Annotated in this window: 220 protein-coding genes, 12 pseudogenes, 2 riboswitches and 4 other annotated features (2 of these 238 running past the window's edge); of the genes and pseudogenes, 56 read left to right on the top strand and 176 right to left on the bottom strand. The window is 34.8% G+C overall.

All coding sequences use genetic code 11. The annotated features are described in order from the left end of the window. From AC0IXC_RS02595 to AC0IXC_RS02560, 8 genes are all read right to left on the bottom strand, one after another. Positions 1-370: the beginning of a GNAT family N-acetyltransferase gene (locus tag AC0IXC_RS02595; RefSeq protein WP_193653287.1), read on the bottom strand. The gene continues 794 nt to the left of window position 1, outside the view; only the first 370 of its 1,164 coding nucleotides appear in the window; the start codon lies at positions 368-370; the stop codon falls past the left edge of the window. Between the two features lie 288 nt (positions 371-658). Then, positions 659-1,165: a SpoIIAA family protein gene (locus AC0IXC_RS02590; RefSeq protein WP_002142244.1), complete on the bottom strand. Its 507-nt coding sequence runs from the start codon at positions 1,163-1,165 to the stop codon at positions 659-661. Between the two features lie 17 nt (positions 1,166-1,182). Beyond that, positions 1,183-2,472 carry a 3-phosphoshikimate 1-carboxyvinyltransferase gene (aroA, locus tag AC0IXC_RS02585; protein WP_044438257.1) on the bottom strand — a complete coding sequence of 430 codons (1,290 nt, stop codon included), beginning with the start codon at positions 2,470-2,472 and terminating at the stop codon, positions 1,183-1,185. A gap of 16 nt (positions 2,473-2,488) precedes the next feature. After that, positions 2,489-3,589, bottom strand: coding sequence for a prephenate dehydrogenase (gene tyrA, locus AC0IXC_RS02580; protein ID WP_033716373.1), 1,101 nt, complete (start codon positions 3,587-3,589; stop codon positions 2,489-2,491). Then, complete coding sequence (hisC, locus tag AC0IXC_RS02575) at positions 3,582-4,682, bottom strand: histidinol-phosphate transaminase (RefSeq protein ID WP_002142248.1); 1,101 nt, start codon at positions 4,680-4,682, stop codon at positions 3,582-3,584. The genes tyrA and hisC overlap by 8 nt, the downstream gene beginning before the upstream one ends. Before the next feature lie 18 nt (positions 4,683-4,700). Further along, positions 4,701-5,873 (bottom strand): chorismate synthase, encoded by a 1,173-nt coding sequence (aroC, locus tag AC0IXC_RS02570; RefSeq protein WP_002013434.1) that lies wholly within the window; start codon positions 5,871-5,873, stop codon positions 4,701-4,703. Positions 5,874-5,926: 53 nt separating this feature from the next. Beyond that, positions 5,927-6,146, bottom strand: a binding site (T-box leader). A gap of 9 nt (positions 6,147-6,155) precedes the next feature. Next, the gene (locus AC0IXC_RS02565; RefSeq protein ID WP_002013433.1) at positions 6,156-7,232 is read right to left on the bottom strand and encodes a bifunctional 3-deoxy-7-phosphoheptulonate synthase/chorismate mutase; all 1,077 of its coding nucleotides are present in this window, start codon (positions 7,230-7,232) and stop codon (positions 6,156-6,158) included. Between the two features lie 194 nt (positions 7,233-7,426). Then, positions 7,427-7,663, bottom strand: a binding site (T-box leader). Positions 7,664-7,717: 54 nt separating this feature from the next. After that, positions 7,718-7,954 (bottom strand) — a binding site (T-box leader). Positions 7,955-8,062: 108 nt separating this feature from the next. Next, a complete protein-coding gene (locus tag AC0IXC_RS02560) occupies positions 8,063-11,575 on the bottom strand; it encodes a DUF4020 domain-containing protein (protein WP_340775521.1) in 3,513 nt (1,170 codons plus the stop codon). Positions 11,576-11,725: 150 nt separating this feature from the next. Between AC0IXC_RS02560 and AC0IXC_RS02555 the strand changes: the two genes are divergently transcribed. Further along, positions 11,726-12,163, top strand: coding sequence for a YndM family protein (locus AC0IXC_RS02555; protein WP_002032800.1), 438 nt, complete (start codon positions 11,726-11,728; stop codon positions 12,161-12,163). A gap of 205 nt (positions 12,164-12,368) precedes the next feature. Here the strand turns inward: AC0IXC_RS02555 and AC0IXC_RS02550 are convergent, their stop codons facing one another. Then, the gene (locus tag AC0IXC_RS02550) at positions 12,369-12,893 is read right to left on the bottom strand and encodes a cysteine hydrolase family protein (RefSeq protein WP_215589798.1); all 525 of its coding nucleotides are present in this window, start codon (positions 12,891-12,893) and stop codon (positions 12,369-12,371) included. Between the two features lie 42 nt (positions 12,894-12,935). Further along, entirely contained in the window at positions 12,936-13,475 is a 540-nt protein-coding gene (locus AC0IXC_RS02545; RefSeq protein ID WP_215589799.1) for a GNAT family N-acetyltransferase, read from the bottom strand. A 220-nt stretch (positions 13,476-13,695) separates the two neighbouring features. On the opposite strand from AC0IXC_RS02545, the gene AC0IXC_RS02540 reads away from it, so the two are divergent. Next, positions 13,696-14,199 (top strand): kinase, encoded by a 504-nt coding sequence (locus AC0IXC_RS02540; RefSeq protein WP_256485610.1) that lies wholly within the window; start codon positions 13,696-13,698, stop codon positions 14,197-14,199. A 29-nt stretch (positions 14,200-14,228) separates the two neighbouring features. On the opposite strand, the gene AC0IXC_RS02535 is transcribed toward AC0IXC_RS02540, so the two are convergent. The 3 genes from AC0IXC_RS02535 to AC0IXC_RS02525 all read right to left on the bottom strand — a co-directional run bounded on the left by AC0IXC_RS02535 (position 14,229) and on the right by AC0IXC_RS02525 (position 17,305). After that, positions 14,229-14,903, bottom strand: a complete 675-nt coding sequence (locus tag AC0IXC_RS02535; RefSeq protein WP_471652547.1) for a hypothetical protein — start codon at positions 14,901-14,903, stop codon at positions 14,229-14,231. A 503-nt stretch (positions 14,904-15,406) separates the two neighbouring features. Beyond that, entirely contained in the window at positions 15,407-16,597 is a 1,191-nt protein-coding gene (locus tag AC0IXC_RS02530) for an SH3 domain-containing protein (RefSeq protein WP_471652546.1), read from the bottom strand. Between the two features lie 216 nt (positions 16,598-16,813). Continuing rightward, the gene (locus AC0IXC_RS02525; RefSeq protein WP_137077490.1) at positions 16,814-17,305 is read right to left on the bottom strand and encodes a nitroreductase; all 492 of its coding nucleotides are present in this window, start codon (positions 17,303-17,305) and stop codon (positions 16,814-16,816) included. A 260-nt stretch (positions 17,306-17,565) separates the two neighbouring features. Between AC0IXC_RS02525 and AC0IXC_RS02520 the strand changes: the two genes are divergently transcribed. Continuing rightward, positions 17,566-17,946: a VOC family protein gene (locus tag AC0IXC_RS02520; RefSeq protein ID WP_033709223.1), complete on the top strand. Its 381-nt coding sequence runs from the start codon at positions 17,566-17,568 to the stop codon at positions 17,944-17,946. 52 nt (positions 17,947-17,998) lie between these two features. Next, the gene (locus AC0IXC_RS02515) at positions 17,999-18,484 is read left to right on the top strand and encodes a GNAT family N-acetyltransferase (protein ID WP_098635669.1); all 486 of its coding nucleotides are present in this window, start codon (positions 17,999-18,001) and stop codon (positions 18,482-18,484) included. A 99-nt stretch (positions 18,485-18,583) separates the two neighbouring features. Here the strand turns inward: AC0IXC_RS02515 and AC0IXC_RS02510 are convergent, their stop codons facing one another. The 6 genes from AC0IXC_RS02510 to AC0IXC_RS02485 form a co-directional block, all read right to left on the bottom strand. Further along, entirely contained in the window at positions 18,584-19,129 is a 546-nt protein-coding gene (locus tag AC0IXC_RS02510; protein ID WP_341085732.1) for an NADPH-dependent FMN reductase, read from the bottom strand. 555 nt (positions 19,130-19,684) lie between these two features. Beyond that, a complete protein-coding gene (locus AC0IXC_RS02505; RefSeq protein ID WP_471652545.1) occupies positions 19,685-21,121 on the bottom strand; it encodes a GntP family permease in 1,437 nt (478 codons plus the stop codon). 111 nt (positions 21,122-21,232) lie between these two features. Beyond that, a complete protein-coding gene (locus AC0IXC_RS02500; protein ID WP_002032823.1) occupies positions 21,233-22,024 on the bottom strand; it encodes an enoyl-CoA hydratase in 792 nt (263 codons plus the stop codon). A gap of 65 nt (positions 22,025-22,089) precedes the next feature. After that, complete coding sequence (locus tag AC0IXC_RS02495) at positions 22,090-23,694, bottom strand: ATP-dependent acyl-CoA ligase (RefSeq protein ID WP_341085727.1); 1,605 nt, start codon at positions 23,692-23,694, stop codon at positions 22,090-22,092. A 256-nt stretch (positions 23,695-23,950) separates the two neighbouring features. Continuing rightward, the gene (locus AC0IXC_RS02490; protein WP_471652544.1) at positions 23,951-25,690 is read right to left on the bottom strand and encodes a sigma 54-interacting transcriptional regulator; all 1,740 of its coding nucleotides are present in this window, start codon (positions 25,688-25,690) and stop codon (positions 23,951-23,953) included. A 364-nt stretch (positions 25,691-26,054) separates the two neighbouring features. After that, positions 26,055-27,101 carry a DUF2332 domain-containing protein gene (locus tag AC0IXC_RS02485; protein WP_341085723.1) on the bottom strand — a complete coding sequence of 349 codons (1,047 nt, stop codon included), beginning with the start codon at positions 27,099-27,101 and terminating at the stop codon, positions 26,055-26,057. A 420-nt stretch (positions 27,102-27,521) separates the two neighbouring features. On the opposite strand from AC0IXC_RS02485, the gene AC0IXC_RS02480 reads away from it, so the two are divergent. Next, complete coding sequence (locus tag AC0IXC_RS02480) at positions 27,522-29,024, top strand: malate:quinone oxidoreductase (RefSeq protein ID WP_088035417.1); 1,503 nt, start codon at positions 27,522-27,524, stop codon at positions 29,022-29,024. 63 nt (positions 29,025-29,087) lie between these two features. On the opposite strand, the pseudogene AC0IXC_RS02475 reads toward AC0IXC_RS02480, so the two are convergent. After that, a pseudogene (locus tag AC0IXC_RS02475) lies at positions 29,088-29,615 on the bottom strand (substrate-binding domain-containing protein); the annotation flags it as partial. Positions 29,616-29,705: 90 nt separating this feature from the next. Here AC0IXC_RS02475 and AC0IXC_RS02470 point away from each other — a divergent pair. The 5 genes from AC0IXC_RS02470 (at position 29,706) to AC0IXC_RS02450 (ending at position 34,204) form a co-directional block, all read left to right on the top strand. Next, positions 29,706-30,638 carry a sugar-binding transcriptional regulator gene (locus AC0IXC_RS02470; protein WP_215588276.1) on the top strand — a complete coding sequence of 311 codons (933 nt, stop codon included), beginning with the start codon at positions 29,706-29,708 and terminating at the stop codon, positions 30,636-30,638. Beyond that, entirely contained in the window at positions 30,638-32,200 is a 1,563-nt protein-coding gene (gene lsrK, locus AC0IXC_RS02465) for an autoinducer-2 kinase (protein WP_471652543.1), read from the top strand. The genes AC0IXC_RS02470 and lsrK overlap by 1 nt, the downstream gene beginning before the upstream one ends. Positions 32,201-32,376: 176 nt before the next feature. Continuing rightward, complete coding sequence (locus AC0IXC_RS02460) at positions 32,377-32,739, top strand: cupin domain-containing protein (protein ID WP_471652542.1); 363 nt, start codon at positions 32,377-32,379, stop codon at positions 32,737-32,739. 6 nt (positions 32,740-32,745) lie between these two features. Further along, positions 32,746-33,528, top strand: coding sequence for a 3-hydroxy-5-phosphonooxypentane-2,4-dione thiolase (lsrF, locus tag AC0IXC_RS02455; protein WP_002084866.1), 783 nt, complete (start codon positions 32,746-32,748; stop codon positions 33,526-33,528). A gap of 73 nt (positions 33,529-33,601) precedes the next feature. Further along, a complete protein-coding gene (locus tag AC0IXC_RS02450; RefSeq protein ID WP_471652541.1) occupies positions 33,602-34,204 on the top strand; it encodes a hypothetical protein in 603 nt (200 codons plus the stop codon). A gap of 138 nt (positions 34,205-34,342) precedes the next feature. On the opposite strand, the gene AC0IXC_RS02445 is transcribed toward AC0IXC_RS02450, so the two are convergent. The 5 genes from AC0IXC_RS02445 to AC0IXC_RS02425 form a co-directional block, all read right to left on the bottom strand. Then, positions 34,343-34,762: a VOC family protein gene (locus tag AC0IXC_RS02445; RefSeq protein WP_044438236.1), complete on the bottom strand. Its 420-nt coding sequence runs from the start codon at positions 34,760-34,762 to the stop codon at positions 34,343-34,345. A 217-nt stretch (positions 34,763-34,979) separates the two neighbouring features. After that, positions 34,980-35,402, bottom strand: a complete 423-nt coding sequence (locus AC0IXC_RS02440; RefSeq protein ID WP_002084855.1) for a VOC family protein — start codon at positions 35,400-35,402, stop codon at positions 34,980-34,982. Positions 35,403-35,586: 184 nt separating this feature from the next. Next, positions 35,587-35,913, bottom strand: coding sequence for a heme-degrading monooxygenase HmoA (gene hmoA / locus AC0IXC_RS02435; protein WP_000469495.1), 327 nt, complete (start codon positions 35,911-35,913; stop codon positions 35,587-35,589). Positions 35,914-36,010: 97 nt separating this feature from the next. Next, a complete protein-coding gene (locus AC0IXC_RS02430; protein WP_471652540.1) occupies positions 36,011-37,225 on the bottom strand; it encodes an MFS transporter in 1,215 nt (404 codons plus the stop codon). A gap of 57 nt (positions 37,226-37,282) precedes the next feature. Next, on the bottom strand, positions 37,283-38,326 hold the full coding sequence (locus AC0IXC_RS02425) for an ArsR/SmtB family transcription factor (RefSeq protein WP_471652539.1): 1,044 nt from the start codon (positions 38,324-38,326) through the stop codon (positions 37,283-37,285). Positions 38,327-38,677: 351 nt separating this feature from the next. On the opposite strand from AC0IXC_RS02425, the gene AC0IXC_RS02420 reads away from it, so the two are divergent. After that, positions 38,678-39,169: a DinB family protein gene (locus tag AC0IXC_RS02420; RefSeq protein WP_341085710.1), complete on the top strand. Its 492-nt coding sequence runs from the start codon at positions 38,678-38,680 to the stop codon at positions 39,167-39,169. A 236-nt stretch (positions 39,170-39,405) separates the two neighbouring features. Here the strand turns inward: AC0IXC_RS02420 and AC0IXC_RS02415 are convergent, their stop codons facing one another. Continuing rightward, the gene (locus AC0IXC_RS02415; RefSeq protein WP_471652538.1) at positions 39,406-41,694 is read right to left on the bottom strand and encodes a glycoside hydrolase family 3 C-terminal domain-containing protein; all 2,289 of its coding nucleotides are present in this window, start codon (positions 41,692-41,694) and stop codon (positions 39,406-39,408) included. Between the two features lie 136 nt (positions 41,695-41,830). Here AC0IXC_RS02415 and AC0IXC_RS02410 point away from each other — a divergent pair, with 136 nt between their 5' ends. Continuing rightward, entirely contained in the window at positions 41,831-43,066 is a 1,236-nt protein-coding gene (locus tag AC0IXC_RS02410; RefSeq protein ID WP_471652537.1) for a helix-turn-helix domain-containing protein, read from the top strand. Between the two features lie 246 nt (positions 43,067-43,312). Further along, positions 43,313-44,506 carry a NupC/NupG family nucleoside CNT transporter gene (locus tag AC0IXC_RS02405; protein ID WP_002084844.1) on the top strand — a complete coding sequence of 398 codons (1,194 nt, stop codon included), beginning with the start codon at positions 43,313-43,315 and terminating at the stop codon, positions 44,504-44,506. Positions 44,507-44,583: 77 nt separating this feature from the next. On the opposite strand, the gene AC0IXC_RS02400 is transcribed toward AC0IXC_RS02405, so the two are convergent. Then, the gene (locus AC0IXC_RS02400; protein WP_088039635.1) at positions 44,584-45,831 is read right to left on the bottom strand and encodes a glutamate-5-semialdehyde dehydrogenase; all 1,248 of its coding nucleotides are present in this window, start codon (positions 45,829-45,831) and stop codon (positions 44,584-44,586) included. An 82-nt stretch (positions 45,832-45,913) separates the two neighbouring features. After that, positions 45,914-47,017, bottom strand: a complete 1,104-nt coding sequence (gene proB / locus AC0IXC_RS02395; RefSeq protein ID WP_471652536.1) for a glutamate 5-kinase — start codon at positions 47,015-47,017, stop codon at positions 45,914-45,916. A gap of 145 nt (positions 47,018-47,162) precedes the next feature. Further along, positions 47,163-47,373: a binding site (T-box leader), on the bottom strand. 381 nt (positions 47,374-47,754) lie between these two features. On the opposite strand from proB, the gene proC reads away from it, so the two are divergent. Continuing rightward, positions 47,755-48,573, top strand: coding sequence for a pyrroline-5-carboxylate reductase (gene proC, locus AC0IXC_RS02390; RefSeq protein ID WP_113769242.1), 819 nt, complete (start codon positions 47,755-47,757; stop codon positions 48,571-48,573). Between the two features lie 470 nt (positions 48,574-49,043). On the opposite strand, the gene desA is transcribed toward proC, so the two are convergent. After that, on the bottom strand, positions 49,044-50,075 hold the full coding sequence (gene desA / locus AC0IXC_RS02385; RefSeq protein WP_061675371.1) for a Delta(5) desaturase DesA: 1,032 nt from the start codon (positions 50,073-50,075) through the stop codon (positions 49,044-49,046). A 618-nt stretch (positions 50,076-50,693) separates the two neighbouring features. On the opposite strand from desA, the gene AC0IXC_RS02380 reads away from it, so the two are divergent. From AC0IXC_RS02380 to AC0IXC_RS02370, 3 genes are all read left to right on the top strand, one after another. Then, positions 50,694-51,284, top strand: coding sequence for a hypothetical protein (locus AC0IXC_RS02380; protein ID WP_016101156.1), 591 nt, complete (start codon positions 50,694-50,696; stop codon positions 51,282-51,284). Between the two features lie 764 nt (positions 51,285-52,048). Next, complete coding sequence (locus AC0IXC_RS02375) at positions 52,049-52,531, top strand: DUF2975 domain-containing protein (protein ID WP_002032872.1); 483 nt, start codon at positions 52,049-52,051, stop codon at positions 52,529-52,531. A gap of 10 nt (positions 52,532-52,541) precedes the next feature. Beyond that, positions 52,542-52,757, top strand: a complete 216-nt coding sequence (locus AC0IXC_RS02370) for a helix-turn-helix domain-containing protein (RefSeq protein ID WP_000974615.1) — start codon at positions 52,542-52,544, stop codon at positions 52,755-52,757. Positions 52,758-52,799: 42 nt separating this feature from the next. Here the strand turns inward: AC0IXC_RS02370 and AC0IXC_RS02365 are convergent, their stop codons facing one another. From AC0IXC_RS02365 to AC0IXC_RS02315, 11 genes and pseudogenes are all read right to left on the bottom strand, one after another. Further along, positions 52,800-53,111, bottom strand: a complete 312-nt coding sequence (locus AC0IXC_RS02365; protein ID WP_326997257.1) for a hypothetical protein — start codon at positions 53,109-53,111, stop codon at positions 52,800-52,802. A 112-nt stretch (positions 53,112-53,223) separates the two neighbouring features. Beyond that, a pseudogene (locus AC0IXC_RS02360) lies at positions 53,224-53,379 on the bottom strand (DUF3887 domain-containing protein); the annotation flags it as partial. A gap of 198 nt (positions 53,380-53,577) precedes the next feature. Beyond that, entirely contained in the window at positions 53,578-54,162 is a 585-nt protein-coding gene (locus AC0IXC_RS02355) for an SMI1/KNR4 family protein (RefSeq protein WP_016101155.1), read from the bottom strand. Positions 54,163-54,366: 204 nt separating this feature from the next. Then, entirely contained in the window at positions 54,367-54,561 is a 195-nt protein-coding gene (locus tag AC0IXC_RS02350; RefSeq protein WP_471652535.1) for a hypothetical protein, read from the bottom strand. A 22-nt stretch (positions 54,562-54,583) separates the two neighbouring features. Beyond that, positions 54,584-55,027, bottom strand: a complete 444-nt coding sequence (locus AC0IXC_RS02345; RefSeq protein WP_002032882.1) for a hypothetical protein — start codon at positions 55,025-55,027, stop codon at positions 54,584-54,586. Between the two features lie 23 nt (positions 55,028-55,050). After that, positions 55,051-55,413 carry a hypothetical protein gene (locus tag AC0IXC_RS02340; RefSeq protein ID WP_471652534.1) on the bottom strand — a complete coding sequence of 121 codons (363 nt, stop codon included), beginning with the start codon at positions 55,411-55,413 and terminating at the stop codon, positions 55,051-55,053. Between the two features lie 42 nt (positions 55,414-55,455). Beyond that, positions 55,456-55,725, bottom strand: a complete 270-nt coding sequence (locus AC0IXC_RS02335; RefSeq protein WP_002032885.1) for a hypothetical protein — start codon at positions 55,723-55,725, stop codon at positions 55,456-55,458. A gap of 340 nt (positions 55,726-56,065) precedes the next feature. After that, positions 56,066-56,167 (bottom strand): annotated as a pseudogene (locus AC0IXC_RS02330) (DUF3887 domain-containing protein); the annotation flags it as partial. Continuing rightward, positions 56,157-56,741: a kinase gene (locus AC0IXC_RS02325; RefSeq protein WP_471652533.1), complete on the bottom strand. Its 585-nt coding sequence runs from the start codon at positions 56,739-56,741 to the stop codon at positions 56,157-56,159. The pseudogene AC0IXC_RS02330 and the gene AC0IXC_RS02325, both read right to left, overlap by 11 nt. Further along, on the bottom strand, positions 56,741-57,283 hold the full coding sequence (locus tag AC0IXC_RS02320) for a GNAT family N-acetyltransferase (RefSeq protein ID WP_002032891.1): 543 nt from the start codon (positions 57,281-57,283) through the stop codon (positions 56,741-56,743). The genes AC0IXC_RS02325 and AC0IXC_RS02320 overlap by 1 nt, the downstream gene beginning before the upstream one ends. A gap of 15 nt (positions 57,284-57,298) precedes the next feature. Further along, entirely contained in the window at positions 57,299-57,682 is a 384-nt protein-coding gene (locus tag AC0IXC_RS02315; RefSeq protein ID WP_471652532.1) for a VOC family protein, read from the bottom strand. 282 nt (positions 57,683-57,964) lie between these two features. Between AC0IXC_RS02315 and AC0IXC_RS02310 the strand changes: the two genes are divergently transcribed. Continuing rightward, positions 57,965-58,213, top strand: coding sequence for a hypothetical protein (locus AC0IXC_RS02310; protein WP_000433610.1), 249 nt, complete (start codon positions 57,965-57,967; stop codon positions 58,211-58,213). A 144-nt stretch (positions 58,214-58,357) separates the two neighbouring features. Beyond that, positions 58,358-58,597 (top strand): annotated as a pseudogene (locus tag AC0IXC_RS02305) (hypothetical protein). A 117-nt stretch (positions 58,598-58,714) separates the two neighbouring features. Here the strand turns inward: AC0IXC_RS02305 and AC0IXC_RS02300 are convergent. Then, entirely contained in the window at positions 58,715-59,251 is a 537-nt protein-coding gene (locus AC0IXC_RS02300) for a DUF2812 domain-containing protein (RefSeq protein ID WP_002137004.1), read from the bottom strand. A gap of 7 nt (positions 59,252-59,258) precedes the next feature. After that, positions 59,259-59,576, bottom strand: a complete 318-nt coding sequence (locus tag AC0IXC_RS02295; RefSeq protein ID WP_001013435.1) for a PadR family transcriptional regulator — start codon at positions 59,574-59,576, stop codon at positions 59,259-59,261. A gap of 204 nt (positions 59,577-59,780) precedes the next feature. On the opposite strand from AC0IXC_RS02295, the gene AC0IXC_RS02290 reads away from it, so the two are divergent. The 3 genes from AC0IXC_RS02290 to AC0IXC_RS02280 are packed head-to-tail and all read left to right on the top strand — an operon-like array spanning position 59,781 to position 62,954. Further along, positions 59,781-60,710: an AAA family ATPase gene (locus tag AC0IXC_RS02290; RefSeq protein ID WP_061674891.1), complete on the top strand. Its 930-nt coding sequence runs from the start codon at positions 59,781-59,783 to the stop codon at positions 60,708-60,710. Next, positions 60,707-61,870: a DUF58 domain-containing protein gene (locus AC0IXC_RS02285; RefSeq protein ID WP_215589817.1), complete on the top strand. Its 1,164-nt coding sequence runs from the start codon at positions 60,707-60,709 to the stop codon at positions 61,868-61,870. Before AC0IXC_RS02290 ends, AC0IXC_RS02285 begins: the two co-directional genes overlap by 4 nt. Next, positions 61,845-62,954: a DUF4018 domain-containing protein gene (locus AC0IXC_RS02280; RefSeq protein WP_063218325.1), complete on the top strand. Its 1,110-nt coding sequence runs from the start codon at positions 61,845-61,847 to the stop codon at positions 62,952-62,954. The genes AC0IXC_RS02285 and AC0IXC_RS02280 overlap by 26 nt, the downstream gene beginning before the upstream one ends. Before the next feature lie 68 nt (positions 62,955-63,022). On the opposite strand, the gene AC0IXC_RS02275 is transcribed toward AC0IXC_RS02280, so the two are convergent. After that, on the bottom strand, positions 63,023-64,474 hold the full coding sequence (locus AC0IXC_RS02275) for an MFS transporter (protein WP_012261183.1): 1,452 nt from the start codon (positions 64,472-64,474) through the stop codon (positions 63,023-63,025). A gap of 303 nt (positions 64,475-64,777) precedes the next feature. Continuing rightward, entirely contained in the window at positions 64,778-65,995 is a 1,218-nt protein-coding gene (locus AC0IXC_RS02270) for an aspartate aminotransferase family protein (RefSeq protein WP_471652531.1), read from the bottom strand. A gap of 271 nt (positions 65,996-66,266) precedes the next feature. Here AC0IXC_RS02270 and AC0IXC_RS02265 point away from each other — a divergent pair, with 271 nt between their 5' ends. Then, a complete protein-coding gene (locus AC0IXC_RS02265) occupies positions 66,267-67,646 on the top strand; it encodes a catalase (protein ID WP_471652530.1) in 1,380 nt (459 codons plus the stop codon). Positions 67,647-67,771: 125 nt separating this feature from the next. Here AC0IXC_RS02265 and AC0IXC_RS02260 read toward each other — a convergent pair whose 3' ends face one another. From AC0IXC_RS02260 to AC0IXC_RS02230, 7 genes are all read right to left on the bottom strand, one after another. Then, positions 67,772-68,293, bottom strand: a complete 522-nt coding sequence (locus AC0IXC_RS02260; protein ID WP_002165535.1) for a hypothetical protein — start codon at positions 68,291-68,293, stop codon at positions 67,772-67,774. A gap of 117 nt (positions 68,294-68,410) precedes the next feature. Beyond that, complete coding sequence (locus AC0IXC_RS02255) at positions 68,411-70,153, bottom strand: adenine deaminase C-terminal domain-containing protein (protein ID WP_215589821.1); 1,743 nt, start codon at positions 70,151-70,153, stop codon at positions 68,411-68,413. Positions 70,154-70,515: 362 nt separating this feature from the next. Then, positions 70,516-71,682: a serine hydrolase domain-containing protein gene (locus AC0IXC_RS02250; RefSeq protein WP_471652529.1), complete on the bottom strand. Its 1,167-nt coding sequence runs from the start codon at positions 71,680-71,682 to the stop codon at positions 70,516-70,518. A 424-nt stretch (positions 71,683-72,106) separates the two neighbouring features. After that, a complete protein-coding gene (locus tag AC0IXC_RS02245) occupies positions 72,107-72,613 on the bottom strand; it encodes a DUF3902 family protein (protein WP_471652528.1) in 507 nt (168 codons plus the stop codon). A 305-nt stretch (positions 72,614-72,918) separates the two neighbouring features. Further along, positions 72,919-73,212, bottom strand: a complete 294-nt coding sequence (locus AC0IXC_RS02240) for a putative quinol monooxygenase (RefSeq protein WP_000583822.1) — start codon at positions 73,210-73,212, stop codon at positions 72,919-72,921. A gap of 46 nt (positions 73,213-73,258) precedes the next feature. Then, entirely contained in the window at positions 73,259-73,897 is a 639-nt protein-coding gene (locus AC0IXC_RS02235) for a nitroreductase family protein (RefSeq protein ID WP_088292137.1), read from the bottom strand. A gap of 18 nt (positions 73,898-73,915) precedes the next feature. Beyond that, positions 73,916-74,344 (bottom strand): MarR family winged helix-turn-helix transcriptional regulator, encoded by a 429-nt coding sequence (locus tag AC0IXC_RS02230; protein ID WP_000204168.1) that lies wholly within the window; start codon positions 74,342-74,344, stop codon positions 73,916-73,918. Positions 74,345-74,609: 265 nt separating this feature from the next. Between AC0IXC_RS02230 and AC0IXC_RS02225 the strand changes: the two genes are divergently transcribed. Next, a complete protein-coding gene (locus AC0IXC_RS02225) occupies positions 74,610-76,553 on the top strand; it encodes an elongation factor G (RefSeq protein ID WP_215589827.1) in 1,944 nt (647 codons plus the stop codon). Between the two features lie 51 nt (positions 76,554-76,604). Here AC0IXC_RS02225 and AC0IXC_RS02220 read toward each other — a convergent pair whose 3' ends face one another. Continuing rightward, positions 76,605-77,249, bottom strand: a complete 645-nt coding sequence (locus AC0IXC_RS02220) for an alpha/beta hydrolase (protein ID WP_088009400.1) — start codon at positions 77,247-77,249, stop codon at positions 76,605-76,607. A 21-nt stretch (positions 77,250-77,270) separates the two neighbouring features. Beyond that, a complete protein-coding gene (locus AC0IXC_RS02215) occupies positions 77,271-77,738 on the bottom strand; it encodes an NUDIX hydrolase (protein WP_341085685.1) in 468 nt (155 codons plus the stop codon). 387 nt (positions 77,739-78,125) lie between these two features. Between AC0IXC_RS02215 and AC0IXC_RS02210 the strand changes: the two genes are divergently transcribed. Beyond that, positions 78,126-79,514: an erythromycin esterase family protein gene (locus AC0IXC_RS02210; RefSeq protein ID WP_471652527.1), complete on the top strand. Its 1,389-nt coding sequence runs from the start codon at positions 78,126-78,128 to the stop codon at positions 79,512-79,514. A 134-nt stretch (positions 79,515-79,648) separates the two neighbouring features. On the opposite strand, the gene AC0IXC_RS02205 is transcribed toward AC0IXC_RS02210, so the two are convergent. The 6 genes from AC0IXC_RS02205 to AC0IXC_RS02180 form a co-directional block, all read right to left on the bottom strand. Beyond that, entirely contained in the window at positions 79,649-80,701 is a 1,053-nt protein-coding gene (locus AC0IXC_RS02205) for an SDR family oxidoreductase (RefSeq protein ID WP_341085684.1), read from the bottom strand. Positions 80,702-80,994: 293 nt separating this feature from the next. Then, positions 80,995-81,294 (bottom strand): hypothetical protein, encoded by a 300-nt coding sequence (locus AC0IXC_RS02200; protein ID WP_000361375.1) that lies wholly within the window; start codon positions 81,292-81,294, stop codon positions 80,995-80,997. 89 nt (positions 81,295-81,383) lie between these two features. Further along, on the bottom strand, positions 81,384-82,334 hold the full coding sequence (locus AC0IXC_RS02195; protein ID WP_471652525.1) for a serine hydrolase domain-containing protein: 951 nt from the start codon (positions 82,332-82,334) through the stop codon (positions 81,384-81,386). A gap of 23 nt (positions 82,335-82,357) precedes the next feature. Continuing rightward, positions 82,358-83,248, bottom strand: a complete 891-nt coding sequence (locus AC0IXC_RS02190; protein ID WP_215589833.1) for an AraC family transcriptional regulator — start codon at positions 83,246-83,248, stop codon at positions 82,358-82,360. Between the two features lie 47 nt (positions 83,249-83,295). Then, complete coding sequence (locus AC0IXC_RS02185; protein ID WP_193654340.1) at positions 83,296-83,766, bottom strand: GNAT family N-acetyltransferase; 471 nt, start codon at positions 83,764-83,766, stop codon at positions 83,296-83,298. Positions 83,767-83,783: 17 nt separating this feature from the next. Continuing rightward, entirely contained in the window at positions 83,784-84,185 is a 402-nt protein-coding gene (locus AC0IXC_RS02180) for a DUF3980 domain-containing protein (RefSeq protein ID WP_193654339.1), read from the bottom strand. Positions 84,186-84,281: 96 nt separating this feature from the next. Between AC0IXC_RS02180 and AC0IXC_RS02175 the strand changes: the two are divergent. After that, positions 84,282-84,383 (top strand): annotated as a pseudogene (locus tag AC0IXC_RS02175) (NUDIX hydrolase); the annotation flags it as partial. Positions 84,384-84,456: 73 nt separating this feature from the next. Here the strand turns inward: AC0IXC_RS02175 and AC0IXC_RS02170 are convergent. Continuing rightward, positions 84,457-85,368: a DMT family transporter gene (locus AC0IXC_RS02170; protein ID WP_341085681.1), complete on the bottom strand. Its 912-nt coding sequence runs from the start codon at positions 85,366-85,368 to the stop codon at positions 84,457-84,459. Between the two features lie 124 nt (positions 85,369-85,492). On the opposite strand from AC0IXC_RS02170, the gene pdxR reads away from it, so the two are divergent. Next, on the top strand, positions 85,493-86,935 hold the full coding sequence (pdxR, locus tag AC0IXC_RS02165) for a MocR-like pyridoxine biosynthesis transcription factor PdxR (RefSeq protein WP_215552106.1): 1,443 nt from the start codon (positions 85,493-85,495) through the stop codon (positions 86,933-86,935). Positions 86,936-87,015: 80 nt separating this feature from the next. Next, a complete protein-coding gene (locus AC0IXC_RS02160) occupies positions 87,016-87,456 on the top strand; it encodes a YaiI/YqxD family protein (RefSeq protein WP_000708786.1) in 441 nt (146 codons plus the stop codon). An 86-nt stretch (positions 87,457-87,542) separates the two neighbouring features. Here the strand turns inward: AC0IXC_RS02160 and AC0IXC_RS02155 are convergent, their stop codons facing one another. Beyond that, complete coding sequence (locus AC0IXC_RS02155) at positions 87,543-87,857, bottom strand: DUF3892 domain-containing protein (RefSeq protein WP_353825166.1); 315 nt, start codon at positions 87,855-87,857, stop codon at positions 87,543-87,545. 239 nt (positions 87,858-88,096) lie between these two features. Here AC0IXC_RS02155 and AC0IXC_RS02150 point away from each other — a divergent pair, with 239 nt between their 5' ends. Continuing rightward, positions 88,097-88,972 (top strand): hypothetical protein, encoded by an 876-nt coding sequence (locus AC0IXC_RS02150; RefSeq protein WP_002127971.1) that lies wholly within the window; start codon positions 88,097-88,099, stop codon positions 88,970-88,972. A gap of 176 nt (positions 88,973-89,148) precedes the next feature. Here AC0IXC_RS02150 and AC0IXC_RS02145 read toward each other — a convergent pair whose 3' ends face one another. The 6 genes from AC0IXC_RS02145 to AC0IXC_RS02120 form a co-directional block, all read right to left on the bottom strand. Then, a complete protein-coding gene (locus AC0IXC_RS02145; protein WP_471652768.1) occupies positions 89,149-89,973 on the bottom strand; it encodes a DUF2785 domain-containing protein in 825 nt (274 codons plus the stop codon). Between the two features lie 290 nt (positions 89,974-90,263). Beyond that, the gene (locus tag AC0IXC_RS02140; RefSeq protein WP_002142334.1) at positions 90,264-90,806 is read right to left on the bottom strand and encodes a GrpB family protein; all 543 of its coding nucleotides are present in this window, start codon (positions 90,804-90,806) and stop codon (positions 90,264-90,266) included. Between the two features lie 49 nt (positions 90,807-90,855). Beyond that, positions 90,856-91,518 carry a hypothetical protein gene (locus AC0IXC_RS02135; RefSeq protein WP_471652523.1) on the bottom strand — a complete coding sequence of 221 codons (663 nt, stop codon included), beginning with the start codon at positions 91,516-91,518 and terminating at the stop codon, positions 90,856-90,858. 143 nt (positions 91,519-91,661) lie between these two features. Continuing rightward, positions 91,662-92,405, bottom strand: a complete 744-nt coding sequence (locus tag AC0IXC_RS02130; protein ID WP_471652522.1) for a metallophosphoesterase family protein — start codon at positions 92,403-92,405, stop codon at positions 91,662-91,664. Between the two features lie 13 nt (positions 92,406-92,418). After that, positions 92,419-93,357 carry an aminoglycoside phosphotransferase family protein gene (locus tag AC0IXC_RS02125; RefSeq protein ID WP_471652521.1) on the bottom strand — a complete coding sequence of 313 codons (939 nt, stop codon included), beginning with the start codon at positions 93,355-93,357 and terminating at the stop codon, positions 92,419-92,421. Positions 93,358-93,371: 14 nt separating this feature from the next. Next, positions 93,372-94,169, bottom strand: a complete 798-nt coding sequence (locus AC0IXC_RS02120) for a VOC family protein (RefSeq protein ID WP_002032964.1) — start codon at positions 94,167-94,169, stop codon at positions 93,372-93,374. Between the two features lie 207 nt (positions 94,170-94,376). Here AC0IXC_RS02120 and AC0IXC_RS02115 point away from each other — a divergent pair, with 207 nt between their 5' ends. Further along, positions 94,377-95,279 carry a sulfite exporter TauE/SafE family protein gene (locus AC0IXC_RS02115; RefSeq protein WP_002127976.1) on the top strand — a complete coding sequence of 301 codons (903 nt, stop codon included), beginning with the start codon at positions 94,377-94,379 and terminating at the stop codon, positions 95,277-95,279. Between the two features lie 40 nt (positions 95,280-95,319). On the opposite strand, the gene AC0IXC_RS02110 is transcribed toward AC0IXC_RS02115, so the two are convergent. Then, positions 95,320-95,769, bottom strand: a complete 450-nt coding sequence (locus AC0IXC_RS02110) for a GNAT family N-acetyltransferase (protein WP_471652520.1) — start codon at positions 95,767-95,769, stop codon at positions 95,320-95,322. 385 nt (positions 95,770-96,154) lie between these two features. Next, a riboswitch (Lysine riboswitch) is annotated at positions 96,155-96,347 on the top strand. Between the two features lie 112 nt (positions 96,348-96,459). On the opposite strand from AC0IXC_RS02110, the gene AC0IXC_RS02105 reads away from it, so the two are divergent. The 3 genes from AC0IXC_RS02105 to AC0IXC_RS02095 all read left to right on the top strand — a co-directional run bounded on the left by AC0IXC_RS02105 (position 96,460) and on the right by AC0IXC_RS02095 (position 99,155). Further along, positions 96,460-97,926 carry an amino acid permease gene (locus tag AC0IXC_RS02105; protein ID WP_016095732.1) on the top strand — a complete coding sequence of 489 codons (1,467 nt, stop codon included), beginning with the start codon at positions 96,460-96,462 and terminating at the stop codon, positions 97,924-97,926. A gap of 119 nt (positions 97,927-98,045) precedes the next feature. Then, on the top strand, positions 98,046-98,351 hold the full coding sequence (locus tag AC0IXC_RS02100; protein WP_002013598.1) for an iron-sulfur cluster biosynthesis family protein: 306 nt from the start codon (positions 98,046-98,048) through the stop codon (positions 98,349-98,351). A gap of 33 nt (positions 98,352-98,384) precedes the next feature. Continuing rightward, entirely contained in the window at positions 98,385-99,155 is a 771-nt protein-coding gene (locus AC0IXC_RS02095; protein ID WP_088039675.1) for a DNA alkylation repair protein, read from the top strand. Between the two features lie 97 nt (positions 99,156-99,252). On the opposite strand, the gene AC0IXC_RS02090 is transcribed toward AC0IXC_RS02095, so the two are convergent. Then, positions 99,253-99,744 carry a DUF2716 domain-containing protein gene (locus AC0IXC_RS02090; RefSeq protein WP_326996274.1) on the bottom strand — a complete coding sequence of 164 codons (492 nt, stop codon included), beginning with the start codon at positions 99,742-99,744 and terminating at the stop codon, positions 99,253-99,255. Between the two features lie 197 nt (positions 99,745-99,941). Here AC0IXC_RS02090 and AC0IXC_RS02085 point away from each other — a divergent pair, with 197 nt between their 5' ends. After that, a complete protein-coding gene (locus tag AC0IXC_RS02085; protein WP_326996273.1) occupies positions 99,942-100,706 on the top strand; it encodes a class I SAM-dependent methyltransferase in 765 nt (254 codons plus the stop codon). 81 nt (positions 100,707-100,787) lie between these two features. Here the strand turns inward: AC0IXC_RS02085 and AC0IXC_RS02080 are convergent, their stop codons facing one another. Continuing rightward, on the bottom strand, positions 100,788-101,312 hold the full coding sequence (locus tag AC0IXC_RS02080) for an NUDIX hydrolase (RefSeq protein WP_002190054.1): 525 nt from the start codon (positions 101,310-101,312) through the stop codon (positions 100,788-100,790). 182 nt (positions 101,313-101,494) lie between these two features. Here AC0IXC_RS02080 and AC0IXC_RS02075 point away from each other — a divergent pair, with 182 nt between their 5' ends. Next, on the top strand, positions 101,495-102,118 hold the full coding sequence (locus AC0IXC_RS02075; protein ID WP_080118273.1) for a cephalosporin hydroxylase family protein: 624 nt from the start codon (positions 101,495-101,497) through the stop codon (positions 102,116-102,118). A 188-nt stretch (positions 102,119-102,306) separates the two neighbouring features. On the opposite strand, the gene lepB (AC0IXC_RS02070) is transcribed toward AC0IXC_RS02075, so the two are convergent. From lepB (AC0IXC_RS02070) to AC0IXC_RS02060, 3 genes are all read right to left on the bottom strand, one after another. Next, on the bottom strand, positions 102,307-102,828 hold the full coding sequence (gene lepB, locus AC0IXC_RS02070) for a signal peptidase I (RefSeq protein ID WP_326996272.1): 522 nt from the start codon (positions 102,826-102,828) through the stop codon (positions 102,307-102,309). A gap of 110 nt (positions 102,829-102,938) precedes the next feature. Further along, positions 102,939-105,095, bottom strand: a complete 2,157-nt coding sequence (locus AC0IXC_RS02065) for a peptidoglycan D,D-transpeptidase FtsI family protein (RefSeq protein WP_471652519.1) — start codon at positions 105,093-105,095, stop codon at positions 102,939-102,941. 225 nt (positions 105,096-105,320) lie between these two features. Further along, complete coding sequence (locus AC0IXC_RS02060; protein ID WP_061675358.1) at positions 105,321-106,046, bottom strand: NAD-dependent protein deacylase; 726 nt, start codon at positions 106,044-106,046, stop codon at positions 105,321-105,323. A 287-nt stretch (positions 106,047-106,333) separates the two neighbouring features. On the opposite strand from AC0IXC_RS02060, the gene AC0IXC_RS02055 reads away from it, so the two are divergent. Continuing rightward, positions 106,334-107,821, top strand: coding sequence for a peptide MFS transporter (locus tag AC0IXC_RS02055; RefSeq protein WP_016101120.1), 1,488 nt, complete (start codon positions 106,334-106,336; stop codon positions 107,819-107,821). A 493-nt stretch (positions 107,822-108,314) separates the two neighbouring features. Here the strand turns inward: AC0IXC_RS02055 and pcp are convergent, their stop codons facing one another. The 9 genes from pcp to AC0IXC_RS02010 all read right to left on the bottom strand — a co-directional run bounded on the left by pcp (position 108,315) and on the right by AC0IXC_RS02010 (position 115,335). Next, positions 108,315-108,962: a pyroglutamyl-peptidase I gene (gene pcp, locus AC0IXC_RS02050; RefSeq protein WP_326996270.1), complete on the bottom strand. Its 648-nt coding sequence runs from the start codon at positions 108,960-108,962 to the stop codon at positions 108,315-108,317. 16 nt (positions 108,963-108,978) lie between these two features. Then, positions 108,979-109,941, bottom strand: a complete 963-nt coding sequence (locus AC0IXC_RS02045; protein WP_033709246.1) for a DUF979 domain-containing protein — start codon at positions 109,939-109,941, stop codon at positions 108,979-108,981. 1 nt (position 109,942) lies between these two features. After that, positions 109,943-110,638: a DUF969 domain-containing protein gene (locus tag AC0IXC_RS02040; RefSeq protein ID WP_002142352.1), complete on the bottom strand. Its 696-nt coding sequence runs from the start codon at positions 110,636-110,638 to the stop codon at positions 109,943-109,945. Between the two features lie 34 nt (positions 110,639-110,672). Next, entirely contained in the window at positions 110,673-111,446 is a 774-nt protein-coding gene (pxpA, locus tag AC0IXC_RS02035) for a 5-oxoprolinase subunit PxpA (protein ID WP_471652518.1), read from the bottom strand. Between the two features lie 18 nt (positions 111,447-111,464). Further along, entirely contained in the window at positions 111,465-112,454 is a 990-nt protein-coding gene (locus AC0IXC_RS02030; RefSeq protein ID WP_193653741.1) for a 5-oxoprolinase subunit C family protein, read from the bottom strand. Next, on the bottom strand, positions 112,445-113,158 hold the full coding sequence (gene pxpB / locus AC0IXC_RS02025) for a 5-oxoprolinase subunit PxpB (RefSeq protein ID WP_341085670.1): 714 nt from the start codon (positions 113,156-113,158) through the stop codon (positions 112,445-112,447). The genes AC0IXC_RS02030 and pxpB overlap by 10 nt, the downstream gene beginning before the upstream one ends. Before the next feature lie 14 nt (positions 113,159-113,172). Beyond that, a complete protein-coding gene (locus tag AC0IXC_RS02020) occupies positions 113,173-113,925 on the bottom strand; it encodes an IclR family transcriptional regulator (RefSeq protein ID WP_016101114.1) in 753 nt (250 codons plus the stop codon). A gap of 157 nt (positions 113,926-114,082) precedes the next feature. Beyond that, positions 114,083-114,634, bottom strand: coding sequence for a signal peptidase I (lepB, locus tag AC0IXC_RS02015; protein ID WP_002013664.1), 552 nt, complete (start codon positions 114,632-114,634; stop codon positions 114,083-114,085). 23 nt (positions 114,635-114,657) lie between these two features. Continuing rightward, positions 114,658-115,335 carry a copper homeostasis protein CutC gene (locus AC0IXC_RS02010; protein ID WP_215589849.1) on the bottom strand — a complete coding sequence of 226 codons (678 nt, stop codon included), beginning with the start codon at positions 115,333-115,335 and terminating at the stop codon, positions 114,658-114,660. Positions 115,336-115,522: 187 nt separating this feature from the next. Here AC0IXC_RS02010 and AC0IXC_RS02005 point away from each other — a divergent pair, with 187 nt between their 5' ends. Next, positions 115,523-115,993: a hypothetical protein gene (locus AC0IXC_RS02005; protein WP_341085668.1), complete on the top strand. Its 471-nt coding sequence runs from the start codon at positions 115,523-115,525 to the stop codon at positions 115,991-115,993. Positions 115,994-116,157: 164 nt separating this feature from the next. On the opposite strand, the gene AC0IXC_RS02000 is transcribed toward AC0IXC_RS02005, so the two are convergent. From AC0IXC_RS02000 to AC0IXC_RS01915, 18 genes are all read right to left on the bottom strand, one after another. Beyond that, positions 116,158-117,306, bottom strand: coding sequence for an acyl-CoA dehydrogenase family protein (locus AC0IXC_RS02000; protein WP_044443100.1), 1,149 nt, complete (start codon positions 117,304-117,306; stop codon positions 116,158-116,160). Positions 117,307-117,460: 154 nt separating this feature from the next. Continuing rightward, positions 117,461-118,093, bottom strand: a complete 633-nt coding sequence (locus AC0IXC_RS01995; protein ID WP_002033016.1) for a YdcF family protein — start codon at positions 118,091-118,093, stop codon at positions 117,461-117,463. A 322-nt stretch (positions 118,094-118,415) separates the two neighbouring features. Next, positions 118,416-119,003 (bottom strand): GNAT family N-acetyltransferase, encoded by a 588-nt coding sequence (locus tag AC0IXC_RS01990; protein ID WP_002185500.1) that lies wholly within the window; start codon positions 119,001-119,003, stop codon positions 118,416-118,418. A 160-nt stretch (positions 119,004-119,163) separates the two neighbouring features. Beyond that, positions 119,164-119,544 carry a VOC family protein gene (locus AC0IXC_RS01985; RefSeq protein WP_193653736.1) on the bottom strand — a complete coding sequence of 127 codons (381 nt, stop codon included), beginning with the start codon at positions 119,542-119,544 and terminating at the stop codon, positions 119,164-119,166. 90 nt (positions 119,545-119,634) lie between these two features. Further along, entirely contained in the window at positions 119,635-120,150 is a 516-nt protein-coding gene (locus tag AC0IXC_RS01980) for an SRPBCC domain-containing protein (protein ID WP_002013656.1), read from the bottom strand. Positions 120,151-120,179: 29 nt separating this feature from the next. Further along, complete coding sequence (locus tag AC0IXC_RS01975) at positions 120,180-120,524, bottom strand: ArsR/SmtB family transcription factor (protein ID WP_000014568.1); 345 nt, start codon at positions 120,522-120,524, stop codon at positions 120,180-120,182. A gap of 913 nt (positions 120,525-121,437) precedes the next feature. Continuing rightward, entirely contained in the window at positions 121,438-122,766 is a 1,329-nt protein-coding gene (locus AC0IXC_RS01970) for a YjiH family protein (RefSeq protein WP_471652517.1), read from the bottom strand. A gap of 125 nt (positions 122,767-122,891) precedes the next feature. Further along, positions 122,892-123,770, bottom strand: a complete 879-nt coding sequence (locus tag AC0IXC_RS01965) for an aminoglycoside phosphotransferase family protein (RefSeq protein ID WP_471652516.1) — start codon at positions 123,768-123,770, stop codon at positions 122,892-122,894. Continuing rightward, on the bottom strand, positions 123,771-124,286 hold the full coding sequence (locus tag AC0IXC_RS01960; RefSeq protein WP_471652515.1) for a GNAT family N-acetyltransferase: 516 nt from the start codon (positions 124,284-124,286) through the stop codon (positions 123,771-123,773). A 23-nt stretch (positions 124,287-124,309) separates the two neighbouring features. Next, a complete protein-coding gene (locus tag AC0IXC_RS01955; protein WP_002084693.1) occupies positions 124,310-124,777 on the bottom strand; it encodes a DUF2691 family protein in 468 nt (155 codons plus the stop codon). Positions 124,778-124,992: 215 nt separating this feature from the next. Then, the gene (locus AC0IXC_RS01950; protein ID WP_002142369.1) at positions 124,993-125,427 is read right to left on the bottom strand and encodes a ferritin-like domain-containing protein; all 435 of its coding nucleotides are present in this window, start codon (positions 125,425-125,427) and stop codon (positions 124,993-124,995) included. Between the two features lie 293 nt (positions 125,428-125,720). After that, on the bottom strand, positions 125,721-127,088 hold the full coding sequence (locus AC0IXC_RS01945; RefSeq protein ID WP_471652514.1) for an FtsX-like permease family protein: 1,368 nt from the start codon (positions 127,086-127,088) through the stop codon (positions 125,721-125,723). 80 nt (positions 127,089-127,168) lie between these two features. Further along, on the bottom strand, positions 127,169-128,353 hold the full coding sequence (locus AC0IXC_RS01940) for an ABC transporter permease (RefSeq protein ID WP_215589853.1): 1,185 nt from the start codon (positions 128,351-128,353) through the stop codon (positions 127,169-127,171). A 2-nt stretch (positions 128,354-128,355) separates the two neighbouring features. Then, positions 128,356-129,030, bottom strand: a complete 675-nt coding sequence (locus tag AC0IXC_RS01935) for an ABC transporter ATP-binding protein (RefSeq protein ID WP_326996261.1) — start codon at positions 129,028-129,030, stop codon at positions 128,356-128,358. Further along, entirely contained in the window at positions 129,027-130,121 is a 1,095-nt protein-coding gene (locus AC0IXC_RS01930; protein ID WP_471652513.1) for an efflux RND transporter periplasmic adaptor subunit, read from the bottom strand. Before AC0IXC_RS01930 ends, AC0IXC_RS01935 begins: the two co-directional genes overlap by 4 nt. A 224-nt stretch (positions 130,122-130,345) precedes the next feature. Beyond that, a complete protein-coding gene (locus tag AC0IXC_RS01925; protein WP_471652512.1) occupies positions 130,346-131,440 on the bottom strand; it encodes a sensor histidine kinase in 1,095 nt (364 codons plus the stop codon). Continuing rightward, entirely contained in the window at positions 131,433-132,131 is a 699-nt protein-coding gene (locus AC0IXC_RS01920) for a response regulator transcription factor (RefSeq protein ID WP_328011219.1), read from the bottom strand. Before AC0IXC_RS01920 ends, AC0IXC_RS01925 begins: the two co-directional genes overlap by 8 nt. Positions 132,132-132,554: 423 nt before the next feature. Continuing rightward, on the bottom strand, positions 132,555-133,736 hold the full coding sequence (locus AC0IXC_RS01915) for a YhgE/Pip domain-containing protein (protein ID WP_471652511.1): 1,182 nt from the start codon (positions 133,734-133,736) through the stop codon (positions 132,555-132,557). Between the two features lie 170 nt (positions 133,737-133,906). Here AC0IXC_RS01915 and AC0IXC_RS01910 point away from each other — a divergent pair, with 170 nt between their 5' ends. Further along, positions 133,907-134,524: a TetR/AcrR family transcriptional regulator gene (locus AC0IXC_RS01910; protein ID WP_002084688.1), complete on the top strand. Its 618-nt coding sequence runs from the start codon at positions 133,907-133,909 to the stop codon at positions 134,522-134,524. A gap of 55 nt (positions 134,525-134,579) precedes the next feature. Here the strand turns inward: AC0IXC_RS01910 and ppsA are convergent, their stop codons facing one another. From ppsA to AC0IXC_RS01880, 6 genes are all read right to left on the bottom strand, one after another. Next, a complete protein-coding gene (ppsA, locus tag AC0IXC_RS01905) occupies positions 134,580-137,186 on the bottom strand; it encodes a phosphoenolpyruvate synthase (protein WP_471652510.1) in 2,607 nt (868 codons plus the stop codon). A gap of 130 nt (positions 137,187-137,316) precedes the next feature. Then, entirely contained in the window at positions 137,317-137,595 is a 279-nt protein-coding gene (locus AC0IXC_RS01900; RefSeq protein ID WP_471652508.1) for a YolD-like family protein, read from the bottom strand. Positions 137,596-138,120: 525 nt separating this feature from the next. Next, positions 138,121-138,906: an ABC transporter permease gene (locus AC0IXC_RS01895; RefSeq protein ID WP_002084681.1), complete on the bottom strand. Its 786-nt coding sequence runs from the start codon at positions 138,904-138,906 to the stop codon at positions 138,121-138,123. 15 nt (positions 138,907-138,921) lie between these two features. Continuing rightward, positions 138,922-139,803, bottom strand: a complete 882-nt coding sequence (locus AC0IXC_RS01890) for an ABC transporter ATP-binding protein (protein WP_002084680.1) — start codon at positions 139,801-139,803, stop codon at positions 138,922-138,924. Continuing rightward, on the bottom strand, positions 139,790-140,734 hold the full coding sequence (locus AC0IXC_RS01885; protein WP_002084679.1) for an ABC transporter ATP-binding protein: 945 nt from the start codon (positions 140,732-140,734) through the stop codon (positions 139,790-139,792). Before AC0IXC_RS01885 ends, AC0IXC_RS01890 begins: the two co-directional genes overlap by 14 nt. 50 nt (positions 140,735-140,784) lie before the next feature. Further along, positions 140,785-141,441, bottom strand: a complete 657-nt coding sequence (locus AC0IXC_RS01880; RefSeq protein WP_113770536.1) for a TetR/AcrR family transcriptional regulator — start codon at positions 141,439-141,441, stop codon at positions 140,785-140,787. A 994-nt stretch (positions 141,442-142,435) separates the two neighbouring features. Here AC0IXC_RS01880 and AC0IXC_RS01875 point away from each other — a divergent pair. Next, entirely contained in the window at positions 142,436-143,119 is a 684-nt protein-coding gene (locus AC0IXC_RS01875; protein WP_113770574.1) for a GTP pyrophosphokinase, read from the top strand. Positions 143,120-143,675: 556 nt separating this feature from the next. Here AC0IXC_RS01875 and AC0IXC_RS01870 read toward each other — a convergent pair. From AC0IXC_RS01870 to AC0IXC_RS01820, 11 genes and pseudogenes are all read right to left on the bottom strand, one after another. Then, positions 143,676-144,286, bottom strand: a pseudogene (locus AC0IXC_RS01870) (HNH endonuclease signature motif containing protein); the annotation flags it as partial. Positions 144,287-144,561: 275 nt separating this feature from the next. Continuing rightward, positions 144,562-145,617 carry a serine hydrolase domain-containing protein gene (locus AC0IXC_RS01865; RefSeq protein ID WP_471652507.1) on the bottom strand — a complete coding sequence of 352 codons (1,056 nt, stop codon included), beginning with the start codon at positions 145,615-145,617 and terminating at the stop codon, positions 144,562-144,564. A 396-nt stretch (positions 145,618-146,013) separates the two neighbouring features. Then, complete coding sequence (locus AC0IXC_RS01860) at positions 146,014-146,721, bottom strand: DUF6320 domain-containing protein (RefSeq protein ID WP_002033040.1); 708 nt, start codon at positions 146,719-146,721, stop codon at positions 146,014-146,016. Further along, the gene (locus AC0IXC_RS01855; RefSeq protein ID WP_215589861.1) at positions 146,721-147,977 is read right to left on the bottom strand and encodes an alcohol acetyltransferase; all 1,257 of its coding nucleotides are present in this window, start codon (positions 147,975-147,977) and stop codon (positions 146,721-146,723) included. The genes AC0IXC_RS01860 and AC0IXC_RS01855 overlap by 1 nt, the downstream gene beginning before the upstream one ends. Positions 147,978-148,120: 143 nt before the next feature. Further along, positions 148,121-148,957 carry an ATP-binding cassette domain-containing protein gene (locus AC0IXC_RS01850; protein WP_215589862.1) on the bottom strand — a complete coding sequence of 279 codons (837 nt, stop codon included), beginning with the start codon at positions 148,955-148,957 and terminating at the stop codon, positions 148,121-148,123. Further along, positions 148,950-149,291, bottom strand: a complete 342-nt coding sequence (locus AC0IXC_RS01845; protein ID WP_471652767.1) for a GntR family transcriptional regulator — start codon at positions 149,289-149,291, stop codon at positions 148,950-148,952. Before AC0IXC_RS01845 ends, AC0IXC_RS01850 begins: the two co-directional genes overlap by 8 nt. A gap of 325 nt (positions 149,292-149,616) precedes the next feature. Beyond that, entirely contained in the window at positions 149,617-150,435 is an 819-nt protein-coding gene (locus AC0IXC_RS01840) for a DUF4097 family beta strand repeat-containing protein (protein ID WP_215589863.1), read from the bottom strand. Between the two features lie 135 nt (positions 150,436-150,570). Next, on the bottom strand, positions 150,571-151,944 hold the full coding sequence (locus tag AC0IXC_RS01835) for an alpha/beta hydrolase (protein ID WP_471652506.1): 1,374 nt from the start codon (positions 151,942-151,944) through the stop codon (positions 150,571-150,573). 202 nt (positions 151,945-152,146) lie between these two features. Then, entirely contained in the window at positions 152,147-152,836 is a 690-nt protein-coding gene (locus AC0IXC_RS01830) for a permease (RefSeq protein WP_256491502.1), read from the bottom strand. Positions 152,837-152,878: 42 nt separating this feature from the next. Continuing rightward, entirely contained in the window at positions 152,879-153,715 is an 837-nt protein-coding gene (locus AC0IXC_RS01825; protein WP_471652505.1) for an ATP-binding cassette domain-containing protein, read from the bottom strand. Between the two features lie 1,198 nt (positions 153,716-154,913). Then, entirely contained in the window at positions 154,914-155,969 is a 1,056-nt protein-coding gene (locus AC0IXC_RS01820; RefSeq protein WP_215589867.1) for a serine hydrolase domain-containing protein, read from the bottom strand. A gap of 636 nt (positions 155,970-156,605) precedes the next feature. Between AC0IXC_RS01820 and AC0IXC_RS01815 the strand changes: the two genes are divergently transcribed. Then, complete coding sequence (locus AC0IXC_RS01815) at positions 156,606-157,598, top strand: DUF4046 domain-containing protein (RefSeq protein ID WP_471652504.1); 993 nt, start codon at positions 156,606-156,608, stop codon at positions 157,596-157,598. Between the two features lie 211 nt (positions 157,599-157,809). Here AC0IXC_RS01815 and AC0IXC_RS01810 read toward each other — a convergent pair. Continuing rightward, positions 157,810-157,911 (bottom strand): annotated as a pseudogene (locus tag AC0IXC_RS01810) (Y-family DNA polymerase); the annotation flags it as partial. 597 nt (positions 157,912-158,508) lie between these two features. Continuing rightward, entirely contained in the window at positions 158,509-160,038 is a 1,530-nt protein-coding gene (locus tag AC0IXC_RS01805) for an alpha/beta hydrolase (RefSeq protein WP_471652503.1), read from the bottom strand. Between the two features lie 516 nt (positions 160,039-160,554). Here AC0IXC_RS01805 and AC0IXC_RS01800 point away from each other — a divergent pair. Beyond that, on the top strand, positions 160,555-160,920 hold the full coding sequence (locus AC0IXC_RS01800; protein WP_002013629.1) for a YxeA family protein: 366 nt from the start codon (positions 160,555-160,557) through the stop codon (positions 160,918-160,920). 115 nt (positions 160,921-161,035) lie between these two features. On the opposite strand, the gene AC0IXC_RS01795 is transcribed toward AC0IXC_RS01800, so the two are convergent. The 7 genes from AC0IXC_RS01795 to menA all read right to left on the bottom strand — a co-directional run bounded on the left by AC0IXC_RS01795 (position 161,036) and on the right by menA (position 168,245). Beyond that, positions 161,036-161,746, bottom strand: a complete 711-nt coding sequence (locus AC0IXC_RS01795; protein WP_471652502.1) for an alpha/beta hydrolase — start codon at positions 161,744-161,746, stop codon at positions 161,036-161,038. 274 nt (positions 161,747-162,020) lie between these two features. Beyond that, a complete protein-coding gene (locus AC0IXC_RS01790; RefSeq protein ID WP_471652501.1) occupies positions 162,021-162,863 on the bottom strand; it encodes a polysaccharide deacetylase family protein in 843 nt (280 codons plus the stop codon). 275 nt (positions 162,864-163,138) lie between these two features. Beyond that, positions 163,139-163,822 (bottom strand): N-acetylmuramoyl-L-alanine amidase family protein, encoded by a 684-nt coding sequence (locus AC0IXC_RS01785; RefSeq protein ID WP_471652500.1) that lies wholly within the window; start codon positions 163,820-163,822, stop codon positions 163,139-163,141. Positions 163,823-163,948: 126 nt separating this feature from the next. Then, positions 163,949-165,733 carry a sensor histidine kinase gene (locus AC0IXC_RS01780; protein ID WP_215589876.1) on the bottom strand — a complete coding sequence of 595 codons (1,785 nt, stop codon included), beginning with the start codon at positions 165,731-165,733 and terminating at the stop codon, positions 163,949-163,951. After that, on the bottom strand, positions 165,730-166,416 hold the full coding sequence (locus AC0IXC_RS01775; RefSeq protein WP_012261222.1) for a response regulator transcription factor: 687 nt from the start codon (positions 166,414-166,416) through the stop codon (positions 165,730-165,732). The genes AC0IXC_RS01780 and AC0IXC_RS01775 overlap by 4 nt, the downstream gene beginning before the upstream one ends. A gap of 312 nt (positions 166,417-166,728) precedes the next feature. Then, a complete protein-coding gene (locus AC0IXC_RS01770; protein ID WP_353825200.1) occupies positions 166,729-167,064 on the bottom strand; it encodes a hypothetical protein in 336 nt (111 codons plus the stop codon). 269 nt (positions 167,065-167,333) lie between these two features. Continuing rightward, positions 167,334-168,245, bottom strand: coding sequence for a 1,4-dihydroxy-2-naphthoate polyprenyltransferase (gene menA, locus AC0IXC_RS01765; RefSeq protein ID WP_113709903.1), 912 nt, complete (start codon positions 168,243-168,245; stop codon positions 167,334-167,336). A gap of 520 nt (positions 168,246-168,765) precedes the next feature. Here menA and AC0IXC_RS01760 point away from each other — a divergent pair. Next, a complete protein-coding gene (locus AC0IXC_RS01760) occupies positions 168,766-169,350 on the top strand; it encodes a hypothetical protein (protein WP_215589877.1) in 585 nt (194 codons plus the stop codon). Between the two features lie 110 nt (positions 169,351-169,460). Here the strand turns inward: AC0IXC_RS01760 and AC0IXC_RS01755 are convergent. The 13 genes and pseudogenes from AC0IXC_RS01755 to AC0IXC_RS01695 form a co-directional block, all read right to left on the bottom strand. Continuing rightward, positions 169,461-169,595: pseudogene (locus AC0IXC_RS01755) on the bottom strand (IS3-like element ISBt2 family transposase); the annotation flags it as partial. Positions 169,596-169,612: 17 nt separating this feature from the next. Next, positions 169,613-170,212 (bottom strand): DJ-1/PfpI family protein, encoded by a 600-nt coding sequence (locus AC0IXC_RS01750; protein WP_471652498.1) that lies wholly within the window; start codon positions 170,210-170,212, stop codon positions 169,613-169,615. 63 nt (positions 170,213-170,275) lie between these two features. Further along, a pseudogene (locus AC0IXC_RS01745) lies at positions 170,276-171,170 on the bottom strand (aminoglycoside phosphotransferase/kinase family protein). Positions 171,171-171,448: 278 nt separating this feature from the next. Continuing rightward, on the bottom strand, positions 171,449-171,853 hold the full coding sequence (arsC, locus tag AC0IXC_RS01740) for an arsenate reductase (thioredoxin) (RefSeq protein ID WP_471652497.1): 405 nt from the start codon (positions 171,851-171,853) through the stop codon (positions 171,449-171,451). Positions 171,854-171,878: 25 nt separating this feature from the next. Next, on the bottom strand, positions 171,879-172,919 hold the full coding sequence (gene arsB, locus AC0IXC_RS01735) for an ACR3 family arsenite efflux transporter (RefSeq protein WP_002128038.1): 1,041 nt from the start codon (positions 172,917-172,919) through the stop codon (positions 171,879-171,881). Between the two features lie 18 nt (positions 172,920-172,937). Next, positions 172,938-173,375: an ArsI/CadI family heavy metal resistance metalloenzyme gene (locus tag AC0IXC_RS01730; RefSeq protein ID WP_098635584.1), complete on the bottom strand. Its 438-nt coding sequence runs from the start codon at positions 173,373-173,375 to the stop codon at positions 172,938-172,940. A gap of 60 nt (positions 173,376-173,435) precedes the next feature. Then, positions 173,436-173,741 (bottom strand): arsenical resistance operon transcriptional regulator ArsR, encoded by a 306-nt coding sequence (arsR, locus tag AC0IXC_RS01725; protein WP_000046018.1) that lies wholly within the window; start codon positions 173,739-173,741, stop codon positions 173,436-173,438. Between the two features lie 544 nt (positions 173,742-174,285). Beyond that, positions 174,286-174,795 carry a DinB family protein gene (locus AC0IXC_RS01720; protein ID WP_326996246.1) on the bottom strand — a complete coding sequence of 170 codons (510 nt, stop codon included), beginning with the start codon at positions 174,793-174,795 and terminating at the stop codon, positions 174,286-174,288. A gap of 691 nt (positions 174,796-175,486) precedes the next feature. Further along, positions 175,487-175,687, bottom strand: coding sequence for a helix-turn-helix transcriptional regulator (locus AC0IXC_RS01715; protein ID WP_001128817.1), 201 nt, complete (start codon positions 175,685-175,687; stop codon positions 175,487-175,489). Beyond that, complete coding sequence (locus tag AC0IXC_RS01710) at positions 175,677-176,036, bottom strand: DUF3796 domain-containing protein (RefSeq protein ID WP_000791546.1); 360 nt, start codon at positions 176,034-176,036, stop codon at positions 175,677-175,679. Before AC0IXC_RS01710 ends, AC0IXC_RS01715 begins: the two co-directional genes overlap by 11 nt. Before the next feature lie 280 nt (positions 176,037-176,316). Beyond that, positions 176,317-178,173, bottom strand: coding sequence for an alpha/beta fold hydrolase (locus tag AC0IXC_RS01705; protein ID WP_471652496.1), 1,857 nt, complete (start codon positions 178,171-178,173; stop codon positions 176,317-176,319). 58 nt (positions 178,174-178,231) lie between these two features. Beyond that, complete coding sequence (locus tag AC0IXC_RS01700) at positions 178,232-178,798, bottom strand: TetR/AcrR family transcriptional regulator (RefSeq protein ID WP_001072320.1); 567 nt, start codon at positions 178,796-178,798, stop codon at positions 178,232-178,234. Between the two features lie 335 nt (positions 178,799-179,133). Next, positions 179,134-179,898: an SDR family oxidoreductase gene (locus tag AC0IXC_RS01695; RefSeq protein ID WP_471652495.1), complete on the bottom strand. Its 765-nt coding sequence runs from the start codon at positions 179,896-179,898 to the stop codon at positions 179,134-179,136. A 167-nt stretch (positions 179,899-180,065) separates the two neighbouring features. On the opposite strand from AC0IXC_RS01695, the gene AC0IXC_RS01690 reads away from it, so the two are divergent. Next, positions 180,066-180,506, top strand: a complete 441-nt coding sequence (locus AC0IXC_RS01690) for an Lrp/AsnC family transcriptional regulator (RefSeq protein WP_471652494.1) — start codon at positions 180,066-180,068, stop codon at positions 180,504-180,506. A gap of 135 nt (positions 180,507-180,641) precedes the next feature. Here the strand turns inward: AC0IXC_RS01690 and AC0IXC_RS01685 are convergent, their stop codons facing one another. Together AC0IXC_RS01685 and AC0IXC_RS01680 are read right to left on the bottom strand one after the other, a co-directional pair. Then, the gene (locus tag AC0IXC_RS01685) at positions 180,642-181,847 is read right to left on the bottom strand and encodes a M20 family metallopeptidase (RefSeq protein WP_471652493.1); all 1,206 of its coding nucleotides are present in this window, start codon (positions 181,845-181,847) and stop codon (positions 180,642-180,644) included. Positions 181,848-181,935: 88 nt separating this feature from the next. After that, positions 181,936-182,037, bottom strand: a riboswitch (SAM riboswitch). A 75-nt stretch (positions 182,038-182,112) separates the two neighbouring features. Further along, on the bottom strand, positions 182,113-184,422 hold the full coding sequence (locus AC0IXC_RS01680) for an AAA domain-containing protein (protein WP_471652492.1): 2,310 nt from the start codon (positions 184,420-184,422) through the stop codon (positions 182,113-182,115). Positions 184,423-184,533: 111 nt separating this feature from the next. Here AC0IXC_RS01680 and AC0IXC_RS01675 point away from each other — a divergent pair, with 111 nt between their 5' ends. Both AC0IXC_RS01675 and AC0IXC_RS01670 read left to right on the top strand, forming a co-directional pair. After that, positions 184,534-184,926: a VOC family protein gene (locus tag AC0IXC_RS01675; RefSeq protein ID WP_002190100.1), complete on the top strand. Its 393-nt coding sequence runs from the start codon at positions 184,534-184,536 to the stop codon at positions 184,924-184,926. Positions 184,927-185,071: 145 nt separating this feature from the next. Continuing rightward, positions 185,072-185,395 (top strand): annotated as a pseudogene (locus AC0IXC_RS01670) (hypothetical protein). Positions 185,396-185,609: 214 nt separating this feature from the next. Here AC0IXC_RS01670 and AC0IXC_RS01665 read toward each other — a convergent pair. The 6 genes from AC0IXC_RS01665 to AC0IXC_RS01640 all read right to left on the bottom strand — a co-directional run bounded on the left by AC0IXC_RS01665 (position 185,610) and on the right by AC0IXC_RS01640 (position 193,398). Then, complete coding sequence (locus AC0IXC_RS01665) at positions 185,610-185,942, bottom strand: DUF1904 family protein (protein WP_002142404.1); 333 nt, start codon at positions 185,940-185,942, stop codon at positions 185,610-185,612. Positions 185,943-186,228: 286 nt separating this feature from the next. Next, a complete protein-coding gene (locus AC0IXC_RS01660; RefSeq protein WP_097809976.1) occupies positions 186,229-186,534 on the bottom strand; it encodes a monooxygenase in 306 nt (101 codons plus the stop codon). Between the two features lie 169 nt (positions 186,535-186,703). Beyond that, entirely contained in the window at positions 186,704-187,054 is a 351-nt protein-coding gene (locus tag AC0IXC_RS01655; RefSeq protein ID WP_063218028.1) for a DoxX family protein, read from the bottom strand. Between the two features lie 257 nt (positions 187,055-187,311). Beyond that, positions 187,312-187,731, bottom strand: a complete 420-nt coding sequence (locus AC0IXC_RS01650; protein ID WP_063217987.1) for a MarR family winged helix-turn-helix transcriptional regulator — start codon at positions 187,729-187,731, stop codon at positions 187,312-187,314. Positions 187,732-188,216: 485 nt separating this feature from the next. Beyond that, positions 188,217-191,414 (bottom strand): bifunctional P-450/NADPH--P450 reductase, encoded by a 3,198-nt coding sequence (gene cypD / locus AC0IXC_RS01645; RefSeq protein ID WP_002190106.1) that lies wholly within the window; start codon positions 191,412-191,414, stop codon positions 188,217-188,219. 505 nt (positions 191,415-191,919) lie between these two features. Further along, positions 191,920-193,398, bottom strand: coding sequence for an MDR family MFS transporter (locus AC0IXC_RS01640; protein WP_002033130.1), 1,479 nt, complete (start codon positions 193,396-193,398; stop codon positions 191,920-191,922). Between the two features lie 455 nt (positions 193,399-193,853). On the opposite strand from AC0IXC_RS01640, the gene AC0IXC_RS01635 reads away from it, so the two are divergent. Continuing rightward, positions 193,854-194,423, top strand: coding sequence for a hypothetical protein (locus AC0IXC_RS01635; RefSeq protein WP_215589888.1), 570 nt, complete (start codon positions 193,854-193,856; stop codon positions 194,421-194,423). 203 nt (positions 194,424-194,626) lie between these two features. Here the strand turns inward: AC0IXC_RS01635 and AC0IXC_RS01630 are convergent, their stop codons facing one another. The 4 genes from AC0IXC_RS01630 to AC0IXC_RS01615 form a co-directional block, all read right to left on the bottom strand. After that, on the bottom strand, positions 194,627-195,025 hold the full coding sequence (locus AC0IXC_RS01630) for a DUF1259 domain-containing protein (protein WP_002033128.1): 399 nt from the start codon (positions 195,023-195,025) through the stop codon (positions 194,627-194,629). 320 nt (positions 195,026-195,345) lie between these two features. Continuing rightward, entirely contained in the window at positions 195,346-195,507 is a 162-nt protein-coding gene (locus AC0IXC_RS01625) for a hypothetical protein (protein WP_002190108.1), read from the bottom strand. Between the two features lie 536 nt (positions 195,508-196,043). Then, positions 196,044-196,367 (bottom strand): PepSY domain-containing protein, encoded by a 324-nt coding sequence (locus AC0IXC_RS01620; RefSeq protein ID WP_002137174.1) that lies wholly within the window; start codon positions 196,365-196,367, stop codon positions 196,044-196,046. A gap of 20 nt (positions 196,368-196,387) precedes the next feature. Further along, positions 196,388-196,858: a hypothetical protein gene (locus AC0IXC_RS01615; protein ID WP_002190111.1), complete on the bottom strand. Its 471-nt coding sequence runs from the start codon at positions 196,856-196,858 to the stop codon at positions 196,388-196,390. Positions 196,859-197,034: 176 nt separating this feature from the next. Between AC0IXC_RS01615 and AC0IXC_RS01610 the strand changes: the two genes are divergently transcribed. Then, positions 197,035-197,709, top strand: a complete 675-nt coding sequence (locus tag AC0IXC_RS01610; protein WP_002128055.1) for a response regulator transcription factor — start codon at positions 197,035-197,037, stop codon at positions 197,707-197,709. Next, entirely contained in the window at positions 197,706-199,079 is a 1,374-nt protein-coding gene (locus AC0IXC_RS01605) for a sensor histidine kinase (RefSeq protein WP_471652491.1), read from the top strand. The genes AC0IXC_RS01610 and AC0IXC_RS01605 overlap by 4 nt, the downstream gene beginning before the upstream one ends. A 260-nt stretch (positions 199,080-199,339) precedes the next feature. Here AC0IXC_RS01605 and AC0IXC_RS01600 read toward each other — a convergent pair whose 3' ends face one another. From AC0IXC_RS01600 to AC0IXC_RS01590, 3 genes are all read right to left on the bottom strand, one after another. Beyond that, positions 199,340-199,555: a hypothetical protein gene (locus AC0IXC_RS01600; RefSeq protein WP_002017170.1), complete on the bottom strand. Its 216-nt coding sequence runs from the start codon at positions 199,553-199,555 to the stop codon at positions 199,340-199,342. A gap of 350 nt (positions 199,556-199,905) precedes the next feature. Continuing rightward, positions 199,906-201,351 carry a L,D-transpeptidase family protein gene (locus AC0IXC_RS01595; RefSeq protein ID WP_193653150.1) on the bottom strand — a complete coding sequence of 482 codons (1,446 nt, stop codon included), beginning with the start codon at positions 201,349-201,351 and terminating at the stop codon, positions 199,906-199,908. Between the two features lie 214 nt (positions 201,352-201,565). Further along, positions 201,566-201,988, bottom strand: coding sequence for a YhfM domain-containing protein (locus AC0IXC_RS01590; RefSeq protein WP_471652490.1), 423 nt, complete (start codon positions 201,986-201,988; stop codon positions 201,566-201,568). Positions 201,989-202,064: 76 nt separating this feature from the next. On the opposite strand from AC0IXC_RS01590, the gene AC0IXC_RS01585 reads away from it, so the two are divergent. Then, positions 202,065-202,355, top strand: coding sequence for a hypothetical protein (locus AC0IXC_RS01585; RefSeq protein ID WP_471652489.1), 291 nt, complete (start codon positions 202,065-202,067; stop codon positions 202,353-202,355). A gap of 291 nt (positions 202,356-202,646) precedes the next feature. Here the strand turns inward: AC0IXC_RS01585 and AC0IXC_RS01580 are convergent, their stop codons facing one another. From AC0IXC_RS01580 to AC0IXC_RS01555, 6 genes are all read right to left on the bottom strand, one after another. Further along, complete coding sequence (locus tag AC0IXC_RS01580; protein WP_471652488.1) at positions 202,647-203,276, bottom strand: class I SAM-dependent methyltransferase; 630 nt, start codon at positions 203,274-203,276, stop codon at positions 202,647-202,649. Between the two features lie 129 nt (positions 203,277-203,405). Beyond that, entirely contained in the window at positions 203,406-204,401 is a 996-nt protein-coding gene (gene cuyA / locus AC0IXC_RS01575) for a D-cysteate sulfo-lyase (RefSeq protein ID WP_044443488.1), read from the bottom strand. Next, the gene (locus AC0IXC_RS01570; protein ID WP_002142428.1) at positions 204,388-204,651 is read right to left on the bottom strand and encodes a hypothetical protein; all 264 of its coding nucleotides are present in this window, start codon (positions 204,649-204,651) and stop codon (positions 204,388-204,390) included. The genes cuyA and AC0IXC_RS01570 overlap by 14 nt, the downstream gene beginning before the upstream one ends. Before the next feature lie 21 nt (positions 204,652-204,672). Continuing rightward, positions 204,673-205,905 carry a DUF4073 domain-containing protein gene (locus tag AC0IXC_RS01565; RefSeq protein ID WP_215589893.1) on the bottom strand — a complete coding sequence of 411 codons (1,233 nt, stop codon included), beginning with the start codon at positions 205,903-205,905 and terminating at the stop codon, positions 204,673-204,675. A 197-nt stretch (positions 205,906-206,102) separates the two neighbouring features. Continuing rightward, positions 206,103-207,644 (bottom strand): serine hydrolase domain-containing protein, encoded by a 1,542-nt coding sequence (locus tag AC0IXC_RS01560; protein WP_215589894.1) that lies wholly within the window; start codon positions 207,642-207,644, stop codon positions 206,103-206,105. A 387-nt stretch (positions 207,645-208,031) separates the two neighbouring features. Next, a complete protein-coding gene (locus AC0IXC_RS01555) occupies positions 208,032-209,144 on the bottom strand; it encodes an aminopeptidase (protein ID WP_215589895.1) in 1,113 nt (370 codons plus the stop codon). 290 nt (positions 209,145-209,434) lie between these two features. On the opposite strand from AC0IXC_RS01555, the gene AC0IXC_RS01550 reads away from it, so the two are divergent. Further along, on the top strand, positions 209,435-210,178 hold the full coding sequence (locus AC0IXC_RS01550; RefSeq protein ID WP_471652487.1) for a class I SAM-dependent methyltransferase: 744 nt from the start codon (positions 209,435-209,437) through the stop codon (positions 210,176-210,178). A gap of 290 nt (positions 210,179-210,468) precedes the next feature. Here AC0IXC_RS01550 and AC0IXC_RS01545 read toward each other — a convergent pair. The 4 genes and pseudogenes from AC0IXC_RS01545 to AC0IXC_RS01530 form a co-directional block, all read right to left on the bottom strand. Continuing rightward, a pseudogene (locus tag AC0IXC_RS01545) lies at positions 210,469-211,029 on the bottom strand (RtcB family protein); the annotation flags it as partial. Next, positions 211,023-211,376, bottom strand: a pseudogene (locus AC0IXC_RS01540) (MerR family transcriptional regulator); the annotation flags it as partial. The pseudogenes AC0IXC_RS01540 and AC0IXC_RS01545, both read right to left, overlap by 7 nt. A gap of 161 nt (positions 211,377-211,537) precedes the next feature. Continuing rightward, positions 211,538-212,458: a class I SAM-dependent methyltransferase gene (locus AC0IXC_RS01535; protein ID WP_471652766.1), complete on the bottom strand. Its 921-nt coding sequence runs from the start codon at positions 212,456-212,458 to the stop codon at positions 211,538-211,540. Positions 212,459-212,646: 188 nt separating this feature from the next. After that, positions 212,647-213,120 (bottom strand): DUF4188 domain-containing protein, encoded by a 474-nt coding sequence (locus AC0IXC_RS01530; RefSeq protein ID WP_002128099.1) that lies wholly within the window; start codon positions 213,118-213,120, stop codon positions 212,647-212,649. 412 nt (positions 213,121-213,532) lie between these two features. Here AC0IXC_RS01530 and AC0IXC_RS01525 point away from each other — a divergent pair, with 412 nt between their 5' ends. Together AC0IXC_RS01525 and AC0IXC_RS01520 are read left to right on the top strand one after the other, a co-directional pair. After that, the gene (locus tag AC0IXC_RS01525; RefSeq protein WP_181150778.1) at positions 213,533-214,126 is read left to right on the top strand and encodes an AAA family ATPase; all 594 of its coding nucleotides are present in this window, start codon (positions 213,533-213,535) and stop codon (positions 214,124-214,126) included. A 150-nt stretch (positions 214,127-214,276) separates the two neighbouring features. Further along, complete coding sequence (locus tag AC0IXC_RS01520) at positions 214,277-215,371, top strand: LPXTG cell wall anchor domain-containing protein (protein ID WP_471652486.1); 1,095 nt, start codon at positions 214,277-214,279, stop codon at positions 215,369-215,371. Between the two features lie 72 nt (positions 215,372-215,443). On the opposite strand, the gene AC0IXC_RS01515 is transcribed toward AC0IXC_RS01520, so the two are convergent. Continuing rightward, positions 215,444-216,115, bottom strand: a complete 672-nt coding sequence (locus AC0IXC_RS01515; protein WP_002084586.1) for an ABC transporter ATP-binding protein — start codon at positions 216,113-216,115, stop codon at positions 215,444-215,446. After that, complete coding sequence (locus tag AC0IXC_RS01510; RefSeq protein WP_061688614.1) at positions 216,115-217,179, bottom strand: ABC transporter permease; 1,065 nt, start codon at positions 217,177-217,179, stop codon at positions 216,115-216,117. Before AC0IXC_RS01510 ends, AC0IXC_RS01515 begins: the two co-directional genes overlap by 1 nt. A gap of 181 nt (positions 217,180-217,360) precedes the next feature. Here AC0IXC_RS01510 and AC0IXC_RS01505 point away from each other — a divergent pair, with 181 nt between their 5' ends. Together AC0IXC_RS01505 and AC0IXC_RS01500 are read left to right on the top strand one after the other, a co-directional pair. Continuing rightward, the gene (locus AC0IXC_RS01505) at positions 217,361-217,987 is read left to right on the top strand and encodes an ArsR/SmtB family transcription factor (protein WP_002128102.1); all 627 of its coding nucleotides are present in this window, start codon (positions 217,361-217,363) and stop codon (positions 217,985-217,987) included. 69 nt (positions 217,988-218,056) lie between these two features. Further along, positions 218,057-219,316 (top strand): MFS transporter, encoded by a 1,260-nt coding sequence (locus tag AC0IXC_RS01500; protein ID WP_471652485.1) that lies wholly within the window; start codon positions 218,057-218,059, stop codon positions 219,314-219,316. A 117-nt stretch (positions 219,317-219,433) separates the two neighbouring features. Here AC0IXC_RS01500 and AC0IXC_RS01495 read toward each other — a convergent pair whose 3' ends face one another. The 6 genes from AC0IXC_RS01495 to AC0IXC_RS01470 form a co-directional block, all read right to left on the bottom strand. Next, a complete protein-coding gene (locus AC0IXC_RS01495) occupies positions 219,434-219,904 on the bottom strand; it encodes a DinB family protein (protein ID WP_002128104.1) in 471 nt (156 codons plus the stop codon). A 237-nt stretch (positions 219,905-220,141) separates the two neighbouring features. Then, positions 220,142-221,518 (bottom strand): sensor histidine kinase, encoded by a 1,377-nt coding sequence (locus AC0IXC_RS01490; RefSeq protein WP_471652484.1) that lies wholly within the window; start codon positions 221,516-221,518, stop codon positions 220,142-220,144. Between the two features lies 1 nt (position 221,519). Continuing rightward, positions 221,520-222,197, bottom strand: a complete 678-nt coding sequence (locus AC0IXC_RS01485) for a response regulator transcription factor (protein WP_471652483.1) — start codon at positions 222,195-222,197, stop codon at positions 221,520-221,522. Positions 222,198-222,377: 180 nt separating this feature from the next. Then, entirely contained in the window at positions 222,378-223,217 is an 840-nt protein-coding gene (locus AC0IXC_RS01480) for a YitT family protein (protein WP_000747487.1), read from the bottom strand. A 339-nt stretch (positions 223,218-223,556) separates the two neighbouring features. Further along, a complete protein-coding gene (locus tag AC0IXC_RS01475) occupies positions 223,557-223,826 on the bottom strand; it encodes a 2TM domain-containing protein (RefSeq protein ID WP_002033083.1) in 270 nt (89 codons plus the stop codon). Positions 223,827-224,005: 179 nt separating this feature from the next. Further along, on the bottom strand, positions 224,006-224,647 hold the full coding sequence (locus tag AC0IXC_RS01470; protein WP_002033082.1) for a F0F1 ATP synthase subunit alpha: 642 nt from the start codon (positions 224,645-224,647) through the stop codon (positions 224,006-224,008). A gap of 274 nt (positions 224,648-224,921) precedes the next feature. Between AC0IXC_RS01470 and AC0IXC_RS01465 the strand changes: the two genes are divergently transcribed. Next, entirely contained in the window at positions 224,922-225,953 is a 1,032-nt protein-coding gene (locus AC0IXC_RS01465; RefSeq protein ID WP_215589906.1) for a S66 family peptidase, read from the top strand. 196 nt (positions 225,954-226,149) lie between these two features. Continuing rightward, positions 226,150-226,560: a DUF3224 domain-containing protein gene (locus AC0IXC_RS01460; protein WP_012261251.1), complete on the top strand. Its 411-nt coding sequence runs from the start codon at positions 226,150-226,152 to the stop codon at positions 226,558-226,560. 215 nt (positions 226,561-226,775) lie between these two features. Here AC0IXC_RS01460 and AC0IXC_RS01455 read toward each other — a convergent pair whose 3' ends face one another. The 4 genes from AC0IXC_RS01455 to serC all read right to left on the bottom strand — a co-directional run. Beyond that, entirely contained in the window at positions 226,776-227,153 is a 378-nt protein-coding gene (locus AC0IXC_RS01455) for a hotdog family protein (RefSeq protein ID WP_002033079.1), read from the bottom strand. A gap of 86 nt (positions 227,154-227,239) precedes the next feature. Further along, entirely contained in the window at positions 227,240-228,487 is a 1,248-nt protein-coding gene (locus AC0IXC_RS01450; RefSeq protein WP_215589907.1) for a DUF1015 domain-containing protein, read from the bottom strand. A gap of 13 nt (positions 228,488-228,500) precedes the next feature. Next, positions 228,501-229,673, bottom strand: coding sequence for a 3-phosphoglycerate dehydrogenase family protein (locus AC0IXC_RS01445; RefSeq protein WP_471652482.1), 1,173 nt, complete (start codon positions 229,671-229,673; stop codon positions 228,501-228,503). Positions 229,674-229,685: 12 nt separating this feature from the next. Beyond that, on the bottom strand, positions 229,686-230,686 hold the 3' portion of the coding sequence (gene serC / locus AC0IXC_RS01440) for a 3-phosphoserine/phosphohydroxythreonine transaminase (protein WP_471652481.1). It continues 82 nt past the right edge of the window; 1,001 of the gene's 1,083 nt are visible here — the last part of the coding sequence; its start codon lies beyond the right edge, outside the window — the gene reads right to left on this strand; it ends in the stop codon at positions 229,686-229,688.

The following is a 230,686-nucleotide window of genomic DNA, read 5'->3' as shown; positions in this document are numbered from 1 at the left end:
CGTATTTACGATAAAATGAAACGGCAAATGGATGTAACATCGATACACTATATCCATCTCTTTTCATAGTTTGCAGTGAATGCTGAAGTAACTCTTTTACATATCCACTTCTTCTATATTCCGGATACGTCGCTACCCCCGCAACGCCGCCCATTTTAAACTTTTCTTTTCCTATGTAAATATGAAAAGGAATTAAGTGCAACTTTGCAGCTAACTCTTCTCCTTCCATAATACCGTATATTTGATGGCTTTCCTTCATTCTTGCAATTTTCTGCTCTATCCATTCTTCATTTGCTTTATATTGAAAAGCATATTCTGATAAACGTAATGCTTCTCTAAACTTATCTTCTTTTAATTGTATAACGTTCATATATTTCTCCTCCATTCCTCGTTTGAATTATATCATAATTCAAACTATTACAGTTCGGTAAGTGAAATTACGAGGATGTTTCAACAAAAGATATCGATTTAGAAACACTCTAACATAAAGGCTCTTTTCAACTGCTTTCTATTGGCGGCATAAGAATATTAAAAGCCTTGCGTTCTCTTGGGTTTGCGAAGCTAAGAGGTACCATTGAAAGTGATGAAACTTATGACAACGGCAACATTACGGACATAAAAAAACCAGTTGATTGAGAGAAACTGGTTCAATAAAGGTTTATATTGGATATTCATTCAACCAAATTAATGCTTGTTCATAATCATCGAAAAATTTTACGGATTCTTTTGTATTGGATTGTTGTAAATAATTCATTGTCTCCCCTTCTTCAAGGAGAAACGCAATTGCCTTACTGTGATTCAAAATGGTTTCATTGAAGAACTTATCTTTCCATGCTTTTTGAACAGAAAAATGATCTGGCGTGTATCCTTTTCTATCCACCAACAATTTGTATTTCCGACCCTCGGAAATGAATTGCTGACAAACCTGCTCGAAGCCATTAAACCATTCATAAACATCAGCTGTATTAATCTTGCCAATTAGATGGGTAACAATTAAATCCCCTGAAACTGTTGTGCTGATATTCTGTTTACTCAACTTGGAACCATCTCCCTTAGTTACAATTATGCGTAAAAATCTCATAAAATCAATAAGGATAAAATTCTTACGCAATAAAGCAACATTATTTACGAAAAAAGCCAACATAAAAAAGCAGATACATTGCATATCTGCTTCTCATCACTTTATTTAGCTAACGTTTGCAGTTCTTCAAAAAATGTAGGATACGATACACCTACTGCTTCTGCATCTTCAATCGTTGTTTCTCCTTCAGCTATACAGCCGGCAATCGCAAGCATCATTCCAATGCGGTGATCACCGTGACTATGTACTGTATTTCCTTTTAGCTTACATTTACCGTAAATAATCATTCCGTCGTCGGTCGCTTCAATACGAGCTCCTAGTTTCGTTAGTTCCGCAACGACTGTATCGATACGATTCGTTTCTTTCACTTTTAGCTCGTGTGCATCTTTAATGACTGTAATTCCATCTGCTTGTGTTGCCGCTAAAGCGATAATTGGGATTTCATCAATCAGTCGTGGAATGATATCTCCACCGATTTCGATTCCTTTCAGCGGCGATGTTTCAATTGTAATATTTGCAGCAGGTTCTGATGCTCCTTCGTTAATCTGCTCTACAGTAAACGTAGCGCCCATTTTCTCAAGAACATCAATAATACCTGTACGAGTCGGATTCATTCCCACATTTTGTAATAGTAGTTTACTATTTGGAATAATTGCACCTGCTACTAAGAAAAATGCCGCTGATGATACATCACCTGGCACTTGAACATCTGTTGCGGTTAACTTCTGTCCTCCTGCTAGTTTCACTGTTTTCCCCACGCGAGTTACTGTAACGCCAAACGCCTCAAGCATTCTTTCTGTATGATCGCGGGAAATATGAGGTTCTGTAACAGTTGTTACACCTTCTGCGCGAAGGCCTGCAAGTAAAATAGCTGATTTCACTTGTGCACTTGCTACCGGTGAAGTATATTCAATCGCCTTTAAATTCCCGCCTCGTATTGTGAGCGGCGTAAACGTTCCTTCTTTTCGGCCATCAATTTTTGCACCCATTTGCTTTAGTGGATTTGTTACACGTTGCATCGGTCTCTTCGCAATTGAAGCATCACCTTGCACGCAAGAAAAGAATGGTGTGTTTGCAAGTATTCCTGACATTAATCGAATCGTTGTACCAGAATTACCAACATCTAATACAGCTTTTGGCTCTTGTAAACCTTCTAATCCTGTTCCAATTACCGTAACTTCGTCTCTATTTTGTGTAATCTCTACTCCCATTTCTTTAAAACAAGAAATAGTACTTAAACAATCCGCACCAGGAAGAAATCCTTTAATTGTTGTTTTACCTTCCGCGATTGCGCCAAACATGACAGCGCGATGGGAAATTGATTTATCTCCAGGGATTGTAATTGTACCATTCAATCCGTTATTTACAGTTTGTACTGTTTTTTCTTTCACGTTGTCACCCTCCTCATTAAATTGTTTCATACGTTTGGTATTCTTCTTTTCCGAGCGCAATTTTTGCCTGCGTTCGATCTTCTTCTCTTTGGAAACTAATTCGTAAAACTCCGAGCAATCCTTCTCGCGCTTCTAATATTTGCAAGTTCGTAATACTAATTTCTTCTTCTGCTAGAATGCTTGTGATATGGGCTAATGCCCCTACTTTATCTAAAACGTCGACGTATAAGTCGTGATAGGCAGGAATCGCCCCTCTTTTTCGAACTGGTAAAGAGTCACGATATTCTTTCGCATCTGCAAAATAACTTTGTATTTCTCCTGCATCTCCTTTAGAAACCGTCTTATATAGCTCTTCCATTTCTGAAATCCATTCTTCTAATAGTTCCAATAAATGCCCGCGATTTTGCTTTACGATATCACTCCACATTTTCGGACTACTTGATGCAATACGTGTTATATCTTTAAATCCGCCTGCCGCTAGTTGATGAATAAGCGGATTATCACCAGCATGTTTCTCAACTTGTTTTACTAATCCTGCTGCAATTAAATGTGGGAAATGACTAACTATTCCTGTTACATAATCATGTTCTTTTGTATTTAATACAAGAAAATGAGAGCCTGTTCCTTTTAACCATTCTTTTAGCTCGTCTACTTGATCCGCCTGCACGTGATTCATTGGCGTTAAAATGTAAAATGCGTTTTCAAAAAGGTGTGCCTTTGCACTTTCAACTCCTGTTTTGTGAGAACCTGCCATCGGATGACCGCCGATAAATGAAACTTTCTTTGTTAATAAAGCTTCCGCTTCATTCATGATTGTCCCTTTCGTACTTCCTACATCGGTAACAATGACATCTTCTCGTAAATGAAATGATGCAAGTTTGTGTAACAACTTTTTCGTTTCTTCAACTGGAGAGGCAAATACAATTAAATTTGCCTCCTCACATGCACGCTGTAAATCTACTGCTACTTCATCAACTACATGTAATTCTTTTGCGCGCTCTACTTGCTCTTTAAATATGTCATAACCGATAATCGTTACATCGTGCTCTTTTTTAATCGCTAATGCAAGAGAGCCTCCTATTAATCCAGTACCGATTAATACTACCTTTTTACACATTTGCCTCATCTCGAGACTTACCTTTTTTATTTTCAAAGTGTTGTTTTAACACTGAAATCACTCCTTCATTTTGTTCCCTAGTTCCGATTGTAATACGGACACCATTTGGGAACGGACGAATAATAAACCCTGCATGCGCACAAGCTTCATAAATTTCCCCAGCATCATCTACCGGCAAGAAGATAAAGTTCGTTTGCGACGGATAAAATGGAATTTCATTTTCTGTACAAAAACTTTCGTATTGTTGTAATCCTTCTGTATTAACACGAACTATTTCTTCAATAAACGCTTCATCGTTAAAAGCAATCGTCGCTGCTTTTTGCGCTAATGAAGATACGTTAAATGGCAAACGTACGACATTTAATTTCTCGATTAACTCTTCCTGTCCAATCGCATAACCAACGCGGAAAGAAGCTAATCCGTACGCTTTAGAAAACGTTCTAAGTACAAGAATGTTGTTATGTTTTTCTAGAAGCGGTAATGTCTCAGGGAAATCTTTTGCTGTTACGTATTCATAGTACGCTTCATCAATGACAATTAACGTATTTTCACTAATGCTTTCAATGAATTGAGTCAATTTTCGCTCATTCACATATGTGCCTGTCGGGTTGTTCGGATTACAAATCCATACGATTTTTGTATGTTCATCAACTGCTGAAGAAATTTCATCGAGATCATATACACCGTTCTTTAAAGTAATTTCTTTCACTTCACAGCCTTCAATAATTGCATGATGACGGTACTGAGGGAATGTCGCGCCAGCAGTTACGATATTATCTCCTTTACAGAGCACTGCACGACTTATAATTTGAATGACTTCATCAAGTCCACTACCACAAAGCACTTGTTCCATTTGCACTTGTAATTTCTCTGCAATTGTTTGACGGAGTACTTCAGCACCTCCGTCAGGATATAAAGCATGTTCCTGCCACGATTTTTGTAATTCTCCTAAAACACGAGGTGAACAGCCAAATGGATTTTCATTTGATGCTAACTTAACAAATGAATGATTCCCGTATACTTCTTTCATTTGCTCTGGTGATTTACCTGGTTTATACGGTTGTAATGATGATAGTTGATCTTTTACTCGCATGTTAAATCCACCTTTTCATTAAAATTCTTTTGCGTATTTGTTATGTTGCGAAATATTTTGTTTTAGTAATTCCATGCGATCTTTTCCGAATTGCTCGACTAGTGCACCGGCAAGTTCCCATGCAACGACAGCTTCAGCTACAACACCTGCTGCTGGTACTGCACAGCTATCAGATCTCTCAATACTCGCTTGGAACGCTTCTTTCGTATCAATATCTACGCTTGCTAACGGTTTATATAATGTAGGAATTGGCTTCATTACGCCTCTTACGACAATTGGCATACCTGTTGTCATACCGCCTTCTAAACCGCCGGCATTATTCGTATTTCTCGTGTATCCTTTTTCTTCATCCCATAAAATTTCATCGTGCACTTTACTTCCCGGCTGTCTTGCCGCTTCAAAACCAATTCCGATCTCAGCACCTTTAAACGCATTCACGCTCATAATAGCACCGGCAAGTTTTGCATCTAATTTGCGGTCGTAATGAACGTAGCTACCAACTCCAATTGGCATTCCTTCTGCAATGACTTCGACAATACCGCCTATAGAATCCCCGCTACTTTTCGCATCATCAATCGCATTCATCATTTCTTGTTCTACTTCTTTATCTAAACATCGAACTGGTGAATTTTCAGTTATCGTTTGAATTTCTTCAATTGGTAAGTTTGAAATACGCTTCGCTTGTACCCCACCAATTTCAAGAACATGTCCTGCGATTTCCACACCTAGTTCTTTCAAAATTTGTTTCGCAACTGCACCAGCAGCAACACGAACTGTCGTTTCTCTTGCAGAAGAGCGCTCTAATACGTTTCTTATATCACGATGGCCGTATTTAATTGCCCCGTTTAAATCCGCATGTCCTGGACGTGGTTTCGTTATAGTACGTTTCATTTCTTTACTTTCTTGCTCCGAAATTGGTTCAGCACCCATTACTTTCGTCCAATGTTTGAAATCATCATTTTTTACGATTAACGTAATTGGTGAACCAAGTGTCATTCCGTGACGTACACCACTTGCAATTTCAACTGTATCTGTTTCAATTTGCATGCGTCTTCCGCGCCCATGCCCTTTTTGTCTTCTTAATAATTCTTTATTAATATGTTCCGCTGTTAATGTTAAACCTGCTGGTACACCTTCTAAAATAACTGTTAACTGCGGCCCATGTGATTCTCCAGCTGTAATATATCTCATTTCTCTTGCCCCTTTACTATTTTTTTGTACAAAAAAGTCCCTACTGAGCGCTCAGTAGGGACGATGTTTATCGCGGTACCACCCTAGTTGTAGACTTCTTTCGTCTACCTCTCTTCTTCTTTAACGATCGTTTGACCGTCTTTCTCTCCAAAAGTTGGCGGGAAAGATGCTCCAAGGCTGTAATTCATGCTTACCTTTGTACTGATTCACACCGGCCATCAGCTCTCTTTAACAGTGAGATAAGCACTACTGTTTCCTCTTCAGCGCATTTATGATATGGAATTAAGATAATTTATTTTTGAAACCTTTTAACTCATCCATGAATCTATGGAATTCTGGAATATCCATTTGTTGCGCAGAATCTGATAACGCAACTGCTGGGTCTGGATGCACTTCCGCCATTACTGCATCTGCTCCAATAGCAAGTGCTGCTTTCGCTGTTGGTAATAGTAAATCTCTACGTCCAGTTGAATGTGTTACGTCAACGATAACTGGTAAATGTGTTTCTTTCTTTAAAATCGGTACTGCTGAAATATCTAATGTGTTACGTGTCGCTCTCTCGTATGTGCGAATACCGCGCTCACAAAGAATAATTTGGTCATTACCTTGTGCAATGATGTATTCCGCTGCATTAATGAACTCATCAATCGTTGCTGCTAAACCACGTTTTAATAATACTGGCTTATTAACTTTACCTACAGCTCGTAGTAAATCGAAGTTTTGCATGTTACGTGCTCCAACTTGAATTACATCAACGTATTCTAGCGCCATTTCAACATCGTTCGGATTTAAAATTTCACTAATAATCGCTAAGTCGAACTCATCTGCTACTTGGCGTAAAATTTGTAAACCTTCTACTCCTAAACCTTGGAAATCGTATGGAGATGTTCTCGGTTTGAAAGCACCACCGCGCATTAATTTTAAGCCTTGGTCTTTCATAGCTTGCCCTACTTGGCGAACTTGCTCTAAACTTTCTACCGCACAAGGTCCCATGATGAACGTTTGTGTTCCGTTTCCAATCAATTCACCTTTAACATTAACAATTGTATTTTCTTTTTTCTTTTTACGTGAAACTAGTAATGCTTTACGGTTATCATCTTCTTGTAATTCTAAGCTTGCTTTGAAAATCGTTTTGAAAATATGTTGAATCGTTGACGTTTCGAATGGTCCTTCGTTATGCTCTGCAAGCATATCAAGTACTTCACGCTCACGTACTGGATCAAAGCGTTTCGTACCTTGTACTTGCTTTTGTTCCCCAATTTTTTGAACGATTTCACCGCGTTTGTTTAATAAGTGTAATAATTGTAAGTTAATTTCATCTACCTGTTTACGTAATTGATCTAATTCGTGATTTGCCATTTGGAAATCCTCCTCTAATGTTTTAAAAGTATAGTAAGAGAATAAAAAATTCTCTATTTTCTGAACTGGTTAATTATACAAATTTAAAGTGGAATCGATACCTCTTCTTATTTTAAACTAATAATTACCATAAAGACACTAACTACTAGTTAATAAGCCACTTTTTTGTACAAAAAAGCCCTACTGATTCAATCAGTAGGGACGATATTTATCGCGGTACCACCCTAGTTGTAGACTTATTTCGCCTACCTCTCTTCATTGTTAACGATCATCTGACCGTCTTTCCCTTCATAAAGACAATAACTATCTTTACTACGAAAAAGATGCTCCAGGACTGTAATTCGCTCTTGTTTTTGTACTGGTTCGCACCAACCACCAGCTCTCTGTTACAGGGAAACAACAACTACTTCTTTTCCTTTCAACGCGTGACTATTTTATTTTCAAGTTGGACCACTAAAATACAAAAAGTCCCTACTGAATAAATCAGTAGGGACGATATTTATCGCGGTACCACCCTAGTTGTAGACTAACTTTCCGTCTACCTCTCTTCACTGTTAACGATCAATTGACCGCTTTTCCTTCATAAAGACAATAGTATCTTTACTACGAAAAAGATGCTCCAAGACTGTAATTCATGATTATCCCTGTACTGGTTCACACCAACCACCAGCTCTCTGTTACAGTAAGACTAACCACTACTGTGATCTCTTCATTGCACTTTGTTTATTCAAATGTTTTTGAAATTGAATAAGTATGATTCGTATTATAGAACGCTTTTCAAAACACTGTCAATAACTTTTTATATATTTTTTAAAAATTCCACTTCCGCCCTATGATTCCTCTTGTAAATTCTCCGTTACGATTCCGATGCGAATTATTTCATTTTCTATTAAATTTAATACATGTCTTTCTACTTCATACCTGGTTAATAGTTCTTTTATTTGTATGATCTCACTTTCAAGTAAATCGGCTTCTTGACACGTCTGCAGTAAAGTGAAAAACACATTTGCATACAATTCTTTATACGCTTTCATACGCTCTTTCTTTTCAAGTATCTCTATAAACAACTGTTTCATTTCTTCTTGATTAGATTGTCCTTCCACACCTTGAAATTTACTAGAAATAATATTTAATCCTTTTTCTAAAACCTCATCCATGCATAAAACAATACGTAAAAGCATCATATATTCTCTCGTTGTTATTACGCCCATTTTCGGACGTTCTCTTAAAAACACACTAAGCCACGCTGTCCAAAATTTTTGTTGTTCCTTACCACTTAACGTTTTTACGTAGTAGCATAAATACTGCATAAATTTAATTTTATTCTCTTCGTTTTCTTGCATCAAAAGTGGATATAACCAATCTGTTTTTTGCTCCCAATATAATACGCATTTAATAAATACAAAGCTAAGCCATTTTAAAAATGCTTCTCTCGTATATGGATGTAGTGCATCTAAATGTTCTACTGCATACTTAATATATCGCCTTATTTCTGTAAACAAAGGTAGATTAATTTGCGTATAACATAATCCCGCCCACGCATATTTCGTAAGCTCACTTTCTTTCTTTAAATCTAAGTAAGGTAATACATTTTTCCGACACCATTGCTTCTCAATATGGTATAAAAACGTAATATCTGCTGTTAAACGCGCAAACATGAAGTTCGTTCTTTCCGAAGTAACCCTTACCTGCTCCTCAAATAAAAATAAATATTCATACACGTTGCGATCGTATAAATGATCATATGCTAGCAGTTTTAGTAATACAGCAGTCATCTTCCCAACAGGATGCTGAATAGATTCATTGTAAAACTCTTGTTTTCCAATCTTAAAATCCGATTCCCCTCTCATAACTTGTGGAAGTACAGAAAAAGCAAAGCGTTTTACAATCCTTATACTATTTTCATCTAACTCTTCTAATCGATTACTAATTTCATATAGAAAACTACTAATTAACCAATGAAAAGCAGTATTTCTAATAAATTTCTGCAATAACGGAATGATTTTTTGAATTTGTTCATTCGCCAAATTCCGGTTATTTCGCCACTCTCTAATACACACAAACCATACTTCATTACTAATTTCGTGCACGCCTACTAGTTGATAAGCAAACGAAATACTCCACTCTACATTCAATTTACACGCTTTTGATAACATCTCTAAAAAATGGCGTTGTTCAAAAACACCGTCTCTTGAAAATTGCCGAACTTGCTCCATTATTTCATCGTCTTTCAGCTGCAGTAATCCATCAGCTGTTACATTGCATGTAATACGTTGTTCATTTTCCTCTTTCTTTGGAACACTGTATAGATCTGAAGAAAAATGGGGGTGTTTCTGTTTCATTAGCTCGTATCCTTCCGCCGTACACTTACTATTCGAATCACACGTGAATAGTAAGTCTAATACAAGACAAGCATCAAACGCCCTCTCTTCTGCAAGATACTCTAATACATGTTGAATTACTTCTTCTTTCGTTTCCTCTAAAGCATCTGCGTAATAATTCTTTAAAAGTTGAAACACTTCATGTTTACATGTGAAATCTAACAGAACATCTACATGTAACAGCCACTTCAGTTTGTCATCCGCTGTAACGAATACATTATTAATCATTGCTTCAATTGCAATTCGCTTTTGAAGTACACTATCAGTTTCTATCATTTCTGTAATATAATGATTTGCTTTTTTCTCATTGTTTTCACATAAATATGTAAGACACTCTTTTACAATTTGAATTAAAAATGTAAAATCATTTTGCTGTAACTCCTGCTCTGAAATTTCTCTATCTCTTTTTTTCAGTGCATTTTGTCTTAATGACAATAGTTGTATTTTTTCTAACCCCGTAACCATAATTGGATTTGCGTAGTAAGTAATATGTGGTCTCATTTTCTCTTTCCAAATTCGCTCCACATGAGAAAAAATAGGCATCGGTATACGACTCGATTCCTCGAGTTCAATCGACTCTTGCGTATCATTTCCCCATTTTCTTACACGCTTCAATTTTAGTTTTCCATCTAAAATAAACGTTAGTAACAATAAAGCAATTTCTTTATGCTCTGGGAAAGAACATTTTTGCAGTAAGTATGAAATCATTTCAATAGAGCTACTATCTTTCTCTGCTGTTTCTAATAAAAGCAATGTCCATCTTGCAAACAACAAAGGGTCCATCGTTTCTTTCGTTTCGTTTAAGTAAGTACAAATTGTTCGCCACCATAACGGAGATATTTTAGAATGATTTTTAAAAATCAATTGAAATAGTTCTTTTTGATGACTAAATAGAAATTGCTCCACTAACCATTCCGCAAGCAATTCATCTACTTCATCATAATTTGCTGTAAGCAGAAATAAATTTCTTAGTTTCCCTTCTGCTTCAAGCCATTCCACCCATTCATAATCACGAGCAAATTCAACGAAGTACCGAACGGTTTCAATTTTTTTTATTGACTGTTTTATATAGGATAATTGCTCCTGCTCTACTGATGGAGGAACGGTTACAATATCACGAATACGCATTCTTTTCGTAATATAATTATCCCCCATTAATTCCGCCCACCGCTTCACCGCTTTCACAAGCGCCTGATGATTATTTGCTTTATTCGGATACACAATCGGTCTTATCCCTAAATGCTCCCAATGATATGTATTATCACCTTGTGCGACGAAAGCATAACGCCTTGTACTCGGTGGTAAGCCTGTTGCTAAATATTTCATTACAGGATCATTATGACTATACCCAACGAATAAAACAGTGTAATTTGAGAATAAATCAACTAAAAATCGTCTCGCCCATCCTTCTGTTAGGTAAGCCCTTCCAAAATCACCATCCGTTAAAATTAAAGCTTCTTTCTCTTGTTCTACATTCCCATGTATGTAAGCCAACCCTTTAAACGCTCTCCCTGTCGGTAAAGCAGGTGCATAATAAATATTCAGCTCTCTATTCATTTCTGTAATTACAGACGTAAAATGTTGATCAAAGTTTGTCGTTACAATTCGAACATCCGTATCTAACGGAAACAGCCTTGGAATCGCATAGTGTAATGGATTTGGTTTTGATTTTTCTATATTAACGAGGTCTCTTGCAACTTGATGCACATCTTTCGTTTTCGCAATTTTACCGAGATAATAATCGTGGGGTTCTGTCATCTCACGCCTTTCGACATATAAAGCTTTCGAAATTTCATCAACTAAATCATCGAAATTCGGTAAGTTTGATTTCCCCTTCATAGAAACTCCTGCTCCAACGAATAATACTAACTTACCTTGTTCAAGGTGATCGATTAACTCATCTGGAATTTCTACTTCTGAAGTTATCCACATCCCGGATTCCCCCTTACCTAAAAATGTCATACGCTCTCATTTCACTATAACATTTTTTAATTGTTTTTTTAATATTTAGATAAAATTCCAGCATGATAAAGTTTTATATAAATTAAACCGTTCCAATGTATGAACTCCTGAATTTATTGTAAAACTATGTATAAATGGGAGGTGTAAATATTGAGTGATATTACTGTAATACTTATCAAATTTATATCATGCATCATCGCTTTTAGTATCGGACTAGCTCTATTTTTCCCAGCAACGCTCGTCCAAATCATTTCTTTTAGTCTCTTCGTCACAATCGTTTCTTATATGTTTGTTGATAAAATTATTTTAAATCGAATTGGCAATTCCGCTGCCATTATGACGGATTTCTTACTTACGTATTTAAGTGTTTGGATTTTCGGTAATATTTTATTAGACAACTACATGCAAATTGCATGGGGCAGTATCCTTTCTGCCATCGTCTTTACATTATCAGAAGTAATCGTCCATCGCTTTTCTAATTCCCACACAAGGCACAGCAATGATAACATTCGAATTAATCGCCGGTTTGCATATGGCACGGAGTTTGCTGAAGAACAGAATGTGTTGGATAAAGATAAGAAGAAATAAAGCCATAATTACTGATGCAAAAAAAGTAGCTGTCTCATCAGTCGAATTTTTGACGATGTGGCGCTCCTTTTTGTTTTTTGTACTATCAATACGGTGAATGAAATTATATCAACGATTCGACAAGAAATATCGATTTATCGACAACGTTTGATAGCCTATCTTCAAATAAAAAAGCTGCCCCATTAAGAGACAGCAACTTCTGTAATTACGCTTTTACTTTTAAATCTTTTAACGTAATAACATCTGCAAATGATCCAAATACAACATTATGATGTTTTACAATATCTTCAGCGCGTAATACATCTGTGTCAAATGTGCTATGTGCATCACTTACTAATGTTACTTTATACCCTTCACTAAACGCTCTTCGCGTTGTCGTATCAACACAGTACTCTGTTTGCATTCCTGAAATAATAACATGCTCAATCCCTTTTCCTTGTAACACTTCGTTTAAGTTTGTCTTATGGAATGAGTCTGGAGTCGTCTTTTCAACGACAAGCTCCCCTTTTCGCGGTGCAATCGCCGCATGCACTTTCCAGCCATCTGTACCTTTTTCTAATGGATGATCCTTAGGTCCATTATGTTGGACATAAATAACCGGAATACTATTTGAACGACATTCCCCAATGAGCTCTTGCAACGTTTCTAAAAACTTTTCCCCATTATGTACTGGGATTCCTGCTGTATACATACCCGCTTGCACATCAATAACTAGTAATGCCTTTTTCATTCCACACAGCTCCCTTTATTTTTATAAGCCCCTGCATATTTATTATAATTGTTTATATTCTACCATCCAACAATCTTCTAATTTCCCTTCATGCAGTTCATGTTTCTCTAGTACTTTCACCTTTTTAAACCCGCATTTTTCATAACAGCTTATCGCACGTTCATTATTTACTCTAGGATCCATCGCTATCGCTTCTGCTCCTAAGTTTTCCATAATGTATGTAATTGCTGCTTGAACAAGTTTCGTTCCAATTCCTTTTCCCCAAAAGATTGGTTCACCGATAAATTGGTCCATTCCCCATACATTCTGCGATTCTTCATATCCATATAACGCTTTCCATTCAGAATCAACTGGATACATTTGAATGTAACCGATTGGAACGGCATCAAATTCTATTAAACATCTTTTTTCATGACCGTTTGGATGATGTATAAAATGATCAAGCACCTTTTCTACAGATTGCGGATTATCTCGTCCTTCGTAATACTGCAGGACTTCTGGATCTGTTAACCATTTTGAAATGATAGGTGCATCGTTTTTTATTACGTATCTAACTAATAATTGTCCCTTTTGGAATAACATAGGTCACCTCCTTATTAGTTACTCTTATAATAACTTTTCTATATGCGGATAGTAAATTTTTCAAACAGCTTTACTTGCATAATCCCACAATAAGAAATTATTCTGTTCAACCTATACTGAGTATCATAAACTATTATTTAACTAACTAAAAGAATGTTTCCCATAATGAAGTTCTTTTGTAACAGGACCTAAAAAACTAAAACAATTTGGAGATGAGAATTTGAAATCAACATTAATTATTCTTCGAGGAAACTCCGCAAGTGGCAAAACAACAATCGCAAAGGAACTGCAAGAACATTTTGGCCAAGGGACACTACTAGTCTCTCAAGATGTCGTGCGCAGAGATATGCTAAAAGTTCACGATACAATGGGTAACTTATCTCATGATTTACTATTTGAAATTACGAAGTACGGAAAAGGAAAATGTGAATTTGTTATTTTAGAAGGAATACTAAACAGTCGTAGGTACAGTGAAATGTTAAGAGAATTAATACATTATTTCGAAGGAAACGCTTATACATATTATTTTGACTTATCACTTGAAGAAACGATTAGACGGCATAATACTAGAGAAAAACGACTTGAATTTGGAAAAGATTTATTGAGTAAATGGTATAACCCACACGATACAATTGAGGTTAATAGAGAGACTGTTTTTACAGATGATTTCACGCAAAGAGATATATTTCATGCGATTATTACTGATATTACGATACAAAAATAAGACTGACTCTTTTTGTCAGTCTTATTTTATTATGTTCCTTGTATTTCAGTTTTCATAACGGAACAATCTTTACATAAGTAATAATATATATTCATCTCACCGAACAGAAAATCAACTACTGAAATAAGTTCCCGTTCTTCAAGATCTTGTGTAATTGTAGCAACATATTTCATCTCTTTCGAACAAGTTGGACATCCTAAATCTTCTGGAACATCATCGTATAGGGGCGCTCCTAACAATCTACATACATATTCCGAACCGAATAAGTCAAAAGCTTCCCAGTAACTATCTTCATCAGTAGGTATATCTTCATTTTTCATATTCGTTAGCTTTACATTAGTTTTTGGAAGATTGACCGGTAGCTTATACTCAGCTTCCATAATCCACTCTTCCGTATTGTCTTGTTTTATTATTTGTACCGTTTTGCCCCCATTACTTAATTGAAAATATTGCGGCTCCCACACCATCGCACAATTCAAGCAAGAGATGAATGGTAATACAATCAATTCATCATTTTTAAGTTCAGCAAGTTTCTCATCTTTCAAATCAAAACAAAAAATTTGATGCATTTTCTCACCGCATAACTTACACAATGGTACTTCACAATCTTGACCACCGAAATAATGATTATATGAACCTTTCCCTTCCATTACTCTATACCCTTTCATTTCATTGCAATGTGCGCCATATAATTCTGTTGTCATATTCTATCCTCTTCTCGCTTATAAAGGTAATCCTCGATACTAATCTTTTAATAACTTTCGGTACATAAAACATTTTTTATTGTTGCTAATCATCATTTTTCTCATTCTTATCACCGTTATCTTTTTAGTATGAATACGATAATAAAATAATAACAATTTACAAGAAGACTGAGTTCTGTATCCATTCTGACACTATAGGGATTTGGAACGTTATAAACCCTAGTATAAGACTAAATAAAACAATTACTATTTTATGAATATTTTTCTCCTATTTATCTAATTGTATTTTAATAGTGATAGAAGAACAATATGGTTGTCAGAAATACAAATAAGGATTATATAATTCAATAGGGTTACTTTTACTGCTCACGGTACTCAGCAGCAAAATTAAGGTTTTATCCTTTTACATATCCTTCAAATTTTCCCAACGAATCACATTAAGGTAAAAAATAAAAGCCAGTCTCAATAAAGAGAACTGACTTCTATTTTGATAACTATAATTATTATAGAACTTTTACTTTAACAGTTTGTCTTCCCCAGTTCATAGCTTTACTTTTTGAACCCATTAAAACATCAATACGATTTCCTTTAATAGCACTACCAGTATCACCAGCAATAGCTTCTCCATAACCTTCTACCCATACTTTAGATCCTAATGGGATTACCTTCGGATCCACTGCGATAATTCTCATATTAGGATTTGCCGTTAAATCATGACCCATCGCAGTTAAAACGCGTCCACCATATGTACCATTTTCACTTGGATCAGCAGTATATGCTGTCGCTACTACCGTTAATTCACGTTTAGCAGACTGTGTGTTATTTTTAGATACTTCTTGTGTCTTTGTTGCTTCTTTTGCTTTCGCTTCTTCTTTCGCTTTTTCTATTTCTTGTGCTTTTGCTTCTTCCTTAGCTTTTGCTATTTCTTGTGCTTTTGCTTCTTCCTTAGCCTTTGCTATTTCTTGCGCTTTCGCTTCTTCTTTTTCTATTTCTGTTACTTTTGCTTCTTCTTTAGGCTTTACTATTTCTTCTGCTTTCGTTTCTTCCTTAACTTTTACTCTCTCTGTTACTTTCGCTTCTTCTTTAGGCTTTGCTATTTCTTTTACCTTCACTTCTTTCTGCTCTTTTGTTGTTTCTTTCGCTTTTGCTATTTCTTGTACTTTTACTTCTTTCTGCGTTTTTACTTCTTCCTTTGCTTTAACTGCTTTTTGTACTTTCGCTACTCGCTCCGTTTTCTCTTCAGCTTTCTTTTCAATTGGTGCTGTACTTGATAGGAAAGAAACATTTGCATAGGCTGTTTTTCCTTTATACTCAAATTGCAGCCATCCATCTTTTACTTGATGTGTTGATTCAATTACATCATCTTGTTTCAGTCTGCCAAGAATTTCTGATTCTGTGTTTGCTTCAGTACGTACATTTAATAGGTTTGCTGTTACATGATAAATATCTTTTGTATACTCCGAACTTACAAACAATTCTTTACCATTTAAATCAATTTTTGACCATCCTTCTTCAGTATGTATGACCTTTAACTTTTGTCCTTCTTTTACTTTTTCGACAACTTTTGATTCCGTAGTTGGCTTTTCACGTACGTTGAGTACATCCGCTGTTACGATAGTTTCTGCGATAGCAGATGTGGTAAAAGCCCCCAATCCAAGAACTGTTGCTGTTGCTGCGCCAATTATTTTTTTCATAATAGCCTCCATTACATTTTTTTGAATTCTATGAAATCCTTCCATAAAATTAGGGGGTTCCACAGAGTATCAAAACATTTGTAACAGTATATTAATACCACTTAATATACTGTTTTTAAAACTTCCTACTCCAATATTATCAAATTTTCATTTCTAATTCTATACATTATAAATCTACTTATCTTCTATAAACTCTTCATGACCTTCTACTTCACACTAGATAGTTGTCGCAATTCCAGCCAAAAATAAACTTACAATTGCTAAAAATGGCGTTCCAGCTATTGCACCTCTTAAGTGAAATTTATAGTCTTTATATCCTTTCATTCCCTCAGTACTAGGAATAACAGCAAATCTTGGAGTAATCCAGCAAAATATAAGCCAATCGATTATTAATAAATCTACTAAATTGAAAATCATTACAATCCCAAAAGTATGTAAATAGGCTTCAATATACAATAATTTCCCATGGTGATGTAGTATATATGTAGAAACTAAAGGCGTTCCGAAGAGAATAATATTGTAAATAATTCCGAAATAAAATGTTTGTTTTTTTTCATTTATCGATTTTGGCAATACTACTTTTTGAATATCTGTCGGATAATCATTTAACCAAAGGCGAGGATTATAATATGTAGACCCTAATATCATAATAGACAGTATAAAAGACATGGAAATACCGACAATCACCATTTGTTCAAATTGCCCCACAAATGTCCCTCCTTATTTGAAATTTTGACGTACGTAATTCACTTAATTAGACATTGTATGCATGTTATGACTTAAAAATTATCTAATACCATTAATAAAAATTTTCATTACAATCCGCTTTTTCCTAACGTCCATTCTTATTTCTTGCAATATGCATGCAAATTTAATAAAGTGAACATCTAATTAGTGTTGTTGAATTTCGCTAATTATTACAGAGTACATATTTTTTAATTTACATAAAGAATGGATTGGTGAAACGAATGAAAATCGAACATATAGCAATTTGGGTAAATGATTTAGAATTAATGCGTACTTTCTATACAAAGTACTTTAACGGCAAAGCAAACTCTTTATATCATAACGAAGCAAAGCAATTTGAATCTTATTTTATTACGTTCGAATCTGGAGCAAGGCTTGAACTTATGCGTAAAAAAGGTATAGAAAATGAGCCTAACCTTAATATTACTGGTTATGCACATATGGCATTCTCAGTTGAAAGTGAAGAACGTGTAAATGAACTAACAAAAACGTTAAAAGAAGCTGGTTCTCCTTTATTAAATGGACCACGTTTCACTGGAGATGGCTATTACGAAAGTGTAATTAGTGATCCGGAAGGCAATCAAATAGAGATCACTATTTAACTATCGTTTATCTTTTCTGAAGAACTAATAAAAATTCGTTTGGAGGAACCCTATGCATAAACTGCATTTCAAAAAATTTGAAGCAACAGATTTTAGTCCATATTTCCAGCTCGTATCAAATGAAAGAGTGATGGCACAAATTACAGAGCGTGCTATTCCGCTAGAAGAGGCACAAAACGACTATGAAAAATTGTTAAGGCGCAATGAAAAGCATAAACTGTTTGGGTCTTATAAAGTTTATGACAGTGCAACAAATGAATTTATCGGCCTTGGACATGTAACAGTGAATGAAGATAATGTAAAAGAAGCTGAAATTGGGTATATGATTTTGCCAGAGCACTGGGGAAAAAGATATGGTAGTGCAATTGCAAAGGAATTAATAAATATAGCGAAGCAGACAGATGTAAACGTACTAAAGGCAATTATCGATCCGAGCAATACCCCCTCTCGGAAGATTTTACTAAACGTTGGTTTTACATCTGAAAAAGTTTGCGAGATTGATGGATTACCTGGGGAGATTTTGAGTACATATATTTAAATATATAAAAAAGCAATGCTACATTTGAACTAGCCGTAGCATTGCTTTTATCTTTTATTATTATAAAAGTCCATTTTCACTTTAATACGAACTAAATCATTATTTCTTTATCTCGTCTACTACACTTTGAACTAAAGAGATAAGAGCTTTCTTTGTATCCTCATCTGTTATTTTTGCATCATCACTAAATTTAGTGCGCACAGATGGGATTAATAGCGAACCATTTTGAACGACAATTGTATCTAGCATACCTAGTGTAAGTAATAAAGATTCATGGGCTTTATCCCCTCCCGCAATTGATGGTGAAGCTGTTATAATAGCCACTGGCTTTTTATAAAGTTCCGCTGATGAAACAAGCCATTCTAAAGCATTCTTCAAAACTCCTGGAATACTTTTTGCATACTCTGGTGTACAAATAATAAGTGCATGTGCTTCACTTAATGTCTTTCGAAATTCTTCAACAACAACCGGTGCTCCAACTCGATCTACATCCGGATTAAAATGAGGTAGTTCCTCTATCCCATTATAAATAGTGTAATTTATACCTTCTGGAATAAATGCTGCTAAAGTTTTTAATATGTTTGTGTTGGATGATCCTTCCCTAATACTTCCTGAAATCGCTATGATTTTTTTGTGTATACTCATATGATCCCCTCCTACAAACATCATACTTATGCAGCCAGAGAAAAATCAAAAATATTGAACTATTTAACAAGCTGTACATTCATCAATTTTGTTTACATAATAATATTATGGTTTATTTTTAACCTTTTATAAAATTAGGTAAGGAAACTCCATATTTGTTATCCTATTTGAGAACGGACAAATCATGTTTGTAAATGGTTTTCACGACTATTATGAATGTTGGCCAGCTGGGGTCCAATGTGAGGATTTTCTTGTAGTTGCTGCACCTGTTATCAAAGGTGAAAAGTGGGTTATGACGCAATGGATGAGTAGAAGAGCATTGTTGTAACAAGTAAATTTACCGACTTTATCATTTTAACCGAGAAGCCCTCCTCCTCTAGACCAAGTGAAGGTTGGGATAGTTCAATTCCAATCTACAATTGAAGTTTTTTGTGAAATTCATTAAAAACATACAAACAGCCATCGTTTCATGGAATGATGGCTGTTTCTGTTTACCATTATACATAATCTTAACTTGGTGGCTGCGTTATTTATAACAGCCGATCAACCTTCCTACTATACAATAGAAAACATCATGTACACTCCAACAACGAAGAAAACGGCTAATGTCTTAATTATCGTAATACCAAAAATCCCTTTATAAGCTTCTCGGTGTGTTAATCCTGTAACTGCAAGTAAAGTTATAACTGCTCCGTTATGAGGGAGAGTATCCATACCTCCCGCTGCCATTGCAATTACACGATGCAGCACATCTAACGGAATATCAAAGTTCGCTGCCGCTTCAATATATTTATCTGCCATTAAACCTAATGTAATACTCATTCCACCCGAACCTGATCCCGTCAGACCGCACAAAATATTCGTCATGACCGCTCCGCTAATTAAAGGGTTTGAAAATGTACCTGTCAAAGAATTTTGAATCATGACAAATCCGGGTAAAGCTGCTATAACGGCACCAAATCCATACTCGGCTGCAGTGTTCATGGCAGCTAAGATTGAACCACTTACGCCCACGCTTGTAATAGATTGAAACTGTTCTTTTACCGCTTGGAAGTTTAATAATATAGCAGCAAGTATTCCGATAAGAAGTGCCATTTCCACTGACCAAATACCTACGACTTGTCCCATATCAATCGTTCCGTACTCCTTCAAACCTATAGATGCAAAATCAAATCCCTTTGTATACCAAACCGGGATGAATTCTGTAAAGACTTTATTCATCACTCCGACCAGTACAAGCGGAAGAAAAGCTACCCAATAACTAGCTGGAATAACATCGCTGGAAACAATAGGCGCTTGCACCAATTGTGCGCTAGTTGTGGCAGCCAGTTCAGAAGTGGCACCGCCTTTTCCGAAGTACCCCTCTCCCTTAGCAGCAGCCTTCTTCCTACACCTTTCCAAATACAGCATGCCACATATAAAGATAAACAGTGCTCCGATAATCCCTAATGTAGGAGCTGCATAAATATCTGTTTTAAAGAACGTAGTTGGAATAACATTTTGGATTTGAGGTGATCCAGGAAGTGAATCCATCGAAAACGTGAATGCACTGAATGCAATTGTCGCTGGAATGAGACGTTTCGGAATATCCGCCTCGCGAAATAATTGCGCCGCAAACGGATAAATCGCAAATACTGCGACAAATAAACTGACACCACTGTATGTAAGAATCGCTCCCATTAACACGATGGAAAGAATAGCTCTTTTCACGCCTATAAAATGGATGATAATTTTCGCGATTTTTTCTGCTATTCCAGTGATTTCTACCACTTTACCGAATATCGCTCCAAGCAAAAATACAGGAAAATATAATTTTATGAATCCGACCATCTTCGCCATAAAAACATTAGAAAAGAATGGTAAAACATTCGCCGGTTCCGTTAAAAATACAGCCAACAAAGCACATAACGGAGCGAATAAAATGACTGAGAATCCTCGGTAAGCTACAAATATAAGCAAGCCAAGCGATAGCAATACAATCAATAAATCCATAACCGCATTCCCCCTCAATAAAATAGATTCTCTTAAATTTACTTTACACCCTTTTATATTTATATATATTATTGCAACACCTGCCAGAGGCAGGCATTACTTTTTGTTATTTTATTTATGATGAAAAAGCGGTACCCTCTTTTCTATAAAAGCCTCCACTCCCTCTCTTACATCACTCGTTTGAAATACATGGCCGAAATTTTCAGCTTCTATTTTTAGCCCGTCCTCAAGAGAAGAAGATAATCCCTTATTGATAGATTGCTTCATCAAAGATAAAGCAGGAAGGGAAAATTGAGCCATCTTCGCGGCTAGTTCCTTCGCCTTATTCAGCGCTTCGCCACGCGGAACAACATGATTCACCAAACCAACTCGCCAAGCTACCTCGGCAGTGAACGGTTCACCAGTGAACATCATTTCTTTCGCACTTGCAGTTCCTATTAATCGAGGCAAACGTTGCGTGCCTCCCGCACCTGGAAACAATCCTAACTTCACCTCTGGAAGTCCGATTTGGGCATGTTCTTCTATAATCCGTAAATCACATGATAAGGCTAATTCACACCCGCCCCCAAGCGCTAATCCGTTAATAGCAGCGATTACAGGCTTCGACAATCTTTCTATTTTATTTAATGGATTTTGAAGCCACAATGATTTTCCCTCTGCATATTCATTCCCTTTCCCAATCCATTCCGGAAATGACTTGATGTCTCCTCCTGCAACGAAGGCCTTTTCTCCAGCGCCAGTTAGAAGTACAGCAATTACTTCATCATCCCGTTCGATTTCATCGACCACCACCGTCAGTTGCTCAACCACAGCACAGCTCAGTACATTCACAGGAGGATTATCAATGATAATCGTCGCGATTCCTTTTTCTTTCGCCCATGTAACAACCCGCTTATTTTCCAATGAAATCCCTTCTTTCCAATATGTAATGAGATAAAAAGCAAACTGTTTTACTACCCTTCAACACATCAACTCGTTCTTTTAATTACATAGCCGACCTGTTCGCGATCCCAAGCAGTACTGATTCCTTCCTCCTTCAGCTTGAACTTCTGAATCCGTTCCGTCGCGGTTTTTGGGAAAGTTTCACTGAACTGAACATATCGCGGCACCATGAAGTAAGCCATACGTTCTTGACACCAATCTATAATCTCTTCATGGGACATCGTTTCTCCTTTCTTTACAATCACATATAATTTGACATCCTCTTCTCCCACTTCCGATGGAACACCGATGGCCGCTGATTCAAGTACTTTCGGGTGATTATTCACGACTTTTTCGATTTCCCAAGAGGAGATGTTTTCTCCACGCCTCCGGATACACTGTTTGATTCGATCGCAAAAATATAAGTAACCTTCCTCATCTAGATAACCGCGATCTCCTGTATGGAACCATCCCTCATTCATCGCCTCCTCTGTTTTATCCCGCATTTTATAGTAGCCTTCCATGAATGCTTGTCCCTGTAAGGAACGTATAAAAATCTCTCCAATTTCACCAGTCCGCGCTTCATTTCCATCCTCATTGACAATCTTCGTCTCTACGTAAGAATAAGGCTTTCCAATAGAAGGCGGCTTATTGGCATTCAATGGATTCGTTACACAAAAACCCGTCGTTTCCGTTAATCCGTAACCTTCTACAATCTGGACGCCAAACCTCTCCTCAAACGGCTTCCAAAATTCCTTAGGCGTAGCAGCACAAGCCGTCACCCTTACAAAATTTTCATTATCGTTTTCCTTTTCTGGTTGCTTGCAGAGAATAGGAATCATAGATCCTAAAGAATTAAAAATGGTTGCGCCATGACCGCGAATTTCATCCCAAAATCCAGAAGCACTAAACCGCTTGCCAAGAGCAATTGTCGCATTGGAAGAAATAGCACCGAGTACTGTATGGGCCTGGGCGTTAATATGGAATAACGGCAGCGCTGTAAATAAAATATCTTTCGAACTTGCGCCAACCATATAGGTGGCAAATGACTGCGCAGAATTTACATAGGCAGAATGACTTAACATGACCCCTTTAGGTAATCCAGTCGTTCCAGAGGTATAAAGAATACTGTTAATAGAAGAGGAGGAAACAAATTCAGTTGGAAGGTGATGATTATTTGTATTCAGTACATCTTTCAATTCGATTACCAGCGGTTCTTTACCATCGTTCAAAATGATTGCGCTTTCATCATTTCCGTAAACGACAATTTGAATGTCCCTTTGTATAAATGGCAAACAAGAAGCAATTTGAGGAACAAATTCCTTATCAACGATAATCAGCTTGCAATCAGAGTGAGATAAAATATACTGCAAACCTTCCCCTTTTAAATGCACATTCAGAGGCACCGCAATTGCTCCTATAAAAGATAAAGCAAACCATACATCCAGATATTCAGGAGCGTTATGAAGCATAATACAAACCTTATCCCCTTTTTGAATACCGAGCTCACAAAATCCCGCTGCAGCTTTTGTAATTCGATGATAGAGCTCCTCATACGTAACTCTTTGTTCTTCAAATTGTAAATAGACCTTACTTGGTGTTTTTTCAATACTTTGCATAATAAAATGTGGCAAACTGTGATTTTCCAGCATTGAATTCCATCCCTTCTTGCTATAATCTTTTTTATTTATATAGCAAGAAACATGCCAAAAATCGACTCATTCTCTATTCCCTTATTCCTTCAGGGACATACCCCAAGTCTCCCTTACATGTCCACCTTCACATGTCGCATTTGCGCTACAAATGATTACGATCATGTCGCATCTATAAGAAAGTGTCGCAAAAAAGAGACAGTATGTATTACTGCAAACCAAACAAAAAAAGGGCCTGTTTGCCCTTTGCTTCCTTTCACTGAATTCCATATTTTTCTATTTTTCGATATAAGCTAGCCCGATGAATCCCTAAAAGCTTGGCTGCCTCTTTTATATTTCCAGCTGTCTTTTCCAAAGCCCTTGTAATCGCCCGTTTTTCAGCCGATTCCACTTCCTCCTGCAGTGAATAACTCATCTCATTCTTCTCTTGATCCACCGCAAATATTTCATGATATAACTCTTCTTCCAAATCTTTTTTCCGCAAATATACAGGAAGATGATGCACTTGAATAATCATTCCTTCTATAACATTCATCGCTCGTTCTAACACATTCTCTAGCTCCCTAATATTGCCTGGCCAATCATGCTCCATGAATATATTCCTTACTCTCTCATCCAATGAAAGAACGCTACTACCCAGCTCCCCATTCAATTTCCGAATTAAAAATTCCATTATATGTATCATATCTTCCTTTCTCTCTCGTAACGGAGGAATATCGATCGCAAACACATTCAACCTATAATATAAATCCTCCCTAAATTCCCCTCTTTGCACCATTTCACGAAGATTTCGATGTGTCGCCGCAATGAAACGGACATCAATCTTTTGAATTTTCGTACCACCAATTCTTTCAATCTCTTTCTCTTGCAACACACGCAGCAACTTCACCTGCATGTCCAAAGACATATCACCGATCTCATCTAAAAACAACGTTCCCTTATGGGCCAACTCAATCTTCCCAGGCTTACCACCTTTTTTCGCTCCTGTAAAAGCCCCCTCTTCGTATCCAAATAATTCAGCCTCCAAAAGATCCCTCGGAATCGCAGCACAATTCAAACGAATAAATGAACCCCTAGCACGCGGACTTGCACGATGTACCGCATGCGCAAAGAGCTCCTTCCCTGTACCGCTCTCTCCTCTTATCAAAACGGTAGACCGACTTTTAGAAACCTTCAAGGCCATCGTTTTAACTTCTTTCATTTTCGCACTCTCTCCTATAATACTTTGAAAGGACAACCTACCTTCTTGCAACCGCTGTAATTCAGTTTGATAGTAAGATAACTTTGATTCCATTGCACTAATCTGATCCCCCAAAGCTTTAAACTGCTGTATATCATGAAACATAATTTTACCAATCGCACCAATAACCTCACCGTCCTTAACAATAGGTATGCGAGTTGCGATAATATTCCGATTACTTATACGCTGGATATGCCCAATTTCCACCTGTCCCGTCTTCACGATAATATGCATCCTCGTATTCTCAACAACCTCCGTACAATGCTTACCTATCGCTTCCTTTGGATCATCAATCCCTAAAAATTGTGCATAAGAACCACTTAAAAAATTGACAATCCCTTGTTCATTTACCCCTAGAATACACTCCGACAGTAAATTCAAGGCATTTTCATACCGACTGATGATACTTTCCAAGGACTGTATACTTTTTTCCTTGTTTTCCAAAATGGCAATTGATCCATCTTCTTTCCCGCTCTGATATACACGGGATTCATTCATAATCAATACTTGGTTGCCCACCTTACACTCGTACTTGTACAAACTATCATTTTGATTCACTACTAGCTTTTTACGATCAGGAATAATCGTTGATATATGCTTACCTATTATTTCATTTTCTTTTTTATGTAACATGCTGCAGAATGGTTGGTTGCTGAATGTGATGATTCCATCATGACTTATGACAGCAATTCCGTTATTCATTACCTGAAGAGCCTGGCTTGTTAACTGCAAATTCATTCTTTCATCCATATGCATTTGGAAGCCCCCCCCTATCAAATTGTGCTCTTTCTCGCATGTATTATATATTCATTTTAAACATTTACTTTCCTTCGGCTCTTCCGTTTGAAGTAATAATTTCTTGAACCAGTAATATAGCTGATTAACCGGTAGGTTCTTTTTTGACACCTGTCAGGTTTTAATAATCCAATTTCTTTAAATCCTTGGATGTAAGAAGATGAATCTCATGGGCTATTTACAACTTGTAGGTGAGGAATATTTGACGCTTACCTTAGATACCTAATGAGTTTTATGAAAAGTAAAAAACAGTTGATGGAGTGTCTTCCATCAGCTATTTTAATTACGAATTTTGGTGATGAAACCCATAATTATTAGATTTACTTTAGCATAGCTTCTTATCCCCCAATCCCCAACTAAACCATCTCCCATGCCCTTCCGTTTCCCCAACAGTTTCACAATATTCGTTTCCGTTAATATAATAATCAATATGAAGGTCCCGGTCCCACATATTGTTATATAGGTGGAATACATCACGTTTTGCACCGATTTCTTTAATTTGTTTTTCTAGCGCATGTTTTACTTGCTTAGGTATTTGATTTGCGACGTGTGTATGGAAAATGCAGATAACAGCATCTTCACTTATTTGTTCAATAATAGATGGCAACAGCTCTACACCGTCTCCTTCTATTAATCGGACGGATTCATTTTTAACTAAAGATGCTGCTTGATCGAACAGTTCAAGTCTTTCTTTATGTTCTGGCCAAATTAGTGCACGTATCCATAAATAATCTTCCTCATTATGTAAATCATTCACATGTAAATCAAGCCCGATTCTTTCTACGACAGGTGGACTTTGTTTTAGAAAACGGGGCACATTCTCCCCTCTTATTTCAGAGGTTAAATGTACATTCGAATTTATATTTCCATATGTTTCATCTGTTCCGTACGAATAGCTATATTGGTCCCAGAACAGTTGTAATCCAGAACTTGTACCAATTTCAATTACCACTAACGGTTTATTCACTTTGTTAAATATGTAACAGAAACTTGGGTATAAGTATGCACATCGTCTTACTTCATTCGTTTGAACGAGTTTCGTTTGTAATAAAGTAATGATTTCTTCTCGGTACTCATTACAGAAATCTTTAAATTGTTCAAAAGCTTTATCTAAATTTGTTTTAGCATTTTCAACTAAGCTACTATAATACGTTTTTAAATGATGGTCTTTCCCTTTTAGCAATAAATAATGTACTGCACCTAATAATAAGTTTGGGATTGGTTGTCCTACTTGAGCGTAGGAAGATAGTGTAAGCACTTCCTCATCTTCAGAAATCTTCATTGATAAGTATTCGTATAAATCACTTGATCCTTTACATTCCTGGATTGAAAAATTTCGAAATAAGTTTGCGACTTGTTCTTTTGTAAGCATTGGTATCCCTCCTTGATTATTTTCAGAATAATCTTATCATTTATTTGTTATTTACTCTATTTTTTCAAATTAGATGTTACAAAAATAGAATTTTACTAGTTTTCAAAGATAAAACATAAAAATAGAAGTTTTTTTGAGATAACATCAAAATGGAATTCTTCTCCAAATTCCGCTTTACTACTATGCTTTTTACCCTTATGACAGAAGAATTCTATGAAATAAAACGTTAAATAGTTTAAAATTATCAGATAACACTAGATATTTTAGTCTATTAATTATTATAATAGACTATGAGATGGTTATATAATTGAGACAAAAAAGGTAAATACCTAGGTGGGGCCTAGGCGGTGTTTTCTTTTTACGGCTTAGATATAAAAACACCTACTCTTTTTTGCCAATATAGGGGATGGAGAGATTATCATGAGCAACATGCAGCAAAAAACAGACGTTATCTTAATTGGCGCAGGAATTATGAGCGCAACGTTAGGATCATTACTGAAAGAATTGGCACCTGAATGGGAAATTAAAGTATTTGAAAAACTCGCAAATGCCGGAGAAGAAAGTTCTAACGAATGGAATAATGCCGGTACAGGACATTCTGCGCTATGTGAGCTTAACTATACATCCGAAAAATCCGACGGATCTATAGATATTGGTAAAGCTGTAAAAGTTAATGAACAATTTCAACTTTCAAGACAATTCTGGGCGTATCTTGTAAAAAGAAATTTAATTCGTAATCCACAAGATTTTATTATGCCACTACCTCATATGAGTTTGGTACAAGGGGAAAAAAATGTAGAGTTTCTAAAAAAACGTTTTGAAGCGCTTTCAAAAAATGCTCTATTCCAAGGAATGGAATTTTCTGATGCACCTGACACATTAAAAAAATGGCTTCCACTCATTATGGAAGGTCGTAATTCTAATGAACCTATGGCTGCAACAAAAATTGATTCTGGAACAGATGTTAACTTTGGTGCGCTAACACGTATGTTATTTGATTACTTAAAAACTAAAAATGTGGAGCTTAACTACAAACATAGTGTCGAAAATATTAAACGTGCGAAGAACGGTTTGTGGGAAGTAAAAGTACATGATATGAATAGTGGTAAAATCGAACACCATACTGCAAAATTCGTCTTTATCGGCGGCGGTGGCGGTAGCCTACCTCTACTTCAAAAGACTGGTATTCCTGAGTCAAAACATATTGGAGGATTCCCAGTAAGTGGACTATTTATGGTATGTAAAAACCAAAAAATTGTAGAGCAGCATCATGCAAAAGTATACGGAAAAGCTAAAGTTGGTGCTCCGCCAATGTCTGTACCTCACCTTGATACAAGATATATAGACAACAAAAAAGCTTTACTGTTTGGACCATTTGCAGGCTTCTCACCTAAATTCTTAAAAACTGGCTCAAACCTTGATTTAATTGGTTCTGTAAAACCGAATAACGTCTTAACGATGTTAGCAGCCGGTGTAAAAGAAATGGGATTAACAAAATACTTAATCCAACAAGTTATGTTATCACATGAAAAGCGTATGGAAGAATTACGTGAGTTTATTCCGAACGCTAAAAGTGAAGATTGGGATACTGTCGTGGCTGGACAACGTGTGCAAGTAATTAAAGATACTGATGCAGGTGGGAAAGGAACACTTCAATTTGGTACAGAAGTTGTTAGTGCAAATGACGGATCAATCGCTGCGTTACTTGGCGCTTCTCCAGGTGCTTCTACTGCTGTTCACGTTATGCTTGAAGTATTAGAAAAATGCTTCCCAGAACGTATACTAGAATGGGAGCCAAAGATAAAAGAAATGGTCCCTTCTTACGGCGTGTCACTTACGGAAAATCCAAGACTGTTCCAAGAGCTTCACGCTTCAACAGGACGCACACTTGGGTTAAATGAAAAAGAAGCTGTTCACAATTAATGAATAGATTAAAAAAACAACATAATAAAAACGTCCGATATATTCGGACGTTTTTATTTTCTACTAGAAATTATACTTATCAATATTATCCTTCGTAAATACAACTCGTTCAGGTAATACGATAATACCATTTCCTTCTGCCTCATAGTCATACCCTTGAATAGAGTTCGGCTCTACTTTCACTTTTCCGATTCCTTTTACTTCAAAGCTATCCCCGACTTTTAACTTCTTCCCTTTTACAACAATTTCATTTGCAACATACGTTGCGAGGGCACCTTGTTGTTTTACATCCCATAATCCAAATTGTTGTACTGTTCCTCGTTTTACATAATCACGCATAACGTTCGGTGTCGAAAATCCCGTTACGACTACTTTCTTATCCATTTTCAAATTCTCAGCTGCTTGCGCCATTGCTGGTAGTGCTGTTGCATCTGGACATATTACTGCGTTAATATCTGGATACGTTTTTAAAATACTCTCCCCTACTGATAAAGATTTTTGCGCATTATTTTCACCATATTGCGTCGTTACAATTTCCCAATTCGGATATTTCTCTTTAATAATCTCTTGCGCCTTCGTTACCCACTGATTAAAGTTTCACTTTATCGCCTCAACTGGAATAAACAAAATAACGAGCACATATGTTTAAGCAGTGGTCAATTGTTGAAAGGGATGAAGAGCATGTCACAGCTGAACTTTGAAGACAATTTGTTAACAAAAGTAGCTTGGTACTATTATAAAGATCAATTAACCCAGCAAGAAATCGCTTCACTTCTTCACATTTCAAGAAATAAAGTCGTTCGGTTATTAGATAAAGCACGGACGGAAGGTGTCGTCACATTTCACATAAAAGGTACTGGTTTACACTGTTTAAGCATCGAACGTGACCTTATAAAAAAATTCCATCTAAAAGATGCTTTCGTTATTCCAACGCCAACTGAGAATTATGCATTTTCACTCGGAAAAGCTGCCGCACAATATTTAGAAACTCAATTGCAACAAGGTGATTTACTTGGGATTGGCTGGGGAGAGACGATAAGTAAAATGCTAGAAAACATTCATTTTGATAGCTCTATGAGTCTTTCAATCGTTACTCTTACAGGAGGCGTAAATCACTATATTCCAAGAAATCAAAGCTATTTAAACTACATGCAAGGCGATCTTCATATTATTCCTACCCCTTTTCTTACATCTACAAACGAAATGACACAAATTATTCTATCTGAACCGAGCGTGAAAGATATGCTTCACGTCGCTTCACTCGCTCATACAGCAGTAGTTGGCATTGGCAGCTTATCTCAAGACGCCACAATTGTGAAAGAAGAAAAATTAACACTACGTGAAATGACTTATATACGTAGTCAACACGGGGCTGGAGATATTTTAGGGCAATTTTATAATACTGACGGAAAACAATTAGAACTTCCCCATCATAACCGTCTTATCGGCACACCACTCTCTGTTCTTCAAAATATGAAACATGTCGTTGGTGTAGCTGGCGGTACGGAAAAGATAGCTGCAATTTACGGCGCCTTAAAAGGAAAGTTCATTCATACATTAATTACCGATGAAGAAACTGCCCTCTCCTTATTAAGAAAGGAAGGTGACTCTTAATGTCTACTCTATTAGCTTACGACGCTGGTACAGGGAGCATTCGAGCAGTTCTTTTTGATTTAAACGGTAATCAACTTGCTGTTAGTCAAAAAGAATGGATTCATAAATCAGATAGTCGTTACCTTGGTTCTATGAATTTTGATGTAACTGAAAACTGGCAGCTCGTTCAACAATGTACGAAAGAGGTTCTTCAAAAAAGTAATACGTCCTCCTCTTCTATTAAAGGTATTAGTGCAACGAGTATGCGTGAAGGCTTTGTTTTATACGATAAAAACGGGCAGGAAATATGGGCTTGTGCAAATGTTGATGGTCGCGCGTCAGCGGAAGTTAGTGAACTAAAACAAATTCGTTCCGAAATTGAAGAGGATTTATATAAAAAATCCGGTCAAACTTTTTCGTTAGGTGCTTTACCTCGCTTACTTTGGATAAAAAAGCATGAACCAGACGTGTACAGAAACATTCATTCTTTCACGATGTTAAACGATTGGATTTTATATAAATTGTGCGGCGTACTACAAATTGATCCTTCAAACGGATGTACGTCCGGTATATTCGATTTACAAAATAGAGCTTGGGATAACTGGGTTGCTGAGCAATGCGGTCTTACTCTAGCCTTTTCTCCAAAAGTAAATGAAGCTGGTACAGTTATCGGGAATATCACAAAACGAAGTGCTGAGTTAACAGGATTACATGAAGGAACACCGGTCGTTGCTGGCGGCGGAGATGCACAAATGGCATCGCTTGGAACTGGAGTTGTAAAACCTGAACAAACATTTATATGCGGGGGCAGTTTTTGGCAACAAGAAGTAAATATAACAAAACCAGAAACTGATCCAAATGCGGCACTTCGCGTAAATTGCCATGTCGCTCCTAACCTATGGCAATACGAAACAATCGCTTTCTTCCCTGGCCTTGTTATGAGGTGGTTTCGAGATGCCTTTTGCCATGAAGAAAAACGGCTCGCTGAAAAACTCGGTGTAGATGCTTATGAATTACTAGAAGAACAAGCAAAAGATGTTCCTATAGGCTCTCACGGTATAATCCCTATTTTTTCAAATGTAATGAATTATATTTCTTGGCGACATGCTGCACCATCCTTTTTAAATTTGAGCTTAGATGCTGATAAATGTGGGAAGAAAGAGATGTTTCGTGCAATTGAAGAGAATGCGGCCTTCGTTACACTTGGCAACTTGAAATTAATTGAAGCTCTCACTGGTAAATTCCCTTCTGAAGTAATCTTTGCTGGCGGTGCTGCTAAAGGAAAACTATGGCCACAAATTCTTTCAGACGTACTCGGAATTCCTGTGAAAGTACCAGTTGTAAAAGAAGCAGCAGCTTTAGGAACTGCAATTGCTGCTGGGGTTGGTGCTGGCATATATTCATCTATGGCAGAGACTGCCGAACAGTTTGTACAGTGGGAAAAAACATTTGAGCCAGTCACTGAAAATCATGAACTATATAAGGAATTCTATGAAACATGGAAAACTGTGTATAACAGTCAGCTCGCTTTAGCCGATAAAGGGCTCACCTCACATATGTGGATTGCACCCGGTGCTCTGTAACACATTACATAAAGTGAAACTTTAATCAATGGGGGTTTTGTTCCTCCCCCACTGATTATTAGTTGAACCAATCGGGCGTTTACGGGCAGTTGATCTCCCCCTAACTTCTTTGCTCCAGCCAAATTTTGAGATGGGAGTTTTACTGCCCGTTAACGCGGGATAAAGGAGTGAAATGTATGTTAAAAGCGAATGAAAATGATTTCTCCTATCGCTTCGGTGATAACGGGCCTAAATATTTAATACAAGGTCCAAATATCGATCTTGGCCTAGTCGTGATTCAGCCTGGGCAAGAGTTTCAAAATCACTATCATACAACGTGCGAAGAAGTCTTCTATGCGTTAGAAGGCGAAATAGATTTCTATGTGAATAACGAAAGAGTTCCAATCAAACAAGGTGATGTCTTGCAAGTTCGCCCTCATGAATCTCACTATCTTATTAACCATTCTGACAAACCTTTTAAAGCTGTTTTTATAAAATCACCACATTTACAAAATAAAGATACAGTGCAAACTGAAAATCCAACATTAACGAAGGAGTGATTCCTAATGACTTGGGGATTTAAAAATCGATTAAACACAATTTTACCTGATGGCAGAGCAGTTATGTTAGCAATAGATCACGGTTATTTTTTAGGACCAATTCACGGACTTGAACAACCGCTAGAAACAGTTAAAAACTTGCTGCCATATACAGACTCCCTCTTTTTAACACGAGGTGTACTCAGCTCCTGTATTCCTGAAAACTGCAGCACACCGATGGTTATGCGTGTATCAGGCGGGGCAACTGTAGTCGGCAAAGATTTAGCGAATGAAACAATTGTTACACCTGTGAAAGAAGCAGTAAAACAAAACGCAATTGGCGTCGGCGTTTCTGTCTTTGTTGGATCAGACTATGAAACACAAACTGTTTCAAATCTCGCAAACGTAGTATCTGAAGCTCACGATTACGGCCTGCCAGTACTCGGTATTACCGCCGTTGCGAAAGAACTACAAAAACGAGAAGCTCGCTTTCTAGCACTCGCCTCCCGCGTGTGTGTTGAAATGGGAGCTGACATTATTAAAACGTACTACTGCGAAGGATTCGAAAAAATTACGAGCACATGCCCTGCCCCAGTCGTAATCGCGGGCGGACCGAAACTAGATTCAATCGAAGACGCATTAAACATTACGTACAATGCGCTGCAAGAAGGCGCAATCGGAGTAGACATGGGCCGAAACATATGGCAATCCGAACATCCAGCTGCGATGATTCAAGCAATTCATGGCATTGTGAAAAATAGATTGAATGTGAAAGAGGCGCTGGAACTATATAATGATGTGAAAAATTAAGGGGGAAATGACAGACTATGTATTACAGTAGTCTGTCATTTTTTGTTAAACTAAAAGAAAAGGAGGAATGACGATGAATCGAATGCCTTTTGAACGCCCTACTGATCATTATGATGACCGCTTATCTTCTATTGATGAAAAAATTTGCTCTTTATTAAAAGAACGGAAAGAACTTTCGAATGGGAATCCGGGTTTCCCACCAGATGAAGCCATTTCTAATTGGGCAAAGCAGAACGGGTTATATCCCGATTATTTAAATTCATTATTCTCATCTATGATGGACGAAAATGAGTTTAAACCTCGCGTCGAACCGACTAAGTTTAAAAAACATATACCCGTTTTAAAAACTTATGAACATAAAGAAACTGTGTATACTGTAACCTTTATTCGTCAATATTCTAACGCTAGTGTAATTAATTTATATATGGAATGGGATCCAAAAAACAATACACTTAATGAGAATAATACACATAGCCTTGTTGAATTATCGATAAATGATACATACGATTGCTGGGCAGAAGGATGGACTGGAACAGATGGACATGTGAGCTACCAATTTGTAGTTTCCCCTGCTCTTCCTGATAATTTGTCTGGAATAAGCTTACGATTTAAAGAGAAAAGTATGCCATTTATGAAAGATCCAGATGTGCTTGAATTTGAAATTCGGTTAGATTAATAAAGTGAAACTTTAATCAGTGGGGATTTTGACTAAAAGATGCTTATTTTTTACTTTGGTGTTCCATTAAATAAGCGAATAAAATGATCAAGCCCCTTTCCAAACTGGATAAGGGGCTATATATACACCTTCAAAGAATTATTCTTGATGAGTGCCATTCAGTTTTGAGACTTTCTTACCATCTCTATAGTCAAGGCAAGATACTTCAATTAACAATCCATTAAACATTGTAAAATAAAAACCATAACTACTACCTCTCATTGAATACGGTTTCTTGTCTATTTCAATGCCACCAGCTACTAAACGATTATATGATTGATCAACTTCACTTGAAGTTTCCACTAGAAAACCAATATGAAAAGCTTCAGGATACATAACTTCCTTATTCCCCTTAAATGCTTTTGGATCACTTAGCACAAGTATAAATCCACTCTCATCACTCATTACTACAAGTGCCTTTCCCTTTTGCTCCAAAAATTGAAAATCAAAAAATGTTTCAAAGAAATGTCTAGCTTCTGATAAATCATCAACACATAGATTTAAATGATTCAACTTCATTCACTCATCTCCTTTTAAGCAGAGGGTATATATACTCATATTAATAACACTTAAATATTCAAGGGGAAAGCATTAGACTATTTTTAATAGTCTAATGCTTTCCCCTATAGTCTAGAACGTTTTTAAAATGCAACATTTGGAATACAATGAATGAAATTATATGAACAATTCGACACGGAATCTCGATTTACCGATAAAGGCTGTCAATCGTAGTAATCTACTTAATTCTTTGTGCAATTGGGTGATCATCCTTTAGTTGCAGTAGATCCCATAAATTCCCGTATAAGTCCTTAAATACTGCAACAATTCCGTATGATTGCTCTTTCGGTTCTCTCACAAATTCTATTCCTCTTGAAATCATTTCATTATAATCTCTCCAAAAATCGTCAGTATTTAAGAAAAGAAATACTCTACCGCCTGATTGGTTACCAATAAAGGGCTCTTGTTCAGGTTTAGATGCCCTGGCTAGTAATATTGTGGTGCCGACTGAACCTGGAGGAGATACCACTACCCACCGTTTGTTTTCTTCTGGCTGATAAATATCTTCAACTAATGTGAAATTTAGTTTCTTTGTATAAAATTCTATTGCCTCATCATAGTCTTTTACTACTAATGCGATATGAACTATCGATTGAACCATTATTGTTCCTCCTAATCTTACTCACTGATCGAGTTTATATTATAACATTTCTAGTTTTAACTTATCCGTTAATTATTCTTACATCACATGCGAATCATTCTCTTTATTCAATATAAATAACCATCTATCAGTAAGCAGATAGATGGTTATTTATTCGAAAGAATATAATTAAACAAATGTATTTTTACGACTGTTGATAAGCCGATTTCGATGATTTCACATAATAAACTCCGTGCTCAACCTTAATGATATGATCTGGTTTTGGCTTACCGCGGCCCGCTCTATGTCCAGCTAAGTGCTCTTCACTCGTTTCCCAGTTCTTCCATGCTTCTTCCGATTCCCAGCGAATCATAACTACAACTTCTTCATCTCCGCGTCTTACTTTTTTAACGAGAACACTTAAGTCGATGAATCCTTCAAATTTTTCAATAATGCCTTCTCCTGTGAAACGCTCTACAACTATATTAGATGTACCTTCTTTTACTGTAAATGTCTTCGTTTCGATAAACATATATTCCACTCCCTCTTTGTAATACGAATACTAGTATTCTTCTATTATAATTGATTATGATAATTGTTTTCAATTATAAAGTTTCAAATCTTTAGAATTATGCTGACTTCTCCTCAATTGCCTCATCTAAAAATTTGAAATACGGAACCAATATTCCTATTAAAGAAGTGACACATATAATCGAGCCAATGATAAAGTATAGTACTCTCACTCCCCACATTTCACTCAGTATTCCCCCTAATAACACACCTAATGGCATTGCCAATCGTATGAAAAATAATCGCACTGAAAATACTTTTCCTATCATATTACTTGGGACAGTTTGTTGGCATATCGTCGTGTTATGAACATTGAAAAATGCAATACATATACCAGCAATTACCTCGATTACAATCGCAATAATAATACTATTATTTAAACCTAGTGAAATGTAAGTAAGGCCCCCTACGAATAATCCTCCAAGCATAAGTAATCTACGGCTCCTATACTTCACTTTCCCAACTAATATGGAACCAACTACATAGCCAAGTGGGAATCCTGCCATAAAATAACCGTATTCAGCATACCCTGCCGATAGTTCATCTTTAATATAAGGAAGATTCGTAACCATCGTTACTCCTACTCCAAATTGAACGAATGTTAGAAAGATACCAAGCCAAACGATAACTGGTTTTGTGAAAAAATATGTAAAGCCGTGAAGAAACTCTTCTAGCCACGTTTTTCGAAGTTCTTGCTTTATCCTCTTTTCTGTAATGAAAAGTAATAATCCTCCACTTATTAATAGACAAACGCACACAAAAAATAATGTAAGCTTCATTCCAATAAAATGAATGACGATACCACCTAATACTGGCGCTAGAAACATCATAAGACGAGTCATTCCATCTATATACGCATTTGCATCTTGAAGCTGCTCTTTACTTACAATGCTCGGTGTAATCGCTTGACTGGCGGGTGTATACAGCGGCGTAATGAGCCCTACTATAATTTGAACAACGTAAATGTGCCATACTTCTACACTGTTAGTAACTAGCATTACTAAAGGCAGGAAGAAAACAGAGGCCCGCATCCATTGCGAAAAAATCATAATCCACTTTCTGCTCCATTTATCAATATATGGCCCGCTTATAAGTTGCAGTATGAGTGACGGGATAAAATATAGTAACCACATACTACTTAATGCTGTTTTTGATCCTGTTAATTCATAAACGAGAATTGAATTACATAACGTCCCGAAAGCCCCGCCTAATTCTGAAATTGCACTGCCAATCCACATAAAAAAGAATGAACGATTTTTCAATACACTATTCACTATAGCTCACCAACTTTTCTATTAAATTCCTCCCTTTATGTACATTCCCGTTGTATATTATCTATTCAAAAATGCATCTAATTCTTTCGCTAACGACTGTACTGCTTTCTTTCTCAATACATATTTTCCGTCATGAATATCTACTAACTTTGCTGAACGTAACAATTTCAAATGATGATGTACTGTCGATTTTCCAAGTTGTAATCTTTCCGTTAGTTCTTGCAATGTACGTTCTTTTTCAAACAACATTTTTACAATTCGTAATCTCGCTTCATCCCCGAGCGCCTTATGTTTATGAACTAAAAAATAACTCGGTTCATATGGATCTTCCGGATGTATACTTTCATTTGCGACCGGATAATGAAACACTTTCGTATCTTCAATATCAGCTTCTATGTTCCACGGTCTGTATGTAATTTGCGGGATAAGAAGTACGTGATGCACACTTGGCTCTGGCATATATGTAACGCCACCTGTAGCCCACTCGACAAACTCTTCCGGTTTCATCTTTTTATTCATTTCATTTTTCGCTTCATAATCTCGCTTTAATATAGAGAGCAGTTGCTCCTCTTCTTTCTTAATAACACCCTCATACCATCCTGTCATAACCGCGATTAAATGACCCTTTAGTTCTTGTACATCTGCATCACATATAAAGCCAATATAAGTAGAGAAAAACTGGTGATCATGTGCCAGTTCCTTTAATTCATGTATTGCAGTTACGTCTCCATTTGCTGCTAAACGTCTTTTTCCTTGATGCATTTCTCCTAAAAACGGTAAGCACACATATTTAAAATCTACTTCCGATAACGAATTGATATTGTGAACAAACTGAGATAAATCCGTAAAATCTCCATCATACAGTAACTGTAGCAACGCTTTCCACGTATTATGCTTCTCAACAAATTGTAAATGTTCTATCATTTCATGTGATAAAGATTGTCTTATTTCTTCCCATTCGCTTTGAGATTTTTCAAGCGTGTCGATTAACCTCTTATGAGTAATTGCCGCAATGCCAAGTGCGCATTCGAAAAGTATCGAATACTTCATTTGAACGTTGTATGTTTCCCTTTTTCTACTCGTCACGTGAAAGACTTCCATTTTATCCCCTCCTTATTTGCTATGTATTAAATTCTATATTCATCGAATTATACCTTCTAACTTTTTAGAATTTTAAAACTCTCTGAAACTTTATATTGCTACAAGTTTTTAAATTTAAGCTGCAGTTAATTTTCTTGTTCAACTATGAGGCAGGTTTATTGAAGAGAAAGGAGAATTTATTACGTTTATAAAAATGATTTGGAAAGCATAAGTTTATTTCTGCAATTACTACAACGGCGCCGTATTGTTCTTTTAAAAACTTCCAAACATCAATCAGATGATAAGTAGGTACGTTTCTAATTTCTCTAACACTTGTTGTTGGTCTATCTCATAGTTAAGGAGGCTATACGAATGAGTAAAAAAGAAATATTACAAAATGGAGTCAAGCAAGTTTTTTACGAAGAAGAATGGTACCCACCGATATCAGAAGCGTTAAAGAATCTTACTGCTGCACAAGCATGTTGGTACCCAGAAGGAACGGCCAGTAATACGATTTGGGAAAATGCAAACCATTTACTAATCTTTAAAGAGCGCTTACTTTCCCGCTTACATCAGGATGACACATTTGTTGCTCCACAAAATAATGATGACACTTTTGTCCAAGGTGGACCTAATGATGATGGTGCTTGGCAACAAACAGTGAAGCGAACGCTCCAAGTACATGATGCCTTACAATCTTCATTAACATCCCTTCAAGAAGCAGAACTGGATCAACCAAGTCCGTCTCTACCAGTTTGGCAACAATATATGAATATCCTATTGCACGATGCATATCATACAGGTCAAATTATACAACTTCGTAAACTCCAAGGTTCATGGCCATCTCATCGTTCATATTTATAAGCAACGATTAAAGATGATAGATAAGCATATGATTCTACATTTAGCAAAATAAGTACAAAAAAAGCAAATGAGATTCTAACTCTCATTTGCCTTTTTGCGTGCTGGAGAAACATCCTGCAATAAATTATTAAGCTTAATTAATATTCAACAAAGAATGTTCAATGGATAAAGTAAAACTTTAATTAGGCATTTCCGGGCCATTATCTCCCGCCTAACTTCCTCGCATTCGCCGCTTATCAATTCATCTGCGCATCGTTCAATATCCCAATTATTTCACTTAACATTTCTTCTGTAAAAGCACCTGCGCTAAAGTTCACTAATGCTCGTAATGGCATATAGTTCAGCATAGCGTCCATCATTTCAGATGCATCACTATCCCCTTCAGTCATACTACCAAACGGACTGTCTGTTACTGCTTTTTCCATAAGCCCTTTTGCGATTGGTGCTAAGATTGGGTCCGTAAATATGTCCCCAAGTAACGTATTACGATGCACTGGTTTTTGAGTTATAGTCGTTGATTGAACATACATGCTATCATGTAAAACGATCTCTTTTGAAGACTTTCCTACTAAAATCTCAAATTCACCTGTTTCAACATGCCAGTCCTTTAATTCAACATTATAATAAGCAAATGATCTTTTATTTAAAGTAAAGCTAACCGTTTTTTCTTCTCCCGGTTGCAATTCTACTTTTTCAAATCCTTTTAGCTCTTTTTCAGGACGAGTCATACTGCTTTCAATATCTTTTATATAAAGCTGAACAATTTCTTTCCCTGCTCTACTACCAGTATTTTTCACGTTCATACTGATAGAAACAGTGTCCGTATCCGTTATCTCTTTCTTATTTATTGAAAGATTACTATACTCAAAATTTGTATAGCTTAATCCAAAACCAAATGGGAACAACGGTTCAATATTTTTCGCATCGTAGTAACGGTATCCGACGAACACACCTTCTTTGTATTCCACTTTGTCCCCTTCACCAGGGAAGTTTAAGTAAGAAGGATTATCGCTTAACACTTTCGGGAATGTTTCCGCTAATTTCCCGCTTGGATTCGCATCACCAAATAATATATCGGCAATCGCCCCGCCTAATGCTTGGCCACCTAAATAGCCTTCAAGTATTCCTTTTACTTTACCTATCCATGGCATTTCAATTGGAGCACCGTTACTTAAAACTACAACGATATTACTTTGAACTTCACCGATAGCCTCAATTAATTGCACATGATTTTCTGGCATTTGTAAATGCTTTCGATCAAAGCCTTCAGATTCATAACGATCTGGAAGTCCAACGAAAAGGACCGCTGTATCTGCTCGCTCTGCTATTTTTTTTGCTTCATTAACCATGCTTTCATTTACATCATCACTTGCAATGTCATAGCCTTGGGCAAATAATATGTTCGTTTTTTCACCTGATACCGTTTCAATTTCTTCGAGAATACTTTCAAGATTTGTTGGATTAATATGAGAGCTTCCGCCACCTTGAAAACGTGGTTGCTTTGCAAATCCTCCAATTACTGCTACCGTTCCCTCTTTTTTCAGCGGAAGAATGGAAGCTTCATTTTGTAACATAACCATACTTTCACTTGCAACTTCTCTTGCAAGCTGATGATGCGCGTCCTTACTATACACAGCGTTTTCTAATTGGTTATCATAAGCTTTAAAAATAATGTAAAGAAGACGCTCTGCCGCTTGATCAAGCTTTTCTACAGATAGCTTACCACAGTTAACTGCGTCGACAATTTTCTTCTCACCAATTCCAAAGCTTGAAGGCATTTCTAACTCCAAACCGTTAGCTAAACTTGCAACACGCTCATTTACTGCACCCCAATCAGAAACGACAAAACCTTCAAATCCCCATTCATCTTTTAAAATATCATTTAATAAATAGTTATTTTCCGAAGCGTATTCACCATTCACTTTGTTGTAAGCGCTCATTACTGTCCAAGGCTGTGCTTCCTTAATAACATCTTCAAAGCTAGCAAGATAGATTTCACGCAATGTTCTTTCATCAACAATTGCATCTACAGACATTCTACGATGCTCCTGATTATTAGCAGCGAAATGTTTTAATGACGTTCCAACCCCTTGACTTTGTACACCTTTAACATGGTTTGCAGCCATTTGTGATGATAAATATGGGTCCTCTGAAAAATATTCAAAGTTTCTTCCGCATAGCGGCGAACGTTTAATATTTGCACCTGGTCCAAGGAGAACTCCTACATTTTCAGCCTGACATTCTTCTCCTAATGCAACTCCTACTTGTTTTATTAATTCTTTATTCCATGTACTAGCTAACCCTACTGCTGAAGGGAAACAAGTCGCTGGAATACTGTTATAAATCCCTAAGTGATCTGCTCCCTCTGCCTGTTTTCTAAGTCCGTGTGGTCCATCAGTTACCATAATTGAAGGAATTCCTAATCGCTCAATCCCTTTTGTATTCCAAAAGTCTAATCCAGAACATAGACTTGCCTTTTCTTCTAATGTCATTTGTGAAATGATTTTCTTAATATCCCTTTTCATGATAGCCCTCCTAAAAAATAATTAAGTAAACGCTTTCTTAATGTCATTATAGTTATTATTCTTTAGATGTTATGGTATATTTTTTAGAATACTGGTAAAAAATTTAGCTAATTTTTAAAGAATAGGGGTTAAAATAATGAGTCTCTCCAAACTAAAGGATTTATATTATATTTGTAAACTAGTCTTTGACGTACATAAAACACCTGTCTATTTTCTTAATAACAATGGAGATTTAGTATTTGAAATCTCGTCCAATATTCAGCATAACCCTATGTATTCTTCAAAAGAGGCGATACTTAATGAAATATTTAAAGAACAGCCTCCCTTTACTTTTCCGTCATTAGAAGAGACAGCCTTTCTTGAAAATTTTTTCGCAATTAATCTGCTTTTGAACGACCAAATTAGTGGGAACATCATTGTTGGACCCGTCCTTTATTCCAGGCTATCAGAAACATCAATTAAAGGTATCGTTAATGATCTTCAACTAAAAATAGACAAAGAAGAAATGATTCGATATTATCGTTCTCTACCCGTATTAAATAATTTGAGTTTTTTAAATATAAGTTTAGTGCTTTATTACATGCTGTATCAGAAACAATTGAACATAGCAGATGTTCTGCAAAAAAACATGCTTGTAAAAAAGGTGGAATTTAAAATTGAACAGCCCGAAATACATATATCGGAGCAACGACAAAGTACATTAACTCATATCGATCCACTAGCTGAGAGGAAAATATTTGAGTGTATTAAGCAAGGGAAAAAGGATGATTTAATTAAAAATCTAAGGAGATTACCTGAATCAGGAGAGCTTGGGGTGTTATCAAAGACGAGTCACCTGCGAAGCCAAAAAAATTCTGCCATTGCAGCTATTACACTTGCAACTAGATCTGCGATAGAAGGAGGACTTTTCCCTGAAATCGCATATACTCTTAGCGATTTATTTATACAAAAACTCGAAGAAATACATAAAAATGAAGCCATTGCCCCTTTTTTGGAGAATGCTTTACTTGAGTTTGTAGAACGTGTCAAAAATGGTACAATGCAGCAACATTCCAAACCTATAAACGAATGCCAAAATTATATATTTACTCATCTTTATGGTGATATTACACTAACTATCCTTGCAGAAATAGTCACATTAAACCCTAGTTATCTATCTTCCCTTTTCAAAAAAGAAGTTGGAATTTCTCTAAATGAATATATTCAGCGTGCCAAAGTAGATGAGTCAAAGAAGTTAATGACTTATACGAGACATTCTATATCCGAAATTTCTACATTATTAAATTTTCACGACCAAAGTCATTTTACAAAGATTTTTAAAAAACATACTGGTATTTCACCTAAACAGTTTAAAAATGGATACGGTTATTAGTTTAGAAAATTTTATCATACTTCCAATAATTGTTGTCCTTCGTTCTACCAATAGATTTATTTTGTTGCTTTACATTATTAATACATATCCTTTATAAAGCGAAAAAACATTAATTTTTAGTACATAAATTGAAATAGATTAATCCCAAACATAATTTACATTCTTCATAACTTCTGATCATAATCCAAATTTGGAAGAATAGGGGCTTTTTTATATACAAATAATAAGCCTCAAGGAGTTGTTGACATGCATTTCATATTAAATATGTTAGGGATTTTCGTTGTAATATTAATCGTTTTCCTATGTTCGCCTAATAAAAGAAAAATAAAATGGAGACCCATCGTTATTCTAATAATATTGGAGCTTTTTATTACGTGGTTTATGTTAGGCACGAAATTGGGCAGTATTATCATTAATAAAATTGCGTCATTTTTCAGTTGGCTACTATCATGTGCGAATGAAGGAATTCGATTTGTATTTCCTTCAGCTATGGAAAATCAAACAGTTGATTTCTTCTTTAGCGCCTTACTTCCTATCATTTTTGTTATCACTTTCTTTGATATTCTTTCGTATTTTGGAATCTTAACTTGGATTATTGATAAAGTTGGTGCAATCATTTCAAAGATTTCTCGTTTACCAAAGTTAGAAAGCTTCTTTTCCATTCAAATGATGTTTTTAGGAAATACGGAAGCACTTGCAGTTGTTCGTGATCAATTATCTGTGTTAAAAGAAAATCGTTTGTTGACTTTTGGAATTATGAGTATGAGTAGCGTCAGCGGATCCATTCTTGGTGCTTATCTATCAATGGTTCCAGCAACATATATTTTCAGCGCTATTCCTTTAAACTGTATTAACGCATTAATCTTGGCTAATGTTTTAAATCCTGTAGAAGTTACTAAAGAAGAGGATGTTATTTATTCACCTTCAAAAAATGAAAAAAAAGATTTCTTTTCTACTATTTCAAACAGTATGTTAGTTGGGATGAATATGGTTATTGTTATTTTAGCGATGGTAATTGGCTATGTAGCATTAACAGCATGTTTAAATGGTATTTTAAGCTTTTTTGTAACAGGTTTAACAATTCAAAAAATCTTCTCGATTATCTTTAGTCCCTTTGCTTTTTTACTCGGTTTATCAGGCAAAGATGCTATGTATGTAGCTGAATTAATGGGGATAAAAATAACAACGAATGAATTTGTTGCAATGATGGATTTAAAATCAAATCTAAAATCTTTACAGCCACATACAATTGCAGTTGCAACTACATTTCTAGCTTCTTTTGCAAACTTTAGTACAGTAGGTATGATTTATGGAACTTACAATTCATTATTTGGCGGGGAAAAATCATCAATAATCGGAAAAAATGTTTGGAAGCTTCTTGTTAGCGGAATGGCTGTTTCCTTATTAAGCGCTATGCTTGTGGGGCTTTTTGTATGGTAAATGAATAATTGTAATAAGATGAAGACACTTAAACTGAATTGGGTGTCTTCATCTTATTACTTGTTCTTTTATAATTCTTATCTCCGAATCTGACCATTTCCACGAATCACATATTTTGTGGAAGTTAATGCAGGTAGCCCCATTGGTCCCCTTACGTGTAGCTTTTGTGTACTGATGCCAATTTCTGCGCCGAATCCGAATTCAGATCCATCCGTAAAACGAGTCGATGCATTATGATAAAGTGCCGCGGCATCAACAGATGTGAAAAATTTGCTGACGTTTTCCTCGTTCTCTGTAATAATCGCTTCGGAATGCATGGATCCATACGTATTTATATGATGAATCGCTTCTTCCGTAGTGGAAACCACTTTAACTGCCAGTGTGAGAGATAAAAACTCTGTTTCCCAGTCTTCTTCTGAAGCTAATGCAATAGAAGAATCAATTGCCAATGCTTTACTATCTCCACGTAGCTCCACGCCTCTTTCCTTCAAAGAAGAAAACAGCTCGCTACCAAATTGCTGCGCCCACTTCTCATGAAGTACAATCGTTTCTATTGCATTACATACAGATGGACGCTGCGTTTTTGCGTTTATAATAATATCAAATGCCATTTGTTTATCCGCTGTTTCATCAATGAAAATATGACAATTTCCCGCACCTGTTTCAAGTACTGGAACAGATGCTTCTCTCACTACAGTATCTATTAACTGCTTGCCGCCTCTTGGGATAAGAACATCTAAGTACTCATTCAATGTAAACAACTGCTTTGCACTATCTCGCGTTGTATCTTCTATGAGCTGTACACTTTCTGGAGGCAAGCTTGTTTGTTTGAGCGCTCGGTGAATAACGCTAACGATGGCTTTGTTAGAATTGATAGCAGAAGAACTACCACGTAATATGACTGCGTTTCCTGTTTTCAAACAAATTGTAGCAGCATCTACCGTTACATTCGGTCTTGCCTCGTAAATCATTCCGACAACACCAAGTGGTACACGCATTTCCTGAATAGATAATCCATTTGGTCGCTCCCATGCACTTACACATTCTCCAACAGGATCGCGTAATTCAATTAACTGCTTAATCCCCTCTGCCATATCAATAATACGCTGTTCATTGAGCATAAGACGATCAAGAAGAGAATCGGAAAATCCTTTCGCCTTACCTTCTTCAATATCTCGTTTGTTTTCCTTTAAAATATAAGCTGTTTCTACTATTAGCCTTTCAGCAATTGCAGCAAGTGCTTCGTTTTTTTGACTCGTAGATTTAAGAACAAGTTCTCGAGCAACCTCTTTTGCTCTTTTTCCCTTTGCCAATACTTCATTCATTTTATTTCCTCCTTTTTAAAGGTTACAGTTTGAGAGCCCTTTAACACCAGTATCTAAATCTTTCTTGTACTAGAATTAAAGCTTACAATGAAACCCAGTGATCTCTATGGATGACTTCATAATTATGCCTTTCGCCTCTTGCTTGAATATCTTGGCTTTGCATACCTTTTAAATTCCTTAGTTCCTCTGCGCTATATGTGCATTGTCCTTTTCCTATTACGCGCCCTTGTTGCGTAATTACTTCCACGACTTCATCCACTTGGAAAAATCCAGACACACTAGTAACACCAGCAGGAAGTAAACTCTTTCCATGTTGAATGATGGCAGTGGCTGCCCCCGCATCTACTTCAATTTGTCCGCTAACAAGCGAATGCAAGGCGATCCATTGCTTGTTCATCTTAATCACTTTTTGAGGAGCATTCCCGATATATGTTCCATCACCTTTGCCCTTCATAACATCTAAAAACTTCTCCTGTCCACATCCCGTTCCGATAAATACACTCACTCCAAGAGATAGTGCCGTCTTTGCAGCATCGATTTTTGATTTCATACCGCCAGTCCCGAGTTTTGAGCCAGCATCTCCTGCAAGAGAAGCAATTTCTTCCGTTACCTCAGGAAGGAAATGATATTTTTTCGCATCCGCATTTTTCTGAGGATTTTGGTCATATAAACCGTTCACATCGGTAAAAATCATGAGCATATCTGCCGAAACAAGTCCACTTACTAAAGCTGACAGCATATCATTATCACCGAACGTCAGCTCTTCTAAAGAAATGGAATCATTTTCATTGATTATTGGAAGAGCGGAACGGTTTAGTAGCTCTCCTAAAGTAGCATAAGCGTTACTGTATTGTTCTTTTCTAGAAAAATCACTTCTCGTTAGTAAAAGTTGTGCAGTAACGATACCATATTTACGGAATTCCTCCGTGTATGCCTGCATTAATAAACTTTGTCCGACAGCAGCAGCAGCCTGTTTCCCTTTAATTGTAACAGGTCTACTAGAATACCCTAGAGCAGAAAAACCTGCAGCGACTGCCCCAGATGTAATTAGTAAAACTTCATGCCCTTCCTCTTTCAATCGTGCCAATGCAGCAACGTGATCTGAAAGTTGTTCTTTAGAGATGCCTCCGTGACTATCTGCCAAGGAACTACTCCCAATCTTTACAACAATTCGTTGTTTTTTCACTTTTGTATCCCCCAAGTCTAAAATCAAAGTTTTTTATTAATTTCACTTCTATTCATACAGCTTACAGCGGCTTCTATTCTTATCAGTGCTGCACCTAGCCTATTAAAGAGCAAAATAAAAATGACCGCTTCGCCCTTAATAAAATAAAAAGGACGAAACGGTCATTGTTCCGCGGTACCACCTTAATTGATATACATAGATATCCACTTGGCGCCTATAACGCAGGCGTACGCCTAAACTTTCATTTAAGACTCGGGGATAGGTTCGATACATTCTATACGAGGAATCTTTCAGCCGGTGAATTCCACTCTCTTTCGTAAGAAGACATATGTACTATTTCCCTTCAACGATTTTCCATTTGATTTTTTATATTATGCTATATATTTCGTTTTTGTGTCAAGAGGTATTTTGCAAAATGAATAGAGCGACAAGCTTTAAGTATGAAATTATGTACACACTTATGAATATCACCATATCTAGAAAAAGTTGATATAACTATACCTATTCTCCAACATGCTTTTAAACGTTACCAAATAGTAAATAACATAAAATATTAAATAATTGAAAATGCACTTGTTTAGTACAGAATAAAATTGATTTCTTTATTTTTTGTATTGCAAAAAAGAACGTATTCTCTTAGAATGTTTCTTTATATTGCACTTGGATGTTATTGTTATTTTAGAATAATAATTTGAAACCGATATAATTTATGATAAAAGGAGCCAGATTGAGTTATTATGAACAAACAAATTGGATTCATCGGATGCGGAAATATGGGAATGGCTATGATTGGCGGGATGATAAACAAAAATATAGTGTCTTCAAATAAAATCATTTGTTCAGATTTAAACACTACGAATTTAAAAAATGCTAGTGAAAAATATGGACTAACTATAACAACTGACAACAATGAAGTAGCTAAAAATGCTGATATTTTAATTTTATCAATTAAACCAGACCTATACGCATCAATAATTAACGAAATAAAAGAAGTGATAAAAAACGATGTTATCGTCGTAACGATCGCTGCAGGAAAAAGCATTAAAAGTACTGAAGATGCTTTTGATAAAAAGTTGAAGGTTGTACGAGTAATGCCTAATACACCTGCTCTTGTTGGAGAAGGAATGTCTGCGCTATGTCCTAATGAAATGGTGACAGAAAAAGATTTAGAAGATGTATTAATCCTTTTCAATAGTTTTGGTCAAACGGAGATCGTAAGTGAAAAATTAATGGATGTTGTAACATCTGTAAGTGGTTCTTCGCCAGCATATGTATATATGATTATAGAAGCAATGGCAGATGCAGCTGTATTAGATGGTATGCCAAGAAATCAAGCATATAAATTCGCAGCTCAAGCTGTGTTAGGCTCTGCAAAAATGGTACTAGAAACAGGCATACATCCAGGTGAATTGAAAGATATGGTTTGTTCCCCTGGCGGAACAACTATAGAAGCTGTAGCAACATTAGAGGAAAAAGGCTTACGAACAGCCATCATTTCAGCTATGCAGCGTTGTACGCAAAAGTCTGTTGAACTATCCGGTCAAACTAAAAAGTAACAACTGCAAAAAAGACCAGATTAGCTGAATACACAAATCTTTAAACAGCTTTACACTTTATGCACATGTGGTTTACATACTCCCCTGTTTCCACTAAAAGATAAACGGACAAATTCATGAATAATTGAGTTTGTCCGTTTTGCACTTTATTATCTCAAAATAACTTCATAACTCTTATTGTTATTTGTTTTGCAGATTAAGATACTTTGGTATTACGTTTACATCATTTCCTGTCTGTTGAAATATTCTCAGAGACGAAGCATGATATTCATTAAAAAAGTTGTGGTATCAAACGCTTCACATTGTTAACATAACATATTTACTGTCTCCTTTATTAATGCCTGTTTCCTAATCCACCACCATTACAATTTAAATCATTTAAGTTTTCTCCATATCGTACATCTACTAGTTAAACAAAAACTCCCCTTAAGTCAAAAATGATTAAGGGGAGTCAGTTATATGTGGTGAAGTTATAGTTCTGATTTTACTGGAACAGAAACATTGTTTTTTACTAATTTTTTGACGTCTTTAAAGGTAACAAAATTGTTGTTTTGCTCATCCCAAAGACGGAAACGAATTGACCGCAAGCTTGTAGCAAGAGTAATCGTTGGTACATTTTTTAAAGGAAGCGTATTATTGTGTGCCTCTTCTAGTTTATAGTTAGGTACTCTTGGACTTAAATGGTGAACATGATGAAATCCAATATTACCAGTTAAAAATTGCAGGATTTTGGGAAGTTTATAAAACGAACTTCCTTCCACTGCCGCTTTCACATATTCCCAATCTTTATCTTCTTCAAAATAAGAATCCTCGAATGTGTGCTGTACGTAAAACAGCCAAATACCTATTGAACCTGCTATTAAGAATATGGAACCGTGTACTAAAAGAAACGATTGCCATCCGAGTGCCCAGCAAAGTAACCCTACTAAAGCAACGATTAACACATTCGTCAAATAGGTGTTCATGCGTTCCTTCTTTCTAGCACCTTTTCTGTTAAATCTATTTTTAAGTAGGAAAACATAAATCGGGCCTAATCCAAACATAACGAATGGGTTGCGATATAAACGATATGCTAAACGGAGTCTAAATGGCGCTGCCAAATATTCATTCACTGTAAGTGTCCAAATATCTCCTGTACCTCGCTTATCCAAATTACCACTTGTAGCGTGATGAACGGAATGCTCATGCCCCCATTGATCAAACGGGAATAAAGTTAAAACACCCATACATGTCCCTACTATTCTATTTACACGACGGCTTTTAAAGAAAGAATGATGGGTACAATCATGAAAAATAATGAAAACCCGTGTCATAAATCCAGCGGCTAACACAGCTGGAACTAATGCTAACCAATAAGAAACGGACAAACTTTTATAAGCAAGGTACCATAAGATAATAAATGGCACTACCGTATTGATGATTTGCCAAACACTTTTTTTTGCCGTTGATTTTTCAAAAGGAGCAACTTGTTTTTTTAAATTTTTAGTATTTTGTAAGGTCATTTTTTCTAATTCCTTTCCTTTATGTTGCTAATTCGTATTATAACACATTATTAGTAGTAGGTGTTATACGCAGGTATAATAAATATTTTATACTATGAAAATCTCTTTTTTCTTACTCATTCCTTACAAATTGCTTACGTCCAGAATAGCTTCTATTATAGGATAGAAGGAGCATTTGTGCCTGAAATTCCGAAGTTTTTCCCAATAAATATATTAATTAAAAAGAAACACAGAATTTTTCCACTTCTGTACTGCCCCGTTTCCACAATCAGAAGTGAACTGTCCCATAAGTCAGTGTCACCGACTTTGATATGCTCCTCTTAGTTTCGTAATGTTCACTTGTTGCAATTGATTTTACCGGAACTGGATCTATTTCATGAAACTAATCAAATTACATTTCAAATAAAAAACTAGTCTATTTTGAAAACTTCCCTCACTTTTATTCTATATAAAATGTAAAAATTTAATGTCCGTTTATTTAATTTCAAATCTATGATATATTCAAAATATTAATCACACAAAGTTAATAAAATGAAAACAAGGGAAATTTATGAAAAAATATATTTTATATTCATACTAAAATCACATAGTTTTTAGTATAGAAAGGAGATTCAAAATTTGAATAAGAATTTAACCAAAATTACATTAATAAGCGGTCTCGCTCTCATACTTTATCATTTTTTCAAATGGTATTTAGTTGAATTCCTTACCCCATTTGTTATGCCATTTCTTTCAATAATAGTTCATGGATTGTTTTTCTTAATATTAATTTTCACAATCATACATCTTATCAAATACAAAAATTGGAAACCGTTAATTATTCAATTAATCATAATAATTACTTGGATATGTATACCATTTAATGAGATTTATATAAATTTAGATTTTATTATCTATAAAGAAGACCGTGAAAAAGTTATAACACTTATAGAACATAAAGAGTTAACTCCTAATGTTCATTATGATAGTAGACAAATTCATTTACCTAAACAGTTTGCATCCACTTCCAAAAACGGTGGGGATGTAATTATTCAACAAAATAAAAATGGTATTTCTGTTTTCTTTTTTACTTATCGTGGTATATTAGATAATTTTTCAGGATTTATTTATACACCAAATGATACTAGACCAAACAAATACGACTTTAATAATGAATATAAAGAAATCACAAAAATAGAAAAAAACTGGTATTATGTGACATCATATTAAAGAACACAAAAATTTTCTTTTAATTATATTAAAAACATACCGTATTTATAGAAAGGGAATGCTTGTATACTATATACTGATCTGTACTGCATTCCCTAATTAGGCCCGAAACGGATTCTTGTCGTATTAGCTCATTCAAGGTGATGCATTTTTTTTACAAGCGATACATCTTTTTTATCATATACGTCGCTTTAACACCACTCAATATAGAGGGTGCTATTTCAAATGACTCGAACCTTAACATAGGAGTAGCATTACACATCCATCAACTTAAGAATTTTCTCGTTTTGGATTATTTGTTTTTCTCAGCTTGATTGTGACAGGGCACTGCCAACAAAAAGCGATTTTCGTACGCTAAGCGATCTTTTGTATAAAAAAGCCGATTTCTTGTAATCTAAAGGATAATCGGCTTTTTACTATTCATTTATTTGTAGTAGTTGAAGAAATTCTAAAAGTATAATCATATTAATTATTATCTATAAAGTGAAACTTTAATCAGAGGGTTTTTTTTCCATCCCCACTGATTATTAGCCTTCACCAATCGGGCTTTTACGGGCAGCCCGACTCCCACAAATAGCGGGATAAGAACGACTTAATCGTTACTTTTAACATAACATCATTTACAAAAAGAAGGAATGATTATCTTCATTAAAATACAAAATTGGTTTAACAATAAAAACAAGATTATAATAAATAAAAATTTATTGTTAAACGATAAATTTCATGTTAGATTAAATAGATAATATTTAAATGAGGTGCTTTATATGAAACAAGGATCAACACTCTTTTTAAAGACAGCTATTATTCTGATTGGAATCCCTGTTCTTGCTTTATGTATATTTTTAGTTCCTAACATAGGGAAATATGCAGCGGAATTGTTCCCGGATATTGCATTTATAAAATATCTTGTTTTAATCAATCTATATGCAACCGTGATACCTTTTTATTTTGCTCTATATCAAGCCTTTAAACTTGTAAGCTTTATTGACAAGGGTAACGCTTTCTCGAAATTATCTGTTAGAGCTTTAAAAAAGATAAAAAACTGTGCAGTAACAATCAGTATTTTATATGTGGTAGGTATGCCACTCTTCTATCTTGTAGCAGAGAGAGATGATGCACCTGGTATTATTATACTTGGCATGCTCCTAATCTTTGCTTCAATGGTTATCGCAGTCTTTGCTGCCGTTCTCCAAAGACTTTTAAAAGATGCGATAGATATAAAATCAGAAAATGATTTAACGGTCTGAGGTGAATAACATGGCAATAATAATTAATATTGATGTAATGTTAGCTAAAAGAAAAATGAGTGTAACAGAGCTTTCGGAGAAGGTTGGAATTACAATGGCTAACCTTTCTATATTAAAAAATGGAAAAGCAAAAGCAATTAGAATTACAACTTTAGATGCTATTTGTAAAGCATTAGAATGCCAACCTGGGGATATTTTAGAATATCAACCTGAAGATACCGAATAAAAAAGAGTCCTTCTATTAATGAAGGACTCTTTTTATTGCTCATTACGGCGCAAAATTTATTTGACCAGTAAACAATAAGATAATCGCGATAATCCAAAATATAAAAAATGATGAGGACAGTATTAATGAAATAATAGCTATCCCCTTTTTCTCTGTTTGTTTCGTCATTGTGATTATTGAAAGTATAATACCTACACCTGTAAGAGCAATCGTTACATAATCTCCAACTATATTTCCCGCATTCGCTATTCTCGTCGGAGTTATAAAAACGAATAAAAAACACATAATTCCGATAAGTAAAGATATATAGCTTATTATACTGTACTTCTTTTTGGGAACTATTTCGGTTTTCATAATACCCCCCCCTTTTTATATAGCTATGTGTTCATATTAGCGCGAATAACCATAATTTGGTTAAAACAAAAAAACAGATACAGTGGAAACTTCCACTGTATCTGTTTTTTATTTAATATATAGCTATTTCTTCTTTAGCGTTATAAGTTATGATAAAGGTACGTTGTTCTTTACTATATTTTGCTACAAGAACAACAGTATATAAACCATCTTTTTCTTCAATCGACTTTTTTTCAATCTTTTCGAATATACCAGCTTTTTCAATTACATGTAAAGTGATAATAATGTTATTTAATTCTGATTTAAAAATATAAGAGCCTCGCTACAAATCATATTGTAGTAAGGCTCTTTAAAGTTGTTTAATTTCTAACCTTTTAAATGAGTTTGTAGACAAATATAAATAATAAATTTGTTTAAATCTTGTTCAACTAAAGCTCCCATTAGTTGAAGTGTAATTCTTCACAAATTATTGAGATTCTTCTTCTAGAAAATTAAAATCACCATCAATAAGATCCTGTAAATACTCATCAAAGCTGTTTGCAATCACTTCATATTCATCAGGGTCGTGCAAAAAACGAATTATTTGACCACATACACCTTCATCAGAAGGGTTAAAATCAATATAGAGTCTTGATGTTCCACCATTGTTCATACAGTCTGAAAAATGAATATAAGTGCCAGGGAGAAGTCCTTTTGGATTTATCTTAGAATCAACAGTATCCTCGTCATCTTGGTATTCTAAAAGATAAGAGACGTCTTCTTCTTCTTTTGAACTTTCGAGCATCTGCTGTGTAGAAAGCAAATAATATGGATACTCTTCAACATCTGAGCCTAAAATACATACCGCAACTTTGTTTTCTCCATATTTCCGCCAATATGTACCATCAATATTTTCAAGTAAAGAGATTAGTGATTCTGGACAATTTGGATATTCTGACCTTAATGTATCAATATCATCTTTTGTAGCACCGTACGCTTTATTTAGTGCCTCGAGATCATCTGTTGATAATGCTGCTCTCAAGCCGTTTAAAAATTTGTTTACCAAATCCATTATTTCGTCCTCCCAATAATAAAATATAAAATTTTTTTATTAGTCTATATACCTAACATAAATAAGATTATTCACTTTTATCGAAAGCCTCATTTCATCTTTTTGTTCAAGCAAATGTAAGCAGATAATCCCATTGTAATTATTGATAGGGTGAGTTGAGCATATTTTCCCACTTGAAATATGTCCGTAAATATCAAAATTAGGTCATTTTGACTCTACTATGATAAAACCTTCTAACTCGAATGCCATTGATGGTTCACTATTTACTTGTGTATGTAAGTTACCTTCTTCGTCTATTACTACAACTGTGTCTATTAACCCATCTGCACTTAATATATCACCTAATTTTAAGTCTTGACCCTTTACCGTTTTGATACCTAGTTCTATATTTGGAATCATGTTCCTACCATCCTATTAGAAATTAGAAATTATAATTTAAAAATGGTAACTTTACACTAGTGTCTACTTCTCCTGTATACAACTCTACAAATACATTTGAAGTTTCATGCGGTATATAGATTGTTGTGACTTTCTCGTCAATATGTACGTAAGCAATTACTTCCATGTATTCATCACAGTCTTTCATAGGTACAAAGGTTAGACAAGGAGATACCCCTAAAGGTACTTCTTTCTTATCTATAAATTCCTTACACATGACAGTCTTCTCTACTTGATATGTAGTTATATGTACATTGTCTACTTCTGTTATTTTTACATTAGTCGGTATCTCTATCCCTAATAGATTACACCAACTGTTTAAGATGGACCTTTTCTCTGTACTTAATATAATGTCACCTTCACCATTTAAAACAAAAAGAGACTCCTTTTGGTCTCTCCCTACTTTTACCTGTTTCATCTCAATCATATTGCATACTCCTTTGTGAAATATTAGTTGAAGTATTGTTTCAGTAACTCACTACCTGTTTTAAGTCTTGTATAATATTGTCCATCTTTCTTCTCGAATTCACCGTTGTTAGCAAATTCTTTCTTTACACTTTCTAAGTTCGATGAATCAATAATACCAAACACATCGCCTATTTTAAAGTTACCTTCTTCATTTATACACTCTTCTAATAAGTAGTATTTGTCTTCTTCTAAAGGAACTATCTTACCTTTTGTAATCGAATACAGATGTTTTGTTTCCTCTACCTGTACCGTAATAAAAATCCAACCAACTCTTACAATGGTACATGGCGTTAACCCCTCAAATGTAAGTGCAACTACTTTTTGGTCTTTCTTGAATTTCCCCATCCTTGGTACCCCTTTAAATAGATTTATTTCTCCTAAAGTCTACTATTTTATAGCGTAACCATAGTCTCTCAAACATCTATCTGCCCTAAGTAATACATCTCTAAGAGTTTCCTTTTCTGTATATCCTAGTTCACTAATCTTTTTTTTTGCATATTCTAGTTCACTATCAATCGTATTCCAGTATACTTTACCGTATTTCGTTACAGTTTCTACATGAATATCCTCAACATAAGCTTCGTGTCGTTCCATTACATCTTTACCGTTTTCTCTATATCCTAAATACTTATAGAATGCACCTACCCCTAGTACCACTTACCTTAGTAAAACCTGCTCTTGCACTACCTATATGGAATGGCATGTTCTACCCCTCTTTTATTTTAATATGATATTATAACGTTCTCTTTGTTGTGAACTCATAAACTGCCCTACAAATTGTAGTTCATGCCATTTAAACTCTTTCATGGCAACATAGATGACAGTTAACTTATTGTCTACCATTCCATAATATACCCATTCTTGCTTTGCCTTTGAAAAATTATGCTTTTCTACACTTTGTAATAAATTGAATTTTTTTATAGAGCTAACCTGCATGGTTAGTTCTATAAGAATTAAAGAACTTTATTATTTTTTAAACAACTTTATTATCGCTTAACATTACAGGCGTAAGATCTTTCATTTTCCCCTCTGATAATGCGGTTTTCATCTTGCTATCAAATTTTTCATGCATTTCTTGATACTTAGCTTCATTTTGTAATTACTAAATCCGCTCTCTCCCTCGGCAATTCCACTTCCAAATAATACTCCTCAGCCTTCCAATACCTACTTTGAAACTTTGGAATGTTCTTCTGCGTTTCCGGACTTTCACGTAGAAACCTTGTCTCTCTTGAACAATCCAAATACACCATATAATGAAAGAAATCTCTCCATTCTTTTCGTTGAAGAAAAACTCCTTCTACAATTATTACACCTACTAAAGGAAGCTGTATTTCTTTCATTTCACATGAGTCTGTTTCATCATGATAGTATGGCAACTCTAATTGCATGTCACTTTGTAACTTTTGAAATAAGTTTTGCTGCAAGCAATCGATATCCCATTGAAAGTTGTAATACTCATACCACTCTGCAAATCCAGTATTATATCGCTTGTTACGCTCGGTTATGTGATCATCAATATGAAAAATATGAAACGGGATTCCATTTCGTTTCATATTTTCTTCTAATTTTTTAACCAACGTTGTTTTACCCGAACGACTTAGTCCGTCTATACCTAATATAAATCGCTCATCTTTATGGTCCTTAATAACCTTCATTATCTCATTTGTGCTCATTACTTTTGCCAATCTTCTTTTAATAATGAATAAACGACCGTGTCATGAGCAACATCATTTTGAATCATATATTTTCGAAGTAATCCTTCTTCTTGAAATCCGGATTTTTTTAATAAATTACGGGAAGCTTCATTTTCTATATATACGACAGCTGCAATTCTTATAAAATGCAACGTTTCAAATCCGTAAGCTAACATTGCTTGCAGTGCTTCGGTTGCGTATCCTTGTCCCCAATATGTATCATCTAGCTCATAACCAATTTCAGCTCGTTTATGATGCTTGTTAATTAAATGAAACCCACACGTACCAATTAATTGATCCGTGCCTTTCTTCTCTATTCCCCAGCGAAATACGCTTCCCTCTTCATTACGCTTTCTAAACGTTTGAATAGTCGTTTTCGCTTGCTCAATATTTTCGAAAGAGTCCATTCCGAAATAACGAATAACGGATTCTTTTGAAAAATAATGGAACATCGCTTCTGCATCTAATAGTGTAAGTTCTCTTAATAGTAAACGTTCTGTTTCTAATTTTGGAAACCCCATCCTCTTTTTCTCCTTCTATTCTAATGAACTACAAATTTCAATATAATTACCGTCTGGATCGGCAATGTAAGCAATTGTTTGTCCCCACGGTTTTATGATTGGCTCAACTAGAACTTTAACCCCTTGTTCTTTTAATTTCTCAATCGTTTCCTTTACATCCTCTACAACAAACCCTAACTCAAAATGGGAAGATTGTAGTACACCTTCTGTAAGAGGTAGTCCCGTTAACTCCTTAACATCCTCTCGTGTATTCATCGCTAAAATTGTTGCTCCTGTTTCAAATTCAATATATGTACCGTGCTCTGCTCTTATTGGCAATCTTAAAATTTCTTTATAAAACTGAAGACATTGCTCAAACTTTTCTACATATAAAATAATGTATTTCATTTTTAAGTTCATAATTATTCCCCCTTAACCTTCACCTCTAAAAATTCGACAAATGTTTTTAAAAACCTTGTACCTTATTGAGATGAGCACAAAAAAATGAGGCCGATTTCTCGGCCCCCCAGCTTATTGGCATAAAACAGGAGATTTGGTTTGGACATAACCAGTTCTTACATTTATTATATTTTATTTTTTCTGAATTTTAAATATAATAAACACCTATTTATATTGAGAAAGTTTTTTTACTTGCATAAAATCATACCGCTTAAGAAATGCTACAAATGGAGGTGTATACATATGGAACCAATGCTATGTCCAAGCTGTAAAACGAACCGAACGCGCTTTAATATTCTCGAGCAACAAGTAAAACCAGTAAAATTAAATCCGCAAACTGGTCAAGTAGAAGAAGAATACACAAATGAAACGATGAACGCTTTTCATATGGCTTATCAAGGACCTACTTACCGCGTCCAATGTGCTGTATGCGGGCTTGTTGAAAACCCAGAGCAATTTATAAAACCTGCGCAAAATCAGTCTTTCTCATAAAATCATTACTATCCCTTATAGAAATAGATTTTTCTTTAAGGGATTTTTCCTTTTAATGAGGTAGTACAAAACGTATTTCTTCCTTATTATATTTTAAACTCCATACTCTTCTTGTAATATTTACATAAGAGATTAGTTTGCCACATGATCATACTCTACTTTTGGATTTTCGATTGAAAGAAGATAACAACTCCTTACGGTCTAGCTATATGGATTGTTTCTACTGTTTGCGGCTTTTTACTTTATTACCACTTTAAACATCAAAACTCTAATAAAATAGTATTAATCAGTAGTTCATTATTATTAATCGTTTCTTCATCATTTATGACTTTTTTAGGTATTATTACTAGTATTATCTTTGTAACTGTTAGTTCTATGCCTTAAATATACAGTCTTTTATTATGTAAAAAAGAGTCAACAAAATAAAATTACATAGAAATGAAAGAAGATGATTCCCGTATAATATCTACGAAATCATCTTCTTTTAAAATCCACTCTTTATTATAATATTTCGCTTTTCAATTTCTTAATTTTCCAAGAGATCCTTATAAAGAAATAAACATACATACAACTAACAAGCCCCATCATAACTTTCGCCCACATTGGCACTATTGATTCTGTTGAATTTAAAAATGTGTTAAACATTAACGGTAACATAGCTATTGAAATAAATGCAAAAAATTGTAATAACTCCTTCATTTTTTGCACCTTCGTGTCCTTCTCTGAATATATGTCAGGTAACTCATTTTCCTCTTCTACTTCTTTACAAAAATAATTCCATCTTGTAAAACTCGTTACGCGTTTCCAACCAGACATTTCATATATTTCGAAGTACTCTTGTTGTTTTTCTTTTGAATCTCTATAAACCAATCTAAAATCCGCTTTATATATTACATCTTTCGGCTCGGTTTTCTTAAACGTATACATCATATTATATTTTTGTAACGCCCAGCCTTGCTGATGCATCTTTCGTAAAAAAACTTCTTCTTTTTCTAAATTCCATGCCGTAAAAAATTTAAATACTTTCTTTGTCTCCATCTTCCATTCACTCCCCTAATATACTGTTTCCATTTCTTACAGATCTCTGTAACCTGTTATACTCTAGCTCTAACACTTCTCTCCCAAACGGTGTTAACTCATAGCACTTCTTTCTGTCTGTAGAGGCAACCTCAACAATCAATTTCTCTTTTAATAACTTCGTAGTATTCCCATATAAAGTACCAGGACCGAGCTTTACTTCCCCATTTGTCATCTCTTCTACCATTTGCATAATTCCATAACCATGCATTGGCTTTACAAGTGACAACAATATGTAATATGTCGCCTCAGTTAATGGAATGTATTTTTGCGCTTTCCCATTCATTATAACTACCTCCGATACATCGTTTCGCGATATATCGACATTCGATATATCGTATACCGATATTGTATAATCATATTCCAAAATATGCAAGCGGAATTTTAAAATTAAATATCCATTTCTTCAAATTAAAAAATCATATCAATTTTCTGAATAATTTGTTAAAATATAGAAATATCCGCTTTTATTTTGAAAGGAATGATACATATGATAACTAAATTGAAAGAAAACATAGGATCTGTTTTTGTCGGTAAGGAAAATGTAATTGATTTACTCCTCGTTTCATTACTTGCTGATGGACATGTACTGCTTGAAGACGTACCTGGTACTGGAAAAACATTACTAGCAAAAACAATTTCTAAAAGCATTGGTGGTAATTTTTCTCGCGTTCAATTTACCCCTGATGTACTTCCGAGTGATGTAACAGGTATTGAATATTTCAATCCAAAAACTAGTGAATTCGAATTAAGACTTGGACCAGTTATGACAAATATACTACTCGCAGATGAAATTAACCGCGCGATGCCGAGAACACAATCTAGTTTGTTAGAAGCGATGGAAGAACGACAAGTAACGCTTGAAAAGCAGTCTACTCCTCTTCCGAAACCATTCTTTGTTATTGCGACGCAAAACCCGATTGAATCACAAGGAACTTTCCCGCTTCCAGATGCACAACTGGATCGTTTTTTAATGACGATTTCAATTGGTTATCCATCTCCTGAAGATGAATTAAAAATGATGCGCCGTTTTCGTAACAATGCACCGTTAGAAAGCGTCACATCTGTCATTTCTTTAGAAGACATTTTAGAAGCACAGAAACAAGTGAAAGAAATTTTCGTATCAGAACCGTTAGAACATTACATTATTAAGCTTGCTCACGCTACAAGAAATCATGATTACATTGCTAACGGTGTAAGCCCGCGTGCTACATTAGCTTTAGTACGTGCCGTTCAAGCATTAGCCTTTTTACGCGGGAGAGAATATTGCACGCCTGAAGATATACAATTTTTAGTTCCTTCTGTTTGGAATCACCGTATCGTCTTGTCAATGGAAGGAGCTTTACGTACGACAAAAAATGAATTAATGCAAAGGATTTTAAAAGAAGTAGACGTACCTGTGGAGATTGAACAAGCATGAATGGACAGCGCGTTGTAACTGTACCTTTATTTTTTCAGCTCCATATTATTCAATTAACTGTGCCAGGCGCTATACTATTTACGTTTTTTCTGCCGCAACGAATTATTATGTTTCTCTTTTTCTTCTACTATTTATTTGCGATTTTTATTTATAAATATGTCGCTTACATAGAGAAAAAGTTTCAAGTAATAAACGAGAAACAAACAACTCGGCTTTTCCCTGATGAATCTGGACAGTTTTTTATTCATTTAAAAAATGGGGCAAATATACCACTCGTTAATGGTGTTTGTTATTTTCATTTAGATTCTTCCCTTATACCACATAAAGATCAAGGGATTGAACAAATATCAAAAACGTTATTTTCTTTCCCATTTTCACAACCTGCTCATTCGGCACAAAAATGGGATTTAACATTAACCGCAACGAAGCGTGGTGTCTTTCAAATTGAACAATTTGAATGTGTTTTAAAAGACCCTTTTCATTTATTAACTGTACATTTACCTGTTTTTGATAAATTAAAGACTGAAATTATTGTATACCCTACTCCTAAAGAAGTAGCCGGTTTACAAGAACTCCAGCAACTATTAACAGGTTCGTATCGAACGAATTTCTCTTTTTACAATGATGAAACATCCATTATCGGTGTTAAACGATATGAACGCGAATCTTTCCGCTCTATCCATTGGAAAGCATCCGCTAAAATGCAGGCGTTACAAGCGAAGCAATATGAACCAGTAAAAAATTATAGTTGGACGATTTGTCTTTCTTTAGCTGCTGATCGCGGATTCGGCTGGAAAGAAAATATAGAAGACCTTATTTCATTTACAACGTACATTTGTCAATATGCAGCGAAGCATCAAATTCCTTTTGAGTTATTTATTAGTGTTTTAGCAGAAACTGGTGCATTGCATTTACCATTAAACGAAGGACAAACACATTACGCCAAAGCGTTAGAAGAATTAGCACGTATTTCAGATGATAGTACGCTACTTCCGAAACAAGGATTTCTTCATTATGTAACGAGAAAAAGGGAACGCTCATCTACAATGATATACATTGGTTTGCAGAAAAAGGAGCTCCCTCTTCTATCTCAGCCTACGTTCCTCATTAATAATGAAGGGATGGTGGAAAAGCTTGAAAACTTGGCTCTATCACGTTAATGACTTTATTCTGCTCCTCCTCCTTTCGTTATTAACAGAAAGGGACGAACTAGTTGGTATTGCTATATTTTTAGTGACCGGTTATGTAGGAGTATTTTTTATTCATAAATTTATGAATAAAAAAACAACAGGTTTTGTACTACTGTTAGTTATTCAAATAATCGGTTGTTCTTTATTTCTACCTTTCTCTATTTTAGGCACAATATTATTACCACTGTTTTTCTTTATCGTACACTCTGTTGGACCGGGATATCCAGTACAAAAATCGTTAGGCGGTATTGTATGGTTTGTCGTTTCAGCTATATTTTATGCCCCCTTTCCGCCATTGTGGAAATTGTTACTATTAACTTTACACATTATGATTACATTTTGGTTAACAGGTTCCAATCGTAATCAACAGCTATTACGTTTCACTTCTATTATTACGATTGGAATAATTAGCGCTTTACTTATTCCGGTATTTCCTTATATTCGGCTTCTTTTTTCTTATATCATACAAGTAGTTGCCTTAGGATTTGGTTATGCTTTAAATCCATTGTTCTCGGCAGCTGCATTAAAAGATACAGACGACTTTTGGTCGAATAAAGGAAATTTAAAAGATCCTCAAATTAAAGAGGAATTGGGGCAGCGTCCTTTTGATCCAACTCTCATAAATAGCATTACAATAATAGCCTGTACAGCCATCGCTATTTACGTCGTTTGGAAAATAGTAAAAAAACGAAAACATTTAAGTTTACCAAATATGCCTGTCTTTGAATCTACAATCATTACTGATAAAGAAGGCATTAGCCAAAAACGCTTCAAACGAAATAAACCACCAAATAACGAAATTCGGAAAGAAATTTTCAAACTCGAGAGCAAGCTATCTCCTCCTTTAAACCGAGAACGAGGAGAAACTGTTGAAGCTTGGCTAGAAAGAATTAATGATGAAGAAGAGGTAAATATTCAGAGTCATATTATTATAGACGCGTATAATGCAGTGCGTTATTCAAATGGTGAAAACACTGTACTTCTGCATGAATTTAAGGAAGAGGTTCATAAGCTTTATGCGTATCAGAAGAGTTTGAAGAAGAAGAGAAAATGATGTACACAAAAAGACTCCTATTAAACTAGGAGTCTTTTTGTGTAAAAGTCCACGTTGCTTTTCACAAATTATGCTTTTTTTCCTGCTTCAATTTCTAAAGATTCTTCATGCCACCAAAGTGTTTCTTCAGGATCCTCTTTAGCAATTTGATGTGCTTCTTTTTTCGATTCTACAGTAGGATAAGAACCTTTTAGTGCACGTCCTGAGGTTGTGACAAACAGTACACTAAACACAATTAATCCAATTACACTTACACCTGTTAAATAAAATGCTGGTGCCAGTGGATTACCAGTAGCATGAACTAAGTATGAACATACGAGCGGTGTTGTACCACCGAATATAGATACAGAAATATTAAAGGAGATAGAAAGCGCACGATAACGTACATCGGTGAAAAAGAGTGCTGGTAATAACGAAGGCAATGTTCCTTCATATACACTAAGGAAGAAACCTAAAATGAAAATACCCGCAAACATGGCTACAATATGTCCGTTACCAATTAATAAAAATGCTGGAATTGAACATAATGCTAAACCAAGTAAGCCAATTTGTACTACGCGTTTATTACCTACTTTATCACTTAATTTACCGAAATAAAGTGCCAGTGGAATCATAAGTGCCATCGTAATTGAAATAATTAATAAGCCCGTTGTTTCTTTGACTTTTAGTACTTGTGTTAAATAAGAAGGAATATACGAAAGGATCATATAGTTTGTAATGTTAAAGAAGGCAACAATTACTGTGCTTAATAAGAAGTCTTTTTTGTGATATTTTAATATATCCATAAATGAAAATTGTTCGTTGTCTTCAGATTCCTCTTGTGCTTTTTCCATCTCTTGAAAGATTGGAGATTCATCTAAATGACGTCGTAAATATAAACCGACCAAACCAATTGGTGCAGCAATTAAGAAAGGAATACGCCATCCCCAGCTGAGCATTTGCTCATCTGTTAATAATAACGTCAAAATGGTAACAATTACCGAGGCAGCAATGTAACCTGAGAGTGTTCCAATTTCAAGACCACTACCGAGTATACCACGCTTTTTATCTGGAGAAGATTCTGCGATATAAACCATTGCTCCTGAATATTCGCCGCCTGTAGAGAAGCCTTGAATCATTCGAGCAATTAAAAGTAGTATTGGTGCCCATACACCAATTTGTTCATAGGTTGGTAGTAATGCGATGAATAATGTAGAAAGTGCCATTAAAATAATAGTTGTACTTAAAACAATCTTTCGGCCGTATTTATCTCCTATTCTACCAAAGAAAATACCTCCGATTGGTCGAACGAGAAAGGCCGCCGCAAATGTACCAAATGTTAGTACAAGTTGCAAACCACTATTATCCACACCTGAGAAGAATAATTGACTTAATATTACCGCTAAATACGCGTATAATCCAAAGTCAAACCACTCCATTGCATTCCCAATGCCAGTAGCAATAACTGCTTTTTTCGCTTGTTTAGAATTGACAATATTAACGTCTTGAGGTTCAAAATTTAAATCATTATTTTGTTGCATATAGTAAAACAGCCCCTTATTTAATTTAACTTCTTTAAGCACACCTTCTCTTACTAGAATAAATTCAATACGAAGCACTTAAGGAAAAGCAACGTCTCCTTATCTGTTATTATTGTTTCACATAATTAATTATTTGTCCAACGAGATGCTTCCTAGATTAAGTAATTTACTATTTTAAAAAGCTGAAGAAGGCGCTATACGAGTACCTTTTTCAGCTTTTTATTTTAATATGTAAATTTATTTTTTCCACCCCTATTTTCTTCTTATTTGAATTAAAAATAAGGTACTTTTTTATAAAGTTTTTTAAACACTCGCTATAGCTGATAAGCTATGAATACAGGAGATAAACTCATAAATAAATGCATCAATTTCTTCTTTAGTAATTATATATGGAGGAAGTAAACGGATGATGTTCCCTTGTGTAACATCAACTAACATTCCTTTCTCCATTAGCTCCACCTGTAATTTCTTAACATTTTCTTTCTTATCATTCAAACTAATTCCAAACATCATTCCAGCATGACGTACTTCCTGAATATAATAAGAATTTTCTTTCTGAATTTCTTGCAATTTATCATTTAGATAGTGTGATGTTTCATACGCTTCTTGCATTAAACCATCGTCAATCAATGTATTTAAAACCGTTAACCCTAAAGCCGTTCCCATTGAAGAATGAGCAAACGTTGTGCCGTGATCTCCTGGTGCAAATACATCACATAACTTTTCACCTACAATAATTCCGCCAAGCGGTATCCCGCCTCCTGCTCCCTTACCAATTTGAATAATATCCGGTGTAATATTGAAATTTTGATAAGCAAATAGTTTACCAGTTCTCCCCATACCACTTTGAACTTCATCAACGATAAGAATGACATTATATTTATCACATAAGTTTTGAACACCATGTAAATATTCACCCGATAAAGGGTATATCCCCCCGCTACCTAATACAGGCTCTAGCATAATCGCAATTGGATTTTCTTTAACAATTGTTTCTTCTAATTGCTCTATATTCTCGCGCTCTACTTCATATACTGGAATCGATGTTTTAGGGAAATTTTGATATACACTTTCTTGTCTCGTAAAATGAAGTGTCCCTAACGTACGCCCGTGGAAGCTATTCTTCAGCACTACGATTCCTTCACGTTCCTCATGCGTATTCACTCTATATTTATCAATTAATTTCAACGTTGTTTCTGTCGCTTCCGTACCAGAGTTTGTAAAAAAGACTTTTCCATTTTTTAAAGAGCAATCAACTAATTTCTTTGCATACTCAATCGCAACTGGGTTTAAAAAATGAAATGGGAGATGCAGAGATTTCGTAACTTGTTCCATTGTCGTTTGCACGATTTTCGGGTGATTATACCCTAATACGTTCACTCCGACACCAGAAAATAAATCTACATACTCTTTACCATCCACATCATAAAGCTTGCACCCTTCTCCTCTTTCTATTGCAACCTTCGTACGACAATACGTAGGCATCATATATTCTTTATCTAATTGAAACCAATCCGACATTTTAAATTCCTCCTAGTTATTTTCCCTGTTTTTTTTATGTTTATTCTCTATAAAGTCATGTATAAATTCATTTTTAAGATTGTAATTTTAATAGTAATTTTCTTCCCGATATTCATTTTTCCATAATTTCTTCTATTTCAACAGGTCCACTACATACACGTTTTTTTCATCTAGCGGTCTGTTACTATTTTGAACTTTGCGTGTCATACATAATCAAGGCTATAAAATCATATTTAGTAACAATGGAAAAAAAGATTTGGAGGCTATATCGATGGATGAAAACTATGATAAACAGGGACAATCTTTACTAGGGAAAGGCTTTAATGAAAATGGAGAACGTAATGAACAAGCTATACTTCACTCTCAAACAGTTGGTTCACGTGGACCTATTTTAAAACAAGATAATGTACTGCACGAGGCGTTACAAGAATTTATTCACGAAAAAATTTTAGAAAGACCTGTTCATGCAAAAGGATTTGGTGCATTCGGTTATTTTCAAACGATATATCCTATGTCTGAACATACAAAACTAAGCTTTTTACAAAATTCAAATGAGAAAGTTCCTGTTATGGTTCGATTTTCATTAGCTGTTAGTACGAAAGGAACACCTGATACTTCTAGAAATGTACGGGGTTTTGCTACAAAATTTTATACAAAAGAAGGCGTATTTGATCTTTTATGTAATCACCTTCCTGTCTTTTCTGTTCGTGATCCGATGCGTTTCCCTGAAACTATTAATGCGTTATTGCCTTCACCTAAAAATAACTTAATAGACCCTGATAGATTTTGGGATTTTGTTGCTAGAGCACCCGAATCCATTCACTTTGTTGTCCGTTTATACTCTGATGCTGGTACGGCAAAAAGTCTTCGCCACATCCCAGGACATAGTGTAAATACATATGTTTGGAGAAATGCTCAAGGTTATCGAAAGTATGTAAAGTATCATTGGTATCCATTTGAAGGTGTACAATTCATTACTAGTGAGGAAGCAAATAAACTGGCCGCCGAAAATCCTGATTATAGCGGGAAAGATTTATACGATACAATTGAGGCTGGTAAAGCAGTGGAATATGGTTTATATGTCCAGCTCATGGATCCTAAAGATGAAACACACCTTTCTTATGACCCTTTAGATGATACAAAAGTATGGGATGAAAAGGAGTATCCTCTTATACCAGTAGGCAAAATGGTATTAAATAAAAATCCTGAAAACTATAAAGAACAAGTAGAAAAAGTCGCTTTCTCCCCTTCTAATTTACTAGACGGTGCAGAACTATCAGATGATAAAATGCTACAAGGTCGTGCTAACATTTATAGTGATTCTCAAAGAAGAAGAATTGGACCTGAATTTCGTAAAATAGCGATCAACCAACAGCAAGATTGGACACCTGCTAATCAAGCAACTAGCGGTGACGGAAGATACGTTGAAGGAAAACTTGAAAGAGCTTCTATAACTAAGAAAGACGACTTTGGGCAGCCTGGTGAATTTTATGCTAAATTATCACATATTGAAAAAGAACATCTCGCTGAAAATTTAGCTAATGATTTGAAAGTTTTATCCGAAGATATTAGAAAAATAGTTATGGGGTATTTCCATGAAGTGTCAGCTGATTTGGAAAAGAGGATTGAGAGTGTGATGCAAAGGTTTTAAGAATATAAAAAAACGTCATTTTTAATGATTAAAATGACGTTTTTTTATGGCGAACTTACTAGTGATTTCTACCGATTAATTTACATTTATTTACGAAAACTTTCCCATTCAAGATTTTCGTTACATCATTTTATATTATGGTATTCATTTCTCTTTTTCAGATAATCTTTTTCACATTGTAATGGTCTGTATTCCACGATTTTCCCTTGCTTCTTTTTCGTTTCGGTAACAATCCATTCCCCTTTTTCAAGGTTTAGGCGTTTCATTACATTAGTATCGTCTATTTCTTTATAAAGTAAAAATGCTTCTTGCGCCTTCACAAATAATCTAGGCTCTCCCCTATATCCACCACTATCATAAACTTTAGTTAGCGAATTATAATAAGAATCATTTTCCCTTCCGCCATACATCAAATGCGCAGCCTCTAGGTCTCTTTTACTAACTTCCAAAAAACTATTTTCATCAATCTTTAAATCAAATGTAGATATAATGTCATTCATAATGTTTTTCACATACTTTTCATCACGAATTTTACTTTCTTCCAGACAATCTGAAGATAACCTTGGTGCATTTGACTGAGAATGTACCACATGCTGTATAGATACGCACAAAATAAATACACTTAAAACATACAATAGTTTTTTCATATTTAAGTATCACCTCAAATGATTTAGATACTATATTATTTGTTTTTGAGGTGATTCTATTCTTATACTGAAAATAATAAATCCCCTATAAAATTGATTTTTATAGGGGATTTATATTTAACATTTAATCGGCGTAGCAAGTACCTTACTACTTTTCACATCATATAATCCTATAGGTGTTACCCGTATAAAAGGCAAGTGCGTCGCAGAAAAGAATAAAATCGTAAATGCTGGATCATTATAGGTGTACCCTCGCTCTTGTAGTAATTCCACCATTTTTTTCTCTTTCTGTATTAATTCACTCATTTTCAAATTAGACATAATCCCGAGCAATGGTAATGCAATTTCGTGTAACACTTCATTTCTTTCCGCTATTACCATTCCCCCGCCAAGCTCTTTTACTCTATGAAAAGCTGTAAGCATATCTTCTTTCCTTTTTCCAATAAGAATGATGTCACCTGTACCGGAATAAGAGCTAGCAAGACCTCCTAATCCATTCGCAAAACCTTTCACAACTGTATTCACTCGCCAAGTGCCATCACGAGCAATCATCATAAGGAAACACTCATCATGATCTAGAGAAAGTTCCTCACCGTTTAAGTCGATTTCAGTTACATATGGTTTTGAAATAACATCATTTAATAATTTTATACCTGTTGTTTCCGAAAAAATCATATCTTCTTTCTTTAAAGACCAGTCTAATGATAATGGAGTTACTTTGAATTTACTCCAGTCTATATGTAATGATGCCTTTTTGTTTATTCCGTCACGCTTCATCCATTTCCCCTTTGCAATTACACTTATTGGAATCGGATTTTCTTTACTTTCCAAAATATTAATATTTGCAATTCTTCCTGTCGCGATCGCGCCGTGTAAATGCTCCATATTATAATAACAAGCAATGTTATAGCTTGCCATATTATAGGCATCAATTACTGGTATTCCTTGCTTTATCGCGATTTCTATCATCCTATTCGTCATTCCGTTTTCATAAAATGACGGATGTGAACCATCTGTTGTGAACATGAATCTATCAAATTGCTTGACACCTAATTCCAGCAATTCTTTCAGTAAAACTTCTAAATCTGGACGGATAGAAGAGTTCCTAAGAGTAACGGTGTAACCTTGCATAAGGCGTGTTAATGCTTCCTGTCCTGTCATCGCTTCATGATCGCAATCAGTACCTAGTAACTTTAACTTCGCTAACGTTGATTCAGACGCACCGGGAAAATGACCTTCTACTTTTTTCTGTAAGCGCTTTGTTTCCTGTACCCAATTTAACATCTCATCATCGCCATTTAATAGTTTTGGCCATGCTGTTAACTCGCCGCCTTGAAGAACCGCTTCATGCTTTAGCCACTCTATTATTTCTTCACTATTAAATAAAGATTCACCATTTTGCAGCTCAGTTTGTCCATCAAAACGGCACCACCAATACATACTTGCTGGAATCTTTTCAAATTCATCTAATAAACGAAATGCTACTTCACGTTGTAATGTGAAAAATAAAGTTAAATTATCATTAATGAAAGTCGTTGTCCCAAATTGCATCGCATAATTCGCTAACGTCTCTGGATTATATAATTGATATGGATGTGCATGCGGTTCTATGTAACTAGGAACTACATACTTTCCATTACAATCAACGACTTCACATTCGTGTAGTTGCTCTGGCAGTTTTTCTCCTACATATATAATGCGGTCATCATAGATCCAAATATTTGCTTGCACCCACTCGCGCATATAGGAATTTAAATATGTTGCATTCTTGAATAAAATGTGCGGGCTTCTTGTTCCATCTATTACTTCAACATGTTCTCGTAATTGTGTGTTACTCCATCTAAACTGATTTTGTCCCAATGTATTTCACTCCACATCAATTTACTTTTATTTATTAAAACAAAAATAATTAACTAACTAAAGTATTCTCCATTCATAACTCCCCTGTATATCCCCTATACCCTTTATTATATGGAATGATTGTAAAAATAACAATTTTCAAAATTCACAATATATCTCTTTGATCCAAAATAAAAAAGATGTCATACAACTGACATCTTTTTTATACTAAACTATAAGATTGAATTACACTTGTATCCGTATTTATTACATATACTTGATTGCTGCCATACCATGAATGCTAATACTGTCCTTATTTGCGAAATTAAAAAGCATCTCTTTTATTTACAACTAAAGCAGGATCCCATTCGCTTTCTTTTCATCTATTTATTAAATTCAATTTGCATCATTTTATTAAACTGTGTAACAACATCCATCGCACCTAAAGAGTTAATATTGACAGCTAATGTATGTTTGCCTCCCATTACTCCGCCAACAAAAGTTGTAAATCCAGGAATTGCCCCTCCGTGACCCCAAACTGAAATACCATTTGGTAGTTTAGTCTCATAGATCCCAAGGCCATATCCATCACCAACACCTTTTCCTTCTATAGGAACTGTAGTAAGCATTTCTTTTAGCTCACGTTCTTTCAGTAACTTACCACCAAGTAAAAATGAAAAGAATTTATTTAGATCGTCCGCATTAGAAATCATATCTCCAGCTGAATTAGCTAAACTCGGATTATAATACGTCATGTCTTTCAATTCACTTGTTTCGTCTATTTTCATATACCCACGAGCATGATCCTTTCCTGGAATAACGGGTGAATTCCCTGGTAAAAACGTATTTGACAGATCCAAAGGTTCAATAATTCGCTTTTCAATTTCTTCCGCATAACTATTTCCAGTTATTTTTTCAATAAGCATTCCCAATATTACGTATCCTGTGTTTGAATACAGCCATCCCTTACCTGGTGAAAAATCTGGAGGTAGAGAAAGTCCTATTTTCACTATTTCTTCTGCTGTATACGTTTTTCTCGAATTCATTATGTCAGCGTCTTTTGACTTTAAATATTCAGCTATACCACTCGTATGATTCAAAAGTTGACGTATCGTAATTTGATTGCCATCATACCCATTTCCTTGAATGAGACCCGGTAGCCACTTTTCAATTGGATCGTCAAGTTGCACGCGATTTTCTCCTACTAATTGAAGAACAGTCGTAGCGGTAAAAGTCTTCGTTACACTCCCAATCCGAAAACGATAATCCGATTTCATTGTTTTCTTTGTATTTAAATCCGCGACGCCAGCAGTATAACTACTAATCTTTCCATTGTTAGACGTCTTCGCTAATATTCCTGGGGTTCCAAGCTGTACTGTTTCCTGCATTACTTGTTTCCAACCATTCCGATTCTTTTGATCATGTGATTGTGACGGACTAGATAAATTTTGAACAGACTCTGCTTTCACAGTAAAACCTGGTGTGAATAGAGTAGTACCCGCTAATAAAACTGCCAAACTTGCTAACTTAATTGAATTACATTTTTTCATAAGGCTCCCTCTCCTCTATTAATATAAGATTAATTCAAGTTATACTTTAATCCTATATGATAAAACTCTCTTTTTTCTTATCCATTCCTTACGAAATACTTACGTTCAAATTTTGATACGATAAACTGAGAAAGAGCTATGCATGAAAATAAAAAGGGCATATAAAATAAGGACAGCCACTTAACTGCCCTTATTTTCATTTCACCTCGTCTTTATTATTTTTAAGATGCTTCATTAATTGTGTTCGTTTCAAAGGTACATATATGTTTGTTCCAGTAACATATCTTTTTCTCAATCGAATTATCTTATAAATTTAAGGAGTTCATATTAAGATTAACAATAAAAAAGAACGTGTTTTCAATTTATCAGAACACGTTCACTTACATACTTAAAACCCTATATCAACTTTTTATTTCATTCACTTTTACCATCCTGCACTAGCGTTCATGCCATTTCCAATAATAGTAAGAAATAGTGGCCACAATACTGGTCCTAACGTAAGAAGTAAATTTAGAAGTATAAGTAATCTATATACCCCGGGGAAATTTTGATCTTTACGATTTACAAATACTAAACTAACTAATAATATTATGGTCGTTAAAAATAAAAGTAGAGTTAGCAACCAATACCAAACCATTAAACTGAGACTCCATGGTGTTAATAGCTCGTGTATTATACCAAATATGATTCCTAATACTCCAAAACTAAAGGTAGTAACTGTTGATTTTATAAGCACTATATTTAATGTTTTTTCGTATGTATTTTTACAATATAAATCTATTAAAGTGTATAAAGATAAATATACCATTAATACACCTATCCAAGACAATAACCAGTCTCCGCCTCCTCTAAATAATATGAACAGAAGCCAACACATCCCTACTGCAGAAAAAGCAAAGGAAATAAGTATGCTTTTCAATACCGGTTTCATTATATTTTCACACCCTTAAAAATAAATTATAAGTTTTTACTAAACTCATGTAATTTTTTATTAACATGCTACCCATTAATCGTTTAGCTCTAACGTATCCTTTTTTCATTCTATATTAATAAAACAAAGATATACTCATGAACAATTAAAGAAGCAATACTCTACAAAGAGTTCCATATAGCTTGTATATTCTTTTTCCATTGGTAGAGATATTAAAAAATTAAGTATACATTAACATGCAATTAAATATAAGTAAATAAAAAAGATGACCTCAGCATAGGCCAAAGTCATCTTCTATAACCATATTATTTTACTAGTTCACCGCTATAAACCTTTATATCAAGCGGAGCAGTTAAAAACTGTGATGCTTTACTAACGAAAGATGTAAAGTGTTCACTCGTATTATGACTCGCAACTGCTGCTTCATCTTTCCATACTTCTACCATCGTATAAACACTTTCTTTTTCAGTATCTTTATATAAATCGTAAGATACATTTCCACTTTCTTCTCTTGAACCATGAAGTAGTGGCTGAATTTCTTCTAAAAATGATTGTTGTTTTGCTGGATCTACTTGAAATATTGCGTGAATAATAATCATGGTGTTTCCCCTCTCATATCTCACTTATTTCTGTTTTGTTATAAAATTACTTCCACTCAGCAACTTTTTCAATTGGAAGACGTACTGATGGATAACCACTGTCAGCAGCTTTTCCGATTGAAATTAACATAACTGGTACGTGACGCTCTTTGTCTAATCCGAAAGCTTCTGCGATTTGGTCTTTTTCAAATCCACCAATTGGGCAAGTATCATAGCCGTGAGCACGTGCTGCTAACATAAATTGCATCGCTACAAGACCACCGTCAATTAGTACAGTATCTTTCATTACTTCTGGTGTAACCATTGAGAAGTAACCTGAAAGTTTTTTCATTTGATCTTCTTTTACTTCAGCTGGCATAAGTCCGCGCTCTACTGCTGTACCGTAAATTTCTTCTGCGTTATCAAAGTTGTTTAAGTCACCAAATACAGCAATCATCGCTGAAGATGTTTCTACTTGAGATTGATTGAATTTCGCAAGTGGAGCCAGTGTTGCTTTTGCTTCGTCACTTTCAATAACAAGGAATCTCCATGGTTGCATGTTTACTGAAGATGGTGCAAGTGTTGCTTCTGTAAGAATTTCAGTCATTTCTTCTTTGCTAATTTTCACTGAAGAATCGTACTTACGGATTGAACGGCGTCCTGTTAAAATTTCGTTAAAATCATTTGTTTTTACTGAGTTAGTCATAGTTGTATTCTCCCTTTTTTAAAGTTCTTTTATATTTTCTTGAATGCGGTCTAACATCGTTAAAAGATTGTCGCGTTCTTCTTCACTTAATCCTTTAAATGCTGAAGTAGCGAAACGCTCTTTTTCCTCTTGATACACTTGAATTTTATTTCGCCCCTCTTCTGTAAGAGAAACTAACGTAATTCTGTTATCATCTGGATTTTTACGTCTTGTAATCATTCCGTTTGCTTCCAGCTGTTTTAAATGCCTCGTAATCGCGGCATTATCAATATTCACTTCTTGCTGAAGTGCTTTTTGACTAATTTCATCTACTTCATATAACTGAAGTATAAGCTCTAGTCTAGATTGACTCATACCCGTACACCCTTCAAACTTCGAACTTACTTCTTTATTTAGAAAGTGTAATTTATATAAAATTATTGCTTCTTTTGAGCATGAACTTGTCAAATTACCCCTCCTTTACATGCAAAACAAAAACATTTGATGTATCAATAGTTGATATGTCAATTAATATAATCTATATCGATTTATAATGCAAGCATTTTGTTTTCATTTTTATTTTTTCCAAATTAAGGCGCTTTGTCGCGTTACAAAAAATGTAAATTACATTATAATAGTAATAATTCAAATGACTGGAGAGTGATTGTAATGCGGCAATACACAAATAGAAATGAGGAAATGAAAATGGAAAATGAAATGAGGATATTTATATATGACAACAATAAATATAGGGATTGTCGCGCACGTAGATGCTGGCAAGACGAGTTTGACTGAGCGTATTCTTTATGAAACGAATGTGATTAAAGAAGTTGGCCGAGTAGATAGTGGCAATACGCAAACTGACTCAATGGAATTAGAAAGACAACGCGGAATTACGATTAAAGCATCTGTCGTTTCTTTCTTTATTGATGATTTAAAAGTAAATGTTATTGATACACCTGGACATGCTGATTTTATCGCTGAAGTGGAGCGATCATTCCGTGTTTTAGACGGTGCCATTTTAGTTATATCTGCCGTTGAAGGTGTGCAAGCACAAACGAAGATTTTAATGCGGACATTACAGAAATTAAACATACCTACTATATTATTTGTTAATAAAATAGACCGTAGTGGCGCAAATACTGAAAAAGTTGTGAAACAAATAAAAGAGCTTCTTTCAAATGAAGCATACCCCTTCTACTCTGTAGAAAACGAAGGTACAAAGGAAGTACGGATTATTGAATATAAATCCTATGACGATTGTATGGAACGATTAGCACCATTTAACGAATCATTGCTTGAGTCATATGTAAATAACGAAATAATACCGGATGCACTATTAAGAAAAGAACTCGAAAAGCAAATACTGCAAGCAAATGTGTTTCCTATCTTTTTTGGTTCAGCAATGACAGGTATAGGAGTAACTGAATTACTTAAAAATATTTCATCCTTAATTCCAGCTACTAAATCGGCACAAGATGAAACATTATCCGGTGTTGTTTTTAAAATTGAACGTGAATCTTCTGGCGAAAAGATTGCTTACGTAAGACTATTTTCTGGTTGTTTACACGTTAGAAAATATGTTGATATTCAGCGTAGTGAGTCTCTACCACATAAGGAAAAGATTAAAAAAATGTGCATATTTCATAATGGAAATGCAGTTCAAGCCTCTACTGTTCATAGTGGAGAGTTTTGCAAAGTATGGGGACTTACGAATATCAAAATTGGTGATATTATCGGTGAGTGGACGGATTATATAAAAGATATTCACTTTGCCGAACCGCAAATGGAAGCTGCTATTGAAGCAGTACCTAAAGAGCGAATTCATGATCTATACGCTGCACTTATGGAGCTATGCGAAGAAGATCCGCTCATTAAAGTGTGGAAAGATGATATTCATAATGAACTATATATTCGCCTTTTCGGGGAAGTACAAAAAGAAGTAATTGAAACAACACTTTTTGAGAAATATAATTTGCAGGTTACTTTCTCAAATACGCGGGTTGTATGTATTGAGAAACCAATTGGCATTGGGAATTCTGCTGAATTAATGGGAGAAAAAACGAATCCATTTTACGCGACAATCGGCTTCAAAGTTGAACGTGGTGAACTGAATTCTGGCATAACATATAAGTTAGGTGTTGAGCTTGGATCATTGCCTTTAGCATTTCATAAAGCGATTGAAGATACTGTATTTCAAACGTTAAAACAAGGTTTGTACGGATGGGAAGTTACGGACATTATCGTCACGTTAACACATACTGGTTATGCAAGCCCTGTTACAACAGCAAGTGACTTTAGAAATTTAACACCACTCGTTTTAATGGATGCTTTAAAGCACGCTGAAACATGTGCATTTGAACCAGTAAACGAGTTCGAATTAACTGTACCGGAGCACGCAATTAGTACCGCAATGTACAAGCTTGCTGCTATTCCAGCAACTTTTGCAGAGCCTACGTTGCATAATGATTCTTACCATTTAACAGGATCATTACCTGTTGCAAAAATAGAGGATTTTAAACGAATGCTCCATTCATTTACTGAAGGAGAAGGTATCTTTATAACAAAGCCAACTGGTTTCACAAAGCTGACGGCTCCCTTCCCTACTCGAAAACGTGTTGACTTTAATCCGCTAAATCGGAAAGATTATTTACTTCATGTGTTGAAGGCTTATTAAATAAAAAAGAGGTGCAAATTGCACCTCTTTTTGCATGTATTGAAACTTAAATTAATTTGTCCTAACAACTTCTTTAAGTTTTTCTATTACTTTCGCTATAGCTTCAATTGAATTTTCCGTTTCAAATCCCCCAATATTTACAGAATGATTTGCGTTCTTCACAACCTCGATTTTTAAATTCGATTGATCTAATTGCTCAATTTGACCTGCATTGTATTGATGATCTTTATCTCCAATTACTAAAAGCCCGTCGTGACGACTATGTAAGATCGAATCAAAAATCGAATCAAACGTCAATAAAGGTGTAAGTAATATCATTTTTGACTGTAAGTATTCTTCTCTCTTCATTAAATCATTCGCAATCGGGATTGTTCCGAGTGATTTTCCTAAAAACATCGAATCGTTGTATTGTCCATTTCTTAGCACTTCATTAATGATAGGATTAATATCATCCACCATTACTTTCGTTACTTCTTCCATTGGTTTTTCCATTAATTGTCCATCGTAGGAATAATGAATATGTACTACATCTATTTTATTTTCAAGCATAAGCATCGTTGCATAATAAAATAACGGCTTGTCATAATTGTAGCCTGAACCTGAGAACATAAAACAAATTGTATTAGAACCTTTTTCGATATGTGTGTAACGAATGACTTTATCATCTATATGTATCTCTTTTTTAGTCCCCTTCACCGTTTTCCCCTCCAAGCACGCTTACTTTTGTAACACGATATGTTCTGTATGAACTGATACATCCTTTACTTTATCTTTTATAAACGCTGGCTGTAAGTTATATGCATCTAACTCTTCTACCGGCACCCACTTAAATAAATATTTTCTACCTTCTTCTTCAAGAATATATTGATCCGCCCCATTTGCAGGTAATTCATGCAATTCTACTTCATAATAAAAACTAATCTCATGAAACTTTCGCTCAGAAAGTGTAAAGAAGTTTTCTACTGACCATATTAATCTCTTCACTTCAATAGGTACGCCTAGTTCTTCTGCAAGCTCTCGTTTTAACGCATCTTCACTATTTTCTAGCATTTTCACTCTTCCGCCTGGTACGTACCAATACTCTTCACCTTCATCTTGAAGGATAAGTATTTTATTATCATATTTACAAATTGCTCCGACTCGGTAATTAAAACATGTTTCTTCTACTTTAAGTGTAAGATCCACAATTTTGTACCACCTTTATATAGTTTTGGATTATGATATTAAGCAATTGTAATTACAAGTAAGTACACTAAAAAACTTTTTTCACATGCACTTAACCTAATTACACTCTATTATTTATAAATTAAGGTTACTAAATCCACTCAAGTCTTTCAATGTTTTTAGATAAAAACCACTATTCTAACTATTGATTCATTATTTGTTGTTAACTACCTCGTAGTAATTTATAAAAATAATAATCTTCATCATCTAATTCCAGTTTGAATATTCTCAATTTTTTTATTGTTTCTTTTGTTATTATCAATTAATATAAATATGTGGAAGAACAGTAGATATTTGGATGTATCTACCGCTATTAAAAAATAAAATTGTTTCATGGGGGGGAAATATGTGTTTACTAAGCGGAAAATAGGAATGGTTACTTCTCTTCTAGCTTTCACAGCATTTACATCTGTGATTTCTGCTGAAGAGAAGCCGAAAGATCAGCCCAAATGGGAAGAATGGATAAAGGAAAATGCACAAAAATTAAACGAACCAAACGCACAGACAAATGAAGATTTATCCTTTTTAAAAGAAAAAATAAAGGATAAACGAATTGTTCTGCTGGGTGAAAGTACACATGGTGCTAAGGAAATAAACCAATCAAAAGTACGTATGATTAAGTATTTACATGAAGAAATGGGATATGATGTAATTGCATTTGAAACAGGATTTGCGGAGGCAAATGCTGTAAATCAAAATCTCGACCAATTAACTGCTTTGCAGGCTATGAAAAAATCTTTATACGGTGTTTGGCATACTGAAGAAATATTGGCGCTCTTTCAATATATAAAAGATCAAAAGGAAAAAGGAACACCTCTTATATTAACAGGGTTTGATACTCAATTCAGATGGTATTCTTATTTCCCTGAGTTTGCAAAAGAATGGTTAGAAAAAATTAATCCTGAAATTGCTAATGATATAGAAATAGCTCATAAAGAATTACTCAATATAGAGGAGAAAATTGAATCTATAGATAATAAGTACCCCTACGAACAATATAAAGCGGACGTTCAGCAAGTAATAGCGAAATATGAAAAAATTAAAACGTTTGTTCAACAACATAAAGCCGAATTAAATAAGATAGCTCCATCAAATACATACGATGTAAATCTATTAGAAAAGACTATCAGTATACGCATTGATACAATTAAAACACTCCAAGATGCTACTGTAAAAGAAAAAAACTTTATTTATCCAACAAACTTTAAACTTACAGATCTATCTCTTTATATTCGAGATCAAAAGATGGGACAATCTTTAGCTTGGTTAAGTGATATTCAATACAAAAATAAAAAAATCATTGTATGGGGACATAACTACCATATCCGAAAACAAAATTCAAAAATGATACTCGACTTGTTCAAATTCCAACAAAACAATTTGAAAGCACCCAATATGATTGATTATTTACCTCAACGGATAAAAGATCAAATGTACACAATTGGTGTATATGCATATAGCGGAAATAGTTGGGATAGTAGTGACCTTAATAAAATAGTCCCTATAGATACAGACCATGCTGAACAAAGTATCGAGAATATATTACGAACATCTCAAAATCCTAATGTATTTGTTAATTTAAAAGGAGAAAGCAATCGCCCTGAAACATCTTGGATGTTTACTCCTACTACCGCAAGACACTGGGGCGTTAAAAAATCCGAAGAAATTTTGAGGCCGATTGAACAGTACGATGGCATACTATGGCTAGACCGCATTTCACCATCACAATATAAGTAAGGAAAAGAGCACACTTTCGCTATGAATAAGTGTGCTCTTTTCTATTCATAATAATTACTATAGTTTAGAAATTTATAGAATATCTTCTAGAATAATGATATATACAATAAATTATAACATCCTTTAAAATCAAATCATTCTAAAAGTACCCTTGTTTGCCCTTCTTTATACCACTTCTCTATTAATACTCTCTCCCTCTCACCTGAAATACCTGCCTTTAATTCCCTTCCTTGCATCTCTTTCATCCACGCATACACGTCTGTAACAGTATCTTCTAACCTTCTAAAAGTAAGACCCTCTTTAACTGCGCTCTCTATATTAATAGAGAATCCACCTTTCCACGGATCTGTTTCACCTTCTAAAGCAAAAGTTTCGGGAAGCCACAATGGCATTTCCGTCCATGGCTGTACTTTATTCTCATGCATAAACGATTCATCAACCCAAACGAATGCAGCATCGCTATTTGTAACCTTTTTACACGTATTTAATAGCTCTTCCATCGTCAGCTCATCTTTCGGACCCGTTACATTAAATGTACCTACTTTATTGTTTTCTGCCATGTTTAGTCCAAAGCTCGCGACGTCTTTTATATCAACGAACTGCACTGGACGGTCTTTCCTTCCTGGAACTAACACTTTTCCTCCCTTTTCTACACGCCCAATCCAGTATGGAAGCCGATCAGTATAATCAAACATTCCTGAAAGAAGTCCTGCTCTTACGTGTAAAACACGACCCGGCCAATAATTCTCTGCTTCTTTTTCACATAATACTTTAAGCGCACCGTAATACTCATAAGGAGATATTTCACCATTCTCTACAGCTTTTACCTTATCACTTGGTGGTTCAGGTAGTAATTTATAATCTTCTTTTATGTGATGCGGGATCCAATCTTTATATACGGAAAGGCTTGAGATGAATGTATAGTGCTTTATATTATCTTTAAGTACTTCTCCTACATTCCTAATGTGATGAGGAGAAAATCCACATGTATCTATGACCATATCCCATTTTCGATTTTCTAAACTTGAAACATCATCATTTCTATCACCAATTAACTGCTCTATTTCAGGAAAAATCTCATTATTTGTTCCGCGATTAAATAATGTAACTTCATGCCCTCTATTCAAAGCCTCTTCTACGAAAGCCCTTCCTAAAAAACGTGTACCGCCCAGTATTAGAATCTTCATTCTTTTTCCCCCATTCAATCAAGCGCATGATTAAAAACCTTTTCTTTTGTTTAACGATTTTCCCTTGTAAAAAGTTACGGGTATTTTTCATTTTTTTCTATAGTTAATATAACGTCATCCAAATTTGCAACTTGTGACATAACTTTTTATCGAATTCGACAGTAATGAAGACGATAAAGAGGGGTTAAAAAACATTTCAACTAAGTCATAGTGATAAGTACACATCTACGAAAATACTTATTTATACGAGCAATGCTCCTGTCAATTTGGCAGGAGCATTGTTTTTTCAACCTCTATTTACTTTTATATACTTGAATTGAAATGATCGAAATTAAACTGAGCAACCCCATAAATAAACAAGTCGCGCCTAGAATTGTATAAGAATTTCCGTATCCTTGTAATAAAGCTAAATACGTACTTGTATCCATATGACCGCCCTGCTCTGCAACAGATTCACTTGTTGCCTTACTCCCCATTTCTGGTGCATTTATTAGTACATACACACCGATAATAGCTACTAAAGCTGAAATGATTTCTACAACATTAGACTTTGTCATCATACCCTCACCTTTCAAACAACGTCTTTTATCCATCTAGTGAAATCTCTTTCTATCTCTTACTTATATATAATAGCAAAAAATATGGTATAAAATTCCAATTCATACCATATTTTAAACTAAATTTAATTATTTGACTGTACACTAGAAAGAATATATTTTGAAATTAGCTCCCCCCATATATCCTTCGCTTCCGGTATAATCTCAGATGCAATCGCCACCACCAATTCCTTCTCCGGAATACAACAAATCATATTCCCACCATCACCCATGGCACAGTATGAAAAGACCCCATCTTCTTCTCGTAACCACCATAAGTAACCGTATTGATTTGAATTCATCGCTATTGATTCTTGTACCCACGATTTTGAAAGAATTTCCTTTCCATTATGAATACCTTCATTCAAATACATCTGTCCAAACTTAGCCATATCTCTAGCTGTTAACGTTAGTCCCCAGCCGCCTGTCGAAATACCGTTTGGATCGTGAACCCACCCTTTGACATCTTTTCCGAATAAGTCATCAAATCCAAATGCTTTCATATTGTAGTTTGGAATTTCTCTTATGCCGATAGGCTGGAATAGATATTCGTTCGCAAACTCACGAGCACTTTTCCCTGTTACACTCGTAATAATCGCTGATAGTACATGTGCGCCTGCCGATGAATATTTAAAAGGTCCAATTTCTCCACCTTTTCCTGCCCTACTTAACGTATACTTCACCCAGTCCATTTGTGTACATAGTTCTTCTAACGGTTCCTGCCAGTCTACATAAGGATATGGAGCTGTCATTGTAAGTAGATGCCGAACTGTTACTTCAGATTCCTTAAGATTATATTCAGGAAAAAACTCTATTACTTTTTGATTAACACTTTTGATATATCCTTTATCTATACATATCCCAATTAACGCAGAGATTATCGTTTTTGTTACTGATGCTACATGACATGCATCATCTGGACCGTAACCATTATAATAATTTTCAAAAGTTACATTACCTTTTTGTACAACTAATACACCATTTATATTTTTATAGTTTTCTTTTATAGTCCAATCTAACTGTTCAGCTGTTTTCATCGTTCTTCCCCCTTAATCTATGATTAAAAAGGTTCGATAGGTACATATATATCGACTATATGTTTATTTTCCGGGTGCTGCCTTGGGTCATTTTTATACATTTCAAAAGGATATGAATCTCTCGGCTTATATCCGCTATTTGGGAGCCATTCACCGTATAAGAAATCCCATGCTCCTTTATATTCCTCTTGGAATATTTCAAAATGACCTATCGCATACTTGCCTGAAGGTATTACCATTATTCCAATGTCGCTCGTTTCTACTGCGGACTCATTCGGAATTGTTACACATAAACTAGTTCTTAAATGATTGTCCTCAGTAAATTCATGATGATCGTGGTAAATGGTTAATACTTTCGTATCCTCAAATACATGATAGTTTTCCCTCGCTGCGTAATGAAATAATTTCTCTATCATTTTTGGAAAATCTATAGCTAAATCTTTATATGTACCTACATGTCTTATGTATGCGACGTTTACTTTGTCCGCTGTTACAATTTCGACCTCTCCTCGAACCTTCTTACACTCATTGTATTGAGAATCTTCGCTAACGTCTTTGCAATTCTTGCTATTGTGATTTCTATAGTGAGACGGACTTACTCCGTAATAACTTTTAAATGTCCGGGAGAAAACTGCTGAATCTGTGAACCCGAAGTAATACGCAATGTCTGTAATCGTCATATCTGTACGATAAGTAAGAAGGTGTGTTGCCCTCTCTAATTTCAAACGATTCACATACCGAGATAACGGCTCATCCATCATCCCTTTAAAAATTCTATGAAAATGAAATTTTGAAAAGCCTGCCACATTAGCTAAATCTTCAATTGAAAGTGAATCATTTATATGTGATTCTATATAGTCTTGCACTTTATAAACACGTCGTAAATACTCGTTTCTACTTTGAGAACTCTCCATATTTATCCCTCCTCACAACAAAAAGACTAACTTCACGTTAGCCTACTTTACACATTTTTTAAAAATAAAACTCTACTCCCGCCGTTCCCCTCATAATTTGTATGTACGGATACACCTTCTATTTCATCATCCCCAGCTTCAATTTGAAATCCGATTTCTTGATGAAATTCAATTGATTTTTTATTAACTGGTGCCGTTATCGCTTTTACAACTTTACGGTTATTTGCACGAGCGACATCGAAGAAATAAGAATATAACGTCGATGCGATTCCTTTTCGTCTAAACTTCGGATTTACACCGATAAAATGAACGTACGCTTCATCTTTATGCGTTTGTGAAAAAAATCCACATAAGAAACCTAACGTTTTCCCATCTTCTTCAATGATAAAACTCGTTTCTTGAAAATGGACGAAAAACAACTTCGGCAACATACTAGCCATATCTCTTCCGCCCCACCAATCATTTAATACAGAATGAATATTTACATAATCTTCCCCTTGAATATTTCTTACTCGCATGTATTTCTCCCTCTCACTCACTTCATTTTTTCATAAATTTTAATGACTGTTTCTACTAATAGGATGAATACCCAAATACCGCAAAATACAAGTACAGACTGGAATATGGATCCAATAATAATAACACCAACTGCACCTGATCCTGAAATTGATACTTCCCCAAATCCTGGATCATGTATAAGCGATCCAGCAGAAAAAGCCATTAAAATTGATCCTATTAAATAAATAACACTCATTATTTTTAATATTTTTATAGAAAGATACGAAGTTTGTTCTTCTTCCACTTGTGATAATTCGATTTCCCCGCTCGCAATTCCTTTTTGTAGACAATCTTCACACAAAAATTCTCCCTTAATTTTTTTACCACCGTGTATTGTACCTGTTATTTCTTTACACCTTGAACATTTTCGATTTATCATGTTGTTATCACTCCACTCCTATAAGATTATACTTATATAATTCTACATTTGCCTTAATATTCCTTTTATGTATTTTATAGAGAAAGGTCGTATTTTATGATTTCAAAACTTACATTTAGTTATAAAGAGCTTACTGTTCAGTATGTATTACGGCCTAGTTGCTATGCGGTTATTTTTAATAATGCTTGTTCAAAAATGGGCTGTTAAACAAGCGCTTTTATTACGAAATAAAAAATGATCTCCTTCTATATGAAAGAGATCATTTTTACTACTAACTTACTTTTTTCAAATTGAGAGCTGGCTTTTTCATTCCACCTTTTTTTACAACATATAAGCCGATAAAGATAATAAGTCCGCCAACGAGTTGCATCATATTGATTTGCTCTCCAATTGTTACAGCTGCAAAGATAACTGCGAACAATGGTACTAGATACATATAAACCATTACTTTCGTTGAACCTATTTTACTAATACCGACATACCACATTGCAAGTCCGAAGATTGTCGCAAAGACGATTGAATATGCTAGTGATCCCCAGCTTGGCGTATCTACTGGCCACGTTAATGTATTTACGTTGAATAAACAGTATATAACGAGAGGTACAATTCCAATTAAAGTAGACCATGATGTGACTCTCATTGCGGAGTATTTTGTGATAAGTGGTTGCGCTAAAATGGGATACCATCCCCACGCAATTGCTGCGACTAATCCAATTACATTTCCGAGCCACGCATACTCGTATGTAGCTCCTCCCGTATGCCCTGTTAATAAAACGAATGCTGCACCAATAAACGCTACTATTGAACCAATTTGTACTTTCATCGAAAAACGTTCTTGTTTGTGCAATACTGCTAATATCCCTGTAAAAATAGGTGACATCGCAATTAATAATGAGGCGTTCGTTGCTGAAGTATATTTTACAGATAGCATAAACATCGTTTGATACATTGCCGTACCAACGATACCGACTGCTACTAATCGTAACCAATCTTTTCTTTCAATACGTAATGAGCGTTCCATTAAAAATGTAATAAGTAATAATACCGGTGATGCTACTAAAAATCGTAAACTATTAAATTGAATGGATGACATATATGCCACGCCATACTTTCCAATTGTATAATTTGCTCCCCATACTAATGCTACTGATACTAGGAGCCACTCCATTTGCCATCGTTTCATCCGAATCTCCCCTTCCCTATTTAGCATAGTAAAATTGGCTGGATATAACACCGTCCAATTGGCTGTTTTTTTACCCAGCCAATTTGTTATACTTGATGTATATAAGAGATGCGGAGGCGTTTGTATGGAATGGAAGCTAGATAACGACAGTAAAATCCCTATTTATCAGCAAGTTGTTGACTTTATTGAAAAACGTATTACATACGGAGAACTTCCTCCAGGTAGCTTCCTCCCTTCAGAACGGAAATTAGCGACGCAGTTAAACGTAAACCGCAGTACGGTAACGACTGCTTATAATGAACTACGTGCTATGGGAATTGTAGAAAGTACAACTGGTAAAGGTACACGTGTGAGTACACATATGTGGGGTGTTTCTCCCACATTAACGCCGAACTGGAGAGGTTTCGTAGAAGGCGGGACTTTCTTACCAAACTTACCGTTACTTCGCCATATTCGGGCAGAAGTACAGCAAAATGAAAACATTATTGACTTTGCAAACGGAGAGCTCGGTTGTAACCTCTATCCTCACGATCAACTTCAAACGATATTACGAGAACAACCGTTAACACAGTCATTAAGTTACGATCATCCGCAAGGGTATCTCCCGCTAAGACAAGCGGTCGTAAAATATATGAAGGAATATTTAAAAGTTGAAGCGACCGAACAATCGATTATGATTACATCCGGTGCCCAACAAGCACTCCACCTTATCGTTCAATGTTTATTAAACCCAGGAGATGCAGTCGCTTTCGAAAGTCCTTCACACTGTTACTCATTACCACTATTCCAATCAGCAGGTATTCGTATTTTCCCATTACCTGTCGATGAACATGGTATTAATCCAGATGATGTGCAAGAGTTGTATAGAAAGCATCGTATTAAAATGATTTTTTTAAATCCAAATTTCCAAAATCCTACGGGAACAATGCTACATCCAAACCGTAGAAAAAAACTTTTATCACTTTGTGCGGACTTACGAATTGCAATCGTTGAAGATGACCCGTCCAGTTTACTTACGTTAGAAAATAAACAACCTTGCCCTACTTTAAAATCGATTGATGAAAACGGAACAGTCATTTATGTTCATTCCTTATCAAAAATGATTGCGCCAGGGTTACGAGTTGGCTGGCTTGTCGCTCCGCAGTCTGTCGTAGAGCGATTATCAGATGCGCGTCACCAAATGGAATTAGGAATGAGTATATTCCCGCAGTGGCTTATACAACAATTTTTCGAAACTGTACCATTTCAGTCGCATATCGTACCGTTACGAAAACAACTAGCAGAAAAAAGAGACATTATCGTTCGTGCCCTAAACGAACAACTTCACGATAAAATCTCTTTCTCAAGCCCAACCGGTGGTATATACATATGGGGAAAATTAAACGAACCGATAAACGAAAAACAACTCATTATGCAAAGCTTAAAACAAGAAATTGCCTTTATGCCGGGTAGTATTTTCGGTGCTAAAGACGGTTATATTCGTTTATCTTACGGGAAAGTGAATATTGATCAAATTGAAAAAGGTATTTCTCGTTTGCGTGAGGCTATTTTGGTTTGTGGAAAATAACTTTAAATAAAGCTTTCTCGTTTGACAAAAGAAAAATCTACCATTATCATCAACTCGAACCTAGTTTTAGGAGTGATAAAATGAAAATTTACGTTGATGCAGATGCTTGTCCTGTAAAAGATGTGATTATTTATGAAGCTACGAATGCTGAAATTCCTGTTACCCTCGTTACTAGCTTTTCTCATTATTCTAATGCGGAACAGCCATCAGGAGTAGAAACAATTTATGTTGATTCCGGAGCAGATGCTGCGGATTACCGGATTATGCAGTTAGCAAAAAAAGAAGATTTAATCGTAACGCAAGATTATGGTCTTGCTTCGCTAGCTTTAGCAAAAGGCTGTATCGTTCTACACCATAAAGGCTATAAGTATACGAATGAAAACATTGAACAATTGTTACAAACACGGTATTTAAGTGCAATGGTTCGAAAAAGCGGTAAGCGTACAAAGGGACCGAAACCATTTACAGCAGAAGATAAAGAGAAATTTAGAGCGCTCTTTAAAAGTATAATTGCACTTTAAAAATGAACCGTCTATTTGCAAGGAAAACTTCGCAAAACAAAGAAGAGAATATCCAAATGAACATTCTCTTCTTGAGGTTTACCTGTTTAAAATGAAGGTAAATTATCTAAGTTATTTTCCTTTATTCCATCCGGTTCACTACGTATAATATCCCTACCATACTTATGAAATACGTCCACATGAGCTAACTTCCCTGATTTTGCTTCACTAAGAGCAGTAATATAATCTAACTCTCTTCCACTACTTGTTTTAAAAGCAATCAAATCCCCATCATCATTTTTACGAACAGCAACTATTTGTTCTACTCCTGAATTGACTTCATGGTCTACTTCAAATTGAGCTTGCTCTTCTCCTTGATGTAAATAATCATTATAAACTTTTTGAAAATCTTTTTTATCCATAAAACTCACCTCCAAAACATTTTATTAGTATGTTTGGAAGGTGTTGGTTTTATGTGCTTCCTCCATCAAGTTCACAAAAACACACTCCCTCAAAGAGATAACCCGGATCATAATTTTTTCAATCTAATACAAATTCATTTTAGAATCCTATAGAGTATCTCTTAATTTAAGTGTTAATATTTTCCTGATAATATTATAATTTATTTATATCGAAAAGAAATATGAAATGGAGAATGATTATGTTGAATATAGATATTAATCGTTTAACTGATATTTGTTTAGAGTATCAGCAGTCTAGATTTTATGTTACTAAAATCCCTAAAGATTTCTTATCAATTGCCAAAAAACGTTTTTCTATACCAACGGATGACCAAATTTTTGCTTTTTTAAGTTGTAACTTGTTTGGATCAGGAAAATATGGTGTTTACTTTACAAATTCAGGTTTATACTGGAAAAATTGGCTGTTAGGTAAAGGAAATATAAAATGGGATCAATTAAATAAAGTGCAAAAAATTGAAATTGATAAAGATAGCTTTTTATCTTTTGATGCACAAAAAAGCTTTAATATTAACGGAAGTGATTATCCTCCACTGTTATTTAAAGAATTACTTATAACTCTTACAAATTCATTCCAAAATTCAAAGCAAAATGATATACATCCAGTTATAAAAGTTGATGAGATAAAATCAACCTGTTCTTTGTTTGAGACGTACAATGAATTATTAGAACCTGATAATGGGTTATTTGTAGACACTCATATTTCACACAAAAAATTAAAAGAAATTGGGGCACGATACATTGTTTCAAAAGAAGAAGAAATCATTGCTTTTTTAGATACATCTGTCCTTGGTAATTTGAGTAAAGGATCCGATGGAGTATTAATTTGTCAATCAGGTATATATTTTAGAGAAACTTTTGTACACTTGTATTTTCCATGGCATGTCTTTAGGAATATCCCTATTACTTTGACTTCAAATGAATTAGAAATCGGAAAAGGAAACATATTTCATCTTCAACATGCTAGAATGCCTAGTCAAGAGATTCTATTATTCATCAAGAATTTAAAACAGTATGTTAATAGTTTATATGAGGAAAATCCACAACTACATATTTAATACATTCGTTATTACATATAAGCTCGTGTATATTTAAGTCTAAAATTTCAATTCAACTAAAAAAAACCGATTATTTTTGTAGGGAACCTACAGGTATAATCGGTTTTTTAATCTTATTCTTTGCTTACATGCTCATTTATAATGGAATCTAGTGATAGACTAGATATTCTGCTTTTTTAATATCTACGCAATTTCTCCAAAGTCTCCAATATATCATCTGTAAAGGCAGTAGCGCCCTCTTTCTCTAAAGCTCTGAAATATAAACTTCTTAAGAAAGCTCTAATATTTTGTACTAAAATATCATGTTGAGGATGTGGGATATCTTCAACAATTGCTATACTATGTAGCCAATTGCTCCACTCTTCTTCAGTTAAAATATTTTGGTCACGCAACGACATAATTGGCGTTACTAATCTCTCATCCTCAAAGTGTATGTATACGTAGTCATTCAATCGAACCTTCTGACGAACAGCAGCTAGTATTGCATATGAAAACTCACGATTTTGTATTGTACGTGCTAAAGCATCTAGTGCATCTGCCGCATGTGCAGTAGAATGTGCCCAGCCTTTTCCTTCTACGTAACCTCTTACATCTTCTTCTAAATAGACATATTCCAGAACTTGTTCTGCCACACTATACAGTTGTTCTTCAGATAACAGTGGTTCTCTTTCATGAACAGATAAAATAAGCGGCGGAATTAATACGGAGAACGCACGTTTAAATACAGAATCTGTGCCCTTTTCACCAATTTTATAAAATAAATAATCAGGACTAATCGCTTGTAACATTAATCCTCGTAATTCTTTTTGTCTAAATACATCATTTGTAATCCATTTGTGAAGCGTACTATAAATCAAATCATCACGTAATTCAGCATCAGGTGATCCGATATAATCTAGCATCCACTGTGCATATGGATATGCATCTACATCTTCTGGCACAGCATAATTATTATTTTGAATTTGTTGTAATTCTTCTTTTAGTTCTAGTACTTCTGTCATTATATTTCCTGTCATTATATTTCCTGTCCCCTTTTTACGTTTTTTAACTTCTTTTCGCCTTATCCCCTGTAATTTCCCTCATAAAATTAAGTCGACTTTTAATATAGTTTTAGTCCCTATCTTTCTATGAACTTGATTCAATTATATAAATTTCTCCCGAGAAATAAAAGGAAATACATTGGAACACCAAAGCTTCTCACTTTGTTTGCATGCATTTCATGTAAGTTTAAGTTATAAAATAAAGTATTTTTTTCATTTGTATTCAAACGTATTTACAATCAAAAATTAAATCATTTTAGAACTCGTTTAATAAACTCTGTTTTAGCTTTTGTGTATGCTTCTCTATCTTGGTTATATCTTTTAGCTAAATCTTGTTTCAGATTTGAATAATCATAAACTAATTGTGGATTTTCTCGTAAGCGGTTACGAAATAAAAGTTGTTGCTCCCATCGCTCAGTTCCTTTAACCATTAAATGCAGGTGAGCTACACGCCTATTATTCTTCACTTTCACAAAGAACCTTCTCCAAGGTCTTTCATCTAATTCCGGGCCTACATAATGCCAATCATATATAGACAATTTTGCTGAAATATCGAGCACTCTATCAAATGAGTCTGTTTCAGCCATTAGATCAATGATAGGTTTTGCAGGTAAACCAGGTATGGATGTACTTCCTATATGTATTACTTTGCTAATACCGAGAGGAGTAAGCAGTTCATAAAGTTGCTGTTCTTCACATCGTCCTTTATCTTGCCAATCAGGATTTGCATTAACTATCTCTACTGACTCATTCGCCCATACAGGCCAATCGTTCGGATTATCTTTTTTATCCACCCAACACATCCCCTTTCACGAACTTTTTGCTATATAAACGATTTTAAATTCATTTAAATACAACTACCGGATCATCAAAATTACTATTCTGAAATATAACATTCGCACATTCTTTCGGATTATGCTCATCTATATACATCTTACAAGCCGCATGATATCTGTTTATAAACATTTTCTCTGCTTCTTCATAACTTCCAAAAGCCTCAGTCTCGCGCTCTGCACCACGGTTTCTCGCAGTCTCAAAATCTGTATCTACGAAAATTTTATAGTCAAATAGATACTCAATTTCTTTTTTCAATAAAAATGTTCCATCTACTATTAGCACCATAGTTGGCGAGGCCACTAGCGGCGTATTATGTACAGGCATGTCCGTTATTAAGTTATGAGAAATCGTTTCATACTGTAAATTCCCGTTAGGTCCTAAAGGTTTTAATAGCCTTTCTTTGAAAGCTGTATAATCGTGTGCATCTTCATAATACCCTCTTGCAGACTCTTTTCCTTGTGCATAACGAATCACTCTCGGGTTATGAAAATCATCAATGCTGGTGCGTATTACTTGCACTCCCCGATTTTTCATTTCCTCTGCCAGTTCGTTTGCAAATGTTGTCTTTCCTGAAGCTGTTATACTATTTACTCCAACTCTTATTGGATGGGTTAATTTTAACGTTAAAATATGATCAGCAATTTCTTTCATGTATTGTTTTCGGAGCATGACATTCCCTCCTGTATGTTGTTTACATAATATAATTGCAGTAAATTAAATTTATCGCTATTTGTTGGTAAATCGATATATTAAAAAAATCGTTGAAATATTTTAAGTTATGATAGATATATTTTTATTGATTTATATTTTCCTTATTCCCCCTTAAAACCTCGATATAAAGCAGTCCGTAACTCTTGTTTGTATTCCTCAATTTCTGGCATATCCAACTCTTCAGCTAATCGGATGGCTAGTTCAATATCATATGGTACACGTACGAGTTGAATCGAAAAGCTTGCTGCTTCTTTTTCATTGTATGTTCCTTCAAAAATTAAATAGGAAGCTTGTGTAATTTCAAGTGGATTACCTACACTACCAGCATTACATAACGTTTTCCCTCTAAAATTTTGCACATACGCCTGATGAACGTCACCGTAACAAACGACATCTGGTTTTCTTTCCCCTTCTATATTCTCTGTGAGCTCACTATTTTCGAACATACTAATACGCTCTTCTCTTGTTGCATGTGGTTGAATTCTTTCATATAAACTTCTTGGTGAAGCGTGGAACATACGAATGAGTTTGCCGCTCATAAAAAATTCGATTGAAAATGGTAAGCTTCTTAAATAGTCATTTTGTTCTTCTGATAATTGTTTTTGATGCCATTTTAACGATTCAAATTCAGTCGGTTTTGTAATGAAATCATCCCAGTTTCCCATTACGGTTCCTTCACATTCTTTACGAACGATTTCAATTACTTCGCTAGAATGCGGACCTTTTCCTACTAAATCTCCAAGACAAATAATACGTTCAATTCCTCTTAATTTAATATCTTTCAGTACTGATTCTAATGCCGGAATATTACCATGTATATCTGAAATTACCGCAATTTTATCCAAATGAATCCCTCCGTTATTTATTGTTTATTATATCCTCATGTTGTGATTGATACCATTTTGGAATATAAGATGAAAAATGATTATGATCTTCTATAATTCGGTTCAATCTTTCTTTCATATCCTCTACTAAATGTGGTGTAGTTCGGTTTGTCCATACGATATCCGCTGGGAATGTCATCGCTGCATATAATGAATACAGTTTCCAAAAGTGGATTGACGGATCGCCTCCGCAATAACCGTGAACTTGTCCAACCGCAAATGGTTTGCTTATTCTTGTAGTAAAAATCGCTACGTTATAAAAATCGTGTATTGGATCGCCAAAATCATATCCACTAAAATCGATAACGATAAATTCATTATTATGAATCATACTATTTGCTGGATGGTAATCATCGTGTAAAAATGTGATAGGCCGATTTTTCAATAAGTCTTTATGATTTTCTACAAAGGTTAATACTGGCTTCAAATCCAGAAAATTCACCTCATAATCTGCTAATGCCTCTATGTACCTTTCATACTTATTCCACCTAAATATTTCCCATTTATTACTTGCACTTTCTCTTTCTATCGAGTGAATTCTCTTTAATATTTCCCCTGCTTTTCTTCCTGCATTATACTGTTCTTCCACCGATAGCTTGCTTAAGCTCTCTTCACCATTTACACCTTGGGTCCATTCAAATACTTGAACACATTTATTTAATCCCTCAAGTTTTATGAAATGAATTAACTTCGGCGTTGGAATATGTAATAACTCCAATTGTTTCATATACATATATTCTTCTTGTTTTCGTTCATAATTAGAAGAATCACACACTTTTACAAAATAAGTTTCTCGATTCTCTAGGTCAATTTTATACTTCTCTTCATGTGAAAAACCTTTTGTAATAGCTGTACATTTTACAACACGTGACCACTCTAGTTTTCTTTCTATCTCCCTTAACATTTCTTCCACAAAACTCACCTCTATTAATATACGAACAAACTACCTAACACTTCATACTCTCGTTTATTTTCCCCTTTAAACTCCACTGCAAATGGATATTCGCCATGATGCTTCAAACGTTCTAGTACTAGCCCTTCTCCAACTGGTTCACAAAACTGCACATGAACATCACCAAACGATACACTTTGACACTCAGCATTCCATTCTTCATTTTGTATGATTGAATTTGCAGTTAGCTCCATTACTTCTTTCCATTTCCGCACTGTTTCTCGAACATTTTTCACCGTATAATGAATCGTTTCAATTTCTTGTACTTTATTTTTATGTTCAGTGATCGTCCCTATTTTACGTAAATCGTTTCTTCTTTCTTCATCCGTTTCATTCCACTGTATAAAGAATGGTAATTTCGGTCCATTCTCTTCTTGCTTTACAAATAACATTTTCCATTCTAAAAGCCGGCCATCTTTTCTCATCCGTTTCCCTTCAAATGGTCCTATCGTATGTAAGCCGTGCTTACTAAATTTAACTGCTAGTTCTTCAATTGCATCTGTTCGAATTGCGATTTGTAGCATCCCTTCTCCATTTTTTAATTTCACCACTGTTTCTTGTACTAATGGATTTTCTGCTTCTTTCGCTTTTTCTTCATGCTGAACTGCTAAAAATTCTATATATGATAAATCAAAATAACATAAACTATTCCAAGTACCCCAAGTCGTATGCTCACCGCCTAATGCAGTATGAAATCCATGCTCCTGCATTTGTTTTGCCGCTTCCTCCGGTGTACAATGCACTGCGTGAACGAGATGATCAAATGCTAACATAGTCTTTCTCCCCTTTCTCTCCATCCTTTTATTGTATATTTTATTTTTCTTTCGTTCAATTCAAAAAATTTTAAAACCCAGTTGATTTATACGATTAATGTGTATTATAATAAAACAAATTTAATTATTGCTGATTGGAAAAACCAAAGGCACTTTTCTCATACGGGAAAAGTGTCTTTTTCATTTATTATTACAGGGGGATTATTTATGCAGAAATTAATTGTCTTTGCTATTATTGGATTTTTCGCTCAATTGATTGATGGCGCACTTGGTATGGCGTACGGGGTAACGTCTACCTCACTATTATTAATGTTTGGTATCGCACCAGCTGTAGCTTCCGCATCAGTTCATTTAGCTGAAGTCGTTACAACCGCCGCTTCTGGTGCATCTCATATCAAATTTGGAAACGTTGATAAATATACAGTTTCCAGACTTACATTACCAGGAGCAATTGGCGCATTTATTGGGGCATGTTTTTTAAGCAATTTACCTGGTGATGTAATTAAACCGTACATTTCCATATTTTTATTTACTTTAGGGGTTTATATTTTATTACGATTCATCATTCAAAAACAAATTGTTTCTTCAAATAAGCGTATGTCTGCTAAACAACTTGTACCACTTGGCTTATTCGCTGGATTCGTCGATTCAACTGGCGGCGGTGGTTGGGGGCCGATTACGACACCTGTTCTTCTTGCAAGAGGAAATGAAGCTAGAAAAGTTATTGGATCTGTAGATACGAGTGAATTTCCTGTTTCACTCGCTGCAACGATTGGCTTTTTCATTTCACTTGGCTGGGAACAAGTAAGCTGGGTTTGGGTATTTGCCCTCATGCTTGGTGGTATTGTTGCCGCACCAATCGCCGCATGGTTAGTACGCATCGTTCCTTCTCATTTACTTGGCGTACTCGTTGGCGGACTTATTATCTTTACGAATATACGTACACTGCTTACTACATTTAAAGTAGATCCAACTATTATTTCACTTTCTTACGTTGCAGTTGGTCTTGTCGTTATTATATCTATTTTTATTGCTGTTCGTAATCATTCCAATCGTTCTAACGTATCGACAGCCGGCTATCCGAAAGATCAAAAACAAATGTTACCATAATTAATAATAATACCGCCCGATTTACTTCGAGCGGTATTTTTTATTTTTCTATTTTCCAATTGACCATCGTTTCAGTACTATTTACTCTTTTCATATGTAATTTCTCTAATACACGAATGGAGCTATAATTATCAAGGAGTGTCTCCGCTATAATCGTTTTCACTTCCCCTGTTTGAAAAGCCCATTTCATTAATTCACTAACTGCTTCTGTTGCATACCCCTTATTCCAATATTTCTCAATAAATCCGTAACCAATTTCTACCGTATGTTGCTCATTCGGTTTCCCTTTAAATCCTATATCACCTAGAACCACATCATCCTCTTTCCGAATAACATACCACGGTCCCCACGGTAATGAAGCCACATCTCGTTTCACATTTTCTATATGCCCTACAATATGTGGGCCACTATTGTATCCTTGATTATTCGCAATTTGAATCCATTCTTCTGTACACGGTACTATATATAATCTTTCCGTTTCTAATTTCATAATGATATCCCCTTTTCAATTAAACAATACCTCAATTTTATCAGAAATAAAAAGAATATTCATTCTATTTATCGGATTTATACTTATTTCTTTGAAACGAATTTAAGGAATAATCCCCTTTTAATAGTTATGTCGAATTATATTTTCTGAATTTTCTTTTAATTTTAAAGGGTTTTTCAATATTTTTTGCGAAACATTTGTATAACAATTTTTTCTTTGCTTATTGTTACATAAAAGTAGGTTCGGGTGGAGTTTTGCAAGCGTTTCCTATACAATAACCGATATTTTTTGACTTTTCCTAACAAAATCCCTTGCAATATATTCAGAAAGTCATTACAATTGCCATATATTAAATATCTTAGCAATATATAAATCCTCATCAATCCGATGAGGTAGAGGTTGCGACTTTTAAAAGTAAAATGGACGAGACACAGCGAATGTCACTGACTCCGTTTGAAAGGAAAAGTTGCCGAAGTTTATATTTCTTCTCTGGAAATATGAGCTGGGGCTGTCTCCGAAAGGAACAGAACTGTCACGTTTACAAAATTACCGTGTAAACGTGGTGTGCTATCTTAACGGAAGGGTATGATGGGGTGGTTATTTGTGAAACGTTCCGCCTAATTCCTTTGGCGGTTTTTTGTATTTTTCTCCCCCGCTCCTTCCTAACCTACAAGAAAAGGAGTGTTGAACATGAATAGCGCAACAAATCAATCTACCTCTAAAACGCAAACTACACAAGGACAAGGTGAATTAAAACGCGGATTAAAATCTCGTCACCTTACGATGATTTCTCTCGGTGGTACAATTGGTACCGGATTATTTCTTGCCAGTGGTGGTGTTATCCATTCAGCTGGTCCTGGCGGTGCATTAGTCGCATATGCCGCAATTGGAATTATGGTTTATTTTTTAATGACAAGCTTAGCAGAACTCGCGGCTTACATGCCTGTTACTGGATCTTTTAGTACTTATGCAACAAAATTTGTTGATCCATCACTTGGTTTTGCACTTGGATGGAACTATTGGTATAACTGGGCGATTACGATTGCAGCTGAACTAGCGGCCGTAACATTAATTATGAAATTTTGGTTCCCAGATACCCCTTCTCTTATTTGGAGTGGACTTTGTTTAGCTATTATTTTTCTCTTAAACTATTTATCTGTTAAAGGTTTTGGTGAATCTGAATATTGGTTCGCACTTATTAAAGTAGTTACTATTATTATCTTTTTAATTGTCGGTTTTATGATGATTTTTGGAATTATGGGCGGCGAATCTGTCGGCTTTAAAAACTTCACTGTTGCAGATGCACCATTTAATGGCGGCATCATGGCAATTATCGGTGTATTTATGGCTGCTGGTTTCTCATTCCAAGGAACTGAATTATTAGGAGTAGCTGCTGGTGAAACTGCTGATCCAGAACGCAATATTCCAAAAGCAATTCGTTCTATCTTTTGGCGTATTATATTATTCTACATTTTAGCAATTCTCGTTATCGGTTTATTAATTCCTTATACGACTGATAGCCTTGCAGCAAGTGATGTTACAGTAAGTCCATTTACACTTGTATTTGAAAAAGCGGGCGTTGCCTTCGCTGCTTCTGTTATGAACGCTGTTATTTTAACTGCAGTACTTTCTGCTGGTAACTCTGGAATGTACGCATCAACTCGTATGCTTTGGGATTTAGCTCGCCAAGGAAAAGCACCAAAGTTCTTAGGAAAATTAGATAGCCGCGGTGTACCTGTTAACGCATTAATCGCAACATCAGTAGTTGGTAGCGTCGCTTTCATCGCTTCTTTATTCGGTGACGGTGTTGTATACATTTGGTTATTAAATGCTTCTGGGATGTCAGGATTTATTGCTTGGGTAGGGATTGCTATTAGTCATTACCGTTTCCGTAAAGCTTATATTGCACAAGGGAAAGATTTAAAAGATTTACCATATCAAGCAAAATGGTTCCCGTTCGGTCCAATCTTTGCATTTACACTTTGTGTTATCGTTATTTTAGGTCAAAACTACGGAGCATTTACAGGAGCATCTATCGACTGGAACGGTGTACTCGTTTCTTACATCGGTTTACCACTCTTCTTAGTACTATGGTTAGGTTATAAATTTACTAAGAAAACGAAAGTCATTCCACTTGATAAATGTGAACTGAAATAGAGTATAGCAAAACGAGCAAACAAATTTGTTTGCTCGTTTTTTTATTACAATTCCATTTACTTCCCTATTTCTTATCTTTTTGCAATAATAAAGTAAATACACTTAAAGGTTGGGATCACATGAACATTCGTATTACTGATGAAGCAAAAGCTGCTATACATAGACTAGAACGTGAAGACAAAAAGATCATTCGTATTAGAGGAACTATGACAAACTCTTGCAGCATTTTTGTTGATGTTGATTTAATTTGGGATACATATAATGCGGATGATGTTGTATATGAAGATGAACAGCTTATTATACAAATGGACTCATTCACGAAAGACTACACTGGTGGTACGTTAAAACTTGATTATAAAACAACTGGTTTTAGTATTACGACTCCAAGTGAGACGTTGGTGTATGGGTTGTCGATTAAAAAATAAACATTGTTTTTATCCGACCAATGGGGTGAAAAAATGGGTAAATATGTTCCGTTAAAATTTTTATTTAACGAAGAATTAGCAGAAAAAATGGCTGATTCTATTTCTAAACACGTTCCTAATTTCTCTAAAAAAAATTTTGTAGATTCCGTAACATATAAAGTTGAAAATTTAGAGTTAAAGCAACGTATAGAAGTAATAGCAGATGAATTACACAATGCATTACAAAAAGATTTTAATGAAGCAATACATATATTACTGAAAACATTAGGACCAGAAAATACAACAGAAGTCGGCACATTTACAAAGGGTTATATGTATATGCCTATCGCAAAATACGTTGAAAAATATGGGCTTAACGATTTTGACTCCTCATTCAACGCAATGTATGAAATAACAAAAAGAAATACTGCTGAATATGCCATTCGTCCTTATCTTGAAAAATACCATGAAGAAACCTTAGACATATTGCAGCAATGGTTACGTGATGAAAACAGCCACATCAGGAGATTAGTTTCAGAAGGTACTAGACCAAGACTTCCTTGGGCAAAAAAAATAGGAGCTTTGAAAGGTGACTTCAGAAATAATTTAAAGCTTCTTGAGCCATTAATGAATGACCCTTCTAAGTATGTTCAAAAATCTGTAGCCAATCACATTAATGATATTACGAAAGAAGATAACGAACTCGTTTTTCAATGGTTGCGAGAATTACTCGATAAAAACCATCCTGTTAATCCTTGGATTATGAAACATGGATTAAGAACGGTAATAAAAAGTGGGACTTTGCCAAAAGATTTTTGTTTTTAAGTATTTGTAAAGAAAGCAACAATCTATATGAAAACAGCTAATAATAAAAACGTTTATACTTCATTTGGAAGTATAAACGTTTTTTCTCTTTTAAACATTAACCCTGCCTTAAAATCTTATGAAACATTTCCGGTTTATGTTGATCAAAAGCATCTATTAATTCTTTTCCAAATATCGTTATACTCTCCTCCCACGGATGCCCTAAATAGCCCCACTTAAAGTCCTTCTGAATAAAGAAATAATAATCTCCATTTGGAAAAATCGGGATTGTCCACTCATCAAATTCATTTCTATCAAACTTTAAATGTGGATTTACCCAGTAACATTCATGTTGCCAATCAAGTGCCATTATATATTCATTCGATACCGTATTCTCTTTAAAAACTAGTAATGCTTTTTCTTCCAGGTCGTCATATACATCTAAATCTACCGACTCTCTGAAGTAATGAGAAATATCATATGTTATAAAGGGACTTGGCACCTTAAATGATGGGAATGTAGAATCACTTGGCGAAAACTCAAAATCACTATATACCCTATCCCATATTTGGTCGTACTCTTTGTCTGTAAACTCCATCCAATTTTTCATTAAACAACTGCCTTCCCCTATAATTTCAAAGGATTTTCACTCGATACTCCCGAATATATAAATAACCATTCTCGTAAGGAGCTAATTTATATGAATCTATTCGAACACGAAACATAAAACCGTTCCACTTTAATAAGAGGTCCTCCCTTTTTCTTTTCTTACTATATCATTTATTAACGAAATAGGAGGACAACAATATGAAACGTGATCCATTATTTTCAGCACTATTAGAAAGTGCAAAGACTAACTTTAGCGGCTGGGATTTCTCTTTCATTTCAGAAACTGGCCGTATGAATAGCGAGCCCCTATCATGGTCATACGGTAGCACTGCTTTCCAGCTTATGCAGCATGCAGAATCAATGCTAGATATGGGGACTGGTGGCGGAGAGTTTTTATCTATGTTACAACCGTTCCCGCCAACTATTTATGCGACTGAAGGCTATGCTCCGAATGTCCCAATTGCACGAAAGAAATTAGAACCTTTAGGAGTTATAGTCGTAGAAGTGACTGATGATACTGCTTTACCATTTCAAGATGGTCAGTTTGATTTAATTGTGAATCAACATGAATCCTATTCTGCTTCTGAAGTGAAAAGAAGTCTTTCCATCAATGGAACATTTCTTACACAACAAGTCGGTGGTCTTGATTGTGCGGAACTGAATGAGCAGTTTGGCACACCGCTGAATAGCGAATTTTCAAGTTGGTCACTCGAAACGGCATGTAGTGAATTAGAACAAAATGGATTTACTATTTTAGAAGCGAAAGAAGAATTCCCTCTTCAGCGTTTTTATGATGTCGGTGCTGTTGTCTATTACTTGCAAGCAATTCCGTGGCAAATTCCTGATTTTACAGTAGAAAGCTATAACGAGGAATTATATCGCATACATGAGATCATCTTGCAAAAAGGATATTTCGATGTGAAGCAACACCGCTTTATTATTAAAGCAAATTATGAAGAGTAAAATTTGAATTAGCATTCCTTGTAAAAAGCCAAATTCCCATAAAGAATTTGGCTTTCTCTTCGTTTTTTAACGTTTCTTCTCTTATTGAGAAACGAGATATTTTTCATATCGTTTTTTCGTATTATCTTCTATCAAAAGTGTAGTTTTGTAATCAATAATATTCCGATTATCATATATGAATATATGCTCTAAATTGTTGTCCTCACTTAATAATGTCGGTAAATATCTTTGCAAATTGCTAACTACACCTCTATTATCACCATCTAATATCCAATCAATTGACTTCCATTCTAATATACCTTCATGAGTGCTTACTGGCGTATCAATATGTACTCCATCTGGTAAATCAGCTAGGAATACATACATTCCCTCACTACCCAAAGGTTCGTCTTTAACTTTAAAAATAACATTCCCTTTATACGTTACACTTGGAAGCTCTATTCCCGTTTCCTCAAAGGTTTCTCTAATGACTCCTTCGTATGGCGTTTCATACTCTTCTATTTTCCCTCCGACACCATTCCACATTCCCATTGTCGGCTTCTTGTTTCTATTTAGTAAAAGTATTCTATCTCCTTTTCTAATGAAGCAAATTGTGTACTTATACATACGATCATTTCCTTTCATTTACATCTTCTTTTGTAAGCAATTCATTTTCCACATGTGTTATTTGGCTTATTTTCACGTGAAAACACTCGCCTTATAATCCCTTACCACATAATATATAGTACAACTTTCATACGTAAACTCTTTACGTATGAAAGAATCCTTTTTAGAAAGGAGAATTCAAAATCGATAACATTAGTAGCGAATTTCTAAAACAATATTACGACAGCAACGTTTGGCTACATGGTACACACTGGTTCGGGGTTCCAATCTGCAAACTTCCTTCTGATCTCTTTTTATATCAAGAAATATTATACGAATTAAAGCCTGATTTAATTATTGAATGCGGAACTTTTCACGGTGGTAGTGCACTGTTTTTAGCTTCTATGTTAGATTTAATTGGAAAAGGTCACGTACTTACTATCGATATAACTCCGCAACCAAATCGGCCATCCCATAATCGAATTACGTATTTAACAGCTTCATCTGTTTCTGTACAGGCCGTCCAATCAATATTAAGTATGCGCAAACCTGATGATGTGATTTTAGTTATTTTAGATTCTGATCATAGTAAAGAACATGTATCGAAAGAACTCTTACTTTATAAATCTATTGTAACCACTGGCAGTTACATTATTGTAGAAGATACAAGTATTAACGGAAATCCTCTCCTTCCTGATTGGGGCCCTGGCCCAATGGAAGCTGTGGAAGAGTTTTTAACTAAAAATAGCAATTTCATAATCGATGAATCTAAACATAAGTTTTTCATATCATTTAATCCAAAAGGTTTTTTAAAGAAGATAAAGTGAAACTTTAATCAGTGGGGGAGTTTTGTCCATCCCCCACTGATTATTAGCCTTCACCAATCGGGCTTTTACGGGCAGTTGATCTCCCACCTAACTTCTTTGCCCCAGCTGAATTTTAAAGTGGGAGTCTTACTGCCCGTTAATGCGGGATAAAGTGAAACTTTAATAAGTGGGGTTTTGTGAATCCCCACTTATTTTATGATTTTCATTTTCGAAAAAGGATAGTACACAAATTCCACTTTTCCTATTATATTATCTTCTTCAATATATCCTAAACCATTTCGACTATCCTTACTTTGTTCACGATTGTCTCCCATTACAAATAACTTATTTGGCGGAATCTTTGTCTTTTGAAAATTATAAAACACTTGTGTATTGTTATATAAATCTTTTTTTATATAAGGTTCATCTTGCTTTTTGTCATTTACGTATACAGTTCCATTCGTTATGTTAATTACGTCACCAGGAAGCCCTATTACACGTTTCACATAATATTTCGACTCATCCTCTTCCTTAATAATGACGATTTCTCCGTGCTGTAAGCTAGAAAAATGTACCGCAGCTTTATTTACAAATACGTAGTCTTCTTCATGTAAAGTTGGCTGCATTGATTTTCCTTCCACTTTACATAAAGTGAAAGACTGGTACGTTACTACTAGGACAAATATAAATAGTATGTACTTTCCCCAACCTCTCTTATTCTCCTCTTTCATATCCATTCCCACCTTATCAAAACACTTTTTAACTCAAAAATATATCACTGCACCTGTTCATTTGCGCAGTGATATACTACAATTTGAATTTTTTACTGTGCCTTACTCGGCTATTGTGTTACTGGGACTGGACTTACACCCGATCTCTGCGTTTTTAAATCAAAATATGCATCCAAAACCTCTTTACCAATTGCAGAATTAATACCTGATTTATCATTATTTACCCATGGCACAACAACAGAAAAAGCAACTTCCGGATCAGCATCGTATGGCGCATACCCGGCGAGAGTTAAATTATAACATTTTTTTCGATAGTTGTTTTCATCTCTTCCAATATCACTTTCTCCACCGTACACTGTTTCTGCTGTTCCTGTTTTCCCAGCCGGTTTATACGGTAAACCTTTAAAAGTTCCAGCACCGGTCCCATCTACCTCTTGGAAAACCCTTCTAAACCCTTCTTTCACATGATTTATATATGAAAGATCCATATCCACTCGATTTAACACGACTGGTTCCATCGATTGCATAACTTTCCCGACTTCCTCTGGTCTATTCGGTTGCTCTCTAATTTCTTGTACAATTTGTGGTTTCATTCGGTAACCACCATTTGCAATCGTTGACATATATTGCGCAAGCTGAAGCGGCGTATATGTATCATATTGTCCAATGGCATAGTCAAGTAAAAAACCAGGTATATTATCTGTTCTACCCATTTGGCCAATCGATTCATTTGGAAGGTCAATACCGGTTGGTACACCTAAACCAAATTGTCTAAAGTAATAGCGCATTTTATTGAATGTTTCTTGCCTAATATCTAACGGATTGTTTGGTACATAATCAATCCCCGCAATCTTTAACGCCGTATTAAACATGTAGACATTGGATGAAACTTGCAATGCTCTTAAATCATCAATATCTCCAAAGTCTTTCCACGATTTCTTCGGCTTCGAACTTCCTTTAAAGTACATTGGTGCATCAAAGAAATGCGTATATGGCTTAATAGCTTCTGTTTGATATCCCGCTAATACCGTAGCTCCTTTCACCGTTGATCCTAACTCGTAAGAACTTATCATCGTTCCTAAAGCGTAGTCTTCTATTTGCATCCCGCCATCTTTATTTACAATTTTCTTTCCTGCTAATGATAGAATTTGACCATTTTTCGGATTCATCATAACGACGAATGCACGATCCATCATCGGTTCAGAAGAATGAAATGCCCTTAAATTCCTTTCAAGACTTTCCTCCACCTTTTTCTGTAAATCCATATCAACTGTTAACATTAAATTATTTCCACTTTTTCCTTTTGTCACTTTTTCAGTCCGAATAATATTTCCAGCTTTATCCGTAATATTTTTAGACTGTTCTTTCGTTCCATGTAACACATCTTCGTATTGTTTTTCGATGTAACTCTTACCAATACGATCATTTCGGTTATAATCTCGCACTAAATAATAGTCTAATTGCTCCCTTGGTAATCCCTCATTCTCAGTAGAAACACTACCAAGTACAGAACGTAGTATTTTGTCATTTGGATATTCGCGCTCCCAATCCACAGTCGTATCTACGCCTGGCAAGCTCGATAATCCTTCACTCACTACTGCATATTCATTTTGACTTACATCTTTTTTGACGATTTGTGGCGTCATTTTATATCCCGCATTCATTTTGCTTTTAATTGCTAGTACTTCTATATCCTCTTTCGAAAGCTCGTTTAATTCTTCTTGTGTAATTCTTTCTCGTCTCAACTCTTCTACTTTCTTATCTAAGTCTTTCCCTTCTATTTCCTGTTTCCTAAATTTACTCTCATCTTCTTTCGTTACTTTTGTTGCTGCACGTTTTTCATTTAACTGCATCCAAAAATCTTTTTTATCTGTCTCTGTTAACTTGTCCATATCTTCTTGCGGCATTTCAATTAGCTTTGCTAAATTTCTTGCCACTATTAAAACCTCTTTTGAGCCCACTCCTTTCATCTTCGTATATGTAACAGTTCGTAACGGTTTATTATTTACAATAACTTTCCCTTCCCGGTCAAACATCTTCCCTCTCGGAACTGGCGTACTCACCGTTATATCTTCCTTTTTATTCACTTCATTTCGATACGTTTCTCCGTCGATGATTTGTACTTTACCTAATTGAATAATAATAGCTGAAAATAAAAGAAAAACGATAAAAAATAGTACATTTAACCGAAATGGAATATGAGTCTTTTTCTTTTTCGACTGTTTCTGTTTCTCCTTTTTCTGTCTCATTTTGCTCCCTCGCTTCATTCTATTAACATTTCTACGCATGAACCATTATGTATTAAATTTATTTATATGCTATATATAGAATTTTATATTAATTACAAAAGAAATAAAAGATTTAATTTTCAGTTTTCGATTTTATCATCCTATTTATTACCATTCCCCTTATACGCAATAACATGAATATAATTCATGCAAAAAAACTGAGGTGGACATCATTCACCTCAGTTTCTTTACGAAAACAAAAACTTATTTAATCGAAGATAACCCTTTGGCAAATTCACCAATCTTATTTTGAAAAACAAAATCAAAATTGTATTCTTGCCCTGTTAACTCTTCATTTACTAAAATTGTTGTTGCGCCTATTTCTCTCTTTGCGATTTCTGGGAATGAAGCGACAGGTTGCACTTTTAATGACGTTCCCATTACGAGAAGTACATCTGTTTCATATAAACGTTTTATTGCATTTTGATATTGAGGCAGTGTATCTCCGTATAAAACAACATCTGGGTTTAGAATGAAATTACACTTCCCGCAACGCGGTACTTCATGATCAATCATATATTGTAAATCATATCCCGTTTTACACTTCGGACAATGTGCAGTTTGAAGTGTTCCATGTAAATCAATTACATGTTTACTACCACCTACTTGATGCAAACCATCAATATTTTGCGTTAAAATCGTTATGTCTTTCCCTTGTTCTTCTAGCTCCGCTAAAAAGCGATGCCCTCGATTTGGTTTATATTGATGAAACGTATTAATTTGAAAGATTTCTTTATAATGCTTCCAAAACTCTTTCGGATTTCTATTATAATAGCCTCTCGACAAATACATCTCTACATTCGCATCAGCATATAATCCATTTGCTGAACGAAAATCTGGGATACCACTTTCCGTACTTGCACCAGCACCTGTTAACACTGTAATTTTCTTCGCTTTTTCTAAAATTGAACGTACTTCTTCAAATTGCACAAAAATCACCTCTAAGTATATTCCTAAACTTATTATACCAGTTGTTTACAATAGTTGTTGTACAATTCATTTTACTTACTTCATTGCATGAATTAACCCCCAACTTTTTTGGGTGTAATTAAAGTTTCAAAGATAACTACTGTTCAATTAAAATAAAGTTATCATTTAGAAAGCAGCCAGAAGGCTGCTTTTCTTCATCGATGGGCTTAGATAGTTATGGACTACTGGGAGCCTCTTAAGTTATACTTGTATAATATAAAAAATTAACAAGGGGTAATATTAACATTATGAAAGAAAAAAACGAACTTGTTCAAAGTATTCCTCAAACAGGATTTTTTGGGCATCCAAAAGGATTATTCTCTTTATTCTTCACTGAGTTTTGGGAAAGGTTTTCTCATTACGGAATGAGAGCTATTTTACTGTATTATATGTACTATTCAGTCGCAAAAGGTGGATTAGGAATTGAACAATCTACCGCAACCTCGATAATGGCAATTTACGGTTCCTTACTGTTCATGTCTAGTATTATCGGTGGATGGATATCGGATCGTTTATTTGGTCCAAGTAAAACCGTATTCTTTGGTGGCGTTTTAATTATGATTGGCCATCTTATTTTAGCTTTACCGGGTAGTAAAAGTGCGTTATTTATCTCTATGGTCTTCTTAGTTCTAGGAACAGGGTTGTTAAAGCCTAACATATCGAACATCGTAGGAAGTTTATACAGTGAAACAGATGCGCGTCGTGACTCAGGGTTCAGTATATTCTACATGGGTATTAACTTAGGTGCCTTACTTGCACCTTTAGTTGTCGGAACATTAGGTCAGCAATATAATTTCCACCTTGGTTTTGGAGTTGCGGCAATTGGTATGGCAATTGGGTTAGGGGTATTTGTTGGAACAAAACAGAAAAACCTTGGTCTAGTCGGTACGCAAGTACCTAATCCATTATCAGATTCGGAAAGAAAAAAGACTATTAAGTATTTCAGTGTTGGTCTAGTTGTATTAACATTGCTAGGTGTGGTTACAATTCCAACTGGGTTGTTAACTATAAATCGTTTTACATTCCTGATTAGTATCTTAGGGATTGTTATTCCAACCTATTATTTCATTTATATGTATCGTAGTCCTAAAACAACAAAAGTAGAGCAATCTCGTCTTCTTGCGTATATACCACTCTTTATTGCAGCTACAATATTTTGGTCTATACAAGAACAAGGTGCTATTATCTTAGCCACATACGCGGATCAACGAACTCAATTACAGTTCAATGGAATTACATTGCATTCCGCTTGGTTCCAATCATTAAGTCCAATCTTTATCGTAACGCTTGCCCCAATTTTTGCATGGGTTTGGATAAAGTTAGGCAAGAAGCAGCCTTCAACGGCAAAAAAATTCGCTATTGGATTGCTATTTGCAGGTTTATCATTCTTAGTTATGATTATTCCGGCTTTAATCAACGGTACTCACTCTTTAGTGAATCCTATGTGGTTAGTCCTTAGCTTCTTTTTAATTGTAATTGGAGAAGTTTGTTTATCTCCTTCAGGGTTATCAATAACGACGAAGCTGGCTCCAGCTGCTTTCTCTTCGCAAACCATGAGCTTATGGTTCTTATCAACTGCGTCTGCGCAAGCAATAAATGCCCAAGTTGTTAAACTGTATAATCCTGCAACAGAAGCAATTTACTTTGGTATTATTGGTGCTATCTCCATTTTAGTTAGCATCCTGCTGTTTACATTATCATCAAAAATCCAAAATTTCATGAAGGGACTTCAATAACGGTCTCTTATTGAAATGAACAAATACAAGTTTCTATGTGAAGAGTAGCCAAATGGGTTACTCTTTTTTGTAAAAGTTAGATAAATATCGCATTCTTACCGTACTTATATTTAAATTTATCAGTTTTGAAAAATCATAGTACAATTAACAATTCTGATGATTATCTCTTACCCAGTTATACTTTACTAATGGAAAAAAATTCACTCTGTTTGTTTTACATAAAAATGGTGTGATATTTTTATCACACCATTTTAAAATCATTACTTTGTATGTCTTTGAGTTTATCAGCACTTAACTTTTTATCCATTCATATAGACGAAAATTCTACATCATTAAGAAACTATTTAAAAAGTTCCCTTTTATTTGGAACAATTCCATATTTGTTAGAATACTCCCATTGCAACCTTTCCCTTTATATTCTATACTGCATCTTCAATTACAAAATACAAACACACAAAGAGGGCTGCATCAGCCCTCTTTAATCTACTATTATTTAATGCGTCGTACCCCCAATTTCCACAATATCCACCTCAACTTCCATCGCTACCTCAATTGCCAATTCTATACCTTTACTAATAGTAGAAAGTGACATACTCGGTTGACCTGGATAGTTGCTCGCTTGTTCTGGTAAGAACGGAATATGAACAAATCCGCCTTTTATTTTCTTATCATTCTTCTCTAGTTCGTGCATGAGTCCATAGAATAAATGATTACAAACGAATGTACCTGCAGTTTGTGAAACAGATGACGGTATACCTTCTTCGCGAAGTTTTTTCACGATTGCTTTCATCGGAAGTGTAGACCAATACGCAATAGGGCCTTCTTCTACAACCGGCATATCCACCGGCTGATTCCCTTCATTATCAGCAATTCTTGCATCATCAATATTAATTGCTACACGCTCTATCGTAACATCTGGTCTGCCCCCAGCTTGTCCAATACATATAATAATGTCAGGCGACAACTCTTCTATATACTCTTTTAATACTCTTATTGATTTATGAAATACGGTTGGAACTTGTTTACTAATAATCTTGTACTCTCCGATTGTTTTTTCATGCAAACTTTTTGCTACTTCCCAAGCTGGGTTGATACTTTCTCCCCCGAACGGATCAAATCCTGTTACTAATACTGTTTTCATAGTTTCACTCTCCTAATTAGAAACGATATACAAGGCCGTACATAATAAACATATTTATAATAAAAATGGAAAGAGCAATTGGTACTTGCGCCTTAATAACAGCGTTCTTATCTTTCAGTTCTAAAAGCATTGCCGGAACAATATTAAAGTTTGCTGCCATTGGAGTAAGCAACGTTCCGCAATATCCAGCAAACATACCGAGTGCTGCCATAATTGCTGGGTTTCCTCCGTGCATTTGCACAATTAAAGGTAAGCCGATTCCACCAGTGATTACTGCAAACGCTGCGAATGCATTCCCCATTACGACTGTAAATAGCATCATTCCTAAACAATAGGCCATAACAGCAACGAATGGATACTCTGTCGGTAACACTTGTCCGACTAGATCCGAAACGACTTGTCCTACGCCAGACTTCGCAAAAATACCGCCAAGTGCTGCTAACATTTGTGGTAAAATAACTGCCCAACCGACAGCCTGTAGTAACCTACTTCCTTCTTGAACAGGCGTTGTTATTTTCGCTTTTGTAATACGCATCGCCGCAATGAATGCAAGTAATGCCCCTAACGCTAATGCAACTAATGTTACTTTATCAGGATCAACAAGTGCAACATTTCCCCATTTGATTTTTCCTAACGTTAACGTTCCGATAATTGTAAAAATAGGTATTAATATTGCAGGCATAAAAATTTTATTTTTTAATTTCTCAGCATGTTTCACACGTTCTTGTACTGGTACTTCTTTCTCCTCGGATTTTGTTACTTTATTTAATGAAGCCAAAACAACCATAACAAGCACAATACAGCCAACATAAAACGAAGGGATTACATTTCCGAATAAAAATGTAACTGCAAACAATGCCCAAAATAAACTAGAACCGAATCGGTTTGGATGCTCACGATCAAATGCAATACGAACAGCGATAAATGCAACGATTATACCTAATACATAATAAATTGTATCCATTGTTATGATGTTCATCTTATATAGCCTCTTTCTCTTGTTTTTCTTCTGCTTTCATTGTTTTCTCTATATACTTATCAAACCTTCTAAACCTGATCCAGCTCACAATAAGGGCAGATATCGCAGTTGGAATTCCCCAAAGCGCCATATCCCATACACCGACATGCATACCTACTGAATCGAAGAATCCTTTCATTAATAAAATGGCTCCAGTTGCGATGAAAATATCTTCTCCGAAAAACCAAGCTGTATTTTCCGCAGCTGCTGCATTTGCTTTAATCTTTTCTCTCAATTTTTCAGGGAGTTTACCGTATTTACCTTGCGCAGCCCCTTCTGCCATCGGCGCAACAAGCGGTCTTACCGTTTGCGCATGACCACCAATATTTAGTCCAAGTGCTGCTGATGATTCTCTTATCGTAAAATATGACATTAATACTCTTCCAGTTGTTGCTCCTTTTGATTTCGTTATAAGTGCTTCTGCTCTTTCTTTTAAACCATAACGCTCTAAAATTCCGATTACCGGTAAAGTTAATATGATTGGCATAGACATATATCTGTTTTCTATGAAAAATTTACCGAACATGCTAATTACATCATAAAAACTTAAGCCTGAAACCATACCAGTAACAATACCCGCAACCATAACTACTAACAGTGTATTTAGCCTAAATAAAAACCCAACCGCAACAAGTAAAATCCCAATTAATTTCACCAATTTTAACACTTCCTCTCATTTTTAATCCCGCTAATTAAAGTTTCACTTTATTTGGTGCGCATATAGAAATACCATTAAGTTCGAATGTTCTGTATATTTTTTCCGCAAATTGGACTGCTTTCTCTCCGTCCCCGTGTAAACATATCGTTTGCGCTTGAACTGCTACTTTCCCCCCATTAACCGATTCTACATACCCTTCTTTCACCATTTGAAGTACTTGTTTTATTGCTTCATCTTCATTTTTTATAAGAGCATTTTCTTCTGTACGGCTCGTTAAAGTTCCATCCTGCTTATACGTACGATCGGCAAAAGCTTCTTGTACGAGAGTTATATTATATTTTTCTGTTGCCCTTATAAATGCCTCACTATTTGCTAATCCGTAAAGTAATAATCCAGGGTTAATATGATAAATTGCCTTTGCAATTGCATCCGCAATTTCCGAATCAGTTGCCGCCATATTATATAAGGCACCGTGCGGTTTTACATGTTGCATTTTCCCTCCAGCAGCTTTAACAAATCCTTCTAATGCGCCAATTTGATATAAAACATAATCGTATACTTCACTTGCTGAAACATGCATGTTCCTTCTTCCAAATCCAATTAAATCAGGAAATCCAGGGTGTGCCCCTATTACTACATTTTGCTGCAGGGCTTTTTCAACCGTTTGCCTCATAACGGACGGATCACCAGCATGAAAACCACAAGCAACGTTTATAGAGGAAACGAACGGAAGAATTTCATCATCATTCCCCATTTTATAAGCTCCAAAACTTTCTCCTAAATCACAGTTTAAATCGATCGTAGTCACGATGTTTTCCTCCTAATCTCAGCTTCGTAAAGCGATGAATTTCTTTAATAGACTCATACTTGTTTCCTGTTCTATATACAATTGTGCAGCTTCTTCCATAGTTATTTTTTCAAAAGTTACATAGTCTCCTGGTTTCAGCTGCGCTAGAAGAGGTAAATCTACTGAAATTACATTTCCAATTCTCGGATAACCACCTGTCGTTTGTCTATCCGCCATTAATATAATAGGCTGTCCACCATTTGGTACTTGAATTGTTCCGAATGTAACTGGGCTCGATAAAATTTCTATCTCTTCAACTCTATTTAAAACATCTCCGTCAAGCCTATATCCCATGCGATCAGCATAATTGGACACTTTATACTCTTTCGAAAAAAACGACTTTATACTTTCTTCTGTAAATTGATCATATTCAAAGTCTGTTATGACGCGAAGAATAGGATGCTTCTTATATTTTGGTAAAGCATTGTTACAAATTGCCCACTTCGTTTTTATACGCTTTTCTTCTTGTAAATTTTGAATGAAACGGCTTGCAACTTCTGCCCCTGTACCAATTTGAAAATAATCTCCTTTTTTCAGCATTCTCCCTTCAATACCGCCAAGAGCAGCACGTATGTAAGTACTTTTACTTCCCATCGTACGATCAATATTTATACCGCCCGCAAAAGTCACATATGCTCTGCAACCGCTTTTCGCTTTTCCGAGGCAAAGCATGCTTCCTTCTTCAGCTAATATAGGGCGCCATAATGGAATGCGTTCTCCATTTAATAACGGTTCCATATCCGCACCGCCAATCGCGAGCAATGTCGTTTTCTTTATTAACAATTTAGGTCCCATTATTGTAATTTCGAGTCCTGCCTCATTCTCCTCATTACCTACTAACATATTAATCATCCTGAGCGCACCTTTATCCATAGCACCGCCAACAGGTACACCGTATTGTTGATAATGAAATCGCCCTAAATCTTGGACTGTTGTAAACATTCCTGCATGCAAAACCTCTACATCCATTCTTTAGCCCCCTCAAGCGATACGTACTCTTCCTTTGTTATTGGTATAAATCGTAAATACATACCACTTTCAATATATGTTGGTGTTTCTTCTTTTGGATTAAATAGAGAAATAGGTGTTCGGCCGATAATATTCCAGCCTCCTGGTGTTTCTAGCGGATAAATACCTGTTTGATTTCCGCCAATACCTACTGAACCAGGAGCGATTTGTAACCGTGGTGTTTCTTTTCTAGGTGTTTCTAGTTCTTTTGATAATCCCCCTAAATAAGGGAAGCCAGGCGTAAAGCCTAACATATACACGAAATATGTTGTTTCACTATGTATTCGAATAACATCCTCTACTTGTAATCTTTGATAATGTGCAACCTCTTCTAAATCAGGTCCATATTCTCCCCCGTAACACACTGGTATAGAAATATGTTTCACATCTCGGTTCACTTCTTCTTTATAAGAATCACACAGCTCCCGTATATACTGGCAAACGTAATCATATGGTCTTATATTTCTATCATTTTCCTTCCATACTTCGTACAAATTGTAATAAACCGCTAATGAAGTAAACGACGGAACGCATTCAACCATTCCTGCAAACGGATGTTGCTGCAGTGCTTGAAATAGTCGTTGTACTTTTTCATATATATCCATTCCAATTTCTTCACCAAATGTAACAATAATTGCTTGATCCCCTAACGCAGAAAATTTCATCCCACTCCCTCTTTCTATGCCAAAAAGCCGAGTTCTTTCGAAATGCGGTATGCTGTTTCTTTCACTTTCGCAGTAAAATATGAAATGTTACTTTCGCTATACTCAATTGCTAATCCCGAAATACTAATGCCTGCTACAACCGTTCCATCACTTGCAAAAATTGGTGCTGCTATAGCCGCTGTATGATTTTCTAATTCAGAGTAGCTAATTGTGTACCCTTCTTTTTTCGCCATATGTAATACTTCTAACAAATGCTCCTTATTCACGATTGTTCCATCTGCAAACTGCTTTAAATCCGTTTCCTCTACGTACTTCCTTTTCTCTTCCTCAGAAAAATACGATAGTAAAATTCTCGGACATGCACCCGCATACAGTGGTGCCCTTCTTCCAACCGCCGTATAAACACGTACTGGCTGAACTCCTTCCATCTTCTCAACGTAAATTGCGTCATTACCATCTTGAATAATTAAATTTACTGCTTGCCCTAAACTATCCCTAAGCTCTTTCATATAAGGAATCGCAATATTTCTTACGGATAACCTTTGTGAAACAAGTTGACCAAATCGTAAAAAAACGACTCCGAGACGATACTTTCCCTTTTCTGTTTTTTGTAAAAAGTCCATTTCTTCTAACGAACCAATTAAACGATAAACAGATGTTTTCGGCATATTCGTAAGCTGAACCATCTCTGTTAAACTTAGCTCCTCATGCTCATAAAACAACTCTAAAATATCCATTGTCTTAACTGCCGTTTTATTTATACTCATCCTATCTCCTTTTCGTTCCGAATTTCGGAACTTCAATTCCGTTTTTCGAAACAAACATATAATTTAAAATTATAAAATATTCTTTCAATTCTATCAATATTTTTTTTACAAACAAAAAAAGTATGGAAGAATATTTCTCCCATACTTTCGCTTTACTTTATAACGCTCTCACTTGTTTCAACGGCCAGAAAACAGCTTGTCCTTTTCCGACAATTTCATCTTCTGAAATAAATCCAAACATACGACCGTCTTTAGAAACTTCACGATTATCTCCTAAAACAAACACTTGGCCTTCTGGCACTTTCGTTTTCCCTGTGATTTGTTCTAACGTAAAATCAGGAGTTAATACACGACCAGACGCCTTTTCTTTAAATTCTTTTAAATACGGTTCTTCCATCGCTTTTCCGTTTACATATAAAACATCATCTTTATACTCAACTGTATCACCCGGTAAACCAATTACTCGTTTTACTAAATCGTACCCTTCTTTTCCGTGGAAGACGATAACGTCAAAACGGTCTAATCCACTTATACTATAACCAATCTTATTCACGAGAACTCGTTCGTTATTTTCTAAAGTGGGCATCATCGATTCCCCTTGTACTAATGAAGGTGTAAATAAAACACCGCGAATAATAGCGATTAATACAAGGGTAAATCCTATCGTTTTAGCCCATGAGAATAATTCTTTCTTCGTATTTTCCTTCATCGTTTCTCCTCTTTCTTAAGTGTTTATTTTATTATTTGAACTAATTCTTGTACTAAATTTAGGTCAATTTCAGAAAAACATGACTTACCTTCTCTAACCGCTGTACCTACATGCGCCTGCGTAATTCCAGTTTCATCTAGCAATTGTTTTACATTCTTTTTCGTTACTCCGCTTCCGACAACAAGCTGTATATTCCCTTCACTTTCCTTTTGCATTGCTGCAAGAACTGGAATATTATCTACTACATTTCCTTGTCCGCCTGAAGTTAAAACGTGAGTAACTTTATTGAATTTCTTCAAAACTTTCATCGCTTCTACTGGATTTTCTGTATCATCTATCGCACGGTGATACGTTACATTTATTCCATCTACAACAGATAATAAATCTACTAATTTCTCTTCATCAACTTCATTTTGTTCATTTAACACACCTAATACAACACCAGCAGCTCCAAGATTTTGAGCAACTACAATATCTTCTTTCATCATTTCAATTTCTTCTTCCGTATATGTAAAAGACTTCGCATGCGGACGAATCATAACATGAACTGGTATTTGCACTGCTTCTACTGCTTTTTTTATAAAAGCATAGCTCGGTGTTAAACCACCTTCTGTATATGATGAAATGAGTTCAATTCGATTTCCACCAGCCTTTTCAATTCGCTTCACATCTTCTAAACAAGTTGCAATAACCTCTAGCATGAGATAACCTCTTTTCGTACTTTTTTCTTATTATACAGTAGGTGAAATAAGAAACATAGCATTCCACTATAAAACTATAAAAAGAAGAATGAAAAGAAAGATTTATTGAATTGATAATAAATATCATATATGTTATGTTTCCCTTAAAATTATACATCCTTATATCCTTATAAAAGGAAAGGAACATATGATTCTTACAAAAAAACGGTTCGTTATCTCTAGTTCATTTATTGTAATTGCATCACTTTGTGCGATTACTTTATTAACAAAACAAAATACAAAACTAGATTCCTCAACTTCAAGTATAGAAACAGAAACGATTACCCTTTCATCAAGCAATAAAGAAGAAACTCAAACCTTTCGTTCATCTTCATTTAATAACTCAACTGTATTCAGAGGCGATACTGGTACAGGCTTTGACTTTAGTGGCCAAGGTGACTTACATATTACAATTAAAAATACTAGTACAAACAGTTTTACCTATTCAATTAAATTCAAAGAAGTTCGTTTAGTCAAACACACGTTACAGCCAAATGAAAGTGAATCCTTTCCTTTACGTTCACTCATCGCCAATCCTTTACCAGGTGAGTATTCATTATTTGCACATAATCAAGACGGTTCTGAAAGTAGTATGAATCTTGAAGTGCAGCCACAATAGAACAAAATAAAAAGGCTATCCTCTTATCAAAAGGATAGCCTTTTTATTTTGTAAAACGAGAATTCCCTCTTCTTTGAACAATGACATAATACATGGAATTATATCACCGATTCACCGACAACGAAAAGCCTGTTCCTGAACGGAACAGACTTTATATTTCTTCATTACGACCGAAACGCCGCATCCGCCAGCATAGATAGTGTTGCATCATCCATCGGCGGATTGTGTAGTCCTGCTCTTACGTTTAAATAATAACGATGAAGCGGATTTTTTTCTGATAAACTTTTCGCCCCGACAATACGCATTGCTTTATCTACAATAGATATCGCCGCATTTGTTACCGCGTATTTCACTGCCGCAAGTTCGGCTTGCAATGATAATTTATCTTCTGCCTCATCGTATTTTTTCGCAATTTGATATAAAAAGACACGAGCTTGCATAAGCTCAAGTTCTAATTCTCCAACTAACCTTCTAACATTCGGTAATAAACTTATAGAATGATTTAAACTGTTTGGCTTGTATGATACCGCAAACTGAACTGCATAATTTCTTGCTGATTGTGCAATTCCTAAATAACATGCTGGTATATGTAGCAACCAGCCAATACCCTTAGCTTTAACTTTTGAACCCTTTATATCAGTGAAAAAGCGATCTGGTATCTCTACATTTTGTAAAACGAGATCATGGCTCGCAGTTCCTCGCATTGCGATGCTATCCCACGTTTCTTCAATTGTCACGCCTTGCGTATTCTTTGGAATGACAAACTCTCCGATATCTTCCTGGCCTTCAATACTTGCTGAAATGATAAAATAATCAAGTACTGGTGCCATTGTCGTAAACGTTTTTCTTCCATTTATAATCCACTTCTCACCTTTTTTGACAGCTAACGTCTCTGGTTTCCCGCCGCGAGTAGGACTACCTGTATTCGGCTCTGTCGCTGCTCGATTAAAAAGCGCACCATTACGTACTTCTTCACAAAACCAAGTGAACATTTCCTCATTCCAAGAACGATTTTCAGCTAATTCCTTTACAATGCCAAGGTGCCATCCAATCGATAATGCGGTAGCACCGCAGCCTTCTGCTATTTTCTCTTGAAATAAAACGAAGTCATATAAAGAAATCGCATTGCCTCCCAATTCTTTTGGCAACGTTAATTTCGTATATCCGATATCTTTCAAATTATTAATATTTTCATACGGAAATGATCCTAATTCACTTAGTTGATGCTCCCTTTCCATGAACTTCGGAATCAATTTATTTATTTGTTCAATAACTAAAGATTGTTCTTCTGTTTCAACAAATGAGAGTGCCATACATAATCTCCTTTATGTCCGATTCATAAACCGTTCATTTTGTCATTATGATTATATGAAGTTACTTCTCTATTGTTTCACTATTCCGATAAAAATACAATGCTTTTGAACAATAAGAAAAGTTCCTATAAAAAAGATAGGTTCTTTTCTTATATTAATCCCCTTTCAATGCCTTTAATGGCAAAGAGGTTACATATCCAATATACGAGCATAATTCTTTAAAAAAGAAAGGGATTTCTGTATCTAACGTTTTATACGCTGACGTTGGAGTTGGTGATGCATACGCTTCAATTTTAATATGTTTTGCAATTTTCATTGCACGTTTCATATGAAGTGGATCACTCACAATCGTATATGTGCGTATTCCGTTCTCTATTCCAACTTGCTTTGCATTCTTTAAATTGTCCTCTGTGAAAAGGGATTTTGTTTCAATTAGAATATCCTCTTCTTTCACACCATGTTTCAGTGCATACACTCTAGCAGTACGCGCTTCCTCAAGCTCTGCCTCAAACTTTGTACCACCTGTGAAAATAATCTTTTTAATATTACCGTTCTTATATAAGGAAATTGCATGATTAATTCTTTCTTTAAATACAGGAGATGGTTTTCCGTTCCATGAAGCTGCTCCCAGCACGATACCAGCATCTGTCTTCACACCATCATCTGTTTTAAAGCGATAACTCCAAATATCGTAAGCTGCATAACTTACATATAAAATAATAGAACAAATCATAAGCAAGAATACTTGCAAGATTCTTCTTTTCTTACTTTTCTTATTTTCTTTCATTTATAACTGCCTCCGTACATCATCCATACTTCTATATAAAAACGTATATATCAAATCATTTTGTTTGAATTTGTTTAAAAGAAGGAATTTTTCTTATCATATATATGCATTAAAGGGTTTTCATTTAAAATTGAGGATTATCAATTCATTTTTCGTTTGCGGTTTTCATTACATTTGTGTAATTTATAAGTTTATTACCATACAACTACATTGTAACGAATTTTTTATCATAATGGAATGATGAAACAAAAGAAGTAACTATTTTGTAAGAAAAAAGGTATATTTTTCATCTTGACGATCAATACACCTTTCTTAATATGAATTATCGTTTTTCTTTATATGACTCTAATTTTTCTAATAACCTTTCCTTTACAGCTGGCCATTCATTTGCAATTACACTGTATACAACTGCATCTCTAACATGCCCACTCGGTAATTTTCTTTCGTTTCTAAGTACACCCTCTTTTACTGCGCCGAGTCTTTCAATTGCTCTTTGTGCTTTTTCATTTCGTGCATCCGTCTTAATTTGTACCCTCCGCATATGCAACTTTTCAAAAGCATATTGTAATAACATGTACTTACATTCCGTATTCATACTCGTACGTTGCACACTCGGGTCATACCACGTTTTCCCTAATTCCACCGTCTTATCTTCAACTGAAATGTTATATAAGCGTGTACTCCCTACTATTTCATTTGTCTTTTGATCAACAACAACAAATGGCAAATCCTTCCCTGCCCCATAAGCTTTTATCGCCTTTTGAACATATTGCTGCATATCTTGAACAGTATCCATTTTAGAGATTAAATACGCCCAAATATCTCGATTTCCTTCCACGATTGAAAACATTTTTTCGACATCATTGCTATCCATTAACCGTAACTTTGCTCTTTCGTGAATAATTTCCATTTGTAAGCCCCCTTTGTTGTAACTATATCATACTCTTTTACCGTTATATCGTTATATAAGAACGTGGAATTATTTTTATATCAAGGAATAAAATATATCTTTAAAATAAAAAGTGCGATGCCTTTTATTCAAGCATCGCACTCATAAATTGAATTGAAATTTACTTCTTTTCCATTACTGCAAAATAATTATTTTCGCTATCTGCAAAATTAAATATTCTACCTGAAGGCATATTTACAATTTCTCCGACTGTAACGTTTTTGTTTACTAAACCACTATATAAACGATCGAATTCTTTTGAGAAGAACATTAAAGAAGGTGTGCCAAGATTTAACTCCGGCTGCATTTTAGCAATTAGCTCCTTATTATGGAGAATAATACTTGTTTCAGCTTCTTTAGTTGGAGCAATTTCAATCCATCGCATTCCTTGACCGTTATCTTCCTCTGAAATTACAATAAATCCTACTTTTTCTGTCCAGAATTCCTTCACTTCATCTTGGTTATTTACATACAACATGATTTGACCAACATTATTAATCATTTATTTTAACGCTCCTTTATAAACAATTTTTATTAAACTCCATACACTTACACCTAATTATCACCGAAAATAAAGTTGCGGTGCAAAAATCTATTTCAGCGACTCCAATCGCTCATTCAAACGATCCCAAGTTTCGGTGATACCTTGTAGCATGCCCATGTCCATAACGGTCTTAAGGGCTTCTTCGGAAACATATTCAGCACGGTTTATTAGCTTTGTCTTTCCACCTAAATCGATGAATTCCAATGTCATCTCGGTTGACGGCATAGAATCATTTACATTGCCTTCAGCATCTGAAAAGTAATCAGTGTAGACGATTTTCTCTGGCTCAATAATCTCTTTATAGACTGCTTTTCCCCATGATTCCATACCAAAAAATTGCTCCAAGTTCTGATTGACACACTTCATACAGTAGTGCCAAACGCCTCCCGGACGGAAGTCGACAGTGCATGCTGGAATTTCCCAACCTCTTGGTCCCCACCAATGTTTCAAATGCTCTGGTTCTTTAAACATACTGAATACTAAATCGCGCGGCGCATCGAAAACGCGCTCCAGTACTAATACCCGATCGTTCTCTACTCTCGATACCATTGTATTATTTGACATTTTAATTCCTCCTTAAATATGAACTGATTTTATGACTTTTCCTTGTTTTGCAATTCCTTCAAATACTCATCTAAATTATCGAATCTCTCTTCCATCACACGCTTAAATGACTGCACCCAACAATCAAGTGCTTGGAAAGGCTCAGGTCGGAGCTTGTAAATCCGGCGATTAGCTTCAGCCTGCACTTCCACAATCCCTGTATCGCTTAACACTTTTAGGTGTTTCGAAGTTTGTGGTTGCCTTAATCCCAAATGTTCGGCGATTTCCCCAACGGTTAAGGGACCGTCACGCAAGAGTTCAACGATATTCATACGATTCGGTTCAGATAAAGCGCTCAACGTCGTCATATTCACGCCCGGAATTTTCCCCGACATATCACTCACCTCGTTAAGTGATGGTCTCCGGTTATAACACATCAATATCATCACTAATATTATTTTCCTGTTGAATCGATTATAACCAAAGAGGAATATTCCCGTCAAGGAATATTCGAAAACTAAAGTAATACCACATCGTTACTTAATAATAAGAATGGATTAAAAACATTTCACAAACCTATGTTTTACGATAAAGTGATGCTTTAGTCAGTGGGTTTTGGAACGATTTTCGCGAAGGCTTTGTTTTTATTTGGTCCAAGAAAGCTTTAACACTTTTAATACTATTTAACGCTACAGTATTTTTTGTCATATTTTTATTTGATAGTTTAGTTGTTTTATTGGCAAAAGAAATGGACATACGTGATAGTTTGTTTGGAATCTTTATAAGTATCGTTGGGTTAGACGCTTTAGTCAGAGCTATAACCATTGGAAAATAGGGAAATACAGTAAACAAAATGAATATCTTAAACGGTTCAGCTATATTACTTGGAGGAATGTTGATCCTTACTGGACTTGGAGGGTTCGGCTTTTTATCGAGTAATTTATTTTTATCGTTAATCATTTGGTTTTTTATTGGTATATTTATCGCTTCTATCTCTGTATGCTATAGTTACTTACTTCAAACCCCTGCAAGATTAATGGGAAGAGTAACTAGTACCACAAATACAATGGTGCACGGCGCTATGGTTACCTACATTAGGTTCAGTTTTAGCCCTATGGATAAAAGTAAGCGGAGTTGTTCTACTCGCAGGAGTTTTAATCACACATATTGGTATGATTATATACTTAGCTCATACGTTATTTATGAAAAAATCATCTAGAGTTACTTTGGAACATAATTAACGTTATGCCATTTTTTGATTTGAATAATCAGAAAATGGCATAACTTCAGAAACTTAACGCTACATGTTTAAAGCAACAAATAAGCAATCGGCGTAATAATAAGCAACGTTAAAATCGTTCTTTGCACATATAAAATAATAAGCTCAGATACTTTTAACGGAATATCTGTTGATAATATACAAGGAATTGAAGCGGAGAAAAACAAAATAGATGATACCGAAACAACCGCAATAACAAACTTTGTCACGAGTGGTGCACTTACAACTAAAAGAGAAGGTAAAAACATTTCTGCAATACCAACTGATGCTGCTTTTGCAGCTAGTTCCGCTTCTGGAAGCTGCAGTAACCATGTAAATGGATAGAAAATATAACTAATCCAATCAAATATTGGCGTAAACTTTGCCAAGACGATACCAATTAATCCTACTGACATAATAGATGGTAAAATCCCCATCGTCATTATAAATCCATCTTTTAAATTCACTGCGATATTTTTCATAATACTTGGTGCTAATTTTGATACTTCTAATGCATCTTCCCAAGCTCGCTCTAACATTTTCTCTTTATAAACTGGCTCTGGGAACCCTTCTTTCGTAATATATGTATCTGGTTTTCTACTAAGAGGCGGGATTCTTACGGTGATAGCGGTCACGATGAATGTTACAACAAGAGTAGTCCAAAAATAAACATTCCATAAATGCATAATGTCTAATGTTTTTGCGATGATGATCATAAATGTTGCGGATACTGTTGAAAAACCTGTAGCGATAATTGCTGCTTCTTTCGTCGTATACTTTCCTTCTTTGTAAACACGGTTCGTAATTAATAAGGCTAACGAATAGCTTCCTACAAAGGAAGCAACCGCATCAATTGCTGATCGCCCAGGTGTTTTCCATAACGGTCTCATAATTGGACGACAAAACGTGCCGATAAACTCAAGCAATCCGTACCCGACTAATAACGCTAAAAATGCTGAGCCAATTGGAACGAGTAAACTTACTGATATAACTAACTTCTCATACAAAAACGGTCCAACATCTGGCGCAAAGAACCATGCTGGTCCTACTTTCAAACAATATAATACGCCGAAAACAACACCTACTACTTTTAAAATAGAAAAACAAATGTCTACGATAGATGCATTCCACTTCTTCGTATAAAATGGATAAATCGCACCAATTATCATTACAAGCAGTGCATAATAAGGTACTACCGAAGGAACCGTAGCTCTTATCCACGATACGATATGATCAATCATAATTGACGAAGCACCGTTTATCGTAACTGGTACGAAAAACATAAACACACCTACTAAACTTGCGAGTATAAACCGAAGTATAATCCCCCTCTCTCGCCCTGTCTTAATTACATTCCTTTTTAATTCAATTTCACTCAAAATTCGACACCTCCTATTATCTAAAAATTCTGTATAATAACATTAAATCCCTTCTTTTAATTCTGAATATTTAATCATGCAAAAAAGCCTATTTTGAAATATACAATCAAAATAAGCTTTTTCTATTAGCTCTTATAATCATCCACAATTACTTGAATTACACGATAAGATTCTTCTGCCACTTTTTTATTACTATCCCTATTCGCATCATATGTAATTAACGCCTTCCAAAGTGCCCATCCTCTCGCTCTATTCCACGTTCCTTCATCTATGCGCAATACTTCTTTAAATACGTTTCTACTATTCTTATCAAAAAATGTCCATGCCATCGCTGCATCACAAGCCGGATCTCCTACTCCTAAAATACCAAAATCAATTACGGCACAAAGTTTTCCTTCTTTAACAAGTAAGTTACCTGGCGCTACATCTCCATGAACCCAAACTGGTTTGCGATCCCATGTTGACCTAAGTGCTAAATCCCAAAGATGCTTTAACAATGTCTCATCAAAAACACCCTTATTATTTTCAATAGCCACTCTCGCTTCTTCATCGTATACAGATATAAGCCCGCCTCGGTAAAAATTATGTTCTCCAGCTAATGGCCCGTTACTCGCATCAATTGATTGTAACTCTATTAAAAATGAGCCTAAGTCCGCCGCAAATTGATCTAAGTCACGAACATTTTGTTTCGTAACCGTTTCCCCCTCTATCCACTTATTAATAGACCAAGGCAATGGATACGCTTCAGACGGATTTCCTTTCGCAATTGGTGTAGAAATTGGTAAAGAAAGTCCCTTACTTAATATTGGAAGCCACTTATTTTCTTTCTCTACTTGCGGTGCATATGCAGCATCACTTGGTAATCTGACACTCATCTCCTCCCCTAGGTGAAACGTTCTATTATCATGACCGCTAAATTTTACAGGTTTCACTTCTAAGTGAGCCCATTCTGGAAACTGTTGTTGTATTAACTGTTCAACTAAACTTACGTTAATTTGATTCATTCACTCTCCTCTTTTCTTTTGAAACTTACTAAGTCCATCCGTACTGCCAACATAGTCAAAACCACTTCTCTTATAAAAATCATTCAATATACGATTATGCCGGATGCAATCTAACTTCAAATACTCTTTGTCATGTTGCACATTCTCTTCTACCCACCGTATAATCCATTCCCCTATTCCATCCCCCTTATACTTCCGTTTCACCGCAAATCTATGAATATATAATGAATTAGAAACTTCCTCTTTTCCAAAAATATGTTCATCCCATTCATTTTGTTTAGGAGAAGCTGTAACCGTACCAACTATTTCATCTTCTTTCATAACAACATATGTATATTTCTCTCTTATACATTCTAGTATTTCAGCCGTAGCTTCCTCTCCTAAAAGATACTGCCACTGATCCACTTCTTTATATTGTAGCCATTGTGCTACTTCTTTTAATAAAATGATAATACTATCACTTTGATCTTCAGTAGCAATTCGAATTGTATATTCTTTACTTATATTTCTCTCCATATTGCCGTTCCCCTTTCAAATTGCTACCATACTGACATACGAGTCCTTCCATCATTTTCATCTGTAATATATTCTACATAAAATCCTTGATTCAGTGCGTTTTCATATATCATTTCAATCTCTTCTTGGTTTTTTGCATAAATTTGTATGTAATCGCCATCCGCTACTAATACGACTACTTCACACTTACTCTTCTTAAATTCTTCATATGTTTCAATTTCTCCTAGTACTTTCCCTTTTGGATATGCTTTTAAGTCTACAAATAAAAGATAATATATGTTATCTTTTATTAGCTTTTTTAATTCTGATCCTTCCATGATCTCGTTATCTTCTGAAAATAATTCTGGACCTAATTCATTCCCTATTATTATATAAGCTTCCTCCCTTCCCATGACTTGCCAATCAAATGCAGTAATATCAATTGGCTTTAACACTTTCCAAAGTAAATTATCATATCCATCTAGAATATCTACTGTAATCCCTCTTTTCATATGTCTGCTCCTAGCTTATTTATTTTTGTTTCATACATTATATATCAAATTTAATTACTATATTTTGTCGATACCTATGCACATCATAAAAAACCGCTCCACTACTAGTGAAACGGTTTCCTTCTGCTTACATTTACATATCTTATTCAATTATTGCACCGCGTTTTAAAATAATTTCTAATATGTTCAGCACATCAGCCATTCATTTTTAACACTCACTTCGACTTCACAAAATAATATAAAAACCACACCGCATGATTTTGTTCATCTGCAGCTATTCTGCGCAATAACTCTTTCATAGATGCATCTGCTGCTTCATCTGAAATTTCCAAGTAAAAATCTACGGTCTTTTGCTCATCTTGTATAGCGAACTCTAATCCCTGTAAGTACGTATTGGGGCAATTTTCCGTAATCTGTGGCTTCGGCTGTCTGCCAGTTAAATTTGTATAGATTTGTACAAAATGATGAAAATGCCTTATTTCATCATTACGGATTTCAAGAATTTGTTTTTGTTCTACTTGATTTGGAGCCATATTAGCTAATTTTGCATAGCAGCTTATAGCGCTATACTCTCCGTTTATAGCTTTTTCAATATCACTAATTAGCTTATCATTCTGTCTATACCAATCATCATAATTCGAATTATACATCGTATCCCCTCCGTTATTTCGCATAACATTTTATGCATTTCGAAATAGTAGGAGCATGTATACATAAAAGAACAGCATGGACTCATTCTTATAGCCCTTTTACTCCAATCCTTTTAAAACATTGAAAAAGCCTAACCATCACTACTTTCATTTCCTGCCGATTAAATATTCTATAATGATTTCACAAAAAAACGCTTCACTACTAGTGAAAAGTTTTTATCTTTTAAATGTTTAATTCAGTTTTATTTCCTCTTCTTATTTTATTGACACCACATCAAAAAATTTATTGATTCTTATTTATATACAATTTTAAAATACGAATAAACAGTTAACACATAATACCCAAAGTAAATTACACAATATGCACCACTACTAATTAAAATAGGAATAATGATGTTATATATAGGCATGTTGTTTATTATTGGTATCGCAAATAAGCTATGAACAAGTCCGACTATTAGAGGTGAAATAAAACTAAAGCTAACTTGCTTCGAAATTGACTTTCTTACCTCTTTTTTCGTAACACCTATTTTACGAAGAGTTTCATAATATCTCTGATTAGCATACGCTTCAGATAATTGTTTATAATATATAATTGAACCTGTTGCCAATACAAATATAACCCCTAAAAAACTTCCAATAAATAACGCAACTCCATACAGTTGCATAAAATCTCCATTTGTTTCAGATTGCCCTACATAATACCCTGCTGCGACTGTACTAATTGCAGTTAAAGCTGTGGCGCTTAATATAGCAATTGTTGCAAGTAACTTAGCGTTTCCTTTTACTCGGTATAGTAATTGCGAAATGTTTATTATATTTACACCGCTATAAAATATTTCTCTTTTACTTCTAATTTTCTTTAAAACAATAACTGTATAAGAAGTGAATAGAAAATATGTCCCAAAAACAACTACAAACAAAATAAAAACTGGAATCATTATAGGATTTATAATAGGGTTCATAGGATCAATGGGATTCCGCACAATATTTACTACTTCACGGAAGAAGCCTGCTAGTATATATCCTAATCCCATTAAAATAAGACCTATATACGCCCTAAGTACAGAACCTTTTGGCATCCGTTCTCCTTCATGATTAGCTTGAAACATTTCAATCAATGGAAATTTATAAATAATGCGAGAGTTTTTCCATGCTGTATATAATAAAATAGATAAAAAGACGATGAACGTGTCTATTATCGCTTTTATAGATAACTCGAAATGAATAGGTACATTTAATTTCATTAAACTCATTAGCAGTTCTAAAAATAACTTAAAACTCATACTGCCAATCAATATGCCAACTACTAAAGCAAAGCCTCCCATTATCATAGTCTCACAAAATAACATCGTACCAATTTGTTTTTTAGTTATTCCTAGTAAAGAATATAATCCTACCTCTTTTTTACGTTTCCTTATAAAAAAGTTAGTAGAGTAAATAATAAATATGGCTATAAAAATAATGAGAATCACTTTTGAAGATTGAAGAACACTATTAATCATCACATTATTAACCATTTCTTTTTTTATTTGAGTACTATATCGAAGTGATGCAAATATAAAATAGATAAGCATACTTGAAGCTAACGATACAAAATAGAGTATATACTCTTTAAAATTACGCCGTATATTACGTTGAACTATATCAAATAAATTCATTTATCTGAACCTCCAGAAATAGAAGACATTACATCAATGACTTTTTTGAAAACACTTTACTAACAAACTACCCTTTTCACTTATTCATATCGCAAACACTCAATCGGATCCAATTTAGCCGCTTTATTAGCCGGCAGTATACCAAAGACAATACCAATTGACATCGATATTCCAACTGAGAGTAATCCAAGACTTACAGAAATAACAAGTGGCCATTCACCTATCGATGAAGCGATCCAAGCAAAAAACATACCTAGCGCAAAACCAATCGCCCCGCCTAATGACGTTAAAATACATGCCTCGATGAGAAATTGTGTTAATATTTTTCCTCTCGTTGCACCGAGCGCTTTTCGAATACCTATTTCACGTGTACGCTCTGTAACGGATACTAACATAATATTCATCACACCAATACCACCTACAATTAAGGAAATACCAGCAATACTAGCAAATACTATTTTCATCGTTCGTGTTGACTCTTCTATTTTTTGACCATATGCTTTCGTATCCTCGACTGTAAAAGAATGCTCAAATTCTGGGGATTTCAATTCATCTAATACAGATATAGCTTGTTTTTCTACAGTCTCTCGCTCACTTGGAGAAGATAGCTTAATTTTCACTGTATCGTATTCCTCAATCCCTGCAATTAAAGGTGCATTGTCGATAGATGTATATCCTTCATACAATTTAAATTGACGTTGAAAACCGTCTTCATATTTGTACACCCCAACAACCTTATATGGTTTTCCTTTTATATCTATATATAAATCATCTTTCCAAGTATCGAATAGTGTTTTAAATAAATCTTCAGCTACAATTACAACTGGAATTGGCTTTTTCAGTTCATCCGGTGTTAACTCTCGCCCATGTACCATTTTCATTTTAGAGTCCTGCATAAAGTTTCCTGTTCCCCCATTTAAACTAAAGGAAACATTTTTTGATCCCGTATATACTTTTACGTCCATATGCACATTGGGATACACATCTTTTACACCTCGTATCACTTGCAATTGCTTTACCATATGTGGTGTAATTTTTGCTTTTTCTGTCGGAGAATCCGGGTTGAAGTATTCTATTTTAAGTTCATCCATATGCTGATTCTCTGCAAGTTCCTTTTGCATCTTTGCAGTCTGTCCATCTCCCATTGAAATAATTGTTATAATTGCACTGATTCCAATAATAATGCCTAGCATTGTTAATATAGATCGCATTTTATGCGCAAAAATAGAAGATATGGCCATGCGTATATTTTCATTCGTATTCAAATTTATTCTCTCCAATCTTGTACGATATTGCCGTCACGAATTACAATTTGACGTACTGCTGCTTCTCCGATTTCACGATCGTGAGTAATCATAATAATCGTTGAACCTTGTTTATTTAATTCGTAAAAGAGCTCCATAATTTGTTCACTCGTTTTCGTATCAAGTGCACCAGTTGGTTCATCGGCTAAAATAAATTTCGGATTATTTACAATTGCACGCGCTACAGCAACACGCTGTTTTTGACCACCTGATAACTCACTTGGAAGATGAGTAGCACGTTCAGCTAACCCAACTTTCGTTAAAGCAGCTAACGAACGCTCACGTCTTTCTTTTTTATCAACTCCTGCATAAATAAGAGGTAATTCTACATTTTGAAATGCTGTAAGCCTTGGTAGTAACATGAAATTTTGAAATACAAAGCCGATTTCTTTATTACGAACGTGTGCAAGTTCTGTTTCAGACATGGTTGAAATATTTTGACCAGCTAGCTCATACGTACCTGCCGTTGGTTTATCTAAACAACCGATAATGTTCATTAAGGTTGACTTACCAGAACCAGATGGTCCCATAATGGAAGTGAATTCCCCCTGGTTCAGTATTATATCGATTCCATGTAATACTTGGACGGACTCTGTACCGTTTTGAAAAGATTTCGTGATGCCTTTTAAATGAATCATTTTGTGTTAACCTCCATACCATCTTTTACATTTTTCATAGGTTCAGAGATAATTTGTACACCTTTTTTCACTCCAGTAACTTTTGCTTCATGATCCGTTTCAAATTCAACCGTAACTACTTGTTCTTTCGCTTTTCCATCTTTTACAACGAAGACAACATCTTTGTCACCTTTTTTCACCATACTGCTTTTCGGAACGATTGTACCTGTCGCTTCACCTGTTTTATTGGTCACGTTTACGTGGAAACCGTTTTGTAATCCTTCACTATCGTTCAATGTAACAGTGAATGGATAGCTGGAAACTGTTTTGTTTTCATCCATATTTTTTAATGGTGTGGATCCGATTTCTGTAACTTTTCCTGTCCACGTCTTACTAGATACAGTTTTTGATGAAACTATTACTTCTTGTCCAACTTTCACACTCGCAAGCTCATATTCAGACAGTTGACCTTTTACTTTAAATGGACCAGCATGACGAAGCGTAATCCCACTCATTCCAGCATCATTATTTTTGACGATGTCATCAATTACACCATCAGCCGGGCTCGTTACTGAAAGTGTGTTTACTTTCTCTTTTGCTGATTTAATCATTTCATCAGCTTTTTCTACTTCAAACTTTTTCATTTCAAGTTGCGATTCTAATTGTTGCACTTCGATTTCTGATGCTTTTAACGCTTCCTCAGGAAGACCAGCGTTTTTATCTTTTTTTAGTTTCTGCTTCGCTGCATCCATTTGTTTCTGATGCAATGTTACTTCTTTTTGTGCGATTTTCTTTTGCATTTCCGCTTCTGTTACACCTTGTTTAGTAATAGGGTCATTATATTTAAAAAGAAGCTGTCCTTTTTTTACTTCATCACCTTTTTTAACAGCTAATTCATACGTACCTTTTGTTGGATCAAATGAAATTGCTTCTATATCATTTGGGATAACTTCGCCACCTAATTTTTGCTCATTCTCTATTTGTTTTTCTGTCACTTCATATATTTTATAAGTTTTAGCTGGTTCAGATTCTCCTGCAAATATCATATACGAGCCTACTCCTAAACCAATTGTTATCACACCAACGATGACTAGTTTTTTTGCTTTCTTCATATCATAATATCCTCACTTTTTCACGTGTTTTACTTTTAGAAACTGTACGTCCTTTTCTTTAATAATTTTTGAACGTTTTTGAAAATGATATATAAAGCTCCCGTACATACTATGTACAATATAAAAAGCCCCACTTTTTCATTACCAGTTCCTCCTTGACCTAACATATGTATAGGATAGAAAAAACTAATTAAATAAAAAGTGGGGCAAACATTAAATTTTTATTAAATTCTTGAACTCTCTTCTTTTGGCAATCTTACTTCAAATATTGTTCTAATTACATTACTTTCTGCTGAAATCGTCCCATTATGCTGTTCAACTATATTTTTAGCAATAAATAACCCAAGGCCCGTACCACCCTGCTGCCCTGTTCTTGCTTTATCACCTGTATAAAGCATGTCAAAAAGATAGGGCAAATCTTCTTCTGGAATGCTATCTCCATAATTAATAATTTGTACGATAACCTCTCCATTATCAATATATCCATTCATATCAACAAATTGTCCATTATCTCCGTATCTAACTGCATTTGTTACAAGATTTTCAAATACTCGAGCTAACAAATTCCCGTCACCGTAAATATATAAATGAGGATTAACATTCAATCTAGCTTGTAAATGATGTTTCTCCAATAATGGATACAATTCCTCATCTAACTGTATAAGCAACTCACTTATATTAATTGTTTTTTTATCTAACTTTAGCACGCCATAATTCATTCGCGTAATTTCAAATAACTCATCAATTAAACTTTCAAGTCGCTGCGATTTCGCAAATGCAATCATAGAAAAATGTTTAATCTGCTCCTTCGACAAATTCTCATCTTTAAGAATTAAATCTAAATAACCTAAAACTGATGTTAATGGCGTTCTTAAGTCATGGGCTAAGTTAACAACGAGCTGATTTTTACTACTTTCTGCAAAGTCACCTCTGTCAACCGCCTCTTTTAATTTTTCACTCGCTATATTAATTTCACGCGCAATCTCGCCAAATTCATCATTTGAAGTAATATGAACTTTCTTTGTAAAATCACCGTTAGCAAGATGGTGAATACCGTTAGAAATTTCATTAAAATATTTTAAGTATGGTTTTGTTAAAAAGAAAAAGAATACAACAGATAATGGGATAAAACACATTAAAAAGAATTTAATATCTACGATTGGTCTAAATTGGGCTAAGTAATCTTCGTAACGTACCATCGTTCTATAATAAAGCTGTAATACTTTATAGATTATATATGTTCCGCCAGCTGCTAACACCATGCTTAGCGCAAACAAAGCAATCATTTTAAAACGAAAACTTCTCATCATGTTAGCCATTGAAAGTATAACCTACCCCCCATACCGTTTTTATTAACTTATTCTTTCTTGTATCCTCCCCAATTTTTTTTCGTAAAGTACGAATATGTACCGCAACTGTACTTCCCCCATCATAATAATCATCCGCCCACACTTGCTGTAGGATATTTTCCACACTGTACACTTTTTTCGGATGGCTCACTAATAAATATAAAATATCAAACTCTTTTGGGGTTAATTCAATTTTTTCTCCGTATACATTTAGCTTTCGTTGCTCAAGATTAATAACCACTCCGCCTACTTCTAAAACGGATTTGTTCTCCTCTACTTTCGGTTGATTTAACGTAAGAAATCGACGTAGTTGTGCATTTACACGCGCAACTAATTCAATTGGGGCAAAAGGCTTTGTCATATAATCATCCGCACCTAGTACTAGACCTGTCACCTTATCAAAATCAGATGTTTTCGCGCTTAGAAAAATGATTGGCATATTATGCTTCACACGAATTTGTCGCGTTACTTCATAACCATCCATTTTTGGCATCATAATATCTAAAATAACTAAATCAATTGGTTGCGATTGAATAATAAGAACAGCTTCTTCTCCATCAGTAGCTTTCACAACATGATAACCTTCTTTTTCTAAATGTATCCCAATTAATTCAGCAATTTCCACCTCATCATCCGCTATTAAAATTGAAATCTGCTTCATTTTGCTCTTCCCCTCATTCCTTTTTCATACGTCCAATTTTAAACTAGTCTATTTTGTTTATATCATCTTAAAAGAACATTATTATGAGATCCTTACTTTTTAGAGATAATTTCGAGTACTATATTTCTTCTGCATTTTTTTGCATGTTTATGTTTTGTTAACTTTGCAACACCCTCTACGATTTCACATTTTATGGTAGAAAATGTAGAAAAACTAACAAAAATAAAGTATATTAGGGACAATAATTATATAATACAACAAAGTTTTCAGTAGGATTTCTTCATCCCAAGCCTAGCTAATGGACAGTTAGTTTAAAAAACAGCTAACTTCCTTTCATTATATCAATATATTTTATACCCTTACTTGTATTTCAACATAAAAACCGTTCCACTACTAGTGAAACGGTTTTTCCTTTACTTATTTTTATACATTCACTTCAGTTTTTTGTTCCTTTACTACACTACGTTTGAAAGCAGTCGCTAAAATAATAACCATACTTACTACGCCAATCCAAACGAGCACAGTAAGGGGTGTACTCCAGCTTAACCCTTTTCCAAAGAAGAATATTTCTCTAAGCCCTTCAATCATAAATCGCATTGGCAACCATGCGTACACCCAATCTTGATAAAATGGTGACATCATTTCTGGCGCTAATGCTAATAGCGGTGCCCCAAAGAAAAGTAATAGAGCGAATATACCTATACCCTTTAGTCCAACTAATGAAAGCACCGCAGAAATCATTAAGAAGAAACAAAAAGAAGTAATGGATAAGAATAAAGCCGTATCCGTGAAATTCGGGATATTTAATCCTACCATTCCATCCGCAATCCATGTAAGACCAAATCCAATTACAAGTGTAGCAATTGCTCCTGTTACTATTTGTTTTAGTTTCAATACGAAGTTCTCTTTTCTTGTACCCACTTGCGTTTTACTTATCGCAATAAAGATAATTGCTGCGCTCGCTAAACTTGCAATCCATAACGGCTGGAATAAAGACATTGGCGAGTTACCGTTCGCACTATTTTTGCCGATTTCATTCACATTTGTCACTTTCTTCGTAATAGGTGTTACTACATTTGAAACTTGGTCTGCTGTTAATGTAGCTCCTTTTGCTTTCAATCCTTCTAATAGTTGTGTACGAACAGTATTGTTCATATTATCAACGATCGCATTTAACATTTGTCCTGCCATAGTTGATGCTGCTGTATTCATTCCTTGATTGATGAATATTTCTACCTCTGGCGAAGATGGCTGTGGTGTTCGTAATGATGCTTGTTTTGTGCTAAAGTCTTTCGGAATAACTAATGCTGCATAATATTCTTGATTATTTAAGCCTTTTTGAACTACTTCTTTATTTTGCACTTCTACCCACTTTACCGCAGGTTCTTCCTCTGATTTTGATGTCTTTTTCATATTATCAACAATCGTTTGCCCCATATTCATCTTCGGTTGATTCGGAATTTCTACTCCTTGATCCTCATTTACAATTGCGATTGGTAAGTTTTTCGGCTTAGGTTGAACGGTTGGAAATAATGTTAATGAAAAAATAAAAACAACAAGTAGTGCAATAACTGGAGATAACAATAAAAGTTTGTTTTTAAACATTTTCTTTTCTCCTCCTTTAATTTGATTTATAATAACCAACAACGTGTTGTTTATTTATATTTGAATTATATGTTCGAGTTGAACCTTATACAATAATCAAAAGTCGTGAATGTGTCGGTTATAAGACACATCCTTGAAATGTGTTGGCTAAAATTAAGGAGGGACATACTTTGCGCGATAGTAATTTAGATTTACGTGTTATTCGTACGAAAACTGCCATACGAAATGCATTAGTGGAATTAATTGAGGAAAAAGGTTTTGACGCCATAACAGTGAAAGATATTACTACGAAAGCAAACATAAATCGTGGTACATTTTATACACATTACCAAGATAAATTTGATTTAATGACAAAATGCCAAGAAGAAATTATGTATGAATTTTCTAGCATTGCTAAACAGAGATTACCGGAAGTTATTGCTGATCTTGGATCAAGCCCTTCCCCAACAATGCCATTTATACTTATCGCTTCTATTCTTGAATTTCTAAATGAAAATAGTGATTTTATGAAAGCTGTACTAAGCCCAAAAGGAGATTTATCTTTCCAAACGAAACTGAAAGACTTTATGTGGAAAACACTATTTGAAGATACGAATGGTCCTCTCATTAATAAAGAGAATTTACTTGTCCCAAGCCAATACTTAGCTTCTTATATGGCATCTGCTCATATAGGTGTCATTCAACAATGGTTAAATAATGGACAAAAAGAAACACCTGAGGAGATTGCTCGTATTTTATCAACAATCGCAGTTCATGGACCTTTTTATGCGGCTGGTTTAAAGAAATAAGTCCGCTATATAATAAAAGATCATCCACTATAATAGCGGATGATCTTTTATTTCATTACAACACTTCAATATAGCCTTCTGTTCCATGTACCCGAATTCGTTGTCCGTCTTTTATTAATTTCGTAGCATTCTCTACCCCGACGACTGCTGGTAATCCATATTCACGTGCAATAACTGCTCCGTGCGTCATAAGTCCGCCAACTTCGGTAACTAACCCTTTTATAGACACAAATAACGGTGTCCAGCCCGGGTCAGTAAAAGCAGTAACTAATATATCTCCCTCTTCTAAATTCGCATCTTCCATATTTAAAATAACGCGTGCTCTCCCCTCAATCACTCCTGAAGAAACAGGCAAACCTACAATCGCGTCAGCCGGAAGATTTTCTCGTTTATATTTGCCTGTAATGATTTCTCCATCAGACGTCATTACACGTGGAGGCGTTAGTTTTTCATATAATTTGTAATCATTTTTTTGTTTATGAATAAGCTCGTAATCTAGTCTATTCGTAAGGACAACTTCGTGAAGTTCTTCAAAAGTTAGATAGTATATATCTTCTACTTCATCAATAACTTTATTTTGCACGAGTTGCTCGGCTTCTTTCAATATTGCCTGCTTATATATGAAATAGCGATTAATCATACCGTATTTTGGATATTCACGATAACCGATAAAATTCCGGATGTTACGAATCATTCGCTTCGTCTCTTCTACTTTTTGTTTACCATCCGGCAAATGCTGCAATCGATCTACTAACTCTTCTTCTTTTTGCAAAGCTTCTTGCAACCCTTCTTCAAACTTCCGTTTACTAGCGCCAGCTTCAAAGTCTCTTATATTATTTAAAATCATTGGGATAATGGTTGTTGGCTTTTCACTCCAGCGCGTTTTCGTAATGTCGATTTCTCCGCTGCATCTCATTCCGTATTTATTTAGAAAAGTTAGAATGGCATCTCGAGCTTTTTCTCCGCCTTTAAATTGAACGAATTCATCTAAAAAGTTATCATTTTCTACATGTTGTAAATACGCAATAACTTCTGGATATGGCCGAATCACATCAGCAACATCGAGTAATGCTAGCCCCATTTCAGACGTAATATTGTTTTGTACTGATTGAGAAAGCGTGTCTGCTGCATTCTTTTCGCCTAGCCATTGCTCCATTTTTTCATTGATCCATGTTGAAGCATCCATACCTGCCATAATGACAGCCATACTTTGCGGATGAAATAATATTTTCTTTAATTGCTGCATATCTTCCAAAATAAAATCAAGTACATCCACCCCTGATTTCGTTTGCATGTTTCGTTTTAACTCTTCGATTGATGCTTGATTCATCTTTATTAAATCCGTAACGATCGCTGGATTGTTTTCGATTTTTGGTTGTGAACTTGCAGGTGGTCCACTTTTACCAACACTCTTTTCTTTTTCATCATCTGGTAACAATGTAATAAAATCATCTCGCTCGACTACAGTCGTTAATGCATCTTTAATAAGCGGTTCCGAATTCCCTATCATATTTAATAAAAGTTCTCTACTAGTAGGCGAAGCCAATCTTTGTGCAACATCAACAAACAACCTTCCTCCAGCTTGAAACCTCTGTCCAAAAGATGTTAACTGAAATAAAGACATTCCTAATGGCTTCAAGGGATCGGTCATCATTTGCTGGTGACCAACCGATACATACACATGATTTTCCCCATCATTTACTTCTGGTATTGGATATAAAGTCGTGATTGGGCGACTTTGGACAATATAAAATGTATCATCCACTAAACACCATTCAATATCTTGCGGACAACCAAAATAAGCTTCAATCTGTCTTCCAATCTGTGCTAGTTGTAAAATTTGTTGTTCAGACAATGTTTGAATTTTTTGCTGAGCCGGATCAATCTGCCCTGTCTCCGTTCCGCCCTCTTTTAAAGCATAAATAGCTAATTTTTTAGTTGCTATCATCTTTCCAGTAATTTCGCCTTCTTTTACTTTATAATTATCGGCAGAGACCAGTCCTGATACTAACGCCTCACCAAGTCCAAAACTGGCATCAATTGATACTACCTTTCGGTTAGAAGTAACCGGATCAGCAGTAAATAAAATTCCCGAAGCCTCAGGGAAAACCATTTTTTGAACGACAACACATATAGAAACTTGATTATGTTCAAAATCATTTTGCATGCGGTACATAACTGCTCGCTCTGTAAATAAAGAAGCCCAGCACTTTCTTACATGCTGCAAAATCGCTTCTTCTCCGATAATATTTAAATACGTATCTTGTTGACCAGCAAACGAGGCATATGGTAAATCTTCAGCCGTAGCACTAGAACGTACGGCATACGCATGTTCATTTCCAAAACGTGAGAGATAATGAGCTACCGCTTCCACTACTTCAGAAGGGATTTCTACTGCCATAATGACTTCTCTAATCTTCTTACTAATCCCACCAATTTGGGCTCGCTCTTCCATTTTCAACTTTGTTAGCTGCTGCAACAAAGTTTGAAGCTCGTCATTTTGCTCGACGGCCTTTTCATACCCTACCGTTGTAACACAAAAACCTTCTGGCACTTGTATACCTTGAATGTTTGATAATGCCCCTAAATTCAATCCTTTTCCGCCAACGAGTGAAAGCTGCGTTTTTTCTATTTCCTGAAAATCGAGAACGAAAGAACTCATTTAACATCTCTCCTTACTGTGCATGTGTTCTTGATTGTAGCAGTAGTAAATAAGAATAAACAGTCTATTTCGAACGTGATTTACATGATATAATTAAGTTAGGAAGAGATGATTTTTTATTTCTCCCCCTCTAATTCACTTCAATTACATCAACAAACTTAAACATCCTTTGATTATGAAAAGCATCGGTACAAGTAATCGTCTTATTTAATGGATTTATATCAGCTACTGTTATGTAATTTTTATATAGATAGCCCTCTTTATAATATGTAAGTAAAACCTCTTCTTCACCTAAATATGAAATTAACAGCTTATTTTCAATCCTTTCTTTTTCATCTTGCGTTAAAATTGGACGCGGGACTTTCGTTTGTTCACTTATAATTTCTTTAATAACTGTGATTTGAATCATAAGTCCTCCACAATTCGAACCATAATATTGCCAGAAAACATTATTTTTAGAGAACATTCTTGTAATATTTAAAGCATAACATTGCCATAAATCTTTTTTTCACTCATAAACTTGCCTCAAAAAATAGTAGTAGTCCATCTCCAACATTTAAAATCAAATATTTTTTCATTGGAAATACCTTATACAATTGAAAGTTTTTCGTGAAAAAAGAACAAGCAGCCACAATGAATTGGCTACTTGTTGTCTTTATAAAAATTTGATTGAAATTACTATTTACTAAAATGTTGAATACCGTGTAATAATACTTCAAGTCCCCAATGGAAACGTTCCATTCTCTTTTACTCAGAAAGATTTTAAAACAGAAATTAGTATAATTAGAATACGCATTAATTCATGCTGTATCCTAAAGATGGCCTTCCACTATTCAGGGAACGCCATCTTTTTCCATTAATTCTCACTTTCCTTCATTATTTTTTATTTCTTATTAACAAATGAGTAAAGTGAATTTGTTAATCTAGTTAACTTTTAAAGCGGTAAATCCTTTTGTTGGAAGACTCTCATCCCAAATCCATAAAGTACTATACCTACACCGATAAGAATAATGAATGGGATTGCTATACTATCTCCATTCAGAATTGCATTTGTATCGAATAACGTATTCAATGATAAATACTTCATCTTTTCCAGACTTTTACTTACTTGCCCCATCAGTTGGAATAGAAAGAATGCAACCGGTATTCCCGCTCCTAAAGCTAATGAGTTTTTTGATAAATTGAACAGACAAGAGAAGAAGAAAGAAATACCACTAGTAGCAAACATTAATAAAAATAAACCTACGTTGAGCATAAGAAAATCAGAAATCTTGATATCTACATTACTTTGGGTAATTTGAATCGCAGCAAGACCAGCACCAGTTACGATTACAAACATCACAACAAGCGACGTAATCAAATATAAAGCTTGTGTTCTGACAACCGTACTTCTTTTTGTCGGCGTTGACAACAAGTAAGCCATTGATCCTCTATCAACTTGTGAAGCAATGAGACTATTGGCAGTCATCATAATAAATATGACTGGTAGAAGGATACCATGCATCGAGTAGAAAGTAGAAGCAAGCATGCCAAGGAACGTTGTATTTTTCATCATGTCCGCAAGCGGTGTCCCTTTCACCATATCTGTCATGCCAGTTAGTGTAGTTGGTTCAAAAACGGCAATCATAACTGCTAACATGGCACTTGTGATTACTGTAAATATAATCCATAGTTTGAAATTAGCCTTTAATGTTTGTTTGAAAATAGCTTTACTAAACATTGATTTTTCCTCCTTTTAATATTGGCTATTGAAATATTGTTCAAGTGTATACTTAATTTCCGTAATGAACTTAATATTGTAGCCTTTTAACGTTTTTAGTAGCGTATTAATTTGACGATCATTCACATTTACAATTACTTGGTTTTGATGTTCACGTTTATCCGCAAAATCAAATGCCTCTGCTAAAAACAGCTTATAATCCTCATGTGAGTTAAACTCGATTTTATACACCTTTTCCTGATTGTACTTAATCTCTTTTGTCGATTTAACAGCAATAATCTTCCCGTCTTTTATGAGCGCAACTTTATCACAAGTATGTTCGACTTCGTCAAACATATGACTCGACATGAGAATTGTCTTTCCTTTTTTCTTTTGTTCATCCAAAATGTCCATAAATTCCGCTCTCATAAGAGGATCTAGGCCTGTTGTCGGTTCATCAAAAATCAAGATATCAGGATTAGCCATCAAGGCAGCAACAATAGCCGTTTTTTGTTTCATGCCCTTTGACATTCTTTTTAAATTAGCAGTAGGATCTAGTTGGAGCTTTTTAATAATTGATTCCGCATAAGACATATCTTTCAGCCCTAATAGTTCGGCCTGCCTTTTCAAAAATTCTGTTCCTGTTGGCGCATCTGGAAATGCAATTTCTCCTGGAATGTAACCAATCATTTTTTTTATTTCAGCTGAATCTTTCCAACAATCCAATCCGTTAATCGTTGCACTCCCACTTTGCGGCTTTAAAAATCCCATCATATGACGAAGTGTTGTAGTTTTACCTGCACCATTCGTACCGACAAAACCAAAAACTTCACCTTTTTCGATTGAAAGGCTTACATCAAAAATACCTCGCCCTTCTCCATAATCTTTTGTCATATTTTTTATCTCAATTAATGGCACTTCGTTCGCCTCCTCCCTCATTTTTAGCGTTACGATCATAGAATTTCATAAAATAATCTTCAAGCGTAAACTTGATTTCAGAATAAAAATTCAAATCATAATCACTTATGAAAGCGATAAAATCGTTTATATCTGCATCATTCACTCGAAGTTCTGCCTGATTTTCATGAGATCTGAGAGAAAGTACATTTATTTTTTTATGAGAAGATACTTCAATTTTAAAACGTTCGAACACTTCTTTTGAACTGAATTCCACTTTAAACGTTTTCTCCTCATTGTGGCGCAATTCATCTGCAACAAAAGTAGATATTAATCTTCCGTCCTTAATAATAGAAATTTTGTCGCATGTAGCGTCAATTTCATTGAAAATATGACTTGAAAGCAATATCGTTTTTCCTTTTTCTTTTTCCTCTTTAATAAATTCAATAAAAACCTTTTGCATAATCGGATCGAGAGCACTCGTTGGTTCATCAAGAATTAGTACTGCTGGATCATGCATAAAAGCAGTGACAATTGCTAGTTTTCGTTTCATACCAAGCGACATACGTTTCAAACTACCGGATGGCTCTAACTCAAATTTTTCTATTAAATAATTGGTATATGTCATATCTTTGATTCCACGCAATTGTGCCATCATCGCAATAAACTCTGTTCCTGTCAGCGACTCAGGTAAAGCTACCTCACCTGGTAAGTAACCAAGATCCTTTTGAATTTCGCTTGCTTTTTCCCAACTGCTCATTCCATTTACAGAGATTTTTCCGACTTGAGGGCGAGAAAAGCCCATAATATGCCGAATTGTCGTTGTCTTCCCGGCTCCATTCGGTCCTAAAAAGCCATACACTTCACCTTTTTCTACTTTAAACGAAACATCAAATACGCCACGATTATGACCATAGTCTTTTGTTAAATTATCAATCTGTATGACAGCCATATGAATAGCTCCCTTCATGTTTAATTTCATTTCTGTGCTAACACTTCGGTCTACTCCACAGCTTGCTTATTTTTTATGCCATTCATAACAAATTGAACGACATCCTCAATTTCCTCTTCACTAATAATGTAATTTTCCATGAATACAAAGCGAGAAACAAAAAATCCTCCCAGTAAAGTAAATAATAGCTTTAAGATCCGGTCAGTAGGGAGATCAATTAGCTCTCCGCTGTTTTGAAATTTTTCCACAATATTTATAAATATCACCGGAACATGTTTTATAAAGTAAGGCTTTAATTCTTTTTTCAATTCTTCCTTATAGATAACTTCTTTAACAATAACCTGAAATACTTCTTTATTTTCCGTGATAACAGCAGCCCTATTCTTTATTAAGTTTCGTAAAAATTGCTCGAAAGATATTGGCTGTTCTGGCAATATCTCACTTACTACGTCCTTTGCCATTGCAGGGAAAAAGTCATCTATAAACGGTAAAATAACAGAAAGTAATAATTGGTCTTTCTTTCCGTAATGCTTAAAAATTGTTCCTTCGGATACGCCTGCAACTTTTGCTATTTCTGCTGTCGATGTATTAGCATAACCCTTCTCAGCAAACAATTTAATTGCTGTCTCAATAATCCTTTGCTGCTTTTCTGTCTTACCTTTTATGAGACCTTGAGCAAGTATTGTATCGAAAATTGGATTTGACAATTCTATTCCCCCTTCAAAAAAAGTGAGTAATCACTCACTAATGTCATTATAAAAAAAGAGACTTAGCAAGTCAACTAAAAAAGTGAGTAATCACTCACTAATGATGATTTAATATTATTTAGAACCGTAGTAAACAATTTTTATTATTTGGGAATATCGATGTATCTATTCAAACCAATATTGTAACGGGGATATTAATAATTTATATATGGTTTCCTTTTCTTTTTATTAATTAATCTAAGTCGTACAACCAACTAAATGTCCGCTTTTTATTATAGTCCGTTTAAAATGCTTATTGCGGGATTTGCTTCCATCGCTACACAAACCCCAAGATTTGCCCATTCAAATCTTGGCTATGATTACCGAACAGGAATGAATAAATTGGAAATAAAAGTAAGGATATGACCTGTCTTTACACGTATCTCGGCTTTACCCTATTAATAGCATAATCTCACGTATTTGAGATAAAGATAATTGTTAGTATGTAAGCTTCAAGTTACGAAAGAGTGGAGAAAGTCTAAAATCTTTAGCAACTTGTTTTATTGTGATTTCACGGTTTACTAGATGCGCGGCGGATTTTTTATACAAAGCTATGTGCCCCTCAATCACAGGTTCCAGTTCAGAAAGTTTCCTTTTTAAAGCCATACCGAGACTCCTTTGTATGATGTACTGAGATAGTCAGCAGAGGCTGATTGCCCAGCTACAAACGAGTTGTTTATCAAAGATAAATCTGCAGTGCTCTAAGCGATTTATTTGTGCATAGGAAAGTAATCTACTCATATAACTATGTGATCATCCTGCAACAGGGCGACCACTCACCTCCACATGATTTGTAGTTTTCTGGTATCTCTGTAATTTAGGAATATAAAAAAACGCACAAAGCGAACGAATCCCCTTCCGTTTTGTGCCGTGAACGAAAGGAATGAATATAACTATGAATAAACCCATCCAGATAAATAAATTGAATGCAATAAAAGCGAAATTGAGAAGGTTTATGCTGGCCTATAAATTTGCTTTGGATGAAATGAATACGAAAATAAATATTTTAAAAGAGGAGTTTCAGCATATTCATGATTACAATCCAATCGAACATACAACTTCACGCTTAAAATCTCCCGAAGGTATTTTTAATAAAGTATTAAGAAAAAACATCGAGTTATCTTTTCTAGCAATAAAGGATCAAGTGAAAGATATTGCAGGTATTCGAATTACGTGTTCATTTAGATCGGATATTTACCGTCTGAGTGAGATGCTTTGCAATCAAAAGGATATTGAGGTTATTGAATGTAAAGATTATATAAAAGAGCCAAAATCAAACGGTTATCAAAGCCTACACTTAATCGTGAAAGTACCAGTATATATGTCAGACAGAGAAGAAAGAGTTTATGTAGAGATACAAATCAGGACGATTGCCATGGACTTTTGGGCAAGTTTGGAACACAAAATCTACTATAAATATAACAATACAGTTCCTGAAAGACTCACGTCAGAATTAAAAGAAGCCGCTATAGTTGCGACCGAATTAGATTTAAAAATGGAAGCTCTTCATCACGAAGTACGCGAATTAAAATCAAGTGAAGAAGAGGAGCTAACCGAACTTCATCTCGCACAAAATCATTTTAACATTCCAATGCAGCTGATAGAAATGGTGAATAAAGAGATAAGTGAGAATAAGTAAAGGAATAAATACATTCTAGGATTCAATCCGTATATATTGAACACCTATTTTTAACTAGTTGGTTTATTTAACATACGACTGATTCAAAATAGTTATCCTGACAGATGTTTTATTAAAAAGGCCATTTCATTAATGAAATGGCCTTTTTAATATACCTGTCTTGATGATACGATTCACTCTTTATTGAAACAAATGAGCGTAAATTAAGTCTGCTAACAAATAATAACTGTTGAAATAGATATTTCTTGCTGTTAAAAATAGTGGATGTATCTATTTGTATAGAGGAAGCATATCTTTGCCGCAAATAAAAAGAACCATACCCTTGCCAAAGTGGCAAATTTATGGTTCAAATTACAAATAACTGCGAACTGCTCTGGCAAACGGTTGCCACTCTACCATACCTCTTCCTTTTTGCATATTAGCATTCTATATCGATAGGTAAGTCTTTGAAGTTATCTCTAACTTGCCCCCCCGATCCGCACGGTACGCGCCACTTTCACGGCATACCGCGGTCCACCTATACTGTAGTTTTCTTTCCATCTAATAATGATAAATTCTAAGCAAACAACGCTAGTTGTTCATAATTTAATCCCACTTCAATTTGTGATTCAATACAGATTTCCCCGTTTTTGACTAGTTTTCGCAATTTGTTAAGTTTGTCTAACTGTTCCCGATTGAGTTTTAGTTCATTGAGTAGTTGGTTTATGGTTTCTTTATTAGTTGCGTGTATTAGTCTATGAACACTTGGTTTAATGATGGTAAGGTTTTTGTAGCTGTCTCATCCTTTGTTTCACTCCATAATCGCTTATGGTGACAATGGATGTCCCAAGGTAAGAGTTTCTCACCTGTTACACTACATCTTCCTTTTTGTGCGACATAAAGAGAAATTCGATTGTCATTGTATTCTATAGTTGCCCGTTCATTTATAATTGGATTTTCTCTTAACCATTGTAGTGCTGTTTCGGTTATGTCTGCCAAGTTTTGGTGAATCAAGGTTCGCCCTTCTACGGTGTACTTGTTAATGGCTTGCTTTTTCATCAACGGACTTTTATGTTGAATATAAGCGATCGGTAGGATAGGACGTCTCATGAGATATCTCATCCTTTTTGACTTTAGATATGGTTTGATACCTTTATATTTTCCTATATTCGTGTATCCGTTAGTGTTAAGACATTTTCAATATAAATATAGCTGTACCAATTCAATTGTACCAGCTACTTGCTACAACGTATTAAAGAGCACTAAACCACTTTGTCCTATACTTCCAAAGCCATGTTGGCGTTGTGAATATAGAACAGATAAACGGCAAGAAATTGAATCGCCATGCTTTTTTTCAAATTAAGAAATCAATCCTTTTTCCATAAATAACTTTTCTATCCTAACTTATCGACACACCAGGTTATTAACTGTATTTTCGACCGATTTCTGAGGGGCATCAAAATCTACTTCTTATTGTTTTTTTCTCTTCCTAAAACAATTTCTGCTATTTCATAAGCATAATTATCAGGCTCAAAATCCTCATAGTTACTTAATACTACAATAGATAATCCATCTTCTGGGAAACGTATAAATTGCGAACTATAACCAGCCCATCTTCCTGAATGCTCCAAGTATTGGCAATTATAACCGTCTGCAATCTCCAGTCCAAAAGCATAATCCTCATTATCAATGATTGTCTCTCCAGTTGAGGAAACTTTCGGACCAATTTCACTCATTCTTTTCATTAAATTTTTTCCACCAACGGTACCCGTGGTTAAATTCTTCCCCCATATTACTAAGTCTTCAACAGTTGTATGGCCTGCCCCATCCCCTGTATGTTCCCAAGGACTTACATAGATTTCATATGTGCCTTGTTTATTCTTCAAGTATCCCCTAGCGATTGATATAGAAGTTGGATAGTGATCGACAATTGTTGTATCTTTCATCTTTAAAGGGTTAAAAATATGCTCCTCCATAAATTCAGGTAGGCACTTACCACTCACCTTTTCTATTACTTGTGATAATAGAAAATATCCTGTATTGCTATACTCAAATTTCGTTCCAACTGGAAACCTTGCACTCTGGTGGTTATTAAGGTGTTCTATTGATTCTTCTGGGGTCAATTTATCAGTATCTTTAATATTCGCGACTTCAGCTAATTCCTGATAATCAACTAGCCCACCAGTGTGGTGAATTAGATGTCGCAATGTTACAGGTTCAGCATATGCCCCTATGGAAGGAACGAACTTTATAATTGAATCATCTAAACTCAATTTCCCCTCTTGTTCTAAGAGTAAAATAGAAAATGCTGTGAATTGTTTAGTAATTGAAGCAATATTAAAAATCGTTTTTGTGGTTATAGGTAGACTTTCTTCTATCGAAGCTAAGCCAACTGAGCCTTTGTACGTTGCTCCATTATCAAAACTTGCGATATATGAACATCCAGGACCTTCGGCTGAAACTTCGTTAAACAATTGTTCAATCGTTGTTTGTGTCTTCTTATTATATCTGTTATTCATTCTATTCACCTTTTTAAATTTTATTAATGATTTTATTACAATAAACCCTTATCCATTCATAAAAATAACAAAGGACATGCCAGAACTTTTATAGCTATTTTAACTTCGTTTTAAATTTTCACTATGGTAGAACCATTTAAAAATTAAATATAATTTATTATAATTAAATATAGATTAACATCATGTAAAATATAAGTAAATAAAATTAATTCAAATTTAATTTCACTACTTTTTTATAGGAGATTACATATGTGAACAACATCCAGGCTACAGCATTACATAAAATGAGCAGAATTGAAAAAACAAGTGCTACATTATTATATGAGCACTGCCTTTACTAGTTATTAGAGATTTCATCGATTCACAGGATAAAAAAGCAGACAATTGTTTTAAAAGTTAAAAATGAAATTTCCTTTTTAATATTTCTTTCCATTTGTTTGGAAAACTGTAGGAGAGAACTAGACAAACGGTACCAATAGATAAAAAGACTTTCATATCCTCAAGAGACCTTGAAAAGGTATAGGGACGGTTACTATAATGTCCTAATATAAAACTGATCCATGCTGTTAAAATAAATACAGATATTGTAATTACCCCCACAAAAGCAAGCCATCTTTTTTTGTTCTTTTTATAAAACATTCTGTTCAGCCAAATTAAAGTAACGCACATTAAAAATATAGGAATTGCTATAGTAACAGACCAATTTATTTGATTATCTGCCATATCTAAGGCAAGTAATAAACATATAGTTGTAATACTTAATATAAGAGCTTTCCTTTTAATTTTCTTAGAAAAAACATAAATTACAATCCAAAAAGAAATGACTGAACTGCTACTATATAGAGACCATGTTAAAGATTTATCTAATATAAAATTAATTAATGTAGGAATGAAAAGAGCTAAAAGAGCCCCTACGCTAATAATACGAAAAATTAGTTTTAGTACGTTATCTCTTACATTTTCATACATACTGTAATAGTGTGGAAAACCATTTTCTTTAAGAAGCTGTTTATCGCTCGAGACCTTAGGAATATAGGTAAAGCATAATGGGCAAGGTATTTGGTCCCTCTCTACCTGAATACCGCACTTTGGACAATATGCCACTAATATCCTCTCCTATTAGATTCTATTTTCACATTAATACCATCTTTTTTTAGTTTTCTAAAGAACTCCCGTTCCACAATTTGAATATCAGATATATTTCCGAAAGTAATATACATGTAAGAACCATAACTAATAACTCCGGCTTTTATTTTATTACCTACACTGGGGGGTGGATAGAATTCAAATCGCTCAATAAAAGGTTCTATGTCCTTATTCAGAGATACTACCCCTAAATTAGAGATAGAGCTTGTATACAAGCTTTCCCCAAATTTTGAATGTATAATAGGTGCCAATTGGTCCTTAATAGTAAGTGGCAAAAGTCGTAGCAAAACATTTCTTTCTCCACGAACATTTCTAGCAATAAGTGGTTTCAATTGTTTGCTGTTTAAATATCGTTTAAATTCTATTTGAACCTTTTGTACAATCTCATGAAATGTATATTCTCCTAGACGAGGATCAATTGTTATGGGTATACTAACAAAGAAATTGCGAAGCGTTTGACTTTCAAAAAAGTTTCTCAAGTTAACAGGTACATTTATGGTGATAGGTTTAGGGGTCGCTGCTAGCTCATCTTGAATTTCGATTAATACCTCTATGTATTTAGATATTAAATAAGTAGTAATGCTTATACCTTGAGATTTAGCTAACTGTTTAATTTCCCTTATATCGATCTCTCCTGTAGTAATATGATATATTCCCTTTTTATCAAACTTAAATGGAAGTTTGTATGCATAATCAAGACTTTCTTGCCAGCTTGGTACATTTTCTTCGTAATATGTAGCAAAAGAATCTTCAAATTCTAAGTTAATTCTATTTTTCGTTTCCATTTGCAAATCAAGAGATTCTTTCCTTATTACATAATAAGTCACCAAAAGTTTTAAAAACTCTAAAGCTCCCGTACCGTCTGTCAGCATATGTGAAACTTCAAAAGAAATTCTTCTATTATAATACAGAATACGATAAGGGAATGTGTTATGACTGGTAAAAAACAGATTAGAACAAGGATAGTAATGCTCTATTGAAGCAATAGGAATTTCATTCGTTTTTTTAAAATAATTCCAGAAAATCCCCTTCTTTACGATTACTTTAAATAGAGGGAGTTGTTCTAATGTTTGTTCAATAGCCCATTGTAAAACATCAGGACTAACCATGCTGTTAAGGTTTACTGAGAGTCTAAAAACCGTAGAAACTCTCGATGTAACAGTTGAAGCATATAGCTTTCCGGCATTATCTAGTTTGTACCACTCTACGTTCATTGTTAACTCCTTTGCATAAAAAAGACTCTAAAAATTTTTATTCAATGGATATACACTATAAGTAAGGATGGTACAAAAATACATACAGCAAGTGTATTCATCTTGATTCCTCCTAGTTTTACATTTTCACAAAAAAGGCCTCTTTATTCATCTCCAACAAGACTAATGAAGAAATCTTGTAGACCCAACGGTGAAATAATTACTGTTTCTGTATCCTCAATTGGCTTGTCAAAAACGTATTGCGATACAAATCCACCCACGTTTTTCACACCGATAATATTTAGACCTTTTGTCACCTGCTCGACGACATCAACCGGACCTGTTACGGAATAGGCCATTTCATCAATATCATTTGTATCGGCATATAATTTGAGTTCCCCTTTATCAATGATAAGTAGTTTTCCTGCAACTCTGGAGATTTCATCTATCAGGTGTGTGGAAACAATAATGATTTTGGGTTTCTGTTCATTGCATTCCTGTAATAAGTCGTAAAAATTTTTGCGTGTAATAGCATCAAAGCCTAAAACGGGTTCATCTAAAATAATCACATCTTTATTACTAGCCATTCCAAGGATTGTATTGACCATAACCTTCATCCCAAAAGATGCCTGTTCATACTTTTTGCTTAAGTCAAGTTTGAATTTTCGCGCAATTTCCATTGCAAACTCAATGTCAAACTGACTATTTAATTCGTTTGCCGTCTTGAATAAATCCTTTATACGCATGTTAAAATGTTCTGCATCACTTGCAACAAAATGGACTTGCTCCGGCATATGCAGCATATCAACGGGATTTCCGTTCACTGTGATGTTGCCAGTACTAGCATTATGGTGACCCGCAATTAATTTTAGAAAGGTAGTTTTTCCTGCCCCATTTTTACCTAGCAAACAGTAAATGCCGGGTGAATCTAAGGTTACGGAAAAATTCCGTAACCCTTCATTTCCCCCATAATCTTTAGTTACATTGGATAACTTAATCATCGTTTTCCTCCATTACTAATTTAATGATTTCCTCTCGTGATATACCAATTTTCATCGATTGTCGAATCGTATCTAACAGCTCTTTTTTTCGCTCGTCCAATATGATTTTATTTGCTTCATTGGTTACTGCCATTCCAATTCCTCGCTTTTTATAGAGCACACCTTTATCTGTGAGAACCTTAACGGCCTTCACCGATGTAGTTGGGTTTACTGAGAGCAGCTTAGAAATCTGAGTGGTTGAAATAATTAAGTCATTTGGGTTATATGTACCAGATAAAATGTCATTTTCAATCATCTCTGCAACCTGTGCAAATACGGGTTTCTCAGTTCTCATGAGCACTTCCTTCCCCCATCGTTGTATGGTTAATGACTTGAGTCACTAACCGATATTACAATATACCCATCCACTTGTCAAGTTGAATGTTTGAAATGGCTGTTCGTCAATTTAGGACGGTAATGGGTTTCACTCGGCGGTTTAGAAACCAAAGGAAAGGTGATAATCAAAGAAACCGACCCATTTTGAAAAAGATTGATCAAAATAGGTCGGTTTCTTTGAAGTTTTAAAAATTTGAGTTTTATAATATTAAGATCAAGCGACATTATTTTCTTTATGCATATTTATCCTAAGATACTTAGAAATTTATTTAATAATTTTAAGATTAACGAACAAATTCAAGGTTTATGTCCCCATTATTAACGCTGACATCCAATTTTTTATCACCACCGCTTTTATTTTCTGGCAGATTGTTTTTACCTTTAGAAACATGGCTCGAGATACTAAATACATCATACGATCCTACAATAGTTCCATTTATACCGCCATTTTTTGATTTTAATTTTAACTCATCGTCAACCGCGACTTTTGCTATATCTAAGTTACCATTTGAAACTGTTGCATCAATGGAACCTTTTACATTCACATTTGATAGATTTATATCGTCATTTTTGGTTTCCACTTTGAAGCTTTTTTCAATTTCTACATTTGAAGCTTTTATTTTTCCATTTGAAGTTGTTGCATCAACGGAACCGGATATATTTACTTCTGATAGATTAATATCTCCTTTAGATGTTTTTATTTCAATACCGCTTTCCATACCGCGTGGAACCGATATCTTTACATTTCTATGTGTTTTATCAGAATTAAGGCCAACATAGTCTTTCAATTCTTTATTAGTATTGGCTTTCATTATTAAATTCTTTTCACCTGAGACATCTATTGCATAGGATTCTTTATCATTTTCAAAATACGTAATATGAATCTCATTATCGTTTGATTTTACCACATCAACACTACGATCCATATCAGACAGAGATATTTGGGAAATCTTATCTGCTTCTATTGAATAGCTCTTTTCCTCATATTTTATTGGATGATTTTGCTTATCAGAACTAGTATCATTTGTACATGCAGAAGTAAAAACTAGTACTGAACCAACAACAACAGTGACAGGTAAGACCTTTTTAAAAACTTTTTTCATAATTTAAAACACCACTTTCTAAATAAATACATAATTTAATTTTTATTTTTGGAATTCAGCCAAAATGTTTGTATTTTGGCCGAATCTATACTTTTCTTTACAAAAGGGTAATATTTTGCTCTCATTTTAAGTGAATTAATGTTGAGCGTTAATCCATCCTGAGACATCCTCTATCACTTGAGAATCTACATGAGCTGGTTTATTGTAAATACTTCCGTCAAATTTATCTGCGGAACCGCCTGGCATAAACAAATGACTCAGCCCTGGATAGAGCTTGAAACTAACATCGTCTTTACCCGCAAGTGTTTCCTGCCACAGTTTATAATCCACTTTTTCTAAAACATGAAAATCAGTTGTACCTTGAATGATAAACATCGGGATATTAAGGTTTTTAGCAATGCTCGCTCCATTAATTTTATTCAAACTACTCCAGTAACTAGCTGGATAACCAAGTAAAACTTCTTTTTTGTCAGAGGTGTTGAGTTTTTTTATTTTTTGTACTGACTCTTTCGTATTTTCCATTTCCTCTTTTTTACGCTCGCCCGATAGTTTTGTATCTTGTTCCACTCGCAATGTAGTCTGTGTCAACACTACATCCTCTAAACGACGTAGTGTACCTGCCATTGAGACAAAACCTTTTATTTCTGGATTATCCTGTGCAATCTTTGGTCCCAGTAAACCACCCTGGCTATGCCCAATTAGATAGATCTTATTACTATCTACTCTTTTATCTTCTTTAACAAGTCGTACTGCCTCTTTAGCATCTTTCAAATATTCTGTTTCCACATCGAAAACATCATTCGGATAGGCATAAGAACGTTTGTCATAACGGATAGAAGCAATTCCCTTTTCTGCAAGACCGTGTGCAATATCTGCAAAAGGACGATTAAGACCCGTACCAATGATAGAGTCCATATTATTGGGACCAGACCCCTGAAGCAACATTGCAACCGGTGGTTTTTCTATTCCTTTCGGGAGAGTTAACAACCCATTCAATTTTTTTTCATTGTACCCAACTTTAATCGAAGATTCTTCCCATTTTTCACCTTTCTCTGGTTTCACTATAAGTGGCTGCATTTCAGTTTGAACGTCTGCTACCTTGCCATCCTTTGTATAAACAAAAGTGGTTTGCAAATTATTTTTACGATGTACTGTGGTAATAGACACTTTTCCATTTTTATCTTTCGAATTAAATACTTCCGATTCTGTATCTAGAGCAGGCCCTAATTGAGATATTAAAGCTTTCCATTTAGAAGCAAACTCTTCCTTAGGTAATTTACTTGTCATTTCCTGAGTTACATTTTTATAAAGTTGATCGAAATCATTTTTCTGAAATTGCTCCAAATAGGCTGCACTTTTCATTTTTAAGTCTTTCTCATCAAAACTTTTTGTACCTTGCGTAACATTTTGCTTTTGTGAACTCTTATCTGGCTTTTCAGGCGTTGTACCACAAGCTGCAAGTGAAATTATTATCGCACTTGCTATAATAGGTTTGGTAAACTTAAACATAATAATCCCTCCACTAATCTTTAGTTAGTAATTTCAACTTGTATGAAGTGGCCTATAATAATGAAGATGGGCATTTTTATATTCCATCCGAGTATCAGTATGCAACCCTGTCCTATTTACTTACACTCAGTAAAATAATAGATGCTCATTTCACCTTTATAACCTCAATCCTTTGGTAAATGATAACGTATTAATATACGATTTAAATCTTCTTGCGACTTACGACCAAAGCACATAAAACATAGACAATAGCAGATACTCCAAGACAACTTATAATTTGAATAACTGCGTTTGGAGTAAAGATTAGGGTGTCAAATATCCAACCTAATACTTTTCGAAGAGAAGCAATAGGTGTAAATACACAAATAACAGCGACAATGATAATATCTGTAAGCCAACCGTACCAAGAGCCCTGGATTGTAGTTAATGTATGAACAATCAAAGCAACCATCAGCATAAATACAAATTGACGAATGAAGGCAATACTAACACCATTATTCCCCCAACCAAAAACACTAATTGGGTTGGCTACAAATCCATGATCACCTACAGGTAATAAATTATCTAAATAAAGATAGCAAAGCACTGTAAATAGCGAAATAATAAGGGCGAAACCAATATAATTTATAAGGATTCCTCTCATATAATCCAGCTTTTTTACATTAAGGTTCATAATTTTCCTGAAATTTTTAGCAGGAATGAGCACCGCGCTCATTAAAATTATGATATAAGAATAAAATCCAAAACTTAAGTAAAAACCTCCCTTATTAGATGTTCCTAGTAAATCATTGATTACGTAACTAATTATTTGTAAGAAAATCGCTATGAAAAAAATAACGTACGATAATTTTACTTTCTTAAAATTTAGCTTTGCTACAGCAAGTGCATTCATCTTAATTCCTCCTAATTTTATATTTTCACAAACAAATTCTCATTATTCTTCTCCAACAAGACTAATGAAGAAATCTTGTAGACCCAGCGGTGAAATAATTACTGTGTCTGTATCCTCAATTGGCTTATCAAAAATGTATTGTGATACAAATCCACCCACGTTCTTTTTACCAATAATATTTAGACCTTTTGTTACCTGTTCGACGATATCAACCGGACCTGTTACAGAATAAGCCATCTCATCAATATCATTGGTATCTGCATATAGTTTCAGTTCCCCTTTATCAATGATAAGAAGTTTTTCTGCAACACTAGAGATTTCATCTATCAAGTGTGTGGAAACAATAATGATTTTTGGCTTCTGTTCGTTACATTCTTGTAATAAGTCGTAAAAATTTTTGCGCGTAATAGCATCAAAACCTAAAACCGGTTCATCCAGAATTATCACATCTTTGTTACTGGCCATACCAAGGATTGTATTAACCATAACCTTCATCCCAAAAGATGCTTGTTCATATTTTTTATTCAAGTCTAGTTTGAATCTTTGCGCAATTCCAATTGCAAAATTAAGATCAAACTGATTGTGCAGTTCATTTGCAGTCTTGAATAAGTCCTTTATGCACATGTTAAAATGTTCTGCATCACTTGCAACAAAATATACTTGCTCCGGCATTCGCATCATATTCACAAGGTTTCCCTTAACTGTGACTTGACCAGCACTAGCATTATGGTGACCCGCAATTAATTTGAGAAAGGTAGTTTTACCTGCCCCATTTTTGCCTAGCAAACAGTAAATGCCGGGTGAATCCAAGTTTACGGAAAAATTCCGTAACCCTTCATTTTTTCCATAATCTTTGGTTACATTAGATAACTTAATCATCGTTTTCCTCCATTATTAATTTAATTATTTCCTCTCGTGATATACCAATTTTCATCGATTGTCGAATCGTATCTAGCAGTGATTTTTCACTCATCCAATATGATCTGTTTGATTTCACAAGTTACTGTCATTCTGATTCCGTTCTTTTTATAGAGCAAGCCTTTTCCCGCAAGAACCCTAACTATCTTTACCGATTTAATTAGATTTATTGAGAGAAACATAGAAATCTGAGTGGTTGAAATAATCAAGTCATCCGGGTTGTATGTACCAGATAAAATATCATTTTCAATCCTCTCTGCAACCTACGCAAGTACGAAATTCTGAGTTAGCATGGCACCTGCTTCTTTTAAAGTTATACAGTTAATGATTTAAGCCACTAACCAAACCTACAATATACCCTTTAACTTGTCAAGCTCCGTATTTTAGGTGGCGTTCTAAGAGTAATTTTATAGCTCTGAGAGTGATTTTTTTGTTTAAATCATTCGGAATCTATGTTCCATATAAACTAGTAATTCTCTTCATCTCTACAACTTATACAAGTAGAGAATTCTGAGTTCTCATGGGACCTCCTTCTCTTAACGTTGTACGGTTAATGATTTAAGCCACTAACCAAACTTACAATATACCCATTTACTTGTCAAGTTCCAAATTATAGATGATTGCTCTTTAAATAATTTAACATTCCAAGTGATTGTAATACTCCAATCATTCAGACTGTATACTCCAGATATAACGTCATTCTCAATCATCGCCGTAACCTTTGTGTACAAAAATATTTTTTAATTTTCATGAATCACATCACTACCGTTATACAGTTAATGATTTAAGTCATTAACCGAACTTACAGTATGCCAATTAACTTGTCAAGTTTCATCTTTGAGTTGAGTAAAACTTTAGGTGCCTCAGCCCCATTACTTGCTTCTATATTAAACAACTTGCCATCATTATTAGAAAAGAAATTCACTAGAAAAATCCCATGAATATGATTCCATTTGCAAAACCAGAGTTCTGTCCTATACTTCCAAATCCATGTTGGTCTTGTAAATATAGAACAGCTAAATGGCAATAAATAAAAAAGCAGGACATTGAATCGCCATGCTTTTTTCAAATTAAGAAATCAATCCTTTCTCAATAAATAACTTTTTAGATACCCCTTTCAACCAATATGTGAGTATCATCTACATCTTTTATAGAAAATCTACTTCTTATTGTTTTTTTCTCTTTCTAAAACAATTTCCGCTATTTCATAAGCATAATTATGAGGGTCAAATTCGTCATAGTTACTTAATACCGCAATAGATAATCCATCTTCTCGGAACCGTATGAAGTGTGAACTATAACCAACCCATCTGCCTGAATGTTCCAAGTATTGGCGATTATAACCATCTGCAATTTCCAATCCAAAAGCATACTCTTCATCATCAATGATCGTCTCCCCAGTTGGAGAAATTTTCGGACCAATTTCACTCATCCTTTTCGTTAAATCTTTTCCACCAACGGTACCTGCAGTTAAATTCTCTCCCCATATTACTAAATCTTCAACAGTTGTATGAGCACCGCCATCTCCTGTATGTTCCCAAGGGCTTTCATAGATTTCATATGTGCCTTGTTTATTCTTCAAGTACCCCCTAGCGATTGATATAGAAATTGGAAATCTGTCCACTATTGTTGTATCTTTCATATTTAAGGGGTTAAAAATACGCTCCTTCATAAATTCACGCAGGCACTTGCCACTCACCTTCTCTATTACTTGCGATAATAGAAAATATCCTGTATTGCTATACTCAAATTTAGTTCCTACTGGGAACCTTTCCATTTGATGCTTATTAAGGTGTTCTAGCGATTCTTCAGGGGTTAATTTATCAGTAAATTTAATATTCATTTCTTCAGCTATTTCCATAAAATCAACTAGTCCACCAGTATGATGAATTAAATGTCTCAATGTCACAGGTTCAGCATATGCACCTATAGAAGGAACAAACTTTATAATTGAATCATCCAAACTTAATTTCCCCTCTTGTTCTAAGAGTAAAATAGAAAATGCTGTGAATTGTTTAGTAATTGAAGCAATATTAAAAATTGTTTTTGTGGTTATAGGTAGACTTTCTTCTATCGAAGCTAAACCAACTGAACCTTTATACGTTGCTCCATTATCAAAACTTGCGATATATGAACATCCAGGCCCTGCGGCTGAAACCTTGCTAAACAATCTTTTCATCGCTGTGTGTGTCTTCTCATTATAAATTTTATTCATTTCATTCACCTTCCTGAATTTTCTTAGTAATTAAATTACAATAAACCCTTACTCATTTATAAAAATAACAATGGACACTTATGAAACTTTATAGCTTTTTCGACCTTGTTATAAATTTTATATATTTTCACTATGATAAAATCACTAAAAAATTAAATTAAATTTATTATAATTAAATATACATTAACACCTAATTAAATTTAAGTAAATAAAATTTAATTTCATTTAATTCTATTGCTTATTTAAAGGAATTACGTATATGAACAATATAAATGTTGACCAAAAGATTATGGAATACAGGTGATCGTCTTAAAATTTCACCTTATACAAAACATAAACTGGAAAATATATCTTTAAATAAGGTCATTGTTGTATTAGGAGTAACTACACCATTTCAAAAAATATTCAATATCAATTCTTGACATCGGGACAATAAGATATCAGTCCCTCTCTCTTCATTTCATTATGTATTTTGGATATTTTTTCCACTTCAAAAATATCGTAATTTTAGTACTTGCTATTTTAAAAAAGTTTAATATAATTTAACTATAAAATAATATTTAATATAATTTAATAATATTTAATTTAAATTAAATTTAAGATCAAAACTAAATTTAAATAAGGTGGCATTTTGAAATGAAGATAAAAGCAATTGCTATAGAGGATATATATCAAGAAATTTTAGAGGGTAAAAGAAGTAGGTTCCCAGCTAACACATGGAAAGAAGATGAAAATAGAGAACTGTCTAGAAGGGTAACGAAATATTTAATTGAAACAATTTTAATGTGGGACAAAGAAGATATTAAATTAAAATGGAACACACCTTTACTAGTAAAATACAAACTCCGTGGTGCACTTAAACATTGTTATAGCAATAGTCCCTATAAAATGATTGAGGATTTGTACCCGAATCAGTTTAAAGAATGGGAATTAGCCATGGCCCCCTTAAATTTTTGGACAAAAGAAAAAGCCATCGGAATATTAAAATGGATAATTGAGGAAAAAGATCAATTAACAAAGGAAGATTTATTAAAATTATATGGTAAAAAGTGGTTGAAACATAACAAATTGAGTGCTCCCTTAGTTATGTACTGGAATGGTAGCCCTTTCGCAATGTTAAATTCATTATATCCGAATCAATTTAAAGAATGGGAGTTCCTTATGGCTCCTAACAAGTTTTGGACGAAAGAAAAAGCGTTAAAAATACTGAAATGGACAATTGAAGAAAAAGAAAAGTTAACTCATTCTCAATTAACACAAATTTATAGTATAAAATGGCTGGCTAAGTATAAATTGACTTCCCCCTGTCAGATGTTTTGGGGCAACAGTCCTTATTCTATGCTAGATGAGTTATACCCTGGAAAGTTTAAAGAATGGGAATTTAAATATACACCTACTGGATTTTGGAACAAGAAGCGAGCATTAGAAGCATTGAAATGGACGATTGAAGAAAAAGAACAATTAACAGAACAACAGTTATTATATATGTATACTCAAAGATGGTTGGTAAAGCATAAATTATGGACACCTTTGAGAAAATATTGGAATGGGAGTCCTTATGAAATGTTAAACGCTTTATATCCAAATCGATATTCGAAGAGTATGCTAAAAGGTTATAGTAAGAATTAAAAATCAGGTTTATTAAAATATCTAAGGGAGAGTGGTTTTTGTAATATATTAGATAACATTTTAGAGACCTAAAAAATATAATTAAATATACAAAAATCCCTCTCATTCCTTTACAGATTAATGTACATAAATAATGTACATTCTATGATTAATCGCTAAATGTTGCTAATATGGGCTTTTTAATTATGTACAGATTAAATTTTAGTAGTCTCAGTGCTACTTTACTCAATAATAAGTTTGGACCGATACCAATCGTGCTTTCAATTCGCGTACGTTCATATATTTCTTGCTTGAACTTTAAGGCAAACTCGCATGTCCCATAGTAAATAAAGCCAAAGCCAATCCATTAAATATAAAATAACAAAGACAATTCCTATTATTTTATGTTTTTAAACTCTCTTACCTTACTCATTTCCATTTCATTAAAAAAGTCGATTCTCCAGCAACGGTACTTATTATTTAACACTTGAAACGTTATAGCTATATGATGGCTACAACTCTTTAAATATGAAACGAAACTTAAATATACCTACAAAAATTGACATTGATTTAAAGAATGAAAAACTACAACATAATATTTATATTAATCAAAATTCCGTTCTGTTATTTAACATGGGGTATCACCACATCACTATCAAACTAAGGTTTTGTACTATCTATAAAACGAAAAAAAAGCCATCCTTTCTGTATATTTCTACAAAAAGAATAGCGCTTTTTTCATTATATAGATACATTCCATAGTGTATCTTCATTGTTAAATGAAGGTTAAACAAGTTTTGTTACATATTTCAACCATAGCCCACCATCTTCAAGTTTTTCTACTTCTTTTAAGAAGAAATCTACTGGATGCTGGTTTCTATTTTGATTACAGAAAGAAAGTCTTTATTAAAACATATGGTTGCTAATTTAATTACGATCTTCCTTGCACCCAAGCAGCAATATCATTTATAACATACTCAGGTATATTAGCAGGACTATAATATTCATCCGGCTTACTTATTTCCCCATCACCCTCTGTAAAGAAATGATTTAACTTTGGATATAGTCGATAATCAACGTTATCTCGTTCTTTTAATTGTTCTTTCCAAAGAGGAATTTCGATTTTTGATTGAACTTGATAGTCTCTTTCTCCTTGAATAATAAGAAGCGGTGTCTTTTGTTCTTTTGACATTTCTGCTGCTTTAATTTTCCGGATAGAATCCCAAAATACTGCTGATCCTAAGTAAAAATCTTTTGGGGGATTCTGACTAGAGAAATTGGGATCATTTAATAATTCAAATTGCGATTTGTAGAATTTATATTCCTCTAGGTTCATTGCTCCAATAGAAAAAAGGTACTCAAATTGATCTAAAACAACGTCTTGGATCGTACGAGCTGGCCCTCCCATTACAATTGCCCCAGCAATATTTTGATTTTGGTCTTTTTCAATCATTTTCGGAAGCATCATTCCACCTTGACTATGACCCAGAATATAAATTTGATTCTTATCTATTAGAGGCTCATTTTTAAGAAATTGAGTTACAAGAAGAGCATCATCTGTTGTCTCTTTATCAACTGTATAAAAGGGACTGAATTGTGTTTTCAACCCATGTTCATATGTTCGTTTATTATAGCGAAGGACAGCAATTCCCTTCGATGCAAGACCTTCAGCTAAATCGCGAAATGGTTTTAAAGCAAACGCTGTTTCATCCTGATCAGTTGCTCCAGATCCTTGAACAAGAATAACCGCTGGGAAAGGACCCTTTCCTTTTGGAACAGACAATGTTCCTGGTAATGGAAATGCACCACTCCCAACTACTACTTCTTTATCAACAAATGATTCAGGCTTACTATATGACGGACGTTCTGCAACAGGACTAAACGACATGCTGAGTTGAAAATCGTCTATTTTTCCAGATGGATCTAGTTTTATTAGTAAAGGTACAGTCATTTGTTCAAAAACTAATTGAATCTCCACATTTGTATGAACAGGATTTGTCTCTTTTTGTGTAACCTCTCCAATTTCTATAAAAGAACCTGCTTGTAATTGAACTGGCAGTCCCTCCCAATAGCTCTTCAACCATTCTTTGGATATTATTTTCTGTAATGACCTTGAGGTTAAATCAAATGCAGATTTATAATCTTCACTATTCATATGGCGAATAAATGAAAGAGTAGTAGATATAATAGGATTTTCATCATCACTATTGTCTACTTTTTTTATAGTTGTGTTTACTTCCTTTAATTTCGAAATAAATTGGTGGTTAAACAGATAATTATATGTATCAGGATATAAGCTTGTTTTCAATACTTCCGTATTCCGTCCCTCATACAAACTTGAAGAACTCGTAAAATTTTCAGGTGAAATTACTTCCTCCGCATATGAGACTGAGGGAATTGTTATTGTACAAATTGCACTGACAAGTAATAACTTATTACTTATTCTTCTTTTCTTACCCATAATTATTGATTCTCCTTTCAAAATTAAAAATTTCTAATACAGTATGCCAACTATAAGGAAAATAAAAATTATCAAAGAGATTAATAATCTATTTTACGATCCCCCTCTCAAGTTAAAAAGCTATCATTAACAAACTTCAATAAAAAATGCCTTCCCCCTCTTTTTTTATCGTTGGATTTTCCAATGACCTAGAAGCACCCCACTAGATGCTTTCTTTAATTGTTCTCACTATAATTTACTTAGATAATTCTCTTATTACTGTAAGATAAATTTATTCTAGTTCCTAAATCCCACTTATTTCTTAATTCACTCATACCAATATAAAACCAAATAACCTACCATCAAAAAATAAAGAAAACAGGTTATTTAGCTATTCATTCCGTAAGCTTAATGCTCAAGTTAATCTTTTTTTCACACGGTTAAACTTTATTAAGAAAACCTTAAGGAATTTCCCTCTATATTTATAAGAATTTTTTTCTATACTGAATCATATAAACGAACAAGAGGAGAAACGTCATGAAGAAATTTGTAATTTGCATACTAGGAATAGGCCTCCCTATATACTTACTACCTTTCATATTACGCGGAGATTTAGACAGATTTAATCCGATTGCTGAAGAAAAAAATGTATACGCTATTGCGGAGGAATATGGCGTTCCAGATTACCATCATAAAGGAAGAGCTATGTACTCGCTAAAAGGTGTTGATGAATTAAGGAATGAGAAGGAATATAAAGTAGGAACAAACACTCCTAATGATTTTATAAGAAAAACTTACTTAAAAATTCATGTGAAAGGTAAGTATGTCTATTCCTACGACATTATTTCTGAAAAGGACATTCCGGAGAAAATAAGGGGCCAATTGGAGATAGCAAATAAATAAAAGAGCCAACTCGTACGAATTGGCTCTTTATTATCTCTCCCACCTACCGTTAGGCTATCTTCCTACACATGCTTGAGATGGGAGAATCCTTTCGGTAAATTTATTACATTCGCTATCATTGTTTTAATAACCATTCTTCAATTACTTTCACTGTTTCATCTCGTTGTGCTTTTGACGTAATTAAGCTCGCATTATCACCTTTTTGCTCACCATACATGCCAAAATGAGCATGGTTTCCGCCTTTTATCATGTGCATAGTTGCATTCTTTGACATTAACTTTTCATTGTTCTCTATTTTTTCTACAGTTGCTAAAGCATCTACTTCCCCATAAATTGATAACATCGGAAGCGATTTAGTAGAGAAATCCTCTGCAGGATACGAACCTAAGAAAATGATCCCATCTACCTTGTCTTCATGTTGAAAAGCATACTTAGAAATCATAGCTCCCCCCATTGAATGCCCCGCAACATACCATTTTTGAACTTCAGGATACTTTTCAATTACACTGTCTACCTCATTTATTCCAAGTATCGCTAAATTTAATGGTAACTTAGGCATTACTACAAAATGCCCATCTTTTGCAAGAGCTTCTCCTAAGTAACTATAAGCCTCAGCTTCTACTTTAGCTCCTTGATAAAAAATAATCCCCATTTTAGACTCTTTCTGTCCAAAAACTATATTATCTTCCTCTTTTTTATCATCTACTAACGACAAAGCCTCTTTCGTTGGTTTATAAGTAAACTGAGACCAAACAAAAAACGTAATACTTCCCATAAGTAAAATACCTAGTAAAGAGTACAGAACAATTTTCATCCACTTCTTCACATATATGCCCTCCCTAAGATGTGTATATTCTATACTTTAATTATTATTACTATAATTGTCGAATAATCTTAACTAATAAGTTTAGAAAAAATAATACGAGCCCTGAAATGCCGTTTTAACATAAATTCAATATATTATTTTAAAACGTAAGCTTCATAAGCTAAGCAAAATTTCATAAAGAAAAAGCCGATTTTTTTATCTTATAGGAAATCGGCTTTTGGCTTAGTTATTGATTTAGTAATAAAAAACACCTTTTAAGATAACTATGTTTATACTATAAACGTTGATCTTTCTGGAAATTTAGTCGAAAATGATCCGCATCATTGTAAACACCAAATTCATATCCATTTTCTTTATAAAATTTAATAATGTCAGGAAGAGCTTGTAATGTTTGTGCTTTTTCATGCATTAAAACAACTTCTACTTCTTCTGTTGTCTGTTTTTTTACATTTTCGATAATCTGAGTTGGATTGTCTTTTAATTTCCAATCATTTGAGTCTACTGTCCAATCCCAAACTTTTATTGCTGCTTCTACAATTTGATTCCGAATTTCCTCACCCTTTAATCCTGGTGCGGATCCATATGGCGGACGGACTAGTTTAGGAGTTGTGCCCGTAATATTATGGATAAGATCTAACGTTTCTTTCATCTCTGGTACAAATTGTCCCTTTTTGTATAGCTTATCACTATTATGTGTCATACTATGTGCACCAATATAATGTCCTTCTTTTACTGCTCGTTTTACATTTTCCTGAAAACCTGTATTTTGTAAATTACTACCTTGCATAAAAAATGTCGAAGCAACATTTTGCTCTTTTAGTACATCTAAAAATTTCCCAGTCAATTCGCTAGGACCGTCATCAAATGTTAAATAGACAACTTTTCCTACCGGTTTTCCATCAGGTCTTTTTTGTTTTGTCGGTGGTGTTTCCTTTTTCTTTTCTTGTTGTTGCGTATTAACTTGTTTACTACTTTCATTAGCTACTCCCTTCGCTGGGATAGAGTGCCATTTTCCAATTAAAAAGAAAGTGAAAAAGGTCGTTGCTAAAACAACTCCTAGAGATATTATTACCTTAGTTAATCGACTTGTTTTTTTCTTACTTTGTGATTCTTTCATTATTTTTCGATCCTTTCCCTATTAATTTTCATATTCATTATTTATAAGGCTGAATCATTAGTTTCAACCGGTGTTTACAATAAATAGATTAATAGAGATGGATAAAGATAAAATGCAGATAATGTCGAAATCAGTTAAAGAATAGCTTATTGCATCCACTCTTTAGAAAAATATTTGTTTTTAATTTAAAAACTGGATATACACCCAAAATAAAAAATACTACTCTTCCTAATTAAGATTTAGAAAGAATAGTATTTTTCTATTTGCCTATTTTATTACATAATAAAATAATTAATAATGCCATCCACAATACCTTTTTGCGATTTTGTTTGGAATTCTTCTGAATTCATTCTTTTTTCATCATTCGCATTAGATGTAAACCCTAACTCAATTAAGATAGCCGGAGAAGGATTTTCTCGTAAGACAAGAAAATCACTTCCATGAATGCCTCTATCACGGCTGTCTATATTTTGATCAAAAATAGCTTCTTGTACGGTCTTAGCTAACTTTTTATCTTTCCTTTTATTAGCTCCATAATGAGTTGTTATTCCCTTTACATTTATATCCTCAAAAGCATCATGATGAATGCTAATATAAAGATCCGCTGAATGGTCTTTAGCTACTTTGACACGTGCTTGTAATTCTTCTTTTTGCTTTGTTTCTGGAAGTAAGCTAGTATCTTTTTCACGTGTCAATATAACTTTTGCATCCGTTCTTTCTTCTAATTCTTTCTTTATATTTTGTGCTACTTTTAAATTAAGATCTTTTTCAATCGTTCCAAATTTCTTTCCTTTCGTCCCTTTATCTCCTCCACCATGCCCCGGATCAATTACAATTGTTTTTCCTCTTAATCGTAAATCCTCTTGTGATATATTTTTATGCCCCTTAGCATGTATGAAACTAACGCCAGTGCCTATTATTAATATAATAAATAAAAGCAATGTCACTCTTTTTTTCATTTTAACAATCTCCTTATCAGCTTTTCATTCAGTTTCTAATGAAAATAGTAATGAATGCTGATAAAGATAAAATGCAGATAATGTCGATTTTGTTTAAAAATGATAAAAACGTGTAGAACGACAATTCTACACGTTTTTATTTAAATAGAAGAAAAATAACACTCCATCTTCTGTATTCAAAACACCATATTCTGCGCCATGCAGTTCTAATATATTTTTTGAAATAGCAAGGCCCAATCCTGTTCCGCCTTTGGAGCGTTGACGAGACGTATCCCCTCGATAAAAACGATCCCATATTTTTTCTACATGTTCTGGCGCGATATGAGCCCCTTTATTTTCTACACATACTTTTACACGTTCATTTTCTTCTATTGTAGAAATAATAATATTCTCATGTTCCGGTGTGTAACGAATCGCATTCGTAATAAAGTTAGTAACCACCTGTTCTATTCGATGTGGATTTGCGACTACCTCAATTTTAGAAAGTTGTTTATGCACATGTAATTGCTTAGCTGTTATATCCGAGGTTAATTGCTCACATATATAATCAATCATCTCATCAATATGGAAAACATCCATTTCCATTTTATACGTACCAGACTCGAATTTTGCTAACTCCAGCATATCAATAATAAGCATATCCATTTTATCTACTTCTTTTGACATTGCTTTAAAGTAATACTCCTTTTTATTACTAGCAACACCATCCTCCAAAATTGAAATACAGCTCTTCATAATACTTAAAGGTGTTTTTAACTCATGTGAAACACCCGCGATAAATTCTTTACGTGTATTTTCTAATTGCTTTTCTTTCTCTATATCTTGCTGCAATTGATTAATATACGAATGCAAAGCCTTAGAAAGTGTATTAATATTTTGTGATAAAGCACCTATTTCATCCTTTGTAGTAATAGGTATTGTCTCTGAGAAATCTAAACCAGCGATTTTTTTTGTAGTATCATTTATTTGTAATAGTGGTTTGGCAATTTTATTTGAATAATAGAACGATATCAAAACGATTAAAATCAAAACAAAGATAATTAAATATACATAATAATCCTTTATCATTTGCACAGCTTCATCAACTGGCTGTAATGATGTCATAGCAAATATATAATTCACCTTACCATCTGCATCTATTGTTGGTTTGATTAATAGTTTATATTTAATATCATTTTCTTCATAGTCCACTATTTCTGTAGAAGTAATATTATTTGGTTTTTGATTTAATATTAAATCAACCTGAAATTGTTTTATTCTATCTATTAACACACGATTTCCATAAATAGAGTTAGTACCTACAGTCCCCTCCGGTAATTGCACGTTCTTAATGCTTCCTGCTAAATATAATTGCGAACTTTCTTTTGAAGATGCGTTTTTTTGTCCATATAACTTTTCTGATAGTTGCTTGTTCTCTAGCCCAACATTCTTCTCTTTTATTGTTAACATCGCAGGGACGACTATATCCCCCTTCTGTACTCCATCGATAATAATATGATTCCCTTGTTCTAAACTATATTTTATCCGTTGTATATCTTCTAAATTAATAAAACTATACAACGGTATCTGAATTGAACGTTCAGAAAAGGTGTTATTTCCGTTAGGATCTAACTGAATCTCTAAAGAAAAATCATTTGCATATTTTATATTCCCTACACTATCTAACGTTGTAATCCATGTCGCATTATCTTGGTAGAAATTTTGTTCCAACTCTTGAATCCTTTTCGCGTCATCTCCAGCTTTTATATATGCCTTTTCAAAGGATTGAATATTCGTTTTAATATCATTAACTTTTCGATTCGAATAATATTGCTTAAAAAATATGGTTTGTCCAATAAAAATAGTCACTAAAATAAGTGTGCATAATGCCGTTGTTAATATAAATAACTTTAATACAATTCCTTTTTTCATACCTGTCCCTCAAATTTATAACCAGTTCTAACAACGGTTACAATACAAGTCGCTTTTCCCCCTAATTTATGACGCAAATTACGGATATGACTATTAACAGTACGATCATCCCCAGCGAATTCATAACCCCAAATTTTAGTGATTAGTTGTTCTCTCGAAATTACAATCCCTTGATTTTGCATGAAATACGTTAATATTTCAAATTCTGTATGTGTCATACTTATGTCTTCCCCATCTACAGTTACTGTACGAGAAGGGAAATGTACATGGATACCACTACTAGTTAATGTGTCTGCAGTAGATACATTAATAGTGGAAGAATATCGGCTTTCAATTAATCGTTTTGCCCTTGCCAATAAAATAGGAGGACTATATGGTTTTGTAACATAGTCATCCGCTCCCATTTCAAATCCCAGTAAAGTATCATCTTCATCCACCCGAGCCGTTAGCATAATAATAGGTACATTAGATTTCTTACGAATTCGCCGGCAGACCGCCCAACCATCTAATTCCGGTAACATAATGTCTAAAATAATTAAATGTACCTCATGTTCTTCAAATATAGATAATGCTTCTTTCCCATCAATCGCCTCTAAGACGTTATATCCTTCGTTTAGTAGGTAATCCTTCATTATTTCACGTAAAATATCTTCATCTTCTACAATTAAAATTGTTCTTTGCATATTTCATCTTCCCCACGATTAATTTTATTTTTATGAAGAAATAGTTCATTTTATATTTTAACCAATTAGAAATCTTTCACTATTTCTGTCACTACTAAATGCAACATAGTTATATCAAGATAATAGCATGCTGATATAAAGATAAAATGCAGAGATAACTGTAATTCTTCAGCAAATAATGAAACTCATCTTGAATCGAAAGATCCATACAAAAACGCCATCCTTTCTGTATATTTCTACAAACAGGATAGCGTTTTTTCATATTAAAGGTAGAATTATAAGGTAATATCAATTATACGTAATACTTGATATTTAATTGATATTAGAACTTATTACTTTATATTTATCTTCTTTTGCAACATCTATAATTGCATCAATTTTTTGTTGTTCATTATTCAGCTCATGCCCTTCGATCCAAACTTTATATCCTATTTCTCCCACTACTCCAACTTTAGTTATAACAACATCTAACTGTTTTTCTTTTTGAAAATATTCAATAGCAGTTGCCTTTGCTTTTTCTTGAGTTTTTGGAAATTCTTTGTCACTTAATGGATCTTTCGTTGTTAATGTAATGTAAGAGACAAAACCAATAATAATTAAAGTTATGGTAGAAAGTCCAACTAAAAATATTTTTTCATTCTTCTTCATCCTTGTCTATCTTTTTTTAAAGACTAACATAACATTTATCGTTTTTCAATAAAAAAATATTGTATTTTATTATTTATTTATTGAAAATATCTACAACTTTAGACAAATATAAAAAGCATTCCTCTCACTATCCTGATCTTTATCTCAACTAATCTATTACATAATGTAGATTTATAAAAGAGTTTGATCATTATTAAAGAAATACAAAAATAAAAACCCAAATTTCTCTATATTAAAATCGAGAAATCGGGGTTAAGTTATTTTTTTATTTAAAACAAGTAACTAATTAACAATCCTGCTGATAATAAGAAGCCGAAAATCGTATTTGTCATCGCTGTTGATTTCATTGCGATGCGCATATATCCGGGATCCTTTGCTCCTTTTTGGAAACTTTGAATTGCAGAGATTGGCTTTTTCAAACCTAGGAACATAACTAATGCCCAAGGGCTTATATAACCCATCAATACAATTACGGCAATCCATAAATAAGCAATTAAAAAGGCTACAGCTAGTGTTACCACTGCTTTTTCTCTCCCAAGGAGGATTACCAACGTCTTTCTTCCACCTTTAATATCTTCTTCGATATCTCGGATGTTATTCGACATGTTAATTGCACCTACTAAAATCCCAATTGGAATGGAAATCAATATACTTTCAATCGTTATAGTATTCGTTTGAATAAAGAAAGCAATGAGTACAAAACATGTCCCCATTAACAGTCCAGAAACTAATTCTCCAAATGGAGTGTACGCAATTGGTAATGGACCACCTGTATATAAATAGCCAACCGCCATCCCAATTAAACCAATGACGACTAACCACCAGCTGCTATTCATACAAATATAAATTCCAATAAATGCTGCTACTACATACAATAAAAGCGCAACTGTTAAAACATTTTTTGGTTTCAATCCATGACGGACAATTCCACCACCGATGCCAACAGAATCAGCGGTATCTAATCCACGTTTAAAATCATAGTACTCGTTAAATAAATTCGTTGCTATTTGCAATGCTAAACATGCAACCATCATCGCAATAAATAAAAGCCAATGAATTTCGGCAACATAAAGTGATGCCACTGTCCCTAAAATTACAGGAGAAAACGTCGCCGTTAATGTATGTGGGCGCGTCATCTTCCATATTAATTTAGCGGAACTAATTTCTTTTTCATTCCCCATAACTCTGTTCAATCTCCCTACATTTTAAGTATAAAATCACTAGAAGTATCTTTCTTTCTATTTCTTGATTCACATCCATTAATTATATCAAATAAATGATACCCCTTCTAACAAATCTAATAATAGTAAAGTGAAAAATTTAAAATTGAATTACTATTAAGCTAACAAAACTAAATTCCTTTAAATGTGGTACCGTCACCTGCCCATCAACTTAAGAAAACAGATCCACCTTAAACGAAAAAACGAGCTTTTTTATTGCTAGTTAGGGCAAACCCTCATTCTGGAGGTAGCTCTATTTTCTTAGCTTGATAGCGATGTGATGTAAAATTAAGATTGTTCAAGTCGGAGCAAGGCACTCTATGATTGATTTCATTTTATAAGGAATCCACTGCAGAAAAAGAAAAATTTCATTTAGGAACTAATACCTCACATCCAAAAACAAGTGATACATGTACTAATTCTTATTTAATTTCATTTTTTATTAAGGCAGATTAAAAATGAATTAAAGGTGTGTGAAAAAATGGAGGAATTAAATCAAGTTTTAAACACTTCTGAAAAAATTCAGATAGATAATGAAAGTACATCAGATGTAGAACAATTATTAGACTGTTCTACTCCTTGTCAAAACGTCATAAATACTTCTGGGACAATTAGATTAACGGCCGGTACGAGTAATCCTTCATCAATTATTTTTCCAGAGCCATTACATGTTGGTGATACTTTCCCTGTAATTACAGATCCATTTTATTTAAAACTTAATGTTGCTCAATGTGATGCTCAAGCATCTGTAACTACTCCTTGTGGTGTTATAGAATGTAATGTTTCTGTATCTCAAATTACTGCAGTTGGAAATTTACCATTCTTTTTTGGATTTCCAGCTCAATTTTTTCCATGTACAGGTCCAAGAACAGGATTTAGTGCATATTTAAATGATGTTGTACAAATAAACAATGTTCTTTGCTATAACTGTGATGGATCTTTACCTCTATTATGTGTAAATGGACTTTCACAAGTAAATGGTACAGCAACTTTAGTAAGTATTCGTCGAGATAGTTCTTATATATATTTTGATTTTAATGTGGAGATTGTTTTACCTGGTTGCTAAAAAATAAAAAGCACTTATCTTTTTTTGAAGTGACCCCCAAAATCGGAACACATATCAAAATACCTAAACCACCTGTTCCCTATATTCTTTAGGGGATAGGTCGTTTGATTTTTCTTGAATTCGCACACAATTGTAGTATTTTTAATTCCAAGTGTCTCTATAATGGTACGATTTGAATACCCATTCTTTTTCATTTGAATCACTTTCCACTTTATTTCTTCAGAGTAATGAACTCTTGTCTTCAAATGAAAAAGAATTCAAATTAACTCCACACAACACCTCGCCTCTCGTATTCCATTCTATATTCAACAGCAGCTGCAATTTTGGGACTTGCAAACCTTTCCGTGATCCAAAGACCTAAATCAATTCCTGAAGTAACTCCTCTTGCAGTAATAATATCGCCTTGATCCACAATTCTGTAATGAAGAAGTTCTGCTCCATATTGACTAATTTCATTTTGCGCCAAATGGTGCATTGTTGCCTTTTTATCATTCAATATACCGGATACAGCTAGTAACATACCTCCTGTACAAACTCCAGCAACAATTGTTCCTTCATCGTGCATCTCTCTAATCATTTTGGTCAAATTACCAAGCTCTGCTTGCTTTCGTGCCCCATGTTCAGCTTTATGATTCCAGCCACCACCAGGTACAATTAACAAATCTGGACGATTATCCATTCGTAAAAAATCATGTAATTTAACCGTAACTCCAAACGAAGTAGTAACCGCTTGCTTTTGTTCACTTGATATAAGTTCAACCGTAAACGGAGCCCCTTCTTCTATCGCTCTTTTCAATACCTCAAAAGGTGCAAAGGAGACAAGCTCTCCGAATCCGTCAAACAATACAATTTGTATTTTCATTTTTAGAACACCTCATATGCTTTGTTTTATAAATCCCAAAAGAGAAGAAATGTTATCTACAAATTAAAACAATGAAGACAACCTCTTTCCCCTTACTCTATAAACTTTCAAATGTTCCTCTAATTCTCTCCCGTCACCTAATAGACTCATCGTCTTTTTAACGAAGTTCCAATTTAAACTACCGGATAACCATAGCAACGAAGAAAGTCTTTTATAATCATTTGAAGTTAAAATGTTATTAGCTTTATACCCTTCTAAAAATGCTCTAGCAACTTCCGGACATACTTTATGCAACTGTATTCCTTTCGTTCGAGAGTACCATTTTATTAAAAAGGCTAACCCTTCAATACGGTCAACATAACTAATAGATTCAAAATCTACAATTCCTTTTACCTGTTGACTTGAGCCCCATAAAACATTCAAAGGATTTAAGTCTGTTTGTACAATAAACTCTAATTCACTCGTATATGCGCAGTCTATATGATATTTAGCAAGATCTATATACTCCCGCAATTCCTTACATGCGCTTGTCTTGCTTTCTAACATATTAATAAACTCAACATACCCATCCAAATGAGATTTCTTCTGTACAGAGTGTAATATGTTCTCCTTCAATCCAATTAGACAATATAAATCGGTATTGTTCATCATTCCAAGCGACTAATGTAAATGGCTCCCCTGACCTATTTTTATTAATTTGCATAAAAAGGACTCCATGCTCGCGTAAATAATACGTAAAACGTACTTGCTCTATCAGTTGTTCGTTTGATAACGCCCCAAAAGCTGGATTGATTGTTCGCTTGCTATTGATAAACCGTGCGGAATATCGCTTTCCATTCACCATAATTTTATAGTGTAAATCTGTATTCCAGCTATTTTTATGTAGCTCTTCTTCCACTGCTAGTGAATGAATTTCTTTAAAATAATTTATTAATACGTCTTTTATTATGTGTTTCACCCTTTTTTCCTTTCATGTGAAAAAATTTTTATTACACGCTATTTTTTATGATTACTATCTCGATTACTCTAAAAACCAAAATTTTATTCATTGTTAATTACCAATAGTGTTTTTTTCTATATATAAATTTAATAGAGGCAGACTACCATTCTAACTATATCATTCTTACATAATATTCTGCATTCGTTGAGATAGTTGTTGTAAACCAATGCAGTAGTGACTATGTATAGAAAAAGGGCCAATCCCCTATACAATAGAAGATTGGCTCTTTCCTTTATTTACTCCCCTGTTTCAGAAAATCGTTTTATACGTTCCCCGATTTCATCGCGAACACGTTGAAATTCAGACCACTCTTTTCCTGCTGGATCATCAAATCCCCAGTGAACACGATTCACATGCGGAGGTGTCGAAGGACAAACAGAATCTGCATGACTACAAAGCGTAACGACTAAATCAGCGTTATTTAAAATATTTGAATCAATTATATCCGATGTTTGATTCGTTATGTCGATATTTACTTCTTTCATCGCTTTAATAGCATTTGGATTTACTCCGTGTGCTTCAATTCCTGCAGAATATACATTCCACTTATCGCCTACATATTGTTTGCCCCATGCTTCTGCCATTTGGCTTCGGCATGAATTTCCTGTGCATAAGAAATAGATTGTCTTTTTGTTTTTCATGTTGTTTTCCGCCTTTATTTTTAAATTATACTGGTTGATCATTAAAATATTTACGCTTAAACCAAAAAGCGACGTTTACAAGTGCAATCATTACAGGTACTTCAACTAAAGGCCCGATAACAGCTGCAAATGCTGCGCCTGAATGAATACCAAACACACCAACTGCTACAGCAATTGCTAACTCAAAATTATTACTACCTGCTGTAAATGCTAACGTTGTAGTCACCGGATAGTTTGCACCAATTTTTCTTCCCATAAAGAAAGAAACAAAAAACATTACAATAAAATAGATTAATAACGGAATTGCTATTCTTACTACATCTAGTGGTACGCTAACAATCATTTCCCCTTTTAAAGAGAACATAACGATGATTGTAAATAGTAATGCAAGTAATGTAAGTGGACTAATCTTAGGTATAAACACCTTTTCATACCATTGTCTTCCTTTTAACTTAACGAGTACAAAACGTGTCAACATACCTGCTATAAAAGGAATTCCCAAATAGATAAATACTGATTTCGCTACTTCTCCCATTGTAATATCGACAATAGCCCCTTCAATTCCTAACCATTCTGGAATGACTGTTACAAACACGTATGCATAAACAGAGAAGAATAACATTTGGAATACGGAGTTAAAAGCCACTAAACCTGCTGCATACTCTTTATCCCCATCTGCAAGGTCGTTCCAAACAATTACCATTGCAATACAACGTGCTAAACCAATCATAATGAGCCCGACCATGTATTCTGGCTTATCTGGAAGAAAAATAATTGCTAAAACAAACATAAGTACAGGGCCAATAATCCAGTTTTGCACTAAAGATAAAACCAATACTTTTACATCTTTAAATACCCGGCCCATTTCCTCGTAACGAACCTTTGCTAATGGTGGATACATCATAACAATTAAACCAACAGCGAGCGGGATAGACGTCGTTCCAACTTGTAATGTATTTAGTCCGTCTACTACACTAGGAAACACAAACCCTAAACCAATCCCAACAGCCATAGCTAGAAAAATCCATAGTGTTAAATATCGATCTAGAAAAGATAAACGTTTCATTTTATTTTCCATCTCCTATTAACAACAAGAATTTTTTTCTACTACGTTAGAAGTCGTGCAACAAGATGGATCTTCAATTTTATGAACATCACTTTCTGCTTTTGTATAAAAGAATTCCCACTCGTTCCCATCAGGATCCGTTACCCAAAACTTATCTTGAACCGCATAGCAACAAGTCGTATCCATCTCATCACGTGCAAAGAACCCTTCTTTTTCTAATCTTTCTTTATGAAATGTAATTTCTTCAGCTGTATCCACTTGAAAACCGAAATGATTTACCTGATTTCCGTTCACTTCATCTCGTACGTTCAGCGTGAAATTAAGTCCTGGCGTCTCTAATAAAAATTTTGCATAATCCATTTTCACCTTAACTGGTGACACACCAAATACCTTTTCGTAAAATTGAATAGACTTCTCTAAATCCGTAACATTTATACCAACGTGAACATATCTCATAGCTTATTCCTCCTCTATATATGTAATTAATCAATTTTTTTTGATTAATAGTGCGAAATTTTAACAGCAGCTACCTTTACCTGTTTTTCTAAAAATACAGCACAATTCTTCTGATAATAAATTATTTACTTCCGCATCATTTAAATCATAATAACTCCACGTACCTTTTGTTTCTTTTACAATTAAACCTGCATCTAATAAAATTTTTAAATGATAGGACAACTTAGATTGCGTCATTTCAAAAACCTCTGTTAGATCACACACACAAGTCTGTCCCCGCTGGCAAAGTTCATACATAATCTCTAAACGCTTCTGATCCGCTAATGCTTTGAATTTTTTCTCATAGAGCTGAAAATCTTGCGCCACTGTAGTTCACTCTCCCTTCATCAACTTTTTTTGATATTTATAGTATATACGCTGTTTAGTTCTTTATGCAACTTATTAATCAATTTTTTTTGATTAAAATAACTCAACTTCCTCTCATCATATCCATGCCACCATTAAAAAAGGTCATAGCCTTTCCAAAAATGAAAAACTACGTTTCTTTTTACAACTTAATAGTTACAATATTTCCGAGGAACGGAGTCTCTATAACTGTTTTAAATTTTAATTTGACCATTATAGAGTAGTGCCCCATCACCATCAAGCTAAGAAAAACAAATACCCCCAAATGAAAAAAATCGATATAACGCTTCGGCAAATAAAGATAACTCTTGTTTTTGGTGCATATTCATAAAAAGCACGTCACCTGTTCTCATTAACATAAGAGAATAGTAATGTGCTTTTAATTTCAAAAATAGTCTAAATCCTTAAGTTGATGGTTGTAGGGCGGGACCCCAATAAGAACGGTATCTAATATCTAAGGTTGTATGAGAGGTGTTAGTTCCATTCCAAAGGCCTCAGCCGACGATTAACTCAAGTACCGATTTCGGATGACCCCCATGTGATGAAGTTCGTGTCCTGCGATGCCGTATGCGAGGGCGCGCACCGTAATGCTTAGGTCGTTGGCTGTGCCCTTGCGGGTCCACGCCTCCACCGGTAGCCCACGCAGCAATGTGATCGTTGATTGCCGTACGGCCCGGTAGTCTTCGGCCAATTGCTCGGTTGTCCAACTTCCGAAAGGAGGCATGAACAATTCCTGATCAAAACCAGTCAGAGGCGTCTGGTCCCCTCTTGCGAACCGGAGCAGGCGGTAGGTCATGACGCGTTCCGAATCTGCAATGTGGCCCACGACTTCTTTCAGCGTCCATTTTCCTTCCGCATACCGATACGCGTACTGGCTTTCGGTCAACGATGCCAGGAGCTCGGTCATTTGCTTTTCCTGGGCGAGCAGAATGTCGATGATGTTACCGTCCGGCACCAAACGGATATATTCGCCGGAGTTCCCGGCGTATTCTTCTTCTGACGGTCTTTGATTCATGCGTAGTCACCTCTTATATGTAGATATAGAAAATTATAGCACTCGTCTATGTCTAATAAATTCGCGAAATGATAGAACTCTCCTTCTAATAATTGAGGATAAGCAACTATTTAGTTTGTCGGTCGCCACACTATCCTGATTCGTTAGCACAATAAGCAATGTTAATCAATAATGCATAAAGTGAAACTTTAATCAGTGGGGGTTTTCTTCATCCCCCACTGATTATTAGTTGAACCAATCGGACTTTTATGGGCAGTTGATCCCCCACCTAACTTCTTTGCTTTCGCTGAATTTTGAGGTGGGGGTCTTACTGCCCATTAAAGCGGGATAAAAATTATCTGTTATACAATATTTCGAAGTTATTAATATATATAGGTAACACCTTCTTTTTTAAATTTAAAAATGAATTTTCAATTATATTTTGAAATGAACCGGAGTAAAACACACTAGTCTAACTACTTTTTTATACAAGATTTTATGCAAAAAAGAATAGCGAAGATCCCTAGAATCTCCACTATATCAATGATGTATAAAATCTTGTATAAGTGATAAATAGACATAGAGACAAAAAATTTAGTGAAAACCAGGATTCTATGAAAAACTTGCTACCGATAATGAGACGTTATGTTAACCGAGCATGAATAGAATATTCATCATTTTCCCTCTTATATTCACTTGTACTAGAATTAAACTAGTCTTCAAACCAAAATAACACTTCAATAGGTGCTTTCAAAACCTTCGCAATATCATAAGTAAGTTTGAATGAAGGATTATATTTTCCATTTTCGAGATTGCCAATTGTTTCTCTTCTGACACCAACTTCATTGGCTAAATCTTCTTGAGACATACTTAGCTTTACCCTATATTCTTTCATTCGAGTTTTAAGTGGCATCTTGCATCCCTTTCTTTTCTCTACGCTCAAATATTTCTAAATTAATTATGAATGTACCTAAAGGTATGAAAAACGAAAATATAACAAAGAACCGAATTACATGTAGATTTTCAAGAATAAAAACACTTAAGAGTAGTATACTACCTAATACTAGTGCTATGAAAAAGGCTCTTGTAGCTGCAAGGCGGACATGTAGCATAAAAAGCTCATCTGGTACGACTTTTGCATATGCGAAGAAGAAAAAGAAACCGAAAAAATAAGATGCCCATGAAATATTACCTAAAAATGAGAACGGACCTAAAAAACCCAAAAAACCGAGAAATCCTAAATAAGCTAATTTATTTTTCATATAAACCTCCTGTGTGATATATTTCGCTCTTTATGATATAAATATATCACATTAACTTGGAAATAAATAGAATTTAAAACGGTACATCTTTGTTTCAAATTAATACTTTTAACTTCCGCTTTCGAGAATTATGTACTACCTTGTAACAAAATGCTCATTTTTTCGTTTTAAGGTATTTGCGTTTCTTAGTCTGATAGTGATGGAGTGGGACCCCAAACAGTACGATTTTATTTCAAAGACACAACGATCTTACTACACACTGTTTATTTATCCCACACTCTCATCTGCTAGTATTACTATTTTTTATTACTAATGTTGCCGTTTCACTCGGATGGCTAAGAGGAAAATGATGGCCATATGGAACAAAATCAACCTTACCAAGATGCGATGGAGCAGAATAGCCTCTGTCACAATCCCCCCAAATAATGTGAAGATTATACTTTGTTACTTCATTGAAATCACCTTGATCGTTTTTCAGTAGTAAACTGTTAAGCTGAACCGTAGTATTTAAAATTCTAGGAGAAGTAAAACTGTTACTTATTTTTTCGATATAATGTTCAGGGATGCTCTCCATACTTTCAAACAAACCATTACTTAATAAATAGCGCCCTATCAAATTAGTAGTTGCCAATTTTAATGTCCATTTGTTCATAAATTGGGGGACATTTAGCAATTTAGCATTTTTTTTAGCAACAGGTGGCTGAAGTAAAGTGATTGAATACTTCTTATCTATGTACTCTTGTACCAATGCTTCCAGAAGAATAAACGCACCGAATGAATGGCCAATTAGATGTGCACCATTAGTAGCTTTCTCCAATAACTTTTTCACTACATTCAAATAGATATCTAGAAGATTTTTCTCTTGTTTAAAAGGAGAACGTCCCAAACCTGGAAGATCCAAGATCCATACAGGTTGACCAGTTTTTTCATGAAGTTCTTGTGCTAAAGGAAATAAATCCTCTCCATCACTCAATAAACCATGTAATAAAATAAACGGTTTACCCTCTCCTTGTAATTGGTAAAGGGTAGTGTTATCACATAATGTTCGTTTAAATAAATGATTATGCTGGCCATTTTGATGCATCATTCGATAATCCAAATCAGCTACTACGGCAGGGAAAAATTTCATTACACTCGTCTTCTTAAACCAATCTCCTCCCATAATTTTTTTCGCTGAAACATTTGAAAATTTTCGTTTTGTAATAAAATTCAGTCCATCCGAAGGGATTTTTGTTATTTTACTTACTCCACTATTCATAATTGCTTTCATAAGTGGCATTGGGACAGAGATTTTTGGTGCCCTCATATTCATACTTTCCGACATAATACTTAATAATTCAGCAATGTTCTGATCGTGCTGTTTGTCTTCAACAAGTGTATATGTTTGAATAATCGGTTGTTCCAATCTGAAAACCTGCACAATAAACTTCGCAAGCTCATCGTTTGAAATAAGTGGTAACCTATATCCCTTACCTCCAGGAATCACTGGCATGAGACCTCTTCGCATACTCATCACAAGCAAACCTAATCCTGCTATCTGCTCTGTACTCCCTGTTTTACTACTACCGACTACAGTTGGCGGATTAATTACAGAAAGCGGATAACCTACTGCTGATGCCTGGTGACGGATATAAAGATCTGCTAAAAATTTTGTTCTCTCATATGGATTTTTTATTTTCAAATAATTGTTTCCTTCTTTAAACACATCAATTGCAATCTTGCTATTTTTATCATCAAAGGGACTCATATAACCTACAACATGAATAAATTGTTGCAAGCCCTTCAATTGATGAATGCTTTTAGCTAATTCACTAATGTGTTTGGCGCCATTTAAAAATACGGAAGCTGCCTCTTTACTTGTCGCTTGAATATCCATGGGGCCTCCTGCGTGAATAATCACATCCGTTTTCAATACCCTCTCCTTATCTTCAGCACTTAGACCTAAATCTATTTTCGTCAAATCACCTTCAATAAAGTGCATAAATGCCTTTTTTAAGATGCCTCTTTCTTGAAAAATGCGTATTGCTTTACTTTTCGACCTTACTAAAAGAAGAATTTTAACATCCTCTTTGGCTAATTCTTTTACTAATTGCTTTCCAATAAAGCCTGTTCCACCAGTTAAAAATACTGTTCTCATATAAAATCTCCTTTTTAGTACTAATTAGTACTAATTTGATGTAAAAAAAATGCTTCTTTTATCGAAGCAATTTTAAAAAATGATCTGCTGTTTTCGTAATTACAGTTGCATCCTTCAATGTTTCTGAAATAAATAACGCTCCTTCAAGATTTGTAATAAAAAGTGATGCAACCTCATCAATATTAATCGTGTTTCTGAATTCTCCATTCTCTACCCCTTGTTTAAGTAATAGAGAAACTTTCTTTTGTAATCCTGTAAAAAAAAGACCTATTTTTTCTTTTATTTGCGTGGCCTGTTTAGGACTTTGAATATAAAGAGTAATAAATGGACAGCTCCCCTTATACTCTCTCGACTGAACTCCTTGTGATAATTGCTTTAAAAACAGTTGGATGCGATCTTCAACTAAAAATTGGTTCTGAGAAAGTACGTCATCAATTGCAGATTGATACATTTCAATCCAATAATCAACGACCCCTTCTAATAATACTTCCTTATTAGAAAAGTGATAATACACATTAGACTTTGAAACTTTGCTTACACGTACTAATTCATCCATACTTGTATAAGCAAACCCTTTTTCTAAAAATAATGTTGCAGCTACTTCAATCACACGTTTTTGATTCATTAATTTTACCTTTTTCATAACTAGAACTATATAGTACTAATTTAAATGTTGCAAGGATTTATTTTAATTTAGAAAAAAGTTTGATTAAAAAAGTTCCACTAACATTGATTTTACTGCAAAAAAATCTTATTTTGAATAAAGTGGAACTGAACCCCGAAATTGTTAATTCACTATCGTCTAATAGGGGTCACCATACATACCCATCAACTTAAGAAAAAGAAATGCCCTCAAAACGAAAAAATGAGCGGCTTCTCAAAATAGCTATCTGTAGAGAAAGAAAATTTTAATTTAGGGGGATATGAAAATATTAGCTTGATGTGTATGAAGTAGTGCCCCTATAAACAAAATCCTCCAGAAACATCTAAAATTTGCCCTGTTACCCAGCGGCTATCCGAAGAAGCAAGGAATGCTACTACATCTGCAATATCTTCAACTTGCCCTATTCGTCCGAACACAGATGAATTCGTAGCAAAATTTCGTATTTCCGAATTATCTAGCAATTTCGCATTTATATCTGTCTTCGTATATCCAGGCATAATTGTATTCACTGTTATACCTCTTTCTCCAAGATGTTTAGCTAGAGGAAGTGTCATCGTATTTAGTGCACCTTTACTTAAACCGTATGCAATGGACCCTGTAAAACCGATTCGTACTTCGGCCGATGAAATGTTAATAATGCGCCCTTCTGCTCGTAGTAATGGTAATGTTTGCTGAATTAAGAAGAACGGTGCTTTAATATTTACGGCCATAATTTCATCAAAAACTTCTTCTGTCGTATTTTCAATTGTTCCTTGTGTACCTATCCCTGCATTGTTTACTAAAATATCAATCTCTGATGTACCAACTCTTATTTGTAATTCATTCTTCAATTGTTCTACTATCTTTTTGACACCATCAATTGAATTGAAATCCGCTTCAATTAAGAATGCCTTTCCTCCATTAGATTCAATCTCACTAATTGTTTCATCTGCAGCTGCTTTATTTCGGCCATAGTGAATTGCAACTAATGCACCGTCGTTTGCCAATCTCATCGCAATCGCACGACCAATACCGCGACTCGCCCCTGTTACTAACGCTACTTTCCCATCAAGATTCTTCATTTTTTCCACCCTTCCTAAATTTTCGTTTATTAAATCCTATACTTATATTTTTAAGCAAATACTAATAATTTTAAATATAGATTTATAGGTAATTTAGTTCCTTTACTTATGATATTATAGTTATAATTTACGATTTACTTTAGAAAATAAAAAAGGGGGGCTATCCAATGCAAAACACAGTAAAACTAGATGAAATTGACCATAAAATTATGAACTTGTTGTATGAAAATGCGAGAATTTCTGTTTCAGAAATAGGACGTATTATATCCATGACGCAGCCTGCTGTAAAAGAGCGCATTAACAAACTTGAAGATCAAGGCGTTATAGCTGCATACCGAACGAAATTTGAGCCTTCTAAAATTAATAAGAACATTCAAGCATTCATCATGTTTAAAACGAGTCAATGCTCTGATTTCATCCAATTTTGTAATGCCGCTCCCGAAGTAACTGATTTATATCGAATTAACGGGGAGTTTAATTATATGATGAAGGTCATGAGCGATTCGATGGATTCTCTCGCTACATTTTTAGACTCCTTAATGCAATTTGGATTATCGTCTCCTTTAATTGTTTTAAAGAGTGAGTTTGAGGAGAAATTGTCGTTCTGATAAGAGGGTACTAAGATAAAGATACCGAGTGTATGTGGAAAAATTCTTATATAATGAAAAAAGAACCAGCCATAGGCTGGTTCTTTTTTCATTCAATTTCCTACTAGAAAATCCAGAGATACGTCTCCTTCTCACCTACCCCTGATTCCTCTGCTCCTCCCTAAACTCCTCCTTCACCTTTTCTAACAAACCTTCTTCTGTAATTAATCGATACGCCGTATTTGCTAGTGCTTTTGCGGATGTAATTAGCGCTTTATCTCCTAATTCTGAACGTGCTGCTTCTCTAAATTCATTCGTATGCGCAATTAAATCATCTGGACCGATTTTAATGTACGGATGAATTGTCGGTACAACTTGGCTTACATTTCCTGCATCTGTTGAGCCAATTCCTACTCTTTCTTTACGGTTTACCTCTTCACCTAGTAGTTCTAACTCTTCGGCTACGACGTCATTAAATGTTTTTGTTACGAGTAGTTCATCGATTTCATTTTGGAATTGATGAATTTTTACTTTTGTGCCTGTTGCTAACGCTGCCCCTTGTGCAATATTTCTTACTTTTTCTGTTACTTCCGCACATCTTTTTCTCGTTGCTGCGCGGATGAAGAACCTTGCTGCGCCGTAGTCAGGAATAATATTAGGTGCTTTTCCGCCCTCAGTAATAACACCATGAATTCTCACATCTGACGGAAGTTGTTGGCGAAGTGCATTAATACCGTTATAAAGCTGGATAATCGCATCTAATGCGTTAATTCCTTCTTCTGGTGAGGCCGCTGCATGAGCTGTTTTTCCGTAAAAATGAAAATCAAGTGGATCGACCGCTAGTGATGGACTCGTTGGAGCTGTTTTTCCGCTCGGATGAATCATAAGCGCCGCATCAACATCTTTAAATAAGCCAGCTTTCACATAACTCGATTTTGCGCTACCATTTGGCCCGCCCTCTTCTGCTGGTGTTCCGAACACGACAACTTCTCCCCCGATTTCCTCAAGCGTTTCTGATAACGCGATCGCTGCTGCAACGCTAATTGTGCCAATTAAATTGTGACCACATGCATGACCGAGTCCTGGTAAAGCGTCATACTCGGCTAAAAATGCGATAACTGGTCCTTGTTTCCCGGAACTTTTTCGTGCGATGAACCCTGTTTCATGACCAGCTATATTGTGCTGCAACTGAAATCCTGCGCTTCCTAACAACAAACTTAACGTTCTTGATGCGTAAAATTCTTGGTTACCAATCTCCGGATTCGCATGAATATTATGACTTGTTTCTATGTACTTTTCCTTATTTCTTTCTATACTCTCTTCAATTGTTTTTCTTTGTGACGTTACTCCTGTCGCTCCCATTTTTCTTCCTCCTTTTATTTTCACGTAAAAAAGCCTCTTTCTAAAAGATAGAAAGAGGCTTCTGTATATACAGTCAAAATGAGCTTCTTTCTTATCTTTCAAGTTACCTTGCTGGAATTGGCACAGTATTCATAAAGAATCCGCTGCCGAGGTGTCATAGGGCCAGTCCCTCAACCTCTCGTGATAAGAATTTTCATAAAATTGTATTAAATTATTTTCATTCTAAGTTCATTCCAGGCAAAAGTCAAGGAATTCCTATCTGAATTTACCGAATATCTAAAAACCCTTTTAATACGCCAATTGTTTCAGGTGCTTGTAATCTTGCACATACGTACGGAAATTCCATACTACCTTCAAACATCATTTGAGATGTAAGAGGTGCTCCTGCCCAAAAGATTTCATCATCGATTACGATAAACGGGAATGCTTTATTTTGTCTTTGTAACTTTACATTTTTTAACGGAACTGGTCCATCACTATACACTGTTATTTGCGCATTTGTACGCATTAACGCTTGCCAGACTCGCTTATCCACTTGCTTTGTACTTGGAAGTGAAATAATAATTTTTTGTTTTGCGGCTAAAATATCTTTCAATAACCCTTTCGGCTCTTCAAGATTCATTTCCATAAACCAGCGTAAACGTTTCGAAATTTTCCGCTCCCACAATTGTCTTGATGTCGTGCGATCATATACATCTCCGTGACGTTCTATATGAGCTGTTAATTGTGATAACGCTTGTTTTCTCGAAAGGTTTTTACGCATATAATGGCAATCTGATAATTGAATGAACTTCCCTCTCGCCCTTGTCACTGCAACGTTGACGAGGCGATGATTTTTATGGTCAAAGAATAACACGCCAGGTCGTTCTTGCGGATAACTATCCACTGTATCAAAAATCATCATATCTTTTTCAGAACCTTGAAACTTATGAACCGTCGCCGCTAAAACTGGTATGTTTTGATATTTCGTTCTCTGCAACATTTCTCTAATGCACGTTGATAAAAAGCGGGACTGTGCCCTGTAAGGCGTAACTACACCGATAGATTGAACACCGTCTAACAATCCAATTAACATCATTTGCATCGCTACTAAACCAGACATAATATTAAAACGAGAACCGGAAGCTGCGTCTTTTAAAGAAAAGGCTCCCATTAAGCTCGTATCAAATAAAACACTCGCCTCATTTGCGAACGGTTGCAGTTTCGCAAGTTCTTTACGCTCTGAAACAGATGGATGATCGTACACTCTATTTTTATAAATAAATGAATTCGTAAACTTCGATATATCCGTATGCATACGTCTTTGCTCCTGCAGCATAAAAAGGTTCGGATGTGCTTCTGATTTATTTACAGAATCAACAATCCCTGCATGATAAAACATATCTTCACCGAGCCATTTTCGAACGAGTTCATGGTTCGCCATCGCAATCGGAGGTAACTGTAAAAAGTCACCACAAACGACAATACGTTTCCCAAGTGAAGCAGCTAATGCGATTTGCGGAACATAAGCCATACTTACTTCATCTACGACAACTAAATCAAATGTACGCTCATAAATAAGTGAATCAATTGCACATTTCGATAAAGTTGCGCCGATTACTTTCGCGTTTTCAATGTATTCTTTTTCTACTTCTTTAATTTTCGCTTTTTGCTTTCGAAGATCACTTTCAATCTCTTGTATACGCTTCTTATCAGCAGAAGTCGCTTTATATGATAAAATCTTTTCACGAAGATCTTGTCGTGTCTCTTCTAAATAGAGTCTTTCTTCTCCCCAAGATCCATTCGTCGTTTCAACTAACTTCGATGCAAGTAACGTTTCATGATTTCGTATATGTTCATGTTGACTATAACCGTAACGAACAATTTCTCCAGGCGTCCATTTCTTCTTCTTCTCAATTTGCTTCGTTACTTCACTCATTAATACGTCTACTGCCGCATTACTATGAGCTAACACAAGTACCGATTTTCCTTTTTGATAATGAGCAGAAATAATACGCGATAAATTGTAAGACTTCCCTGTTCCCGGTGGTCCCCACACGTACGTTGTTGGATTGTAAAAAGAACGATACGCCAATTCATTTTTCGTATTTTTCATCTTTTCAATATGTTTCGGACTGCTCGTCCCATCAACAAGACGCTTTATACGATTACGTTTCAGCTTATCTTTATGAGCTTCTTTCAATCTCTCTTGTAGTTGCTCTAACAATTGCCACGGTTCACTGTATAAAACAGCTTCTCGTATTTCACCTTGTATATAATCATTTAATTTCAGTTCTATTTCTAATCCATGTACAGATAATACTTCTCCTGTCGCTTCCTCACCATCAAACTCAATTCGAATTGGTGAACCTTCAGGTAAGCTTACTTCCGAAATAAGCTGAAATACGTATACTGTACTTTCATAATCTGTATATAAAAAACGACCGTTAATGATAGAGATTTTACTACCACCTATCGTTTTCCAATGTTTAATTTCATATGCTAATGCATAATGCCACTCTTTCATTGTTTCCGATAATGAAGGAGTTTGAGTAGTTGTATTCATCGTATAATCTCCTTCCTTCTCCCCAAACATACTTTCTCACTATACCATATAACACTCTAAAATTTGTAAGGTTTTTATCTTGCTTATTTTCTTAATTTTCAATAATATATTGTATATAATTTTCAGAAAGAAGGAATCCACATGCCAGTTAGACGAATCGAACACGTTGGACTTATGGTTACAAACTTAGAAACATCTATTTCATTTTATAAAGAAGTAGTTGGCTTACAGCTCATTAAACGTATGGGGCACCCGAATCCAGACTTAAAACTCGCTTTTTTAGGTGTGGAAGAATCGAAAGAAACGATACTTGAACTCATTGAAGGTTACAACTCTTCCCTTCCGGCAGAAGGAAAAGTACATCACATTTGTTTTAAAGTGGATTCATTAGAGGATGAAATCGAAAGACTACAGAAACACAGAGTAACCTTTCTACTAGGAGAAGAAATTGAAACATTACCAGATGGAACACGTTACATATTCTTCGCTGGTCCTGATGGAGAATGGATTGAGTTTTTTGAGACGGAGAGATAAAGTAAACCTTTATTTTGCGGGATAGAAAAAGAGCCGGAATTCCGGCCCTTGTTTTTACAAGTGCATATCCAGTAACAATAAAACATACCTCCAACCTGAGAATTCACCAAGATTAAAAACACAATCCTTTTGTTAGGAGTAGAGAATGATTAATACAATCTATATTATTATTTTTTGGATACTTATTCTATTTCCAATCCTGTATATAATTAAGATACAGCGCTGGAATATAAAAGTGGCTGCCGTATTTGTTGGAAGGATCCTATAAAGTATTATCTTTTTCATAAATGGAATGGTGTTAGGAATGCAACGAAATTGGTCAGAGCCTCCCTATGAAACAGAATGGGATTTCTTTATAAAGTCTTTGCAACATGGGAAAACGGATGCACTTATAGAAGTATTACTTCTAATTATTATCATTACTTTGGATTTAGCAATTATATTTTATTATAGAAATAAAAAGAAATAGGATATTCTCTCCTATTTCTTTTCTTAATGGGGTAGCGCCACATATCCATTAAGCTAATATTTTGATGTCCCCAAAAACAAAAATTTTATCTCTTCAAAGTTAGTTGTCTATGAGAATTGAGTTCATTTTTTTGTTTTTGGATATTTACTTTACTTAGCTTGATAGCAATGTGGTTCTACCCCTTATAAATGTTATAAAAATCTTTCAAATAGCTCTAACTTGCACAATGCTTCCCGTTAATATAATACGCTGATTCTGTGAAAACCGTAAATACAACCTCTACTTCTGGAAGTCCAAAATCCATTACATATGTAGTAATGGCCTTGGCAAATCGATCACGAATTTCCTGTCCACGCTCGAACCATTTCACTTCAATAAGAGGAAACGCTTCTATTTCTTCTCCATTGAATACAAACGTAGAACTTGGTAGTTCCAAGGTGAAATTATCCGTACCACACTCACAGATATCTGCGAGCTCTTCTACTAATGGCTTGCTTATGCTTTTTAATTGTTCAATAGTAATTCCACGAAACACAACATGCGGCATGTGAATCCCTCCGTTAGATAGCTTTATATTTGCTCACATCATAACACAATTTATTTTGCTGCACTAACATCTATTGGTACATTTCAATGACATTCTTAAGAATGATCATATGTTATTGAAGCAATACATGTATTGTAACCTGAAAAATAATAAAGGGGTATTGTCACATCGATATCAAACTATCAAAAAGAGATGACCCTAAATTAAAAAACACGCTATTCTTTCTGTAGCATCAATTCAAAAAAGAAGGGATTCCCCCCTTCTTTTTTAAATTCCGTGTCCCTCATTATTTACTATAACCACGATTCAGTTTAGTTAACTTTTCATTGATGTGAAAAATTCTTATTCTAATATCTTTAACACCAGATGCTTGCAGTCTGTTTTTGTGCATTTCGGCATATTTTTCAGCATCTTGTTTTTCTTCAAATACATAGATGCCTCCAGCTTCTTTCGTTTCTTGATTCTCCGTCCATATTTTCGAATGGAATCCTTCTTCTTCATTAATACTTTTTGCTAAATCCCAAAATGCTTTTTCCATTTCTTCACCAAAAGGACCTTCAAACGGAAAATCAACTTGTAATAAATATGCCATTTTTATTCACCCCTTTTTCAATTCGAATGCATGTAATACCTTAAATGAATGCTACTATTATTCCTGCATTCATTTAAGATTTCACCTGCTTTTTCACAGACACTTTTATAAAATAATTACAAAATGATAGCAACTTAAACGCGTACATTTTAACGGCTTAAGATTATGTTTAAAAAATATGATACAAACTTACCCCTACACTAAGAACAAACAAAACAAGCGCAGGTATCGCTTTCTTAAAGGGATCTTTCGCTAATACGATAAGAGTTAATGCAGCTGCAAGCATCGTACCGCCTAACAAAAATCCTGCCAATAAAGCTACTGTCGGGAACCAGATTCCTATCAACATTCCAATTGCTCCTACAATCTCAAAAGCCCCAGTTAAGAAATTAAAAAACGAAGGTAAACCAAATCGTTTGAACTCATCTGCCATTTTCCCAGATATAATTTTCGTACCTGTCATTATAAAGAATAGAAACAAAACAACTTTTACAATATTAATTAATATTAAAATAGTAATCACATCTTTCTTATTTATTTGATAAAAACTCAGTATTGCTCAGATAGTAGCTACTATCCTTTCCAATATTAAAGAGATGCAAAGTACATGCTATAGCATGTATAATACAGAAATTTGACTGCAACAAAGTGATCCTGAATCAAACATCATACAAAATAAAGCTATCTCCCCATTCCTTCAAACAAATTACATGCTATAGCATATATAAGACGGAGTTTGTTCCTTATAAATAGTATAGCATCAATAAGGAACACATATTAATAACGTGTATCATACAATTTGTTTAATAATGATTGTAATAATTTGATCTCTTCTTCACTCAAATTACTCGTAACGAAATGGTGAGCGTCTTTCACTACAGGCAAGATTGTGTTTTTTAACTCGTCACCTTTTTCAGTTAAAAAAAGGTTGTGTGAACGCCTATCTTGGTCATTCAAAGCCTTCTTTACAATCCCTTTTCTCTCCATTGACTGTATCATTCTTACGACAGTAGTTTGATCTTTATCAATAGCTTCTGCTAACTCTTTTTGAGTAGTGCCCCTTTGGCTACAAAGAACACTAATAATCCCCCACTGCTCTGGTGTAACTCCAAAAGGCTTTAATTTCTTAGTAAAATAATTAGTCATTTTCACATCAGTACGATGAACTAGATAGCCTATTAAATCATGTAAGTTCATATATCACCTCGATAAATTAAAATATAAAAGGGTATAGCATATCAATCAATTATTCACAGTGCATTTGCTTGTTTTACTTACTATATGCTATAGCATATATATTAATGTAGGTCATTTTAATTGTCAAATGAATTACCTATTGTTTTTCTACGGCAAAATTCATTCAAGCGGTTATAGAGGGTATACCTATCCCCCATCGATTTGACACTGTGCTAGAAACTGTTAAGCCAGTGCGCAAAAGTTTAAATTTCAAATCACGTCAAGAAATTGGTTAACACCATACCCATCAAACTAAGATTATGTAACTTTGGTTTCATATAAGATTTTTTCTTTTTCTACAGTATCAATCCAGCTTATTAAAAATAAGAAAACCCCATATTCAATAAAAAATACAGGGTTTTTATAAATCAGTTTATTTTGTTTAAAGTTATACTTAGTCGAAAGAAGTTCGTGAATTAAATATTACTTATCTAACTAAGAAGAATTTAGATTCCAGCCCAAACATCTTTTCCATATCGCCCTTCGTCTTGCACACGTTCCAACCAATTCCTTGCTTCTTGTTCACTGACTTCATGAATTTCTTGATAGGCTTGACAAAGGGTGTCTTCTACGTCAGGAGCCATTTTACTTCCATCACCACATATATAAAGATGCGCCCCATTATCTAATAACGAAATTAAATTGATTCTATCTTGTTTTATTAAATGCTGTACATATGTTTTAGGATATCCTTCTAGGCGGGAAAAAGCTATGTGTAAAGAGATTAATCCATCTCTTTCATCATTTTCTAGTTCTGTACGATAGAGATAATCCTTTTCAGGATGACGACAACCAAAATATAGATGTGCTTGTCCTAAGTTAATACCTTTTTGCTTTTGAACACGACGCGCTTGCAAGAATCCACGGAATGGTGCAACTCCAGTACCTGGTCCAACCATGATAATTGGTGTTTCTGGATTTTCAGGTAATTGAAAGTTTGATTGTGGCGTTCGAATGAAACATATAATCTCATCTTTATTATGACGCTGAGCTAAATAATTAGAAGCGACTCCTTCATATGTCCCTTCCCCACTCCATGCAGGTGCATTAACAACACCAACTGTAATGCTCAGACGATCCTGTGCAACGAGTGGAGAGCTTGAAATAGAATAGTAACGCGGTTTGAGCGCAGGAAGAAGTTCTAAAAAGCGTTCAAATCGGATTTCACAAGCCTCATACTTTTCAAGAAGGTCCAACATTGACATACGTTTCTTTAATATTTGTTCATGATAAACTCCCTCTTCCAATAATAATTCCAATTCCTTTTTATGAGGAGGGCATGCTGTAAATGTCACCATTTCTCGTATTTGTGCTCGAGTGGCTGCTTCTTGAACTTCTACACTATAACTAAGAAGGTCAAATAAACTAACAGGACTGTCTAAAGGTATGTGATTTACACTTCGTCCACTTGCACTCAATATGACTTGATCCTTCCCATTTAATCCAAAGCGTTTTAAAATTCGGTTGACATTTTTCTCACTATTAATTGGCAGCACCCCAAGGTGGTCACCTTCTTGATACGTAGCGCCTTCTGGCAAGGATATCTCAATATGTCGCGTGCTTCTTTCACTGCTAGATGATTGAAGTTCACGATTTTCTAGTATAGATGCATAAACTGCTTCATATGTTCGCGCAAGAGGAGATCCTCCAAGACGACTAACAAATTGTAAACTTAATGTACTGCGTTCTTTCTCAATGTTTTTGTTAAGTTCCAATCCAAATGCCTTCATCGCATCAGACCACATACTTTGTTTCCATTGCTCGAGCTGTTCCTCGAAATCACCACTTGCATCCGCTTCTCCACGTGTAGAAAATCTTGTTGCTCCTTTTTGAGCCATTTGCTCATCAATGTATCTTGGAATTCGCTGATAAGTACTAGCCCAATTATGATCTCCACAACCAAAAACTGCGTATTGAACACCTTTTAGCTCATCCGATTTTAATTCCTCCAACCATTGCACAAACTGCCCTGCATTACTTGGTGGTTTTCCATTATAAGAAGAAGTTACAATAAGAACCGCCCCTTCTTTTGGCAGACTTCCAATTCGATCGTTAAGTGCTACCACTTCCGTTTGAACACCTTCTAAACTAGCTGTATCTGCTAGTTCTCTTGCAATACCTTCTGCTACCCCTGTATCCGATCCATACAGAACAAGAAGCGAAAGATTATCGGCTCCAATAATAGAAGGAGTCTTCTGAACTTGCTGTTCGATTTCATCGTTTTTCAGTTTCTCCTCTATAGGCGCAAGAACAGTAGTATGGCTAATAGTTTGATTTCGGGGTAGAATCCTAATTTTAAAATCACCAGGCTTTAGCGTTAATGTTTGTTTTACGTCCAGCTGATAGTCTTGATAATCGATGAATTCAAAATGTTGAAGAAGCATCCCCATTACGAGTGTGGCTTCATGAAGTGCAAACTGCATACCGATACATGCTCGTTGACCATTTCCAAATGGCTTATAAGCATGATGGGGAATCTTATCCAGCTCTTCAAATCGTTCAGGTTGGAATTCTTCCACATTGTCTCCCCACGCGTCTTTATCCCTATGTAGCTGTGGAATAAGAACAGAAATACGATCTTCTCCTTTCTTAATTGGATATTTCCCACCAATCACTGTATCTTCTTTTGCATAGAGACTGAATGCTGGAGCAGTAGGCCATAGACGTAGCGATTCATTTAAAATCATCCGGATATACTTTAATTTCATAACTTGTTGGTATGTTGGAGTGGGATCTGTTAAAACCCGATCTACTTCTTCATAGGCTTTTTTCAATTTATCTGGATTCTTTAATAAAAAATAGATTGCAAAAGATAATAATCCACTTGTTGTTTCATGCCCAGCTATTAAAAAAGTGATAATTTGGAAACGAATATTTTCATCATCTAATTTTTCACCAGTTTCCGGATCCTGCACATTTAACATACGGGAAAGTAAATCATTTTCTTCCTGATTTCCACTACTTTTACGTTCAGCAATAATATTATCTACTAAAGAAAACATAGATTGAATATCATGCTGAAATTGACGTTTCGTTCTCCACATGAGTTTGTCTTCTATATCCAGCCGCTGTAATTGGTGCATCGCCTCATCTAGAGCACGGCTCATGCTAGTAATAAAAGGATGAGGGGTCTCACGATAATAGCTATTAAATCGATAATTAAAACCACATAGACCAATTGTATCCAATGTAAGGCGAGTCATATCCTCTGGAACATCTACGTTTTCATTCGGATTAAGCCGTGCCCATTTTTGAACGAGTTGTACAGCAATATCAACCATCATAGCATGATAATCTTTCATTGCTCGTTGGCTGAATGTAGGCATCAAAATATTATGAGCTTTTTTCCAGTTAGGCTCGTGAGTCTCGCTTGTAAATAATCCGTCTCCAGCAAAGGCGCGAACTTTCGCTAAAGCACCCTCTATACTTTTATCAAATCTTGTTTCGTCACAGACTTCTGCTACCAGTTCATGTCCAGAAACGACAATGATGGTATCACTTAAAGTTTGAATTCGAAAAATGGGACCATACTCTTCCGCTATCTTGATAAAGGATAGGGTCGGTTTATCTTTATCGATTAATGGGAGATTCCCCAGCAATCCATATGTTTTCGGTTGAGGAATGGCAGATACTTTTTTATCCATTAAAAACACCCTTTCAAAAAAGCATGAAATAAAATATCCCATTCAATAAAAAGAAGATAGCAATGAATCACCTGGGATAAAGATATGTAATTGATTACCTTATTTTATTTTTTCCCTAACTATTCACGATTATGATATTGCTTATAAGGTTGGTAATCTAAGTTGTTTGTTGATATTAGATTTATAACTTGCAGAGAAAATACTAAATTAAAATGAAGCGTATTATTATAATGTTTATCAGAAATTGAGAGCTAAAGATTGTAGTATTGGGAAAACCAGTAGTTCCTAATGTCAATTCAAACAAATACGATAAGCAAGTATACTGTGTTACTAATGAAAAAGGATCTGATATGAATATCAGATCCTTTTTACTATATATAATTATTTCACTGGTTCTTTTCCAAATTTAAATACCAGCGCCTTAGCAGCAGAAATTTGCATCTCTTCATAGTCTAACTAAACAGCAAAAACTTATAGGAATCATGATCTTAAGTTTTATTTTACTCTACCGATTTAACCTCTCGACAGCTTCCGCACTTGTATCTACACGTTTAACGAAAAAAACTAATAGTAGTGCAACAACATTCATGCCAAGCGCTACATAGAATGAATATTGAATTCCGGATAATAAAGCCTTCTGAGTTAACATTGCCTTCGTAGCCTCTGTGAAGGTTGTAGGATCTACATCAACCATTAGACTTTCAGCTTTTGTTTTTGTTACAGAATTCATAATCGTAACAAGAATAGCAGTACCAATCGAACCGGACACTTGTTGAGCTGTATTATTAACAGCTGTACCGTGCGGATTTAAGCGCGTTGGCAATTGATTAAGACCATTTGTCATAAGTGGCATCATCACCATCGCCATCCCAAACATCCGCAGTGTGTAAATAAGAATAATATGCGTGTGACTAGAGTCGAGTTGCAGGTTTGCTAGCATATAAGTTGAAACGGCTGTAATAGAAAGTCCTACTATACCAAGAATACGAGGGCCATATTTATCAAATAGTTTACCTGTAATTGGTGACATAATCCCCATTATTACCGCACCTGGAAGCATCATCAGCCCAGAGCTCAGCGGCGAAATACCGCGGACGTTTTGTACATAAGCTGGTGTTAAAATCATACCCGAAAACATGGCCACTGCGTTAACAATCGCAATTACAGACGCAAGTGCAAACATTGGGTACTTGTAAACACGTAAATCCAATAACGGTTCATTCATTTTTAATTGGCGGACAATGAAAGTAACTAGGGCAATAGCGCCTATGGTTAAGGTTGTTAAAACAACTTTATTCGTCCAACCGTCGGAGCTTGCAGAACTGAATCCATATAACAAACCGCCAAAACCGATAGAAGATAATAGTAATGAGAGATAATCAAGTTTTGCATTTTTGTTTTGTCTCATGACATTCTCCGATTTCCAAATCCCTAACAGTAAGCTAATGATTGCTAACGGTAAAATCATTTCAAAAAGCAAACGCCAGTCATAATACTCTACAATATAACCCGATAGTGTCGGTCCAATTGCTGGAGCTGTAATCATAACTAATCCAAAAATCCCCATTGCTGTTCCCCTTTTTTCTCTTGGAAAGCTTACTAGCATAATATTCATTAACAAAGGCCCCATGACTGAAGAACCTGCTGCTTGAACCATCCGGCCAGTAAGTAATAAACTAAAGTTCGGTGCTAAAGCCGCTAAGGCCGTACCAAAAATAAAAATCACCATAGATGTAATAAATAAGCTCCTATTGGAGAAGCGGGTTATTAAAAATGCTGATGCCGGAATTAATATACCACTTACAAGCATATACCCTGTAGAAAGCCACTGGATCGTCGAATAATCTTTAATGTCTAAATCCTTCATTATTGATGGCAAAGCTACATTTAAAAGCGAGTTATTTAGAAATGAAACAAATGCCCCAATAAAAAGGATTACAAGCATTAAATATGGTGGTTTTCTTTTATGTAATGTTTCACTCATATATTCATTTGCCCCTTCATTATAAATTCCATTGATTCATTTAAATCTTTTGCATATCTGCACAAGAATACATTGTCCTTGCAGTATTTTGCCAAACTCTTCGAATGGATATTCTCTTTTTAGCAATTCTACTTGCTCAACATAACATTTTAAATTTTTTTTGTTGATTAAACCTTTATAAACACGTTTGTTAACCGAAATTAAATTAGGCTGAAATAAACAAAAGGAGCAACTGAAAATACCCTTCTAAAAGCCCCCCATCTAACTTTTTTGCTTTCGCTGAATTTTGAGGGGACGGTGTCTTACTGTCCACAAATAGCGGAATAAATCAACAAGACCACACACCCATTCCTTTAAATACGGGCTTGTAAATCTAGTTATGTAACCATCCATAAAAAGGAATATTACATAGGCTAAGTCTAACATTACATTTTTAAAGTGAGGGGAATAAGCTTATGCACCAATATTGGTATTTGAATTCAAATGGAAACGGGGAGCAATATAATAACCAAATTTCAATGTCATCATTACATTCACAACCTCAAATAACTAAAGCTCAGGGAATGGATGGTCTGAAGGTTCCTGAGAATTTGAGTTGTCGAGTCTATCCATTTGGTTGGGATTCACCAGCCAATTATACGGGTTTCACTCCCGAGCCCCCTCCCTTCCCTTTAGGTCAGCCAATCCATTATGCAGGGATGATGCCCCAAGGACATCCTGCTAATTGGGCTCCATTACCAGGCCATGCAGGTTTTAATTTTCAAAAACCTCCCATCCCCTGGCCCCAACCATTCAATCATACAGGGATGTTCGCACAAGGTCATATTGCCGCTTTACTATCACCGCCAGCCAAAGCTTTTCATTTTAATACCAATAATAACTGGGGTGTTTTGGGAAATTCTCCAGGATGGGGGAATAACGGACAGCCAGGAATGCTTGGAAACTTACTGACAGCAGGAAAAGGAACCATGAATGGAATCGGAATGCTTAGTAGTCTAATCGGTATGGGAAAATTCTTCTTTTAGTTAATTAGAACGGGAGGATAGGTCCATAGCTCAAACATGCCCCCTCAATGTATTTATTGTATGGTTCCAGTACTCCCTCCAAGTTCGTTTGCTAGTCAAGCGAACTTAATTAATAAAATACAAGGGAAAACTTTCATCTTATGTATAAAAGGATCTTTCAATTAAAGATCCTTTTATATTGCTCATTTAACTAAATAAATTGGTTAATTGCATAACGCTCTTCTAACTTTCCTTGCGAAACTTAGCGGATCATCAACGTCTTCGATATTAACGTAAATTAAATTCGGCTCATCACATAACCACTCATTGTGTATAGACGAAACGATTATTCCTTGTTTAATAATTGTAGCAACAAATTCAGTAACTTCTTTTTGTAAGAGCGCTATCCGACCTAGACATAATGCCTGTCCAGTTTTATTATCTCTTGATTCGAATGAGAAGGAAGTTGTTACTCTAAAACGTTTTCCTAAGATAGTTGCTTGTATTTCATCCCGATTTATTGTTGCCACGCATTTTCCACCGGCGAATCCTTCTTGGCCACCGATAATTCTTGCAAACTGTTGACAAATTAATTCATCATTAATCGCCATGCCTTTAATCATCCCCCTTTTACTGTTAGGTTATGAATGAATACATCGGTCTGAAACGGTAATGAATCTATTCTATTACAAAAAAGATGATAGCAATCTAACGAAATCTATTAGCTTGATTACTTGAATTAACTCGGCTATTATATGTTAAAACATTTTTAAAGAGCATAAAAAAGACACCCTAAGGTGCCAGCCTCCAACTTGAGAATCGTATCTATGTATGGAGAAATTTAGAAAAGACAATTACTACAGATAAGGTTCTAGCTATAATTTATAGAGCTCTTATGCCATTAATTAATTACATTGTTCATCATAAGAAGAATCCCGTTATATTACTTTCTGACCAGTCTCGTTAAAGCCATCCCAATAAATCCAGCGCCCATTCCTATTAGCCATCCAGCATGAGTATCGCCTAATATAGATCCCACTCCTCCGCCAAGAAACATGCAGCCAACAAATACTAATCCTCCAATTCCCCAATTCGTCCGTTCCATAATTCAATCACACCCTTTCAATAAAACATATGCTTTTAGCTATCTAAACTTTCTTGCATAGGATGGTTAATTTTTTTGCTTAGGTTTAGCACTTCAGGGATATCTGCTTTCAAATTGGATGCTTAGTACTCTATTTTATAATCTAAAACATTGTTTATGGTGTTAACACCACATGTCTATAAATCTAATAGAAAAGGTTTCCTCAAAACGAAAAATTAGAGGCTTTTATAGCAATGAAGTTCATTTTTCTTTATTTAGCTAGCCGGTAGTTTAGTTTAATAAGTCCAAATGATAAGATAGATGCTTTTTTAAAGGATAAAAATGGTGGCTGAGAATTTAAAACCGTTATCAATTATGGCGAATATGAGACTTTTAGATATATTTATTAACTCAATTGTTCTTAAACTAACGGAGTGCTAATGTTAAATAAGTAGCATTTTTTACTTCCGCTAACGAGAATTATTTAAATAAGCTGTCCATATGGGCAGCTTATTGGATTTTTTCAAATACGCGATATTTTATTTGTCGATAATTTTTTAATCTTCATTATTGATTTCTATTGTACCTGTTCTAGCACTAACCTTTAAAATATTTAATAGATTATCAGGTGTCTTGATTTCCACTTCATATTCAAATTTAGATTGTGCTAAGTTGTCATCTTCTAATTCGAATTCTTTTTTCACATTAATAATTTCTCCATTTGTATGAGCTAAAGAAATTTCACGAACTTGTTTCTCTGTATAGTTTTCATTCTTTTTCGCATAATTGTAGCCCATACCATAATATCCACCAACAATAGCAATACCACTTACTAAAATAGCAATTACACTTATAATTATTTTCTTTTTATGTTTTAACATTTCCATCCACTCCTTAATAATTAATCATTTATTCCAAATCTTGCTTCAAGTACATTTTCTGCTTGCTCTAATTGATCTTCAAGTATATCTTGTTCTCTTTCTTGTATTTGATATTGTTCAACAGTTATCGTTCCAGCGTGAAAATCTGCTTCTAGCTGATCATCAGATAGATCTATCTTGTCATCTAATTGGTCAATTTCTTTTTTTGCTGCTAAGTACGTATTTAAGTTATCTTCTTTTGCTCCAACTGGTTTCGTATTATTTGCCTTTTCTACAATAGATGTGACTTCGTTTTTGAAATCTTGTGTTTGCTTAGTATCATTCATAGCAGGCCCTGTTTTGTGTGGTTCTTGTTGTAGTTGCGTACCTTCTTTTTGTGATGTATCTTTTTCTACTTTCAGTTGTTGTATTTCTGTATCGTTATCAGCTTGAGTAGAACAAGCTGTTAAGAATAAACAAGACATTGCTCCAATCATCATCCATTTTCCCATTATGTTCTCCTCCCTTTACATGTGCACCTTATCCATGTCCTTATATTACTGAACAAACATTAAAGGAAGATTAATGCGCAAAAAAATAAAATGATATAATTAAATAGTTTCTAATCTTTCTTTAATGTTTCGGAATTATAGTGATACATATAAATAAGAAGAAAAGGAGAATGTTAATGCGAGTTCTTATTGTCGAAGATGAAAAAGACTTACAAAATATATTGGTAAAACGATTAAATGCAGAATATTATAGTGTCGATGGATGTGGGAATGGAGAAGATGCTTTGGATTATATAAGCATGGCTACCTACGATTTGATTGTGCTTGACATTATGATTCCCGGAATAGATGGTTTACAAGTATTACAAAGATTACGTGCGGACAATAATACAACTCCTGTCTTGCTTCTTACAGCTAAAGATACAATTGATGATCGCGTAACAGGACTCGACTTAGGTGCGGACGATTATTTAGTAAAGCCCTTTGCTTTTGATGAGCTGTTAGCAAGAATTCGAGTGTTGATGCGAAGAAAAACAGGAAATACATCTAATGTGTTTGAAATCGCTGACCTAGTGGTGGATTGCAATATGCATAAAGTAACAAGAGGAGATCAAGTTATCAATCTTTCCAGTAAAGAATTTGCTATTTTAGAATATATGATTCGTAATAAAGAAGTTGTGTTGACACGAGATAAAATTGAGCAACATGTGTGGAATTACGACTATGAAGGTGGCTCGAATATTATTGATGTTTACGTCCGCTATCTTCGCAAAAAAATTGATAGCCAGTTTGAAACGAAGTTAATTCATACAGTACGAGGAACTGGTTACGTATTGCGAGTAGAATCATGAAAAGACTATCAATAAAAATGAGAGTGACCCTATGGTATACGGGGCTAGTTGTAATTATTATGGCACTCGTGTTAGCTTTTATTTTAACTTCTTCAGATAAAGTTTTGCTTTTTAATATGAAAAATCAATTGAAGAGCACAGTAAAAGAAAGTGTTGAAGATATCGAATATAAGCATGGGCAGTTAAAGATTGACGATGAATTTGAAGCCTTAGAAGATGGAGTAAATATCATCATTTATAGTAAACAAGGTGAGCTGCTGGCAGGACATAATCCAACAACCTTTAATAACAAGGTATCGCTTAAATCCGATGAAATACAAACCATTAAAGACGGTAATAAGGAATGGATAGTATATGATTTTCTCCATAATGTAGGCGGCGATGAGCAAGTCTGGGTTCGTGGCATAATGACCATGAATCAATTATCATCGACCATGAATACGCTTATTGTGGTAACACTCATCTCATTTCCATTACTTATTCTCATTGCAGCAGCGGGAGGATATTTTATTACGCAAAGAGCGTTTCGACCTGTGCAACAAATGAGTGATTCAGCCAGTGAAATTGGTGATGGTAAAGACCTTTCGAAGAGAATTAATTTACAAGGTTCATCGAAAGACGAAATGTATCATTTAGCACAAACCTTTGACAAAATGTTTGAGCGATTGGAGACATCATTCGAAAGTGAAAAACAATTTACATCTGACGCATCTCATGAATTAAGAACACCAACATCTGTTATTATTTCGCAATGCGAATACGCTTTATCGCAGAGGAATAATCCGAAAGAAATGGAAGAATCGTTAGAAGTAATTTTAAGGCAATCGCGTAAAATGTCCGCTTTAATCTCGCAACTCTTATTATTAGCACGAGTTGACCAAGAAAAGCATAATACTTTTCAATTTGAATGTATCAATATGAGTGAATTAACGGAAATCGTTGTAGAAGAGCTTTCATTAATGGTTCAAGAAGCTTCGATTAATATAACAACAAATATAGAGGAAGACCTGTTTATTAAAGCAGATCAAACATTGATGATGCGTTTATTAATGAATTTACTAACGAATGCGATTGCCTATAGCAAAGCGAACGGCACTGTGAATATGCAACTGTTCCGGGATGAAACCAACATAATAGGTAAAGTCTCCGATAATGGCATAGGCATCAGCGAGCAACATATTGTGAAAATATGGGACCGCTTCTATCGAGTTGACGCAGCACGAACATCTTCAAACAATGGAAACACAGGTTTAGGATTGTCGATGGTAAAATGGATTATAGAACTACACGGAGGAGAAATTACCGTTGAAAGTGAATTAGGAGAAGGCAGTACTTTTACATTTAAACTACCTATTGAAAACCGAGCATAATGTATGCTCGGTTTTAGCTTTAGAATACAGATTGATTAAAAAGCTCTCTTCAGTCCTTGTTTAATAATTGTAGCAACAAATTCAGTGACTTCCTTTAATCAACATAGATCATGCACTATGGAATAAAGTGAAACTTTAATCAGCTCCCAACAAACTTCTGTACCCACCTAAATTTTGAGCTGGGAGTTTTACTTTCCACAAATAGTAAGAAGCTAAATATATAGTAAAACCCCAGAAATCCAAAGGTCTCTGGGGCTCCATTATATATTTAGCTCTTTTTGCTTTTTATTTTGTTTATGTCTATGCAGCAATTTTCGACTTATGAGAGAAATCAGTAATAAGATCAGTATTAGTACGAAAAGTTGCATAAATGATAAATCAAAATATTTAGCACCTGTAACTATTAAAAGTGTAGAAATCGTACCTTTTACAATGAAAAAAATAATAATCCATAATCCGCCTTTTTTCCAGTTCATTTTTATTTTACCCTTTCCTACGCTTAAATTCTTAAATGGGACACCTTAATAGAAATCTATTATATTAATAAAAAAGTAAACTTTTTCACAAAAATCATGTCCAATTACATGCGACGATTTCATAATAAATGAAAATGATATTCAGTGTCAATTTTATTGACTATTTGAATATCTATTTATCATCTCAATCTCTTTCTACTTCGTTTCTTATAGGCAATGAACTCTTGTTTTCAAACAAAAAACACCTCCATTGAATTTGCACACTAAATATGCGAATTCAAGAGGTGTTTTTTCATGTACCATCAGATAAGATTTCCTGCTTTATTTATTTCTTGATACGTAGCTATTTTCTAGTACACAATAACTGGATCATTAGTGTTCAAACTATCATATACAGTTTTTGCAACATTAGGAAGAAGGTTTACACACCCGCCTGATCCCCCTGTTAAATAAGCATTATTTGCCCAGTCTTTTCGCCAGCCTGCATCATGGAATCCTTGGCCGCTATTTGTGAATGGAACCCAGTAATCTACTTTAACTGCATAATCAGCTTTACCTACTGCGCTGCCTTTCAGCGTGTATGGTGTTCGTTTATATAGAACGTACCACACACCTGGTGATGTATCTTCACTCGTGCTATGTTTACCAGTTACTACATTTGTTGTGACGACTAATTTCCCATCTTTATAAATCCAAATTTGTTGATCTGCAATTGAAACTTCCGCATACGTGTCTCCGATGCCATTATTCGATGTTGTTTCATAACCGATACCTTCCTTCTCCCAACCATTTCCATGGATATTAGAAGCAGATAGCGATTTTTCACCCTTTTCAAAAGCTTGTTGAACTTGTTTTGTTTCTTTTTCAACATCTAGTGCCCAGCCGTAGCCTTGTCCTTTTACTGATATGACCGAACCGGAATGGGTTTTAAAGCTGAAATTTTTATTTAATGTTGATTTAGCATTATTAATTTCAGCAATCTTATTCTTAATGTCGCTCGCATCGATTGTAACTTTCATATCCTTTGACATAGAGGCATTCTGAATTAAATCTTTCGCTTTTAAAGGATACACTTCATTCTGCACTTTATACTCAACAGACTGCCCAAGAAGATTCTGTAGTGCTTTCTCCTCTTTTTTGACAATCGGATCGTCTTCTTTAATAGGCTGTATGTATGTAGACTTCAGATGAATTTCGCTTTTATACTTCTGCTTGTCGTAATCTTTCAGTAGACTAGTAACGTCATACTGTTTTCCATCAACGCTCTTCGAAATAACAACTTTTCCTTGTTCAAGCTTCGCCATAGCATCTTGAGGCGCTTTTAATTTTTCATTCATAGAGATGAGCTTTTCTTCTACAAGTTTTTTCATCGTTTCACTACGATACTGATCCGCCTTTTCCGGTAGCACTGAATATTTTTTTTCCTTTGAGGAAGGGAAAAATGTCCACTGGCTTTTTAATAGTTTCTTAACTTGAGGAAAATCTTTTTCCGTAAGTTCCGTTTTTGTATCTTTTTCATCTAAAATTTGTTGTTGATCAACATAGACTTTGTTTTCTAGTCCAGATGTTTTTAATTTCTGTATTGCCTGATCAGCGTTCAGACCACCGACTTTTGTGTCATTAATCGTAACATTTGAATTGAAGTGAGTTGCCTGATAATAACTCATTCCTCCAATGAGAAGTACAATTACACCAACACCCGCTGCAATAAGCTTCCAATTTGTAAAACGTTTGCTTGATCTTACTCGTTTTCTCTCAACTTCTTCAACTGATTCATTTATTGGATTATTGTTCATCAATCTTTCCCCCGTATACATTAACGTCAATCGATTTTAAACTAAAACCATTGACTAGTGTACCTTATTTTTCCTAAAATTTCATTATTTTTAAAAAGATTTTATCGCATTTAATTAATCAACTTTAGTTTTTTAATAGAACAACACATTGAATAGTCCCTTACAAGTAATAAATCATTACAATAAACACCAAAAAGTTAAGTACCATATACTTTTATTTAACTAACTTCTCTCCGGTAACAATCTGAGACAAGGTGGCTGCATTTTTCCCTTCTAATTGAGCATACCGATTATCCCCCGCCATTACTTCTACTTTATCTTTATTAGGACTAATCCAAATTTGATATGACACAGCTTTCGCCTCTATTTTCGGATTTTTAAACTGAAAAATAAACTGATAATCAGCTGAACGCGACATTTCCGCTTTTTTATTTTCAAAATGAATATCATTTAATATTTTCTTTACTTGCAACACCTGATTATTGTCTGTCACTATCTTAAAATCTTCATATTTATCATCACCAACATGTTTTTGCACTTCGATTCTTTGATCTTCATTTCCTAGTATATTTGAACAGCCGGTTACTATGAATATACACATAAAAACAAAAACTAAAGTTAAATTTCTAATTCGCATATTAGTCCCCCTCTTTTTAATAAAAGGTACCTTTTAATTTTACATATAAACATTAATAAGGAAGGAATGCTATTCAATGCAACTGAAAACATACACTTGGAAAAGTTATACGTTTCTCATTGTAAGTATATTCGTTACTATTAATCTCTTTCTCTTCTCACCTATTTTAGACAGAGTTGGAGTAGGATACGTAGTTGCTTTCGCGTACTTCATATTAACTTCCGCTGTTATAGCAATTATATTAGCAGTTATCTCATTTTGTAGTCGCACCGAAAAGAAAATTTTATCTATTATCGGTTTAACCTTTACGTTATTTAATACAGCAATTATTTTATCTTTCCTTTGGTTCGGTTATCATTTCACTTAAAATACAAATATAATCCGTAACCTAAAAAAATTATTAATATTATAGAAATACTGAGTATTGTGTATATGACCCCTCTTAATGTTGTACTCATATAATCACCCCTCTCACGCTTCAATAATTCCATTATATAACAAATAATTCATTGGAAGTTTAAAACATGTTTTAAACTAAATTAAGCGAAGTAAGGGATGCCATTTGACTTCCCTTACTTCGCCTTTAAAGAATAATTAGTGAGTAGCTTACACATCAAGCTTATTAAATAACCTTTCACTATTTTTTACACAATTGTAATTATAGTGTTTTTTGACATTTGATCATTATAAATTTAAATGGAGGTTTACTTGCCATATTTTTATGTGGCTCCACAATTTCCGTAGTTTCTATCAGTCCATATTTTCCAAAGTCTTGTTTTACCGAGTCAACATCATAAAAATACATTTTTACCCCTTCCATTATTTCAAAGTAGTCTTTACCCAGTTGTTTCCCCTTCCCAAACATTGGGGCATCTTTAGAAATAGTAGTAAAAATCATATATCCGTTTGGTTTTAACTGACTATAACAATCTTTAATAAACTTCTCTCTCTCATCCTTATTCAACAAATGAATAAGTGCATAGGAAAATATGCCATCATACAGTTTGTTATCAAAAGGCATATCCGTAACTGAACCATGGAATAAATTAGCATTAATTTCATTTTCCCTCGCCAATTCAATCGCTGTTTTTGAAATTTCAATACCTGTTACTTGTATTTCGTTATCAATAAAAACCTTTGCATTTCTTCCATACCCAATACCAGGAATCAATATATCCTTCACTTTCTTTTCAAGGAAAAAATCCTTCGTCAAAATTGCGGAATCTGCAGCTTCAAATCCCCACATCATTTGATTTTCTATAAAACTTGCTTCCCAAAATTCTGTCATACATCAATCTCCTTTATATATCGTTGTTTACCGTTGAATGTTGAAAAATCATCGCATATTCACGAAATTGTATCAAATTTCAACATTAATTCAAAACAAAAAGCATTGGATACCCAATGCTTTTTACACTTACGCAAATAGAGACGTATTCGCATATAAAGCTGGTGAACCACCTGAATGTACGAATAAAATGTTGTCTTCTTTATTAAATTTGCCTTTTCTAATTAAATCAATTAATCCTGCTACTGCTTTACCTGTATAAACTGGATCAAGTAAAATACCTTCTGTTTTCGCAAGTAATTGAACTGCTTCTACCATTTCTGGCGTCGGTAACGCGTATCCTGGTCCTACATATTCATCAAAGCATGTAACTGCTTCGCGTGAAATAGAGTTTGGGATACCTACGTGAGCTGAAGTTTCATCTACAAGTTTTGCTACTTTCTCTTCTTGCTCCGCTTTTCCTCTACTTACGTTAATTCCGATTACAGGAATTTTGCTTTGCGTTCCAGAAAAACCAGTAATTAAACCAGCATGCATACCAGCGCTACCACTTACACAAACAACTGAACTGAAATCAATTCCTTGCTCGAATGATTGCGCCATAATTTCTTGCGCACAAGCAATGTATCCCATTGCACCAGTAGGATTTGATCCACCAACTGGTATTACATATGGTGTATTACCTTTTTCACTAACTTCTTTCGCTACTTTATGCATCTCTTCCATAAGATCTGCTCCGTTTGGCACAACAATTACGTTTTCAGCACCTAATAAATGATATAAGAAATAGTTTCCGTTAAAGTCTGGCTTTTCTTCTGGCTCAAGCCCTTCTTCTAGCACAAGAATACATTTCATTTTTTCTTTTACCGCAGCTGCAAGTGTTAGACGGCAATGGTTTGACTGAATACCACCAGCTGTAATTAACGTATCTGCACCCTTTGCCTGTGCATCCGCAACTAGAAACTCTAACTTTCTCGTCTTATTACCGCCAGCTGTTAAACCAAGTAAATCATCTCGTTTAAAATAAATAGTTGGCCCACCAAGTACTTCAGAAAAATTGTTTAATTTTTCAATTGGTGTATATGATTCTGTATATTTTTTTCTCGGAAATTTAGCTAAATTCATCAATAACGCTCCTTTTATACTCTTTCACAGTAAATGTAACCATACTATTATTACATGGAAAAATGATGAAGTCACCTTTCTGGATTAAAAATGTAGGGAATTTCGTTTCGGTGCATGAAATTGCATTAACGATTTTAACTTCAATGCGGTACATGAAATTTATATTAGCGATTTTCAAATTATATCGACCGATACTTAAAATATATCGACTTGCCGATAAAAAACGACAAAATAAAAAGAGCCCACTCATTAAGAAGTAGGCCCTTACCAATCACTTATTTACCGAAAAACGAAGAAGCTGCGTTAATCCTGGCTCTAAATTCATTTCGCCTTTATGGCGTACGTATACAATTTTGTTCCCATCAAATTTTGGAGGATTCGCTTTATTGTACGTGTACCACTCATTCGTTCCTTCTACATTGTACTCCATATACTCTGTTGCACCAACGATTACGTTTTTACTATCATCAGCCGTTACATCTGGTGCCATTTGTGCAATTTTTGCATCACTAATTAATAAGTTCTTTATACCTTTATCACGTTTATAATCGTAAGCCGTTACGACAACATCGTTACCATATGCTTTCACTTGCAACCCTTGTTTAAAAGAAGATCCATCCGGAGCATGAATCTCGCCGCCATTTGGACCAGCTGACCTCCATCCTGTTTCAATGCCGCCCGTATTTACAACTGTAAATCCCTTTTCATCTCCGCCTGCAATTTTCTTTTTACCAGCCCAGTCCGCTAAATTTAAATCCCAATGCGTATGACTCGTAAAGAAAACAACTTGCGGATAGTCTTTTAATATATCGTACAATTTATCAACGTTTAAATAATCTTGTAAATACGGATTTTGTCTTGATCCAGATACTGTATCAGGTAAAACGTGATGAGAGAAAATGAAAATCGGCTTATTTTTATCTTTTTGACTATACTCTTCTAAATTTTGTTTTAACCATCCTAATTGCTCATCACTCATATATACTTCATCCCACATTTTTGAATCGTGGTATTTCATATATTTTTCAGTTCCTAAAAATAAAAGCGGATAACCATCTAATTCTTTTTTATGATATACCTTATCTTGTCCGCTAAATTTTAAATATCGATTAAACAATGTCTCTTCCGTTACACCATTTGGCCATGTATTTTGAGAGAGTTTCCCATCAGCTGTCCATTTACCAGCGTAAAATTCATGATTCCCAACAGTTGACCATACATTTTCCGGATGCTTATTTTTGTTTAGCACGCGCTTTACATCATCATATTGTGACTGCTGTCCAGTTGGTGTTATATCCCCATTCATAATAAGCGCTCTAGAAAGTGGTGTCACTTTGTTCATATCTTTTAATACGTGATCAAAATCCCCTAAATCCCCTTGAATATCACTAATAACATTAAAAGTTGTAGCTGATTTTCGGACTTGCTCTTTTCCTTCCGCATGCACTGAAAACGTCGGCAATAGTGCCGCCATAACTGCTAACGAAGCAACTGTCTTTTTCACTCAAACTCTCCCCCTAATAACAGAATGTAGAAACTGACATGTTCTGCTTTCTCTTAGATGCTTGTCCAATTCATATTATAGGGAGCGATTGTAAAGGTAGATTGGGTAAAAAATTAAGTGTTTTTTAAGAGATTTTGTCTTTTCATTGCACTCCACAATTCGAGATTCACGCCAATCTAGCTTTCTAGCCTTTAACATTACATAAATGTAAATTTTGATGTTAAATCTTTTAGTTTCATACGTTGTTTTTTATTACTTCTAATTTTCGGGAAAAAGCCACTAATTAATAATGTTATAACCCACGCCATTATTAGAATAAAATTTATTGTATTACCAGAATTCAAACTGAAAATCCTCCACAAATAGGCAGCTCCAAATACAAGCATAGCAGTAATACTAAGTAAAAATACCCTAACTACTAATCTTATGTAAGGTTTCTTCTCTTGCTTAAAAATGAAAGTTCTTCTACTTTTGTACAATCTAATCACAAATAGCAGTAAATATACACTAAGTGTGGCTCCAATAACAATTGATGTAATGGAATTACTTTTTCTCTGCTCAGCTAGAGAGAAGTAACTTTCAGGTAATTTTCCAGTTTCATATTCCATCCAGGCGTGGTAAATATCCTGTCGTAAGTCTATACCACCTTCACCATTTGTAAGGATTACCAATCCATCCTTTGTATTAGGAATGAAACCATAAAAAGAATGCCAGCCTCGATTGTCACCAGAATGATAAATTAATTTCCATTGATTAGATAGTTTTTTTTCAAATATACCTAAACCATTCTCCCCTAATACTGGCTTTTGCATTTCCTCAACACGTCCACTTTTGATGACACCATTCCCTTTATTATTTGTATCCATACTTGCAAGTATCAATGTCATCATATCCGTAACATTTGTCTTGAGACCTGCAGCAGCCTGTTCGGTAAATTGGTAACTAGGGAGCTCCTCTCCAAAATATCCATAAGCTTTCGAAAGGTTATGATTTTCAGGGCGTTGTAAGAATGAACTAGATTTCATTCCTAAAGGTTTCATAATTTGTTCTTCCATATAACGATCAAAAGGTATTCCGGTAACCTCTTCAATTACAAGTTGTAAAATTGTATATCCGCCACCAGAGTAAATTGTTTCTGAACCTGGTTTATTGGTAACCTCTACTTGTTCATTAAGCCAACCTTTTCCAGACAGAGACTCCTCAATAGAATTAAGATTTTTCCCTGGTGCAACCCCAAGGTATCCTTTATGTGCAGACAGTCCTGCTGTATGGCTTAACAATCTTCTTATTGTGACTTCATTATTATTAAACTCTGAATTAGGTAATTTCCATTTAGTCAAATATTTTCCAACGGGATCATCTAGTGATAAACGCCCTTCATCTACAAGATGCAAGATTCCCCACGCTGTAAGATTTTTAGATATGGAACCAGCTTGAAACAATGTATCATCACTCACCGCTTTTTTTGTCTTTTTATCTACATAACCGTAGTTTAGTGTATAAGCAATGCGCCCCTCATGTACAATCCCTATTGCAACCCCTGGTACCTCATAATTCCCCTGCCATTTTGGTACCTGTTCATCCAGCTTTTTTTTGAAATCCTCTATACTCCTATCAGTCAACGTGCCCGATTCTGCCCTCGCCACATTTGTAAACCATGCTTCATTCGTAATAAATATGCAAATAATTAAACATAAAATACTTTTGCATATTATCGATGCTTTTTGTCTACTCTTCATTTGCCTCACCCTTTTTTCAGAATATTCTACCCATCAATTAGAGTATCCCATTCTAATATCCCGTTCTATCGATTTTCATTACTTAACCTTACAAAATTGTAATAAAAATCAAAGTGCTACATACTTAAGAGGTTTACTGTTTTTTATCCGAGGACAATGAAATTCATCAACAAGATAGACATGAGGTTATATTTATGGTTTCAGTTAATGCCCCTAAAATACTAGTTTGGTTAATCAATTGGATATATTCCACACTACAAATATTTATTTTATAAAAAGAAGAACCCCACACATTTTGATTAAAATGTGCGGGGTTCTTTTGGCTTCCTTAAGTTTTTATGAAAAAGATTGATTATTTTATGTAGCCTACTTAAATAAACGTAGTTTTTATCTTTTCAAATTTTCTTCATTTAATCCGAACAACTCTTGTAAAATAAAACGTCCATCTTTTCTTATCAGTACATCATCAAACCAAATTTCACCACCACCATACTCTGGCCTTTGAATGTTTACTAAATCCCAGTGTATCGCTGATTTATTCCCGTTGTCTGCACCTTGTAGCGAATCTCCAATTGCTATATGATAACTACCATTTATTTTTTCATCAAATAACGTATTATTCATCGGGTGTAGTATATAAGGATTAAACGCTAGTGCAAATTCTCCAATATATCTTGCTCCCTCATCCGTATTAAGAATTTGATTTATTCGCTCTGTATCGTTTGCATATGCATCTATTATTTTACCCTGTTTCATATGTAACTTTATATTTTGAAACGCATAACCTTGTTGAACGGAGACTATGTTAAATGTTATTACTCCATTTACTGAATCTTTGGCAGGTGCTGTATACACTTCACCATCAGGTATATTATCCGTTCCATCTCCTTTTAAAACGCCAATTTCTTCAATTGAAAACTTCAAATCCGTACCTTCTCCAATAATCCTAACTTGCTTTGTCTTTTCCATTAATTCTTTTAACGGATTCATTGCTTTCGACATTTTATTGTAATCTAACGTACATACATCATAATAAAATTTTTCATAAGCCTTAGTACTCATATTCGCTTCTTGCGCAGACGCCGCATTCGGGATTCTTGTTGTCACCCATCTTGTTTTATACACTGCTTCACTATGAGCTTTTCCAAATATCTTTTGATATAATTTCATTTTTTCTGATGGTACATCTGCTAATTCATATGCATTTCTAGGAATACGGAGATTAATATATACTTGCATCTTACTTAAGCGATAACACTCCCAATCTGCGAATAACTTAAATTGTTCTTCAGACCCTGACAAAATCAATTGCCTCGTAACAGAAACATCGCGCATTGATACATGCGCATATCCCCCTGCTTTTTCCACAGACTTAATAATTTCACGAACTACTGCGGGATCTATTTCAGTAACACTTTGAATTAACACATGATCACCAGGCTGCACTTTAGTCGAATGATTGACTAGTACATCCGCTAATTTCGATAGTTCTCGCTTCATTACGCTCTCGTCCCTTCACTATCGTTTCAATAGCTTAATAAAAAATAAAAGGCTCTTTTCGTAAAGATTGTTGCTTATAATTAAAATAAAGGTTAATTTTCTTAATACGGTATAGTATTTACAGCAGATTATTCAGCAAACGGGCAGGATTGTGAAAGTATTGAGTTCGAGATATCTCCCTAAAAACCATTACTATAATAAAAGGATGACAAAATTTTTATGGTTAATATGATAATTTGGAAACAGAAGTCAGCTTAATCTATGAAAACCTTATCTGAGGAGTGATGTAAGTGAAACAAAATATTTACGATAATCCGAATTTCTTCAAAAACTACACAGCATTGCGTGAAAGTGGAATAAACGCTAATGACTTCATAGAACAGCCAGCAATCAAATCATTAATTCTGTGTTTGAAAGGAAAATCGGTATTAGACTTGGGTTGCGGTGATGGTCATTTTTCAAAGTATTGTATAGAAAATGGTGCAAAAAACGTAATAGGTGTAGACATATCCAAAAATATGATTGAACGTGCTAAAAAGTTAAACCAGGATGATAACATAGAATTTATGTGTCTTCCTATGGAGGATATGGGACTAACCAATCAAAAGTTCGACCTGATTATAAGTTCCCTCTCTATACATTACATTGAAGATTACTCGGCAATGATTCAAAAGATTAATAAACTATTAAAAAGCAGTGGTGAATTTATCTTTTCAACCGAACATCCAATAGCAACAGCTCGCAAAGGAAGCAACCATTGGATAAAAACTGAGGATGGTAATACATCACACTGGGCATTAGATAATTATCAAGAAGAAGGAATCAGAGTACACAACTGGTTTGTTGACGATAGTGTGGTTATTTATCATAGAACTGTTGCCACATTAATAAATACTTTGATTGAACACGGGCTTTCGCTGGATAAAATAATCGAACCACAATCAACTTTGGCAGGGATAGAGAAAATGCCAGATTTAATAAACGAATCGCGAAGTCCATCTTTTATTATAATCAAGTCAAAAAAAACAAAATAATATTTAAAAATATCTACCGCAATCTGGGAGCTTTTATTGAATTACGAAAACAGCCGTTTCACTAAGGAATGGCTGTTTTTTATACTTCACGCAGAAAATTCACAGTGATTTGATTACTGTAAGGATTAAAATAAAGGAAAACTATAGAAAGGATAAAAATGCTTATAGCCGCTGCTACCCCTATATAAACATTTACATTATTTTCCATAATCCTCCTACTCTACTCCCAATAGTAATATACTGACCACTTTCCAATACTATATTTCATTACAATACAGGTTACTCATCTTTTAATTAGCCTTAAAATTGTAAATCGGCTTAATAATATGTTTGATATCAATTGTTTCTTTTGTATTCTCAACAACTTCATTCATTGGCTTATATACCATTGGAGCTTCATCTAAAGTGCTTTCTGCAACAGATGTAGTCCAAACTGATTTCATTGTATTTTGAAAATCTTCTAAGTTAAGTAATTCTTTAGCTTTCTTACGGCTCATAATGCGCCCTGCCCCATGCGGTCCAGAAAAGTTCCAATCTGGATTTCCTTTACCCAATGCAATGATTGAACCGTCTCTCATGTTAATTGGAATGATTACTCGTTCATCTTTCTGAGCTGAAATAGCACCTTTTCGTAAAATCATATTTTCCATATCGATGTAGTTATGAATTATAGTGAATTGATCTATTACTTTCCAATCCATTCTAGTGACGATTTCATCCATCATTGCTTTACGATTTAACTCCGCATATTTTTGAGCGATTTTCATATCATTCATGTAGTCTTTAAAACCTTGACCTTCTAAATAAGCTAACTCTTTACGAATCGTCGGTTTCTTAATCCCGCGTATTTCCCTAAGAATTGCTTTGTTTTTTCGCAATCTTCTTTTACAATTTGAAGTTTTTTTAAAAGAAGCTTTTTATACTCTATCTCCTTTAAAACTTCTTTTTCTTTCTCTTCCAACAATGATTTTATTCCCTCTATACTCTTACTTTTTCTTAATTCTTGAATCTTTTTTATTTCGATATCCATTTCCCTATAGAAATTGACCGTTGTTATATCATATATATCAAAATGATTATATTTTCTATACCCATTCTCAATATTTTGCTTTGGCTTGACCAAATCTTTTTCCTCATAAAATTTCAAAGTATCTCTAGATACATCTAAAAATTTAGCAACTTGTCCAATTGTGTACATTATGTTCTCCTTTAGCATTGCTACTTAATCTTTTACATTCATACTGCGTATTCTTTAAACTATCGAATTCTCCTTCCAATTAATACTTCCCATCACTACACCCCATTTCCTTTTTCCCACAAAAAAAGACACAGAGATCCCTCCCCATGCCTACTAATCCTCTACTTCTTCACCGCATGTACATAATGCACCGTCTCAAAAGCTTCTAAATAATCGTTTCGTCCTTCAAAATATAATGTATGAATATCCTTTGGTGCTAAGTGCTCATAAATGAGTAAGTCCGATTTCTCTAGCAGTGCTTCCATTTCTCCGTAAGAAAAACATGATTTCATCGGTTCTCCGCCTATCTCAGCCATCTTTATCATATTTTCAACTCGATTGGATAATCCTTTTTCCGTAAATAAGTTTTCATCAGGATAATCGAAAACGATAGAACTTCCTGCTGGAACTATCTCGAATAAATATTCTATTAAACTGGAAAGTTCCTCTTTCGTTAAATAATACGTAACACCTAAAAGGCTAAAGAAAGTCTTTTTATTTTCAAATCCTTCATTTACTAATGTTTGCTTCGAGAAACCTTTAGTAAAATCCATTGAAACAAAATGAAGATTGTTTGGGATTTCATACTCTGCTTCTTTCACTCTTTGTATTTTAAACGCTTGCGTAGAAGGATGATCCACTTCAAATATTTCTATTTTATTCTCTAACTCTCTATGTCTAAAACTAAATGTGTCTAAGCCCGCACCGAGTATAACGTATTGTTTTGCTCCTAATGTAATCTCATGTAGTAATACTCTTTCACAATATGCCGCGCGTGCTAAAGGTGTTGGTGATAATTGAACTTGCGTAATCCACTTTAATATTTCTTTCGGATTATCTTGAAACTGCTGTGCAATGTCTTTATTGAAAAAATGTATTCCTTGAACCATGTTCGTTTCAATATCATTACGTTCTTTTTGTGAAATGAAATCCTTAGCTATATAATCATCAAAGATTTTCGGTCTATCAAATTCACTATGATATGCCCTTCCGAAAGCTGATACTAACGATGTTACACTTGATTCACCTTGTTTCACGCACATACACTCCTTCATTTTCACAACAAAAATAGGGTCCCCCTGGCCAGGAGAACCCTATTATACACTTTATTTTTATATTGGTAAATTATAGCATAAATAAGTTTTTTTGTCAAGTTTTCAGCCTGCTAACACTCCGACACTTTGTATATTCTCCGGCAGGAACATCGGAATTATATACTCAATTTTCCGAATTATTTATTCATTCTTTTTTGAGCAGTATTAGTATCTTGAGATACCGGTATGTGTTCGGTAGCTCTAGATAAACCTGTTTTTGGCATATTAACATAGATTGCTTCAGAAGCACCTTTTTCTATTTGATAGGTTTCGTGAAAAACACCAACACTCCCATTATCTTTAATCTTATTATTGTATGATTTCCAAGCATATGAATGATTTTTTCCGTGAGCATAGTTTACTAATTCGTCGAATCCCTTCCAGTATTGAATTAGGATTACTTTTCTCCAACTAAATAAGAATTCTGTATGTAAGAAACCCCATTGTGGATTTTGATACAATTCTTTAATCATAGGTCCCATAGCATTAAAAACTGGTATCCACTTCCAAAATTTTAATAGGTTATTAATACGCATACCAATAATAAAAACAACAAATTCTTGATCCTTGCTATTGGCTATATGCCTGCCGTTAAAAATTTTAGCCCCCACTTTAATCCCCCTTTTTTACTGAACATAAATAATGTGCAGCTCCCAAATAAACCATAACACTTTCCCATGAATTTTCCAATTGATTCAACATAGATTATGAAAGGCTGTATTTAACTATAAAGGGTATATGTTTCCTACCCTTTTATTATTAATATTTGTTCTAAACCTCCTTTTCACCAGGAACATTTTCATAATATATTTCAATAACGATAGCATTGCCGCTCCCTTTCTAAACAGAATATTTTTTAGTTCATTTGAGTTAGGACAACATCACACTTTTCACATTAGGGAATTATTGGATAAATAAGTTTTTTGGTGAAATTTTCAGCCCATTACTACTCAGCCACTTTGTATTTTCTTCGGCAGGAAAATTGTCGATTCACACCGAACATTCCAGATTATAACAATACATATGGAGGCCAATATGAAACGATTAGTCATTATTACAGTAGGAAAAACCCACAGTGGAAAAACAACATTTGCTAAAGAACTAGAAAAAAAGTTACCCCACTCTTTCGTTATGGATCAAGATAACCAAGCAGAATTTATTAACACGCATTATGAAAAATTACAGCCAACTGAAGGCCCTAATACATTTAAGCACGCTCTTTCGAAATTCATTGTTGATTATGCAAAAGAACATACAAATTTACACCTTATCATTTGCAACTCAAATAGAAGCCGAAACGGCCGGATCTATTTGCTGAATGAGCTGTTTAAGGAAGAGGAATATGTACGCATACTCGTTCGTTTTGACATTCCAGATGATATTCTTTATGAAAGAGTAGCTCGTAGTAAACGAAGTATAAATATATTTAGAGGTAACTATTCCAGTTTCAAAGAAGTACTCGTTCGGCAACAGGCTGAATCTCAACATGAAGATGTAGTAGATCCTGTAGAAAATGAGGCTGATTATTTGTTTGTTATTCGCGATAGTAAAGATGTAAAATCTACTATAGAAGAAATTGTTCATCTTGCTGAAGATTTGTCCCCTATCCCAAAATAAGAGACTATAAGAATCACATAATCATAGATTCTTATGCAAATACTTCCTCTTGGCGCCGAACATGGTATATAATAATAAAATAATCTACTTCTATATGCTCAATTTTACACAAAACAGCTCATGCATATGAAAGAAAAGAGGTACAAAAATATGAAAACAAAACAAACAATCGCTGCGTCTACACTAGCTTTAGCAATGATTGCTGGCGCAAACTCTACTCATGCGGAAGTAACTGATGCTACTCCCCAGCAAAGTACGGGAGATCGCTTAGCTGAAATTAAGCAACATAGACAAGAGTTAGATGCGAAATTACAGCAGCACAAAGAAAATGTGGATCAAACATTAAATGAACTTAACCAAGTTAAGGAAAATGTTGATACAAAGGTGAATGAACTACATGAACGTAAACAAGTTGCAGATGAAAAAATTGGCGAGATTAAACAACATAAACAAGAGTTAGATGCAAAACTTCAGCAAGACAAACAAATCGCCGAAGATAAAATCGCTGAAATTAAAGAGCATAAGCAAACTGTTGATGAAAAGGTTAATGAGATTAAAGAACATAAACAAACTGTTGATGAAAAAGTGAATGAAATTAAGCAGCATAAAGAAAATATCGATGCAAAGGTTAATGAGCTTAAGGAAGTAAAAAAACAGGTAGATGACAAATTAGCTGAGTTAAAGAAAGCGAAACAAACTGCTGAGGACAAACTTGCTGAAATTAAAGAAAATAAACCGAATACAGGTAACACATTAGAAGAACTTAAGAAAATTAAAGGCAATTTAGATAGTCTTTCATCTAACTTAGAACTAGCTAAACAAGATGTGAAAAACAAATTAGCTGAGTTACAAGAAGCTAGACAAGATTTACTAAATAAAATAAACGAAATGAAACAAGCGAAACAAACTGTTTCAGACGATTTAACAAAGAAAAAACAAGACTTAGATATTAAAATAAACGATTTTAAACATACTGAGAAAAAAATTGATGACAAATTAGCTGAGTTACATACAACAAAGCAAAATGTAGATAACAAAATTAATGAAGTATCACAACCAAAACAAACGACAGTGAATAATAACACTACTACTACACCTTCTACTGTTCCAGCGAAAAACGATGCTAGAGAACTTCCTAACGCTGGTAGTGAGCAATCAAGTAACGTGCCTTTAGGAATGTTATCTGTCTTAGGTGGACTTTTATTAGTAACACGAAATAAAATTAAAACGTTCTTCTCAAAATAAAGCTATTATAACTATTTTAAAATAATCATACAAAGGCCAACTGCACATATATGTACGGTTGGCCTTTTTTCTTTATATTAACTGCCCATCTCTAAGCGTCAATATACGATCACATACATCAAGCATTCTTTCATCATGTGTAATCATAATTGCTGCTTTTTGACTTTCTTTCACTTCACGTTTCATCATTTCCACGACTTCACGTGCGCGTTTTGAGTCTAAGCTTGCAGTTGGTTCATCCGCTAATATTAAATCTGGGTTGTTCATGAAAGCACGAGTGATTGCTACCCTTTGTTTTTCCCCGCCCGATAGTTGATTTGGATAATGAGTTTTTCTTTCAGATAATCCAAATGCTGCTAGCAAGTGATCCGCACGCTTTTCAGATTCTTGTTTGTTTTCTTTTTTTAGCTTTGCAATGTAAAGCAATTGTTCTTTTACATTTAAATATGGAACAAGATTTGCGAACTGGAAAATGAAGCCGATTTTTTTCAAACGAATGTCTGTCATTTCCTTTTCTGATAACTTCGTAATATTTTGCTCACGAATGTAAATATCCCCTTTTGACGGTGATAATAAAGCACCCGCGATTGATAATAACGTACTTTTCCCTGATCCAGAAGGACCAACGATTCCGATAAACTCTCCAGCTTTCACATCAAGCGACATCGGATGAAGGGCTGTTACTTCCGTATTCCCTTCTCCGTACACTTTACTTACTTTGTCTAATTTTAATAATGAAGTCATTACATCCCGCCTCCAATTGCTTCTAATGCATCAACTTTTAATACTTGGTATAACGAAATAAGTGTTCCTAAAATACTAATTACGATAAAGATTGCTGCATATTGTGCAATCATCGGTGTTGTTAATAAGAACGGCATACCCGCTGGTAAAATTTGTTCTAATCCTTGTACAAGAACAATACTGATTACCATCGCAACGACTGATAAGAATAACGCCTGCACGACTAAGCTATTTGCTAAATAAGAATTTTTCGTACCGATTGCTTTTAATACACCTAATTGCTGTGTTTTTTGCAATGTAATGACGTAGAAGAATACACCGATTAGTAACGCAGCGATAACAAGTAAGAATGCAATGATCATCGTTAATGTTCCTTGCTCTTCTTTAAATCCTGGAATACTTTGCAGTACTTCTTTTTTGTCGATAACATGTGCATTTTTAATTTCTTTATCTGTATTCAGCGCAATTGCACTATAATCTTTTTGGTTTGGTTGTGAAATAGAGCCCCATACGTCTTCATTTACATACACGACTGGTGTATGGCTAAACATTTGGTCTTTCGTAAATCCAACGATTGTAAATTCTTTCTTTGAAACAGGGTCGATAATTGTATCTCCAATATCGATTCCTTTTTCTTTAATTGATTCGTCAGCAACCATTTCGTTATTTGCTGTACCTAATTTCTCGCCTTTTACAATTTTCGGTTCTAAAAATGAATCACGTTCACTTGAGAAAATAGCGACATCCACTTTTTTCGAACTATCTTTCTTTTCATAAGTTGAAACTTTCACACGAAACGGAACTGCCTCTTTCTCGCCTGCTTGATTTACTACGTTATCTACATCTTCTTTCTTAATTTGTGAACGAAGTAATTTATTTTCCGCATCATCCGCTAGTACAAATTTATTTGCCTCCATATTTTGAATCGATGAAGCATTATCATATGATAATCCATTTGCTAATCCTGAAATTACAAGGACTAAAAATGATAATAACACCATAATAAGTCCGATTAATCCATATCTTAATTTTGATTGTTTTAATTCACGCAGAGCTAAAAACATTTCGCTCGCTCCTTCCTATTACTTTCTATGCACTTATCATAAAAAAGAAATATGAACGGAATATGAACAGAAGATTACAGAAGAAAGATTAAATTTTCAGAAAGTATTGAAAACAAATGAAATCCTTGATACAATTCAGTCAAATAATCTTGACCGAGTAATTTCATTTGAGGAGTTGATCATGTTGAAGCCCATGTTAACACTAACTACTTATAGCCAACTAAAAGCAATAAGCGATCCACTACGTGTCGAAATGATGATGCGTCTATGCGAACGTCCTTATACAGGACAATTACTATCTGAGAAATTCGGCATTCCAAGGGCTAAAATTCATTATCATTTAAAAGAATTAGAGAAGAATGGTTTTATAGAGATTGTTTATACAGAAGAAAAGAATGGCATCGTTCAAAAGTTTTATCAATCTGTCGCTAGAGGCTTCACCCCTGCCGCGGACCTATTACCTCATTTAGAAATATTAAGCGAATCAGGTCGCCAAATCTTTTTACAAATGACGGAAAGAACGAAAAGCCATATTCTCGCTGCACCAGAAGAAGCTTTTACATTACGGAAAGTAAGCGAAGACCCAGCTGAGTGGAATTACGTTTCATCTTGTTGGGAGTTTGATGCTACGCCAGAACAATTTCAAATGTGGGTGAAAAAGTTTCATGAATTGATGGCTGAATTAAATGATATCGCAAAAGATGCGGATAAAGATCCAAATAGTAAATCTTACTACATTTCTACTACTGCATTACAAATCGACGAACGAGCAATGCAGCGCTTTGTGAAAAAAGAAGAAAAATCGTAATACGATTTTTTTTACACTAACGGTCAAAATTATTTTACCGAATAAATTTATTATAAAGGAGTAGATTAAATGGACATATTAAAAAACCGGAATTTCCTCTTATTATTTTTAGGGAGAATTTTTACAAACATAGGAGATAGCTTGTATTATGTAGCAGCGATGTGGCTCGTATATAAGCTGAGTGGTAATCCTTTTTATTCTGGATTAGCTGGTTTCCTTACATTATTACCTTCTGCACTTCAATTTCTTACTGGGCCATTCGTTGATAGATGGTCAATCAAAAACACCCTCGTCATCACACAAGTTCTGCAATGCGTCCTAATATTAATTATTCCTATTACACACTACTTCGACCTATTGACTGTTCAACTACTACTCATCATTATGCCCATCGTAGCCTTTATCGAACAATTCGCCTATCCCGCACAATCAAAAGCTTTACCACTTCTACTGCATAAAACACAATTATTAAAAGGAAATTCACTCTTTTCATTTGCGTATCAAGGCATTGACTTAATTTGTACAACTCTTTCCGGAATATTAGTAGCATTACTTGGCGCAATCACTTTATATATAATCGACTCTTTCACATTCGCGATTACTGCGATTTTGTTTATTTCATTAAAAATACCGACACAAACCGAAACAGGCACATCACTTTCAACAAAGCAATATTTCTCTGATTTAAAAGAAGGCTTTTCAATCGTCTTTCGTTCATTAATGGGCATCTTCTTAATCGGTTCAGTTGTCGCTAATTTTTCAATCGGTATGACGATGGCAATACTCCCTTCTTTCGCCGATTCTTTAGGAGGGGTTAAATTATACGGTTTCTTTTTAGCCGCTATATCCGCCGGTAGTTTAATTGGAGCACTATTCAGTTCATGGGTTGGTAAACATAATATTAGCCATGTCTCCATTATTAGCTTTGCGACTAGCGCTTTCTTTTGGTTTCTCTCTACGTTTGTACCGTTTCAATGGTTATCAATTTTTTTATTCGGCTTAGCTTGGATACCAATTGGTGCGACCAACATATTATTTGCGACAATTAGTCAAACTTTAATTCCAAATCAATATCTTGGACGCATCAATTCAGTCACACGAAGCATGGGTACAATCGCTATGCCGTTCGGCTCTTTAATTGGCGGATACACCGCAAATGTATTTAGTAGCCAACTCATTTTCGCGCTCGCTAGCATCGGAATTTTATTCATTTCTCTCGTATGGCTACTTCATCCGAAATTACGTTCATTGCCGAAAGCTGATGAAATTACAGCGGATACTTTTGGGCTTCGGTTTAAGGAAGAGCGCGGGAAAGGTGCGGCTTTATAGCAGGAACAAATTTAACCCCGTTCTAAATTTGAGACGGGGTTATAATTATAGTTATTTAATTTTGAATGTAAAATACCTCACTAAAAATATAACAATAGCACCAACTAAAACGTTCAATTATCGATTTGATGGCCAAGACCCCTGCATTTTCCTTAATTGAATAATTTGACCTGTATGATAAGCATCATGAAGCATAATGTCCAGTAATTTCCCCTCAAGTGAATTTTGCTCAAGTTCTTTTTCGGAAATTGCACTCAATGCCTGTCTTAAATTACGTTGGGCATTTTCACAACGTTCAACGACTTTCTTCCATTCCTTATCATCATTAGATTGATTGGTAAGATAAAAGGTTTCATCACCGTCGAGATTATGTATCCATTCACGGTCTTCCAAGTTTGCAGCAAGTCTCTCTTTGTAATAAATGAGATGATTAACGTTCTCCCAAATGGTTTTAGTTGCCTCTCCATATGGTTTCCAGATAGCCTGTTCGGCTGTAAGTCCTTCTATAGCATGTTTAAACGGTGCATACCAACTCTCTTTATCGAATGTGGAATCTAGTCCGTTTAAAAACAAGTCAATTCGTTTCAAAGTAATCGCCTCCCTAAATAGTTAAAGTTTCAATAAAATCCTTATAGCTCTGTAGAGATTCTACATTTTCAAATAAACTTCCTGCTAATCTTATTCCACAAACTGACCCAATTGCGAAATAGAATGACTCGCATTTTTTCAAACAACTTTTTATCACTTTACACGTAAGTGATAATATATTGACCAATTGACAAAAATAAGAAGAGGCTGTTCTAAAAACAGCCTCTTCCTTTCCATCTATTTCGGAAGCTCCACCTGAACAGTAGTCCCTTCCCCTTTCGTGCTATATACCGAAACGTTTCCATTATGAAGTTCAACAATTTTCTGTACAATCGATAATCCTAAACCACTACCTTCTATGTTTCTTGCCCTTGCCGTATCTACTTTGTAAAAACGATCAAATATACGATCCATTTCTTCTTTTCCCATACCGATTCCGTTATCTGATATAGAAATGACAATACCGGATTCTAATTCTTCTACAACAAATTCAATCGTCCCGCCATCGTTTGAAAACTTAATGCTATTCGTAAAAATATTACTCCATACTTGATGTAGTAGGTTTTCATCACCTTCTATAAATATGTCCGGTACATCAAATTCAACAGCTATATCTTTTTCACGCCATTTCCATTCGAGCATAAAAATGACGTCTTTAATTTGCTTCTGCAGATTGAATTCTTTTATTTGCAACACTTTCTCTTCTTTATCTAAAGAAGCTAGCGTAAGTAACTGTTTACATAAACTAGACATTCGCTTACTTTCGCCCTCAATAATTTTCAAGTAACGTTTTCTTTCCTCTTCACTCATATTCTCCGATTGTAATGTTTTCGAAAAACCTTGTATCGAAGAAAGTGGAGATTGGAATTCATGAGAAACGTTAGAAACGAACTCTTGTCTCATTTGGTCTAATTCTTTAATGCTCTTCGTCATCTTTTGAAAATTAGTCGCTAGTGTACCAATTTCATCTTTTCGATTTTCATCTAATTCGATATCATATTCACCACTTGCAATCTTTTGAGTCGCTTTCGTAAATGTTCGAATAGGACGAACAATATACCCTGCTGCGATCACTATAAAAATGATACTTAATACAACGATGAAACCGAGTAATACCGCTAGAAAAATTCTCATTTCACCAAATTGTTGCTGAATATCAGGGCGAATGAATAAAGCGTACTGTTTATCATCGTGTTTTAGCGGTACACCGACACTATTAATTAATTCATTATCGAAAAATCCTGTAATAAAGAGGCGCGTTGGATATGTGGAAACGCCATTAAACGTCTCACCTTGCAATACTTTATGAACGGTATCATCACTAATTGTTATCTTACGAAACGCATTCCCAATACGCTTTCCATGATTTTCGTCATCTACAATATAAATTTCATACCCTAACTTCGCAATAGACTGTAAGTATGCCTCTTTATTCTCTTCACTTTGCTTTTCATATAATGATTTTACTTCTTTAGCATACATTAAAATCTTTTCACTATTGTACGGTTTTAACTTCACTTGATAATATACGTTCGTTAATAAAAAACCGATAATACTACTAAGAAGCATAATACCGACTGTCATAAAAACAAATCTAGAATATAGTGATTTCATTTTATTTCAACCCCAACTTATAACCGAGTCCGCGTACTGTCGTAATTTGAAAATCATCTGTTCGTTTTGAAAAACGATCTCTCAGTCGCTTCACATGAACGTCAACTGTTCGTTCATCTCCTTCAAAATCCATTCCCCATACTAATTCAATTAATTCTTCTCTCGAAAATGTTCTACCAGGATAACTAGCAAGTTGTGATAATAATTCAAATTCCTTTAATGGAAGCAAAATCGTCTGACCGTTACACTTCACTTCAAACCCTTTTCGATCAATAGTCGTTCCGTGTAATGTAATAATATCAGCACTAAGCATTTGATAACGGCGCAATAAAGCTTTCATACGGAAAATGACTTCAGCTGGCTCAAACGGTTTTACAATATAATCGTCCGTACCAGAAATGAATCCTTTTTTTTTATCAACTAACTGATCTTTTGCAGTTAATAAAATAACAGGTATATCATGATACTTCCGGATTTCTTCGCATAACGTATAGCCATCAACAAACGGCATCATAATGTCTACTATCGCAAGATGAATATTCTCTTTCTCTAATACGACTTGCGCTACCTTTCCATCTTCCGCTTCAAAAACTTTAAAGCCCTCTTTTTGTAAATGGTAATGCAATAACTCTCTAATATGTTTATCATCATCAGCTAATAAAATATGTATCATCTTCATTAAACCCTCTCTTGTTCATCCTTCTACATCCTTACCTTAAGAAACAATTGGATTTTTTGCAAGAAAAAGAAAAACACACCAACATTTTAAGATAAATAAAAAGAATCTATTTTGAAAAAAGATTATTCAAAATAGATTCTTACGTTTTAGTATTAAGATTATTTTAATGAAAAGTAATTTCTATGCTTTAGAAATATCAACAAATCCTTCTCCGAACACATCACGAACATCGTGTATAGCGATGAACGCAGCCGGATCTGTAGTTTGAACAATCCGTTTTAGCTTCACTACTTCTTGCTTATTAATAACAATATAAAGAATTTCCTTCGGAGTTTTCGTGTAATAGCCATGACCTGAGTACACGGTAACCCCTCTGCCCATTAAGGTAGTCACCTTCCCGGCAATTTCATTCGGGTTATCAGAAATAATCGTAATGGCTTTCTTCGGATTTAAACCTTCAATTACAAACTCCATCACTTTCGTTGCTACATATAGCATAATAATTGTTATCATCAGTTTTTCTGCACCAATGATGAAATAAGATGAAAACGCAACAATTAAATCGAAGAACAGTAAACCATAGCTAATGCTCCATCCTAAATATTTATGCGTCATCCTTGCTAAGATGGTAGTACCTGCTGTTGTTCCGCCAACGCGAATAATAAGACCAATCCCGCACCCAATAAATATTCCTCCGAAAATGGCATTTACAAGCATTTCATCCGAAGCAATCGTCCAGCCTTCTGTCAAATGAAGAAATAGCGAGTTCGTAACTACAGCGATAATCGTATAAATTGTTGTAATCTTATTTAAAAATTTATAACCAGCTATTAACAAAATCGCATTTAAAATTAAGTTAACTAAGCCTGGTGACCATTCAAATAAATAGTACGTAATAATCGTGATACCTGTTACTCCACCCTCACCAAACTCGTTCGGAATAACAAACAAATTCACACCTAACGCAAAAAGAAATGCACCAATAATAATAAAAATAATGTCTGTCGTTCTTTTTTTCATACAGTACCTCACTTCTTATGTAAATATTTATTCTGTCATAAACTCTCACCATTATATCGTGGAATATTCAAATCGAACAGTGGTTTATTTTTATTTTAATATAGGGTAATAAATCAACTTCATCCTATATCCACATGTAATAAAAAAAGTAAAACAACTGTATTTATTATGTACTACAAATAAAGTTTTGATTTCACATGCAATTGTTGCTAAAAAAATGAATATGAATACTCACTCGCACAAACTTCGAATACAAAGCAAATAGGCGAAGCTATAGAATAGGCTTCGCATCAAACATTTGATCCCAGAGATTTATATTTATACATTCCAGAAATAAATTTACTTATCTTTCTCCATATATTCTTTAATCTTTCGTTCTTCCCACTCTTTTCCGAATATCCCAACTGGAAAAGTTGTCAAACCGTGTATAACGATACCGATCCCCCAACCTGCAAGTGGATATAAAAACCATAATTTACTTGAATCAGAGCTTATATTTATAATAAAAAGCATTAAGTTCACTAGTATATAGACCGTTAAATGAATATAAAACGCTTGTAAATTCTCTACCCTTTTTTTAGCTCGTAAATAAACCTCATCTTGCTCCACCCTTAAACACCTCTTTCCATATTGTTTTTTTCACCTTCGCTCCAGTATTAACATCATATTCTAATCAGAAATCCGTTATTCTCAAAAAAACATAAAACAAAAAAGTACCCATCGAATGATCATACATATGATCATTCGATGGGTACTGCATGATACATTTGTTATTTACAAGCGTCTAATTAAGACCAAATCCAAACATCATCATTATTTTCAACGTTGCTCTTTATCTCATGAATTTTTTCGATATGATCCGTTGTGTTGTAGTTAATAGAACTTCCGCCCCAGCCTACATACTTCATATCAATTTTTACTTTCTCACCTGTATTAAATACTTGTCCCTTCGTTAAGAAAACATCAATAATATCTTTTTTCCCGTTTAGCGATGGATACTCAACTACGACATATTTAGTAGAACCGTCTCCTTCATCTTCCATCGTTCCTACTTTTGATACTTCCCCAATTACATAATCAGGAGAACCATCTTCTTTCATGTGCATACCTAATTTATTTGACGTATTTTCAACTGTATTTGCAATCATATATTCAGTAAAATTACGCATCATAGATCCAGTAGCTTTAACCTCATCCCCTACTTTCACATTTGAAAGGGAATCTATATACACACTAACAGGTTCCTCATATTGCTTAGATTTTACGACAATTACACCGTTATCTACTTCTACTACTCGCCCTTCTAACGTCGAGAAATTCGATTCAATAGAAGCGGCACTCGCTTTTGATATTTCTAATCCTGGTAAATTCGTTCCTGATAATGCTGCGATCCCTAAAGCACCTGCTAAAATTATTTTTTTCATACCCATATGTAACCTCTCCATTCATGATGATTATATTTTTTTGATTGGATACGACCAACCTGTAACTATTATAGTTACAGGTTGTAGAAAATAGCAACCATCTTTCTTATGCAATGTTGCATACTTTAATTCTCAAATGCAATTCAACACTAAGACTGAATTCTTGAATACCAGCAGGTAAACGGATTGATGATGAAGAAACTAATGTGATGCATCATATTTTTCAATACTACAGTTTGTATAATCGTAGTCCATTACATTATGTAGGAGCGGAGTTAAAATGTTAATAAAACCAAACAGATTACAGCCAGGAGATATTGTGGCGACAGTAAGTTCTTCATGGGGAGGTGCTGGTGATTCTAAGCTAAGATGGCGATATGAGCAAGGAGTAAAAAGATTAGAAGACGTCTTCGGTCTTAAGGTTGTCCCGATGCCAAATAGTTTAAAAGGTAGCGAATACCTTTACAACAACCCTGAGGCTCGTGCGGAAGATTTAATGACAGCATTTAAAGATACTCGTATTAAAGGAATTATTACGAATATCGGTGGAGAAGATAGCATCCGTTTACTCCCTTATATAGATTTTAATGTTATACGCGAAAATCCGAAAATTTTTATGGGATACTCTGACGATACCGTTTCACATTTGTTTTGCCATAAAGCAGAAATTTCCTCTTTTTACGGTCCAGCAATTTTAACTGATTTTGCCGAAAATGTAGAGATGGATCCATATACAATTGAAATGGTAAATCGAACTCTCTTTTCAAATGAGAATATTGGCGAGATTCAACCAGCTCATGAATGGACGAGTGAGCGTTTAGAATGGATAGAGATAAATAAAGATAAAAGGCGTACAATGCAACAAAACAACGGATATGAGCTACTTCAAGGCTCTATCACTGTACAAGGGCGTTTAATTGGTGGTTGTATAGAAGTACTGGAATTTGCAAAAGGAACGGAACTTTGGCCTGAGAAAAAACATTGGGAGAATACCATCATTTTCTTTGAAACTTCTGAAGACCATCCAGAACCAAGCTATATAAAGTATTGGTTACGAAATTACGCAGCGCAAGGCATTCTTCAAAAAGCAAAAGGCATCATTTTTGGTAAACCAAAAGACGAAATGTATTATGAAGAATATAAACACGAAATACTGAAAGTTATGAAAGAACATAACTTAGAAGATTTGCCGATTCTTTATAATTTAAATTTTGGCCATACCGAGCCGAAGTTTATTTTACCTTACGGCGCGTTGGCAGAAATTGATTGTGAAAATGGGGCTTTCTCTATTTTAGAGAGTGGCGTGGAATAAAGGAAATCTTTAAATAAGTATAGTCATTTTCCTGATCCTACAGAAAAAATAGCGTGTTTTTTCATTTTAGAGAGTATTTTATTTTGGTTAGCTTGATAGCGACATGAAAGGACCCCAATAAATAAAATCACTCCTATGAGATATGACTGTGAATTGATACTTTTTAAAAGTATATAATTGGAGGGAGATTACGTTTATGGAAGTAACATTTACAGTAAGTAAATGGGATGAAAAACTAATCGATGATACTAGAAAAGATTTTCCTATTAATATTGCCCATGTTGAATATGATATTGATGGTGAATTAAAAGGAAAAGCTTTTGTTGAATACTTATTATATTATTTAGACTCAAATATAAATGATGGTCACTTGGCTACTGCTAAAATTTCTGGGTTTTTACACTTTGAAGGAATTTATAAGGGGCAACAAGGGACATTTACAGCTATAGAGCAAGGAATATTTGATAAAGGAAATCTAGATTCCCCAGGAACAATTATTAAAGCTACTGGTAACTTAGAAAATCTGAGAGGGTCCTATAATTATCAGTTTACAGGTCAAACCAGTAAACTGATTTTAGAGTTTGAATTTCAGCAAAATACCCTATAATATAGTGGAAAGGACATTTCTTGTAATACTAGGAATGTCCTTTTTGTTGACGAGCTTATTCAACTATTCTTCTATTAGTTAAGAAAAGAACAGAGTATATTACATAACGTCTTATTATCAGTATTCAGCAATGTGTAAAATTTTAATTATGGGGGGAATTAAAAATCTAAGCCCGAGAGACACGGCCCCCACCTATTCATTACTTTTCCTACTTACTAAAGAATAATCCCCGAAAAACTCCCCTTCATAACTTCTTTTTCAAGTTGATTTCTACATATAAACATCGCAATAATTTTTGTGCGATGTTTTTCATCGGGTTCAAATTGTTCAATAGTTACGTCACAACGAATTGTATCACCGCTAAAAACAGGACGTAAAAATTCAAAATCCATCTTGCGAGCTAATACGTTATAGTCACCGCCAATTTTTGTAGGCAGCGTTGATGTTAACAGCCCTTGTACAACAAATCTCCCCTGCTCATCTGGTGTAACATGATGAACACCTTCATCTTTAGATACTTCTGTAAATAAAACAACATCTTCTTTTGTAAACGTTCGCTCAAAGGTGATTTTTTCGCCTACTTGCAATTTCATCGATACCCCTCCTCAAAAACACTTTTAACATAAGAAAAACCGAAACTATAATCATTTCGGTTTTTCCAAACTGTAGAAGTCTATATTTACTTTAGCGAATGAACAAACAACCCACTGCGCAGTTTCGGTTCAAACCACGTTGATTTTGGCGGCATAACTTCCCCTGCGTCTGCGATTGATAATAAAGCTTCCATTGATGTCGGATATAATGAAAACGCTGCTTTATACTCACCGCTCTTTACAAGGCGTTCTAATTCTTCTAATCCGCGGATTCCTCCGACAAAATCAATGCGTGAATCAGATCGTGGATCATGTATTTCAAGTACTTGGCTTAATAAATGATCTTGCAGAATAGATACATCTAAACCTTTAACGAGATCATTCGCATCAAACGTTTCCTCTTTCACAGTGAGCTTATACCACTTCTCGTTTACATACATTCCAAATGATTTTGGCTCATTTGGTTTATACGGTGAAACCCCTGCTTCTTCCACATAAAAATATTGCGCAACTTGCTTTAAAAATTGCTCTACTGATAAACCATTTAAATCTTTCACAACCCGGTTATAGTCCCAAATTGATAATTCATCATGAGGGAATAAAACAGATAGGAAGAAATTGAATTCCTCTTCTCCTGTGTAATTCGGATATTGCTCTCTTCGCATTAGCCCTACTTTTGCAGCTGATGCAGAGCGATGATGTCCATCTGCAATGTAAAGACTAGGAATATCTTCAAATGCGTTTACTAAATTTGCAATTACTTCTTCATCAGCTATTTTCCACGCAACATGCCTAACGCCATCTTCTGCTGTAAATGTAAAGATTGGCGCATGTTCTTCTTTCCAGCTTGCAATGATACGTTTCACATCTTCTTTCGTACGATACGTTAAAAAGATAGGCCCCGTATTTGCATCACACACATCTACGTGGCGAATACGATCAAGTTCTTTTTCATGACGCGTTCTTTCATGTTTTTTAATTGTATCATCTTCATACTCGTCAATCGATGTACAAACGACAAGGCCTGACTGCGTTCTTCCTTGCATCGTCAGTTCATAAATGTAAAGCGCTGGCTCCTCATCTTGAACGAACACTTCTTCTTGTATAAATTGCTTTAAATTTTCACCCGCTTTTTCATATACGCGATCATCGTACGGTGAAAGTGCCGGGTCTAAATCAATTTCTGCTTTATCAACGTGTAAGAAAGAATATGGATTCCCTTTTACAACTTCTCTTGCCTCTTCACTATTTAATACGTCATACGGTAAAGCTGCTACTTGTGCTGCTTTTCCTTCTACTGGACGAATAGCACGAAACGGTCGGATTTTTGCCAAGTTTCTCTCTCCTTTACACAATCATTCGAACAGCTACAACACCTGTGATTTTGCTTATATTTTCCACAATATTCTCTTTTATTATATCATCAATTCCGTTATCAATATCAATCATTGTGTACGCCCAAGAATGTTTACTACGATTAATCATATCCGCAATATTAATATGATGTTCTGCTAAGCATCCTGTAATTTGTCCTACCATGTTCGGAACGTTTTGATGCATAATTGTAATTCGTTTTTTTCCAATGTACGGAAGTTCTACGTTTGGATAGTTTACTGAATTACGAATATTACCTGTCTCTAAATATTCACGTAATTGACGTGCAGCCATTACTGCACAATTTTCTTCAGATTCAGACGTAGATGCACCAAGATGAGGCGTTGCTGTTACATTTTTCATCTTTATAACATTTTCATTTGGGAAATCTGTTACGTAATGTGTAATAATATCTTCTTCTAACGCTTTTTGAAGAGCTTTTTCATCTACAAGTTCTCCTCTTGAGAAATTGAATAGACGCATTCCTTTTTTCATCGTCTCTATAGCGTGTTCACCAATAATCCCCTTCGTTTGGTTCGTAAGAGGAATATGAAGTGTAATATAATCACACGTTGCAAAGATTTCATCTAGGCTAAACGCTCTTTGTACTTGCGTAGAAAGACGCCATGCTGTTTCAACAGATATATATGGATCGTATCCGACAACGTCCATCCCTAAAGATAACGCATCGTTCGCAACTAAAGCACCAATTGCGCCAAGACCGATAACACCTAAACGTTTCCCTGCAATTTCTGACCCAACGAATTGCTTCTTCCCAGCTTCAACAAGCTGTGGTACTTCTTCTCCATCCAACTCTTTCGTCCAGCTCACTCCATTTATAATATTACGGGAAGACATAATAAGGCTTGCAATAATAAGTTCCTTCACTGCATTCGCATTAGCCCCTGGCGTATTAAATACTACAATCCCTTTTTCCGTACAACGCTCAACAGGAATATTATTTACACCAGCACCAGCTCTTGCAACCGCCTTTAAATCTTCTGAAAACTCTTCTTGATGTAAAGAATAGCTGCGAAGTAAAATACCATCTGGATGACCTACTTTGTCTCCAATTTCATAGCGATTCCCATCAAAAATTTGCAAACCCTTTTCGGCAATTTGATTTAACGTCTGAACACGAAACATATCCCCATCTCCCTATCTATTTTCAAGCTCAAATTCCTTCATATAGTCTACTAATTCTTGTACACCTTGGGTTGGCATCGCATTGTAAACACTAGCACGCATACCGCCGACTGAACGATGTCCTTTTAACGTAACAAGGTCGCGTTCTTTCGATTTTTGTAAAAACTGATTGTTAAGCTCTTCTGACGGTGTTGTAAACGGAATATTCATAAGTGATCGATACGTAGGGTCAACTGGTGAAGTAAACAATTTAGATTCATCTAAAAAATTGTAAAGAAGTGAAGATTTCATTCTATTTTGTTCTTCAATCGCAGATACCCCGCCTTGTTCTTTCAACCACTCTAGTACAAGTTTTGCTACATAAATACTAAAGGTTGGCGGTGTATTATATAGGGAGTTATTTTTACTGTAAGTTTCATAGTTTAACATCGTAGGACAAGCACTATTTGCACTGCCAATTAAATCTCTTTTTATAATTACAATCGTTAAACCCGCTGGCCCTAAATTCTTTTGCGCACCCGCATATATGAGACCAAACTTCGTAACATCATATTGTTCTGATAAAATATTTGAGGACATATCCGCAACGAGCGGCACTCTTTCTAAATGTGGAATATCCACATATTTTGTCCCCTCAATTGTATTGTTCGTTGTAATATGTACATAATCTAGTTCTTCATCATTTGGTAAATCATCCATTTTAGGAATTGTAGTAAACTTCTCTTTTTCAGAAGAAGCAATCACTTTTACTTCTCCTACTTTTCCGGCTTCTTGCAGCGCCTTTTTAGACCATGAACCTGTCAGTACGTACCCAGCTTTTTTATACGTACTCATTAAATTTAACGGTATCATAGAAAATTGTAATGACGCACCGCCCTGTAAAAATAAAACTTCATACTCATCAGGAATGTTCATTAATTCACGAAGTAAGCTACTTGCTTCATCAATAATACTTTGGAAATAAGAAGATCTATGGCTCATTTCCATAACAGACATGCCTGTCCCGTTATAAT

This window comes from Bacillus sp. AC266 (genome assembly GCF_979253805.1).
This window is presented reverse-complemented; position numbering and strand designations above follow the sequence as displayed.

Excerpts from the sequence above, each read along its gene's own strand:
- AC0IXC_RS01790 (WP_471652501.1), bottom strand. The coding sequence starts at position 162,863 with ATGAAAGAATCACAAAGTAAGAAAAAAACAAGTCGATTAACTAAGGTA.
- AC0IXC_RS02425 (WP_471652539.1), bottom strand. The coding sequence starts at position 38,326 with ATGGAAGTCTTTCACGTGACGAGTAGAAAAAGGGAAACATACAACGTT.
- AC0IXC_RS02310 (WP_000433610.1), top strand. The coding sequence starts at position 57,965 with ATGGAACCAATGCTATGTCCAAGCTGTAAAACGAACCGAACGCGCTTT.
- AC0IXC_RS02350 (WP_471652535.1), bottom strand. The coding sequence starts at position 54,561 with ATGATTCCAAATATAGAACTAGGTATCAAAACGGTAAAGGGTCAAGAC.
- AC0IXC_RS01875 (WP_113770574.1), top strand. The coding sequence starts at position 142,436 with ATGCTGGCCTATAAATTTGCTTTGGATGAAATGAATACGAAAATAAAT.
- AC0IXC_RS01650 (WP_063217987.1), bottom strand. The coding sequence starts at position 187,731 with ATGAACTTACATGATTTAATAGGCTATCTAGTTCATCGTACTGATGTG.
- AC0IXC_RS01620 (WP_002137174.1), bottom strand. The coding sequence starts at position 196,367 with ATGTTAAAACATAAAAAGAAAATAATTATAAGTGTAATTGCTATTTTA.
- AC0IXC_RS02245 (WP_471652528.1), bottom strand. The coding sequence starts at position 72,613 with ATGAAACCGGTATTGAAAAGCATACTTATTTCCTTTGCTTTTTCTGCA.
- AC0IXC_RS02265 (WP_471652530.1), top strand. The coding sequence starts at position 66,267 with ATGGATGAAAACTATGATAAACAGGGACAATCTTTACTAGGGAAAGGC.
- AC0IXC_RS02045 (WP_033709246.1), bottom strand. The coding sequence starts at position 109,941 with ATGAACATCATAACAATGGATACAATTTATTATGTATTAGGTATAATC.
- AC0IXC_RS02120 (WP_002032964.1), bottom strand. The coding sequence starts at position 94,169 with ATGTTAGCATTTGATCATCTCGTTCACGCAGTGCATTGTACACCGGAG.
- AC0IXC_RS01480 (WP_000747487.1), bottom strand. The coding sequence starts at position 223,217 with ATGAAAAAAAGAACGACAGACATTATTTTTATTATTATTGGTGCATTT.
- lepB (WP_002013664.1), bottom strand. The coding sequence starts at position 114,634 with ATGAAGGAAAATACGAAGAAAGAATTATTCTCATGGGCTAAAACGATA.
- AC0IXC_RS01950 (WP_002142369.1), bottom strand. The coding sequence starts at position 125,427 with ATGTATAATTCGAATTATGATGATTGGTATAGACAGAATGATAAGCTA.
- AC0IXC_RS02510 (WP_341085732.1), bottom strand. The coding sequence starts at position 19,129 with ATGAGTATACACAAAAAAATCATAGCGATTTCAGGAAGTATTAGGGAA.
- AC0IXC_RS01665 (WP_002142404.1), bottom strand. The coding sequence starts at position 185,942 with ATGCCGCATGTTGTGTTTCGTGGAATTACTATTGAACAATTAAAAAGC.
- AC0IXC_RS02375 (WP_002032872.1), top strand. The coding sequence starts at position 52,049 with ATGAAACAAGGATCAACACTCTTTTTAAAGACAGCTATTATTCTGATT.
- AC0IXC_RS01660 (WP_097809976.1), bottom strand. The coding sequence starts at position 186,534 with ATGGCATATTTATTACAAGTTGATTTTCCGTTTGAAGGTCCTTTTGGT.
- AC0IXC_RS02340 (WP_471652534.1), bottom strand. The coding sequence starts at position 55,413 with ATGGGGAAATTCAAGAAAGACCAAAAAGTAGTTGCACTTACATTTGAG.
- AC0IXC_RS02105 (WP_016095732.1), top strand. The coding sequence starts at position 96,460 with ATGAATAGCGCAACAAATCAATCTACCTCTAAAACGCAAACTACACAA.
- AC0IXC_RS01625 (WP_002190108.1), bottom strand. The coding sequence starts at position 195,507 with ATGGAACGGACGAATTGGGGAATTGGAGGATTAGTATTTGTTGGCTGC.
- AC0IXC_RS02450 (WP_471652541.1), top strand. The coding sequence starts at position 33,602 with ATGAATCGAATGCCTTTTGAACGCCCTACTGATCATTATGATGACCGC.
- ppsA (WP_471652510.1), bottom strand. The coding sequence starts at position 137,186 with ATGAGTTCTTTCGTTCTCGATTTTCAGGAAATAGAAAAAACGCAGCTT.
- AC0IXC_RS02285 (WP_215589817.1), top strand. The coding sequence starts at position 60,707 with ATGAATGGACAGCGCGTTGTAACTGTACCTTTATTTTTTCAGCTCCAT.
- AC0IXC_RS02000 (WP_044443100.1), bottom strand. The coding sequence starts at position 117,306 with ATGGCACTCTCATTTGTTGAAACAGAAGAACAATCTTTAGTTATTGAA.
- AC0IXC_RS02410 (WP_471652537.1), top strand. The coding sequence starts at position 41,831 with ATGAGTCTCTCCAAACTAAAGGATTTATATTATATTTGTAAACTAGTC.
- AC0IXC_RS02225 (WP_215589827.1), top strand. The coding sequence starts at position 74,610 with ATGACAACAATAAATATAGGGATTGTCGCGCACGTAGATGCTGGCAAG.
- hisC (WP_002142248.1), bottom strand. The coding sequence starts at position 4,682 with ATGCGAGTAAAAGATCAACTATCATCATTACAACCGTATAAACCAGGT.
- AC0IXC_RS01445 (WP_471652482.1), bottom strand. The coding sequence starts at position 229,673 with ATGTTTCGTGTTCAGACGTTAAATCAAATTGCCGAAAAGGGTTTGCAA.
- AC0IXC_RS01915 (WP_471652511.1), bottom strand. The coding sequence starts at position 133,736 with ATGTTTAAAAACAAACTTTTATTGTTATCTCCAGTTATTGCACTACTT.
- AC0IXC_RS01895 (WP_002084681.1), bottom strand. The coding sequence starts at position 138,906 with ATGTTTAGTAAAGCTATTTTCAAACAAACATTAAAGGCTAATTTCAAA.
- AC0IXC_RS02365 (WP_326997257.1), bottom strand. The coding sequence starts at position 53,111 with ATGAAAACCGAAATAGTTCCCAAAAAGAAGTACAGTATAATAAGCTAT.
- AC0IXC_RS02235 (WP_088292137.1), bottom strand. The coding sequence starts at position 73,897 with ATGACTAACTCAGTAAAAACAAATGATTTTAACGAAATTTTAACAGGA.
- AC0IXC_RS01800 (WP_002013629.1), top strand. The coding sequence starts at position 160,555 with ATGAAGAAATTTGTAATTTGCATACTAGGAATAGGCCTCCCTATATAC.
- AC0IXC_RS02160 (WP_000708786.1), top strand. The coding sequence starts at position 87,016 with ATGAAAATTTACGTTGATGCAGATGCTTGTCCTGTAAAAGATGTGATT.
- AC0IXC_RS02170 (WP_341085681.1), bottom strand. The coding sequence starts at position 85,368 with ATGAAACGATGGCAAATGGAGTGGCTCCTAGTATCAGTAGCATTAGTA.
- cuyA (WP_044443488.1), bottom strand. The coding sequence starts at position 204,401 with ATGAATTTAGCTAAATTTCCGAGAAAAAAATATACAGAATCATATACA.
- pdxR (WP_215552106.1), top strand. The coding sequence starts at position 85,493 with ATGGAATGGAAGCTAGATAACGACAGTAAAATCCCTATTTATCAGCAA.
- AC0IXC_RS01960 (WP_471652515.1), bottom strand. The coding sequence starts at position 124,286 with ATGGAGAGAAATATAAGTAAAGAATATACAATTCGAATTGCTACTGAA.
- AC0IXC_RS02535 (WP_471652547.1), bottom strand. The coding sequence starts at position 14,903 with ATGACAACAGAATTATATGGCGCACATTGCAATGAAATGAAAGGGTAT.
- AC0IXC_RS01830 (WP_256491502.1), bottom strand. The coding sequence starts at position 152,836 with ATGAATGCACTTGCTGTAGCAAAGCTAAATTTTAAGAAAGTAAAATTA.
- AC0IXC_RS01760 (WP_215589877.1), top strand. The coding sequence starts at position 168,766 with ATGGAGGAATTAAATCAAGTTTTAAACACTTCTGAAAAAATTCAGATA.
- AC0IXC_RS02115 (WP_002127976.1), top strand. The coding sequence starts at position 94,377 with ATGCAGAAATTAATTGTCTTTGCTATTATTGGATTTTTCGCTCAATTG.
- AC0IXC_RS02260 (WP_002165535.1), bottom strand. The coding sequence starts at position 68,293 with ATGAAAAAACTATTGTATGTTTTAAGTGTATTTATTTTGTGCGTATCT.
- AC0IXC_RS01885 (WP_002084679.1), bottom strand. The coding sequence starts at position 140,734 with ATGGCTGTCATACAGATTGATAATTTAACAAAAGACTATGGTCATAAT.
- AC0IXC_RS02345 (WP_002032882.1), bottom strand. The coding sequence starts at position 55,027 with ATGATTGAGATGAAACAGGTAAAAGTAGGGAGAGACCAAAAGGAGTCT.
- AC0IXC_RS01900 (WP_471652508.1), bottom strand. The coding sequence starts at position 137,595 with ATGATTCAAATCACAGTTATTAAAGAAATTATAAGTGAACAAACGAAA.
- AC0IXC_RS02275 (WP_012261183.1), bottom strand. The coding sequence starts at position 64,474 with ATGCAACAAAATAATGATTTAAATTTTGAACCTCAAGACGTTAATATT.
- AC0IXC_RS02150 (WP_002127971.1), top strand. The coding sequence starts at position 88,097 with ATGTTGAATATAGATATTAATCGTTTAACTGATATTTGTTTAGAGTAT.
- AC0IXC_RS02590 (WP_002142244.1), bottom strand. The coding sequence starts at position 1,165 with ATGCAATGTATCTGCTTTTTTATGTTGGCTTTTTTCGTAAATAATGTT.
- AC0IXC_RS02135 (WP_471652523.1), bottom strand. The coding sequence starts at position 91,518 with ATGCTCCGAAAACAATACATGAAAGAAATTGCTGATCATATTTTAACG.
- lsrK (WP_471652543.1), top strand. The coding sequence starts at position 30,638 with ATGTCTACTCTATTAGCTTACGACGCTGGTACAGGGAGCATTCGAGCA.
- AC0IXC_RS02100 (WP_002013598.1), top strand. The coding sequence starts at position 98,046 with ATGAACATTCGTATTACTGATGAAGCAAAAGCTGCTATACATAGACTA.
- AC0IXC_RS02270 (WP_471652531.1), bottom strand. The coding sequence starts at position 65,995 with ATGTCGGATTGGTTTCAATTAGATAAAGAATATATGATGCCTACGTAT.
- AC0IXC_RS01510 (WP_061688614.1), bottom strand. The coding sequence starts at position 217,179 with ATGTTTTTAGCTCTGCGTGAATTAAAACAATCAAAATTAAGATATGGA.
- AC0IXC_RS01535 (WP_471652766.1), bottom strand. The coding sequence starts at position 212,458 with ATGTGCGTGAAACAAGGTGAATCAAGTGTAACATCGTTAGTATCAGCT.
- AC0IXC_RS01780 (WP_215589876.1), bottom strand. The coding sequence starts at position 165,733 with ATGAAAAAAGGAATTGTATTAAAGTTATTTATATTAACAACGGCATTA.
- AC0IXC_RS02190 (WP_215589833.1), bottom strand. The coding sequence starts at position 83,248 with ATGGAGAGTTCTCAAAGTAGAAACGAGTATTTACGACGTGTTTATAAA.
- AC0IXC_RS01825 (WP_471652505.1), bottom strand. The coding sequence starts at position 153,715 with ATGATTAAGTTATCTAATGTAACCAAAGATTATGGAAAAAATGAAGGG.
- AC0IXC_RS01975 (WP_000014568.1), bottom strand. The coding sequence starts at position 120,524 with ATGTCGGGGAAAATTCCGGGCGTGAATATGACGACGTTGAGCGCTTTA.
- AC0IXC_RS01605 (WP_471652491.1), top strand. The coding sequence starts at position 197,706 with ATGAAAAGACTATCAATAAAAATGAGAGTGACCCTATGGTATACGGGG.
- AC0IXC_RS02400 (WP_088039635.1), bottom strand. The coding sequence starts at position 45,831 with ATGAATGAAGTATTGGCAAAGGGAAAAAGAGCAAAAGAGGTTGCTCGA.
- AC0IXC_RS01635 (WP_215589888.1), top strand. The coding sequence starts at position 193,854 with ATGCACCAATATTGGTATTTGAATTCAAATGGAAACGGGGAGCAATAT.
- AC0IXC_RS01750 (WP_471652498.1), bottom strand. The coding sequence starts at position 170,212 with ATGAAAATACAAATTGTATTGTTTGACGGATTCGGAGAGCTTGTCTCC.
- AC0IXC_RS01455 (WP_002033079.1), bottom strand. The coding sequence starts at position 227,153 with ATGAAATTGCAAGTAGGCGAAAAAATCACCTTTGAGCGAACGTTTACA.
- AC0IXC_RS02415 (WP_471652538.1), bottom strand. The coding sequence starts at position 41,694 with ATGAAAAGGGATATTAAGAAAATCATTTCACAAATGACATTAGAAGAA.
- AC0IXC_RS02405 (WP_002084844.1), top strand. The coding sequence starts at position 43,313 with ATGCATTTCATATTAAATATGTTAGGGATTTTCGTTGTAATATTAATC.
- AC0IXC_RS01715 (WP_001128817.1), bottom strand. The coding sequence starts at position 175,687 with ATGCCACTTAAAACTCGAATGAAAGAATATAGGGTAAAGCTAAGTATG.
- AC0IXC_RS01955 (WP_002084693.1), bottom strand. The coding sequence starts at position 124,777 with ATGAAAAGAGGGATTACAGTAGATATTCTAGATGGATATGATAATTTA.
- AC0IXC_RS01835 (WP_471652506.1), bottom strand. The coding sequence starts at position 151,944 with ATGTTTAAGTTTACCAAACCTATTATAGCAAGTGCGATAATAATTTCA.
- AC0IXC_RS02370 (WP_000974615.1), top strand. The coding sequence starts at position 52,542 with ATGGCAATAATAATTAATATTGATGTAATGTTAGCTAAAAGAAAAATG.
- AC0IXC_RS02460 (WP_471652542.1), top strand. The coding sequence starts at position 32,377 with ATGTTAAAAGCGAATGAAAATGATTTCTCCTATCGCTTCGGTGATAAC.
- AC0IXC_RS01775 (WP_012261222.1), bottom strand. The coding sequence starts at position 166,416 with ATGCAAAGAACAATTTTAATTGTAGAAGATGAAGATATTTTACGTGAA.
- AC0IXC_RS01585 (WP_471652489.1), top strand. The coding sequence starts at position 202,065 with ATGCAACTGAAAACATACACTTGGAAAAGTTATACGTTTCTCATTGTA.
- menA (WP_113709903.1), bottom strand. The coding sequence starts at position 168,245 with ATGGGGAATGAAAAAGAAATTAGTTCCGCTAAATTAATATGGAAGATG.
- AC0IXC_RS01695 (WP_471652495.1), bottom strand. The coding sequence starts at position 179,898 with ATGAAGAATCTTGATGGGAAAGTAGCGTTAGTAACAGGGGCGAGTCGC.
- AC0IXC_RS01865 (WP_471652507.1), bottom strand. The coding sequence starts at position 145,617 with ATGAATAACAGATATAATAAGAAGACACAAACAACGATTGAACAATTG.
- AC0IXC_RS02055 (WP_016101120.1), top strand. The coding sequence starts at position 106,334 with ATGAAAGAAAAAAACGAACTTGTTCAAAGTATTCCTCAAACAGGATTT.
- AC0IXC_RS01945 (WP_471652514.1), bottom strand. The coding sequence starts at position 127,088 with ATGAATTTATTTGATATAGTTCAACGTAATATACGGCGTAATTTTAAA.
- AC0IXC_RS01705 (WP_471652496.1), bottom strand. The coding sequence starts at position 178,173 with ATGAGAACAGTATTTTTAACTGGTGGAACAGGCTTTATTGGAAAGCAA.
- AC0IXC_RS02565 (WP_002013433.1), bottom strand. The coding sequence starts at position 7,232 with ATGGCAAATCACGAATTAGATCAATTACGTAAACAGGTAGATGAAATT.
- lsrF (WP_002084866.1), top strand. The coding sequence starts at position 32,746 with ATGACTTGGGGATTTAAAAATCGATTAAACACAATTTTACCTGATGGC.
- AC0IXC_RS01710 (WP_000791546.1), bottom strand. The coding sequence starts at position 176,036 with ATGAAAAATAAATTAGCTTATTTAGGATTTCTCGGTTTTTTGGGTTTT.
- AC0IXC_RS02530 (WP_471652546.1), bottom strand. The coding sequence starts at position 16,597 with ATGAAAAAAATAATTGGCGCAGCAACAGCAACAGTTCTTGGATTGGGG.
- AC0IXC_RS01770 (WP_353825200.1), bottom strand. The coding sequence starts at position 167,064 with ATGAAGAAGAATGAAAAAATATTTTTAGTTGGACTTTCTACCATAACT.
- AC0IXC_RS02095 (WP_088039675.1), top strand. The coding sequence starts at position 98,385 with ATGGGTAAATATGTTCCGTTAAAATTTTTATTTAACGAAGAATTAGCA.
- tyrA (WP_033716373.1), bottom strand. The coding sequence starts at position 3,589 with ATGTGTAAAAAGGTAGTATTAATCGGTACTGGATTAATAGGAGGCTCT.
- AC0IXC_RS01850 (WP_215589862.1), bottom strand. The coding sequence starts at position 148,957 with ATGATTAAGTTATCCAATGTAACTAAAGATTATGGGGGAAATGAAGGG.
- AC0IXC_RS01680 (WP_471652492.1), bottom strand. The coding sequence starts at position 184,422 with ATGTTTGGGGAGAAGGAAGGAGATTATACGATGAATACAACTACTCAA.
- AC0IXC_RS02185 (WP_193654340.1), bottom strand. The coding sequence starts at position 83,766 with ATGCGAGTAAGAAATATTCAAGGGGAAGATTATGTAAATATTCATTCT.
- AC0IXC_RS01520 (WP_471652486.1), top strand. The coding sequence starts at position 214,277 with ATGAAAACAAAACAAACAATCGCTGCGTCTACACTAGCTTTAGCAATG.
- hmoA (WP_000469495.1), bottom strand. The coding sequence starts at position 35,913 with ATGTTTATCGAAACGAAGACATTTACAGTAAAAGAAGGTACATCTAAT.
- AC0IXC_RS01690 (WP_471652494.1), top strand. The coding sequence starts at position 180,066 with ATGCAAAACACAGTAAAACTAGATGAAATTGACCATAAAATTATGAAC.
- AC0IXC_RS01785 (WP_471652500.1), bottom strand. The coding sequence starts at position 163,822 with ATGAAAAAAAGAGTGACATTGCTTTTATTTATTATATTAATAATAGGC.
- AC0IXC_RS01820 (WP_215589867.1), bottom strand. The coding sequence starts at position 155,969 with ATGAATAAAATTTATAATGAGAAGACACACACAGCGATGAAAAGATTG.
- AC0IXC_RS01920 (WP_328011219.1), bottom strand. The coding sequence starts at position 132,131 with ATGAAGCAGATTTCAATTTTAATAGCGGATGATGAGGTGGAAATTGCT.
- AC0IXC_RS01925 (WP_471652512.1), bottom strand. The coding sequence starts at position 131,440 with ATGGCTAACATGATGAGAAGTTTTCGTTTTAAAATGATTGCTTTGTTT.
- proC (WP_113769242.1), top strand. The coding sequence starts at position 47,755 with ATGAACAAACAAATTGGATTCATCGGATGCGGAAATATGGGAATGGCT.
- AC0IXC_RS02485 (WP_341085723.1), bottom strand. The coding sequence starts at position 27,101 with ATGCTTACAAAAGAACAAGTCGCAAACTTATTTCGAAATTTTTCAATC.
- AC0IXC_RS02200 (WP_000361375.1), bottom strand. The coding sequence starts at position 81,294 with ATGGATAAAAGACGTTGTTTGAAAGGTGAGGGTATGATGACAAAGTCT.
- AC0IXC_RS02560 (WP_340775521.1), bottom strand. The coding sequence starts at position 11,575 with ATGACATTTTTAGGTAAGGGGGAATCCGGGATGTGGATAACTTCAGAA.
- AC0IXC_RS02195 (WP_471652525.1), bottom strand. The coding sequence starts at position 82,334 with ATGAAAACAGCTGAACAGTTAGATTGGACTATAAAAGAAAACTATAAA.
- AC0IXC_RS01980 (WP_002013656.1), bottom strand. The coding sequence starts at position 120,150 with ATGTCAAATAATACAATGGTATCGAGAGTAGAGAACGATCGGGTATTA.
- AC0IXC_RS02010 (WP_215589849.1), bottom strand. The coding sequence starts at position 115,335 with ATGCTAGAGGTTATTGCAACTTGTTTAGAAGATGTGAAGCGAATTGAA.
- AC0IXC_RS01720 (WP_326996246.1), bottom strand. The coding sequence starts at position 174,795 with ATGAATCAAAGACCGTCAGAAGAAGAATACGCCGGGAACTCCGGCGAA.
- AC0IXC_RS02155 (WP_353825166.1), bottom strand. The coding sequence starts at position 87,857 with ATGGATAAAAAAGATTTTCAAAAAGTTTATAATGATTATTTACATCAA.
- AC0IXC_RS02480 (WP_088035417.1), top strand. The coding sequence starts at position 27,522 with ATGAGCAACATGCAGCAAAAAACAGACGTTATCTTAATTGGCGCAGGA.
- AC0IXC_RS01685 (WP_471652493.1), bottom strand. The coding sequence starts at position 181,847 with ATGGGAGCGACAGGAGTAACGTCACAAAGAAAAACAATTGAAGAGAGT.
- arsC (WP_471652497.1), bottom strand. The coding sequence starts at position 171,853 with ATGAAAAACAAAAAGACAATCTATTTCTTATGCACAGGAAATTCATGC.
- AC0IXC_RS02005 (WP_341085668.1), top strand. The coding sequence starts at position 115,523 with ATGATTCTTACAAAAAAACGGTTCGTTATCTCTAGTTCATTTATTGTA.
- AC0IXC_RS02445 (WP_044438236.1), bottom strand. The coding sequence starts at position 34,762 with ATGAAGTTGAATCATTTAAATCTATGTGTTGATGATTTATCAGAAGCT.
- AC0IXC_RS02240 (WP_000583822.1), bottom strand. The coding sequence starts at position 73,212 with ATGATTATTATTCACGCAATATTTCAAGTAGATCCAGCAAAACAACAA.
- AC0IXC_RS02520 (WP_033709223.1), top strand. The coding sequence starts at position 17,566 with ATGAAAATCGAACATATAGCAATTTGGGTAAATGATTTAGAATTAATG.
- pcp (WP_326996270.1), bottom strand. The coding sequence starts at position 108,962 with ATGAAAACAGTATTAGTAACAGGATTTGATCCGTTCGGGGGAGAAAGT.
- AC0IXC_RS02420 (WP_341085710.1), top strand. The coding sequence starts at position 38,678 with ATGAGTAAAAAAGAAATATTACAAAATGGAGTCAAGCAAGTTTTTTAC.
- AC0IXC_RS02545 (WP_215589799.1), bottom strand. The coding sequence starts at position 13,475 with ATGTTATTCCAAAAGGGACAATTATTAGTTAGATACGTAATAAAAAAC.
- AC0IXC_RS01935 (WP_326996261.1), bottom strand. The coding sequence starts at position 129,030 with ATGATTCATTTAAAAGGCATCACGAAATCTTTTCAAAACGGTACAGAG.
- AC0IXC_RS01580 (WP_471652488.1), bottom strand. The coding sequence starts at position 203,276 with ATGACAGAATTTTGGGAAGCAAGTTTTATAGAAAATCAAATGATGTGG.
- AC0IXC_RS02065 (WP_471652519.1), bottom strand. The coding sequence starts at position 105,095 with ATGAAGCGAGGGAGCAAAATGAGACAGAAAAAGGAGAAACAGAAACAG.
- AC0IXC_RS01730 (WP_098635584.1), bottom strand. The coding sequence starts at position 173,375 with ATGAGATATGTTCACGTTGGTATAAATGTTACGGATTTAGAGAAGTCT.
- AC0IXC_RS02250 (WP_471652529.1), bottom strand. The coding sequence starts at position 71,682 with ATGAAAAAATGTAATTCAATTAAGTTAGCAAGTTTGGCAGTTTTATTA.
- AC0IXC_RS01490 (WP_471652484.1), bottom strand. The coding sequence starts at position 221,518 with ATGAAATCACTATATTCTAGATTTGTTTTTATGACAGTCGGTATTATG.
- AC0IXC_RS02080 (WP_002190054.1), bottom strand. The coding sequence starts at position 101,312 with ATGTATAAGTACACAATTTGCTTCATTAGAAAAGGAGATAGAATACTT.
- pxpB (WP_341085670.1), bottom strand. The coding sequence starts at position 113,158 with ATGAAATTTTCTGCGTTAGGGGATCAAGCAATTATTGTTACATTTGGT.
- AC0IXC_RS01845 (WP_471652767.1), bottom strand. The coding sequence starts at position 149,291 with ATGAGAACTGAGAAACCCGTATTTGCACAGGTTGCAGAGATGATTGAA.
- AC0IXC_RS01460 (WP_012261251.1), top strand. The coding sequence starts at position 226,150 with ATGGAAGTAACATTTACAGTAAGTAAATGGGATGAAAAACTAATCGAT.
- AC0IXC_RS02020 (WP_016101114.1), bottom strand. The coding sequence starts at position 113,925 with ATGAGTATAAATAAAACGGCAGTTAAGACAATGGATATTTTAGAGTTG.
- AC0IXC_RS02030 (WP_193653741.1), bottom strand. The coding sequence starts at position 112,454 with ATGGATGTAGAGGTTTTGCATGCAGGAATGTTTACAACAGTCCAAGAT.
- AC0IXC_RS01965 (WP_471652516.1), bottom strand. The coding sequence starts at position 123,770 with ATGAATCAAATTAACGTAAGTTTAGTTGAACAGTTAATACAACAACAG.
- AC0IXC_RS02110 (WP_471652520.1), bottom strand. The coding sequence starts at position 95,769 with ATGAAATTAGAAACGGAAAGATTATATATAGTACCGTGTACAGAAGAA.
- AC0IXC_RS01930 (WP_471652513.1), bottom strand. The coding sequence starts at position 130,121 with ATGAAGAAAGCAAAAAAACTAGTCATCGTTGGTGTGATAACAATTGGT.
- AC0IXC_RS01465 (WP_215589906.1), top strand. The coding sequence starts at position 224,922 with ATGTTAATAAAACCAAACAGATTACAGCCAGGAGATATTGTGGCGACA.
- AC0IXC_RS01485 (WP_471652483.1), bottom strand. The coding sequence starts at position 222,197 with ATGAAGATGATACATATTTTATTAGCTGATGATGATAAACATATTAGA.
- AC0IXC_RS01990 (WP_002185500.1), bottom strand. The coding sequence starts at position 119,003 with ATGGAAATTATTCACGAAAGAGCAAAGTTACGGTTAATGGATAGCAAT.
- AC0IXC_RS02550 (WP_215589798.1), bottom strand. The coding sequence starts at position 12,893 with ATGAAAAAGGCATTACTAGTTATTGATGTGCAAGCGGGTATGTATACA.
- AC0IXC_RS02470 (WP_215588276.1), top strand. The coding sequence starts at position 29,706 with ATGTCACAGCTGAACTTTGAAGACAATTTGTTAACAAAAGTAGCTTGG.
- AC0IXC_RS02440 (WP_002084855.1), bottom strand. The coding sequence starts at position 35,402 with ATGGTTCAATCGATAGTTCATATCGCATTAGTAGTAAAAGACTATGAT.
- AC0IXC_RS01590 (WP_471652490.1), bottom strand. The coding sequence starts at position 201,988 with ATGCGAATTAGAAATTTAACTTTAGTTTTTGTTTTTATGTGTATATTC.
- AC0IXC_RS01630 (WP_002033128.1), bottom strand. The coding sequence starts at position 195,025 with ATGATTAAAGGCATGGCGATTAATGATGAATTAATTTGTCAACAGTTT.
- AC0IXC_RS02145 (WP_471652768.1), bottom strand. The coding sequence starts at position 89,973 with ATGACAGAAGTACTAGAACTAAAAGAAGAATTACAACAAATTCAAAAT.
- AC0IXC_RS01470 (WP_002033082.1), bottom strand. The coding sequence starts at position 224,647 with ATGGGTATGAAAAAAATAATTTTAGCAGGTGCTTTAGGGATCGCAGCA.
- AC0IXC_RS02315 (WP_471652532.1), bottom strand. The coding sequence starts at position 57,682 with ATGAACTTAAAAATGAAATACATTATTTTATATGTAGAAAAGTTTGAG.
- AC0IXC_RS01815 (WP_471652504.1), top strand. The coding sequence starts at position 156,606 with ATGAAGATAAAAGCAATTGCTATAGAGGATATATATCAAGAAATTTTA.
- arsB (WP_002128038.1), bottom strand. The coding sequence starts at position 172,919 with ATGAAACGTTTATCTTTTCTAGATCGATATTTAACACTATGGATTTTT.
- AC0IXC_RS02205 (WP_341085684.1), bottom strand. The coding sequence starts at position 80,701 with ATGAAGATTCTAATACTGGGCGGTACACGTTTTTTAGGAAGGGCTTTC.
- AC0IXC_RS01560 (WP_215589894.1), bottom strand. The coding sequence starts at position 207,644 with ATGAAGAGTAGACAAAAAGCATCGATAATATGCAAAAGTATTTTATGT.
- AC0IXC_RS01840 (WP_215589863.1), bottom strand. The coding sequence starts at position 150,435 with ATGAAAAAAGTTTTTAAAAAGGTCTTACCTGTCACTGTTGTTGTTGGT.
- AC0IXC_RS01500 (WP_471652485.1), top strand. The coding sequence starts at position 218,057 with ATGGACATATTAAAAAACCGGAATTTCCTCTTATTATTTTTAGGGAGA.
- lepB (WP_326996272.1), bottom strand. The coding sequence starts at position 102,828 with ATGAAAGAGGAGAATAAGAGAGGTTGGGGAAAGTACATACTATTTATA.
- AC0IXC_RS02085 (WP_326996273.1), top strand. The coding sequence starts at position 99,942 with ATGAAACGTGATCCATTATTTTCAGCACTATTAGAAAGTGCAAAGACT.
- AC0IXC_RS02320 (WP_002032891.1), bottom strand. The coding sequence starts at position 57,283 with ATGGGGTTTCCAAAATTAGAAACAGAACGTTTACTATTAAGAGAACTT.
- AC0IXC_RS01610 (WP_002128055.1), top strand. The coding sequence starts at position 197,035 with ATGCGAGTTCTTATTGTCGAAGATGAAAAAGACTTACAAAATATATTG.
- AC0IXC_RS01570 (WP_002142428.1), bottom strand. The coding sequence starts at position 204,651 with ATGAGTGGGCTCTTTTTATTTTGTCGTTTTTTATCGGCAAGTCGATAT.
- AC0IXC_RS02505 (WP_471652545.1), bottom strand. The coding sequence starts at position 21,121 with ATGGATTTATTGATTGTATTGCTATCGCTTGGCTTGCTTATATTTGTA.
- AC0IXC_RS01515 (WP_002084586.1), bottom strand. The coding sequence starts at position 216,115 with ATGACTTCATTATTAAAATTAGACAAAGTAAGTAAAGTGTACGGAGAA.
- AC0IXC_RS01615 (WP_002190111.1), bottom strand. The coding sequence starts at position 196,858 with ATGGGAAAATGGATGATGATTGGAGCAATGTCTTGTTTATTCTTAACA.
- aroC (WP_002013434.1), bottom strand. The coding sequence starts at position 5,873 with ATGAGATATATTACAGCTGGAGAATCACATGGGCCGCAGTTAACAGTT.
- AC0IXC_RS02180 (WP_193654339.1), bottom strand. The coding sequence starts at position 84,185 with ATGATAAATCGAAAATGTTCAAGGTGTAAAGAAATAACAGGTACAATA.
- cypD (WP_002190106.1), bottom strand. The coding sequence starts at position 191,414 with ATGGATAAAAAAGTATCTGCCATTCCTCAACCGAAAACATATGGATTG.
- AC0IXC_RS01525 (WP_181150778.1), top strand. The coding sequence starts at position 213,533 with ATGGAGGCCAATATGAAACGATTAGTCATTATTACAGTAGGAAAAACC.
- AC0IXC_RS02290 (WP_061674891.1), top strand. The coding sequence starts at position 59,781 with ATGATAACTAAATTGAAAGAAAACATAGGATCTGTTTTTGTCGGTAAG.
- AC0IXC_RS02490 (WP_471652544.1), bottom strand. The coding sequence starts at position 25,690 with ATGCATATGGATGAAAGAATGAATTTGCAGTTAACAAGCCAGGCTCTT.
- AC0IXC_RS01505 (WP_002128102.1), top strand. The coding sequence starts at position 217,361 with ATGTTGAAGCCCATGTTAACACTAACTACTTATAGCCAACTAAAAGCA.
- AC0IXC_RS02495 (WP_341085727.1), bottom strand. The coding sequence starts at position 23,694 with ATGCTGGAAAATCACAGTTTGCCACATTTTATTATGCAAAGTATTGAA.
- AC0IXC_RS02355 (WP_016101155.1), bottom strand. The coding sequence starts at position 54,162 with ATGGATTTGGTAAACAAATTTTTAAACGGCTTGAGAGCAGCATTATCA.
- AC0IXC_RS01600 (WP_002017170.1), bottom strand. The coding sequence starts at position 199,555 with ATGAACTGGAAAAAAGGCGGATTATGGATTATTATTTTTTTCATTGTA.
- AC0IXC_RS01805 (WP_471652503.1), bottom strand. The coding sequence starts at position 160,038 with ATGGGTAAGAAAAGAAGAATAAGTAATAAGTTATTACTTGTCAGTGCA.
- AC0IXC_RS02515 (WP_098635669.1), top strand. The coding sequence starts at position 17,999 with ATGCATAAACTGCATTTCAAAAAATTTGAAGCAACAGATTTTAGTCCA.
- AC0IXC_RS01675 (WP_002190100.1), top strand. The coding sequence starts at position 184,534 with ATGCCAGTTAGACGAATCGAACACGTTGGACTTATGGTTACAAACTTA.
- AC0IXC_RS02325 (WP_471652533.1), bottom strand. The coding sequence starts at position 56,741 with ATGAGCACAAATGAGATAATGAAGGTTATTAAGGACCATAAAGATGAG.
- desA (WP_061675371.1), bottom strand. The coding sequence starts at position 50,075 with ATGACCTTACAAAATACTAAAAATTTAAAAAAACAAGTTGCTCCTTTT.
- AC0IXC_RS01985 (WP_193653736.1), bottom strand. The coding sequence starts at position 119,544 with ATGATTAATAATGTTGGTCAAATCATGTTGTATGTAAATAACCAAGAT.
- AC0IXC_RS01700 (WP_001072320.1), bottom strand. The coding sequence starts at position 178,798 with ATGAATCAAAAACGTGTGATTGAAGTAGCTGCAACATTATTTTTAGAA.
- AC0IXC_RS02295 (WP_001013435.1), bottom strand. The coding sequence starts at position 59,576 with ATGAATGGGAAAGCGCAAAAATACATTCCATTAACTGAGGCGACATAT.
- AC0IXC_RS01555 (WP_215589895.1), bottom strand. The coding sequence starts at position 209,144 with ATGAAGCGAGAACTATCGAAATTAGCGGATGTACTAGTCAATCATTCG.
- AC0IXC_RS02300 (WP_002137004.1), bottom strand. The coding sequence starts at position 59,251 with ATGGAGACAAAGAAAGTATTTAAATTTTTTACGGCATGGAATTTAGAA.
- AC0IXC_RS01640 (WP_002033130.1), bottom strand. The coding sequence starts at position 193,398 with ATGAGTGAAACATTACATAAAAGAAAACCACCATATTTAATGCTTGTA.
- AC0IXC_RS01855 (WP_215589861.1), bottom strand. The coding sequence starts at position 147,977 with ATGAACGTAGAGTGGTACAAACTAGATAATGCCGGAAAGCTATATGCT.
- AC0IXC_RS02090 (WP_326996274.1), bottom strand. The coding sequence starts at position 99,744 with ATGAAAAATTGGATGGAGTTTACAGACAAAGAGTACGACCAAATATGG.
- AC0IXC_RS01995 (WP_002033016.1), bottom strand. The coding sequence starts at position 118,093 with ATGAAAGAAAATAAGAAAAGTAAGAAAAGAAGAATCTTGCAAGTATTC.
- AC0IXC_RS01595 (WP_193653150.1), bottom strand. The coding sequence starts at position 201,351 with ATGAACAATAATCCAATAAATGAATCAGTTGAAGAAGTTGAGAGAAAA.